Genomic DNA, 213232 nt, shown 5'->3' with positions numbered 1-213232 from the left:
GCCCGTCGGGACCGCGATCATGAAACTCAGGAAGCTGAAGAACGGCAGCAGCACCTGCCCGGTGGCGAACATGTGGTGCGCCCACACGCTCATCGACAGCGCCGCGATCAGCAGGGTCGCGCCGACCAGGCCCTTGTAGCCGAACACCGGCTTGCGGCTGAACACCGGGATGACCTCGGTGATGATGCCGAAGAACGGCAGCGCCACGACGTAGACCTCGGGGTGGCCGAAGAACCAGAACAGGTGCTGCCAGAGCAGCGGGCCACCGGTGTCCACGTCGAAGACGTGCGCGCCGAGCACCCGGTCGGCGGCCAGCGCGAACAGCGCGGCGGCCAGGAACGGGAAGATCAGGATCACGAGCAGGCTGGTGACCAGGATGTTCCACGTGAAGATGGGCATCCGGAACATCGTCATGCCGGGCGCGCGCAGCGTGATCACGGTGGTGATCATGTTGACGGCGCCGAGGATGGTGCCGACGCCGGACAGCGCCAGGCCGATCACCCACATGTTGCCGCCGATGCCCGGCGAGTGCAGGGAGGTGCTGAGCGGGGTGTACGCGAACCAGCCGAAGTCGGCCGCGCCCGACGGCGTCAGGAACGCCGCGACGGCGATGGTCCCGCCGAACAGGTAGAGCCAGTACGCGAACGCGTTGAGCCGCGGGAACGACACGTCGGGCGCGCCGATCTGCAGGGGTACCACGAAGTTGGCGAAGGCGAACACGATCGGCGTCGCGAAGAACAGCAGCATGATCGTGCCGTGCATGGTGAACAGCTGGTTGTACTGCTCCGGCGACAGGAACTGCATCCCCGGGCGGGCCAGCTCGGCCCGCATGAGCAGGGCCAGGAAGCCGCCGATCATGAAGAACACGAAGGACGTGATCATGTACATGATCCCGATCTGCTTCGCGTCCGTGGTGCGCAGGACCCGGGCCAGCGCCGAGCCGCGGACCGTGCGCCGGACCGGCCAGGGCCGGGTCACGACCGGACCAGGGGCGACCGGACTAGGGGCGACCGGGCGCGGGGTGACAGCAGTCATGCCTGAATCCTCCACCTGACAGGTGGGCCTCGCCTACCCCGCGCACGCGACTTTTAACCCCCCGATTTTCATCGACGGTTTGACATGCCGGCGACCGGGGTACGCGCGCTGCTCCGCACGGCCCGGGAGGGGTGAGAGAGATGCTCGACGAGCGGGATCGCCGCGCTCTCGCGGCGATCGAGCAGGAACTGTCCCGGCAGGACCCGGTGCTCGCCGCCCGGATGGGCGGGCCGGACCGTCCCGGGCCGACGGTCCTCGCCCTGTGCGCGTCGCTCTACGTCTCGCTGCCGATGGTGACGCTGTTGTTCGGCTGGGTGGCCGCGGTGATCGTCTTCGACGTCTTCGCGGTGCTCCTGGCGCTGGTGCTGGTCCGCCGCCGGCGGCGCCGGGCCCGCCCGTGACGGTTCAGCAGGCGTCGGGACCCAGCCGGGTGCGCAGCTTCAGCAGCGCCGCGGACAGCAGCCGGGACACGTGCATCTGCGACACCCCGATCTGCGCGGCGATCTGCGTCTGGGTCTGGTTGCCGAAGAAGCGCAGCGTCACGATGGTGCGCTCGCGCTCGGTGAGGCAGGCCATCGCCGGCCCGAGGCTCAGGTGCAGCTCGGTGCGCGCGTAGTCGTCGTCCTCGGCGCCGAGGGTGTCGCCCAGCTCCAGGGTGCCGCTCTCGGTGCCGACCGGCGTGGAGAGCGAGGTCGTGCTGTACGCGCGGGCTCCCTCCAGCCCCTCCAGCACCTCCTCCTCACCGACCTCGAGGTAGGCGGCGATGTCGGCGACCGTGGGCGCCCGGCCCAGCCGGTGGGCCAGCACCGTGCCGGCGTCGCTGATCGCCATCCGCATCTCCTGCAGCCGGCGCGGGACCCGGATGGCCCAGGCCCGGTCGCGGAAGTGCCGCTTGATCTCGCCCAGGACGGTGGGGATGGCGAACACCGTGAAGTCGACGCCGACCTCGGCGTCGAACCGGTCGATCGCCTTGATCAGGCCGACCGTCGCGGCCTGGATCAGATCGTCCAGGGGCTCGCCGCGGCCGGCGTAGCGCCGGGCGAGCCGGCGGGTCATCGGCAGCCAGGCCTCGATGGTCCGGTCGCGCAGCCGGGGGCGGGCCGGGTCGTCCTGGGGCATTGCGGCGAGCGCGGCGATGAGCGCGACCCCCGGCTCCGCCGTCGTCGCGGCACCGGAGTCGACGGGAACCGAGGGGCCGATCGGCCGGATGGCGGGTGCGTACATGATGGTTCCTCTTCTCGGACGCTACGTCTGGGTATCCGTTGCCGGACCACCCGCGCTGCTGCCGAGGCGGAGGAACGCGTCTGGGCGTCAAGAAGCGTGAGGTCCGCACCACGACAGGGACATCGCAGGGTGGTGATCTCGGCGCCTTCTTGACCGATGTCGTCGACCGTAGCCGAATAGTTGAGCTATGACTAGCCGAAAGTATGAGTCTCTTCCGGCGTGTCGTATGAGCGAGGTCTCTCCCCCGCCCGGCCCGGTCGCCCCGCGGGGCGACCGGGCCGGGACCGGGCCGGTCGGCCGGGTCAGCCGGTCGCGCGGGGCCGGGTGGTCACCGCGGACAGCGGCGCGGCCACGTCCTCGAGCGACTTGCCCTCGGCGTCGATGCCCAGGAAGATCTCGACGATCCCCCCGACGACCATCACGCCGGCCCCGATCAGGTAACCGATCAGGAGCTTGCCGGTGTCGCCCTCGCCGATCAGGTAGCCGTAGAACACCGGCCCGATCGCGCCGAAGCACTGCGCGATGGCGAAGAAGACCGCGATGGCCTGGGCCCGGATCTCCAGCGGGAAGATCTCGCTGGCGGTCAGGTAGGCCGAACTGGCCCCGGCCGAGGCGAAGAAGAAGATCACGCTCCAGGCGATGGTCTGGGTGATCGCGTTCAGCAGCCCCGCGTCGAACAGGAACGCGGTGATGGCCAGCAGCACCCCGGAGAGCAGGTACGTGCCGGCGATCATCTTGCGCCGCCCGATGACGTCGAAAAGGTGCCCGATGGCCAGCGGCCCGATGAGGTTGCCCAGCGCGAACGCGATGAGATACAGCGGCGCGTCCTCCTTGTCGACGCCGTAGACGTCGGTCAGCACCAGCGTGTACGTGAAGAAGATCGCGTTGTAGAGGAACGACTGCGTGATCATCAACGTGGCGCCCAGGATCGACCGTGACGGGTACTGCTTGAACAGCACCCGCAGCAGCGACAGGTAGCCGTGCGACGCGGCCGGCTGGATCTCGATGGTTTTCGACTCGTCGACCGGGGGGAGCCGCCGGCCGCTGCGCTCGACCTCGTGCTCGATGATCCGGATGTTCTCCTCGGCCTCCGCCTCCCGGCCGTGCATGATCAGCCAGCGCGGGCTCTCCGGCAGGTGCCGGCGCAGGTTCCAGATCAGCGCGCCGAGCACCGGCCCGATCAGGAAGCCGATCCGCCAGCCGATGTTCAGGTCCATGTGGTTGAGCAGCACGAAGGTGCCCAGCGTGCCCAGGATGGCGCCGCCCCAGTAGGTGCCGTTGACGCCGATGTCGACCCGGCCGCGGTACTTGGCCGGCATCATCTCGTCGATGGCGGAGTTGATCGCGGCGTACTCGCCGCCGATGCCGGCGCCCGCGATGAACCTCGTGACATACAGGAAGACCAGCGCCATGGTGCCGTTACCCCAGGTCAGCGCGGTCAGCGCGTTGCCGGCGAGGTAGACGCCGAGGGTGACGACGAACAGGTTCTTGCGGCCGAGCGCGTCGGACAGCCGGCCGAAGAGCAGCGCGCCGAAGACCTCGCCGAGCAGGTAGACGGTGGCGATCGCGCCGACCTGGGTGGTGCTCAGCCCGAGGGTCGCCTCGTCGGCCAGCACCGGGCCGATGGCGCCGGCGATGGTGATCTCGATGCCGTCGAGCACCCACGCGGTGCCGAGCGCCATGATCATGCGGGTGTGGAACGGTGACCAGGTGAGCCGGTCGATGCGAGCCGGGATCAGGCTGCGGATGGTGCCCGTGCCGGGCGCCGAACCGAGGGACTGGGCCATGGATGCCCCTCCATTTCTGCGGACGTGTCCCCCGACTACCCAGCGATCTCCCAGCTAGCCCTCAGCGGGTGCGGATTTTCCGATCCGCCTCGCGCGGTCACGGACGGCAAGAGGTCCGGCGCGGGAACTCGCGCCGGTGGCCACCCGCGGTGGACCCGGGTCAGGCGCCGATCGGCACCGCGCCGGCGGTCCTCGACGCGGCCAGGACCTCGGTCGTCTCGGCGGCGCCGACCGGCCGGCCGAAGTGGAAACCCTGGCCCTTGTCGCAGCCCAGACCGCGCAGCAGGTCGACCTGCGCCGGGGTCTCGACGCCCTCGGCGACCGCGGCCAGCCCCAGGTTGTGGGCCAGGTCGACGATCGTCCGGACGAACGACACCTGGCGGTCGGCCGGGCCGGCGCCGTCGGGCAGGAACGAGCGGTCGATCTTGAGGATGTCGATCGGCAGGTCCCGCAGGTAGGCCAGCGAGGAGTAGCCGGTGCCGAAGTCGTCGACCGCGACCCGGACGCCCTCGCGGCGCAGCGCGCTCAGGTGGGCGATGGTCCGGTCGTCCTGGTTGGCCGCGCCCACCAGCATGCCCTCGGTGATCTCCAGGATCAGCGCCGTCGGGGGCAGGCCGGCGTCGCGCAGCGCCCGGCGGACCGTCATCGCATAGTCCGGCTCCATGAGCTGGCGCGGGGAGACGTTGACGGTCACCGCCGTGCCGTGCTGGCGGTGCCAGCCGGCCGCGTCCCGGCAGGCCTGCCGCAGCACCCACTCGCCGAGGGCGACGATCAGGCCGCTGTCCTCGGCGGCCGGGATGAACCGGTCCGGGCCGATGACCTCGCCCGGCGCCGGGAACCAGCGCACCAGCGCCTCGACCGCGTCGAAGCCGCCGGCGCCGAGCGACACGATCGGCTGGTAGTAGACGCTGAACTGCCCGGCGGTCAGCGCGTCGCGCAGGCGCTCGATCAGCTCGGTGCGCTCCAGCTGCCGCTCGCGCAGCCCGGCGTCGTAGGTGACCGCCCGGTCCCGGCCCGCGGCCTTGGCCTCGTACAGGGCCAGGTCGGCGTCGCTGAGCGCGTCGGTGCCGGCGGCCGGCCCGGCCAGCCGGCGTACCCCGATGCTGATCGTGACGTGCAGCCGGTGGCCGTGGATGTCGGCGGGCAGGCGTACCCCGGCCAGGATGTCCGCGCAGCGCCGGGCCACCGTGGCGGCCTCCGCGTCCGGCAGGAGGACGGCGAACTCGTCGCCGCCGAGCCGGGCGAGCAGCGCGCCGGGCCCCACGGTCTCGCGCAGCCGCTGCGCGACGGCGACCAGCAGCGCGTCGCCGATCGGGTGGCCCAGGCTCTCGTTGATGTGCTTGAAGCCGTCGACGTCCAGCAGCAGCAGGCAGCCCGGGTCGCCGCGGCGCAGGTGCTCGCGCAGCTCCCGGTCCAGGTACAGGCGGTTGGGCAGCCCGGTCAGCGGGTCGTGCAGGGCGAGGTGGCTCATCTCGCCCTGCAGGACGGCCTGGTGATCGACCGCCTCCTGCAGTTCGGCCGCGCGCCGCTGGACGAGGGCGCTGGCCCGGATCAGGCGGGCGACGAGCAGCACCGCGGTCATCGTGGTGGCGCCCAGGGGCACCACCACGTCGAGGACGTCCAGCTCGCCCTCCAGGATGTCCTTGACCAGGTCGAAGCAGGTGGCCGCCGGGCCGATCAGCACGACGGCGAACAACCCGGCGACGGTCCACCGGCCGGCGCCCGCCGGCCGCCGGCCCGGGTCGGCGCCGGGCTCCCGAGCCATCGACGGGTGCAGGGCGGCGGCGCCGAGCAGCAGCAGGAAGGTCAGCCAGCCGAAGGCGCTGAAGGCCGATCCGGCCCACGGACCCCCGTTCATCACCGACACGATGTAGGCGATGTCCGCGGCCAGCACCGCGAGCAGGGCCAGCACGATGAGCTGTTGAGCGCGACTGAGGGCGCGCGTGACCACGCGCAGCCGCATCGCCGTGGTGATGATGAGCAGGTCCAGGACCGGGTAGACCAGCACCCCGGCGGTGGTCGACCAGTCGTCACCGTCGTTCACGAAGGGGTCCAGCATGAACACCCAGACGAGCACGACCGCGGTGCACGCGACGATGCCCGCCTCGGCCATACCGGCCAGGACCGCGCCGCGGCGGTCCGGCGCCGACAGGATCGCCACGGCCGCGGCGACCAGCAGGTACATCGAGAAGTAGACGGCATCGGTCCAGGAGATGCCCGAGTTCAGCACGGCCGTCGGTGGCGCCATAACCCATCGGAGGTGGGCGGCGGCGCCACACCCCATGCCGGCAGCCAGCACCCACCAGCCCAGCGGGTGAGCGGGCCGGTACGTCCGGACCCCGGCGATCACGGCGCCGATGACGCTCAGGCTCAGGGTGGCGTAGCCGACCTCCCGGCCGGTCGCCCCGGCCCGGCCGGCGAGCACGGTCACGATGCCGCCCGCCAGCAGGAACCACCCCCACGCCGGGAGCGTGCGGGTGCGGCTGGGCGCCGGCCGGCGATGGCCTCCGGAGGTACCCCGCGCAGCTGCCATGTCACCCCGTCTCACGTTGGCGGCCGGTCCCGAGAAGTCATCTTCCATCGGCCGGGGTGCAGCCGGGTTGCGATCGCCGGTATACCGCGGGTGCCGAATGCCAGGTCCGACCGTTCGGGAGCGGCCCGGACAGCCGCGGGACGGCCCCGCGGCGGTTGCGGCCGAGCCGCGGTACGACCCCGGACGGTGATCCGCGACAATGGGTGACGGATGAGCGGCGGGGCAAGCGGAAGGCGGAGTGAGATGGCATTCGAATGCACCGTGGAACGCCAGGGTGACACCGTGGTGGTCACCCCCGAGGGCGACGTCGACCTGGAGACGGCGACGTACCTCCGCGAGGTCCTGCGCCGGGTGGTGGCCGACAAGCAGGGCGGCCGGATCGACGTCGACATGCACGCCGTGACGTTCCTGGACTCCTCCGGCATCGGCATGCTGGTCGCCGCCCGCCGGGCCGCCGAGCTCAAGGACATCACGCTGCGCCTGCGCGAGCCCGGGCCGATGGTCCGGATGGTGCTCGAGGTGGCGAACCTGGACGGCCTGCTCATCGGCGCCTGACCGGGAGACGGCGGGCGTTCGGGCGTGTAGCCCGGCCGACGCCGGGTAACCCCGCGGTCCGTGCGCAAGGGTGAGGAGACGCAGTGGTGACCCGATCGCAGCCTCCGGCACAGGCTGGGCCGCCGGACCAGGACGGCCTGGCGGACGCGCTGATCCTGCTGGCCGGTACGGCCGACGACGACTCCACCATCGGCGCGCGGCTGGGGCGGATCACCCAGCTCTGCGCCGACCTGCTCGACCCGGTCGCCTTCGCCTCGGTGACCCGGCAGTTCGAGGGCCGTTACAGCACGGTGGCGGTCAGCAGCGCGCTGGCCCTGGCCGTGGACGAGGCACAGTACGCCGACAACGCCGGGCCCTGCCTGGACGCGCTGGACGGCGGCTCACCCACCGTCGTGCCGCACATCGACGCGACGATGAGCTGGCCCGGGTTCCGCGACGCCGCGTACCGGCTGGGGCTGCACTCGTCGCTGTCCATCCCGCTGTTCGCCGGCCGCGGCCTGCCGGTCGCCGCGCTCAACCTCTACGGTCACGACCCCGCGGCGATGGCCCCGCTGAGCGCCGCGGTCCTGGACGCCTACGAGGAGTCGCCCGAGCGCCTCCCGGCCGGCCCCCGCGGCGATCTCGGCGCCGGGGCGCAGGCGCTGGTCGACGGCATCGTCGGCGCCTTCGCCGTCCGGGCCACCATCCAGCGGGCGATCGGCATGATCATCGCCGAGCGGCGGACGAACCCGGACCTGGCGTACGCGCTGCTGCGGTCGCGGGCCGCCGAGACGACCGGTTCGCTGATCGGGGTGGCCACCAGCCTGGTCACCGAGGAGACGCCCTGAGCGCCCGCCCACCCGCCGCCCCCGACCTGGTGTTCGTGGGCGGGCCGGTGTTCACCGCCGAACCGGGGCAGGACCGGGCCACCGCCCTGGCGGTGCGCGACGGCCGGATCCTCGCGGTCGGCGGCGCGGAGGTGGCCGAGCTCGCGGGGCCGGGCACCGAGGTGGTCGACCTGCGCGGGCGGCTGCTGCTGCCCGGCTTCCAGGACGCCCACGTGCACGCCGTGATGGGCGGTGTGGAGCTGGGCCAGTGCGACCTGACCGGCACCACCGAGCCGGCCGAGTACCTGCGCCGGATCGACGCCTACGCGCGGGCCCACCCGGAGGCCGCCTGGATCGTGGGCGGCGGCTGGTCGATGGAGAGCTTCCCCGGCGGGGTGCCCGGCCGGGCCGCGCTGGACGCCGTGGTCGGCGACCGGCCGGTCTACCTGACCAACCGCGACCACCACGGCGCCTGGGTCAACAGCGCCGCCCTGGCTCTGGCCGGCATCACCGCCGCCACCCCGGACCCGCCGGACGGCCGGATCGACCGCGAGCCCGGCGGCGCGCCCGGCGGCGGTCTCCAGGAGGGTGCGATGGCGCTGGTCGAGGCGCTGCTGCCGGCGATCAGCCCGGGGGAACGGCTGGCCGGGCTGCTGCGCGCGCAGGACCTGCTGCACACGCTGGGCGTGACCGCCTGGCAGGACGCGATGATCTGCGCGAGCAACGGTTACCCGGACATCTCCGACGCCTACCTCACGGCGTCCGCCGACGGCTCGCTCGTCTCCTCGGTCGTCGGCGCGCTGTGGTGGGACCGCGAGCGCGACGCCGGGCAGATCCCCGAGCTGGTGGCCAACCGCGAGGCGCTCAGCGCGGGCCGGCTGCGCTGCGGCTCGGTGAAGTTCATGCTGGACGGGGTGGCCGAGAACTTCACCGCGGCGATGACCGCCCCGTACCGCGACGGCCACGGCTGCGCGACCGCCAACAGCGGCCTGTCGTTCATCGATCCGGCCGCCCTGCGCGACTACGTCACCGCGGTGGACGCCCTCGGCTTCCAGTCGCACTTCCACGCGCTCGGCGACCGGGCGGTCCGCGACGCGCTGGACGCCGTCGCCGCGGCCCGGGCGGCCAACGGCCCGCGCGACACCCGGCCGCACCTGGCCCACCTGCAGGTCGTGCACCTCGACGACGTGCCGCGTTTCGCCCGGCTGGGCGCGACGGCCACCATCCAGGCGCTGTGGGCCGCGCACGAGCCCCAGATGGACGAGCTGACCCTGCCGTTCCTCGACCCGGACCTGGCCGGGCGGCAGTACCCGTTCGGCGACCTGCGGCGCGCCGGGGCGACCCTCGCGGCCGGCAGCGACTGGCCGGTGAGCAGCCCGGATCCGCTGCAGGGCATCCACGTCGCGGTCAACCGGGCGCTGCCCGGCGGCGGGGCCGAGCCGTTCCTGCCGGCGCAGCGGCTCACGCTGGCCGCCGCGCTGACGGCGTACACCGCGGGGTCGGCCTTCGTGAACCACCGCGACGACACCGGCACTCTGCGGGCCGGGCAGCAGGCCGACCTGGTCGTGCTGGACCGGGATCCGTTCGCCGCCGAGCCGGCCGCGATCGCCGGGACGCGGGTGGCGCTGACCTACATCCGGGGCGAACGGGTCCACGCCGCCCCGGACGCGTGAGCGCTACCGCTCGCCGGGCGTCTGGCCGTCCTCGTCGTCCGCCTCGTCCCCGGCCGCCTCGCGCGGGCCCTCGACGCCGTCCTCCAGCGGCCGGCGCTGCGCCGGGACCACGGCCTCGGGCTCGGGGTCGGCGGAGCCGTGCCGGCCGGCCGACTCGTCCGGGGCGGGCAGCTCGCCGACGACCTGCGGCTGGTCCACCCAGAGGGCGCGCAGCTGGCCCTGCATGAAGCTCATCAGCCGGCCGCGGTACTCGCGGTCGAACTGCTCCAGCGCCTCGATCTGCTCCTGCAGGGCCTCCCGCTTGACGCCGAGGCTGCCCACCACGTCGTCGTAGCGCTGCTGGGCCTGCAGGCTGAGCTGCTCGGCGTTGGCCTTGGCCTCGGCGGCGACGGCGTCGGCCCGCGCCTGCGCGTCGAGCACGATCTTCTCGGCGTTGCGCCGCGCCTCCTCGGCGGCGGCCCGGGCCTCCTGGCCGATCTGCTCGGCGCCGGCGCGCGCGTCGTAGAGGACCTTGTCGGCCTCGCGGCGCACGTTGTGCGCGTGGATCTGGGCGTCGCGGGCGATGTTCTCCGCCGCGGCCAGGGCGTCCGTACGGATCTTGTCGGCCTGCTGGTGGGCGGTGGCGACGTGCTCCTCGGCCGTGCGCTGGGCCATGGTCAGCACCTGGAGGGCCTGGTTGGGCAGACCGGGCACCGGAGTCGGCGAGACGAGCGCGTGCTCGGAGGTGGCGCCGTCGGGCGAGGTTCCGAGCATCACCTTCACGCGATCCTTCATCCGGTTGTCAGTCACAGGAGACCTCCGTACGTGCGGCTTCGCCGCGGCGGCTGCCGGCCGGCGGAGCCCTCGCCGGCGAGCGGGGGCGAACCCGGCCGACGCGGCTGCCGGCCGGCGTACCGGCCGGGCGCCGGTCATGATCCGCGGCATGTTACCAAGCCGCGGCGGCCGCCCGCGAGGAGCCGAACAGCGTGACAGCTCGGCCCGTTCGGGCCGCCCCGGATGGAGAAACTCCTGGTAGAGGGCGTGGGGCGGCTCGGCCTCCATCGTGGAACGGCGGCTACTGCTCCGGGGCGACCACGTGCCCGTCGGCGGCGTCCCGCACGATGATCGCCTCGACCGGGCAGGACTCGGCGGCGTCGATCGCGGCCTGATCGGGCGCGATGGGGGTGCGCAGCGGCACCGAGATCCCGTCGTCGAGGGCGAACAGGGCGGGGGCGATGCCGGCGCACATGCCCGAGCCGATGCAGGTGTCCGGGTCCACCGCCAGGCGCCAGGCGGCCTCGGGCGCGCTCACCAGGTCACCGGCAGGCTGCGCAGACCCCGCACCAGCAGGCCCGACTTCCACGGCAGCTCCTTGTCGTCGACGGCCAGGGCCAGACCGGGCAGGCGCCGCAGCAGGGTGCCCAGGGCCACCTGCAGCTCCATCCGGGCCAGCTGCGCGCCCAAGCAGTGGTGCACGCCGTGGCCGAACCCGATGTGCGGGCCGGCGCCGCGGGTGAGGTCCAGCCGGTCCGGCTCCTCGAAGACCGCGGCGTCGCGGTTGGCCGACGACAACGCGGCGATCACCGGTTCGCCCGCGCGGATCCGTACGCCGCTGAGCTCGAGGTCCTCGGTCGCGTACCGGGCGAACGCGGAGGCCGCGCCCAGCGGCACGTAGCGCATCAGCTCCTCGACGGCGTCCGGCACCAGCTCGGGCCGCGCGCGCAGGACGGCCAGCTGCTCGGGGTGGGTGAGCAGCACGTACATGAAGTTGGAGATCTGGGTGACGGTCGTCTCGTGGCCGGCGGCGAGCAGGCCGGCCGCCAGCTCCACCATCTCCTGCTCGGTGAGCCGGTCGTTGTCCTCGTCGCGGGCCTGCACCATGGCGCCGATGAGGTCGTCGGTCGGCGTCTCGCGCCGCTGGGCGATCAGCCCCGCCATGTACGCGTGCAGGCTCCCGAGGTACCCGACGATGGTCTCCTGCGACAGCGACGTGGTGGAGATGATCGCCTCGGACCAGGTACGGAACAGGTGCTGGTCGGTCGGTGGCACGCCCAGCAGCATGCAGATCACCCGGACCGGCAGCGGCGTGGAGAACGCCTCCACGAGGTCGGCCGGCGGCCCCGCCGCCGCCATGGCGTCGACCAGCTCGTCGGCGATCGCCGTCGTGGCCGGGCGCAGCTGCTCGACCCGGCGCGCGGTGAACGCCTTGGCGACCAGCCGGCGCAGGCGGCTGTGGTCGGGCGGGTCCATCGACAGGATGCCGCCGCCGATCTGCTGGGGCGAGGTGCGGGGCTCGTCGCGCCCGACGCTCAGCGCGCGGCTGAACCGCGGGTCGCCCAGCACGACCTTGACGTCCTGGTAGCGGGTGGCCAGCCAGGCCTCCTCGCCGTACGGCAGCCGGACCCGGGTCACCGGTTCCTCCCGGCGCAGCTCGGCGTAGAGCGGATCGAGGTTGAGCCGGTCCGGTTCGCTGAACGGATATCGCCGGGCCGCACCGAGCTGCCGGGTGTCTGTCATCGCACGCTCCCGCCATCGTGGACGCATCGATTTGCACGTTGAGCAATTCGCCAGACACGGATGGTAGTGCGCGATTCCCCCGGGACAACACCCCGTTCATTCAAGTTCATCGAAGGATTTCCGACAGTTCGCGCCCGGCCGCGGGCCACGACCGAGCGATTAGCGGGCTAATGCGTCTTTAGGGCGTTAATTCCGTTTAGCATGCTGGGGATGATCGGAAAGCGTGAGAATGCTATGAGAAGTCGCCGCTGGTTGACCGTCGTGCTGGCGGTCGGAATTGTCCTGCTGGCCCCGGCGGCGGCCGCTGACGCCTCCGCCCGGCGGCCGGCCGCGCTCTGGGAGATGAACGAGCGGCCCGGCGCGCGGACCATGGTGGACAGCAGCGGGCGCGGCCTGCACGGCCGGATCGGCTCGGACGTGCACACCGGCACCCGCGTCCGGGGCGCCACCGGGTTCCGCTTCGACCGCGTCGAGCCCGACTCGCCGCCGCCGCGCCCGGGACAGCTGGCGACCGTGCGGGACGCGGGCGCCCTCGACCCCGGCACCCGCCCCTTCGCGGTGACCGTCCGGCTGCGCACCACCCACAAGTTCGGCAACATCATCCAGAAGGGTCAGGCAGCCGCCGCCGGCGGGAACTACAAGCTGCAGATCCCCGGCGGCATCGTGGAGTGCGTGTTCCGCGGCTCGGCCGACTCGCTGCTGGTCTCCTCGCCCCGGCGCCTCAACGACGGCCGCTGGCACACCGTGCGCTGCGCCCGCACCGGCTCCGGGCTGACGCTGACCGTGGACGGATCGACCGTGGCCCGCCGGTCCGGCTGGACCGGACGGATCGCCAACTCCTGGCCGGTCAGCATCGGCGGCAAGACCGACTGCGACCAGATCGACGTGGGTTGCGACTACTACGCCGGCGACCTGGACTACGTGCGGATCGACGCCGGCTGACCGCGCCGCCGCGCGGTTGGGGCGGCCCGCCGGGCGGACGGGAGCACCGGGAGACCTGATGCCTCCCGGTGATCCGGCCGTACGCGCGTACCGGGCTCAGGCGGCGAACCGCGTCCGGCGCCGGCGGGCCAGCAGCAGGCCGGCCGCCCCGGCCAGCAGCAGCGCCGCGCCGCCCGCGCCCAGCCGGGCCGTGTCGGCGCCGGTCACCGGCAGGCCGCCGCCCTCGCCGCCGCTGAGCGCGACGGTGATCTGCGCCGAGTCGTTGGCGCCGTTGCGGTCGATGGGGTCGCCGTCGCGGTACATCTCCTCGTTGATCCGGACCCGGCCGGCCGCGGCGGAGGCGTGCTCGCGCACCCGGAAGGTGAAGTCGAACAGCTGCCCGGCCTTCGCCTTCGTCCGGCCCTCGTCCAGCAGGCACACGTAGTCGGCGGCGCCGGCGAGGTCCTCGTCGAAGTCCTCGGGATCCTCGACCTCGAGCATGGCGGGGAAGCAGCGGTCGTCCACCGCCACGGCCTCCAGCCCGGCCGGGACGGTGACGTGCGTGCCGGGGTCGGTGTTGTCGAAGGTCCAGTGGTAGAGCGTGCCCGGCCCGTCGTTGCGGAAGCCGACCCGCGCCTGGACCTTCTCGCCGGCCCGGCCCGCGACGGTCGCGCCCACGGCGACCAGGTCCGGCCGCCGGCCGCCGACGACGATCTCGCTGACCAGCAGGTTGTTCCCGGGCTCGGTGTCGACCTGGCCGGCCGCCGCCCGGGCCACCGGCTTCCGCGGCGGCGCGACCGCCAGGCGCACGGCCGGCCCGGTGCCCTGGGGGCCGAGGATCTCGTCGCCGGCGCCGGGCGCCGCGTCGAGCAGCTCACGGAAGTCCGAGGTGGTGTACCAGCCGCCGACCGCGCCCGCCGTGCTGCCGGCAGCGGCGTCGGCCGGGATCTTCAGGCGCATCGGCGTGGACAGCTGGTAGCTCGCGCCGGGCGCCAGCTCGTCGGCGAAGGTGCAGACGATGAGCGCGCCGTACGTGCAGTTGCGGAACCCCGGGCCGGTCAGCAGGCTCGGGTGCCAGCCGATCATGACGAGCGAGACGCCCTTGACCGGGTTCTCCCCGGCGTTGGTCACGCGCAGGTCGGTGTCGACGCCGGCGCCGGGCGACACGGTGACCGGCTCGGCGACGGTCCCGGCCAGGTCGACCCCCTCGCCGACGGTGACCGTCGACTGCCCGGTGGCTGCCGGGCCGGCGCCGAGCCGCGCGGTGAACGCCAGCTTGCCGGTCGCGCCCGTCGCGGCCCCGGGCCTGGCCCGCGCCGAGAGGGCGAGCAGCGGCACCAGGTTGGGGCCGGGCTCGAGCTCCAGGTCACCGGAGATCCGGCAGGTCCGCACCGTGCCGGCGACGTCGCAGGACTGCTGGGCCGCGCCCTCGAAGTCGGCGAAGAGCTCCACGGTGGCGACGTCCGCGGTGCCGGCGGTGTCGACGGTCACCGTCAGCGGGCCGAACTGCGCCGGCTCGTCGCCCGGCACGTCGATCCAGGCCAGCAGCGCGTTGACCTTCTCGGCCCGGCCGGCCACCGACACGTCGGGGAAGTGCAGGCGGACCGCGGGGTCCGCGGCCAGCGCGGGCGTGCCCGGTACGGCGACCGCGGCGGCCGCCAGCAGGACGGCCCCCGTCGAGGTCAGCAGGCGGTGCAGGACGCGGCGCATGGTGGTGGTTCCTCCCCGTGAACGAGCTGAGCCGCGTGAGCATAAGCGCCGATGATCATCGGCGGACCCCGCCGTTCGGTCAGGTAGGGCTCCGCCGTCGCCCGGCACGGCGACGGGGCGCGGCGCTGGGTGGTCGCCACGCCCCGTCCTCAGGGCCGTTCCGCCGGGCCGGCGGCAGCGTCATGCCGCGCGGCCCGTCACGGACGGCCGGGTCCAGCGATCGACCGCCGTCGTTAGCCCATTCTTGGGTGGCCCTTCGGCCCCCGTCAACCACCGAATTCCGGAAGTTTGCCGTGATGTTTCGGTTGCCGTCACCCGCGCATTCGTTGGTGGCGACGGCATTCGATCAGGCCACGGACGCCGTCACGGTTGATCAGCGCCGCGCCGGAGCGCCCCTGCCGCCGGAAGTTGCGCTCACCTTCCGGGAGGCCTGCCCCTGGCCCGGCGGCCCGGCGCACGACACCATGGCCCGATGACCGTTCCCCGCCCGCCCGCGCCCTGGCTGCTGCGCCCGGTGAAGCTGCCGGCGACCACGCCGCCGCCCCTCACCGGCGCCTGGTCCCCGGCCGACACCCGGCTCGACGACGCCGAACTGCTCACCGTCCCCACCGGGCACGGCCCGGAGGACGTCGCGGTCGACGCGCACGGCCGGGTCCACTCCGGCACGCACGAGGGCCAGATCTGGCGCTGGCCGGCCGACGCCCGCGCCGGCGCCGTCCCCGACCTGCTCGCCGAGACCGGCGGCCGGCCCCTGGGCATCGAGGTCGACCCGCGCGACGACAGCCTCGTCGTGTGCGACGCGTACCGGGGGCTGCTGCGGGTGACCGGCGACGGCACCGTCACCGACCTCGCGCACCGGGCCGGCGGGCGGCGCATCCTGCTCTGCAACAACGCGGCCGTGGCCCGCGACGGGGTCGTCTACTTCACCGACAGCTCCAGCCGCTTCCCGGTCTCGCACTGGCGCCGGGACCTGCTGGAGCACCGGCCCAACGGGCGGCTGCTGGCCTACGACCCGGCCTCGGGGCGCACCGACGTGGTGGCCGAGGGCTTCCACTTCCCCAACGGCGTGGCGCTCACGCCGCAGGAGGACGCGCTGCTGCTGTGCGAGACGGTCGAGCACCGCCTGGTCCGGGTGTCCCTGCCGGACGGTGCGGTGCGGGTGCTCGCCGACCTGCCCGCGTACCCGGACAACATGGCCCCGGTGGGCGACGGCACGTACTGGATCGCCCTGGCCAGCCCGCGGGTCGCGCTGGCCGAGAGACTGCTGCCGCACCCGCAGCTGCGGCGGATCGCCGCGGTGCTGCCGACGCGCCTGCAACCGCAGCCGGCGCCGTACTCGATGGCCGCCCTGGTCGACGGGGAGGGCGCCGTGCTGCGCGTGCTGCACGGCCCGGCGGGCCGGTACGTGATGGCGACCGGCGTCCGCCAGCACGGCGACACGCTGTGGCTGGGCAGCCTGACGGAGCGGGCGGTGGCGCGGGTGTCGCTCTCCTAGGCTGTCGGCAACGACTCCATCAGTTGGTCAGGATGCCGCGGGCCGCGCGGCGGCGGGTCTTGTCCGCGTACAGTCGCTCGTCAGCGACCGCGACCAGCGCGGCCAGGTCGGCGCCGTCGTCCGGGGCGGTGGCCGCGCCGCAGGAGGCGCCGATCCGCGCGGCCAGCGCGCTCCGCAGGCGATCGCCGGCGGCGGCCGCGGCGGTCGGATGCCCCGGCAGGACGATGATGAACTCGTCCCCACCGGTCCGCGCGACCAGGGCATCTGGTGGCAAGGTGCGGATCGCGGTCTGCACCGCCCAGCGCAGCAACTGGTCGCCGGCCGCATGGCCCCGGGTGTCGTTGATCAGCTTGAAGTCGTCGAAGTCGAGGCACAGCACCGACACCGGGTCGTTGGTTGTCGCGCGGTCCAGCAGCGGCACCGCCTTCTGCTCCATGCCGCGCCGGTTGAGCGCCCCGGTCAGCGGATCCAGCTGGGCGAGTTCGTGCAGCTGGCGCCGCTGGGCGGCGACCGTGGCCGCCTGCAGGGAGCAGACCGCCACGATGACCAGCATGCCGCCCAGGTTGACGAAGACGTAGCCGGGCCGCGGCGGCGTGCCACCCCACGCCGACGCGGCATAGACGGCGATCAGCATCGCCTCCATCCCCGCCATCACCCGGGGCGGACAGGTCACCGCGAAGAGCAGGCTGGGGGCGAAGAACCCGAGCGCCGCCGGGGAGTCGGCCCCACCATCGAGCAGGGCGCCGACCCCGACGATGAGCGTGGACACCACGCCCACCGCCAGCATGATCAGCCTGCCGCCGCGGGCGGTGGTGAGATCCTGCGCGGCGGCGATGACCACGACGCCGATCAGCGCGCCGACTGCGTACAGCGTCGCCATGGCTCCGCGGTGCGGCCCGCCCCAGGTCATCGCGGCGTACGCCAGCGCGATGCCGTTCGCGGCGACACCCATCGCGCCGCTGAGCACGATGCGCCAGGCTCGTCCGCTGTTCCAGCGCTTCACCAGCAGATCCACACCCTGGTTGATCGGCAGCGCGGCGCGACGGGAGAGTTTTTCGCCGCAGGGAACCTGCCGCCGCCCGTCGAGCACCACGCCACCGCTCAACCTCACCGATGCGCGGCTTAAATGGTTATTTGCCGGTATCCTGGGTTCCCGCACAGGTCGACCCAGGGCGGCGAGATGACCCACGCACAACCCGACATCCCGGTGCCCGAGGAAATGCAATGGGCGCTGAGCGAGGCCGGCAAGGAGGCCGTCGCGGTCGCGCCCGGCTGGTTCCGGGCCTGGCCGTCGGGCGACGAGAAGTGGTCCGTGGTCAACCTCCGCGCCGCCACCCAGGTCATCGTCAACCACAGCCGGGAGGACGACCGCCACCCGAACAGCTGGACGGTGCGCGCGCTGTTCGGCGACAAGGCGGTCGAGCTGCGGGTGGGCCCGTACGACAACAAGGCGCAGGCGATCTGGGTCGCCCACGCGGCGCTGAGCCTCGCCTTTCGCGAAAACGGCGGCTGAACGGGCCGCCGGCGCCCCGCGGGGGTACGGTCGGCTGATCCGGCGGCCCCTGGAGGTGGCGACGTGAGCGAGAACGACGAGTCGCGCGCCTTTGCCCGCATCGTGTCCCAACTGCGCAGCGAGGATCCCCGCTTCGCCGCCGCCGAGCGGGCCCCGAGCCGCCGCCGGGCCCGGACGCTGCTGCTCATCGGCGTCGTGCTGTGCGCCGTGGCGGTGCTGCTGATCGCGTTCGGCGGCCCGAAGGGCGCGGTCATCGCGGTGGCGCCGTGGCTGGCCGGCCTGACCGCGGTGATCCGGAGCCGGGCCGGGAACTGACGCCCAATCTGATTTCTCTGAGTCATCAAGCGAGCACTCAAAGTCATATTGAGCACATTCCCTGAATTTCCGAGGCCTAGACTCCGAGTACTACGCACGTGCGCACTTGAATCGGCGTTCCCGCGGACAACAATCGACCCATGACGTACGGCAAGAAGGATCTCCCCTTCCCCTATTGTCAGGACTTTTCCGGCATCGTGACGCGAGTCAAGGGTGTTCGGGAGTCGACCCGCGCCGCCCTGGTGAACTCCCCCAAGGTCGCCTCCTACCTCAAGGCGGGAGCCAACCTGGTCGAGCAGAACCTCGGCGCGAAGGACTCGGTGGTCCCGGCCGGCGACGGGGGCCGCAAGCCGTACTGGTCGGGGCTGCGCTTCCTCACCGAGCGCGCCCTGTCCCGCGAGATGGAGAACCTCGAGCCGCCGTTCCTGCGCCAGAAGGGCGACGGCCCCTACCGGGCCACCTGGGCCAGCCACGACGACTACCTCAACGACCTGCTGACGTTCCTGTTCCACGCGATGAACTACGACCCGCAGTACGGCGCCGACCTGGAGACCCGCGGCGACTGGCTGATCAGCACCGAGCCCGACTTCGCCGACGCCCTCGACCGCGCCTCCTACCACGAGCTGCAGGCGATCTGCCGGATGCCGCTGTTCCGGCTCCAGCTGATCATGGTGGCCACCGCGGACCGCAACGACGGCATCCACGACGCGATCGCCAACAACTACGCCGGCGCGCTCGGGCCGTGGACCAAGATCTACGAGGCGACCATCGCCGCCCGCGGCTACCAGCTGCGCAAGGGCATCACCATCGAGCAGTTCGCCAACATCCTGGCCGCCATCACCGAGGGCTTCGCCGTGCACCACCTGGGCGACCCCCACGCGGGCATCATCGGCGACGACCACACCCGGGACAACCTGATCGGCATGGCGGTCCTGGCCGTCATGAACAGCTACCTGGAGCCGGCCGGCGAATCCAGCGGGCGCACCCTGCGGGAAGAGTTCGAGCGCCTCGCTCCCCGGCCGCGACCTGCCGAGCACGCCTCCGACGACAGCGGGGACTGACATGACGACGACCGCGACCGGCTCGGCCACGATCCATCCCGCCCGCGAGCCGTCCTTCTGGGACCGGCAGGGCGACCTGATCATGCGCCGGCCGTTCAACGAGTGGACGTTCACCCACATGAACTGGCTCATGCCGACCGAGTACGTCCCCCGGGGCGGGCGACACCTGCCGCTGCCGCTGAGCCCGTGCCCGCTGGACCTGACGTACCGCTTCGACGACCGCGACCTCACGCTGACCGACCTGCACCGGCGCACCTTCACCACCGCGTTCGTCGTGCTGCACCACGGCGAGATCGTGCACGAGACGTACCCCGGGGCCTTCGCCGGCCCGCGCAGCCGGATGCAGCTGTTCTCCATCTCCAAGTCGGTGACCTCGATGCTGATCGGCATCGCACTGGCCGACGGGGCCATCGGCAGCGTCAAGGACCGGGTCACCGACTACCGCGGCGACTTCCGCGGCACCGCCTACGAGGAGTGCACGCTGGCCGACCTGCTCGACATGACCAGCGGCGTCGGCGACGCCGAGGTGTGGGACGTGCCGGACAGCGGCATCAAGCGCTTCGAGCAGGCCGTCATGGGCGGCGGGGACGTCACCCAGGTGGTCCGGTCCGCGCCGCGCCGCTCCGCACCCGGCGAGAGCTTCAACTACTCCACCTTCGACGCCCAGATCCTCGGCTGGGTGCTGGAGGCCGCCACCGGCCGCAGCCTCGCCGGCTACGCCGCCGAGCGGCTGTGGAACCACATCGGCGCCGACCGCGACGCCTACTACTGGCTCACCCGGGCCCGTCCCCGCACCGCCATCGGCGGCGGCTCGTTCAACGCCACCGCCCGCGACGTCGCCCGGCTCGGCCTGCTCATGGCCAACGACGGCGTCGTCGACGGCGAGCAGGTGGTCCCGCGCGACTGGGTGCGCCGCAGCCGCGGCAGCGAGCTGCCCCAGCTCTCGGTGGGCGCGCTCGGCCCGAGCGGCTACGACCACTACGGGTACGCCAACCAGTGGTGGACGCTCGGCGAGAGCTCGTTCCACGCGTTCACCGGCCTGGGCGTGCACGGCCAGTACCTCTTCGTCGACCCCGCCGCCGACGTCGTGATCGTCAAGTGCAGCGCCTGGCCCACCCAGGACGACGAGCGCCGCGACCGCGAGACCATCACCGCGCTGCGCCGCATCGCCGACCACTTCGCCTGATCGTTTTCCCGTTCCATTCTCTGTTCCTTTCTTCCCCTTCCGCCATTGCGCCCGGGCTCCCGCGCGCCCGGATTCACCCGTCCTCGAAAGGCCTCCGTAGATGAACTCTGCCCGTTTCCATGCCCTTGTCGCCGCCTTTCAGGTGGCCCTGCTGAGCACCGCGATCCTGTTCTTCGCGGGCTCACCGGCCAAGGCGGCCGTGGCACCCGGCACGGTCCTGCTCAGCGTCACCGCCACCCTGCCGGCCGAGCTGGGCTCCCTGGGCACCGCGAAACGCATCGCGTACGTGTCCACCTCGGCCACCGGCAGCACCATCACCGCCACCGGGCTGATCATCACGCCGAGAACCAACAAGAAGAACCGGACCGTGGTGTGGGGCCACGGCACCACCGGGCTGGCCGACAAATGCGCGCCGTCGGCCAATCAGGCGGTCTTCTGGCCCGAGGCGCGCGCGGCCATCGCGGCGTTGCTGGCCAAGGGCTGGACCGTGGCCGCCCCCGACTATCCGGGCCTGGGCACCCCCTCGGCCCACCCGTACCTGATCGGCCTGTCCGAGGCCCGCTCCATGATCGACAGTGTCAAGGCAGCGCGGAACCTGGACAGCAAGCTCACCACGGCGTACGCGGTCGACGGCCACTCGCAGGGCGGCCAGGGCGCGCTGTTCGCCGGCCAGCTCGCGCCGAGCTACGACGGCGCCCTGGTGCTCAAGGGCGTGGCCGCCATCGCCCCGGTCTCCAACGCCGACATCTTCGCCCCGCTGATCCCGGGCACGCCGGGCCAGGGCTACCTGGTGATGGCCCTGTACGGCCTCAACGCGGTGGATCCCGCCTTCAACCCCGCCTCGGTGCTGGCCGCGCCGGCCCAGCAGCGGACCACCGTCCTGCAGTCCGGCTGCCTGTACGAGATCCTCGACGCCTACGCCGGGCTCACGGCCGAGGAGCTGCTCGTCGGCGGCGCGCTGCCCGACCCGGTGCTCGCCGAGCTCGCCTCCCACGACAACCCGGCGCAGACCGCGCCCAGCGCGCCCGTGCTGCTCGTGCAGGGCACGGACGACGAGGCGGTGCCCTACTTCCTCACCGCCGACGTGCTGCTCGGGCAGCTGCGGGCGTACCCGACCGCGACCGTGGACTTCGTCGCGGTCAGCGGGGCCAACCACGACGGCGCGGTCTTCGCGACGACCACCCAGGTCGCCGACTGGATCGCGGCCCGGTTCGCCTGACGGCGGGCCGGCCCGTGGCGGCGTCCCGCGCGTCCGCCCCTCGCGCGGGGCGCCGTCCACCCTCCTCAGACCATCCCCTCCTGTGAAGGCACGAGCCATGAACTTCTCCGTCAGACCGCCGGCCCGCTCGTTCGCGACCCGGGCCGGCGCGCTCAGGATGCGCCGCTACCTGCACGGCCGGACGATGAGCAGCCCGCCCGCCTCGCCGCGCTCGGCCGAACTGTGGGTGCACGGCATGACCGTCGCCCAGCTCAAGGCGCTGGCCTGGGGGTGCACGCCGTACCGGGCGCGGGCGGTGGTCGAGCTGGCGCTGCGGGCCCGTCGCGAGGACGCCGCCGTGACCGCCCTGGGCGAGCTCAGCCTGCTCCCGCCGCTGCAGGAGGGCCGGCTCTTCCACCTGGTGACGCTCTCCTGGGCGGCCATCACGGCCCTGCTCGCCGCCGAGACGGCCCGCTCCCGCCACCTCGCCTACGCGCGCTTCGCCGACCTCGGCCCGGACGACCAGCAGGCCCTGCTGCTGTACCTGAACGCCCCGACCATCGAGGAGGCGCACCCGCGGCTATGACCGCCTCAGCCGCCGGTGGTGACCGGCTCCGCGGCGCCGCGCCGCGCGCCGTGCAGCCGGCGCACCACGGCCGTCGCGAGATCCCCGGGGCGCGGGCGCCGGCCGAGCAGCCGGGTGAACGGGCTGTGCCGCAGCACGGTCCCCGGGAAGCTGCCGTGCACCCGGCCCCCGGCGCGGGGCTCGTCGAGATTGTCCGCACCGGTGTCCGGGCGGTCCGTGCGCTGGCTGCTCACGCCGAACCGGCGGAGCGCCAGCACCGCTTCCGTCAGCCCGGGCGCCAGCCGCTGGCCGAGCATCAGCGCCGCCGCGGCCCCGCCGACCGGGATCTCGCGCCGCGGATGCCGCGCCGCGAAGACGATCGAGTCGGCGACGACCTCCGGCGCGTACACCGGCGGCGGCGGCTTGACCATGACGCCCAGCTTGCTGCGGGCGTGCTCGAAGAAGGGCGTGTCCACCGACGCCGGCAGGATCGTCGTCACCGTGATCGGCTCGCCGTCCTGGGCCAGCTCCGCGCGCAGGCAGTCGTAGAGCGCCCGGACCGCGAACTTGCTGGCGGCGTACGGGGCCTGCAACGGCACGGCCCGCACCCCCTCCGCCGAGGAGACCCCGATGACGGTGCCGCCGCCCGCGCGCCGCAATGCCGGCAGCGCGGCGTGCACGCCGTGCACGTGGCCCAGGAAGTTGACCCGCATCACCCGGTCGAACTCGGCGGCGGTGATGTCCTCGACCCGGCCCCAGACACCGACGGCCGCCACGGTGACCCAGGTGTCGATGCGGCCGTACTGCCGCTCGGCCAGCGCGGCCAGCGCGCCGACCGCCGCACGATCGGCGACGTCGGTGGGCACGGCGACGGCGCTCCCGCCGGCCTGCCGGATCTCCCCGACCAGCGTCTCCAGCGCCGGCACGCCCCGGGCGGCGCAGACGACCCGGGCGCCCGCGGCCGCGAAGGCCAGGGCGCTCGCGCGGCCGATCCCGCTGGACGCGCCGACGATCACCACGACCTGTTCGGACAGCGGCTTTCCCATACGTACCTCCTCCGACGGTGTCCCCGCCCTACCCCGTGTGTCGCGCACTACGCCTGTGGCGCTGTGTCGGCCCTCACCAGGGGGCGGGGATTCGCCGGAGCCCGGGCACAGTTGAACCACAGGATGCACAGAGGAGGTGAAGAGGATGCAGGAGTCCGCTGACGACGTCACGCGCGCCGAAGCGCTGTTCGCCTCGGATCTGCAGGCGGCGGACGTCGAGGACACCGACGCGGTGGACCGCGCGGTCGCCGCGCTGCTGCGGCGGAACGGTCCGCGCGGCTGTTCGGCCCGGATGGCGTACGAGTTCGGCGAGCACCCGGACCTGGCCGCCGAGCGGATGCGCTGGGCGCGGCGGGTGGTCCGGCAGCGCGTCGGCACCGCATAGTCGTCGCGTCCCGGGGTCACGCCGCAGACGGGCGGCGACTCGGGCATCGGGCGGGCGGTCGCCATCGCGTTCGTGCGGCGGGGACCTGCGGCCCGGCTCGACGATCATCAACACCGCGTCGATCCAGGCGTACCAGCCGACGCCCGAGCTGCTCGACCACGCCACCACCAAGGCCGGCATCGTGGCGTTCACCAAGGCGCTCGGCGCCGGCCTGGCCGAGCAGGGCATCCGGGTCAACGCGGTCGCGCCCGGGCCGATCTGGACCCCGCTCATCCCGGCGACCATGCCGGACGAGAAGGTCGAGTCGTTCGGCGCGGACACCCCGCTGGGCCGCGCCGGGCAGCCGGCCGGGCTGGCCCCGGCGTACGTCTTCTTCGCCTCGCGGGAGTCGAGCTACGTGACCGGTGAGGTGCTCGGCGTGACCGGCGGCAAGCCACTGGCCTGACCGCCGGCTCAGGCCAGTGGCTCCTTGCGGCCGTGCTGGGCGTTGTAGACCTCGGCGGGCACCCGCAGCCGCTCGTCGGCCAGCAACCGCCGGACCCCGGCCAGGTCGGGGCCGGCGGTCGCGGCGGCCAGCTCGTCGAAGAGCGCCACGTCGACCGGGTCCCCCGGCTCCGGCATCGCGCCCCACAGGTCCCAGGGCAGCAGCTCCATGTTGTCCAGGGCGGCGGCGTCGCGCATCAGGTTGGCGGCGATCCACCAGGCGCCCGCCTCGTGGATCGAGGTGAGCCCGAACCGGTCCGGGTCGGCCCGCCCGGACCGGGTCAGCCGCCACCCGTCGCCGGCCACGACGAACTGCTCCCGGGGGACGTCGGTCAGGTCGAAACGCAGCCCGAGCTGCTCGCGCTGCAGGTCGTCGATCTGGGCGTCGAGCAGCTTCCAGCGGCCGCCGTCGCGGTACTCGGCGACCCAGTGGTCCTCGTACCAGCCCGGCGTGAAGTACGCCCCGAAGCCGCAGCGGGCCCGGGCCGGCACGCCGCGCGCCCGGAACAGGGCGACGGCCAGCACGGAGAAGCCCCGGCAGTTGGTGGCGACCCGCCGGTCCGGCTCCCGCGGCACGTCCAGCGGCCGGTCGTCGCGGCCGACGACCGCGTCCAGCACCTGCTCGGCGCGGCGCAGGTTGACCCGGTCGCGGTCCGGCTCGGCCAGCGTCACGCCGTACGCCCCGGCCCAGAACTCGTGGATCAGCAGACCCTGGACCACCCGGGCGATCCCGGCGGCGTCGGCCGGCAGGCCGCCCACCCGCTCCGCGTGCTTACCGACCGCCGTCATGACGCCCGGTTCCACCCACTCGGCACCCATCACCGTCTCCTCCCGTGTCGCGATGCCTTGATCCAAGTGCCTGCCCCAGGGGCCGGGTCAAGCCGCCGGGGCCGTGGGAGGATGGCCACCATGCCCGAGGCCATGTCGCTGGACCAGATCAGGACGGCCATCGACGCCGTCGACGCCGAGCTCGTGCGGCTGCTGGCCCGCCGGGAGGGCCTGGTCCGGCAGGCCGCGCCGCTCAAGCGGGACGCCGGCGCCGTGCGGGCCCCCGGCCGCGTCGAGCAGGTCGTGGCCCGGGCCCGCGCGCTCGCCGCGACGGCCGGCGCCGACCCGGACGTGGTGGAGCGCATCTACCGCGCGATGGTGCAGGCCTTCATCGACATGGAGCTCGCCGAGCACCGCCGCACCGGTCCCGGCATCGACCACGGCGCATGACCGGTAGGCTCGGTCCGGCCCGCGACAAGCTCGGTCCGGCCTTCGACTGGGGAGTGATCGTGTGAAGACCTCCGTGCCACCCGCCTCCTTCGGCGCGCGGGAGCGGTGGGTGCTGCTGGTGGCGAGCGCCTGGCTGGTCAGCGGCCTGCAGCTCGACGCGTACGCGCACGCGACCACGCCCGAGCTGGAGACGTTCTGGACGCCTTGGCACGGCGTCCTCTACTCCGGAATCGCGGCGTCCGGGCTGACCCTGGTGTGGCTGATGCGCCCCCGCCTGCCGGTCATCCCGACGTACAGCACCCTGCTGGCGCTGCCCAACGCGCTGCGCATCCCGCTCGCCGGCATGGCGTTGCTGCTGGTCGGGGGCGGCGTGGACACGTTGTGGCACAACGTCTTCGGCATCGAGCAGGGGCTGGAGATCTTCGTCAGCCCGAGCCACGAGCTGATCATCCTGGGCATGGTGCTGGTCGCCGCCGGCCCGGCGCTGATGCTGGCCACCCGGCCGGGCCGCGGCCTGTCCGTGGCGGACGGCACCCTGGCGACGATCTCGGCGCTGCTGGCGGTGCTGCCGCTGCACATCTATTCGCTGCACGCGTCCGCGTTCGGCATGACGTTCTTCGGCGATCCCGGCGCCGAACGGTTCCGGATCTTCTCGGCCGACGCCCAGGTCGTGCACGGCTACCTGTTCAGCACGGTGCTGCTGCTCCTGCCGATCCTGATCATGGGCCGGCGCTGGCGGCTGCCGTTCGGCGTACCGGCCGTGCTGGTCGCCGTGCCCGCGGCGCTGATGCACCTGATGTTCAACTCGCAGCAGAGCTGGTGGCTGCCGCTCACCGTGGCCGGCGCGGCGGCCGGCGCCGAGCTGGTGCTGCGGCTGGCCGGGCGGGCCGTGCGCTGGCCGGCCGACGGGCGCTGGTTCGCGGCCGGGCTGGTCGCCCCGCTGATCGTGTGGGGTGCGGTGCTGGCGGTGGCCACCCGCACGGTGGGGGTGAGCTGGAACGTGCACATGGTCAGCGGCCTGCTCACCCTGGCCGCCCTCACGGGCGGGCTGACCGCGCTGGTCACCCGCCGGGTGCAGCCGGCCCCGGCCCGCCCCGGCCCGGGGCCGGCCACCCCGGCGGCGGCCGACGACGAGTCCCGGACCGGTGTGCCGGCGTCGTGAGCGTGCTGCGCTGGTGCGGTGTCCTGCTGGTGGCCACGAGCGGCCTGCTGCTGGCCGGGGCGTCCCCCGCGGCGGCGCACGCCGGAGGTCTCACGGCCACGGACGCCCGCAGCCGCGTGGTGACGGTGACGCCGGCAGTCCCCGGCCTGGCCGTGACGGCCATCGAGGACGGCGCCCGGCTGCGGCTGCGCAACGGCACCCCGTCCGCGGTCACGGTGCCGCCCGGCGGCGGCGCGGCGACCCCGGCCGTGGTGCCGCCCGGCGGCGAGCTGACCTGGGCCGACACGAGGAGCACCCCGGACGGCCGCGCGGTGCCGCCGGGCGGGACGCAAAGGTGGTCACTGGTGCTGGACGCCGGGGGTACGCCGGTCACGGTCACCGGGGAGCTCGTCGGTGAGCGGCCGCCCGCCCCGGCGCCGTGGTGGGCGGCGGTGCTGGTGACGGCTGCGGCCGTACCGCTGGTCGCCCGCCGCCTGCGCCGCCCCGACCTGGCGCTGACCGCGGCCGGCCTGGCCGCGATGGCGGCCTCGGTGGCGCACGTGGCCGGCTCGACGCTGGCGGTCGAGTCGGCGCCGCTGCCGGGCACGTTCCTGAGCGCCTGCGGCATCAACCTGCTGAACTGGCCGCTGATCGTGGGCGGCGCGGTGGCGGTGCTGCGCGGCCGGCCCGCCGGGGTGCTGGCCATCTGCGCCGGCGCGGCGCTGACCGCCGTGTTCGTGCTGCCGGACGTCACGTCGCTGCACCGGGCGGTGCTGCCGTTCGCGGGACCGCCGGTCGTGGAGCGGCTGCTGGTCGTGGTGACGCTGGGCGCCGGGGCGGGGGTGGCGGTGGCGGGGGCCTCGGTGCTGCGCCGGCTGGCGCAGCGGTCCCCGGCCGAGGAGGCCGTGTGACCGGCTCGCCCGGCCGGCCCGGCCCGTTCGGCTCTCCCGGCCCGCTCCGCTCGGCCGGCTCTCCCGGCGCGGTCGGCTCGGTCGGCTCTCCCGGCTCGGTCGGCTCTCCCGGCTCGGTCGGCTCGGTCGGCTCGGTCGGTTCGGTCGGCTCGGTCGGCTCGGTCGGCTCGCGTGGCCCTCGGGCGCGGGTGGGTCGGTGGCTGGCCGTTCTGCTGGCGGTAGCTCTGCCGGCCGGATGCGGTGGCGCGCCCTCCTCGCCGGCCGCGACCACCGGTTGTGCCTCCCCGGCGCCGGACGATGTGACGGCGGCGGTCCGGGCCGGCCGGGCGGACCCGCCCCCGCACCGGGTCGCGGTAGCCCTGCACCGCCCGGTGACCGTGCGGGTCGAAGCCGACGCGGACGTGGAGGTGCACGTCCACGGCTACGACCTGGAGACGCGGGCCGCGCCGGGCCGTCCCGGCTGTGTGACGTTCATGGCCGACCGCAGCGGCGTGTTCGACGTCGAAGCGCACCCCGAGACGCTGCTGGTGCAGCTCGAAGTGCGGTGACGGTCCTCGCCCACGGGGTCGGCCAGTCGCAGGACCTGCCGCTCCCCCTCGACCTGGTGCTGCAGGCGGGCGCGGCCACCGTGGTGGTCTCGTTCCTGGTGGTGGCGGTCTGGTGGAAGCATCCCCGCCTCGGCGACCCCGGCACCCGCCCGGCCCGTTCCGGCCCGCTCCGCCATCTCGTGCTGGCGGCGGCCCTGTACGTCGTCGGCAACGCGTTCCTGGGGCCACGCGGTCCGGAGAACCCGGCCGCGCACGCGCTGTTCGTGTGGCTGTGGGTGGGACTGGTGCCGGTCAGCGTCGTGTTCGGACCGGTGTGGCGCGAGGTCAACCCGCTGCGGACGCTGTTCCGGCTGCTGCGGCTGCCGCCCGGCGGATGGTGGTCGGCGCCGTCGCCGGCGGGCCGAACGCCGGCCGCGACCCGGTGGCCCGCGGCGCTGTTCCTGCTGGCCTTCGTGTGGCTGGAGCTGGTGGTGCCGCACCACGGCGAACCGCTGGTCGTGGGCTGCTGGCTGCTCGGGTACGCGCTGCTGCAACTGGCCTGCGCCGCGGTCCGCGGCGAGGAGTGGTTCGCCCGGGCCGACTGCTTCGAGGTCTACTCCGACCTGGCCGGCCGGCTCAGCCCCCTGCGACACCGCAACCCGCTGGCCGGCGTGGCCCGCACTCCGCCGGGCCCCGGCCTCGCCGTGTTCCTGGCCGTGTGGTGGGGTTCGACCATCTTCGACAGCGCCTCGGGATCCCCGGCCTGGGCGGGCTTCCTGCAACGGGCCGGGCACCCGGTCGGGTACGGCACCGCGGGGCTGGTCCTGCTGTGCGCGGCGGTGCTGCTGAGCGTCCGCCTGCTGTCCGGGCGGCTGGACGTGACCGCCTCGCTGATCCCGATCGCGGTGGGCTACACGCTGGCCCACTACGTGTCGCTGCTGCTGGTGGAGGCGCCGCGCGGGGTGCTGCTGGCGGTGCAGCAGTGGGGCCTGGCCGAGGATGCGCGGTGGGACGTGGCGGTGGCGCCGGGCGTGCTCGCCGGTGCGCAGATCGCCCTGATCCTGACCGGGCACGTGGTGGGGGTGGTGGTGGCTCATGAGCTGGCGCTGACCGGGACGCCGGGAGCGGCGGCGGGGACGGGGGCGTCGAAAACGGCCGGAGCGGTGGCAGCGGCCGGGGCGGCAGCATCGGCGGGAGCCTCGGCAGCGCCGGGAATGCCAGGGCGGCCGGCGCTGGCGGCGCTGGCGGACGAGCTGCCGGTGGTGCTGCTGATGATCGGCTACACGTGGGCCGGGCTGTTCCTGCTCTTCGTCCGGTGACCTGCACTCAAGTATATCGATGAATGAGCGTATGAATCACCGGATCAAGCCGGTGGTTCGCATACAGTTTTAGTGCCGTTCCAGGCGCCGCTGCAGCCGAACCAGCGGAAGGACCGGACGCGTCGATGACCCGCCGAAGACCTCATCCTGCGGCTGTCGCGGCCAGATCGCCCCTGCGATTCTTCGCCGTCGCGCTGGGACTCGGTGCGGGGGCCGGCATCGTGCTCTGGTCCCCGTTGATCATGTATCGGGTGCTGGGTAAGTCACAGCCGTGGGTGATGCTGGCAGACGTCGGAGAGGCCTACGGGGGCGCCTCGGCCCTGCTCTCGGCTGCCGCGTTGTCCGGAATCGGCGCTTCTCTGTTCCTGCAGTCACGGCAGATGCGTCAGGAGCTCATGAGCCTGGACAAGCAGCGGCACTTCGAACTGGTCAAACTGGCCCTGGAGAATCCCGAGTTCGTCGAGGTGATCGACGGCAGCCCGCTGGACGCGCAGGACGGCCGGCAGAAGATATACGCCAACCTGACCCTCACCTATTGGCTTGCGATGTGGGAGCTCGGAGAAATCGGGGAAGCTGAGCTACGGACGCTGACCTCGCACATGTTCCGGAGCGGTATTTCGCGCGCGTGGTGGGGCCAGGTCAGCAGTCGCTGGATCACGATTCGCGGCCACCGGCGGCGACGGTTCGTACAGATCGTGCGCGAGGAATGGGCCACCGCCGAGGGGCACGCCTCCCTCGAGGCCATACCGGGCGGCGCCGAATCCCACCGATCGCGGAGAGATGTGACGGCGTACCCCCGCACCGCGACACGCTGGTGTGCAGCCGTGGCAGCCATGGCCGTGGTCGGCGTCGTCGCCGGCCGGACGCGAAGAAGACGGGCTAGCCGCCACTCCCGGGCCGGTCCAAACGGCCGCTCTTGATCTCCGTTACCAAGGCTGTGAAGCTCTCGAGGTCACAGGACAACACAGCGCCGCGCGGATCCTTGGAGTCACGGATGTACACCGTGCCACACGCGCCGTCGCGGGCCACCTCTACACAGTTGGCAGTGTTCAGCGATCGAGCGCTCTTCCGCCAGCGCAGCCCGGCAGGTACCTGATCAATTCCGACTCCGCACACGGGCCGCTCAACCGGATTGCCGGCCGCGGGTTACGGAGCTGCCGGGAAGCTCACAGCGCACCCTCCTCGACCGTGAACCGGGCGGGCCGCTCGTGTATGGGCCGGGTACGGCGTATCCACGCTGATGGGCGCACCGAGGACTCCGGGTGGAACTCAGAACACCAGGTTGTGGGCGTCGTCGGTGAGCCTCTCGAGCGTCGGCTCGTCGACCTCCGGCACGACGTAGCCGCACCGGCGGATCCGGGCGAGGAACTCCCCGGGCAGGGCCACGTTGTGCCGGCCGGCGTAGTACGCCAGGTCGTCACGCCACAACCACTCGCCGTCGGTGAGGACGGTCGGGCCGCCCAGCACCTGGCGCGAGCTGTCGAAGACGTCGTCCTGCACGTCCATGAAGTCGATGAGCACGTGACCGGCCCGCAGGTAGGCCACCACCCGGTCGATGTCCGGAAGCGGCTGCTCCAGCACGTGCTCGCGGATGCCCTCCTGCTCCGCCTGTCCCCGGACCCGGCCCAGCTCGGCGAACATGCCGGCGGTTCTCATCGTTGCCGACCCTGTGGATGCGTTCGGCAGTCGCCGGTCAGTGGGCGCCCCGTGGGCCGAAGAACACGAGGTGCTCGGCCTCGGCGGCGCACGCGTCCAGGGTCGGGTCGTCGACCTCGGGCACGACATACCCGCGCCGGCGGATCAGCGCGAGGAACTCCGGCGGGACCTCGACGTCGTGCCGGCCGACATAATGGGCGAAGTCCTGCCGCCACAGCCACTCCCCGTCGGTGAGGACGGTCGAACCGTTCAGGATCTGCTCGGCGGGCTCGAACACGTCGTCCTGAAGGTCCATGGCGGCGATCAGCTTGTGCCCGCCGCGCAGATAGCCGACAACATCGTCGACATCGGGTAGCGGTGCGGAGGCGACACTCGCCCGGATGCTCGGCTGGGGAGTCGGCGGCCGCAGCCGCCCCAGCTCGGCGAACATTCCCGCGAGCTTCATCATGCTCCGCCTCCCGGTGTGAAAACCTTCCAGACTCCGCCGTTGAACACCGTCAGCTCCCGCTCCGGCCCGCCGCGCAGGGGGACGCCGACCGGCTGGGTCGGGGCCATCACCGGCACCCCGAGGATGTCGGCGACCTGCTGGGCCGCGGGCAGCGTATCGAGGCCGTCCTCGACCCGGCCGGTGTGACACGACACGAGTCGCACGGGGCCGCCCGCATAGCCGGGATCGGCGCGGATGGCCTCGGCGATCTGGTTGGCGTGGGTGTAGTTGCCCGGGACGTCCGCCCCGTTCTCGCCGATGAGCCCCGGGCGGAACTGCCCGTTGGGCAGCCCGTGGACCACGGCGTCGTGATAGCCGGGTTCGGGCCGGGCGGTGTCGAAGTTGAGCATGGTCGCCGAGTCGTAGCCGACCGCCGTCCGGTTGTCGCCGTGGTACACCGGATCGCCGCCGGGCAGCACGTCGTCCGGCGTCCGGGCCGGGGGTTGTGGATGGGCGCCGGGGTTGCGGCTGCGCGCGCGCCGGTCGCGTCGCGTTCCCATCGGGCTGCCGCCCCGCCCCTCGCGGAGCCTGCCGACCGCCTCCCCCAGCCGCCGCATCGCCTCGCCCAGATGGCGCAGGCTCGCGATGAGCGACTTGAGCCAGTGCGTGATCCGCGCCGCCCACGACGCGCACAGCGTGCTGACCTGCTCGGCCACCAGCGGGGTGGCCAGGCCGGCCGTGGCCAGCAGTTCGCCCGCGTAGACGATCAGGCGCGAGACCACGGTCGCGATCGCGTCGCGGACCATCGTGCGGACGGTGCCGATCAGCAGGCCCGCGCCCTCCGTGATCAGGGCCATGCCGTCGGCGGCGCGGCCCAGCGCGAGCAGCGACTGCGCGCGCCGGTCGGCGTGGGCTCGGTACGCCTCCGCGGCGGCGCCGGTCCATTCGTCCAGGTCCCAGCGGACGAGCCGGGTGGCCTCCTCCGCGTCGTCGCGCAGGCTGCCGGCCACGTTGCGCCAGGTCTGCGCGTGGGCGGCGATCTGTGCCGGGTCGCCGGCGAGCCAGTCGAGCGCCTCGGACAGCGGTTTCACGTGCTCGATGAGCCAGGCGATGCCGTACTGGAGCAGGCCGCCGACCGGGTCGGACATGAACGCCAGGGCGTCGAGGCCCGCGCTCAGGCCGCCCAGGGCGCCGTCGATCCAGCTGCCGTGCTGCACGCCGGAGACGATCTGCTCGATGTCCTCGGCGATCCAGACGCCCGCCCACGGGGAGGGCGCGGCCGGCGCCGCGGTGGCGATCAGCGGGTTCGTCACGGTGCGCCGCTGCCCGTCGCCGCGCCGAAAAGCATGCGCCGGACCTTACCGGAGGCGCGCCGGGTCATCCGCGACGGAGGTCGGCCTGGGCGGCGCGCAGCGCGTCGACGGCGGCGTCCGTGCCCGGGGGCCGGGCCCGGTCGAGCTCGCGCCAGGTGTCCTCCAGGGCCTGCTGGAGCCCGACGTGCTGACGCCGGAACTCGGCGCGCAGCTTGTCGATGCGCCTGATCCAGCCGGCGGCGGCCGGGGCCGGCCGGTCGGGCTCGGGGGCGGCCCGCGCGGTGGCGGGCACGATGGCCGCCAGCGGGCGGCCGTCCTCGGTGACGACGGTGGTCTGCCGGGTCAGGCCGGCGAGCCGGGCGAGCTGCACGAAGCGCGTGCGCGCCTCCACCAGCGACAGCTCCAGGCGGGCAGGGGGCAACGGGGTGGCGGGTTCAGCCATGCCCCCGATGATGCCGTCACCCTCTGACATTTTTCGGCGGCGTGGGGCCCGGCGCGGCGCCGGGCCCCCTCGCCTCAGACCCGCGACAGCGCCCGGTCGCTCACCACGCACTGCATGCCGAACTGCCGGGCCCGGCGCATCGCGAAGTCCGTCAGCCCCGGCGTGTCCGCGTAGTCCAGCGCGTACAGGTCCAGCTCGAGCTGGAGCAGCTGCTCGGCGATCTGCGCGTGGAACTCCAGCACGTCGGCCGGCCACGGCCCGTAGCCCTCGTCCGTCCAGCGGGCCGAGAACGACTCGAAGACCACGCCGTCGACGAGTTCGGCCAGCCGCGGCAGCATGCCGAAGCCGCGGTTGGCCAGCAGGTAGCCCGGCTTGGCCTCGGTACGGATCGCCGCGACCAGGGTGAGCAGGTGCGGGACGTCCTCGGGGTAGGTCAGCTCGACGTTGAGGGTGTCCATGAACAGCCCGGCGAACCCGGCCGCCATCGCGTCCCTGGCCTGGCCGATCACGTGTTCCACCCAGAGCGGGTGGCCCACCTCGACGAACGCGCCGCCCCAGTCCGGGTTGCGTTCCTGGCGCTGCCACGGCGCCGGCGGGCCCTGGTCCTCCGACAGCGACAGGTAGCCCAGCGTCTGCACCCCCTGGTCGGCCAGCTGGGCCAGCTCCTGCGGGCTGTAGAACTCCGGCTGCAGCACCACCCGCGGGTACGTGGCGAGCTCGTCGAGGTGCTTGTCGCCGTAGTAGAAGCAGATCGGTGGTTGCTCGCTCATGCCGGCGCTCCGTTCTCGCGGTACCAGATGTACGTGCTCCGGACGCCCTCCTCCAGCGGCACCGCCGGCTCGTAGCCGGTCAGCTCGCGCAGCCGGGTCAGGTCGGGGCAGCGGCGCGGCACCGAGCCCGCCGGCGCGGCCAGCGGCTCGATCGCCGGGCTCACCCCGGCCAGCCGCAGCACCAGCTTGGCCAAGTCACCGATGTTCGTTTCGTCGCGGTCGTTGCCGATGTGGACGATCTGTCCGGCGGCCGCCGGGGCGGCCATCAGCCGCAACATCGCCTCGACCGCGTCGTCGACGTGGCAGAACGCCCGGAACTGGTCGGCGCCCGGCACCCGGAACGGGTCCTCGTGCGCCGCCCGCAGGGACATCTCCGGGATGACGTGGTCGGCGCCCATCCGCGGGCCGTACACGTTGTGGAACCGGCCGACCACCGCGTCGAAGCCCTTGGCCCGGGCGGTGTGCAGGAACGCCGCCTCGCCGAGCAGCTTGCTGACGGCGTACGCGAACCGGGGCGCGGTGATGTCGGAGATCATCACCGGGATGTCCTCCCCGGTGGGCACCGCCACGATGCCGGCGTCGACGCCGCCGGCGTACACCTCGCTGGTGGAGGCGAAGAACACCCGCTCGCCCGGCGCGACCCAGTCGAGCAGGTGCATCGCGGCCAGGGTGTTGACCCGGACGACCCGGGCCGGGTCGTTCTCCACGTTGCGGACCCCGACCACGGCCGCGAGCAGGTAGATCTGGTCCCAGCCGTGCGGCAGGCCGGCGTAGGTCACCGGATCGGTCAGATCGCCCGAGATCACGTGGACGGCGTCGGCCGCGCGCAGCTCGTTCAGGTCCCGGTCCTGCCGCCCCCGGGAGAAGTCGTCCACGATGGTGACCTGGTGGCCGTCGGCGACCAGCCGGCGCGCCAGGTGCAGCCCGATGAAGCCCGCCCCGCCGAGCAGCAGCGCCCTCACGCGGCCACCTCCGCGCCGGTCCGGGGCAGGTAGCCCAGGCCCGCGTACCGGATGCCGGCCGCGGTGACCGCGTCGGCGTCGAGGACCCGCCACGAGTCGTAGATGAACGCCGGCCGGGACTCGCCGAGCAGGTCCGGGAGCCGGATCGCCCGGTAGTCCGGGTGGTCGTTGATCACCAGCACCGCGTCGGCGTCGGCGAACGCCTTGTCCAGGCTGACCGGGTCGCCGCCGTACTGGCGGATGACGTCGTCGCTGACCATCGGGTCGTGGCCGGTCACGGTGATGCCCGCGGCCGAGAAGGCCGGCATCATGCTGGCGATCGGGGTGCCGCGCATGTCGTCGGTGGGCGGCCACCCCTTGTACGCCCAGCCGAGCACCGCCAGCCGCTTGCCGCGGGTCTCGCCGTGCGCCTCCTGCAGCATCCGCACCACGGTTTCGGCCACGTGCACCGGCATGAACTCGTTGAGCTCCCGGGCCCGGCCGACCAGGAACGGCTCCCGCCCCGCGGCACTGTCGATCATGATGTACGGGTCCTTGGACAGGCACCCGCCGCCGACGTACCCGGGCTTGGACAGGTCCGGCCGCGGGTAGTCCGCGTTGGCCGCCCGGATCACCTCCAGCGGGTCCAGCCCGTGCCCCTCGGCGATCAGCGCGATCTCGTTGCCGAACGAGTAGATCAGGTCGGTGTGGCAGTTGTTGGCCAGCTTGACCAGCTCGGCGGCCTCCAGGCCGGACACCGGCACGATGGTGCGGGCCAGGCCCGAGAAGAACGCGACGCCGGCCCGCAGGCTGGCCTCGTCCAGGCCGCCGATCACCTGGGGCAGCTCGACCAGCTCGCGCAGCGCCTGGCCCTGGATGGTCCGTTCCGGGGCCATCACCAGCTTGACGTCGTCGCCCCAGGCGGCGCGCAGCTCCGGCAGCACGACCCGGCGGCTGGTGCCGACCGGCACGGTGCTGCGGACCACGACCAGGGTGCCGGGGCGGCACCGGGCCGCGACGCTGCGGGCGGCGGCGGCCAGGTTGGCCAGGTTGGGCCGGCGGGTGCTCTCGTCGACCGGGGTGGACACGCTGATCACGGCGACCTCGACCGTGTCCGGCGGCAGCTCCGGGCCGACGTGGATGCCGGTGCCGATGTGCTCGGCGAACACCTCCTCGACGCCCGGCTCGAAGATGTGCGACCGGCCGTGCGACAACGTCTCCAGGACGCCCGGGGACACGTCGCAGCCGTGCACGACGAAGCCCTTGTCCGCCAGCGCGGCGGTGAGCGTCAGGCCGACGTAGCCGAGGCCGACGACGCCGATTGTTGTGGGCATGTGCCATTCCTTCCGGTTCATGGGCAGGGCTGGGTGAGACGGTCGAGGGCCAGCACGGTGACCGTGCCGGCGAATCGTTCGCGGCGGTACCGGCCGCAGGCGGAGCGGATGTCGGCCGGCCGGGTGGCGTAGTCGACGCCGAGCACGAACTTGCCGGCGTCGCGCAGCGCGCGGGTGTCGGCGAGGTTCTCCGCGCAGAAGTCCTCGCGGCACGGCTCGTCGGTGGCCCGGAAGAACAGCTCCTCCATGGCGATGCCGTCGATCGCGGCGGTGTAGCCGGGGAAGCGGCGCAGCTCCGGGGAGTTCTGCGGGACGATCAGGAAGCCCGGGCGGCGCTGCTTGGCGTACGCGCTGATCCGCGCGATGAGCGCGGCCATCTCCCGGCCCAGCGCTGCCCGGTCGCGGCCCTGGGCGTAGCCGGGGTCGAGCTCCTCGTAGGCCAACGGGGTGTCCAGGTAGGCCCCGTCGAAGCCGGCCCGCAGGGCCTGGTCGACCCGTCCCCGCAGGACCCGTTGCCACCAGCGCTCGTCCCAGTAGCGGACGAAGTACTCCCCCGGCCAGTCGGCCCACTCGTTGCCGATCACGTCGCCGGCGTCGCGGCGCAGGGCCGGATACTCGGGCCGGAAGTCCTCGATGCTGCCGATCTCGAAGTAGGCGAGCACCCGCTGGCCGGCGGCCTGGACCCGGCGGATCTCGTCGGGGCGGAAGTAGTCGGTGTGCGCGTCGCGGGCCAGGTCGACGACGGCGAGCTGGTAGGGCCCGGCGGCGATGTGGTCGAGCCGGCCACCCGGGTAGTCCTGCAGCTGGTAGGCCCAGCGGGTGATCCGCCCGGGCGCGGGCCGCGGCGGCAGCGGCCGCGGCGCCGCCGAGGCCGCGGGGGCCGAGGTCGCGGGGGCCGAGGCCGGCGCGGATGCCGACGGCGGGGAGGACGGGACCGCCGGCGAGGCGGCGGCCGTCGGGGCGCGGTCGGTCCCGGTACGGGTCACCAGGATGCCGCCCGCCGCCAGCGCCGCGACCACGGTCAGGCCGGCGAGCACGATCCCCCGCCGCCGGCGCCTCATCCGGCCTCACCCGCCGCCCAGATGTCCTTGATCGAGGCGCCCAGGTCGCGGCTCGGCCCCCAGCCCAGCTCCTCGCGGGCGCGGCGCACGTCGGCCTGGATCCAGTCCACCGCCGCGGACCGCCGCGGGCCGGCGCCCTGCTCGCGGATGTCGCCCCCGAAGCCGGCCGCCTCCGCGAGCAGGCGCACGGCCTCCCGCGCGCGGACGGCGTGCCCGCTGCCCACGTTGAACACCCGGTGCCGCAGCTGCGGCGGGCGCAGCACGGCCGGCACGATCGCCGCGAGGTCGCGGACGTCGACGAAGTCCCGGTACGCCGCCAGCGGCCCCAGGGTGATCTCGCCCGCCCCGGTGGCCAGCGCGGCGCGGATCCGCTCGGCGGCGCGGCCCAGCATGGTCTCCCCGGACATCCGCGGGCCGATCGGGTTGAACACGCGCAGCGACACCGCGTCGACCAGGCCGCTCTCGCCGGCCAGCTGGAACAGCCGGGTGCCGGCCAGGTGGCTGACGCCGTACGCGGCCACCGGGTGGGCCGGGTCGTCCTCGGTGACGGAACGCCCGGGCGCGACCACGCCGTACTCGCCGGCGGAGCCCAGCCGGACCAGCCGCACGCCCGGCCGCGCCGCGGCCACCGCCTCCAGCAGCTTGGTCGCGACCAGGGTGTTGCCCCGCACCAGCTCGGAGTCGGTGCCGCCGAGGCGGCCCACGCAGCTGACGATGGCGGTGGGCGCGTGGCCGAGGATGACCTCGACCAGCTCGCGATGGTCGCCCTCGATCAGGTCGTGCTCCTCGCGGCCGGGGCAGAACACGGCGCTGACCTGCGGGTCGGCCTCCAGCGCGGCGCGCACGTGGGCGCCGATGAACCCGGAGGCGCCGAACAGCACGACCCGCTGGCTCATACCGGCTCCCGGGCGGGCTGGGGCAGCAGGATCGGCAGCAGGCTGTCGCAGGTGCGGTTGGCCTCGTCGTAGTCCTCGGGCCGGCCGATGTCGAGCCAGAAGCCGTCGAACGGGTAGGTGGCCGGGTGGTCGCCGCGGTCCAGCAGGTCCAGCACCAGCTGGTCGAACCCGAACGGCAGACCCGGCGGGTACGGCGTGAGCGCCCGTCGCGACATGCCGTAGACGCCCATGCTGACCGGGTAGCTCAGCACCGGCTTCTCGCGGAAGCCGACGATGCGCCCCTCCTCCACGTCGAGCACCCCGAAGTCGATCCGGTGGGTCTGCGCGGCGGTGGCCACCGTCAGCGGGCTGGCGCCCAGCATGTGCGCGGTGAGCAGCTCGGCGTAGTTGAGGTCGGTCAGGATGTCGCCGTTCATCACCAGGAAGTCGTCGGGCAGGGTGTTCTTGATGCCGAACAGCGGCCCGATGGTCGACAGCGGCACGTTCTCCTCGATGTAGTCGATGCGCAGCCCCCAGCGCGCCCCGTCACCGACGAACGCCCGGATCAGCGGGCCCAGGTGGTTGATGGCCAGCGTCACGGAGGTGAAGCCGAACGACGCCAGCTGATCCAGCACGATCTGCAGGATGGAATGGTTGTCACCGATCGGCATCAGCGGCTTGGGCAACGCCGTGGTGTACGGCCGCAGCCGGACGCCTTTGCCGCCGGCGAGGATCACTGCGTGCATCGCTGACCTGCCTCCCCACGTGGTCGGAACTAGCGGTAGTGCCGGGCCTGGCCCAGGATCGGGACCAGGCCGAGGCCGAAGAGCGCCTGGAGCAGCAGCACGCTGCCCAGGTAGAGCGAGGTGTCGACGAGCGCGGAACCCGGGCGCCCCAGCAGCGGGGCGGCGCCGAGCAGCGCGCCGAGGCCGACGTGGACGGTGATCGCGGCCAGCATCGAGGCGCACAGCCAGCCGAAGCGCTCCCGCCCGGCCAGCAGGAAGGCCAGCAGGTACGCCCCGCCCAGCGCGACGTGCGCCGCCGTCATGACGATCCCGGCGCCCGAGAGCAGGCCCAGGTACGCCAGCGCGGCCAGCAGCGCGGCCGCCGGGACCGCCGGGGCGAGCAGGCAGATCGCCACCTCCTGGCCGAGCAGCAGCCAGACGCCGCGGACGAACTCCCGGGGCCGCTCGACCCGGCGGACGAGCGCGACCGCCCGCGGCCGGAACCGCTCGGCCCGCCACTCGACGACCCCCATCGTGAGGATCAGCGGCGCGGCGGCGATCGCGATGTCCAGCCGGCCCAGCAGGTACGGCGCCTCGGCGTGCAGCAGCAGCACCGCCGAGCACAGCCCGTACGCGCTGACCCCCAGCAGGGCCGGGACCTCGGGGCGCAGCGCCACCCGCAGCGCGGGCTCGGGACCGCTGGCGGCGCGGCCGCGGTGGACGGCGAGCAGCACCGCGACCAGGAACCCGGCCAGCACGCAGCCGGCCGCGACCGCCACCGACCAGGGCCGCAGCCCGCGCCCCAGGACCAGGTAGGCCGCGCCGGCCAGGAAGGCCGGGGTCATGGCCAGGGCCAGCCACTGCTCGCGGCGGTAGATGACCAGCACGGTGCTGGTGAGCTGGTAGGCCACCTGGCAGGTGATCATGGCGAGCAGGGCGGGCCCGCCGCCGGTGAGCCGGACCAGGACCGCGCCGGCCACGGCGCCGGCCAGCGGGGCGGTCACCGCGGCGGCGGTCAGGATCCGGGCGGCGGAGCGGGGCCGGCCCAGACCCAGCATCCGGTACGCCGCGTGCGCCGCGGCGCCGGCGTAGACCCAGCCCAGCGTGCTCGCCAGCACCAGGCCGAGGACCAGCGAACGCCGCCCGACGATGGCCAGCACGGCCGGGAACGCGGTGCTGGGCAGCACGTACAGCGGGCCGTGGGCGATCACGCGCAGGCTGTCCCGCCAGGCCCGGGGGTCCCGCGCCGACGCGCCGCGCGCCGGGGGCAGGATCGGGCCGAGGCGCCGGAACACCTCGGTGGCCAGGGCGAAGACGTCGTGGTAGCCGTACTCGACGCGGGCGCCCCGGTCGGTGAGCCCGTCGGCCTCGAGGGCGGCCGCCACGTGCAGCGAGTCGACCGCCCGGCCGAGCTGTGGGCGTACCCGTTCCACCAGGTCGTCCAGCGGATCCGTGGAGATCTTGGGAAGCAGCACGGTGTGCTCGCCCGGCCCGGTGGTCCGGGTGGCCGCAGCGGCCGCCATGATCGAGCCGAGCCGTCGGCGGTTCGGGTCGACGTCGCTGTCCAGGCTCACCGCGCCTCACCGTCCAGCTGCAGCTGCGCCCCGGAACCGCGCTGGGTGGGCACGGTGAACCGGCCCTGGGCCCGGCCGCGCAGGTGCCGCGGCGGCGGGGAGGCCTTGAGCGGGGTGGCCAGACCCTCGTAGACGTTGCGGTACATCTCCAGCGAGCGGCGCAGCGTGAAGTGCTCCAGCACCCGGGCCCGGGCCATGATGCCGAACCGGCGGCGCATCTCGTTGTCGCGCAACAGCTTCACGCACGCCTCGGCCACGGCGGCGTAGTCGCGGGGCGGCACGACGAAGCCGGTGTCGCCGACCGCCTCGGCCACCCCGCCGACGTTGGTGCACACGGTCGGGCGCCCGCAGGCCATGGCCTCCACGACCGTGTACGGAAAGCCCTCGGAGATGCTGGTCAGCGCGACGATGCTGCCGGCGTGGTACGCGTCGACGGCGTTGCCGACCCGGCCCTCCAGCACCGCGGCGCCGGTGAGCCCGAGCTCGGTGATGAGCCGCTCGCAGCTCTCGTGGTAGATCCGGTTGACCGCCGGGGTGCCGCCGAAGATGCGCAGCCGGGCCTCCGGGATCTCGGCCCGGACCAGCGCGAACGCCCGGATCAGGGTGTGCAGGTCCTTGAGCGGGTCGACCCGGCCCATGTACGAGATCGTGGGCAGCTCGGGCTCGGTGGTGGCGGCGGGGAACTCCTCCGGCTCGACCCCGTTGTACATGGTCCACATGCGGTCCGGGTCGGCGCCGTTGTGCAGCTGCCAGCGCCGGTTGTACATGGAGTGCGGCGCCAGCACGTCGGTGATCAGGTAGGCGGCGCCGGCCAGCTGCCGGAAGAAGCTCAGCACCAGCACGCGTACCGGGTGCGACGCGTCGTCGTGCAGATGGGCGATGTAGCGCTCGCGCAGGTAGATGCCGTGCTCGGACATGACCAGCGGGGTGCCGTGCTTCCACTTGGCGGTCATGCCGACCAGCGTGGCCAGCCCGTTCATCGAGGAGTGCACGATGTCGGCCGCGACCGGGGCGGCGCTCAGCGGGCGCAGCATGTGCTCGATGAGCCAGGCCGCCTCGACCGCGTCGGCCACCGTGGGCGCCGGCCCGACCTCGTCGACCCGCAGGTCACGCCACGCGTCCAGCATCATCGTCAGCGCCTGGTTGGACAGCAGGGCGCCGCTGAGGTCGCCGCCGTCGTCGGCGTACTCGAACATGCCCCGCAGGGCGAGCAGGAACATGCTGCGGCTGACCGCGCTCTGCTCGGAGCGGGTGGCCTCCAGCGGCGTGACCAGCGCCCGCAGGAAGACCTCGTAGGACTCGGTGAAGGACGCGCCGGGCCGGCCGGCCCGGCGCCGCCGGGGGCGGCGGCCGCCGGGCGGCCGCGCACCCCACAGCGGGATCGAGTGCACCGTGTCGAGGTTGGTGGGGGCCGGGAAGACCGACTGCTCGGCGCCGTCGACGGTGAGCGCGACGACGTCCCAGCGGTAGTCCGGCATGCCCTTGATGAGCTGCTCGCACCAGACGCTGACACCACCCATCGCGTACGGATAGGTGCCCTCCGACACCAGCGCGATCTTCACCGGCCCCCCTCTACCAGGTCCTGCTCGTCACAGGTGCGGGACCGCGGTGACCGTGACGGCCGTGTTCGCCGCGAGGGCGAGCGGGGTCGTCACGTCGGTGCCGTACGTGCTGGAGCCGGCGCCCTGGGCGCCGCTGATCTGCACGGTGCCCGCGGCGGGCGAGGTGACCGTGATGGTGCCGGTGGACCGGTCGTAGACGGGGTCCACGCCGGCGCCGAGCTGCGCGAAGTGCGCGGTCCGGGTCGTCGTGTACGCCGCCAGCGACGGCCAGTCCTCATTGAGCAGCGGCACCGAGTAGAACGCCTCGTACTTGCTCATCACCGCGTCGATCCAGTCGCTCAGCAGTGTCCGGCCCGAGCCGTAGTCCCGCACGTTGCCGATGTGGAACGTGTGCGTGTAGATCGCGCCGGACGACACGTGGCCGAGGGCCACGCCGGCCTCGTAGTCGATGATCTGCTCGTAGGTCAGGTTGGCCGGCCAGTACGGGAAGCGGCCGGCGGGTCCGTAGAAGGAGTTGTAGAACGCGGTCTCCTCCTGCGGCGTGGTGACGAAGTACGCGATGTTCGTCGGCCAGTCCGGCACCACCGAGATGCTCGGCTCCAGCGGGTGCACCGTGGCGGCGTTGAGGTGCGCCGGCACGTGGCTGGCGAACGACATGTTGCCGTGCAGGTACCTGACGTTGAGGTCCTTGGCCGCGCGCAGCAGCTCCGGGTTGGAGCCGGTGAGGCCGTGGTCGACCGGCGGGCTGGTGTCGTCGTTCGGGTTCGGGTTGTAGACGCCCAGGCCCGAGTACTCCGGAGTCTTGAGCACGCTGTCCGGGGCGTTGAGGCCGATCGCGTTGCCCGCGACCCGGTTGTCGTTGATCTCGCCGTACGAGGTGGCGTAGTTGGTGTGGTTCAGCTCCGGGTGGTTCAGGGTGTGGTTGATCCACCGGAAGTTGTCCTTCAGGCACTTGCTGGTGGCGGTGAGCTCGTTGACGCCGCCGTTCGGGCTGCACGCGCTGCCGGCGAACGGGTCGATGTCGGCGCCGTTGTACGCCAGGTTGAGCTTGAAGTCCGCGGCCTGCGGGTGCGCGGCGCGCAGGGCCACCTGCTGGTTGTCGAGGTTGACGGTGTCGTGCCCGCTGACCTGGAAGCCCGGCGTGTACTCGACGTGGCCGTCCGGGTAGTAGTGGTCCGAGGTGTTGAACCAGTCGTCGACGTCGACGTTGAGGTGGTGCCGCTGCTCACCGAGGAACATGCCCTTGCCGGCCCACCGCAGCATGCCGTAGACCAACAGGTCGGAGTGGGTCAGGTACTGGTTGGAGGTGAACGTCAGCGCGAGCCGCTCGCGGCCGTCGGTCGAGGTGGTGCGCACCCCGAGCACGTCCGAGCCGTTGGTGAGGGTGGCCTCGGCGCCGCAGCCGGGGGTGATCGCGGTGCGGTAGACGTACGACTGCACCAGCGGGATCTGGATGCCGCTCTTCAGGTAGTCGAAGACGCCGGCGCCGGTCGCGGTGAGCGAGAGGTTGATCGGCGTGCTGCCCACCGAGGTCTCGCCGTTGGAGGTGAGGCAGTAGTTCTCCGGCCAGGTGCCGTAGCTGGTGTAGAGGGCGGCCTGGCGGACGCCGAAGTTGCGCTCGTAGGCCCAGAGGACGTTCCACTCGCTGGGGTCGAGGCCGGTGAGGTAGCTGCCGTTGGACTCGTAGACCTGCATGCTGTTGGTGAGCAGGATCGCGTTGTAGCGGCCGACGCCGTCGGGGCGCACGAGCGTGCTCGTGGTCAGCGGCGTGGTGGCGTCGTAGAGCACGTCGTAGGCCGCGCCCACCCGGTCCAGCGTGGTCTTCCAGGTGGCGACGCCGAAGTCGTCGGCGTTGGTGCCGATCACCAGCGCGCGCAGCGCGACCTGGTCGTTGAGGCCGGCCGCCGCGGCGGCCTTGGCCGACTTCGCCGGCTTGACGACCTTGACGGTGCCGGAGCGCCGGGGCAGCGGGACCGGCCGCGCCGCGGCGGGCCGCGCGACCTGGGCCAGACCGGGCACGTTGGGCGGCTGGCCGGACGGCTGGGCCGGCGCGGCGGCCCGCTGGGCGGCGGCCGGGCCGGCGGCGCCGAGCAGCGCCGTCACGACGGCCGCCGCGACGAGGGTGAAGCGCGCCGAGCGACGGCGCGCGGGACGTGTGGGGACCATCCAAGACCTCCAGAGCAGGGAGGGATCACCACAGGTGCCGTTAAGAAAAATTGACACAGAGCGATCCCCGAGGTGGCCCGTGCTGAAGCCACGTTGGACGGTAGCAATGAACGCGGTCACATTCGATGGCCCGCTCGGGACGTGATTCAGCAGTTGACCGGTCCATGGTGGAGTGCTAGAGCCGTCGATATCTCGACACTGTTTTCACGACCGTCTACATTGCAGACTGAACTGTTAAGCAGCACCTGACATGGGGGTGTTCTTAAGTGATCTTAATGGATGCGCAATAAACCGGACACGTGATCGACGCATCACGGTCCGCAGTGGATCTTGCGCCAGCGAGCGCTCGGAGATCCACTTCACCCTCCCGGTGATCGACTCAGCGCGTTGATCCACGCAGAATTCACCGGATTCGAGGTCGATCGGGCCATGCCCGTATCCTCCGTTGGGACAGGCTTTTCCGGACACTCGCGGGCGTGGCGGCCATTGACGGACGCGGACGTCCCGAACGAGCAAAGAAATGCGCCGGCCCGCTCTTTGCCGGTATCCGGGAGGCCGCCGATTGGTTCACCGAAAATTCACGGCTGAGTGGAAGTTTCGCGGCCCACCCCGTCGCTCCGTAATGCCGGCGGTCCGGTGGCCGGGCCCACCCGCCACAATGACCGGATGACTCACTTCGACGGCCTCGACGACCTGCTCGCCCGCGACGAGCTGGGCACGACCGGCTGGCACCTGATCGACCAGCGGCGGGTCGACGCGTTCGCCGACGTCACCGGCGACCACCAGTGGATCCACGTCGACCCGCAGCGGGCCCGCGAGCAGGGACCGTTCGGCGGAACGATCGCCCACGGCGCGCTGACGCTGTCGCTGTGCACCGCCTTCGTCAGCGAGATCGTGCAGGTCCGCAACGTCACCCACGTGGTCAACGGCGGCTTCGACAAGGTCCGCTTCCGCGCCCCCGTGCCGGTCGGCGCCCGCCTGCGCGGCACGGCGAGGCTGGTGGCGGCCCGGCGGATGGCCGGGGGCGCGCGGACCACCATCCGGATCACGGCCGAGATCGAGGGCGGGAACCGGCCGGCCTGCGTGGCCGAGCAGATCCTGGCGTTCTACGGCTGACCCCGGCCGATCGACATGTACTGCACGGTGTCACCCTTGAGCTCGAACAGAACGGTCCAGCCGGCGTGGCCCGGCACCGGCAACTGGTACGCCGTCTTGGAGCTGCTCGTGAGCCCCTGGCCCGCGTACGCGGCCTTCAGCGCGGCCAGGCTGGACCCCCGCTTGACGCCGGCCGCGGTGACGGCGCCCGCCGGCGCGGCGATGGCGTCGAGCTTGCCGTCCCGGAACGAGGCACCCCCGGCGCCGAGAAACGCCTCCAGCCGCTCCACCATGCGCTGCGCCGAGTCGGCGTACGCCTTGGCCGCCTTGGCCGAACCGGCGGCGGAGGTGTCCGTACCGGCGTCGGCCTTGGCCACGGCCTGCTCGAGCTTCTCGTCGGCCGCCATCCGGGCCGGGTCGGGCTTGGGCCCGCCGACGAAGGAGTACACGGTCTTGCCGAGCACGGTGGAGACCGGCTCGGTCTGCAACTCGCCGGTGGCCAGGGCCTCCCGCTCGGTCATGGTGATGCTGAGCTTGCCGAAGGAGTCGGGGCCGAAGAAGCGGGCCGGACTCTGCTCCGGGACCGCGGCGGCCGGGCCGTCCGCGGCGGTGGTCCTCCCCGGGGCCGGGGTGGTCTGGCAGGCGGTGGCCAGGCCGGCCAGGAGGAGGGCGACCGCGCCGGCGAGCAGCCGGCGGCGGTGGGCGATGCGAACTGTGTCCCCGTTTTGCATGCCGGGGAGCCTAGACGCGGGCCACGGGCAAGATCCAACGACATTCGCCGATCGCTCCGGGAAGCTCGACGGGCCGAGTGACGGGATCCTCAGGTGCCGCCGGGGGCCGGGTTCGTGGTCCAGAGACGCCCGCTCTTCGCGTAGTCCGCATCGGCGCGATCCACGACGAGGATCGTCTCGCCCGTCCGCGTCGTCCGTGGCGTGGGATGGTCGACGCCGAGAACCCGGATGGGGTTGCCGGTGGCCTTGTCGTACAGACTCGGCACACCGACGAACTCTCCCGGGCGGACGGCGCCGACGACGACCAGGCCGCCGCGCGCGGCGATGTCGAACACCTCGTTGACCTGGAACTCGGTCGCGGTCATGGCTGGTTGTCCCGGAGGCGCTCCAATGCCGGCCCCTCGCTCGCGTATGCGGTGTCTTCCAGTTCCCGCAGCGGACGGCTCAGATGCTCGCCGTCACGCTGCTGCCGGACGTGCGTGTGCTCGTGGGCGATGGTAGCCGCCAGGGATTCCTCGTCGGCGAAGCTCGCGGGGCCGAGACGGATCTGCGCCCCGTGGAGTTCCGACGGCGTGTAGGCGCCGGCGTCCATGTGATCGAGATACCTGATCTCCTCCGGATCGGTGATGATCACGACGTCGACGTCCCGCAGGTCGATGCCCATCCGTCCGGCGATCGCCTGGACGTTCTCCAGCGTCATCGGGGTGCCCGGCCCGTGGTCGAGGACGTCCCGGTTGGTGCGCACCGGACTCTTGCTGAAGTAGGGCTCGGCCCCGGCTCCGGGTGCCCGGTCCGGCCGCGTCCGAGGTCGCCGACGCGGTCCCCCAGCCGCCGCATCGCCTCGCCCAGCCTGCGCAGGCTCGCGATCAACCCCCGCAACCACCGCGCGATCCGCGCCCCCCACGACGCGCACAACGTCGTGACCTGCTCCACCACCAGCGGCGTGGCCAGCCCCGCCGTCGCGATCAGCTCCCCGGCGTACCCGATCAGGCGGGAGACCACCGTCGCGACCGCGTCGCGGACCATGAGCCGTACGGTGCCGATCAGCGCCCCGGCCGCCTCCGTCATCACCGCCATGCCCTCGGCCGCCGTGCCCAGCGTCCGCAGCTTGCGCGCCCGCTGGTCGGCGTGTCCGCGGTACGAGGCGCCGGCCGCGCCGGTCCAGTCCGCGACGTCCCAGCGGGCCCGGCGGGTCAGGTCGGCGGCCTGGTCGTGCAGGGCGCCGGCGACGTTGCGCCAGGTCCGGGCGTGGGCGGCGATCCGCGCCGGGTCACCGGCGAGCCAGTCGAGCGCCTCGGACAGCGGTTTCACGTGCTCGATCAGCCAGGCGATGCCGTACTGCAGCAGCGCGGCCGCCGGGTCGGAGACCAGGGCCAGGCCGTCCAGGCCCGCGCCGACCACGCCGAGCGTGCCGTCGATCCAGGAGCCGGCGCGGACGCCGCCGATGATCAGCTCGATGTCCTCGGCGATCCACACGCCCGCCCACGCGTCCGTCATCGGCGGGCTTTCGTCAGCCGGCCGCCGGGGCCGACCGGCGCAGCAGCTCGGTCATCTCGGCGGGTGGCAGCGGCCGTGCGAACAGCCAGCCCTGCCCGGTGTCGCAGCCCAGCGCCCGCAGCCGTTCCGCCTGCAGCCGGGTCTCGACCGCCTCGGCGGTCACGCTGATGCCGATGGCGTGGGCCAGCCGGATGATCGTCTCCACGATCCGTTCGTCCACCGAGTCGCCGCCCGCCGGGTCGCGCAGGCCGTCGACGAACGGGCCCGCGAGTTTCAGCGTGTGCACCGGCAGCCGGCGCAGGTAGGCGAAGTTGGAGTAGCCGGTGCCGAAGTCGTCGATCGCGATCCGGATGCCGCGGTCGGCCAGGCTGGCCAGCGCCTGCAGGGGGCCGTTGGCGTCCATGATCGCGCTCTCGGTCAGCTCCAGGACCAGCAGCGACGGGTCCAGGCCGGTACGGGCCAGGATGCCCTCGACCTCGTCCGGCAGCGCCGGCTCGTGGGCCTGGGAGACGGTGATGTTGACGCTGACCGACAGCTGCAGCTCCGGGAACTGCCGCGCCCAGTCGGCGGCCTGCGCGCACGCCTCCTCCAGCACCCAGCGGCCCAGGGGCACGATGATGCCGGTCTCCTCGGCCAGGGTGATGAACGCGTCCGGGGCCAGCTCGCCCAGCACCGGGTGCTGCCAGCGCAGCAGCGCCTCGACGCCGGTCAGGCGCTGGTCGGCCAACGTCACCAGCGGCTGGTAGACCAGCGAGAACTCGCGGCGGTCGAGCGCGTCCGGCAGGGCGGCGGCCAGCGCGTACCGGGCCGCCTGGCGGGCGTTGCGGGCCGCGTCGTACATCACGAAGCGGCTGCGGCCCTCCGACTTCGCCACGTACAGGGTCAGGTCGGCGGCCTTCATCAGCTCGGCGGCGCTGGTCTCGTGGACGTTGCTCTCCACCACGCCGATGCTCGCCGAGACCCGCATCCGGTGCTGGCCGAGCTGGTACGGCTCGGCCAGGGCGGCCAGCGTCTTCTCGGCCAGCGCGGTGAGTTGCTCCGGGCCGCTGGAGCGCTCGATCAGCAGGACGAACTCGTCGCCGCTCATCCGGCCCGCGAGCTGCCGGAAGTCGGCGGCGCACTCGCGCAGGCGCTGGGCCACCGCCACCAGCAGCTCGTCGCCGATCTGATGGCCCAGGGTGTCGTTGACCCGCTTGAACCCGTCCAGGTCCAGGTAGCACAGTCCCACCCGGGCGTCCGGGTCGGTGGTGGCGAAGATCCGGTCGAGCTGGTCGCCGACCATCGTGCGGTTCGGCAGGCCGGTCAGCGGGTCGTGGGTGGCCTGGTGCTCCAGCCGGTGCTTGAGCCTCCGGCGGTCGGTGATGTCCTGCACCATGGCGATCGTGAACTCCGGCCGGCCGGCCTCGTCGCGGATCAGCGACACCGTCAGGTCGGTCCACACGACGGCGTGGTCCTTGCGGTAGTACGCCTTCTCCATCCGGACGTGGTCGTACTCGCCGCCGATCAGCGCCTCGTACAGCTTCCACATCTCCGGCGGGTCGTCGGGATGGCTGAGCTGCGGCACCAGCAGGTCGCACATCTCCTCGCGGGTGTAGCCGAGCAGGTCGGCGAAGGCCTGGTTGACCTGCACGATGCGCCCGTCCATGGTGCTGATCCCGATGCCGATGGCCGCGCCGTCGAACAGCGCCCGCAGCCGGGCCTCGCTGGACCGCAGCGCCCGTTCGGCCGAGGCGTGCGCGCTGAGCACGGCCTTGCCCAGCAACTCCTGTTCGGTCATGGTGGCGGCGCGGATCGCCGCCGCGTACCCGGCGGCGACCGCGGCCTGGATCTCCACGACGCGCCGGCCGGCCGCGGCGCCGGCCGCCGCCGGCAGGTCGGTGCCGATCAGCGTGATGGTGGCGGCCAGCACGGCCGGCTCGGTCAGGTGGGCCTCGACCAGCGCCGATCCCACCTCGCCGGCCGCCCGCGGGTCGAACGGCTCGGCGTGCGCCGCCGCGGCGAGCCGGTCGGTCAGCCGCCGGAGCAGGGCGTCGAGGTCGTCGGTGTCCATCGGCACGAAGCCCTCGTGGGCGACCAGCCGGCGCCAGTGTGCGGCGAAGCCGGACAGCCCGGCCGGTGCCCGGCCGTCGTGCAGGCCCATGCGGCGCTCAGTCTTTTCTGCCGACACCGGCGTAGGCGCCGACCTGCTCGGGATGCTCGTCGACCGGGTCCTGCGGGTCCGGGCGCCACTGCGGAATGAACACCAGGCCGGGCTCGACCAGGGAGAAGCCGGTGAAGTAGGCGGCGATCCGGTCGCGCGGGCGGAGCACGATCTCGGTGGCGGTACGGGCGGAGAGCCGTTGCGCCTCCACGACCTCGGCCGGCTGCCCGTCCGCAGTGGCGTGCGAGATCAACAGGTAGCTGCCGGGCGCCATGGCCTCGCGCAGCGCCGCCACCGTGCCGGCCGGGTCGTCGTCGTCCGGCACGAAGTGCAGCACGCCGGCCAGCAGCACGGCGACCGGCTGGGCGAAGTCGATCAGACCGAGCTTCTCCGCCTCGGCCAGCACCCTGTCCACGTCGCGCACGTCGGCGCAGATCACGCCGGCCCGGTCGACGCCGGCCAGGATCGCCCGGCTGTGCTCCACCGCGACCGGGTCGATGTCGACGTAGACGACGGTGGAGTCGGCCGCCGCCTCCAGCGCGATCTCGTGGACGTTGCCGGCGGTGGGGATGCCCGAGCCGATGTCGAGGAACTGCCGTACCCCCTGGGCGACCAGGTAGCGAACCGCCCGGCGCAGGAAGACGCGGTTGGAGCGCATGGTCTCGCCGATGTTCGGCGTCATCGCGGCGATCTGCTGGGCCAGCGCCCGGTCGACGGCGAAGTTGTGCGCCCCGCCGAGGAAGTAGTCGTAGACGCGCGCGGCGCTGGGCCGGTTCACATCGATCCCGGCTGGTACCCAGTCGGCCTGTCCGGTCACGGTGGAGCCTCCCTGTTCGCGGCGCCGCGGCGCGGTCGCCTCTACACAACGGCGCGCAAGACCACAACTGTCTATCGTTCCCACCCGCGCTTGGCAACAGGTTCGACCCCGTTCGGGGAAGGTCCATCGTGGTCGGCGGGAAGGTGTGGCCGTTCAGGCGGGCAGGCCGTCCAGCCGGGCGAGGACCTGCAGCATCACCTCGTCGGCGCCGGCGCCGATGGAGGTCAGCCGGGTGTCGCGGAGCAGCCGGGCCGTCCACGTCTCCTCCAGGTAGCCCATGCCGCCGTGGAACTGCAGGCACCAGTCGGCGACCTCGCGGATGAGCCGGCCGGCCTTGAGCTTGGCCACCGTGGCCATCCGGGTGATGTCCTCGCCGGCCATCAGCGCCTCGCAGGTCACCAGGTTGTGGCTGCGCAGCAGCTCCACCTCCGCCTGCAGCTCGGTGAGGCGGAACGCGACGTACTGCCGTTCGGCGAGCCGGCGGCCGAAGACCTGGCGGTCCAGGACGAACCGGCGGGTGCGGTCGAGGGCGTACTGGCACTGCCCGACGGTGGTGTACGCGGCGAACATGCGCTCGGTGACGAACTGGCGCATCTGCTGCTGGAAGCCGCGGCCCACCTCGCCGATGGTGTTGTCCACCGGCACCCGGACCTCGTCGAGCACCAGCTCGGCGGTGTCGGAGCAGCGGTTGCCCAGCTTGTCGAAGGTGCGCACCACGCCGAAGCCGGGCCGGTCGGTGGGCACGACGATCTGGGACATGCCCCGGTAGCCGCCCTCGTCGGAGGTGCGGGCGAGCAGGCAGACCCAGTCGGCCTGGGCCCCGTTGGTGATGTACGCCTTGCGGCCGGTGATGACCCAGTCGTCGCCGTCGCGGACCGCGCGGGTGCGCAGCTGGGCGACGTCGGAGCCGGTGTCCGGCTCGGTCACGGCGATCGAGGTGACCGCGGCGCCGGCGATGGCGGGCGCCAGGTAGCGCTGCTTGAGCTCGGGTGAGCCGTACTCGTGCAGCGACGGCGTCGCCATCATCGCCTGGACCCCGATGGCCATGCCGACGCCGGCCGCGTGCATGCGCCCGTACTGCTCGGCGGCGACCAGCTGGAAGCTGTGGTCGGCGCCCTCCCCGCCGTAGGCCGGGTCGTACTCCAGGCCGAGCAGGCCCAGGGCCGCGGCCTTGGGCAGCAGGTCGTGCAGCGGCACCCGGCCGGCCGCCTCCCAGGCGTCGACGTGCGGGTTGACCTCGGTGTCGACGAACCGGCGGACGCTGTCGGAGAAGGCGCGGTGGTCCTCGTTGAGCCGCATGGGCCGACGCTAGCGACGCCGCCGGGCAGAAACAAGCGCGCTTGCTTGTTTTTTGCACCTGTGCCACTGTCGGTTGCCATGAGCCCCGAGATGCTGCGCGTCGGGAACTGCTCCGGGTTCTACGGCGACCGCCTGACGGCGATGCGCGAGATGCTCGAGGGCGGCCGGCTGGACGTGCTCACCGGCGACTACCTGGCCGAGCTGACCATGCTGATCCTGGCCCGGGACCGCGCGAAGGACCCGGACGCGGGCTACGCCCGGACCTTCCTGGCCCAGCTGCGGGACTGCCTGCGGCTGGCGCTGGACCGCGGCGTGCGGATCGTCAGCAACGCCGGCGGGGTCAATCCGGGCGGCCTGGTCGCGGCCGTCCGCGCGCTGGGCCTCGACCCCCGGATCGCCCTGGTACGCGGGGACGACCTCACGCCGCGCGCCGGCGACCTCGGGCTGGGCGCACCGCTCGGCGCGCACGCGTACCTCGGCGCCTTCGGCATCGCCCGGGCCCTGCGGGCCGGGGCCGACGTGGTCATCACCGGCCGGGTGACCGACGCCTCGCTGGTCGTCGGGCCGGCGATCGCCCACTTCGGCTGGGACCGCGAGGACTTCGACAAGCTCGCCGGGGCCACCGTGGCCGGCCACGTCATCGAGTGCGGCGCCCAGGCCACCGGCGGCAACTACGCGTTCTTCACCGAGCTCGACGACCCGCTGCGGCCCGGCTTCCCGATCGCCGAGCTGCGCCCGGACGGCTCCAGCGTCATCACCAAGCACCCGGGCACCGGCGGCGCGGTCACCGTGGGCACGGTCACCGCCCAGCTGGTCTACGAGGTGGCCGGCGCCCGCTACCCGGGCCCGGACGTCACCACCCGGCTCGACACGGTGACGCTGCGGCCGGCCGGACCGGACCGGGTGGAGATCAGCGGGGTACGCGGTGAGCCGCCCCCGCCGGACGTCAAGGTCTCGTGCACCTCGGTCGGCGGCTACCGCAACGAGCTGACCGTGGTGCTGACCGGGCTGGACGTCGAGGCCAAGGCCGCGCTGTTCCGCCGCCAGTTCGATGCCGCGCGCGGCGCCGAACCGGCCGAGGTGCAGTGGGGCCTGGCCCGGCTCGACACCCCGGACGCGCCGACCCAGCAGCAGGCGTCCGCGCTGCTCACCGTGGTCGCGCGGGACCCGGACGAGAAGGTGGCGGGCCGCGCGTTCAGCAACGCGGCCGTGGAGCTGGCGCTGTCGTCGTACCCGGGCTTCTTCAGCACCACCCCGCCGGAGCGGGCCCGTCCCTACGGCGTCTTCACCGCCGGGTACGTGCCGCAGGCCGTCCCGGCGCACGAGGTGGTGCACGACGACGGCACCGCCGAGCGGATCGACCCGCCCCCGGTGACCCGGCCGCTGGCGGAGCCGCGCGCCGATCCGCCCCCGCCGGTCGCGCCCGGCCCGACCCGCCGGCTGCCGCTGGGCACGCTGGCCGGGGCCCGCTCGGGCGACAAGGGCGGGGACGCCAACGTGGGTCTGTGGGTACGCGACGACGCGGCGTACCCGTGGCTGGCCGCGCTGATCACCGAGGACACCGTCCGCACGCTGCTGCCGGAGGCGGCGGCGCTGCCGGTACGGATCACCCGGCTGCCCGCCGTCCGGGCCGTCAACGTCGTCATCGAGGGCCTGCTCGGCCGGGGCGTGGCCTATCACGCCCGCTTCGACCCGCAGGCCAAGGCGCTCGGCGAGTGGCTGCGGTCCCGGCACGTCGACATCCCCACCGCGCTGCTGGAGGCCCCGTGACCGTCCTGCGGTCGACCCTCGATCCCGCCGCGCCGGAGGCCCGCGCCGCCCGGCAGGCCATGCTGGAGGCGCTCGACGACATCGGCGCCGAGACCGCGAAGGCCGTGGCCGGCGGCGGCGAGAAGGCCGTCGCCCGGCACCACGCCCGCGGCAAGCTGACCGCCCGCGAGCGGATCGAGCTGCTGCTCGACGAGGACGCGCCGTTCCTGGAGCTGGCCGCCCTGGCCGGCTACGGCTCGTCCTTCGCCGTGGGCGGCAGCGTCGTCGCCGGCATCGGCGTCGTCAGCGGGGTGGAATGCCTGCTGATCGCCAACGACCCCACCGTCCGGGGCGGCGCCAGCAACCCGTGGTCGCTGCGCAAGACGCTGCGGATGCACGAGATCGCCCGGCACAACCGGCTGCCGGTGATCTCCCTGGTCGAGTCGGGCGGCGCCGACCTGCCGACCCAGAAGGAGGTGTTCGTCCCCGGCGGCGCGGTGTTCCGCAACCTCACCCAGCTGTCGGCGGCCGGCATCCCGACGATCGCGCTGGTCTTCGGCAACTCCACGGCCGGCGGGGCCTACCTGCCGGGGATGAGCGACCACGTGGTGCTGATCGAGCGCCGGTCCAAGGTCTTCCTGGCCGGGCCGCCGCTGGTCCGGGCGGCCACCGGCGAGGAGTCCGACGACGAGTCGCTGGGCGGCGCGGAGATGCACGCCCGGGTGTCCGGCCTGGCCGACCACTACGCCGTGGACGAGCCGGACGCCATCCGGATCGGCCGGCGGATCGTGGCCCGGCTGAACTGGCGCAAGGCGGCCGGCCCGGTCACCGCCGCGCCGCGGCCGCCGCGGTACGCCGCCGACGAGCTGCTGGCCATCGTGCCGCCCGGGCTCAAGGCGCCGTTCGATCCGCGCGAGGTCATCGCCCGGATCGTCGACGACAGCGACTTCGACGAGGTCAAGCCCCTGTACGGCAGCTCCCTGGTGACCGGCTGGGCGCAGCTGCACGGCTACCCGGTCGGCATCCTGGCCAACGCCCGGGGCGTGCTGTTCAGTGCCGAGGCGCAGAAGGCGGCCCAGTTCATCCAGCTCGCCAACCGCTCGCACACCCCGCTGTTGTTCCTGCACAACACCACCGGCTACATGGTCGGGGCCGAGTACGAGCAGGGCGGCATCATCAAGCACGGCGCCATGATGATCAACGCGGTGTCCAACTCGACGGTGCCGCACATCTCGCTGCTGATCGGCAACTCGTACGGCGCCGGCCACTACGGCATGTGCGGCCGCGCCTACGACCCCCGCTTCGTCTTCGCCTGGCCGAGCGCGCGGTCGGCGGTGATGGGCGCCCAGCAGCTCGCCGACGTCACCACCATGGTGTCGCGGGCCTCCGCGCTGGCCCAGGGCAAGCCGTTCGACGAGGACGCCGCGCAGGTCCTGCGGCAGGCGATCGAACAGCAGATCTCCGCGGAGGCGATGCCGATGGTGCTGTCCGGGCTGGTCTACGACGACGGGATCATCGACCCGCGGGACACCCGCGACGTCCTCGGTCTCGCCCTGTCCGCCATCCACACCGCGCCGGTGTCGGGCACCGACGCCTTCGGCGTCTTCCGGATGTGAGCCCCATGACCCTCAGCAGCGTGCTGGTCGCCAACCGCGGCGAGATCGCCCGGCGGATCTTCGCCACCTGCCGCCGCCGCGGCCTCGCCACCGTGGCCGTCTTCTCCGACCCGGACGCGGACAGCCCGCACGTGCGGGAGGCGGACAGCGCGGTGCGCCTGCCCGGCGCCGCGGCGAGCGAGACCTACCTGCGCGGCGACCTGATCATCGCGGCCGCCCGGCGGGCCGGCGCCGACGCGATCCACCCGGGCTACGGCTTCCTCGCCGAGAACGCCGGCTTCGCCCGCGCGGTCGGGCAGGCCGGCCTGACCTGGATCGGGCCCGGCCCGGAGGCGATCGAGGCGATGGGCTCCAAGATCGAGTCCAAGCGCCGGATGGCCGCCGCCGGCCTGCCCGTGCTCGACCTGCTGGACCCGGCCGCCGTCACCGAGGCCGAGCTGCCCGTGCTGATCAAGGCGTCGGCCGGCGGCGGCGGGCGCGGCATGCGGATCGTCCGGACGCTGGCCGAGCTGCCCGCGGCGGTGGAGTCCGCCGCGCGCGAGGCGGCCGCCGCGTTCGGCGATCCGACCGTCTTCTGCGAGCGGTACCTCGACTCCGGCCACCACGTCGAGGTGCAGGTCCTGGCCGACGCCCACGGCACGGTGTGGGCGCTGGGCGAACGCGAGTGCTCCCTGCAGCGCCGCCACCAGAAGGTGATCGAGGAGGCGCCCGCCCCGCTCGTCGACCGGATCGGCGGCGACCTGCGCGAACGCCTGCACGCGGCGGGCCGCGACGCCGCGGCCGCGGTCGGCTACCGGGGGGCCGGGACGGTGGAGTTCCTGGCCGCCGCGAACGGCGACTTCTGGTTCCTCGAGATGAACACCCGGCTGCAGGTCGAGCACCCGGTGACCGAGTGCGTGACCGGCACCGACCTGGTCGGCCTCCAGCTCGACGTCGCGGCGGGGCGCCCGCTGAGCGGTCCGGAGCCGGCGATGACCGGGTACGCCGTCGAGGCCCGCCTGTACGCCGAGAGCCCCGCCGAGGACTGGCGCCCGCAGACCGGCACCGTCGTCACCTTCGACGTGCCGGAGGTGAGCGCCCGGTTCACCCGTCCCGGGCCGGACGGGCTGCGCCTGGACTCCGGCGTCGAGGCCGGCAGCGTGGTCGGCGCCCACTACGACGGCATGCTCGCCAAGGTCATCGCGTACGCGCCGACCCGGGAGGCCGCGGCCCGGCAGCTCGCCGCCGCCCTGCGCCGCACCCGCGTGCACGGGGTGACCACCAACCGGGACCTGCTGGTCGCGAGCCTGCTGCACCCGCGGTTCCTGGACGGCACGGCCGACACCGGCTTCTACGCCGCCCACCCGCCGGCCGCGCTGACCGCCGGCGCCGGGCTGGAGCCGGCGGTCGGCGCCCTGGTCGCGGCGCTGTCCGACGCCGCGTTGGTCCCCGGCCCGGCCCGCGGCTTCCGCAACATCCCGGTCGGCTACCGCAGCCGCCGCTACGCCGCCGGCGACACCGAGATCGAGGTGCGGTACCGCCTCGGCCGCGACGGCCTGGAGGTGGCCGGCCTCGCCGACGTCGCCCTGGTGGCGGCCACCGCCGACGCCGTGGTGCTCGACCTCGACGGGGTCCGCCGCCGCTGGACGGTGGGCCGGTTCGCCGACCGCGTGGTGGTCGACGGCCCCGGTGGCTCCGTCGAGCTGCGCCGCGTCCCCCGCTTCACCGATCCGTCGGCCCGCCCGGTGGCCGGCGCGCTGGTGGCGCCCATCCCGGGCACCGTGGTGCGCACGGACGTCCGGGTCGGCGAGGCCGTCGTGGCCGGTCAGGCGTTGATCTGGCTGGAGGCGATGAAGATGGAGCACGTGGTGCGCGCGCCGGCCGCCGGCACGGTGACGGCGCTGCCGGTCCCGGTCGGCCGGCAGGTCAGCCAGGGCACGCCGCTGGCGGTGGTGGCGTCGGCGGATGACTGACGACTCGGCGCCCAAGCAGGACCGCTCGCGGGCGACGCGGCGGCGGCTGCTCGAGACGACCATCCGGTGTCTGGCCCGGCACGGATGGGAGGTCTCCACGGTGGCGTTCATCGCCGCCGAGGCCGGCATCAGCCGCGGGGCCGTGCAGCACCACTTCCGGACCCGCGAGGCGCTCATCCTGGCCGCGCTGGAGCACATGTTCGAGGAGCGGGCGGCGTTGCTCGACGCGCTGCCCGATCCCGGGGGCGCCGACCCCGACCGGGTCCACGCCGTGGTGACCGGCCTGGTCGACGCCATCGGCGGCGAGCTGTTCCGGGCCGCGCTGCAGGTGTGGACGGTGGCGGCCGCCGACCCCGAGCTGCGGTCCGCGGTGGTGCCGCTGGAACGGCACTTCGCCCGCGGCGTGCACCGCCGCGCGGTCCGGCTGCTGCGGGTGGACGACACCGACCCGGCCGTGCGCGGCCTCATCCAGGCCACCCTCGACCTGGCCCGCGGCCTGGCCCTGGCCGACGTCCTGACCGACGACTCCCGCCGCCGGGCCCGGGTCGTCCGGGCCTGGTCGGATCAGCTGGCGGCCGCCCTCGCCGCGAGCGTCCCGGACTGATCATCGTCGATGTCTTGACACCGGGTCCGGGGCTGGGCTGGGCTGGTCCGGACAGGAAGGTGCCGACGATGACAGCATCCACCACCAGGCTCCGGCGCCTGGTCACCGCCGTGGTCGCGACGTTCGGCGTCGCGAGCCTCACCCTCACCGGCTCGGCCGTCGCCGCGGGGCGGCCGGCCGCCTGGGCCGGCACGTGGAGCACCGGCGTGACCGGTCCGGCCACCGCGCCCAACCCCGAGACCGTGTTCGACAACCAGACCCTGCGCCAGATCGTGCACACCAGCATCGGGGGCCGCTCGCTGCGCGTGCGGCTGTCCAACGAGTATGGCGCCCAGCCGCTGGTGATCGGCGAGGCGCGCGTCGCCCGGCACGCCGGCGGCGCGCGGATCGTGGCGGGCACCGACCGCCGGCTCACCTTCGGCGGGCGCTCGTCGGTCAGCATCCCGCCCGGCGCGCCCGCGCTCAGCGATCCCGTGGCGCTGTCCGTGCCGGCGCTGTCCGAGCTCGTGGTGAGCATCCACCTGCCGCGGCGCACCGTGGCGGCCACCGTGCACGGCTCGGCGTTCCAGACGAACTACGTCGCGGCCGGCAACGTCACCCGCTCCCCCGACCTGACCGGCGCCGCCACGACGACATCCTGGTACTTCCTGTCCGGCGTCAGCGTGGCCGCCCCGCCCCGGGCCGCCGCGGTCGTGACGTTCGGCGACTCGATCACCGACGGCGCGATCACCACGGTCGACGCCAACCACCGCTGGCCCGACTTCCTGGCCCGCCGGCTGCAGCAGGCCGCGCCGGACACCCTCGGCGTGCTCAACAAGGGCATCGGCGGCAACCGCCTGCTGTACGACGGCAACACGCTGCCCGATCCTCCGTTCGGCGGCATCGGGCCGCTCTTCGGCGACAGCGCGCTGAGCCGCTTCGACCGCGACGTGCTGGCCCAGCCGGGCGCCCGGGCCGTGATCGTGCTGCTCGGCATCAACGACATCGGCCAGCCCGGCTCGATCGCGCCGGCGTCGGAGGCGGTCACCGTCGACGAGCTGATCGCCGGCTACCGGCAGCTGATCGCCCGGGCGCACGAGCGCGGCCTGCGGATCATCGGCGCCACCCTGACCCCGTTCCAGGACACCACCATCCCGGGCTACTACACCGCGGCCAACGAGGCCAAGCGCGCCGCGGTCAACCGGTGGATCCGCACGAGCGGCGAGTACGACGGCGTCATCGACTTCGACCGTGCCGTCCGGGACCCGGCGCAGCCGCTGCGCATCCGGCCGCAGTACGACAGCGGCGACCACCTGCACCCCAACGACGCCGGCATGCGGGCCATGGCCGACGCCGTCCCGTTGCGCCTGACGGCTCAGACCGCGTAGGCCAGCGGCACCGGCAGCGGCTCGTCGCCCCACGCGCCGGTCAGGACCGGCCCGGTGACCCGCTGGCTGGTGCCGAGCCGGCGCAGGACGGCCAGCTCCACGTCGTCCGTCACGATCACGGTCGGGTCCTCGTCGACGACCCGGCGCACCACGCCGGCGGCCGGCACCGGGGCGTCCCCGGTGCCGCTGCCGCAAACCGTCATGGCCGGCCGGCGGGTCTCCCGCCGGCCGTCGACCTCGAAGTACTCCTCCGCCTGGGTGCCGCCGGCGTGGATCACCCGGGACAGCTCCGCCGCGTAGACCGGGTCGCCGCAGGCGTCGTAGAGCCAGCGGCGGCCCAGCACCGAGTGCTCGGTGGTGGCGATCAGCCACTGCTCGGCGCCGTCCAGGGGCGCGGGCCGGTAGCTCAGCGGGACCTGCAGCACCGGGCCGTCGCCGGCGCGCACCAGCATGGTCTCCAGGCCGACCGCCCCGGCCGGGTCGTCGAAGCGGTACGCCGAGACCCGCACCAGCTCGGCCGAGGGCGTGCCCTGGAACCAGGGGCGGCCGGGCAGCCAGCCCGCCAGGAGCTCGAGTTTGGTCGGGGTCACGTCCGCGCGGTGCAGCAGGGCCATGGGCCGAATCTAGAGGATCGGCCCCCGGCCCGGCGGGCCGGCTACCCCGGGGTGGTCGAACCAGGCCACCCGTCATCGACCCGCGACCGCGCTGTCACCGCGTCAGAGGGTGCGGCGGGCCGGCCCCGCGTCGCCCCAGACGGCGAGCTCGCCGCGGGCCAGGCACACGATCAGGAAACCGTCCGGTCCGGCCACCGCCCAGGACTCGACGTCGGGATCCGCACCGACCCACAGCTCCGCCCCGCTGCCGAAGGTGATCCGCAGCTCGCCGTCCGCGCTCACGCAGGCCGAGCGCACGACGTCGCCGAGCAGCGTCGCCAGCACGTCGGAGCAGTTCTCGCCCGGCTCGACGTCGGCCGGCCCGTGCGGCCCGGTGAGCCGGACGGACGTCTCGACCAGCACCTGGCGACCGCCGGTGAAGTTCAGCACGACGGCGTGGCCGAGCCGCACGTACTCCAGCTTCCGGCCGACCAGCAGGTCGATCGAACGCGCTTGCCGGGGGCGCCGTCCGGCGTCCAGGTCGGCGACCATGACTGGCAACATGAGGACCTCGATCGGCTCGTCGAACACTGACGGCAGGACCGTAGCCCGCGTTTTCATAAGAGATCCTTAAAGGCGCCGGAAATATCCGCGCCGGCCGCTCGGTGACGCCGCGCTGTGCGCCGCTCACCCAGCGCATCGACGCCCATCGACCGTTCGGGGGACGCGCGCCGTTCACGGCCCCCGCTGTCGTCATGCGGACACGAACCGGGAGATCCATTGTTTCCGGCCCGCGGAAAGGCATTGCTAGCTTTTACCTCCCCGGCCGGCCGGAACTGCGCCGCATCCGCCGGCGACGTTTCTCCGGAGGTGATGGCCATCGGCACGGCACCGACATCGCGACACAGCCGGGCGGGCGGGGCCGGCCGTTTCGGCCGCTTCGCCGATCCGGGCCTGGCCGGCCTGGTCGGCCTGGCCGGCCTCGTGCTGGCCCTGATCGGCGTGGTCATCGCCTTCCTGTCCTGGCGCGGCGACGAACGGGAACGCGCGGTCGGGGCGGCCCCGCCGGCGCGCGGAGCAGCCCCGAGCGTTCCGTCGACAGCGCCCCGGGACGACGACGCATCGGCCGAACTGTCCGCCCTGATGCGTGACCCCCTCGTCGACTATGCCTTCGATCTCCCCATGCGGGGCGGATACGCCTACGAGATCGACACGGACAACCACCGGGTCCCCACCAATGACGGCTTCGCCGAGGCCGATCCGGGCGACCCCGACCGGGACCTTTATCGCAGCGGCTCGGAAAGCGAACTGCGGAAATGGCAGCTATACGTTCCGCAGCCGCCCAAAAGGGATATGAAACCGGGGGTCTTCCAGAGGATGAGGGCGGACGCCACGCCGGCGGATTGCCGGCGGCTGGGCGGCGACATCGGCCGGGGCTCGATCGACGCCACCCTCGATGCGGTGGACGCGAAGGCGTGTGTCAGGACCAGTGCGGGACGCTGGGCACTGATCGCCGTGACCGGCGTACCGGATCCGTCGGACGACCTGCTGCACGTTCGCGTGGCCCTGCTCCGGCGATGACGCCGGCCGGGGCGCGTCTCAGCGCGGCGCGGGGATCGCCGGGTGCGCCGGCGCCGTACGCCGCGCCCGGCGGGCGCCCCGCAGCACCTTCACCACCATCGCCGGCCGCAGCAGGGCGGACCCGGGCGCGAGCAGGTGCTGGACCCGGACCAGGGTCCGGACCACCTCGGGCGAGACCTGGGCGGCCCGGAAGATCTTCCGCTGGTACCAGTGGGTCAGCGCCAGGGCCCGCGGCCGCGGGCCGGCCGTGCCCGGATACGCGAAGTCGGTCGAGGCCGCCATCCGCCAGGCCACGGTGATCAGCCTGCCGGTACGGCGGTAGAAGTCGCGCGCCATCGCCACCCCGGCGCCGCGGTGCCGGTCGAGGCACCCCGCCAGCGCGACCGCCTCCTGGGCGGCGACCGTGATCCCGTGCCCGTACACCGGGTTGAAGCTGCACAGCGCGTCGCCCAGGGCGACGTAGCCGGCCGGGATCCGGCGCAGCCGTTCGAAGTGCCGGCGCCGGCTGGCCGGATAGGTGTAGGCGACCGGGTCGGACAGCGGCTCGGCGTCGCGCAGCAGCTCCGCGATCACCGGCTGCGGCAGGCTCTCGGCGAAGCGCTGGAAGCCGGCCGGGTCGGTGGGCGCCTGCGCGCCGTGGAAGCCGCCGAGCGTCACCAGCCACCGGCCGCCCTCGACCGAGAAGGCGGCGCCGTAGCGGCGGTGCTGCGGTGGGCTCTCGGCCACCACGACCAGGCCCGGCCCGCTCAGGCCGGCGGGGCGGCCGCGTACGAGCCGGGTCGTGTAGTGCACCCGTACGGTGATCACCGACTCGGGCGGCGGCGGGAAGCCGAGGTCCCGCAGCCAGCGGTCGGAGCGGCTGCCCCGCCCGCTGGCGTCGGCCACCAGGTCGGCGGCGAGCGTACGGCCGTCGGCCAGCGCCACCCCGGTCACCCGCTCGCCGGGCCGGCCGGTCAGCCCGGCCACCGCGGTCTCCTCCAGCACGGCCACCCGCGGCACGGCCCGCAGCCGCCGGCGCACGCAGCTCTCCAGCAGCGGCCGGCTCATCGCCAGCATGCGGACGCCGCTCTCGGCCCGGGTCCGGTAGCCGTCGAGCTGCCAGACGACCGCGTCGCGGGCCACGTCGACCCAGCGCGCGCCCCGCTCGACCAGCTCGCCGGTCAGGCCGGGGAAGAGCTGCTCCAGCGCCTCGCGCCCCACCGCGAGCAGGGCGTGCGGGTGGGCGCTCTGCGGCACGCCGCGGCGGCTGTCCGGGCCGGGGGGCAGGCGGTCGCGGTCGACCACCGTGACCCGCTCGAACCGGTCGGCCAGCACCCGGGCGGCGGCGAGCCCGGCCATGCCGGCGCCGATGACCACGGCGTGACCCGTCGCGCCCGGGACGGCGGCGGCTTGCTGCTGCACCCCTCGATCGTGGCACCGCCGGGGCCGGCCGCCTGTCCGAGATCCGTCAGCCGCCGGCGGGCCGGTGCGGGCCGGCGGAACCTGGCAGGATCGGTGCGGTGACGGGCTCCCTGTTAGCGGTCAGCGACCTGCACGTGTCGTACGCGGAGAACCGCCGCGTCGTCGACCGCCTGCGTCCCGATTCCGACGCGGACTGGCTCCTGGTGGCCGGCGACGTCGGCGAGATCTTCGCCGACGTGGAACGGACGCTCGCGCTGCTGCGCGGCCGCTTCTCGACGGTGGTCTGGGCGCCGGGCAACCACGAGCTGTGGACCTACCCCGCGGATCCGGTGCAGCTGCGCGGGCGGCAACGGTACGACGCCCTGGTGCGGATGTGCCGCGACAACGGCGTGCTCACCCCGCAGGACGAGTATCCGGTGTGGCGCGGCGCCGGCGGACCGGTCACCGTCGCCCCGCTGTTCGTGCTCTACGACTACTCGTTCCGCGCGCCCGGCACCAGCACCAAGCAGGAGTCGCTGGCCAAGGCGTACGACGCCGGGGTGGTCTGCACCGACGAGATGATGCTGCACCCGGACCCGTTCCCCGACCGGGAGTCGTGGTGCTGGGCCCGCATCGCCGAGACCGAGCGGCGGCTGGCGGCCACGGATCCCGCGCTGCCGACCGTCCTGGTCTCGCACTGGCCGCTGGTCCGCCAACCGACCGAGATCATGTGGCATCCGGAGTTCGCGCAGTGGTGCGGCACCGAGCGCACCGCCGACTGGCACCTGCGGTTCCGTGCCGCCGTCGCCGTCTACGGGCATCTGCACATCCCGCGGACGACCCACTACGACGGCGTCCGGTTCGAGGAGGTGTCGCTCGGCTACCCCCGCGAGTGGGGCCGGCGCGGCCCGGAGCCGCAGCCGATGCGCCGGGTGTTCGAGGAGGCCCGGTGATCGACCGGCTGCTGCCGCCGGCGGTGGTGCCGGTCGAGGCGTTCGCCGACCGGCCCGGCGAGCCGGTCTTCCCCGGCGAGCAGGACCTGATCGGCGACGCCGTCGAGGGCCGGCGGCGCGAGTTCGTCACCGGGCGGCGGTGCGCGCGCGAGGCGCTGGGCCGCCTGGGCCACCCGCCCGCGCCGATCCGGCGTGGTCCCCGGCGCGAGCCCTGCTGGCCGGCCGGCGTGATCGGCAGCATCACGCACTGCGCCGGCTACCGGGCCGCGGCCGTCGCCCGCGCCACCGATCTGGCCGGGCTCGGCATCGACGCGGAGCCGCACGAGCCGCTGCCCGACGGCGTCCGGGCGATGGTGACCGCGCCCGGGGATGCCGAGCTGCTCGACGAGCTGGCCCGCCGGGACGCGTCGACGCACTGGGACAGGCTGCTGTTCAGCGCGAAGGAGTCCGTCTACAAGGCCTGGTATCCGCTCACCGGGCGCTGGCTCGGCTTCGAGGACGCGCGGCTGAGCATCGACCCCGCCACCGCGACCTTCACCGCGTACGTGCTCGTGGACGGCCGCCGCGATGACGGCGGCCCGCCCCTGACCGAGGTGACCGGGCGGTTCCTGGTCGAGCGCGGCCTGATCCTGACCGCCGTCACCGTCCCCGGTTGACCGCGTGGCTGCGGCCACGTTCCCCCGGCGGTACGGTCGCCCGGTGACCACCGAGCCGCCGATGGCGTGGACCGAGGCGCGGGCCGTCGCGTACGCCGCGGGTCGGGCCGCCCGGCCGGAGCCGGTCGCGGCGCCGCTCGCCGAGGCCGACGGGCTCACGCTGGCCTCCCCGCTGACCGCCCGCACCGACATGCCGGCCTTTCCGGTGTCCACGGTGGACGGTTACGCCGTCCGTGGTCCCGGGCCGTGGCCGGTGGTGGGGCGGGTGCTGGCCGGCTCCGTCCCGGAGCCGCTGCGCCCCGGCACAGCCGTGCAGATCGCCACGGGCGCGATGGTTCCCGCCGCGACCGAGCACATCATCCGCGTGGAGGACGCCGACCAGCGTCCCGGCGGGCTGGTGAGCGGCGTCGCGCCCCCGGCCCGGCAGTGGCGCGAGCCCGGTGACGAGGCGGCCGGCGGGGACGAGCTGCTGCCCGCGGGCGTGCCCGTCACGCCGGCGGTGATCGGCCTGGCGGCGATCAGCGGGCACGACACGCTGCCGGTGACGCCGGCCGCGAGCGCCGCCGTGGTGGTGTTCGGCGACGAGCTGCTCACCGCGGGCCCGCCCGGCCGGGGCCGGATCCGCGACGGTCTCGGCCCCCAGCTGCCGGCCTGGTTGCGCCGGCTGGGCGCCGCCACCCCGGCCGGCCTGGCCGGGCCCGGCCCGGTCGAGGACACCCTGCCGGCGCAGACCGCGGCGGTCGAGGCGGCGCTGAAGCACGCGGAGGTGGTGTGCACGGTCGGCGGCACGATGCACGGTCCGGTCGACCATCTGCGGGCGGCGCTGGCCGCGCTGGGCGGGCGCCACCTCGTCGACCGGGTGGCCGTCCGGCCCGGCTGGTCCATGCTGCTGGCCGAGATCCCCGTCCCGGGCGGGCCGCCACGGTTCGTCGTCGGCATGCCCGGCAACCCGCAGTCGGCCATCGTGACGCTGGTCTCGCTGGTGGCGCCGCTGCTGGACGGCCTGGCCGGCCGCGCGGAGCGACCGCTGCCGACGGTACGGCTGACCGAGCCGGCGCGCGGCCGGGGCGGCGCCACCCACCTACTGCCGGTCCGGGTCGAGCACGGCGCCGCCACCCCGGTACGGCACGCCGGCTCGGCGATGCTGCGAGGGCTGGCCCGCGCCGACGGCTTCGCGGTCATCGCGCCCGGCACGGACGGCGCGGCCGGCGACGTCCTGCCCTGGGCGCCCCTGCCGCTGGTGCCGGGCGGGCGGCCGTGACGCCGGGGAGCGTCGGGTGGGGCGGACGTTTCCGGTCGGGTCATCAACGAACGACCGGCATTTCCACCTGGTGCTTCGTACCTTCGAGTGGCTGAGGGTGACAGACGGGGGTTGATGCCGGCATGATCAGGCGCTCCACCGCTTCGTCACGAACCGCCCTTGAGATTGGTCAGGTGAAGGTGCGGCGGCGTTGACGTCGGGCGGGTTGTCGGCGGGTCATGCCGGCGGTCGCGGCCCAGCGGATGAGGGCCTCGGCGACCTGCGGCTGGCGTTCGTAGTCGCGGGCCAACCGGCGGTTGGCGGTCAGCCACGCCAGGGTCCTGTCCACGACCCAGCGGCGCGGCTGCACAGCGAATCCTCGCTGGTCGGCGGGCTAACGCACGAGCTCGACGGTGGTTTCGAGCGACGCTGAGCGGGGCTGGCCTACCGCCGTCGCGGTCCTGCCACGAGGCGGCCAGGACGGCGACGGTGATCAGCAGCCCGGCGGTGTCGGTGACGATGAACCGCTTCCTGCCGTTGATCTTCTTACCCGCGTCGTAGCCCCGCGAGTCGTGTCCGACGGTGTCGGCACGTTTGACACTCTGGGATTCGAGCACTCCGGCCGACGGCTCGGGCTTGGTCCGCAGCCCGGCGAGCAGATTCTCGGTGACGCCAGCGTCTTCCCAGCGGGCGAGATACCAGTACACGGTCTGCCGTGGCGACAGATCCGCCGGCAGGTACCGCCCGGGACAGCCCGAGCGGTAGAGGATCGCGTTGACGATCTCGCGCCGCGGGTGCTTCTCAGGCCGGCCGTCCGCACTCGGCTCCGAAGCAGGTCCTTGACCAGGTCCCACTGGGCGTCGCTCAGGTCGGACGGGTAACCCACGGCGCGATGACACCGCGCCACCCTGCCCGACCCTTGCGATGGTCGACGAACTGCTCGTCGAGGGCCTGCGTCCCACCGTGTTGGTTGCCGACGCCGGCGAACTCCGCCAAGCGCGACGTTCTTGTTCCACCGGGTCCGCCCGGCCGGGCCGGCCATCCGCTCGGCCCATCCGGGCCCCGACCGGCTATCGGCCCTGCCTGCGACCACGGCGAAGCGCACCCCGATCCGGCCCCACCGGCCGAATCCACTTCCCGCAAAGCTTCCTACGTGCCCGCGCCGAAGTACCGCTGCGCCTCGCGGATCCCCCGGCCGAGCGCCTCGACCTCCTCGTGGGTGTTGTAGAGGTAGAACGACGCGCGCGTGCTGGACTGCGCCCCCAGCGCACGGTGCAGCGGCCAGGCGCAGTGATGTCCGGTGCGCACCGCGATGCCGAGGTCGTCGAGGTACTGGCCCACGTCGTGCGGGTGGACCCCTTCGACGACGAACGAGACCGAGCTGCCCCGGTCCTTGGCCGTGCCCGGCCCGAGGATCCGCACCCCCGGCAACGCGCCGACGGTGTCCAGGGCGTGTGCCGTCAGCTCCTCCTCGTGGGCCGCGATGCGGGCCATGCCGAGCTCGGCGAGGTAGTCGCACGCCGCCGCCAGGCCGGCCGCCTGCGCCGCCGGCGGGACGCCGGGCTCGAAGCGCTGCGGCGGCGGCAGGAACGACGACCGCTCCATGGTGACCACCTCGATCATCGAACCCCCGGTGAGGAACGGCGGCATCAGGGCCAGCAGCTCGGCGCGGCCGAAGAGCACCCCGATCCCGTACGGGGCGAGCATCTTGTGCCCGGAGAAGCAGAGGAAGTCGACACCCAGCTGCGTGACGTCCACCGGGAAGTGCGGCACCGACTGCGCCGCGTCGACGGCCACCAGCACCTCCGCGTCGTGCGCGACCTTGACGATCTCCGCCAGCGGCGAGACGGCGCCGGTCACATTGGACTGGTGGGTCAGGGCGAGGAACCTGGTGCGCGGGGAGATGAGGTGGGCCAGGCGGTCGGCGTCGAGCCGTCCCTCCGCTGTGACCGGCGCCCAGCGCAGCGTGGCGCCCGTACGCTCGCAGAGCTGCTGCCACGGGACCAGGTTCGCGTGATGCTCCAGCTCCGTGACCAGCACCTCGTCGCCCGGGCCGAGCCGCAGCCGGCCGGCGGCCGAGCCGGCGAGGGTGGCGTTGCTGATGGCGTAGGTCAGCAGGTTGATCGCCTCGGTCGCGTTCCGGGTGAAGACGATCTCGGCGGGGGTCGCGCCGAGGAAGGCCGCGACCCGCTCGCGGGCGCCCTCGTAGGCGTCGGTGGCTTCCTCGGCGAGCAGGTGCGTGCCCCGGTGGGCCGCGGCGTTGTGCTCCAGGTAGAACTCGCGCTCGGCGTCGAGCACCCGCAGGGGCTTCTGCGACGTCGCGGCCGAGTCGAGATAGATCAAGGGCCGGTCCCCGCGTACGCGGCGGCTCAGGATCGGGAAGTCCGCGCGGATCGCCGCCACGTCGAACCGCCGCGCTGCGGAGTCGTCCTGGGTCATGCCGTGCTCCCGTCTCAGCCCGTCACCCGGGCCGCCACCTGCTCGCGGAGTTCCGCCTTGTCGACCTTGCCGACCTTGGTGTGCGGGAAGCCGTCGGTCAGCTCCAGCCGGTCGGGCAGCTTGTAGTCGGCGAGGCCCTGCGAGCGCAGGAACGACCGCAGCGCCTCCAGCCCCGGCGCCTCGCCCCGCGGCACGACCCAGGCGCAGGTCCGCTCGCCCAGCAGCTTGTCCGGCATGGCCACGACCGCCACCTCGCGGACCGCGGGATGGGTGATCAGCAGGTCCTCCACCTCGCCGGCCGACACCTTCTCGCCGCCGCGGTTGATGACGTCCTTGATCCGTCCCTCGACGACCATGTTGCCCTCGGGTGTGAACCGGACCAGGTCGCCGGTGCGCAGGAAGCCGTCAGCGGTGAACGCCTTGGCGTTGTGCTCGGGCACCCGGTAGTAGCCCCGCAGCGTGTACGGCCCCCGGGTGAGCAGCTCGCCGATCGCGCCCGCCGGCACGTCGCGGTCCCGGTCGTCGACCACCCGCAGCTCGTCGTCCGGACACAGGGGACGGCCCTGGGTGTGGATGATCACGTCGAGCGGGTCGTCGAGGCGGGTGAAGGTGAGCAGCCCCTCGGCCATCCCGAACCAGTGCGTCAGCGTGGCGCCCAGCTCGGAGTAGATGCGCCGGGCGACCTCCGGGGCGAACCGGGCGCTGCCCACCTGGATGAGCAGCCGGGAGAAGTCGACGTCGTAGAAGCCGGCCGACTCCAGCCACATCAGCACCAGCGGCGGCATCAGCGTGACGAGGGTGACCGCCTCCTCCTCGATGAGGTCGAAGCAGTCGTCCGGGCTGGGGCTCGGCGGCAGCACCACCTTGCCGCCGACCAGCAGCGTGCCCAGCAGCCCCGGGCAGCCCAGCGCGGCGTTGTGCGCGATCGGCAGCGCGGCGAGGTAGGTGCTGTTCTCGTCGTGGCGCAGCCCCTCGGCCGTGGCCCGCAGCTGGTACGCGTAGTCGTCGTGGGTCCGCGGGATCAGCTTGGGCAGCCCGGTGGTGCCCCCGGAGAGCAGGAAGAACGCGACGTCCGCCGGGTCGGGCCCGGGGAGCGGGCACGGCTCGGCCTCGACGTCGCGCAGCGCGGTGGCCTCGCCCGGATCGCCGTCCACCAGCACGTGCTCCACGGTCTTGACCCGGCCCGCCACCTCGGCGGCCAGCGGGCGGTAGTCGAAACCCTGGTGGACGTCCGGGATCACGTACGCGACCGCCTCCGCGGCCTCGCACAGGTAGACGATCTCGTTGCGGCGATGGTTCGGCAGCGCGAACACCGGCGGCGCGCCCAGCCGGAACAGCGCGATGCTGACGGCGGCGAAGGCCGCCGAGTTGGGCAGCTGCACCACGACCGGGTCGCCGCGGTCGATGCCGAGCGCCCGGAACCCGGCCGCCAGCCGGTCGGCCCAGGCGTCCAGTTCGGCGTACGTCCAGCGGCGCTGCTCGTCGTCCACGATGGCCACGCGCGGCTCGGGCGCGGCGGCCCACCGTCGCAGCAGCTCGCCCAGGGTCTCCCCGCGCCAGTACCCGGCCTCGCGGTAACGGCGCGCGAACTCCTCCGGGAATCCGTCGAAATCCAACATCGCGTGGTCTCGCTTTCCATGCTCCGGCTGAGGTATTTGACCACCGATCGCCGGTGCACGCCACGAACCCGCCTTTCCGGGAGTACGACCGCGGGATACCGTCCGATCGTCCGGCCGGGCACGGGGTTCCGGCCGGGGACAAGGGGACCGCGATGTACAACCCGCGCGACGGTTTCCCGCGCGTCGTGCCCGAACTCGTCTACGCGGACGTGGCCGCCGCGCTCGACTGGCTGTCCCGGGTGTTCGGCTTCCGGGAGACCCTGCGGCACACCCTGGACGACGGCCGGGTGAGCCACGCCGACATGGACACCGGCGGTGGGGTGATCATGCTGACCGGCGCGGGCGGCGAGCTGCGGAGCGTGGCCGACGACGGGCACGTGTGCAAGAAGGTCATCGTGTTCGTCGACGACGTCGACGGCCACTTCGCGGCGGTGCAGCGGGCCGGCGTCGCGACGCTGCACCGGCCCACGGACAAGCCGTGGGGCCTGCGGCAGTACATGGTGCGCGACCGCGAGGGTCACATGTGGGAGTTCAGCCAGCACGTGCGCGACGTCCCGGCCCGGGACTGGGGCGCGAGCGAGCGGCAGACAGGGAAGCGAGGCGGCCCGACATGATCGTCCGGCCCAAGATCGAGCAGTACGCCGCGGAGCACACGAGCCCGCCGTCACCGCTGCTGGCCGAGGTGGCCGCCGCCACCGAGTCGGCGACCGAGCGGCCGGAGATGATGGTCGGCGCGCTCGAGGGCGCGCTGCTGGCGATGCTGGTCGCGATGCAGCGTCCCCGGCGCATCCTGGAGATCGGCACGTTCACCGGCTACTCCGCCCTCAGCATGGCCGAGGCGATGCCGGCCGGCTGCCGGATCGTGACGCTGGAGGCCGACGCGCACCACGCCGCGCTGGCCCGCCGGCACTTCGCCGCCTCGCCGTACGCCGACCGCATCGAGCTGTGCGAGGGGCCCGCCCTGGACACGCTCGCCGGCCTCACCGGCCCGTTCGACCTGATGTTCTTCGACGCGGACAAGCGGTCCTACATCCGCTACCTCGACGCGGTGCTGCCCCTGCTCAGCGAGCACGGTGTCGTCGCCGTGGACAACGCGCTGCAGTTCGCCATCACCACCAACGCCGAGGACGCCGCGTCGATCAAGGCGTTCAACAGCCACGTGGCCGGCCGCGCCGACCTGGTCCAGGTGCTGCTGACCGTCCGGGCCGGACTGACGCTGATCCGCCGCGCCCCGGCCCGCTGAGCCCCGAGGCCGCGGGCCCGGCGCCGGCCGGTGGGTGGAAGATTGCGGCGCTCGACTAGCCCGGCACGGCCTGACAGCCTCGGCAGGCATGAAGTCACCGCACCGGGCGGCGGAACTCCCGCCCTCCTGCCCCTTCGATCCGGACCAGGCAGCGACGGTGTCGGACCCGTACCCGGGGTACCGGTGGCTGCGCGAGCAGGCGCCGGTGAGCTACCTCGCCAACCATGACCTGTGGGTGGTGTCCCGGTACGCCGACGTGGTCGAGGTGCTCAGCGACCCGTACAGGTTCTCGTCGCAGCTGGGCATGGGCGCGGTGCAGAGCCTGCACGCGCCCCAGTCGGTGGACTACCGGATCGGCGCCCCCGGCGTCCGGGTGCTGATCGCGACCGACCCGCCGGAGCACAGCCGGCTGCGGCGCGCCGTGCTGGCCCCGTTCGGGCGCTCCGCGATCGCCCGGCTGACCCCGCGCATCGAGCGGGTCGCGGCGGACCTGGTGGCCGACCTGGTGGCCAACGCGGAACGCGGCGACGCGGAGATCTACCGCGACCTCGCCGCTCCCCTGCCCGTGCTGGTGCTGGCCGAGCTGCTCGGCGTGCCCACCGGGATGCGCGACGAGTTCCGCGAGTGGGCGTCGGTGATCACCGACGATCTCGACGCCAACGGCGCCACCGACACCCGGCTGGGCCGCGGCTACGACATGTTCCGCTACTTCTACACCGAGATCCGCCGGCGCAAGCACGAACCCAGCGACGACCTGCTCAGCGTCGTCGCCGCCACCGACGCCGCCGGGCTCTCCGACCGCGAGGTGATGGCGTTCTGCGCCTTCCTGCTGGTCGCCGGCGTGGAGACCACCACGAACCTGTTCACCAACCTCATCGACACCCTGGTCCGCCGGCCCGAGGTGCGCCGCCGGCTCTGGGCCGCGCCCGAGCTGGCCGAGCCGGTGGTCGAGGAGGCCCTGCGGTACGACACGTCGGTGCAGGGGCTGTGGCGGGCCACGGTGGCCGACGACCGGCTGGGCGGGGTCGACCTGCCCGCCGGCGCGCGGCTGCTGGTGCTGTTCGGCTCGGCCAACCGCGACGACGAGACCTTCGCCGACGCCGACGCGTTCGACCTGGAACGCTCCCCGAACCCGCACCTCGCGTTCGGCTACGGCCACCACCGCTGCCTGGGCGCGGGACTGGCCAAGGTGGAGCTGGTCGCGGCGCTCCGGGCGCTGGTCACGGCCACCGGCGGCCTGGCGCCGCGCGGTAAGTTCGTCCGCCGCGACAGCCTGGTGCTGCGCGGCTTCTCGGCCCAGCCGGTGACGGTATGGCCGAGGTGAGGCGCGTCCCCGCGTCGGTGGCCCAGCGGCTGCTCTGGGTGCTCGAACAGTGGCGGGGCCGGCACGGATCCACGAACTGCCCGGTGGTGCTGCGCCTGCGCGGGCCGCTGGACACCGAGCGCCTCGGCGCCGGCCTGGCGGCGCTGCACGCCCGCCACGAGAGCCTGCGCACCACGTTCACCGGGCGCGGCGCCCGGCTGACCCAGCTCGTGCAGGAGCCCCGGCCGGTGCTGATGGAACGCCGGGACATCAGCTCGCCGGACCCGGCCGGCGCCCTGCGCGAGGCGGTCACCACCGAGGTGTTCCGGCCGGTCGACGCCGAGCAGTGGCCCACCCGGGTCACGCTGTTCCGGCTCGGCCCGGACGACCACGGCCTGTGCGTCAACCTGCACCACGCGGTGACCGACGGCGCCTCCTGCGGACTGATCGTGCGGGACCTGCAGTCGCTCACCGGCGGCGGCCCGGCGCTGCCCGCAGTGCGCTGGCAGTACGCCCAGTTCTGCGAGTGGCAGGAGAAATGGCTGGCCGGCGCGGAGATGGCCGCCGACCGGGCGTACTGGACGGGCCACCTGACCGGCGCCCGGGTCCCCCGGCTGCCGCTGCGGCCCACGCCGCCCGGGGCGCCGTGGGTCAGCGCGAGCGTCACCGACACGATCGACGCCGCCACGGTCTCCGCCCTGGGCCGGATCGCCCGGCAGCACCGCACCACCGTCGCGTCGGCCATGCTCGCCGTCTACTACCTGGTGCTGCGCGAGCTCACCGGCGACGACGACCTGGCGGTGGCCTCGTTCATGGCCAACCGGACCCGGCCCGAGCTGCAGGACACCGTCGGTCTGCTGGCCAACATGGCGGTGCTGCGCACCCGGATCGACGACCCGGCGGACTTCGGCGAGGTGCTGCGCCGCACCCACGCGACGGCGATGGACGCGTTCGTGCACCAGCGGATGCCGTACCAGCTGCTGCGCGGCGACATCCTGGCCGAGCACGACCGGCGGCCCGACGACGTCATGTTCCAGCTCGTGCCGCAGCTGCCGGCGCGCCTGCGGGTGGCCGGCGCGGAGGCCGAGATCGTGGTGGTGGACCAGCTGGGCAGCCGGTTCCAGTGCGAGTTCCAGCTGTACCCGCAGAACGGCGGGCTGCGCGTGGTGCTCTGCTACAACCGGGCCCGGCTCGACGACGCGGTGGCGACGCGGCTCGTCGGCGACTACGTCCGCACCGCGAAGGCGGCCGCGCAGCAGGAGGCCCGGTCACCGCGAGGGTGACCGGGCCTTCGTCCTGCGGCGGCGTCATCGGGGTTCCATACGCCCGACACGGGGCGATGCCGGCCCCTCGCCCGCGCCCTCCTTGATTCAGAAGCCCGGAACCCACCGGGTTCGGGCCGGCCCTCGCTGCCCGGGCGCTGCCGGGTCCCTCGCCGTCGCGCCCCGCCAGGTTCAGCCGGTCCTCGCTGCCGGACACTGCCGGATCCCTCGCCGGCGCGCCGGGGTCACCCAGCCGTTGCTGCCCGGGCGCTGCCGGGTCCCTCGCCGCCGCGCCCGCCAGGTTCAGCCGGTCTTCGGCGCCCGGCGCTGCCGGGCCCCTCGCCGGCGCTCCTCTACCGGCTTCAGATGCCCTCGACGTCCGAGCCGCGCATGCCGGTGAGGGTGAGGAAAACCGCCTCCAGCGACGGCTTGATGACGTTCACCGCCTCGACCCGGCCACCGCCCGCCGTCACCTGCGCGATCGCCGCGGGGATGTCCTCGCCGTCGATGACCTGGACCTTGCCGTCCACGGTCACCTCGATCCGGGCGCCGCCGTACTCGGTGATCAGGTCCTCGACCCGGCCGGCCGCGATGACCTCGCCCTCGTGGATCAGCACCACCGAGTCGCACACGGCCTCGATGTCGCGCAGCTGGTGGCTGGAGAACAGCACGCCCACGCCGGCCGTCCGGCGTCGCTCGACCGCGGCCAGCACCGCCGCGCGGGCGGCGACGTCCAGGGCGGCTGTCGGCTCGTCGAGCAGGAGCAGCCGCGGTGTCGCCATGAGCGCCGCGGCCACGTGGACCTGGCGCTGCTGCCCGATCGACATCTCCTTGGGCAGCTTGGTCAGCAGCGGTTCGATCTCGAGCTCGGCCGCCACCTCCGTGAGCATCCGCTCCGGGTCGGGCACCCCGGAGATGCGCCCGAAGAAGGTCAGGTTGGTCGCCACGTTCAGCCCCGGGTAGAGCTCGATCTCCTGGGTGGCGATCGAGATGGGTGACGTGCCCGGGGTGGCGCTCGCGGCGATCTGCACCTCGCCCGCGTCCGGCCTCAGCAACCCGGCGATGCACCGGGTGGCGGTGGTCTTACCGGCGCCGTTGCGGCCGATCAGGCCCACCACGGAACCCGAGGCGATGTCGAGGTCGAGGTTCTGCAGCGCGACCACGTCGCCATAGGACTTCCGCAGCCCGCGCACGCGCGCGGCCGGCTGACTGGAGGTGACGGCGACGGATCCCAAGGCTTTCTCCACACTCATGCGCTCTCCCGGCGGCTCACGAAGGGCGGCCCAGCGGTCTCGCCCATCCTGCCATCGAAGCCCGTATCGGTCGCCCACCGCGAGTGGCCAAGCGCGGACGGCCGCCCGGACGGGGCGGCGCCGCTGCTGTCCAAGTGAGTAAAGCCCACAGTCGACACCCCCCGGCGCAGCCGCCGGCGCGGGCCGCCAGTGGCCGATTTCCGCCCGGTCGCCGGTGGATATCGCGCTGCTTTCGACGGGGGTCCCACCATGGTAGGAATCGCCTATGACCAGTCTAGAGCAGCAAACCGCAGTGGAGCGGACGGCGGACGGAAAGTACCGAGCGGAAGTCACCGAGGACTGGAAGATGTGGGTTCCGGTCGGCGGTTATCTGAGCGCGATCGCGCTGCGCGCCGCCCAGGCGTCGAGCTCAATGTTCCGACCGGTCAGCATTACGACCCACTATCTGAGCGAGGCGACTTTCGGCCCGGCCGAACTCGAGGTCACGCCATTGCTCAAGACCGAGCGCGCCGATTCGCATCTGGTGAAGATGACGCAGAACGGCAAGGACATCCTCGTCGCGATGGTGTCGGGCGCGGCCACCGGGCACTGGAGCCCGAACGTGACCTGGCGGGAGGCGCCCCAGTCGCCGCGGCCGGAGGAGCTGGAGGACACCATCCTCGACGGCGACGTGGTCGAGCTGATGGGCGAGGAGCCGTTCTGGAAGAACATCGAGTTCCGAATGATCCGGGGACTCAACGGCCCGCACGACTACCCGAACGTCGACCACCTCACCCCGGAGCAGCAGAAGTACACGCCCCGCCGGGACGCGCACATCCGCGGCTGGCAGCGCATGCGCGGCGGCGAAGGCCTGACCGACCCGTGGGTCGACGCCGGCCGCTACCTGATCATTACCGCGGCGATGCAGTTCCCGGTGGTCGCCGACCCTTTCACTCCCCCACTGACGTTCATCGCACCCACGCTGAACCTCACCGTGGACTTCCACACCTTCCACCCCGAGGCGGGCTGGCTGCTCGCCGACGCCAACGGCACCTACGTGGGCGACGGCGTCCTCGGCGCCGACACGCGGCTGTGGACCGAGGCCGGCGAACTGCTCGTCACCGCCAATTCCCAGATGACCTACCACGATTTCTCGGAGCCCAAGGTCAACGAGGGCAAGGAGAAGAACTGGTTCGAACTGCGGGATTCCTGACCGATCCCTTCGACGGGCGCCGCCGGCGGGCGGCAGTGCCCGCTGCCATTCCCGCCGCTCGGTGCGGCGTGGCCGCGGGCATTGCCGCCCGCTGCTATTTTGCGCAGTGTCCACACCGTCCGCATCGCGTTTCCGGCAGCGCTAGAATGGCGCGTCCGACAGCGTTGAGCGAACAGGGGCGACAATGGGCATCTCCGAGTCAGCGAACCGGCCGACCGTAACGCCGAGAATCATCACCGACGACCCAGCGGGCGTCGCCGATTTCCTCCGTCGGGTCCTCGGCGCGGAGGGCGAGGCGGTGGGCGACCGCCCGGTCGAGCTGCGCCTCGGTGACTCGCTCGTGCTGGTCAGCGACGGCGGCGGCGTGCACACCACGACGCCTGCCTTCCTGCTGGTTCAGGTGGAGGACACCGACGCGGCCTTCGCCCGGGCGGTCGAGGCCGGAGCGACGGCCGAGGAGAGCCCCACGGACATGCCGTGGGGCGACCGGCGCGCGACGGTACGGGACAAGTGGGGGAACACGTGGCAGCTCACGACGTCGCGGTCGTGATCGGTCCTCGGGCCTGAGGGACAGTCGCCCACCCGCGGGCCCCGCCTCGGCCGAAGCGGGGGTCTTGCCGCCGCTCGGGCGCCTATGCCGGAACGATGGTCCGGGGTGGGGCCGGATGGCACGGAGCGCTGAGCACGGCCCCGGGAAGCCGCCGACACGGCTGAGTGGAGTCACCGACCCGGCCGGACGGGCGGCGCTGCGCAGGCCGCGCCGGTACGTCCGGCACGGCACGGCACGGCCGGCACAGCACGGCACGTCCGGCACGGCACGGCACGGCACGGCACGGTACGGCCAGCACGGCACCGCCGGCACGGCCGGCACGGCCAGCACGGCACGGCCAGCACGGCGCGACACGGCCGGCACAGCCAGCACGGCACAGCCAGCACGGCACGACACGGCCGGCACAGCCAGCACGGCGCGGCACGGCCAGCACGGCACCGCCGGCACAGCACGACACGGCCAGAACGGCACCGCACGGCCAGAACGGCACGCCGGCACGGCGAGCCTTCGCGGTGGGGATGCGGGAAGGAATGCATCGGCATCCCGCCGGGTCGGCATTGACCGCACGGAGAGCGGGCGGGATCGATGAAGCAGTGCGAAGTTCCGCTCGACGCCGTAGCGCAGCCGGCCCAAGCCCTTGATACCGGGCGCGTGTGAGGCCGGCGATCGGTGGGCAGCCGTCGAGCAGGTCGAGTGCACGACTGATGTCGCGCCCGCTGGCGCCCAAGCTGAGCATGGAGACCGGTGTGCCGCTGCCGTCGCGGATCGGGTGATGCTCGTAACCGCACCCGCCGCGGTGAACCGGCGCCGCCCGGTCATGCCTGAGCCGAAGCCGAGTTCCTGCGGCAGCTCTTCCCCGGCGAACGAGACCGAACCACCTTCGTCGCGCCGTGCCGCTCCGGGCTCACCGCCGCTGGCTCCGGGCGCCGGCTCCAGGCGCCGGCTCCAGGCGCCGGCGCCTTCCACGTCGGTGGGCGCCGGAAGCATGGCAGCGGCCGCCACCAGCGCCGGGAAATGGGCGGCCCGGATCCCACCCCGCTGTACAAGAGGATGGGATCGGGCGCCGCTCCGTCCTCAGCCCTGGAACGACACCGGCAGCGAGGCGATGCTGCGTACCGTCGTCGTCGGGAGCCGGACCGGCGTGCCGGTCATGCGCAGCGCCGGCGCGTCGTGCAGGGCCCGGACCAGTTCCCCGAGGGCGAGCTGGCCGAACAGCGACCCGACGCACGAGTGCGGACCCCAGCCGAAGCCGAGGTGCTTGTTCGGCTTGCGGTCGAGCACCAGCTCGTGCGGCCGCGGGAACTGATCCGGGTCGCGGTTGGCGGCGGCCAGCACGATGAACACCGGGTCGCCCTGCTGGATCGTCACGCCGCGGATCTCCGTCGTGCGGGTCGCGACCCGGCTGGTGGCCTGCGTCGGTCCGTCGTACCGGATGAACTCGTCGATGCCGGTGCTGAGCAGGTCCGGGTTGCGGAGCTCGGCGAAGACGTCCGGTCGTTCGATGAGCAGCCGGACCAGGTTGCCGGACGAGGCGTAGATGGTGCCGTAGCTGCCGATGAAGAGCAGGCCGACGCTGTTCTTGATGACCGGCAGGGGTACGCCCAGCTCGGCCGCGCGTTCCTTGAGGGTCAGCATCGTGCCGTGGGTGTCCTCGGCGTTGAGCCACATGTCGACGAGGGCGCCGAAGCCCTCCCGGATGCGGCGGCCCGCTTCGGCGTCGTTCTCGCCGAGGTCCGCGTCGAACTTGCGGGCCATGCCCTCGCCGATCGCCTTGAAGATCCGCGGGTCGGGCTGGCGCACGCCGAGGAACTCGGCCGTGATCGTGCCGGCGAGCGGCGCCGCCACCTCGACCATCCAGTCGAACGACGGCTCCGCCGCGACGTTGTCGAAGATCCGGTCGATGCAGGACCGGACGCTGCCGCCGATCTCCTTGAGGTCCTGGGAGTGGATCGAGCCGATGATGAGCCGGCGCAGCTCGCTCTGGCGCTCCGCCTCCAGGGTCTGGATGCTCGCGTCGGTGTCGCCGGAGACCTCGCCGACCCGGCGCGGGTCGCGGACGAACAGCTCGGCGTTCATGAGGACGTCGCGGCAGTCCTCGTAGCGCGTGATGATCCAGGCGCCCACCTTCTCGTGCCAGAACACCGGGTCCTTCTCCTGGAGTTCGGCGTACACCGGGAAGGGGTTCTCCAGCATGGCGGGGCTGAGCGGGTCGAATTCCGTGGCGGAGCTCATGGACGGTTGCCTTTCGGGGGTCGGCGGCGGCGGGTCAGCGGACCGAGACCTGCACCTGCGTCGGGCCGCGCCGGTTCAGCAGGGTGTTCCAGGTCGGCTCCTCGACCAGCGCGAGGTTCGGGAAGCGGCGGACCACCCGGCCGAAGGTCAGCTGGCCGTGCATCCGCGCGAGCGCGGCGCCGAAGCAGGTGTGGATGCCGCGGGCGAAGCAGAGGTGCTCGTTGGCGCGCGGCCGGCGCAGGTTGAGCTCGTCCGCGGTGGGTCCCCACTTGTCCGGGTCGTGGTTCGCGGACGCCAGCGACATCACGACCGCCGTGCCGGCGTTGATGGTGCGGCCGTGCAGCTCGATGTCCTCGAGCGGGTAGCGCCCGGTGATCTGCAGCGGCGCCTCGTAGCGGAGCAGCTCCTCGACCGCGTTGCGGTCGAGGTCGGGGTCGTCGCGGAGGTCGGCGGCCTGTTCCGGGTGCCGGGTGAGCTCGAGGATGCCGTACGCGAGGTGGCTGGCCGTCGGCTCCGGGGCGGAGACGTTCAGCAGCATGACGTGGTTGACCAGCTCCTCCTCGGTGAACCCGCCGGTGGTGACCGTGAGCAGCCGGGAGATGACGTCGTTGCCGGGGTTGGCGCGCTTGTGGGCGCACACGTCCCGCAGGTACGCCCGCATCTCGTCGCGGGAACGGACGATCGCGCTGGTGACCTCCGGGCTGGCCACCGGCTCCGTCAGGTTGACGATGTCCGACACCCAGGCGTGCACCTGGGCCCAGTCCTGCACCGGGATGCCGAGCAGCTCGCAGATGGCCTGGAACGGGATCGGGGTCGCGACGTCGCCGAGGAAGTCCGCCTGCCCCTTCTCCTCCAGCACGTCGAGGTGCTCGTCGATGAGCTGGGTGAGCCGCGGCCGGTACGCCTCGATGTGCGCGGGCGTGAGCCCCTTGGCCAGCTGCTGGCGCCACTTGGTGTGCTGCGGCGGGTCGCGGAACAGGATGACGGAGATGTCCTCGTACTCCAGGTCCTGCTCGGGTCCCAGCTTGAGGTTGCGGTGGTCGACGCTGAACCGGGCCCGGTCGTGCAGGAAGCGCTCGATGTCGTCGTACCGGGTCAGCAGCACCACACCGTCGGCGCCGATGATCTGGTGGCACGGGTCCTCGGCGCGCAGCTCCTTGAAGACCGGGTACGGGTTGGCGATGAACGCGGGGTCGAACGGGTTGTAGACGACGCTCATCGCAGTCCCGCCTTCTCGGAGTCGCGCGGCAGACCGGCCGCCGCGAGGTCGTCGGCGTACCGGATGACCTCGCTGCGCGGGTGGACCTGTTCGAGGGTGGGGATCAAACCCTTCGCGATCTCGGCCGTGATGTCCGGGTTGATGCGCAGGATCTGCTGGGTCAGCTCGCGGGCGTACGCCTTGTCGCCCTCGCGCTGGTGGAAGGCGGTCAGTCCGATCCGGACGAGGATGTTGTCCTCGTTCTCCCGGCGTACCTTCTCGAGCAGGTCCATCGCCTCGGTTTTGCGCCCGGCGCCGAGGTTGATGTACGCCAGGGCCATCAGCAGCCCGTGCGGCGGGCGGGGGTCCAGGCGCAGCGCCCGCTTGATCGAGCGGCTGGCCTCCAGGCGCTGCTTGCCCTGGGCCAGGGCCACTCCGCGCAGGGCGTGCGGCCAGGTCACGCAGGGGTCGAGGGCGATGGCCCGGTCCTCGTGCCGGACCGCCTGGCGCCAGTTGCCCCGGGAGATCTCGACGACGCCGAGGATGCCGTGGCAGACGCCGGCGTCCGGGTCGATCTGGACGCCCTTGGTGGCGAGCTCCTTGGCGTGGTCCAGGTGGCCCGGGGCGAGGCTCCAGCCCTGCGAGTGCTCCTGGGTGTACGTGCCCGCCAGCAGCCCGTACGCGCTGGCCAGCTGGGGGTCGTCGTCGATGGCGCTCTGGAACAGGGCCCGCGCCGCCAGCAGGTCTTTGTGGTGCAGCTGGCGCATGTGGTAGTAACCGCGCCACAGCGCCTCGACCGAGCGCAGCTTGGTCGGCGGCTTGGCGAAGCGTTCCAGCTCGGCCGACTCCAGCTCGAAGCCCACCGCCCCGAGGATCTTCTCGACGATCTCGACCTGAACCGCGTGGGTGTCGGTGAGCTCGGTCTCGAACGACTCCGACCACAGGGTCTTGCCCGGGTGGGCCTCGATGACCTCCGCGTGGATCCCGAGCCGGTCGCCGCTGCGCGACACCGAGCCGCGCAGGATGTACCGCACGCCGAGCTCGGTGCCGACCTTGGTGGGGTCGGGGTTGGTGCCCTTGTAGGAGAAGGCGGAGTCGGCGGAGATGACGAACACGGCCCGGCTGCTGCGCGCGAGGTTGTTCGTCAGGTCCTGCGTGACACCGTCCGTGAGGTACTCGTCGTCGGCGCTCTCGCTCTCGAACGGCAGCACGACGATGGACGGGCCTTTGTCGGGGGGTGCCGGATTCTTCGGCGGCCTGCTGATTCCCAGGGCGTCGACGACGAGGCCGCGAAGATAGGGGCGGACGTCCCACCGTGCTTTGGTCATGGCCTCACCCTCAGGGGTCGTCCGGGGGAGCAACCTCGTCCCCCGATGGGTTGCTCATGGGTATCGCAGCCCCTTCGCCGAACGCAACAGCGGCGACGTCCACGCGGCCGTCGACAATGGACGGCGGCGTACACCCTTGACAATCAACGGCCGCGGCCCCGGCCAGGGGCGACTGCGCGTTCGCCACAGTTGGCCGGTCCCCCGGGCAAGCCAAAATGATCATGGTGTGGCCGCCCGGTCGCTTGCGACTATTCCGAATTCCCTGATATCGAATTCCCTGTATCGGCAGAGAAGGAGAACGGGATGCCCGACGATGTCCGCACGGCCAGCCGTCCCCGCATCGACATAGAATCGGTGCGGCGACTGACTGAACTGGCTGACTACGTTATTCCCTTCGCAATTCGAGCTGTCTGCGATCTGGGCGTCGCCGATCACCTCGTCGACGGACCGTTGCCCGTGGCAGACCTCGCCAAGCGCTGTGACGCCGAGGCGGGGGCCCTGCTGCGCGTGATGCGTGCGGTCGCCAGCAAGGGAATCTTCACCGAGTGCGAGCCCGGGGTCTTCGCCCTGACCCCGCTGGCCCAGCCCTTGCGCACCGACCATCCGGTGTCGGTCCGCGACGCCTATCCGTTCCTGGTCGGCGATCTGCATGCGTGGGCGCGCTTCGACTACACCCTGCGCACCGGGCGCTCGTCCTTCGAGTACGTCCACGAGATGGGCTACTGGGAGTACATGGCCCAGCATCCCGAGGAGAGCAAGCGGTTCGACGGCTCCCAGGCCGCCGGCACCCGCCTCGAGGTGCGCACCCTGCTGTCGTCCTACGACAACTGGGCCGACGTCCACGAGGTCGTCGATCTCGGCGGCGGCAACGGGATGTTCCTGGCCGGCCTGCTGGCCCGGTACCGCCACATGCACGGCACCCTGTTCGACCAGCCGCACGTGGTGGCGAACGCGCCCAAGGTGTTCGAGGAGGCCGGGCTGACCGGTCGCTGCGACTTCGTGGGCGGCAGCTTCTTCGACGGCGTACCGCCCGGCGCCGACGCCTATCTGCTCAAGCGAGTGCTCTGGTCCTGGGTCGACGACAAGGCCCACGAGCTGCTCACCCGGGTCCGCGAGGCGATGCGCGACGACAGCAGGCTGCTGATCCACGAGCCGGTCGCCTACCCCGGCGACACCGACGAGGTCGGCAAGACGTACGACCTGATCCTGCTGGCCATGGGCGGCGGCTGCGCCCGGCCCGAGGAGGATCTGCGCGCGCTGCTCGAAGGCGCCGGGCTGCGGCTGAACCGGGTGATCCGGACGCCGATGTTCCCGCTGATCGAGGCCGTGCCCGCGACCTGAGCGCGCGGACGGCTCACGATGGAGGCCGGCTCGACCGAGGTCGAGCCGGCCTCCTTCGGTGTGTGTCTCAGCCGCGCAACGTCGACGGCAGGCCCGGGCGGCCGGGCCGGACGGTCGCGTGCAGGAAGTCCTCCACGAGGCGCAGGTACCCCGCGCAGTCGCTCCGGTGGACCTCGTGGCCGCTGTCGGAGAACTCGTACGCGGCGCAGTGCCCCGGCAGGAGCCGCCGGGTCAGCTGCCAGTCGCCGTCGCTGAGCATGCTGCCGCGACGCGGGTTGCCCCGCAGGACCAGGGCCGGCAGCTCCAGGCGGGCCAGGTGCGGCAGGAGCGGCCCGGCGCCCGCGCCGTCCTTGATGACGCTGAGGTAGACGTCCACGTCGGTGCCCCAGGCGTCGGCCAGCAGGCTCTCCCGGTCGGCGGGGTGCCAGCTGCGGCAGATCAGGTCCACCCAGCTGCGGGCGTACTCCCGGGAACCGCGCATCATGCGCAGGAAGTCCCGGACCACCGGCTGGTCCTCGGTGGCCGCCATGTCGGACGGCAGCTCCTCGAGCACCAGCCCGCTCAGCGCGGGCGGCACCCGGCCGCCGGAGGCGCCGGTCGCCAGGGTGAGCGCCACCGCGGCGCCCCAGCAGTGGCCGATGAGCAGCGGAGCCGGCAACCGCAGGGCGTCGATGAAATCGTGCAGATCGGCGGCGACCTCCGGCAGGCCGTAGGAACCGACCGGCGGTCTGACACTGGCCCCGCTGCCCCGCAGGTCCGGGGCGAGGACGTGCAGTCCCGCCGCGTGCAGCGCCGGCGCGACCCGCGACCACGTGGCCGAGGAGCTGCCGTTGCCGTGCACCAGGATCACGCTGGGGGCTTCGGGCCCGGCCGCCCAGCGGCGGTAGTGGAACCGGCCCGCGGGCAGCTCCACGTAACCGGACTGCCCCGCGTCAGCCGTCACTGGGCGGTGTCCTGCCGCGCCGCCCGCGCGCGGCCGCCGTTGGCGTGGACCATCGCCGCGATGCTGCGGATGTCGCGGAAATTGCCGGCGTAGAGCTCGGCGGGCGGGATCGGCGAACCGAGCTCGTCCTCGATGAAGCTCAGCAGCCGGGCCGTCTTGAACGAGTCGAGCACGCCCCAGGCCAGCAGCGGCGTCTCGTCGGTCAGCTCGCCGGCGGGGTCGCCGTCGAGGAACTCGGTGCGGATGAACCCCATCAGCTCGTCAGCCACCTGGCTCTCGGGCACGGTCACGCCCTCGTCTCCTCTCCGCCGGCCGGCCGGTGATGGCCGTTACCGGCGAGTGCCTTGCGGTCCACCTTGCCGTTGCCGGTGCGCGGAAGCCCGGCGACGAGGTGGAACCGGTCGGCGATCATGTACGGCGGGAGCCGCTCGGCGCTGTGCCGCTTGAGCGTCAGCACCCCGGGCGTCCGCCCCGCCACGGGCACCACGTACGCCTCCAGCCGGGCGTCCGTGCCCACCCCGGTCGCGACGACCGCGACCTCCTCGACATCGGGGTGGGCCGCGAGCGCCGACTCGACGTCACCCGGCTCCACCCGGTATCCCCGTACCTTCACCATCAGGTCCTTCCGGCCGACGTAGTCCAGAGCGCCGTCCGGCAGCACCCGGACGATGTCGCCCGTGGGGTAGGGCCCCCGCTGCCTGGCACGGCCCCAGTAGCCGAGCATCACCGTCGGGCCCTCGACCCACAACTCCCCTTCCTCCCCCACCCCTGCGCGGCCGCCGTCGGCGGTGACCGCCCACACGGTGTCGCCGCTGGCCGCCGCGCCGATCGGCGCCGGCCGGTCGCGGGCCAGGTCGGCCGGCCCGACCTCGTGGAAGGTGCACACGTTGGTCTCGGTCGGGCCGTAGAGGTTGAGCAGCCGGGCGCCGCTCCAGGCGGCCAGCCGGCGCACGTGGACGATGGGGAAGGGCTCGCCGGCGAAGAGCACGGCGCGCAGGGCGGGCGGCGCCGGCCGGTCCAGCAGGCCGCCCTCTCGGATCATCAGGGTGAGCGCCGAGGGAACCGAGTACCAGATGCTGATCCGCTGGGCGGCCAGCAGCTCGACCAGGTTCCGGGGCGCGTACGCGAGCTCGTTCGGGATGAGGTGCACCATGGCGCCACCGGCGAACGCCGCGTAGATGTCCAGGACCGACAGGTCGAAGGTGAGCCCGGCGTGGTTGGCGAACCGGTCCTGCGGCACCACGGCCAGCTCCGCCGCCGCCCAGCGCACGAACGCCAGGGCGTTGCGATGGCTGATGCACACGCCCTTCGGCACCCCGGTGGAGCCGGAGGTGTAGAGGATGTAGGCCAGGTCATCGGGGCCGGCCGGCTCGTTGACCGGCTCCGCGTCGGCCGGCAGGGCCTCGGCGAGGTCCAGCCGGGGAACCTCCGGCTCCGCGCCGTCGCCGTCCGCCGGTGGCCGCGATCCGGTCACGCACACCAGCCGGGCGGCGCAGTCCCGCACCACGGCCGCGGCCCGGGCGTCCGGGGTGGCCGGGTCGACGGGGACGTAGGCGGCGCCCAGGCGCAGCACCGCCTGCATGGCGGCGACCACGTCCGGCGACTTCTCGGCCCGGATGACCACCCGGTCGCCGCGGATGACGCCGGCCGCGCGCATCCGGGCGGCGAGGGCGTTGGCTCGGCGGTCGAGCTCGGCGTAGCTCAGCACGCCGGCCGCGCCGGACACCGCCGGCCGGTCCGGATACCGCGCCGCCGCGTCGATGGCGAGCTGGTGCAGCGTCATAGCCCGGCTCGGTTGACGATGATCTCGCGCTGGATGTCGCTGGTGCCGGAGAAGATGACGCTGGGCACCGAGTCGCGCAGCTGGGCCTCGACGCCCGCGCCGGCCAGGTAGCCCGAGCCGCCGAAGACGTGCACGGCGTCCAGGCTGTTGGCCACCGTCGCGTCCGACACGGCGAGCTTGGCCATCGCCGTCGCCGCGGGGTCGGGCCGGCCCTGGTCGAGCAGCCAGCAGGCGCGGTAGAGCAGCAGCCGGGCGGCCTCCAGCCGCTGGATCATCGTGGCGATCCGGTGCGACACCGCCTGGAACGCGCCGATGGGGCGGCCGAACTGCCGCCGCTGCTTGGCGTGGGCCACGCAGCTGTCCACCTGCCGGCGCATCTGGCCCAGGTAGACGGCGGGCAGACAGCTGCGCTCCCAGGCCATGGAGTGCTGGAAGATCGCGCTGCCCTGCCCCTCGGCGCCGAGCCGGTACCGGGCCGGCACCCGGCACTCGCGGAACTCCACCCGGCCGGCCGGACAGGCGTGCAGGCCCATCTTGGCGAACGGCTCGCCGACGGTGACGCCCGGCAGATTCCGGGGCACCGCCAGCGCGGTCTGGCCCAGGAAACCGGAATCGGCGTCGGACGTGCCGTAAACGACCAGGACGTCGGCGACCGGGGCGTTGCTGGCGTACGACTTCGCGCCGTTCACGACGTAGTCGTCGCCGTCGCGAACGACCGTGGTGCGCAGCGTGCCGATGTCCGAGCCGGCTTCGTCCTCGGTCATGGCATTGGCCGCGATCAGTGCGCCGTTCGCCATTCCCGCGAGCAGTTCGCCGCGCACCGGGCCGGCGCCGAAATCGCGTACCGGCACCGCGCAGGCCAGCAGATGGGCGGCGACGGAGAAGGCCAGGCCGGTGTCGGCTCCGCCCTCGGTGAACGCCTCGAGGCACAGCGCCGTGTCCAGGGCGCCCAGCCCGCCCCCGCCGTCCTCGGCCGGCAGGCACAGGCCGGTCATCCCGAGGCGTGCGGCGGCGGCCCACTGCGCACAGGTGAACGGGGCGAACTGTCCCTCGCTGCGGACGTCCGGCGACTGCGCGCGAACACCGGCGAGCACTTCGTCGAAACGCTTGCGCTGCGCCTCGCTGAGATCGAACTCCATACGCACACCATCTCGTCCGGGCGGAAAAGGGCATGGTCGGCGACGCGGCCGTTGGCAATGTGACACAGCGGCAACCGGCTGTCGAGCGCGTCAATTCCTCACCCGGTGGGCGAAAGGCCCGCGGGCTCTGCCCCGATGGGGGGAAATGCCCCTGCTATCGGCGCACTGGTCCGTGTTCGGCCGGATTGCCACCCGTACACAACGGACTCTTCGGTAGATCAACCGACATGCCGTCGGTATCGCTGAATACATCGGATGCGGCCCATTACCTCGCCACCGTGCTGCCCGCCACACCGTTGCGTCGACCAGCCGACAGTTGCCGCGCCCTATCGCGCCGGCCGGGCCCGGACGGGCGGCCCACGACGGCCCCGCCGGCGAGGTCCTGACCGATTTCGCCAACCACCCGGTCGGGGCGCGGGCCGGGCCCGCGAGCGGCCGGCCAGGCCCGGCCGGCCCGCGGCCCCCGGCTCCACCGCTCGTCGCTCCAATGATCGACGATCATGATCGCGCAGATGCGCAATCCCGCACTCATTTAATCCTCAACTAAAGTAGTCGGCACGCTCACCGAAAAGATCACGGCAGCCGTTATCGAGATCTTGGTGTCCAACTTGGACATCCCTTTGAAACGATCACCGACAGAGATCGAACTGGCGGTTGACAAACCCTTCACCACGGAGAATGTTAAGGACACCCGCTAGGGCAGGGGTTATACACCATGGCAACGGGGGGAAACACACGATGGCTACCTGCGTGGATGAAGAACCACCATTTCGCGGCTCGGTGCTCGTGGCGACTTCGGCACCGGCGCGGCTGATCGGGGAGACCGCAAGCCTTCCCATCGAGCATTTGTTGCCCGCCGATTCCCCGCGACTGCAAGGCGAGGATCTGGAGCATATCCGCTCGCTCGCGGAATTCACCGACGAGTTGCCGCCCATTCTTGTGCACCGGCCGACCATGCGTGTCATCGACGGCATGCACCGCCTCAAGGCGGCGATCCTGCGCGGCGAACGCACCATCGAGGCGACGTTCTACGACGGCGACGACGCCGAGGCCTTCGTGATGGCGGTCAAGGCCAACGTCAAGCACGGCCTGCCGCTCTCGCTGTCGGACCGCAAGGCCGCCGCGGCGCGCATCGTGCAGTCCAGCCCGCACTGGTCCGACCGCGCCATCGCCGAGGTGTCGGGGCTCTCCGCGAAGACGGTCGGGGCCATCCGCTCCGACTCCCTGTCCGAAGTTCCCGAGGTCTACCACCGGATCGGCCGCGACGGCCGGGTCCGCCCGCTCAGCACGGTGGACGGCCGGCGCTTCGCCAGCGAGCTGATCACCCTCAACCCGGAGTCCTCCTCGCGGGAGATCGCCCGTAAGGCCGGCATCTCCCCCAGCACGGTCCGCGACGTTCGCGACCGGCTGCGCCGCGGTGAGGACCCGGTGCCGACCCGCCGGCGCGCGGGCAGCCACACCGAGCGGCACACGCGTGAGCGCAAGCTCCAGGAATACATCAAGGCGGAACAGTTCCCGTCGCTGCGGTGCCGTGACGAGATCCTGCAGAATCTGAGCCGGGATCCGGCCATCCGCATGACCGAACACGGCCGCGCCATGTTGCGCTGGTTGCATTCGGAGAGCAAGCAGGTCGAGAAGGACTGGGGTTCGCTGGCCACCCGCCTGCCCGATCACTGCATGTGCCTGGTCGCCGATCTGGCCTGCTCGATCGCCGAGGCCTGGCTCGAATTCGCCAGCGAAATGCGCAGCCGCGACGCTCTCGAACAGTGCTGACGGCCACCGGGAGCGGAATCCGGCGGCCCCGGCGATGACCGAGGCACACGAGCCCGGCCCGGACCGGCTGTGGGGCGAGTCCTGGTATTTCGACTTCGCGGCCATGGACGGTTCCGTGGGCGGCTTCGTGCGCGTCGGGGACTATCCGCGGCTCGGCCGGCGCTCGTTCTGGGCCTATCTCACGACCGGTCCGCGGGCGGTCGGCTGCACCGTCGAACGCCCGCTGTCCGGCGACCGTGGCGCGCCGTGGGGGACGGCCGATCCGTCCCTCCGGTTCCTGGTCGAGCCCTCCGCCGGCGGCTGGCACCTCGCCGCGGACGGCGCCGAATTCGCCCTGGACCTCACGTGGCGCGCGCAGACCGCCGGATACGCCTACGAGCGCGGCAAGCGGCTCGAGCAGCCGGGCTGGGCCGTCGGGACGGTCCGCGTCGACGGCGCCTGCCTGCCGGTCAACGGGCCGGGCCAGCGGGACCAGTCGTGGGGCATCCGCGACTGGGGACGGCTGGGCTGGAGCTGGTGCGCCGGCTGGCTCTCCGACGGCACCCGCTACCAGGCCACCCTGCTGGACGCGCGGGGCCGCATCCCGCCCGACGGCTACCTGCTGGCCCCCGGGGGGCCGCCCGAGCCCGTACAGGACGTCGCGGTCGAGGCGCACGCGATGCGGATCAACGACACCCTGCTGGAGTTCACCGACGTCGGGCACGTCACTGTGGACCTGCCGGCCTCCGCCGGCGGGCCGAGCCGGCTGGTCCGGGCCATGACGCTCGTCCGGGCCGGCGGGACCCTGCACGGCGTCGGCTGGCGGGAACGCAACGTGCCCGTGCGCGGATCCCGCTGAGCGCCCCGCGCCGGCCGGCCCCGCGCCGTGTCTGACTGACAACTTTCCCCAGTCGCGCGCCCATCTTCCGTGGTTGCGCGGGGACCGGCCCGGTGGCGAGGATTCGGGACGACGCCTGCTGCGCAGCCGCATTCCAAGGCACCGCGCAGCACACCGGACTGCCGTTGAGGGGATCATGACGAAGCCGCGAGTACTGGCGATTGCCGGCCACGAAGCACGCATCATGAGGACCGATCCGTGGGTCGTGGTGATCCTCATCATCATCCCGGGCCTGCTGCTGGCGTTCTTCTCCGACGGCCTGGTGGGCGGGCCGGCGCAGGCGGTCCCCGGCATGGCGGCGCTGTTCGGCTTCTTCGGGCTGTCGGCCATCGGCATCGCCTTCTACCGCGACCACAGCTGGATGACCTGGGACCGCCTGCGGGCCAGCGGCACCCGGCCGATCGACGTCGTGGTGGGCAAGCTCATCCCGCTGTCCGTGGTCTTCCTGGCCCAGTACGCCCTGCTCTTCCCGCTGAGCTGGATCATCTTCGACCTGGACTTCCACGGCAGCATCCTGGGCGTCGCCCTGGTGGCGATCGCGCTGGTCGCGGTCGAGGTCGGCTTCGGGCTGCTGCTGACGGTGGTGTGCTCGGGCATCAACCAGCTCAACGCCCTGATCAGCATCGCGGCGCTGCTGCTGGTCGGCGTCGGCGGCGCGCTGTCGCCGGTGGGATCGTTCCCGGGCTGGGTGCAGGCGATCGCGCCGGCCTCGCCGGTGTACTGGTCCTTCAAGGGCTTCCAGCGGGTCATCGTGGACAACGGCAGCGTGGGTGACGTGTTGCGGCCGGTGGGCATCCTGCTGGCCATGGCCGTGGGCTGCTTCGTCCTCTCCGCCGTCCTGTACGACCACGAGAAGCGCAAGAGCTTCTTCGCCTGACGCCGCCTCCCCCGTACGCCTGGACCTCACGACGAGCGGTTAATTTCCGGTCCGCCCCGCGATACGCTGACCGTCCGTCGGCCGTGCCGGGCGAGAAGGAGACGCGTGAGCGACAACGTCCCGACCCCGAAAGAGTTCGAAGACACCGTCCGCCGCGTCGCGCGTGCCCTCTGGCCGAGCGCCGCCCGGGGCGGCGCCGAGATGGTCAACAACCGCGAGGTCGACGGCGTCTTCCGCACCGACGAAGTCATCCACATGGTCGAGGCGACCATGAACGAGAAGGTCGACAAGGCCCGTCAGGACGGCCCCAAGCTGCGGGACCACCTGAAGAGGAACAGGTCGGGACGGGGCCTGTTCGCCAAGGCGTGGTTCGTCACCTACAAGGATCCCACCGCCCATCAGCGGGAGGTGCTCCACAAGGAGTTCGACCCCAACATCGAGGTCATCTCCTTCGAGCGGTTCCGCGCCAAGCTGGTCGACGCCCGGGAGTACCTGGAACTGCGCGACAAGGTCGACTGGGGAAGCGCGTCGAACCCGCAGAGCCAGAGCAAGACCAAGCTGCTGCCGTACGTCCCGCTGACGATCGAACCGGTGCTCGACGAGGCCAGCCGCGACGGGCGCCGCACGCGGGTGAACTCGCGCCCGGCCCTGCCCGGCACGCTGAACGTCGAGCAGGTGGTGGCCCTGGTCGAGAAGGGCGAGCGGGTCGCGCTGCTGGGCGACTACGGCGCCGGCAAGAGCATGACGATGCGCGAGCTGCACGCCCACCTGGGCCGGCGCTACCTGTCCGGCGCGTCGCTGCGGTTCCCGATCACGCTGAGCCTGCGCAAGCACTACGGCCAGGACGATCCCGACGAGGCCATCCACCGCCACGCCAAGTACATCGGCTACGACCACCCGAACAAGCTGGTCCGGGCCTGGCGGGCCGGGTACGTCCACGTGCTGCTGGACGGGTTCGACGAGCTGGCCGCCCCCGGCTGGAGCGGGAGCCTGGACCACCTGCGCGAGAACCGGCGCGAGGCGACCCGGCTGATCGCCGAGTTCGCCACCAACACCTCCGAGGAGGCCGGCGTCGTGGTGGCCGGTCGCCGGTTCTACTTCGACTCCCTCCAGGAGATGAGCGGCAGCCTGTTCGACCAGCGCGACCACGTCCGGCTGGCGCTCAACAGCTTCACCGATGCGCAGACCCGGCTGTTCCTCGAGTACTTCAAGAAGTGGGACTACGCGCTGCCGGTGTGGCTGCCGACCCGGCCGCTGCTGCTCGGTCACCTGGCCGCCGAGGAGCTGCTCGACGACATCGCCCGGCAGGCGCCCTCGTCGCGGGCCGAGGGCTGGGACTGGCTGCTGGACCGGGTCAGCGACCGCGAGGCGTTCATCAAGCAGGGCATCGACGGATCCGCCGTGCGCGCCGTCATCGAGAACCTGGCCAGCATCGCGCGCGGCACGCTCAACGGCGTCGGGCCGGTGACCCCGTTCGACATCGCGAACGCGTTCACCGAGGTGCGGCACAAGCAACCCAGCGACAAGGACCTCACCCTGCTGCAGCGCCTGCCGGGCCTCGGCGGCGAGGAGGAGGACCTCGAGAACGGCACGCGACGGTTCGTCGACGTCGATCTGGCCAGCGCAGCGCAGGCCGCCCACGTGTCCCAGTTCATCCGCAACCCCTTCGCCGACAACGCCCACCGGCGGGCCCACGAGTGGACCTCGTCGATGGAGCCGCTCGGCGTCGAGGTCGCCGCCCACCAGACGGCGGAGGTCGAGGACGGTCAGCTCAAGTCGGCGCTCAGCGCGGCGTTGCGGGCCGACTGCGACGAGCTGGCGGCCGACATCGTCCGGGTCGCCTCCATCAACGGGATCGACATCTCCCGCTCGCCGAGCGGTCCGTTGACCATCTCGGAAGCCATCATCCCCAGCTTCGACATCGGCGAGGACGGCCCCGACCTGTCCGGCGTCTCGTTCAGCCACTGCATCTTCCTGGAGCTCACCGTCTCCGGGGACCTGGCCACCGACCGCATCCCGTTCTTCAGCGAGTGCAGCTTCGAGTCGGTGCTGGGCCGGCTGGGCCCGTCCGATCTGCCGGGGTCGCGCTTCTCCGACTGCGAGTTCAACGACTTCCCCGACAGCGGCGACAGCAACGCCGCGATCCTCGACTCCTCGAGCCTGCGACCGGGCACGCGCGTGGTCATGATCCTGCTCCGCAAGCTCTACCTGCAACGCGGCAGCGGACGCCGGGACAGCGCCCTGCCCCGCGGCATGAAGACCGCCGACGCCCGCCTGGTGCAGCCGGCGCTGCGCCTGCTCGAACGCGAGAACCTCGTGTTCCGTTCCCGGGTCGGAAAATCACTCATCTGGCTGCCCGACCGCAGTTCGGGGCCCCGGGTCCGGGCCTTTCTCCTGTCGCCGCGGGCCGGGGACGACCCGCTCGTCGAGGCGAGCGCGGCCATCACCGGCTGACACCGGCTGCCATTTATCGCATGGCTCGAACAATGCCGGCACAAGCCGGCCGGGCCCGGAAGAACACGCGCACAAGAAGGCGCCTTCCGCAGTCCTGTGACCGACTGCGAAAGGCGCGAGAACGCAGATTGCGGAAAAGACGTCCGGCGGTCAGGTGGCCAGGCCGTGAATGCTTCCCAGGGTCTCGGTCAGGGGCTGCCCGGAACCGCCCCAGCGCGTCTTGATCAGCTCCGCGGCGATGGACACTGCGGTCTCCTCCGGGGTCCGCGCCCGCACATCGAGCCCGATCGGCGAGTGCAGGCGGGCCAGCTGCTCGTCCGTGACGCCGACCTCCCGCAGCTTGGCCGTGCGGTCGTCGTGCGTACGCCGGCTGCCCATCGCGCCGATGTAGCCGGCCGACGTGCCGAGCGCGACCTGCAGCAGCGGCACGTCGAACTTCGGGTCGTGGGTGAGCACGCAGATCGCGGTCCGCGGGTCGACGGTGGCCTCCGCGAGGAACTTGTGCGGCCACTGGACCACCACCTCGTCGGCGTCGGGGAAGCGCTTGGCCGTGGCGAAGACCCCCCGCGCGTCGCACACCGTCACGTGGTAGCCGAGGAACTTGCCGACGCGGGCGACGGCCGCGGCGAAGTCGATCGCGCCGAACACCAGCATCCGCGGCGGCGGCGCGAAGGCCTGCACGAAGACCGAGACCTCCTCCATCCGGCGCTGCCCGTCCGCGCCGTAGTGCCGCTGGCCGGTGAGACCCTGCGCGAGCATGCCCCGGGCGTCGTCGTCGATCGCGTGGTCCAGACCGGCCGAGCCGAGCGAGCCGGAGGTGCGGTCGTCCCAGATCACCCGGCGGGCGCCGGCGCCCCGGACCCCGGAGACGACGGTCGCCACGGCGACCGGTTCGTGCCGGTGCACCGAATCGGCGATGGCCCGCAATTCGGGAAAAGTGCTCTGATTCACCGGCTCCACGTACACGTGCAGGATTCCGCCGCAGGTCAGGCCGACCGCGAACGCGTCGTCGTCGCTGAAGCCGTACTTCTCGAAGAATGGCTCGCCGGTTTCGATCGCCTGCTTGGCGACCTCGAACACGGCGCCCTCCACGCATCCGCCGGAGACGCTTCCGACCACCTCGTCCTGCCCGGATACCGCCATCGCGGCGCCGGGCTGCCGGGGGGCGCTGCGGAATGTGTTGACGACCGTGGCCAACCCGAAGGTCCCGCCACTTTCGTACCAGTCGAGGATTGGCTCGAGCACGTCACGCATCGCTGTTTTCCTTTGTTCGGCACCAGCACTGCTCGGCAACGGAACGCGAATACGACAACAGTACGCTGGCGCCGGAACGCAGCAAGCGAAAGAATGCGCACCATGGCGGCGCAACCGGCGGGATCGACGATTCCGCGAACCGCGGACGTGGTGATCGTGGGGGCCGGCGCGGCCGGTGCGGTGCTGGCCGCCCGGCTGGCCGCGGCCGGCGCGGGCACCGTCCTGCTGGTCGAGGCCGGACCGGACTACCGCAGCGCGGACACCCCCGCGGCGGTGCGGGGCACGGACGTCAGCCGGGCGCTGGCGGTGCGTGCCCTGCGCTGGCCCGGCCTGCGGGCCCGGCTCACCGGGGACCAGCCGCTGCGCCCGTACGTGTGCGGGCGCGGCGCCGGCGGCAGCTCGGCGATCAACGGTCAGCTCGCGGTGCGCGGCCCGGCGGCGGACTTCCGGGCGTGGGTGGACGCGGGCCTGCCTGATTGGGGCTGGCCGGAGGTGCTGCCCGCCTTCGCCGGCCTCGAACGGGACCCGGACTTCGGCGACCGGCCCGGGCACGGCTCGTCCGGCCCGGTGACGATCTCCCGGGCCGCCGCGGACCGGCGCGGGCCGCTCAGCGCCGCCTTCGCCGCGGCCGCCAAGGCCGCCGGCCACCCCGAGCATCCCGACCTCAACGCGGCCGGCAGCACCGGGCTGTCCCCGACCGCCTGGCATCGGCGGGACGGCACGCGGGTCTCCAGCAACGACAGTCACCTCGAACCGGCCCGGCACGAGCCCCGGCTCCACGTCGCCGGGGATCACACCGTGTCGCGGGTGCTCTTCTCCGCCGGCCGGGTACGCGGCGTCGAGCTGATCACCGGTTCCGGCCGCGAGCTGGTCTCCGCGCCGGCGGTGGTGCTCTGCGCCGGCGCGGTGCACTCCCCCGCCATCCTGATGCGGTCGGGCGTGGGGCCACCGGAGCAGCTGGGCGCGCTGGGCATCGAGGTCGTCGCCGGGCTGCCCGGCGTGGGCGCCGTCCTGAGCGACCATCCGGCGATCCTGCTGGAGCTGCGGCTGACCGATGCCGCCGCCGCGCGGGCCCGGGAGACCGAGTCGGGCTGCTTCCTGGTGCGCCTGCGGTCCGGCCCGCAGGCCGGTCCCGCCGACGACATCCAGCTGCTGCCGCTGGACCGGACGGTGGGCCCCGCCGCGGCCGGCCTGCTGGTCTCGCTGATGCGGCCGGTCAGCGTGGGCAGCCTGCGGCTGGGCGGCGCGGACCCGGCCGCCGACCCCGTGCTCGATCTGGGCCTGCTCACCGAGCGCGCCGACCTCGACCGGCTGGCGGCCGCCGTCCGGCACGCCGCCGACCTGCTCGCCGGTCCCGCCCTGCGCGGGACGATCGCGAGCGCGCCGGCGCTGCCGGACGGCGACCTCGGCCGCTGGCTGCGGGAGAACTGCCGGCCCCAGTACCACCCGTCGGGCACCTGCCGGATGGGTCCGCCGGACGATCCGGCCACCGTGGTGGACCAGGAGGGCCGCGTGCTCGGGGTGGACGGCCTGTGGGTGGCGGACGCCTCCGTGCTGCCCCTGCCGTGCGGGGCGCCGCCCTACCTCACGACGGTGATGCTGGCCGAGCGGCTGGCTGCAGCCGTTCGGCGTCGGCTCGGGCAAGGGCGGTGAGGATCCGCTCCGGGTCCACCGGGGTCCGGTCGACGCGGGCGCCGACCAGCGCCAGGGCGTCCGCGACCGCGTTGAACACGCACGGCAGGGCGCCCACCGCGCCGCCCTGGCCCATACCCTTGTGCCCGCCGGGCGTCGGCGACGGCGTCTCGATGTGGGCGCACTCCACCGCCGGCGCCTCGACGGCCGTCGGCACGGTGTAGTCCGCCAGCCCCAGCGTCAGCGGGCGGCCCTGCTCGTCGTAGCGCACCTCCTCGAACAGCGCGCCGCCGATGCCCTGCAGCACCCCGCCGGCGACCTGGCCCTCGACCACTTTGGTGTTGATGATCCGGCCGCAGTCCTCGGCGACCACGTACCGCTCGATCCGGACCAGGCCGAGCTCGCGGTCGACCTCGACCAGGCAGCCGTGGCAGGCGTTGGACCACGTCACCGGCGGCGCCTTGAACCGGCCGACCGCCTCGAGGACGCCGGTGTCCCCCGCGGTGCGGGCGGCCTGGGCCAGCTCGGCCCAGGTGGCCGCGGCGGCCGGGTCCAGGCGGTCGGCCAGGGCGCCGTCGCGCGGCTCGATCCGCTCGGCGGGGACGCCGAGCAGGCCGGCGGCGAGCTGCCGGGCCGTCGTGAGCAGCTCGCCCGCCGCGGCGCGGCAGGCGCTGCCGGTGATCACCGCGGTGCCGCTGGCCCCGGTCCCCCGCCCGTACGGGGTGTCGCCGGTGTCGCCCTGCACCACCCGGACGGCGTCCACGGCCAGCCCGAGCTCGCCCGCCACGACCTGGGCCATCGTGGTCTCGACGCCCTGGCCGCCCGAGCCGGTGGCCAGGAACGCGGTGACCGTGCCGTCCGGCTCCACCCGCAGCCGCGCGGTGTCGGTGGAGATCGGGTCCATCGTGCCGATGCTGGACGGCTCCACGCAGAGCGCGAGCCCGAGCCCGAGGAGCCGGCCCTCCTGCTCGAACAGCCGGCGCTGACGCTCGCGCAGCCGGTCGTAGTCGAGCAGCCGGGCGACCTCCTCGAGGGTGTCCGCCGGCGTCACGTGGTCGAGCATCAGCCGGGTCGGCAGCGAGTACGGCAGCTCCGCGGCGGACAGCACGTTGCGGCGGCGCAGCTCCAGCGGGTCGAGCCCGACCGCCCGCGCGACCTCGTCCAGCATCTCCTCGCGCGCGACCGTCGCGAACGCCCACGGCCCGCGATACGCCCCGCGCGGGCAGGTGCTGGTCCGCACCGACCGGAAGCGGAAGGCGTGCTGCGGGATCCGGTACGGCCCGGTGAACATCATCCCGACGAACGGGCCCGCCTTGGCGATGACGCCGGTCGGGTACGCGCCGGTGTCCTCGAGGTGGTCCAGGTAGGACCCGAGGAAGCGCCCGTCCTCGTCCAGCGCGAACGTGCCGGTGCCGACGTCGCCGCGGGCGTGGGTGCTGGCCGTGAAGTTCTCCCGCCCGTCCTCGATCCACTTGATCGTGCGGCCGAGCACGTACGCGGCGAGCGTCACGGTCAGCTCGTCCCGGCCGGTCCAGAACTTCTGCCCGAAGCTGCCGCCCACGTCGCGCGCGGTGACCCGGATCCGCTCGGCCGCCAGCCCGGTGACCCGGGACATCGCCAGCTTCGCCTCGTGCGGGTTCTGCGTGGAGATGGTGGCCGACAGCTCGCCGGTGCCCGGGTCGTACGAGGCGACCACCCCGCGCGTCTCCATCGGCGCGTTGGCCTGTCGCTGCTGACGGCAGGTGGCCCGGACGACGTGCGGCGAATCGTCCAGCGCGCGCCGCAGCTTGGGCCGGACGGGCGACGCCATCTCGGTGCAGAGGTTGGTGCCGGTCTCCGGGTACACCAGGTTCGTGGTGTCCTCGGCCGCGGTCTCCGGCTCCAGCACGGGGCGGGCCGGCTCGATCTCGACCTCGATCAGCTCCAGCGCGTCCTCGGCGACGTAGCGGTCGCGCGCGACGACCAGCGCCAGCGGCTCCCCGGCGAAGTGCACCCGCTCGCCGGCCAGCGGCAGCAGGCGCGGGTCGTCGTCGGCCAGCCGGGGGGTGGGCTGCATCGGGCCGGCCCGGTCGTTCAGGTCGGCGGCGGTCAGCACGGCGACGACACCGTCGAGGGACCGTGCCGCGCTAGCGTCCAGGCGCAGGATCCGCCCGGACGCGACGATGCTGCGCAGGAAGGCGGCGTGCAGGGTTCCGGGCGGGGAGACGTCGTTGACGAACTCGCCGCGGCCGGCGAGCAGGCGCAGGTCCTCGCGCCGCAGGGCGGCCTGTTCGGCCGGTGACGGCGCTGTCCCGCCGGCCTCCGCGGCGCGGGCGACCGCCTTGATGACGTTGGTGTATCCCGTACAGCGGCACAGGTTGCCGCACAGCCCGGCCCGGATCTCCGCCTCGGCCGGCGCCGGCCGCTCCCGCAGCAGCTCGGTGCCCCGCATCAGGAAACCCGGGGTGCAGAATCCGCACTGGATGCCGTGCTCGGCCTGCAGGGCCGCGGCCAGCGGCGACAGGGCGCCGTCGGGGCCGCCGAGGCCCTCGGCGGTCCGGATCTCCGCGCCGTCGGCCTGCACCGCCAGCAGCAGGCACGACAGGACGGTGACGCCGTCCATCGAGACCGTGCACGCGCCGCAGACGCCCTGCTCGCAGCCGACGTGGGTGGCGGTCAGGCCGCAGCTCTCCCGCAGGAAGTCGGCCAGCGTGGTCCGGGCCGTGGTGGTGGCGCTGCGGGGCTGACCGTTGACGGTCATCTTCACGTCGATGTGCTCAGGCATGCGTCACCTTGTCTCGAGCCGTGGCGACCGCCCGGGCGACCGCGCCCCGCGCCAGCGCGCGGCGGGACACCCCCCGGATGGTCGGCGTGTCCGGTGGGTCCAGCCCTTCCACCGCGGCCTCCGCGACCTCGTCGGGCGCGGCGCCGCGGGCCAGCGCCGCCTCCGCCGCGGCGGGCCGGACCGGCGTCGGGGTGACCCCGAACAGCACGATCCGGCCGGTGGCCGGGCCGAGGACCACCACGGCGCCGGCCAGCGCGGGACCGGTGGCGCGCGGGGCGATCCGCTCGATCGCGTACGCCGCCGGCGCGGACGGGACCGGGAACTCGACGGCGGCGAGCAGTTCCGTCGCGCCCAGGGCCGTCCGGTGCGCGCCGAGGAAGAACTCCGCGGCGTCGACCTGCCGGATCTCGTCACCCCGGACCTCGATGCGGGCGTCCAGCGCGACCGCGACCGCCGGATACTCCGCGGCGGGATCGGCGTACGCCAGCGCCCCGCCCACCGTGGCCCGGTGCCGCACCTGGACCGGCCCGGCGAGCGCCGTCACCTCGGCCAGCAGCGGCAGCGCCGCCCGTACGGCCGGGTCGTTCTCGACGTGCCGCAGCCGGGTCAACGCGCCGATGCGCAGCCGCGAGCCGTCGCGGGTGACGAAGGCCAGCTCCGGCACCCGGTTCAGGTCGACGATCCGGGGCGGCCGGACCGTACGGCTGGCCAGCAGCGGCATCAGCGTCTGCCCGCCGGCCAGCAGCCGGGTCCCGGGTCCGTGTTCGGCCAGCAGGGCGACGGCCTCGGCGGCGGTGGCCGGGGCGTGGTAGGCGAATCGGGCGGGTTTCACGTCGTGCCGACCTCCGATGTCGTGCCGGATGGTGACCGCTCAGCCGGTCGTGTACGAGGCGAGGAACTCCTCCACCTCGGCGACCGTCTGCTCGTAGCCGTAGTTGCGGTAGGCGTAGCCCTTCGCGACGAACGGGGCCCCCGCGTAGAACATCTCGTACTGGTGGTGGCGGCCGGCGAACTCGGACCCGACGGCATCCCACACGAGCTTGAACAGCTTGACCCGCTCCTCGGCGCTGACGCCGGGCGACTGCACGTACCGGTCGATGTCCCGGCGGGTGGCCGGGGCGAGCATGTCCCCCACGCCCGCCGGCAGCTGCAGCACCCCGCCGCCGGCGAGCTCGCGCACGATGGCCAGCACCCGCGGGTACAGCTCGGCCTGCAGCCCCATGGCGCCGTAGAGGGCGCGCGCCCCGGGCCGCCACATCCCGTTGGCGTCCGGGGCCGCCTGGTACTCCGCCGCCAGCACCGCGGACTCCACGATCGAGGCGAGGCTGGCGAGCTCGCCCAGCTTCTCCTGCACGCCGGGGATCTTGTCGACCTGGTTGACCGCGGTCAGCTTGCGGGCCAGCCCCAGGATGAACTGCAGCTTCGCCACGAACCGGATCTGCGCCTGGCTGTTGCCCATGACGTGCGCGCCGGTGTCGAAGAACTGCCGGCGCAGGCCGGCCACGTCGCGGTCGACCAGGACGCGGTCCCAGGGGACCAGCACGTCGTCGAACACGACCAGCGCGTCGGTCTCGTCGTACCGGCTGGACAGCGGGTAGTCGAAGGCGCTGGTCGCGCCGGTCGCGTACGGCCGCCGGCAGTAGAGCTTCAGGCCCGGCGTGGCCAGCGGCAGCAGGAAGCTGACCGCGAAGTCGCGGTCCTCCGGGGTCAGCGGCTTGATGCAGGAGATCAGGATCTCGTCGGCGACGGCGGCGCCGGTCGCCAGCATCTGCGCGCCGCGGACCACGATGCCCTCCGGTCGCTCCGCGACCACACCCGTCTGGATGAAATCCGCGTCCCAGTCGTGCGCCGTCGCGGCCCGGGAGAACTGCGGCGGGATGATCGCGTACGTGAGGTACAGGCTCTCGTCGAGCAGCCGCCGGTAGTGCGCCGTGACGTTGGCCGCGAAGTCGTGCGGCTCCCGGGCGAACGCCTGGGGACAGGAGGCGAAACCGGCGAGGAACGCGCCCACGTGGTCGGGGCCCCGGCCCACCCAGCCGTGGCTGTGCCGCGCCCACGTCTCGACGGCCCGGCGCCGGGCCACCAGCTCCTCGTGCGAGCGCGGGATCGAGAAGACCCGGTTGGCCTCCCGGCCGGTCTCCGGGGCGAGGTAGCTCATGTCCCGCAACGGGTCGGCCGCGAGGTCGTAGAGCTCGGCGACGGTCCGCGCGACCGGGGCGAAGGCCGGATGGGTGGTCACGTCGTCGACGCGTACCCCGTCGAGGTAGATCTCCCGGTCATCCCGCAGGGATGCCAGATACTCGTCACCCTTGCGCATCGGATCCTCCTCAGCGGCGGTGGGTCGGGCCCGGACCGCACGATAACGTTGCACCGACGATTGCAGGAAGGGACCAAGATGGCGGAGCGATCGGCAGCGCCCGGCGACCCCTACGGCGGCCGGCCGCCGACCAGTCACGAGCGGCGCAGCGGGCAACCCTGGGACGCGTCCTATCAGGACGGTCCGGCGCCGTGGGACATCGGCGGGCCGCAGCCGGCGGTGGTGCGGCTGGCCGCCCGGGGCGGATTCGCCGGCTCGGTGCTCGACGCCGGCTGCGGCTCCGGCGAGAACGCCCTGCACCTGGCCGGGCTGGGCCTGCCGGTCCTGGGCGTCGACGTCGCGGAGACGGCGGTGACGCTGGCCCGGCGCAAGGCCGAGCAGCGCGGGCTCCGGGCCGACTTCGCGGTGGCGGACGCGCTGCGGCTGGAGCAGCTGGAGCGCCGGTTCGACACGGTGCTGGACTGCGGGCTGCTGCACAGCTTCGACGGCGAGGAACGGCTGACCTACCTGGCCGGCCTGGCCGCGGTGACCGAGCACGGCGGCACCCTGTACGTGTTGTGCTTCCGTCCCGGGCCCGACGCCGGCCCGCACCCGGTGACCGAGGAGGAGCTGCGCGCGGCCCTCACCGCGGTCCCCGGGTGGGAGGTCGCCGCCCTGGAGCCGGAGCGCAGCGAGACGCGGTTCCACGACAACGGCGCGCCGGCCTGGCTCGCGACGGTCAAGCGGAGCTGAGCCGCCCCGGGCGGGCGGGGCTGGCCGAACCGGGACGGTTGCTGCCCGCCGCGGCGCGCCGCCATCCTTTCTCGAAGGTTGCCGCGACCGTCGAGAGGGGACCGTTCCGTGCTCGGACTCGCCCAGCGTGCGATCGAGATGAAGTGGCCGATGCTGCCGCTGCGTCCGGTCGCGGGCCGCTACAACCCGTACGACCCGTCGTACATCCGCGACCCGTACCCGTGGCTGGACCGGCTGCGCGCCACGGCCCCGGTCCACTACAGCCGGGTGACCGGGTCCTACCTGGTCAGCAGCTACGCCCTGGCGACCGAGGTGCTCGCCGACCGCCGGTACACCGGCAACCGCAAGCTCGACTCCTCGCTGCGCAACCGCATGTTCCTGCGCTTCGGCAAGTTCAGCCCGGCCGAGGAGAAGGCGCAGGACAGCACCCTGACCAACGTCTCCGACGACATGCACCAGAGCATGCGCAACGCGATCAGCTACGACTTCGGCAAGCGCCGGGTCACCGCGCTGCTGCCCCGCATCGAGTTCTGGGTCGACCGACTCCTCGACGAGGCCGCCGCCCGCGGGACCATCGATCTGGTCAACGACTTCTCGGCCAAGCTGCCGGTGCTGGTCGTCGCCGAGCTGCTCGGCTTCCCGCCGCAGGACGCGCGCCGGCTCCAGGAGTGGTCGGACAGCTACCTCGTGCTGGTCGATCCCCTGATCAAGGGCGCCGGCGTGGCCCGGATGAGCGGGGCCTTCCACCAGTTCGACCCGTACATCGCCGACACGCTGAGCCGTAAACGCGCCGAACCGGGCGACGACCTGATCACCCGGCTGCTGGAGCGCCACCGCGAAGGCGAGTTCGACGCCGCCCAGCTGCGCACCCTGATCATGATGCTGATGGTCGCCGGGCACGAGGTGATCACCAATCTGCTGGGCAACGCGGTGGCCACACTGCTGCGCTTCCCCGAGGAACGCCGGCGGCTGCAGAAGGAGCCGGAGCTGATGCCGACGGCGATCGAGGAGTTCATCCGGTTCGAGTCGCCGATCCAGGCGGCCTGGCGGATCGCCAAGGAGGACCTGGAGATCGAGGGCGTCACGGTGCCGGCGCGGCGGGCGGTCACCGTCCTGATCGGCGCCGCGAACAACGACCCGGCCCAGTTCACCGACCCGCGCCGGCTCGACGTGGGCCGCGCCGACAACCGGCACCTGGGCTTCGCCCTCGGCTCGCACTACTGCGCCGGCCCCTGGCTGGCCCGCGTCGAGGGCGCGGCCGCGCTGTCGCGCTTCCTGGAACGGTTCCCCGACTTCCGCGGCGACGCGACCCGGCTCCGCTGGAAGCCGGCCGCGGGTCTGCGCGGGCTCTACGAACTGCCGCTGACGCTGTGAGGGCGCTGCAATCCGTCGCGGAGCTCACCCCGGCCTGGTGCACCGCGGCGCTGGCCCGGTGCACCGGCGGCGCCGCGGTCGCCGAGGTCGCCGCGACCCCCCTCGGCACGGGTCAGATGGCGGACACGTACCGGTTGCGGCTGAGCTACGAAACCCCCGACGCCGGGCCGCCGACGTGCGTCGTCAAGCTCACCGCGGCCGCGCCGGAGAGCCGTACGGCCGCCAAGGTGACCCGCGCGTACGAGGTGGAGGCGCGGTTCTACCAGCACCTCGCGCCGCGGATCCGCGCCCGCATCCCGCGGTGCTACGCCTCCTGCTACGACGAGCAGTCCCGCGCGTTCACGGTGCTGCTGGAGGACGTGGGCGCCGGCCGCGCCGTGGACCAGGTCGAGGGGTGCGACAGCGTCCAGGTGGACCGGGCCGTCGACGAGCTCGCGGCGCTGCACGGGCCGCTGTGGGCCGACCCGGCGCTGGCGTCGCTGGGCTGGCTGCCCCGGCACGACGGCCCCGACGCCGCCTGGATGGCGTCGCTGGTCCGCCGGGTCTACCCGCGCTTCCTGCGCCGGTTCGGCGACCGGCTGCGGCCGGAGGTGATCGACGAGCTGGACGCCTTCGTCCCGAACGTCGAGCAGTACCTGCGGGACCGCCCGGGCCCGCGCACCGTGGTCCACGGCGACTTCCGCGCCGACAACCTGGTCGCGGACCGGGGGCGGATCACCGTCCTGGACTGGCAGACCGCGGCCCACGAGCCCGCGGCCACCGACCTCTCCTACTTCCTGGGCGCCAGTGTCGATGTCGCGATGCGCCGCGAGATCGAACACTCCGCGGTACGGCGATACGTCGCCGCCCTGAGCCGTCACGGGGTCACGGTTTCCGTCGACGACTGCTGGCGCGACTATCGCCGATACGCATTCGGCGGCCTCTTCATGAGTATTGTCGGATCGACGTTGGTGACCCGGACCGAACGCGGCGACGACATGTTCGCCACGATGACGAACAGGCACGGAATGCACGCCGCCGATCTGGGCTCGCGCTCATTTCTGCGCTGACCGGCCGACTCAGTCGCGGCTTTCCGCGGCGTCCTTGGCGGCATTCTGCTCGATCAGTCCGAGCACCAGGTCCTCGATCTCCTCGACCGTGGTGATGTGCTGCACCTGCGCCTGGTCCAGCGGCGGCAGATCGAACTCGTCCTCCAGTGCGAAACCCAGCTCGAGCAGGGCGAGCGAGTGGTATTCGAGGTGCTCGACCAGCAGGGTCCGACCCTCCTGGACGCCGCCGGGGTTCGGCGCCACCTGCAGGATGATCGAGCGGACCCGCGCCCGGACGTCTGAATCGGCCGACTTGGCTTCGATACTCATTCAGTCTTCGCCACCGTTCTCATCATCAGTTGGCTGCACTGTGCCCGTCGCGACAGCTGCCTTAGTGCGCATGATGACTCAAGCGCCGCTGATCCGACATCCTGAACGGGTCGCACCGCGTTTGCTCACCCCGCGCGGATCGGCCGCGGATGTCACGAAAGGAAGTGTCCGAAGTGATCACCAATCCACTGACCTCCTGGATCGATGTGCCGGCAGCATACCGGGGCATCCGGTTCTGGCGGAACGATGACTGGGAGTGGTGGGCGTACAAGGACCTGGCCGCGTTCGCCCGCCGGATCGCCGGGGGAATCATCGCGGCCGGGGTCCGGCACGACGACCGGGTGCTGGTCATCGAGCGCACCGGGCCGGAATTCGTGGCCGCGCTGTACGGCGTGATGCTCGCCGGGGCGATCCCGTGCCCGGTCGCCCCGCCGCCCCTGTTCCAGAGCGAGATGCACTACGCCCGGCACCTCCAGGCGATCAGCGAGGTCGCCGCGCCGTCCCTGGTGATCACCTACGCCACCCTCGCCGAGCAGCTCACCTACGGCGGGTACGAGACGCAGGTCCGTACCGCCGCGCAGCTCGCCGCCGGCGACGAGGCCGCCGCCCGGCCTCCCGCCGGCGCCGCACTGCTGCAGTTCACTTCCGGTTCGAGCGGCCGGGTCAAAGGCGTCCGGGTGCCGGTCTCCGCCCTGGCCTCGAACGTCTCGGCCATCCGGGCCTGGCTGGAGATGGGCGAGGGGGACGCGACGGCGTCGTGGCTGCCGGTGCACCACGACATGGGCCTGATCGGCTGCCTGCTGACGCCCGTCGTGCAGCAGCGCGACCTGTGGCTGCAGGAGCCGGCCGACTTCGTCCGCGACCCGGCCCGGTACCTGGCCTGCTTCAGCGCACCCGGGGCGGCGATGACCGCGATGCCGCCGTTCGGCCTGGACTACATCGCCCGGCGGGTCTCCCCCGAGCTGCTGGCCGGCTCCGACTTCTCCGGCTGGCGGGCCCTGATCATCGGCGCGGAGCGCATCGACATCGAGGTGCTGGAACGGTTCATGGCCCTGATGGGCCCGTTCGGCTTCGACCGGCGGGCGCTGCTGCCGGCGTACGGGCTGGCGGAGGCGACGCTCGCCGTCACCGGCCTGGCCCTGCGGGAGAACCTGGCGACGGTCCCGGTCGCGCCCCACCTCGTGTCGCTCGGCGAGCCGGTGACCTCGACCGGCGCGGACGCGCGCGACGTCGTCGGCTGCGGCCGCGCGCTGGACGGCGTCACCGTCTCGGTGGTGGACGACGCCGGCGAGCCGCTGCCCGACCGGCACGTCGGGCAGATCGTGGTCGGCGGCGCCTCGGTGGCCGAGGGCTACGTCACCGAGAACGCGACGAGCCTGACCGAATGGCGCGACGGTCTGCTGTGGACCGGCGACGCGGGCTTCCTGGACGACGGCCAGCTGTACGTCATCGGCCGCCTCGGCGACGCGATGAAGGTACGCGGCCGGACGGTCTTCGCCGAGGACATCGAGAGCGCCCTGGTCGAGGCCGGCGTACCGCGCCTGCGGGTGGCGGTCCTGCTCGGCTCGACGGCGGCCGGCCCGACCGCGGTGGTCCTGCTGGAACGCCCGCAGGCCGAGTGGATCGAGGCGGCCCGGACGGTCTCCCAACGCATCACGGAGGGGGTGGCGATGGAGATCCTCGACGTCCCGCGGCGCTCGATCTACCGCACCACCAGCGGCAAGCCCAAGCGGCGGGACATGTGGTCGGCTTACGTGGCGCACAACATCGAGGGCACCGAGGTCGTCGGGGAGCCGGTTCCTAGCGTGGGCAACTGACGGTCCTGCGCACTCGCCCATCGTGGGGTGTGTTTCCGTTTGTTGTTCCGGGGGCCGGCGCCAGGAGTGGGCGCCGGCTCTTTCGCTCGCTCACCGCTGAGCTGGAGGCTGACGCTCGCTCGCCCCCCGCGCCGGCGGCGTTGCCGTCGCTGCATGCCCGCCTCTCCCGCTCGTCCGCCGCTTCCGCTCGCCCACGGCCGCGACGAGCGCTGCCTTGCCGTCGCTACCGCTCGGGCCGGGCTTGTCGGCTCATCGAGGCTTTTGTTGCGACCGGGGTTCTGCCTCACGCTCGCCCCGCCCGAGATCGGGCGCCTGCCCCCTCGTCGCCAACGGCCGAACTGGACGCCTGCCTCCTTCCCGCCCACCGGCGAACCGGCGCCGGCGGCCTTTCAGACCGCGCCAGCAAGCGACCAGGGTGGGCCCTCGTGCCGTCGCAGCCGGCCATTCCGCCTCACGAGGGCGGCTGGGTCGACGTCCTCTTCTCCACGGTGCTTCTGGAACAGATCCGCGAAGAGTGCACTGGACGGCGGGCGGTTGCCAGCGGGCTGCGGGCGGCAGGCGGCAGGCGGCAGGCGGCCGCCAGCGGGCGGCAGGCGGCGGGCGACGGGCGGCAGGCGGCGGGCGACGGGCGGCCGCCAGCGGGCGGCAGGCGACGGGCAGTGGGCGGCAGGCGACGGGCAGTGGGCGGCAGGCGACGGGCGACGGGCGACGGGCAGTGGGCGGCAGGCGACGGGCGGCGGGCGACGGGCAGTGGGCGGCAGGCGACGGGCGGCAGGCGACGGGCGACGGGCGGCAGGCGACGGGCGGCAGGCGACGGGCGGCAGGCGGCAGGCGGCAGGCGACGGGCGGCAGGCGACGGGCAGCCGGCGGCCGTCAGCGGGCAGCCGGCGGCGGGCGAACGGCGGCAGGTAGCCGTGCGAGGAGGAGCCAAACAGTGGCGGCCGGACGGCAAAAGGCGGGCAAGCGATGTGCGAGCGGCGAAAGGCCGGCAAGCACCGGACGGCGGCCGGACGGCGCCAGCGGAGGAGCGGCAGCCAAGCGGTGAAGGCAAGCAAGCGACGGGCAGCGACCGATCGGCGCGAGGGGACGAGCGACGAGGCAAGCGGCCAGCGAGCGATAGGCAAGCGGCAAAAGCAAGCAAGCGCCGGACAAAAGCGGGAGTGGGCGAGTGACGAAAACGTCCGGTCGGCAAGCGGCAGGCGAGCAACCGCAGGCAAGCGTTAGCCGGATGAGCAGCCGCGAGAAGGCACCCGACGGCAGGCGCGCCGACCCCAACACGCCGCGCCGGATCGGCCCGCGCTCCAAGCGGACCGAGCCGCGCTCTAAGAGCCGGCCGACAACCGGAAGCCTCAAGCACAGGCACGCGGAAGCAGCACCACCAACCCGGCAAAGACGCAGCGAAGGCCACCCCAACCGTGCCCGTCACCACCGTGGTGGAGCACCCCCGCCGACCACCCCACCCCCGATCAGATGCCCCCCAAGACCACTCAAGCCGGACGGATCCGGATCGGCACGCTCAGGCAGGATCGGAAGTTCGGGATGTGCCGTCGCACCACCGGCCCGTCCGGCTCGACCTGCGCGAAGTGCCGGGACACGAACGTCAACACCGACGCCGCCTCGGCCCGGGCGAGCGCCGCGCCCAGGCACAGATGGATCCCTCCGCCGCCGAAGCTCAGGTGCGGGTTCGGCCGGCGGGTCAGGTCCAGCTCGTGCGCGCGGGCGAAGCGTTGCTCGTCGTGGTTGGCCGAGCCCAGGTGCAGGATGAGCACCCGTCCCGGCCGGATCGTGCGCCCGCCGACCTCGATCGGCTCGTGCACCATCCGGCTTTTCACCTGGACGGGGGCGTCGAAACGGAGCAGCTCCTCGACTCCCCTGGTGGCCAGTTCCGGGTCCGCGCGCAGCAGCGCCACCTGGTCCGGGCGGGTGGACAGGGCCGCGAAGCCGTTCGCGAGCAGGTCCGTCGTCGTCGTGAAGCCGGCGAACAGCAGGAAAACGATGTTGTCGATCAGCGACTGCCGGCTGACCGTTTCCGGGTCGACGTCGCAGAGGCGGGAGATGACGTCGTCGCCGGGGACGCGTTCCTTCTCCGCGAACAGGGCGGTGATCTTCTCCTGCATCCACTGCAGGGCGGCCACGGTCTCCCCGCGTTCGGACTCCGGCAGGTACGTCGCGAAGGCCTGTGACAGCTCCCGCGCCCGGGGGCGTACCTCGTCGAGGTTCTCCAGGTCCAGGCCCACGAAGTCGGCCAGCACCCGGATCGGCAGTTTGTCCGCCAGGTCGCTCACCGCGTCGAACCGGCCCGCCTCGACGGCCGGGGCGAGCAACTCCTCGACCATCGAGTCGACCTTGCTGCGCCGCTCGCGGACCGCGCGGGTGGTGAACTCGGGGTTCAGCAGGCGGCGCAGCACCGTGTGGGCCGGCGGGTCGCGGTTCAGCAGGACGTGCCCGAAGAAGTCGGCCAGCGGGCCCTCGCCCAGGGCGATGCGGTGGTAGTCCTCGCTGAACTCCGCGCCGAGGCGGTCATCGTTGATCAGGGGGGCCACGTCGGCGTACCGGGTCACCACGAACTGCGCCGGGCCGCCCCGGCAGAGCGGGCCGGCCTCGCGGAGCTTCCGGTACGTGGGGTACGGGTCATCCAGCAGCGCCATCTCGGCCGCGTCGTACTTGGGGGGCAGGCTCACGGGTCCGTCTCCTTGCCTGGTCGTCCGCCGTCGGCGCCGAGGTGGGCCAGCGCGGCCCGGAGCACCGCGTCCCGCTGCCCGATGAGGTAGAAGTGGTCGCCCGGGAAGACGTGCAGCGTCATCGGCCCGGCGGTCATCTCCGTCCACGCCCGCATGTCGTCCGGCCCCACGTCCGGGTCGTCCGCGCCGACCAGCCCGACGATCGGGCTGTGCAGCCGCATCGGCGAGGGCCGGTAGCGGGCGACCGCGCGGTAGTCGCTGCGCAGCCCGGCCAGAACGGCGTCGCGCGCGTCGGGCCGGTTGATCAGGGCGGCCGGGGTGGCGCCCAGCCGCCGCAGCTCGCCGATGAGGGCCTGGTCGGTGAACTCGGTCAGGCCGTTGCGCAGCGGGCGGTTGGGCGCGGGGTGGCTGGACAGGAACGTGGCCACGGGCGGGGCGCCCAGCGCCTCCAGCCGCAGGGCGGTCTCGTACGCCACCACGGCGCCCATGCTGTGACCCAGCAGCGCGATGCGCCGCCCCGACGCCAGCCAGGACTGGCCGCGCAGCGCCGTGACGACGCCGTCGGCGAGCCGGTGCACGTCGTCCACGCAGGGCTCGCGCAGGCGGTCGAGCCGCCCGGGATACTGCACCGCGCTCAGTTCCACGGTGGCCGGCAGCGGTTCGCCCCACGAGCGGAAGAACGACGCGGAACCGCCGGCGTGCGGGAACGCGAGCAGCACGGTGTCGGCCTGCGGGCGGGGATGGGCGCACCGCAGCCAGGTCCCGCTCGCGTACCGCCGGCCGTTGCGCGCGTTCATAGCGCGCCCTCCTCCATGCCCTCCGCGTCGTCCTCCACCGCGTCGCGCGGGCCGGCCGGCACGCGGGAAGCGGTCCGGCCGTCGACCGTCCGCAGCTCGGTGACGGCGTCGGCCGTCTCCAGCCGGTCGCACGCCCACTCCGGGTCGAGCACGTCGGCGGCGAAGTGCCGCCCGGGTGGGACCGCGCCGTCGAGCACGGCCCGGGCCGTCAGCGCCGCGGTCGCCCCGGTGAGTTCGCTGGAGCCGCGGCCCGACAGGATCAGCGTGGGCAGCGCCGGGTCGTCGCGCAGCTGGAACACCAGCCGCTGGTAGCGGCTGCGGCCGAACAGGTCGAGCTCGCTGGCCCGGACCACGTCCGCCGGGCCCACCGCGCCCGTGCGGGCGGCGGCCAGCGTCTCGCGCAGCCGGGCGCCCGGGAAGACGGTGTAGAAGACCAGTTCGGCGAGCCCGAGGTGACGCGCCACCCGTTCCATCTCCGGGCTCAGGTACGGCACGCCGCTGGCCTGCTCGGAGAAGTACGGGACCGTGCCTTCGAGGGCGGGCGCGCCGGCCCGTTCCACTCGCGACCCGTCGCGCCACACGGCGAAGGTGCGCCCGGCCGATCCGTGCACCACGGCCAGGTAGTCGGCGGCCCCGCCGAGGGAGAACCGGTCCTGCCCGCCCGCGTAGCAGACCAGCCGGCCGCCGGGATCCTCCACCAGCCGGCGCGGCAGCAGTCCGGTCAGGCCGGGCAGCATGCCGGCCGACAGCACCACCGGCGCGGCCAGCTCGACGCCCGCGAGCAGGTCGTGGACCGGCTCGTCGCCGCCCGGGTCGACGTAGGGCACACCGGCGGCCGCGGCCGCCCGGGCCAGCTCCGCCCGGCTCTCCGGCGGCGCGGCGGTGCAGTTCACGACCAGCCGTACGGAGCCCAGGAAGCGTCGCACCGCGGCGGGCTCACCGAGGTCGACGGCGACCTCCGCCCGCGCCGGGTCCCGGCCGGCGACCACGACCGGTCCCAGGCCCCACGCCCGCAGCTGCGCCACGGTCGCGCGCCCGACGGACCCGTACCCGCCGATCACACCGATCGCGGTCATGGGCCTTCCCGCAGTTGCGCGGCCAGGGCCATCACGGACGGGCCTTCCAGCAGCACCCGCAGCAGCGCGTTGTACGACATCGGGCCGGCCTCGGGGACGTGCTCGATCAGCAGCCCGGCCAGTTGCGAGGCGATCAGCGAGTCGCCGCCCAGGTCGTAGAAGCCGGCCGAGCGGCCGACCGCCGGCAGGTCGAGGACCTGGCAGTAGAAGGCCGCGAGCCGGCGTTCCAGGTCGTCGACCGGCTCGTCGGCCGTCGGCTCGGCCGTGCCGCTCGACCGCGGGACCAGGCCGCGCAGCCGGTCCCGGTCGACCTTGCCGTTGGCGGTCAGCGGGAGGCGGTCGAGGATCTGCACCACGCCGGGCACCATCACGGCCGGCAGCCGCCGGGCGGCCGCGTCGATGACCTCCTGGGGGCGCAGCGGCACCCGGTCGGCCTTGACCTGGCAGGCGTAGACGTGCAGGCCGATCTCGGTGAAGACGTCCCGCTCCTCCGGCAGCGCGAACACCAGGTCGTCGCCGAGCAGCGCCAGCCAGTCCGAGTGGGCCACGAACGTCTGGTCGCGCCCGTGCCGCAGGTCGGTGAAGTCCTCGGCGCGGCCGTCGGTGAGCATCAGCTCCATCGAGGTCATGATCTGGTAGTGGTCCCGGGTCATCTCGGCGAACAGCAGCCAGCCGCCCGGGGCCAGCAGCTCGCGCAGCGCCTCGACGCTGTGGCCGACGTTCTTCGTCGCGTGGAAGACGTCGCCGAGGATGACGGCGTCGAACGAGTTGGGCGAGAAGCCCTGCGCGCGGAAGTCGGTGTCGATGTCCAGGGTGGCGTAGCGCACCCAGGGGTACTCCGCGAAGGACTCCTTGGCCTTGTTGAGGAAGAACTGGGACAGGTCGGTGAACACGTACTCGACGTCGGATCCGGCCAGCGCCGGGATGACGTCCAGGCTGGTGCCGCCGACGCCGGCGCCGACCTCCAGCACGCGGAACGGCTTGGCGCTCGACCGGGCGATGGTGGCGATCGCCTCGGCGAGGATCCTGTTCGCCCAGCGGTTGAACAGCGTCACGTTGTACAGCGACTCGCCGATGTCCACGCGCCCTTCCGGGAACAGCAGCTGCACCGCGTCGGCGCCCTCGCTGCGCAGCACCTCCGGCAGGCTCCCGGTGCACGCCTTGAAGTAGTCGTGCACCTTGGCCGAGGCCGGGTCCAGGCGGGCGACCAGGTCGTCCACCTCCCGCCAGGCCGCCTCGACGGTGGCCGGTTCGACCCGCAGCTCCGCCCGGTAGCGGTCGGCGTCCTGGAGGATCAGCAGGCCGTGCTCGGCCAGCGCGCGCACCCAGCGGCGGACCACCCGGTGGTGCCGCGGCGGCGCCCCGGTCCGGGTGATGATCTCGGCCGTGGAGTGGACCTCCCGCGGGCCGGAGAACAGCCCGGCGTGCTGGAAGGTCCGCAGCATGGACAGCAGCGCGATGTCGTCCAGGCGGCGCAGGTAGGCGACGTACTCGGCCCGGTCGACGCCGGCGGTGCTCCGCTCCCCCACCGCGGCGGCGGCCTCGGCGGCGACCGCGCCGACGTCGGCGCCGTCGCGGTCGGCCCGGGTGCCGGGCTCGACGAAGGCCACCAGCCGGCGGTCCGTCCGCGAGACGTCGTCGACGATCACGGCCGCGCCGGCCACCTGCCGGTCGGCGATCAGCGCCGCCTCCACCTCGGCCAGCTCGATCCGGTGACCCCGGATCTTGACCTGGTTGTCCTGGCGGCCCAGGAACTCGATGGCGCCGTCGGGCAGGTAGCGGCCGAGGTCCCCGGTGCGGTAGAGCCGCTCCCCGGTGTCCGGGTGCGCCACGAACCGCTCGGCCGTGCGGACCGGGTCGCCGAGGTAACCGAGGGCGACGCCGGCGCCCCCGATGAAGATCTCGCCGGGGACCCCGTCGGGGCACTCCCGCCAGCGCCGGTCGAGGACGTACATGTGCTGGTTGGCCAGCGGCTTGCCGTACGGGATGCTGCGCCATCCCGGGTCGACCGCGCCGATCGGGTAGCTGATCGACCAGATCGACCCCTCGGTGGCGCCGCCGAGGCTGATCAGTTCCAGCTCCGGCACGAACCGGCGGATCCGCTCGGGCAGGTTCACCGGGATCCAGTCGCCGGACAGCAGCGCCAGCCGCAGCGACGAGACGTCGGCGCTCGCGGTGGCCAGGAAGTCGGCCATCATCTGCAGGTGCGCCGGCACCGAGTTCCAGATGGTCACCCGGTGCGCGGCGATCAGCTCGGCCCAGTGCGCCGGCATGCCGCGCTGGTCGTGATCGGGCACGACCAGGCAGCCGCCGACGGCCAGCGGCCCGAACATGTCGTAGACCGACAGGTCGAAGCCGAGGTTGGTCAGTCCCAGGATCCGGTCGCCGGCGCCGGCGCCGACGCCGAAGCGCCGGTTCATGTCCTCGATGGTGGTCAGGGCGCCGCGGTGGCTGATCTGGACGCCCTTCGGCGAGCCGGTCGAGCCGGACGTGTAGATCACGTACGCGAGGTCGGCGGCGGGCCGGGCGAGCGCCGCGCGGCAGAACGCCGCGAGGTCCACCTCCGCCGCGCCGCCGCCGGTCTCGTCGACGACCACCACCCGCAGGCCCTCCGGCCAGGACGACCCGTCGCGCAGGTGTTCCTGGGTCACCACCGTGGTCACCCCGGCGTCGGCCAGCATGCGGTCGCGCCGCACGGCCGGCTGGTTGGTGTCGATCGGCAGGTACGGCGCCCCGCTGAGCAGCACGCCGAGCACGGCGGCGAGCTGGCCCGGCCCGCGATCGGTGATCACCGCGACCGGGGTGGTGGCGCCCGGCCCGGCCTCGCCGAGCTCGACGGCGACGCCCACCGCGCGGCGCAGCAGCTCCTCGTAGGTCATCGAGCCCCAGGAGCCGGCCAGCGCGGTCAGCTCCGGCGCCCGCAGGGCCTGCTCCACCAGCGGCTCGTGCAGCAGCCGGTGCGCCGGAAGGCCGGGGACGTCGGTGGCGTTCGCGGCCCGGCGGCGCTCGGCCTGCCCGGCCGGCAGCGGTACGGACGCCGGCCGCTCCCAGCAGCCGGGGTCGTCCGCCAGGCCGTGCAGCAGCCGCGCGAAGGCGTCGAACATGTCCTCGATCAGCCCGTCCGGGAACACTCCCTCCCGGACGTCCCAGTTGACGATCAGCGACCCGTTGGCGACCAGCGCCTGACAGTCGATCCACACCTGCGGGGTCTGGGTGAGCCCGTGCACCAGGGTGGCGTCGCGCCAGAACTCCGGCTCCCGGTTGTCGAGCGCGATGGCGCTGGTGAACACCACCGGCATCAGCGCCTCGGCCCGCCCCCGGCGGGAGCCGAGCTCGCGCAGCACCTCGATGCCGGAGCAGGCCCGGTGGTCCATGTCGGCCCACAGCTGCGCCTGCAGCGCCTTGGCCGCGCCGGCGAAGGTGTGCTCCGGCCGCGGCCGGACCTCCAGCAGGTCCACGGAGGTGAAGTCGCCGACGATCTGGTCGATCCGCGGGTGCACGGGCAGGCGGTTGAGCATGGTGACGCCGAGCGTGAAGCCGTCCTGCGCGGTCCAGCGGCTGATCGTCTCCGCGTAGGCGCCGAGGACCACGCCCGACGGGGTCAGCCCGTGGCCGGCGGTCAGCTCCTGGAGCCGCCGCCACTGGTCCGGCGCGAGCCGCGTCTCCCACCGGCGGAACTCGGCGTGCCCGCGCTTGGCCACGTCGGAGCGCAGCGGCAGCTTCGGCGCCGGCGGCAGCTCGTCGATCCGCTGCCACCAGTAGTCGTGCGCGCGCCGGTAGCCGCGGCGGTCGCGCAGGCGCTGCTGGGCGGCCAGGTAGTCGCGGAACGTGACGTCCAGCGCCGGCAGTGGCTCGCCGGGACGGTGGTAGACCCGGTGCAGCTCGTCGAGCAGCAGCTGCACGCTCATGAAGTCGGCGATCAGCAGGTCGAAGGAGACGTGCAGCACCGACCGCCCGGCCGTCTGCGACAGGCGCACGTCGAACATCGGCCACCGGCCGGGCTCGTACGAGCGCCGGGCCATCTCCCGCCGTACCGCCGCCACCTCGTCCGCCGCCGCCGCCCCGGACGCGGACCGCAGGTCGCGGACCGGGATCTCGTAGCGCGGGGTCTCGGGCAGCACCTGCTGGTGGCCGCGCTCGTCGACCACCGCCCGCAGCATCGGGTGCCGGTCGATCAGCTGCTGCCACGCCTGCGACAGCCGGCCCGGGTCCGCGTCGGCCAGGTCGGCCTCGAGGTAGACCTGGCAGCCCACGCCGCCGTAGTCCAGGCCCTCGTTGCGCCCCAGCAGATAGGCGCTCTGCACGTCGGTGAGCGGGAAGGGGTCGCCGGCACGGTCCGGCTCGGCGACGAGCAGCGTCTGGTCGACGTCCTCGCGCAGGTACTCGAGCAGGGCCGGCCGCAGCCGGCGCAGCTCGGCCCGGTCGTCCTCGCCGAGCGCGCCGCGCGGAGCGCGGAACCGCAGCTGGCCGTCCGCCGCCCACAGGTGCACGCCGGCCGCCTCGAGCCGGTCGACCAGCTCCGCGGGGTGTGCGCTCGCGCTGTGTTCTGTCACTGCCCGTCCTCCCCGGCGAGCTCGCTGCCGGGCAACGGCTCTCGAACGTCGTCCACGACCACCCCCGAGGCTCTCGCGCGTCCAGCTGTCACCGGGGCACCGAACCGGCTGACGCAGTACACTCGCCGACTCGCCACTGTGCGGGTGGATCGATGCAGGTGGATCGGCGCAGGTGGATCGGCCGGCCTCGGGGCCGCGGCAAGGTCGATGCCACGATGGCGTGAGCCGACCGGCGGTCGCAAGCGGTCGCGTTGGCCCGTCCCGCAGGCCGCCGGGCCGCTCGCTCCCGGCGCCGGCTTCACGTAGCGTCCCGGGCGGACGGCCCGGCCGCACCGGCGGGTGTCCGAGTGAGGAAGTCGCGCAGTTGGTCGCGCGCTGCCGCGACCGCGGATCCGACGACGGACGGGGACGAACGCCGTGGGCGATCTGGAGGACGACACCGCGGTCGAACGCGTCGGCGACGGCCGCTACCGCGCCCACGTCTCCGCCGACTGGGCCCTGGTCGGGCCGGTGGGCGGATACCTGGCCAGCATCGCGCTGCGGGCGGCCGGCGCGCACGCCTCCCTGCCGCGCCCGGCCAGCATCAGCTGCCAGTACCTGTCCCGGGCCCGCTTCGACGCCGTGGACATCGAGGTGGTGGACCGGCACACCTCCCGCAGCGCGCAGTCGCTGGCGGTGGAGGTCACCCAGCACGGGCGGCTCGTGCTCACCGCGCAGGTGTGGGCGGTCGCCGAGGGCATCGCCGGTCCCGAGCACCGGCTGTCCCACCCGCCGCCGGTGCCGCCGCCGGAGCAGATGGCCGAGATCGTGCTGGACCCGGCGGTGGCCAACAGGATCGCCACGACGGCCACCGCCACCGGGCGGTTCTGGCGCAACCTCGAGCTGCGCTGGGTCGCCGACCACAGCCGGCCCGAGGGCCTGCAGATCCACAGCTGGGTGAAATTCCGGCCGCGCGCGTACTTCAAGGACCCCTGGGTGGACGCCTGCCGGGAGGTGATCAGCATCGACACCGGCATCCTGCCCGCCGTCGCGTGGGCCCTGCCGGGCGGCGCCCGCTTCGTCGCCCCCAGCATCGACCTCTACGTCGCCTTCCACGAGCCGCCGCCGCCCGAGGACTACCTGCTGGTGACGGCCCGGGGCACCGCCGCCGGCGCCGGTCTGCTGAGCGGGACGGCGGAGACCCGATCGCTCGACGGTACCCTCAGGGCGAGCGGCGGATCGCAGCTCCTGTGCCGGATGCTGCAGGCGTGACGCCCGTCCGGCCCGACCGTGCGGCAAGGAGGCGCTGTGACTTCGGACGCGACCGGCTGGGGTGGACCGCTGTACGCGGCCGCCGACCTGGTGACCCCGATGGCCATCCGGGTGGCGGCGACGCTGCGGCTCGCCGACCACATCACCGCCGGGACGCGCACCACCGAGGCGCTGGCCAAGGCGGCGGAGGCCGATCCCGACGCCCTGGGCCGCCTGCTGCGCCACCTGGTGAGCGCCGGGGTGCTGACCCGGGCCGCGACCGGCGAGTACGGTCTGACGCCGCTGGGCGACCAGCTCCGCGACGACGACCCGGCCGGGCTGCGCCGCTGGCTCGACCTGGAGGGCGCCCTCGGCCGCGCCGACCTGTCCCTGGTCCAGCTGCTGCACACCGTCCGTACCGGTGAGCCCGGGTTCCCGCAGCAGTTCGGCCGCTCGTTCTGGGACGACCTGTCCGCCGACGCGGGCCGGTCGGCGTCGTTCGACGCCCTCATGGGCGCCCGGCTGGAGGGCGACGCGGCCGTCATGGCCGGCGCGTACCCCTGGGGCGAGCTCGGCCACGTCGTGGACGTGGGCGGCGGCAACGGCAGCCTGCTGATCGCTGTCCTGCGGGCCCACGAGGGGCTGCGCGGGACGGTCGTCGACCTGGCCGGCCCGGCCGAGCGGGCCCGGCAGGCGATCGCCGCGGCCGGCCTGGAGCACCGGGCCGAGGCCCACGCCGGCAGCTTCTTCGACCCGCTGCCCGCCGGCGCCGGCGGCTACGTGCTCTCCGGCGTCCTGCACGACTGGGACGACGAGGACGCCGTGCGCATCCTGCGGCGCTGCGCCGAGGCGGCCACCGGGGGCGGCCGGGTGCTGGTCGTGGAGGAGGTCCTGGGCGACGACCGCAACGACGCCCCGGACACCGCGGGCGACCTGCGGATGCTCTGCTTCGTCCGGGGCCGCGACCGCACCCTCGACGAGCTGGCCGCGCTGGGCACGGCGGCCGGCCTGGCGGTCGGTTCCGTGGTCCCGGGCACGCCCCGCTCGATCATCGAGATGCGCGCCGCGGGTTGAGCCTCAGCGGGCGCGGAACTCCACCGGCAGGCTGCTGTAGCCGAAGAGGAAGTTGGAGTAGATGCGCCGCGGCGGGCCGGTCACCTCGATGCCGCCGACCAGCTCCCGCAGGCAGCCCAGCAGGGCGGACAGCTCCGCCCGGCCCAGGAAGGCGCCCAGGCAGAAGTGCGGGCCGTGCCCCAGGGCCAGGTGCCGGTTCGGCCGGCGCCCGAGGCGGAACAGCTCCGGCTCCGGGAACTCGGTCTCGTCGAAGTTGGCCGACGTGTTCCACAGGGTCACGATGTCGCCGGCGCTGATGTCCACGCCGGCGACGGTGACGTCGGTGGCCGCCCGGCGGCCGAAGTGCATGGCCGGCGTGGTCCAGCGCAGCGCCTCCTCGGTCGCCGCCTCGACCGCCACGGAGCCGTCGAGCAGCGCCTGCCACTGGTCGCGGTGGCCGGCCAGGGCCAGCACCGTGCCGGTGGCGGCCACCCGGCTCGACTCGTCGCCGCCGATGATCAGGCTGTAGCAGTTGTAGACGACCTCGTCCTCGCGCAGCGGCGCGCCGTTGACGGTCGCGTGGGCGAGCGCGCTCACCACGTCGTCGCCCGGGTCGCGCCGCCGGGCCGCGACGAGGTCGGCGAAGTACAGCAGGATCTCGTTGCGGGCGGCGATCGACTCCAGCGGCGTGGTCGTGCCCGTGTCGGAGCTGAGCGCCAGCTTGTTGCACCGCAGCAGCATCGGCCGGTCGGCGGTCGGCAGGTCCATCAGGTCGGCGATGGTGTTGATCGGCAGTTCCTCGCCGACCCGGGCGGCGAAGTCGAAGGCGCCCGCGCCGGCCACCTCGGCGATCAGCTGCCGGGTCCGCTCCCGGACCCGCTCGGTGGTCCGGCTGATCACCCGGGGCGAGAACGAACGCTGCATGACCGCCTTGATCTCGCGGTGCCGCACCCCGTCGGTGACCTCGAGCATCTTGCCCGCCGCGGAGTCGCCGCCGGCGAGCAGCGTGGTCAGGACCGTCCCGCCCTCTGACGAGAAGTGCTCGGCGTCGCGGTAGACGGCCAGGGCGTCCGCGTAGCGCGGCAGGACCCAGAAACCCGGCACGTCACCCCGTGGGTGGTGCCAGTGGGCCGGGCCGCGGGCGCGGAACGCCCGCCACATCGCGTGCAGGTCGTCGCGCTGGAAGGTGTGCGGATCGGTCAGGTCGATCAGGTCGAGGTCAGCGCCGCTCACCGCACCATCGTGCGGGGCGCCCCGGTGCGCCACAACCGCCGCCGGCGGACGAACGACCGCGCGATTGACTTGGTCATCGCGTTCGGCGAGGGTCGGACCGGCGCGGGCTCGCGGTCCGGGCGGGTGCGGTCACCCACCAGGGTGGACCGGTCGCAGGTGGACCGGTCGCATCGCCGGCCGTGGCGTCGCCGGAGACGGGGGAGGCAAACGGGTGGGGCTGGTCGTCGCGGTCACCGGAGCCGGCTCGGGGCTCGGGCGCGCCCTGGCCGTACGGCTGGCGGCCGACGGCACCCGCCTGATCCTGGTCGGCCGGCGCGCCGGGCGGCTGCGGGAGACCCGGGACGCCTGCGTCGCCGGCGGCGGCAAGGCCGGCGACATCGTGGAGCTGCCCCTCGACCTGACCGGGCCGGACGCCGCCGCCGCGGTGGCCGAGGCCGCCACGACCGCCTTCGACGGGCTGGACGCGCTGGTCAACAACGCCGCCCAGGCCCGGTTCGGCGCCCTGGACCGCACCGGCATGGCCACCTTCGCCGGGCTCCTGCAGGTGAACCTGGTCGCGCCGGCCGCGCTCAGCCAGGCCGTCGCCCCGCTGCTGCGCCGCAGCCGCGGCACGATCGTCAACGTCGGCTCCATCGGCGGCCTGCTGGCGGTGCCGGGCCGCTCGTACTACGGCGCCGCCAAGGCCGGGCTGCACCACCTGACCCGGTCGCTGGCCCGGGAGCTGGCGCCCGACATCCGGGTCAACGCGGTGCTGCCGGGCGCGGTCGACACCGAGATGTACGACGACCTCGGCATCGATGACGACGACGTGGCGCGCCTGCGCACGGAGATGGTCCGGACGACGCCGCTGGGCCGGATGGGCCGCCCGGAGGACGTGGTGCCCTGGATCGTGATGCTGCTCGGCCCCGCCGCGGCGTGGATGACCGGCAGTCTGCTGGTCGTCGACGGTGGACGTTCCTGCTGAAGAACCGCTTCCCGCTCGAGGTGACGAGATGCTCCTGGACGACACGACGGAACGAAGCCGCCGGCTGCCGGTGTCCTGCCTGCACGAGATACACCGGCTGGTGACCGGCCATCCCCGCGAGGCGATCGCCCTGCACGTGGGCGAGCCGCACATCAGGATGCCGGCCGCGGCGGCCGAGGGCTACGTCGCGGCGATCCGCGACGGGCGGACGGCGTACGCCGACGCGCCGGGCCTGCCGGTGCTGCGGGCCGCGCTGGCCGAGCGGCTGGCCGACAACGGCGCGCCCAGCCCGGACCGGGTGTTCGTGACCCCCGGCTCCTGCCAGGCCATCAGCGCCATCTTCCAGTCCATCGCCCGCCCCGGCGGCGAGGTGATCCTGCCCCGCGTGCACTGGCCCATGCACCTGCAGCAGATCCTGCTGGCCGGGCTGGAGCCGCGGTTCGCCGGCTTGCCCGCCGCCGGCCGGCCGGTGACCGAGCTGCTCGACGAGGCGGCCGGCGAGCGCACGGTCGCGCTGCTGATCAACTCACCGGCCAACCCGTCCGGGCACGTGTGGAGCGCGGCGGACCTCGAGCAGATGTACGCCTGGGCGGCCCGGCGCGGCGTCTGGATCATCAGCGACGAGGCGTACGAGGACTTCGTGTACGAGGGCGAGCCGTGCCGCATCGCCCAGCTCGACCTGGCCGTGCCGCCGGCCGAGCGGATCGTGTTCTCGGTGCACACGTTCTCCAAGGGCTTCTCGATGACCGGCTGCCGCCTGGGGTACGCGACGGCGCCCCGCCCCGACCGCGCCGAGCTGCTGTCCCGGGTGCAGGAGGCCACCCTGGTCGCGCCGGCCACCCCGGTGCAGTACGCCGGCCTGGCCGCGCTGGGCGCCCCGGAGCACCTGAGCATGCATCACGCGTACGTGCGGGCGACCCGCGACGAGGCGGTGAAGCTGCTCACCCCGTTGGGCGTGGTGGGCACCGAGCCGCGCGGCGGCTGGTACCTGCTGCTGGACCTGTCCGCGTACACCTCGGACACGTACGCGTTCTGCCGCCGGCTGCTCGCGGAGACCGACGTGGGCATCGCGCCGGGCCGGGGCTTCCTGCCCGCCGGCGACCCGGTGGCCGAGACCCTGGTCCGGGTGACGCTGTGCGCCGAACGGGAGACCACGGTGGCCGGCGTCCGCCGCCTCGCCCGGTTCCTGCAGTCGTCATGACCGGGACGCTCAGCTACGACGAGTACCTGCGGCTGGACGACGTCCTCGGCGCGCAGCACCCGCTGACCCCGCGGGCCGACGCCGAGGTGCACGCCGCGGAACGCTTCTTCATCATCTGCCACCAGACCAGCGAGCTGTGGCTGTCGCAGGTGTACGCGGACCTGCGGCTGGCCGCGGAGCTCGTCGGCCGGCGGGAGCTGGACCGCGCCGTGCCGTCCGTGCGGCGGGCCGGCGCGATCCTCGATCTGATCATCGCGACGCTGCGGGGCATGGACCACCTGAGCCGGGACCACTTCGACGCCTTCCGCCCGGGCCTGGACGGCGCCAGCGGCGCGCAGTCGGCCGGGTTCGGGATGCTGCTCAAGGGCCTGGACAACCCGTACGTGTGGGAGCTGAGCCGGCGGCTGCAGGAGTGCGACCCGCGCGAGGTCGGTCCGGACCGGCTGGTCCGGGCCTGGGACGAGCTCGACGAGTTCCTGGCCCGCACCGAGGCGTGGCGCGGGCTGCACGTCGACGCCGCCCGGCGGCTCGTCGGCGGCCGGCGCGGCACGGGCGGCACCAGCGGCGTCTCCTATCTGGAGGATCGTCGGGGCGCCCTGGCCGCCGGTTGAGCGGTTGCCCGGCGCTGTTGCCAGCCGATGGCGATCGCTGTGTCATAGCGGGGATGCTGGCAACGATCCGTATCCACCTGCGAACCAGGGAGAGCCTGTGGACCAGGGCGAGACGGTGACCCGGGCGCAGGGTCCCACCGGGACCGCGCACGGGACGCACCGCAAGCCGTCGACGCCGCCGTTGACCGGAGCGTGGCTGCGCGACATCGTGGCGCAGCTGCTGTCCGTGCCGGCGGCGCAGATCGACGGTCGGGCCAACGTTTTCGAGCTGGGCCTGGAGTCCATCGCCATCATGCGGGTGGCCAACCTGTGCCGCCGCGCCGGCGCCAAGGTGAAGTTCAGCGCCCTGGCCCAGGCGCCGACGATCGACCAGTGGACCGAGCTGCTGGCCGGGCAGGCCGCCCGCCCGCCGGCGCCCCGGCCGCGGGTGCCGGCGTCGAGCGAGGCCCTGGACCCCGACGCGACCTTCCCGCTGGCCCCGATGCAGCAGGCGTACTGGATCGGCCGGCTGGACGGCCAGCCGCTCGGCGGGGTCAGCGCCCACTTCTACGCCGAGTTCGACGGCGCCGGGGTGGAGCCGCGGCGGCTGGAGGCGGCGTGCCGGGCGTTGTTCGCGCGGCACGACATGCTGCGCGCCCGGTTCCTGCCCAACGGCCGCCAGCAGGTGCTGCGGGAGACGCCGTGGCGCGGGCTCACCGTGCACGACCTGCGCGGCCACGTCGAACCGGCGCTCAGCGAGCTGCGGGACAGGCTGGCCCACCGCCGCTTCGCCATCGAGGCCGGGGAGGTGTTCGACGTCCAGCTGTCGCTGCTCGACGACGGGCGCACCCGCGTGCACGTGGGCATCGACATGCTGGTGGCCGACGCCCAGAGCTACCAGATCATCCTGGCCGAGCTGGCGCTGCTGTACAGCGACCCGCGGGCCGCGCTGGAGCCGCTGCGGTACTCGTTCGCCCGCTACCTCAGCGAGGACGACGACCCGGAGGCCTCGGCCGAGGCGCAGGCGTACTGGCGCGAGCGGCTCGACCGGCTGCCCGGGCCGCCGCCGCTGCCGGTCGTGCCGGAGGCGATCACCCGGGTGCACGCCGGGGTGGACCGCCGCTTCCGCGAGGTGCCGGCGGCCCAGCGGGACGCCCTGGCCCGCGCCGCCCGCGCGCACGGGCTCACCCTCGCCTCCGCGCTGTGCGCGCTGTTCGCCGAGGTGCTGGGCCGGTGGGCGGCGGAGCCGCGGTTCCTGCTCAACCTGCCGACCTTCGACCGTCGCGAGCACAACGACGACATCGCCCGGCTGGTCGGCGACTTCACCAACGTCACCCTGCTCGGCGTGGACACCGCGGGGCCGCTGTCGTTCGCCGAGCGGGCCGCCGGGGTGCAGGAGCAGCTGCGCTCGGACCTGGCGCACGCCCGGTACTCCGGCGTCTCGGTCCTGCGCGACCTGGGCCGCCGCGATCCCGGCACCTGGCTGCGCGCGCCGATCGTCTACACCAGCGTGATCGGCATGGGCGAGCTGTTCGGCGACGGCGTGCGGGCCTGCCTCGGCGAGCCGGTGTGGACGTCGTCGGAGACCCCGCAGGTGTGGCTGGACCACCAGGTCATCGAGGGCGCCGGGGGCGGCCTGCTGATCAACTGGGACGTGGCGCGCGGGGTGTTCCCCGAAGGGCTGGTCGACGACATGTTCGCCGCCCACGGCGCGGCCCTGCGGTGGCTGGCGGAGCACGACGACTGGGGCGCCCCGCTCCCGCTGCCGCTGCCGGCCGCCCAGCTGGCCGTACGGGAGAAGGTGAACGACACCGGCGGCGAGACGCCCGCCGGGCTGCTGCACGACGCGTTCTTCGCGCGGGCCCGGCGGGAGCCCGACCGCGTCGCGCTGGCCTGGGGCACCGACGGTTCGGCGACCTACGGCGAGCTGGCCGCGGCGGCGTTGCGGGTCGCGGGCCTGCTGCGGGCCCACGGCGTGGGGCCGGGGGATCCGGTCGCGGTCACCGTCGCCAAGGGGCCGGAGCAGATCACCGCCGTGCTCGGCGTGCTGGCGGCCGGCGGCGTGTACGTGCCGGTGGGCTGCGACCAGCCGGACCGGCGGCGGGACCGGATCTACGCCGACGCGGGCGTGCGCTGCGTGCTGGTCTCGGGCGCGGCGGCCGGACAGTCGCGGCCCGACGGGCTGCCCGTGCTCGACGTGGCCGCGCCGGCCGAGGCCCTGCCGGCGCCGGCGCCCGTAGCGGCCGGCGAGCTCGCCTACGTGATCTACACGTCCGGCTCGACCGGCGAGCCGAAGGGCGTGGAGATCACCCACCGGGCCGCGCTCAACACGATCGTGGCGGTCAACGAGCGGTTCGGCGTCGGCCGGGACGACCGGGTGCTGGCCGTGTCGGCGCTGGACTTCGACCTCTCGGTCTACGACATCTTCGGCCTGCTGTCCGCCGGCGGCGCGGTGGTCCTGGTCGAGGAGCGCGACCGCAAGGAGGCGCGGTCCTGGGCCCTGGCCGCCCGACGCTGGGGGGTGACGGTCTGGAACTCGGTGCCGACGCTGCTGGAGATGTTCCTGTACGCCGCCGAGGGCGTCGACGAGCCGGTCCTGCCGCGCCTGGTGCTGGTGTCCGGCGACTGGGTCGCCGTGGACCTGCCGGCCCGGCTGCGGGCGTTGCGCGCCGACGCGCGCTTCGTCGCGCTCGGCGGCGCCACCGAGGCCGCCATCTGGTCGAACCTGCTGGAAGTGGGCGAGGTCGAGCCCGGCTGGCGGGCCATCCCGTACGGTTTCCCGCTGCCCCGCCAGCAGTTCCGGGTGGTCGACGAGCGGGGCCGCGACTGCCCGGTGTGGGTGCCCGGGGAGTTGTGGATCGGCGGCGCGGGCGTCGCCCGGGGCTACCGCAACGATGCCGAGCGCACCTCCGCGGCGTTCGTCACGCACGAGGGCGGGCGCTGGTACCGCACCGGCGACCGGGGCCGGTACCTGCCGGACGGGATGCTGGAGTTCCTCGGCCGCACGGACGCCCAGGTCAAGATCAGGGGGAACCGGATCGAGCTGGGCGAGGTGGCGGCCGCCCTGCGCCGGCACCCGGGGGTGAGCGACGCGGTCGTGCTGGCCGCCGGGGACAAGCGCGACCAGCTGGCCGCGGCCGTCACCGGTCAGCCCGAGGGCGGACCGGAGGCGCTGCGCCGCACGGCGGCCGAGCTGCTGCCGCCGTACATGGTGCCGGACACCGTGGCGGTGGTGGAGAGCTTCCCGCTCACCGGCAACGGCAAGGTGGACCGCCGGCAGCTGGCCACCCTGCTGCGGCGCGACGAGCCCGGCCAGCCGGCCGAGGCGCCGCGGACGCCCACCGAGCTCAGCCTCGCCGAGCTGTGGGCGGCCCACCTGGGCCGGCCGGTCCACCGCCGCGACACCTTCTTCGACCTCGGCGGCGACAGCCTCACCGCGACCCGGGTGCTGGAGGCGGTGCGCAAGCAGTTCGGCGTCGTCGTCTCGCTCCAGCAGCTGTTCGCCGCGCCGACGGTGGAGGAGCTGGCGGCGGCGGTGGAGGCGCAACGGGCCGGCGCCGGGGACACCGAAGAGGGCGAGATATGACGACGGTGTCGTCGGGCTCGTACCTGCGGGTGTACAGCCGGCCGCCGGAGGCGGCCCTGCACCTGGTCTGCTTCCCGCACGCCGGTGGGTCGGCGGCGGCGTACCGGGACTGGGCGCCGCTGCTGCCGGCCTCGGTCCGGCTGACCGCGATCCAGTACAGCGGCCGGCAGGACCGGATCAACGACGTGGTGCCGGCGTCCATGCACGAGCTGGCCGACGAGATCTGGCGGGCGCTGTCCGGGCACGCCGGCCCGATGCTGCTGTTCGGGCACAGCTTCGGCGCGACGGTGGCGTTCGAGGTGGCCCGGCGCCTCCAGCAACGCGATCCGGGACAGGTGCTGCACCTGGTGGCCTCCGGCCGGCCCGGACCACGGGCACAGCCCCGGACGGCCAAGCACCTGCTCGGCGACGACGAGCTGTGGGCGGACATGCTGCGCCTCGGCGGCACGGACGGGGAGCTGGCCAGCCTGCCCGCGCTGCGCGAACTGGTGCTGCCCGGCCTGCGCCAGGACTACTACATCATCGAGACGTACGAGCCGGCGCCGGACGCGACGGTGTCCTGTCCCGTCACCGTGTTCCTCGGCGCCGACGACGCCGAGGTCGAGCTCGCGCAGGCGCAGGCGTGGGCGCTGTCCACCACCGGCGCGTTCCGGTTGCGGGTCTTCGACGGCGACCACTTCTACCTGTCCGCCCGGCCGGCGCGCGTCGTCTCGGAAGTGCTGTCGCTCGTGCCCGCCGTCCGGTGACAACCGCAGCACCCCCGCAGGAGGACCGATGGGATCCACGGCAACCCGGCCCGCAGCCCCGGCGCTGGACGACGTCTGCCGGGCCGCCGACCCGGACCGGCGCACCGTTCTGCTGCAGGTGGCGCTGGCGGTCGTGGCGGGGGCGCTGCGGCGTACCGACGCGGTCACCGTGGCCGCCCGGGCCGGCACCGGTCCGTGGCGGCAGCGGGAGCTGGACCTGACCGGCTGCGCGACCCTGGCCGACGCGCTGCGGTCGGCGGCGGGCACCCCGGAGACGGAGCCGGCCGAGCCCGCCGCCGACGTGGCCGCGGTCGGGTGGATCGCCGACGGCCGGCCCGGCTCGCTGACCGTCCGGCTGGACGAGGCCGCGGCGGGCCGGTCGCCCGGCGCGCCCGGCCTGGCCGCGGCCATGCTGAACCGGGTGGCCGAGCAGCTGCTGGCGTCCCCCGAGACGCCGCTGGCGCAGCTGCGGCTCGTCTCGGGGCCCGACCGCGAGCGGCTGACGGCCTGGTCCGGCCACGAGCAGCCGGTGCCGCCGGCGGGGGCCGCGGAGCTGTTCGAACGGCAGGCGCGGGCCCATCCGCAGGCGACCGCGCTGGTGTACCGCGACCGCGAGGTCAGCTACGCCGACCTCGACGCGCAGGCCGACGCGCTGGCCGGGCACCTGGTGGGGCTCGGCGTGCGTCCGGAGGTCATCGTCGCCGTGGCGGTCCCCCGCTCGGTGGAGCTGGTGGTGGCGCTGCTGGCGGTGCTCAAGGCGGGCGGGGCGTACCTGCCGCTGGACGTGGCGTACCCGGCCGAGCGGCTGGCGTTCATGCTCGACGACGCGCGGCCGCCGATCCTGCTGACCACGGCGGCGGACGCCGCGCATCCGGCCTGGCGGAGCCGGCCGATCACGATCGTCCGGCTGGACGACGAGCGGCCGGTCGCGGCCCTCGACGCGGGCGCGGATCATCCGGTACGCGCCGACGGCGCCACCCTGGACGACCCGATGTACGTGATCTACACGTCCGGCTCGACCGGCCGCCCCAAGGGTGTCGTGGTGACGCACCGGGGGGCGGCGAGCCTGGCGGCGACGCAGGCCGCGGCGGTCGGCACCGGACCGGGCGACCGGGTGCTGCAGTGGGCGTCGATCAGCTTCGACGCGGCGTTCTGGGACCTGTCGCTGGCCCTGTTCGCCGGGGCCACGCTGGTGCTGGCCGACGGCGATGACCTGTTGCCGGGCGAGCCGCTGGCCGAGACGCTGGGCAAGCACCGGATCACCCACGCCACGCTGCCGCCGGCCGCGGTCACCGCGCTGCCGGACGTGTCCCTGCTGGCCGGCGGCACGCTGGTCTCCACCGGCGACGTCTGCACCCCCGCGATCGTGCGGCGCTGGGCCCCGCACACCCGGGTCATCAACGGCTACGGCCCGACCGAGACGACGGTGGGCGCCACGATCACCGCCCCGCTGCGGCCGGACGGGGTGCTGTCGGTGGGCCGGCCGTTCGTCAACGCGACAGTCCGCCTCCTGGACCATCGGCTGCGCCTGGTGCCGCCGGGCGTGCCGGGCGAGATCTGCATCGGCGGGCCGGGCGTCGCCCGCGGCTACCTCGACCGGCCGGAGCTGACCGCCGAGCGGTTCGTGCCCGACCCGTACGGGCCGCCGGGCACGCGGCTGTACCGCTCCGGCGACGTCGGGGTGTGGGACGACGACGGCGAGCTGCACTTCCTCGGCCGCGTCGACAACCAGGTGAAGATCCGCGGCTTCCGGATCGAGCTGGGCGAGGTGGAGGCGGTGCTGCAGAGCCACCCGGCGGTGGACCACGCGGTCGCGGTGGTCCGCAACGAGGACCCCGCCGACCGCTACGTCGCCGCCTACGTCCGGCCGGTGCGCGGGTCGCGGCTCGACGACGAGGAGCTGCGCCGGCATCTGCGCACGGTGCTGCCCGAGCACATGGTGCCGGCCACCATCACGCTGCTCGACGAGTTCCCGGTCACCGCCAACGGCAAGATCGACCGGGAGGCGCTGCCGGATCCCCGGGTCAGCACGTCGGCCGGCGCGCCGGCGACCGGGCCGGAGCGGCAGTTGTGCGCCCTGTTCGGCGAGATCCTGGGTCTGGAGACGGTGGGCGTGCACGACAACTTCTTCAGCTGCGGCGGGCACTCCATCGCCGCGGTGCGGCTGGTGAGCCGGATCCGCGCGCAGTTCGGCGTCGACCTGCCCGTCCAGCAGGTCTTCGAACATCCGACGCCGGCCGGGGTCGCCGCCCTGCTGGCCGGCTGAGGCGGTCGGCGTGCACGGCCCCGACCACGCCCGGCCTGGCTACCCTGCGGGGATGGAACTGGTGGGTCTGGTCCTGGCCGCGGGCGGCGGGCGGCGGTACGGCATGGCCAAGGCGCTGGTGGCGTATCGCGGCCAGCCGCTCGTGCGCCACGCGGTGCGGGTCGCGGCGGAGGGTGGCTGCGCCCGTACGCTCGTGGTCGTGGGCGCCGAGGCGGACCGGGTCCGCGCCGCCGCGCCGGAGCTGGCGTTCGTCGACAACCCGGAGTGGGCCACCGGCATGGCGTCTTCGCTGCGGGCCGGCCTGGCGGCGCTGGCCGGCACCCCGGCCACCGCGGCGCTGGTGCTGCTCGTCGACATGCCCGGCGTGACGCCGGCGGCGATCGCCCGGGTGGCCGCGCACGCCTCCCCCGGCGCGCTCGTGATGGGCGGCTACGGCGCCCGGCGTGGCCATCCGGTGCTGCTCGGCCGCGACCGCTGGGCCGGGGTGGCCGCCTCGGCGACCGGCGACCACGGGGCCCGCGACTACCTGCGCACGCACGCCGGTGAGCTGACGGTGGTCGACGTGGCGGACGTGGCGGACGACACCGATGTGGACACCCCGGAGGCGCTGGCCCGCTTCGCGTAGGTTCCGCCTCGTAGATCTTGGCTACCCGGTACGGCGCGGAGCCGGTCGAGCATGTCGCCGAGGTCGAGGGTCGCCTGGAAGTGGGGTGCCCAGGCGCAGCGGGTTGGGCAGCTCTTGGCTGCGGGATCGCACGCCGGTGGGCGCCCTCCGTTACGGCCTTCGCGGAAGCGGTTGGCGATCTGATCGCGGGGCTGTGGGATCGTCGCGGTGATGTGTTTTGTCCCGCAGGAATTGGCCGTTGGCCCGTGACGAGTACGCCCGATCGCCGGGTCGGGCCGGGCGACGCGGGCCTGATCAAGCAAGGGGATTAGGGAGTGTTTGGTAAGTCAGCGGAGCCACTCGCCGATGGCGGCGACGCGGACGGTGGCTAGGTAGCGCACGGCCAACTTGTCATACCGGGTGGCCACGGCGCGGTGTCGTTTGAGCCGGTTGATGCCGCACTCCACCGCGTGACGCTGCTTGTAGATTTCCCGGTCGAACGCGGGTGGCCGGCCGCCGGTCGAGCCGCGGCGTAGCCGGTGTCCCACCTGATCGGCAGGTTCGGCGATGGTCGCCCTGATGCCACGTCGGCGCAGCTCGGCACGGTTGCTGCGGGAGCTGTACGCCTTGTCGGCCAAGACCCGGTCCGGGCGGTTTCTGGCCCGCCCCGGGCCTTGCCGCGGCACCCGGATGCCGTCCAGGACGGCGGTGAACTGTGCGCTGTCACCGGCCTGACCGGCCGTGACAAGCATCGACAACGGGCGCTGACCCTGCTCGCAGGCCAGGTGCAGTTTCGTGCTCAGCCCGCCGCGTGACCGGCCGAGACCGTGGTCGTTGGGTTCGGTGTCCACTCCACCCGGCGGATGTTTCTGAACGTCCCCCTTTTCCGGGCACCGGCTGCGTGCTGATACGCCCGGCAGACCGTCGAGTCGACCGACACGTCCCAGGTGATGATCTGCTCAGCGTCGGCCCGAGCCTGCAACCGGGTCAGGATGTCGGCCCAGACGCCGTCACGCTGCCACTGCCGGAACAAGCCATACGCCGTTTCCCATGGCCCATAGCGTTCCGGCATGTCGCGCCACGGCGACCCGGTCCGCACCCGCCACCGGATCGCGTTGATCACCGTCCTGCGGTCCCGCGGGGGACGACCCATCCACACCTCCGGCAGCACCGCTTCCAGCTTGGCCCATTGATCATTCGTCAGGTCACCACGCGCCACGCATGCTCAACGAACGATCAACATTCCAAACACTCCCTAGCTGTGGGGTGTCGGTGGCCTGCCCGGGCGTGATCCGCGTGACGAGGGACCTGCCGCGGCCGCCGGCCAAGATGGGGATCTTGATGATCCGCCCGTTGCGGCAGCTTTCGATGCCTTCCCGGGCCTACCCAGCCCAGGTCCCGTCCGCGGCCCGGCGGCGGCACCTCGGGTACGGGGTCTTCCCAGGTCCGTAACGCTCGGGCAGGGCCTGCCATGGTGATGCGGTGCGTTTCACCCACCAGATCACGTTGATCACCTGCCGGTGATCACGCTGCTGACGACCCACGAACTGACTGCGCCGGCAGCAATGGTGTCAGCGCAACCCACTCGTCATTGCTCGGATCGCCTCTCGCCACAAGGAGTCGCCTCTCGCCACGAGGAGTTCAACGATCGACGCTCATGATCGCCAGCCATGATCTGCGGGACAGAACCGCCCGCGCGCCCTCGGCGGCTACCGCACCGCCATCAGGACGCGGTCCGACATCGACTGCCAGATCGTCCCCACCTCGCGGAAGCCCGCCTCGCGCAGCGCCGCCACGTGCAGGTCGAAGCCCGGCGGGGTCTCCTGTCGCTGCTTGCCCGCGAGCATCTTCGCGCGGGCCTCGAGCAGCGGCGCGAACGCCGGCTCCGCGCCGAACGCCTCCCACCACTGCTCCGCCGTCTCGATGCCGCGGGCGGCGAAGGCGGCGTCCGTCCACTGCTGCTCGAGGACGTGCTCGCTGAGCCGCGCGAACGTGGGCAGCGCCGCGCTGAAGGCGAGGTGGTCGCCGTTGAGGAGCAGGCCGCCGGGCGGCAGCAGGACGCTCAGCTCGCGGTACAGGCGCAGCAACGGCTCGGGCCACATCCAGTGCAGCGCCGTCGAGCTGAGCACGGCGTCCACCCGGGTCTCCCCCAGCGCGGCCAGCCAGTCCGGGGTCGCCAGGTCGGCCTCCACCCAGCGCAGCCGGCCGTCGACCGTGCCCAGCGCGCCCCGGCCCACGGCCAGCATCACCGGGTCCATGTCCACCGCGACTGCGCGGGCTTCCGGGAACCGGGCGAGCAGCCGCCGGCTGAGCGAGCCGGGCCCGGAGGCGAGGTCGAGCGCCACGAACGACGGGGGCAGCAGCGCCTCCAGCGCGTCGAACATCGCCGTGAAGCGCGCCTCGCGTTCGGGGACGTAGCCCTCCTGCTGGGCGTCCCAGCGCCGCAGCCAGCCGGCCCAGTCGATCTGCTGCTGCACGTCCGTGTCCATGCGGCCTCCTGCCCGATCGGGAATATGGGTCCTCGCCGACCTACCCTCCCGCTCGCCCCGCATACGGTCAAGAATGCGACAAAGCAGTGTGCACCGCGAGATGTCGACCCGCGCGGCCCGCCGCCTCACACTTCACGGTGCTGCGTCGTCGTAGCTGGGAACCGACGGCACCGACCGAGGAGCGACCGGCCATGGAACCAGTCACCGCCGCCATCATCTACTACAGTGCCACCGGCACCGTGCACGCGCTGGCCCGTGCCGCCGCCGAGGGCGCGGAGAAGGCCGGCGCCGCCGTACGGCTGCGCCGGATCGCCGAGACCCTGCCGGACGAGGTGATCGACGCCAAGCCACCCGCCTGGACCGAGCACCGCGACGCGTCGGCCGGCATCGCCGTGGCCGAGCTGGACGACCTGGACTGGGCCGAGGTGGTGCTGCTGGGCACGCCCACCCGCTTCGGCCTGGTCTCCAGTCAGCTCAAGGCGTTCATCGACAGCACCAGCCCGCTGTGGTCGCAGGGCCGGCTCGCCGGCAAGGTGTACTCCGCCTTCACCGCCTCCAGCACCGCGCACGGCGGTCAGGAGTCCACGATCCTGGCCCTGGGCAACGTCTTCTACCACTGGGGCGGCATCATCGTGCCGCCCGGCTACACCGACCCGATCCAGTTCGAGTCGGGCAACCCGTACGGCACGTCGCACGTGGCCGGCGCCGGCGCGCCCGGCGAGGTCGCCCTGCAGGCGGCCCGGCACCAGGCCCGGCGCGCCGTGGACGTCGCCACCGCGCTGAAGGCCGGCCGTGCCGCCGTCCGGCCGACCGCTCGGTGATCCTGGCATGAGCACCTCGCCCGAGCCCGGATCCGACCCGCTCGACCCGGGCCTGGACGCGGTCATGAGCGAACGGCGGCAGCTGATCAACCTGGCCTACCGGCTGCTCGGCTCGCTGGCCGACGCCGAGGACGTGGTGCAGGAGACCTACGCGCGCTGGTACGCCCTGTCGCGCCGGGAGCAGGCGGCGATCGAGACCCCGGCCGCCTGGCTGACCAAGGTGGCCGGCCGCATCTGCCTGGACGTGCTGGGCTCGGCCCGGGCCCGCCGCGAACGCTACGTGGGCGAGTGGATCCCGGAGCCGCTGCCCGACAGCACGGAATGGGTGACCGGCCGCTCCCCCGGCGCGCCGGCCGACCCCGTCGACCGGGTCACCCTCGACGAGTCGATCAGCATGGCCTTCCTGGTGGTGCTGGAGTCGATGACCCCGGCCCAGCGGGTGGCGTTCGTGCTGCACGACGTCTTCCGGTACACCTTCGCCGAGGTGGCCGAGGTCGTCGGCCGGACCCCGGCGGCGTGCCGGCAGCTGGCCACCGCGGCCCGCCGCCGCCTGCGCGAGGCCGGGCCGCCCACGCCGCCGACGGCCGACCAGGCCGGCCTGGTCCGGGCGTTCAAGCTGGCCTGGCAGGCCACGGACGTCCCCGCCCTGATCGGCCTGCTGGCCCCGGACGCCACCGCCACCGGCGACGGCGGCGGGCTGGTCAGCGCGGCGCCGCGCCCGGTGCGGGGCGCGGAGCAGGTCGCCCGGTTCTTCACCGAACGGGCGGCCGTGACGCCCCGCCTGGTGCTGCTGGAGCGCACGGTGAACGGCCGGCCGGGGCTGGTGGCCCGGCTGGACGGGATGACGGTGTCGGTGATGGCGTTCGAGGTGGTGGGCGACCGGATCCAGCACATCTGGGCGATCCTCAACCCGGACAAGCTGCGGCCGTGGATGGACTGACCAGCTGTAGTGATCACGCGCGTCGTTGATGCGGCATGTCGGCTTGAGTATCGCGCGCCACCGGCTGCCGAAAATCGGTCCGACGAAAAGACCGACGCCTGCGCCGGCTTCCCCCGCCGAGCGGGTGATCACCGACCACGCCCCGTGCCACGGCCGTGGCCGGGCATGGCACCAGGCCCGTCCGACCTGCGTGTCCGGCCCCGTTCGACCGCCGATGCCGGCCCTGGACCAACGGCCGAGCAGAACGCTCCAACCGCGCCAGGCGCGACGAAGGGATCTACTCCAGGCCCTCCCGCTGGTTACCCACCGATCACAGACCTGGAGGACTCCGTCCCCGTTGGCGCCGGCCGGCCGGGGGACGCGTCGGGCCCGGCCCCGGCGCGCGCCGCCCCACCCGAGGAAAACTTGAATTATTCCAAACAAGTGCCCTAAGGTCGTCGGATGACGTCCGACTTCGAGGCCCAGCTGCGCTCGGCCTCGCTGCGCGTGACACGCCCCCGCCTGGCGGCGCTCGCCGCGCTGCGCGATCACCCGCACGTCGACACCGACACGGTGATCGCGCTGGTTCGGGCCGACAACCCGACGGTCTCGCACCAGACTGTGTACGACGCGCTGCGCGCGTTCACCGAGGCCGGCCTGGTGCGGCGCATCCAGCCGGCCGGCGCGACGGCGCGGTACGAGTCGCGGGTGGGAGACAACCACCACCATGTCGTGTGCCGTTCGTGCGGTGCGATCGCCGACGTCGCGTGCGCCGTCGGCCCCGCACCCTGTCTCACCGCCTCGGACGACCACGGTTTCGTGGTCGATGAGGCGGAGGTCGTCTACTGGGGCACCTGTCCCGGCTGCGCGACCGAACGCCGTGCCACCGACCCGAGAAGTTCGGAAGGAAACAGATGAGCGACACTCAGGACAACGCCCCGGCCAGCGCGCAGGGCGTGGACAAGATGGCGGCGGAGGGCTGCCCGGTCGCGCACGACTCCGTGACCGCGCACGGCAGCGAGAGCGAGAACCCGGCGATCGACTCGCCGACGCCGAAGACCGGCGGCCGCCCGCACACCAACCGGGACTGGTGGCCCAACCAGCTCGACCTGTCGGTGCTGCACACCCACTCGTCCAAGGTCAACCCGCTGGGCCCGGACTTCAGCTACGCGCGGGAGTTCGCCAAGCTCGACGTCGAGGCCCTCAAGCGGGACATCACCGAGGTGCTGACCACCTCGCAGGACTGGTGGCCGGCCGACTTCGGTCACTACGGCGGCCTGATGATCCGGATGAGCTGGCACGCCGCGGGCACGTACCGCATCCATGACGGCCGGGGCGGCGCCGGCGACGGCGGCCAGCGTTTCGCTCCGCTCAACAGCTGGCCCGACAACGCCAACCTCGACAAGGCGCGCCGGCTGATGTGGCCGGTCAAGCAGAAGTACGGCCAGCAGATCTCCTGGGCCGACCTGCTCGTGCTGGCCGGCAACGTGGCCCTGGAGTCGATGGGTTTCCGGACCTTCGGCTTCGGCTTCGGCCGTGAGGACGTGTGGGAGCCCGAGGAGATCTTCTGGGGCCCGGAGGACACCTGGCTGGGCGACGAGCGGTACGTCTCGGACGACACGATGGCCGAGAACGTCGGCGCGACCGAGATGGGCCTCATCTACGTCAACCCGGAGGGTCCCCGCGGCAGCGCCGACTTCCGGGCGGCGGCCCACTTCATCCGGGAGACCTTCGCCCGGATGGCGATGAACGACGAGGAGACCGTCGCGCTGATCGCCGGCGGCCACACCTTCGGCAAGACCCACGGCGCCGGCCCCGCCGACAACCACGTGGGCCCGGAGCCCGAGGGCGCCCCGCTGGAGACCCAAGGGCTGGGCTGGCTGAGCACGTACGGCAGCGGCAAGGGCCCCGACACCATCACCAGCGGTCTCGAGGTCACCTGGACCGACCGGCCGACGCAGTGGAGCAACCGGTTCTTCGAGATCCTCTTCGGCTACGAGTGGGAGCTCACCACCAGCCCCGGCGGCGCCAAGCAGTGGGTCGCCAAGGACGCCGAGGAGATCATCCCGGACGCCTTCGACCCGGCCCGCAAGCACAAGCCGACGATGCTCACCACCGACCTGTCGCTGCGCTTCGACCCGGCGTACGAGAAGATCTCGCGCCGTTTCCTGGAGCACCCCGAGGAGTTCGCGCTGGCCTTCGCCAAGGCCTGGTACAAGCTCCTGCACCGCGACATGGGCCCGGTCAGCCGCTTCCTGGGACCGTGGGTCGCCGAGCCGCAGCTGTGGCAGGACCCGGTGCCGGCCGTCGACCACGAGCTCGTGAGCGAGGCCGACGTCGCCGCCCTGAAGGCCAAGGTGCTGGAGTCGGGCCTGACGGTCGCCCAGCTGGTCTCCACCGCCTGGGCCTCCGCCGCGAGCTTCCGCTCCACGGACAAGCGCGGCGGCGCCAACGGCGCCCGGATCCGGCTCGAGCCGCAGCGCAACTGGGAGGTCAACCAGCCCGAGCAGCTCGCGACGGTGCTGGGCGCCCTCGAGGGCATCCAGCGGGAGTTCAACTCCTCCGGCGCCGCGAAGATCTCGCTGGCCGACCTGATCGTGCTGGCCGGCTCGGCCGCGGTCGAGAAGGCCGCGCTGGACGCCGGCGTCAAGGTCGCCGTGCCGTTCCGCCCGGGCCGCACCGACGCCACGCAGGAGCAGACCGACGTCGAGTCGTTCCGGGTCCTCGAGCCGCGCGCGGACGGGTTCCGCAACTACCTGCGCCCCGGCGAGAAGACCCAGCCGGAGGTGCTGCTGGTCGACCGGGCGTACATGCTGGACCTGACCGCGCCCCAGATGACCGTGCTGATCGGCGGCCTGCGGGCCCTCGGGGCCAACGCCGGCGACAGCCGGCACGGCGTCCTGACCGACCGGCCCGGCGTGCTCACCAACGACTTCTTCGCCAACCTGCTCTCCCCGGGCACGCGGTGGAAGACGTCGCAGTCCGACGAGCACGTGTACGAGATCCGCGACCTGGCCACCGACGAGGTGAAGTGGACCGCGACCGCGGTCGACCTGATCTTCGGGGCCAACTCCCAGCTGCGCGCCCTCGCGGAGGTCTACGCCAGCCAGGACGCCCGGGACAAGTTCGTGCACGACTTCGTCGCGGCCTGGACCAAGGTCATGGAGCTGGACCGGTTCGACCTCGCCTGATCCCCCGCTGACCGCCGGGCCCGGCCGATCCACTGCGATCGGCCGGGCCCGTTCGCGTCGGCCGGCGTCACGGGCGTGACCGGCGGCTCGTGGTGAGGCTCACGGAGCGCGTGCCGGGAAAGCCCTGCCGTCCCGCCGTCGCCGGGCGATGGTCCCGCTGCAGCCGCAGAAAGCGGCTCCGGGGCGCGACCCCGCCCCGCAAGCGCGGAGGAACGCGGCGATGAGCGACGGCGAGCACGGCGGCAGCCGGGAATCCGGCAGCACCGGCGACCGGCCGGCCCTGCGCGAGGTCGCCGATCTGCTCCTGCTCACCGCGGCCGCGTGCGAGACCCCGACCGCGGCCCTGCGGCTGGCCGCGAGCCGCTCCGGGCGCCAGGTCACCGATCGGCTCACCGATCTGCTCGGCACGCTGGTCCGGGCCCGCTTCTCCGGTACGCCGGCGAGCCGGCTGGGCGCCGCCGGCCTCACCGCCGTCATCCAGCACGAGGTCCGCACGCCGCTGACCGCGATCCAGGGGTACGCCGAGCTGCTCGCCGACACGGCCGGGCCCCTGCCCGAGCGGCAGCTCGACGCCATCCGCCGCAATGCCCGGCGGCTCACCCGTACGGTCGATCACCTGCTGTGCAGCATCGGCGGCCCGGCCGGCACCGTCGCGCGGCGGCGCGCCGTCGACCTGACGGCGCTGACGGCGGCCTGCGTCGGGCGGCGCCGGGAGCGCGACGCCATGATCGTTCAGTTCCCGCCGGCGCCGGTGCGCGTCCACGCCGTGCACCGGGAGCTGGCGTGTGCGGTCGACAACCTGATCGACAACGCTGTCACGCACACCGCGCCGCACACGCCGATCACCGTCACGCTCACCACCGACGTGACCCTGTCCGTGCGGGACGCCGGCCCCGGTATCCCGCTCGCCGAACGGCGCCACCTCGCGACGGCCTTCTACCGGGGGCCGGAGGCGCGCGCCCAGGAGCGACCCGGGCTCGGGCTCGGCCTGATGCTCGCCGACCGGATCGCCACCGCCCACGGCGGCCGGCTGCGGCTCGACACGGCTCCCGAACGGGGCACCGTCGCCACCCTTCACCTGCCGCCCGCCGGGAACTGACGCGCGCGGACCAGTCACCACCCTCGAGTTCAGCGGAGAAGGCCCATGCACCTCGGATTGCGAAATGTCAGGATCGGCGCCCGCCTGATCGGCGCCATGTCGATTCTGCTCCTGCTCCTGGTAATGATCATCGGCGTAGGGGTCTCCGCGATCAGCCGCCAGCGCGCGGCCGGCCGGACGCTGGCCGCGGCGGCGACCGCCACCCGGGTCGCCATGCAGGTCAAGTTCCGGGCGGCGGACTTCAACGGCTGGCAGACGGCGTACGCCTTCGACGTCGCCCGGGGAATCCCCGGCGCCGCGGCGGACAGCGCCGATGCCCGCCGGTCGTTCCTGCGGTCGGTCGCCGCCTTCCGGGCCGAACTCGCCGAGCTGGGCGCCGTCCCGCTGACCGACCAGGAACGGCGCACGGTCGCGCAGGCCACGAAGCGCCTCGACGAGTTCATGACCCTCGACCGGACGATCGTGGAGGGCTACCGCAGCGGCGCCCCCGGCCGGGTGACGGCCGCCCACCGGCTCGTCGCCGTCGAGGAGATCAAGATCTTCGATCAGATCGCGGCCGACGTCGACACCGTGACGAGCGCCATCGACGCCGAGGCCGACGCGGCGATCGCCGATGCCGAGAAGGCGTCGCAGCGGGCCATCGGGCTCATCCTGCTGGCCGGCGCGGCGGCCCTGCTGGTCGGCGCGGCGCTGGCGTTCCTGCTGGTGCGGTCGATCACCCGTCCGCTGGCCCAGCTGAACCACCGGCTCGCGGAGATCGCCGACGGCGACGGCGACCTGACCCAGCGGATCAGCGACGACTCCCGGGACGAGGTCGCTCAGGCCGCCGGGGGCTTCAACCGGTTCGCCGACCGCATGCAGGGCCTGGTGTCGGACGTGGCGGCCCGGGCCCAGGATGTGGCCCACGCCGCCGAGGAGCTCAGCGCCGTCAGCACCCAGCTCGCCGGCGGGGCCGAGGAGACCAGCGCCCAGGCCGCAGTGGTCAGCGCCAGCGCCGAGGAGGTCTCCGCGATCGTCAGCACCATGGCGACCGCCGCGGAGGAGATGACCGCTTCCATCACGGAGATCGCCGGCAGCGCGAGCCGGGCGACCGAGGTCGTCGGCGACGGCGTCCGGTCGGCCCAGGAGGCGGGCGCCACCGTGGCCCGGCTGGACGCCTCCTCGGTCGAGATCGAGTCGGTGGTCAAGCTGATCACGACCATCGCCCACCAGACCAACCTGCTGGCCCTCAACGCCACCATCGAGGCGGCCCGCGCCGGCGAGTCCGGCAAGGGCTTCGCCGTGGTGGCCGGCGAGGTCAAGCAGCTCGCGCAGCAGACCGCCACGGCCACCGAGGAGATCGCCGCCCGGGTGGCGGCCATCCGGTCCGGCAGCGAGGAGGCGGTGGCCGCCATCACCCGGATCGGCGACCTCGTCGAGGAGATCAACACCACCCAGCTGACCATCGCGTCGGCCATCGAGGAACAGACGGCCACCACCGGCGAGATGAGCCGCAACGTCAGCGAGACGGCGACCGGCGCGAACGAGATCGCGGCCAACATCCTGGGCGTCGCCCAGACCGCGCAGGACACCAGCACCGCCGCCCAGACGACCCGGACCACGGCCGAGTCGCTCACCGCGGCCTCGGCGCAGCTCCAGCGACTGGTCGGCTCGTTCCGCTACTGATCGCAGACAGCCGGTGCGTCCCTCCGTTCAGGACGGAGGGCTAGGCTCACACGGTCCCCGCCGACCACGCCTCACCCTGGAGCCCGACGATGACCGATTCGCCCGTCAGCGCCAAGATGGACACCAGCGTTCCGCACTCCGCCCGGGTCTGGAACTACTGGCTCGGCGGCAAGGACAACTTCCAGCCCGACCGCGCCGTCGGCGATCAGTTCGCGGAGCTGTACCCGGACATCAAGCTGGTGGCCCGCTCGTCGCGGGGCTTCCTGAAGCGGGCGGTCACCTTCCTGGCCACCGAGGCCGGCATCCGGCAGTTCCTCGACATCGGCACGGGCATGCCCACGGCCGAGAACACCCACCAGGTGGCCCAGGCCGCCGTCCCGGAGTCCCGGATCGTCTACGTCGACAACGATCCGCTGGTGCTGGCGCACGCCCGGGCCCTGCTGACCGGCACCCCCGAGGGCGCCACCGAGTACATCGACGCGGACCTGCACGATCCGGCGGCGATCCTGCGGGCCGCCGGCCGCACGACCCTCGACCTCTCCCAGCCGACCGCGCTGATCCTGATGAACATCCTCGGCCACGTGGCCGACCTGGACGAGGCCGTCGCCATCGTGCAGCAGCTGATGGCCGCCCTGCCGTCGGGCAGCTACCTGGTGACCGCCGACGGCACCGACGTCATCGACGGGCCGGCCTTCACCGAGGCGATCGGCGTGTGGAACGCCAACGCCCCGCTGGCGTACCACCTGCGCCACCCCGACCAGCTGGCCCGGTACCTGACCGGGCTGACCGTCGTGGAACCGGGCCTGGTGCCGTGCTCGCAGTGGCGTCCCGCGCCCGGCGCCTCGCCGGAGGACCTGCGGGCGGTCGACGAGTACGGCGCGGTCGCCGCCAAGCCGTAGGGGCGCATCATGGGGCTCATGACTCCTCGTGGCGCGACCGGCCCGGTCGTCTCCCCCGTGTCGTCCCCGACGGCCCTGCGGCTGGCGGGCGTCCGTCTGCCGGTGGTGGGCACGGCCCGGGTGTACACGTGCGGGATCACCCCGTACGACGTGACGCACCTGGGCCATGCGGCGACGTTCGTGTGGGCGGACCTGCTCACCTCGGTGTGGCGGCTGGCCGGGATCGAGACCGTCACCTGCCGCAACGTCACCGACGTCGACGACGTCCTGACCCGGGCGGCCGGCCTGCGGGGCCGGGACGTCGCCCAGTTCGCGCTGGAGCAGGAGTACGCGTTCGACAAGGACATGAGCGCGCTGCGGCTGCGCCGCCCCGGGTACGAGCCCCGCGCACGGCACTACGTGGGCGCGGTGCAGCAGCTGACCGCCGCGCTGCTGGCCGCCGATCGCGCCTACCTGCGCGAGGGGTACGTGTACTTCCGCGGCGCCGAGGTGGCGGACCGGTCCGGGTTGTCCCGCGAGGAGGCGCTGGCCCGCTGCGCCGAGTTCGGCGACGACCCGTACGACGGGCGCCGGGACGACCCGTTCGACGTGGCCGTCTGGCGGCCGTCGGCCGAGGCGGAGCCGGCCTGGCCGAGCCCGTGGGGACCGGGCCGGCCGGGCTGGCACGCCGAGTGCGCGGCGATGGCCCTGACGGTGCTCGGCGCCGGCGTGGACGTGCTGGCCGGCGGCGAGGACCTGGCCTTCCCGCACCACGCCTACCAGGCCGCGCTCGCGGAGGCGGTGACCGCCGTGGCGCCCTTCGCCCGGGCGCGCCTGCACGTCGGCGCGGTCCATCAGGGCGGCGCCAAGATGGCCAAGAGCACCGGCAACCTCACCCTGGTCGCCGAGCTGCTGCGCGAGCACTCGCCGGCCGCGGTGCGCCTGATGCTGCTCGGCCGGCCCTGGCCCACCGCCTGGGAGTACCACCCGGACGAGCTCGGCCGGGCCGCCGAGCGCCTCGACCTGCTCTACGCGGCGGCCGGGCGCTCCGGCGGTTCGGAGGCGGCCGGCTCGGCCGCCGTCACCGCGGCGCTCCTCGACGACCTCGACGTCCCCCGGGCGATCGAGGTCGCCCTGGACGCGGGCGGCGAAGCCGCGCGTCTGCTGCTGCGGGTGCTGGCGGTGGCGTGACCCCGTAGCGTCGCCCTCCCGCGTGTCGTCGCCGGGGCCGCCCGGCGGTGGTGGCCGCGCGCTGGACGTGCGCGCCGCCATCGCGTACGGGTGGGCGGTGCGGGACCGGCCTACGTCGGCTCGTCGGCGGGCAGCGCCCGGACGAGCAGGTACTGCTCGATGCCGAACCGGCGCCAGGTCCGCTGCAGCCGGGCCGGGATCAGCGGGAACGCCTCCTGCGCGCCGACGATCCGCGGGTCGGTGATCAGATAGTGCCGCCCGTGCACGTCGAGGCTCGCCCGCCCGGCCGCGCACACGTTGCGCAGCCAGTCGACACCCGTGCCGTACGGCAGCGGGATCACGAAGCCGTCGTCGGCGACCGGCTGGGCCACGACCGGCGTGGTGAAGGACCGGCCGGAACGGCGGCCGGTGTGCCGCAGGGCGGCGGCGTACCAGTGCCGGCGGCCGGCCAGCAGCAGCATCACCGGATTCAGCACGTGCTTGTTGAAGGTGCGCAGGGCGTCGCGCTTGCCGGATGCGGTTCTGGTCATGGCCCCTCCCTCGGTGGCGCGGGTGTCGATCCCCGGCCGTGGCCGGGACCTCCCGTCGGCGGAATTCCGTCCTGCGGCCGGCGCGTGAGGGCGTGCCACACGTCGGCGAGCACCGGTACGCCCCGGCGGTCGTCCATCTGCCGCAGCGCGACCAGCCCCACCACGACGCCCGACCCGCCCGCCACCAGGAACAACAGCCGGCTCGCGGCGACCGGCACGGTGACCGGTCCGAGCGTGACCAGGTACGCGGACCCGGCCCCGACCAGCAGCCCGGAGATCGAGACCGCGATGAGCAGCACCGCCCGGGCGCTGGTCTGCACGAAGGCGAACACCCGGCCCCGCAGCTCGTCCCCCACTTCCGCGCCGATCAGCGTGATGCCGGTCAGGAAGGCCGACCCGGCGCCGAAGCCGACCACCAGCACCTCGAGCAGGGCGCCGGACAGCCGGGGAGTGACCGCGAGCAGCACCACGGCCCCGCCGGCCAGCACCACCGACAGCGCGAAGAGGCGATGGCGGGACAGCGGCCCGGCGACCCGCGGGCCCGCGACGACGCCGAGGCCGAAGCCGGTGAACAGGGCGGCGAACAGCAACGCGAAGGTGGCGTCGCCGCCGCCGAGCGAACGCGCGTAGAACTTCGCCGCGCCGACGACGATCCCCGCCCCGGCGAACGCGCCGAGCAGGCCGACGAGCAGGCCGCGCAGCAGCGGCGTACCGCTGAGATGGCGCCAGCCCGTCAGCAGGGCCTGCCGCGGCCGTTCCGCGGCCGCGCCGTCGCGGCGCCCGGAGATCTCGCGGACCCCGAAGGAGACGACCGCCGCGGAGGCCAGGAAGGTCAGGGCGTCGAAGTACAGCGCGAACGCGGTGGCGTCGGTGCGGCCCACGCTGGGCAGCCGGGCCAGTCCGGCGAACGTCAGCGCCGCCAGCACCGGGGTGAGGCCGTACGTGGTGACGATGGTGAGCTGGTTCGCCGTCTCCAGCCGGCCCGGCGGGATCAGGTTGGGCACCGCCGCCTCCTTGGCCGGGGTCCACACCATCGCGGCGGCCTGGGCCAGGAACGACGCGGCGGCGGCCCAGGCGACGACGCCGGCCCGGGTGGGGAGCACCGTCGCGGCCAGCGGGATGGAGGCGTACAGCACGAAGCGCAGCACGTCGATCGTCACCATGGTGCGCCGCCGGTCGTACCGGTCGGCCAGCACGCCGGCCAGCGGGCCGAGGATCAGCGACGGCAGCAGCTGCACCGCGATGATGCCACCGAACGCGGCGCCCTGCGCCGCGGGCGACCGCAGCTGGGCCGCCGCGAACGTCGACGTGGCGAGCAGACCCAGCCAGTCACCGAGCGAGGAGAGGCCGAACACCAGCCAGAGCCGGCGGAACGGCCGTAGCTGGACCACCTCCGCCAGCGCCGAGCGGGAGACGCGGTCGGTGCTCGCCACGGTTTCACCATGACGCCCGGCCGGCGACCCGGACCAGAGGCGAAGGGCCCGGCCGGCCGCGGAGCCGGCAGCCGCGCCGGCCGACCGGCGCGGCACAGGTGCGCTATGTTGCTGCGCGTGCCGTCATCCGCCGTCGAAGAACGTCATGCGACCTGGTTGGAGCTCTTCTTCGACCTGGTCATCGTGGTCGCCGTGGCCCAGCTGGCCGCTCTCCTGCACGACGGTCCGGGCCGGCGCGAGGTGTTTCTCTTCGTCGTGTGCTACTACGCGATGTGGAGCGTGTGGACGTCGTTCACGCTCTATGCCAACGTCTCGGGCGACCTGACCCGGATCCGGTCCATGCTGCTGGCCATGTTCGGCATCGCGATCATGGCTGCGGCGGTGCCGCACGTGATCCGCGGCGACCCGGCCTGGTTCATCGCGGCGTACGTGTTCTGCCGCCTCATGGGCGCGGGTTCCTGGAAGCGCACCAGCCGCATCATGACCGAGTGGCCGGGGGTCCAGCAGGCCGCCGGCGTGATCCCGTGGATCGCGTCGCTGGGCTTCGAACCGCCGGTGCGCTACTACCTGTGGGCGGCCGGCATCGTGCTCGACGTCGTGGTGTCGCTGGTCCGTTCCCGGCACCCGGAGCAGTTGCTGGCCGAGGAGCAGCGGGAGCTGGAGGAGGCTCAGCGCCACCGGGACCGGCGCCTGGGAATCCTGCGCCGCCTGCGCCTGTCCCGGCCCGGAGTCCCCGCCGCGGCGGCTGCGCCGCGGCTGCAGGCGGCCCGTCCCGACCGGCCGCACCTGGGCGAGCGGCTCGGCCTGTTCGTGATCATCGTGCTCGGCGAGGCGGTGGCGCAGCTGATCGACGCCGCGTCCGACGTCGAGCGCTGGGAGCTGGGCCTGATGGCGACGCTGGCGGCGGGCTTCGGCCTGCTGGTCGCCCTGTGGTGGCTGACCCTGCGGTACGGCTCGGACGGGGCGCCGACGTACGGCACCCGGGTGTTCACGTTGCGCCTGACCATGCCGGCGCACTACCTGATGACCGGCTCCATCGTGCTGATCGCCGCGGGGCTCGGCGTGCTGGCCGACCACGCCGGCGAGCCGGTGCCGGAGGCCAGCCGGTGGGTGCTGTGCAGCGGCGCGGCGCTCTACTTCCTGACCGTCAGCCTGCTCGGCGCCCGCGGCGGCGCGCCGAGGAGGTGGCTCGCCGGCTGGGGACTGCCCGCGGTCGTGGCCTCGCTGCTGCTCGGCGTGTTCGGCGGCCCGCTGGCGGGCTGGGCGCTCGCCGCGAGCCTGTTCGCGGTGGCGGGATGGCATGTGCTCTACCGGCCTGGCTCGGCGGCCGCGGAGACGGAGCCGGCGGCGGCGGAGATGGACGTCTCCTCGTAGCACCGGCCGCGTCGGGAGCCGGCCTTCGATGCCGGGGTACGGAGCCGGCCCGCCCAGGTTCTGCCTCTTGGACCGACGTGGCGATCATGGGCGTCGATCGTGGATCAGGTGTGGCGCGGTGCTCTGGCGCATGGTGCTGAAGTGACAGCTCCCCGGCGGGTCAGCCCGGCGGCCGACCGGCAAGGCCGTGGCGCACCGACTTCCGCCGGTGCGCCACGGTGACCTGCTGGGCCCGTACGGTCGCTATCTGCTGTTCGCGATCTCCTGCAGGAGCGTGTCGCAGAAGGCCGGGAGGTCGTCGGGCTTGCGGCTGGTGACCAGGCCGTCGTCGACGAAGACCTCCTCGTCCACCCAGGTCGCGCCGGCGTTGGCCCAACCGCAAGGCCTTGCGGTTGGAACACATCGCCACCACGATCCCGCAGCCGCCCGACCAGATCGCCAACCGGCTGAACAAAGGGAACCTACGCCCGCTCCCCCGCCGCGGGAGCAGCCGGCAGGAGGCTACCGGCCCGCGCTCGGACAGCGTCGACGCTGTCCCAGTCGGCGCCGCTCAGCGTGGTCAGCGCGGCCGGGAAGACACCGTCCTGCTCCTTCAAGATGTGGTCGCGCAGGAGATCGAGGATCTCCGTCAGCTGCCGGGGCCAGCCGGGATCGTCAGGGGTCGCACTGCTCGCCGCGCCGAGCACCGTTTCGATGCGGCGGTGTTCGGCTTCCAGGACGGCCACGTGGTCCGGGAACTCGTCGGCCAGCAGCGGGAACAGACCGTGCTCCTCGACCTCGGTGTGCGGGACCAGGACGGCAGCGATCCGGCGGGCCAGCTCGGCCATCCGGGGGACGTCGCCCGCGGTGTGCGCGGCCCGCACGTCCCCGATCATGGCGACCACCATGTCGTGTTCCCGGGTGAGCTCGTCGATGGCCGTGACGGACTGACAGCCGCAGTATTCACACATGAGAAGCCTTTCCCGTTGAGGACCGGCGGGGCGTCCGGCGGCGCCGAGACGAGATCATTGTGGTTCAGGCCGAGACGGGTTGCCGGCGCAGGCGGATCTGCCACACGTCCGGGCCGGACTCCAGCCATTCCTCGGCCACCTGCCCCGCATAGCGGCTCTCGATCTCCGCGAGCAGCGGCAACGGGGCGTGCGGGGCCACCAGCACCAATGCGGAGTCGGCCGGCAGCGCGTCGAGAGCGGCCAGGACCCGGCCGTGCCGCTCGCCGTGAGGCAGCTCGCGGACGTCGAGCCGCGGGTCGATGGTCAGCGTCGCCACCCCGCCGTCGGCCGCGGGGGCATCGCCGCCGCAGCCGCAACCGCCGCAGCCGCACTCTCCGCCGGAGGGCTGACCGGCTTCCGCGCCGATGATGTCGTGCATACCGTCGAGCAGCCCGGCCAGCGACACCTGGTCGGCGGTGACCAGCAGAGGCACCACCAGCTCGTTCTCCTTGGCGAGGTGGCTGGCGAACACGGCCTGCAGGGCGTACGCGGTGGCCGCCGCCACGACCGGGGAAACCGCGGCTTCCAGGTCGGTGACCAGTGCGGCGATGACGCGATGTTCGCCGAGCATGCCGTCGACGAGCAGTTTCCCGCTGGTCAGGTCGGCGGCTGCCGGGTACAGGGATGCCTCTTCGGCGTACGCGTGCGGCAGCAATTCCTCGTGCAGCCACGTCGTCAGCTCGTCCCGGTGGGCCCAGGTCCGCTCCGGGAGACCGGCGTCGGCGGCGTCGACCAGGCGGGTGACGTGGCCGGTCAGCGTGGCGGCGAGCTCGCGGTGGTGGCGCACCACGGCCTGCGCGGCCTGCTGGTCGGCGACGAGAGCGGACGGTGACATGGACCCTCCCAGAGTTTTGATGCCGTTCGGCGTTATAACGTTACCCAACAGCAAAACCCCTGCGCCAGGGCCGGAGTGGGAGACAAACACCACGTCGTGGGACGGCGGGCTCAGCCCTCCAGGCTGGGCAGATGATCGGCACCGGTCAGGGAGACGAAGTTCCACAGCGCCTCGGTGGTCGGCCCGACCGTCCGGCCGGCCATCCGGACGAGCAGCCAGTGCCGGCGGATCGGCAGGCCCTCGACGTCCAGCACGGCCAGGCGCCCCTCGTGGACCTCGGCGGCGATGGTGTGCGCCGAGATCAGGGCGATGCCCAGGCCGGCCATGACCGCCTGTTTGATGGTCTCGTTGGAGTCCAGCACCATGCCGATGGTCGGCTCGTGGCCGGCGGTGTCGAACATCGCGTCGAAGTGCAGCCGGGTGCCGGCGCCCGGCTCGCGGACCAGGAACGTCTCCTCGGCCACCCGCGCGAACGGCAGCCGGCCGGGACCGGCCAGGCGGTGCCGGGGCGAGGCGATGATCACGTACGTGTGGTCGCCGAAGACCTGGTGCTCGACGGCGAGCCCGTGCGGCGGCCGCCCCATGATCGCCAGGTCGACCGTGTAGTCGTCCAGGCGGGCCACGATCTCCTCCCGGTTGCCGATCACCAGGCCGACCCGCACCCCCGGGTGCGCGAGACCGAACGCGGCGAGCAGGAACGGCGCGAAGTACTGGGCGGTGCTGACCACGCCCGCCGTGACCCGGCCCGCCTCGGCCGAACGCAGCGCCCGCAGGCCGTCGTCGCAGGCGGTCAGCTCGGCGCGCACCCGCCGGTGGGTCTCGATGAGCAGGCGTCCGGCGTCCGTGGGGCGCTGGCCGGCCGGGCCGCGTTCCAGCAGGGGCAGCCCGACCGCGCGTTCCAGCCGGCGCAGCTGTTGGGCGATCGCCGGCCCGGTCAGGTGCAGCCGGGCCGCCGCGCCGGCGAGCGACCCGGCCAGCGCGGTCTCGGCCAGGAAATCCAGCTGCCGGAGGGTGATGTCCTTCATGACCGAAGCATAGGTTTGCTATTCCTCTCGGCAAAAAAGCATGCCTTGGCTTTACCAGCGCGTCCGGCCCACACTCGGTCATGGCCGTCCCCCAGGCACCCCTCGCCCCGACGCTGACCGGAGATCTCGCCGCGTACGGCCGGTGCAGCCGGCCCGCCCGGGCGGCCGCCGACGTCGTCGCCCGGCTCGCCGCGGCCGGCGCCGAGCTGGCCGGCCGGATCGCGGCCCTGAACACCGAGCCGTGCGTCCTGGAGCCGTGGGCGCGCGCCCGCTACCGGGACGGGCTGGCCGGCGCCGACGTCGCCGTCGCCGGGATGGCGGGCGAGGCCGCGCCGGTGCCCCTCACCCGCGGCGGAAGCGTCGTCATGACCCTGGTCGCGGTGGACGAGCCGGCCAACCTGGCCATGAACGCGCCGGTCGGCACCATCTTCTCGGTGCTGCCGGTCACCGACGCGGTCGGCGGCGGGCTGCTCCAGCCGGGACGGCGGCAGCTGGCCGCCGGGATCATCCTGTTCGGCCCGGCCACCGTGCTGGCGCTCACCTTCGGACAGGGCACCGACGTGTACGTGCTGGGACCGGACGGCTTCGTGAGCACCCGCCGCGGCCTCGTGCTCCCGCCCGAGCCGGCCCTGTACGCGATCAACGCCGCCAACGCCCGGCACTGGCACCGCGGCATCCGGTCCTACGTCGCCGACCTGGTCAGCGGCAGCAGCGGCCCCCGCCAGCGGGACTTCAGCATGCGCTGGCTGGCCTCGCTGGCGGCCGAGACGTACGGCATCCTGACCCGCGGCGGCATCTACCTCTACCCGGCCGAGAGCCGCGTGCAGCACGGGTACGGCCGGATGCGCCTGGTGTACGAGGCGAACCCGGTCGCGCAGCTGTGCGAGCAGGCCGGCGGCGCCGCCAGCGACGGGCACACGCCGATCCTCGACCTGGTCCCGGCCGCGCTGCACCAGCGCACGCCGCTGGTGTTCGGCTCCCGCGCCAAGGTCGAACGGGTGCACCGCTATCTGGCCGGGGCGCCGGCCCGGCACGAGGACTCCCCGCTGTTCGCCCATCGCGGCCTGTTCCGCTCCTGACGCAGACGGGAGAACCCGTGTCCATCCGGCACCCGATCATCGTGGTCACCGGCTCCTCGGGGGCCGGCACGACCACCGTGAAGAACACCTTCGTGCAGATCTTCCGGCGCGAGGGGGTCCGCGCCGCCTACATCGAGGGCGACGCCTTCCACCGGCACGACCGGGAGGGCATGCAGGTGGCCATCGCCGAGGCGGAGGCCCGCGGCAACCCCCACTTCAGCCACTTCAGCCCGGAGGCCAACCTGCTGGACGAGCTGGGCGAGACGTTCGAGGAGTTCGCCGCCAAGGGCACCGGCCGCACCCGGCACTACGTGCACGACGAGATCGAGGCGCGCGCCTACGGCTGCCCGTCCGGGACGTTCACCCCGTGGCGTCCGTTCGATCCCGACGTCGACGTGCTGTTCTACGAGGGCCTGCACGGCGCCGTGGTCACGCCGACGGTGGATCTCGCCGCGTACGGCGATCTGAAGATCGGTGTCGTGCCGGTGATCAACCTGGAGTGGATCCAGAAGCTGCACCGTGATCGCCGGCACCGCGGGTACTCGCCGGAGGCCGTCACCGACGTGATCCTGCGCCGGATGCCCGACTACGTGCGCACCATCACCCCGCAGTTCGCCCAGACCGACATCAACTTCCAGCGCGTGCCCACGGTGGACACGTCGAACCCGTTCGTGGCCCGCACCATCCCGGCCGCATCCGAGTCGCTGGTGGTTATCCGGTTCCGGGACGCGAGCGACATCGACTTCCCGTACCTGCTGACGATGATCCACGACAGCTTCATGTCGCGGGCCAACTCCATCGTCATCCCCGGCGGCCGGCTCGACATCGCCATGCAACTGATTCTGACCCCGATGATCCAGCGGCTCGTGGAGAGCCGCCGGGCCGCCTGACCCGCGCGACGAGGAGAGACAGATGACAGTGACGGCACCGGGCAAGATGTACGAGGCCGGCGTGCAGGCGTACGCGGCGACGTACTGGGATCCGGGCTACCAGCCCGCCGAGACCGACCTGCTGGCCTGTTTCAAGGTGGTGGCGCAGGCCGGGGTGCCGCGCGCGGAGGCCGCGGCGGCGATCGCCGCCGAGAGCTCCACCGGCACCTGGACGACCGTGTGGACGGATCTGCTCACCGACCTGGAGCACTACAAGGGCCGGGCGTACCGGATCGAGGACGTGCCCGGCGACCCGGAGGCCTTCTACGCGTTCGTGGCCTACCCGCTCGACCTGTTCGAGGAGGGATCCGTGGTCAACGTGCTCACCTCGCTGGCCGGCAACGTCTTCGGCTTCAAGGCGATCCGGTCGCTGCGGCTGGAGGACGTCCGGTTCCCGCTGGCCTTCGTGCTGACCTGCGGCGGCCCGCCCAACGGCATCCGGGTCGAGCGCGACAAGCTCGACAAGTTCGGCCGGCCGCTGCTCGGCTGCACCATCAAGCCGAAGCTGGGCCTGTCGGCCCGCAACTACGGCCGCGCGGTGTACGAGTGCCTGCGCGGCGGCCTCGACTTCACCAAGGACGACGAGAACATCAACTCGCAGCCGTTCATGCGGTGGCGGGACCGCTTCGAGGCGGTGGCGGCGGCGGTGCGGCAGGCCGAGGAGGAGACCGGGGAACGCAAGGGCCACTACCTGAACGTCACCGCCGGGACCGTGGAGGACATGTTCACCCGGGCCGAGTTCGCCCGCGAACTGGGCATGCCGATCATCATGCACGACTTCCTGACCGCCGGCTTCACCGCGCACACCTCGCTGGCCAACTGGGCACGCCGGCACGGCATGCTGCTGCACGTCCACCGCGCCCTGCACGCCGTGCTGGACCGCAACCCGCGGCACGGCATCCACTTCCGCGTGCTCACCAAGGCGCTGCGCCTGGCCGGCGGCGACCATCTGCACTCGGGAACGGTCGTCGGCAAGCTGGAGGGCGACCGGCAGGCGACCCTGGGCTGGATCGACCTCATGCGCGAGTCGTCGGTGGCCGAGGACCGGTCCCGGGGCATCTTCTTCGACCAGGACTTCGGGCACCTGCCCGGCATGCTGCCGGTGGCCTCCGGCGGGATCCACGTCGGCCACATCCCGGCCCTGGTGTCCATCTTCGGCGACGACTCGGTGCTGCAGTTCGGCGGCGGCACCCTGGGCCACCCGTGGGGCAACGCGGCCGGCGCCACCGCCAACCGGGTCGCCGTGGAGGCCTGCGTGCTGGCCCGCAACGAGGGCCGCGACCTCGACCGCGACGGCGACGCGGTGCTCCGCGAGGCGGCCGGGCACAGCCCGGAGCTCCACGCCGCCCTGCAGACCTGGGGCGACGTCCGCTTCGACTTCGACATCGTCGACAAGCTCGCCCATGCCTGAGGAGGCCGTTGTGCATGCTCCGACCACCCGGCGGTACGGCACGTTCTCGTACCTGCCGCCGCTGAGCCGGGCCCAGGTCCGCCGCCAGCTCCAGCACATCGTGGCCGCCGGCTGGATCCCCGCCGTCGAACACGCCGCACCGACGGCGGCGCCGGCCGCGTACTGGTCGATGTGGAAGCTGCCGCTGTTCGGCGTCCAGGACGCCGACGCCGTGCTCGACGAGCTGGACGCCTGCCACGCGGCCCATCCCGGGCATCTGGTCCGGGTGCTCGGCTACGACCCGCGTCGCCAGACGCAGGGCCTGGTCTTCGTGACCCACCGCGAACCCGCCGCCTGACCGCCCGGGCCGGCGGGCCCGCCGCCGAGCCGAGAGCGGCACCCCCTAGCGACGGCCCCGCAAAATTCGGCGACACCGGCGGCCGGGCCCGCCAGGATGGCCGGCATGGAGGAGGTCGAGGTCGTCGTCGCCCACACCCAACGCGCGACCCTGCGCGTCGGCGACGTGTTCCTGAAGGTCGACGGCGACCCGGCGCACGCCGACATCGAGGTGCGGGCGATGGACCTGGCGCCGATACCGACCCCGCCGATCCTCTGGCGCCGTCCGCCCGTACTCGCGATCGCCGCCGTGCCCGGCCAGGCGCTCGGCATCCTCGGCGAACCGTCGGCCGCGTCGCCGGCGGCCTGGGCGGCGGCCGGTGCCGCCGTCCGGAAGCTGCACGAGGCGCCGTTGCCGCCGTGGCCGGGGCCCAGGCTCGACGACGTGGCGGCGGATCTCGACCGGGAGTGCGCGTGGCTGCTCACCCACGCCGTCCTGCCCGCCGAGGTGATCCGGCGCAACCGCGCGATCGCCGGGGCCGCGCTCCGGCCGTGGCAGCCGGCGTTCATCCACGGCGACCTGCAGATCACCCACGTGTTCGTCGACGGCGACGAGGTCACCGGGGTCATCGACTGGTCCGAGGCCGCCCCGGGCGACGCGATGTTCGACCTCGCCACCTTGACCCTGGGGCACGAGGAACGCCTGGACGACCTGCTGGCCGGCTACGGCGCCGACGCGGACCGGGACCTGATCCGCGCCTGGTGGTCACTGCGCAGCCTGGGGGCGGCGCGCTGGCTGATCGAGCACGGCTTCGACCCGGACGCGCCGGGGTGCGAATTCGATGTGCTCAGGTCCCGGATGCGGGAGCCCTAGGGTCGGTGTCCCCGATTGCCGGCTCCGCCGCTTGGGGACACTCGAGGCGGCGGCTGGTGTGGCGCGGCCCGGACGTCGACGAGCTAGCTGTCGATGTCGGGACGCTGCGGCATGGGAATGACATAGTCATGGATCCACTCGCAGAAACCGTCGAGACCGATGTTGCCGATGATGATCAGCATCCCTGCGGTCACGACTGTTCCGCTGGTCTGCAGCCAGGGCAACGCATCGGTGATCGCACCGGCTCCGGCGACAGAGGCGGCACCCACGAGGCTGCCGGGCGTCAACAGGTCTTTCGACAGGCCGCCGGATCGGGAAGACTCTGCTACCGCTGCCGCGAGCCTGAGGTCGCCGCACAGGTATTTGTACGATGACTTGGCCATGCAACGCCACAGCCCCTTCTCGGAGTGCATGAGGTGGAGCGCGTAACGGACGGTTTCGGGATCCGGGGTGCCCGGTGCCTGCATCCCGATTTCCGGGTGGAGATCCGGATCCACGATCAGGTCGCGGAGCAGCAGGTACTGCCAGGTGTTGGTCCCCGATGCATCGATTGAAGCGAGCGCCCACCCTCTCCGTGCTCCCATGCTGGGATCCACGGCAGGCTCCCTCGTCCGGTGATCTCAGTGACACGTCCGACCAGGCTCCATCGGTACGGTGACTCCGGTGATCACTTGCCACCGGAAGTTCTCCGAGGAGGATTCGTGCCGCAGCTGCTGAGGGTGCAGAGCTTCAACGTTTCGCGTGACGGGTTCGGCACCGGCGAGGGGCAGAGCCTGGAGCGGCCCTTCGGCCATGCCGACCCCACCCCCCTGTTCTCCTGGCGTGCCGCCACCGCCGGTTTCATGTACCGCACCGAACCCGGCGGCACCCGTGGCCTGGACGACTACCTGGCCCGCGACTACGACCACAACATCGGCGCGGAGATCATGGGACGCAACAAGTTCGGCCCTCAGCGTGGGCCCTGGGAGAACCACGACTGGCAGGGCTGGTGGGGGGACAACCCACCGTTCCACACGCCGGTCTTCGTGCTCACCCACCATGAACGCCCGTCGTTCACCCTCTCCGACACCACGTTCCATTTCCTCGACGCGAGCCCGGCCGAGGCGCTGGAGCAGGCCAAACGGGCCGCCGACGGCCGCGACGTACGCCTCGGTGGCGGAGTCGCCACCATCCGGGAGTTCATCGAGGCCGACCTGGTCGACACGATGCACATCGCCGTCGCGCCCGTCGACCTCGGCCGAGGCGAGCGGCTGTGGGACAGCCACACCGACCTTCTCGACCGCTTCCACCTCGAGTCGGTGCCGAGCCCCAGCGGCATCACTCACCTGCTGTTCTGGCGACGATGACCGCCGACCCCGAGCGACGGGATCGCCCCCTGCCGCACCGGGGGCGCCCGACCGCTCGTCAGCTGCGCAGTTCGGCGTCCACCTGATCGACGACAGTGGGGTCCGAGGAGCGGAACTTGCGGGCGAAGAGCTTGCGATACGGCGTCGGTTCACCGTCCGGTATCGGCAGGGTCCCGGCCGTCGTGCCCGGCAGCGGCAGGTGCGGCGCCCAGCGCGCGCTCTTGAGCTGGTCGAAGTCGTTGTCCGACAACCACCGCGGGTGTCCCGGGCGGTCGTTGTCCCAGTTCATGTACCAGGCGCCGGATGGGCACGGCGCCAGCGCGTCCCCTCCCAGCAGTTTCGGGCTGCCCAGCATCGATGCCGCGAAGGACTCGTCGGGCACCAACGTGGTGGACCAGAACCGTACGAGGTCGGGCCGCTGGTCGACGAGCCGGTGGAGCGCCCGGGCGTGGGCCCGGGAGTAGATCTTCCACTGGGAGGCGGCGCGGAGGCTCAGGTCCTCCGGCACGCTGCGCTTCCACGGGAACCGCAGTGGCACGTCGCGCCAGTAGAGAACCTGGTGTGCCCGGGTGAGGAAGCGATGTTGGAATCGCCACAGTCCGCCGTCCGGGTGACGCGCCGTGTCCCAGGACGCGACCGGCACCGGAGTGTTCTCGATCCACGTCAGTCCGTCCCACGCCCGCAGCTCCTGCACGATGTCCGCCATCGGCAGGAGGGGATAGTCGGCGCCGGACAGCACCGCGATGTGCCGGGCGTCGGTCCACGTCGTGGCGATCTTGAGGGCCTGCAGCTCCGCGGTGACCAATGACCAACTGGTGACGGTCGTTCGCTGCCTCGGCGCCACCCGTACGCGGCCGGGCAGGCCGTCGACCATGGCCGCGAAGCTCCGGTCGTCCGTTCGGGCATCGCAGTGCAGCACCACCGGGGTGTCGTCCAGGGCGGTGATGAGGCGCCTCAGATGGACGGGATCGGCATGGGCCAGGATGACGACGGCCAAGGGGGTCACGGGAGCCTCCGATTCGTTGCCATGGTCAGGTGCCGGCGCCTTCCGGCCGATACCGTGCGCCGCTCGAATATCGCGGCCCACGCTGCGGGAACCCCGCCTTGATGAGATATCCGGTATCGGTTCGACAATCGAGGGATGTCATCGTCGCTCGATCAACTCCCGGGTCCGAAGGTGATCAATCGGTTGCCCTCGAAGGGCCCGCGAACGTCGGCATTCACGAGGAGACGCACCATACTCGACCGCCCGACCGGCGATCCGCTCCGGGCCGCCCACCCCGGGGCCGCCGACAAGGTGGCGACGAGGGAATCGCCGCAGTTGTTCCAGGTCAAGCGGCTGCCGCCCGGTCCTTGGTAAAGGATCGGATACGGCGTCCGGCGCGGACACGCCCACCTTTGCGGTCGTTCGATGAGTTGTGTGGATCAACACACCTGCCCGGACAACCGGACCCGGAACGTCATTTAGGCGTTGAGCACCTTGACGTCCCTATTCGCTGCCCTACGCTATGGGTCGAGCAAAATTGCACGTCGCGACATTCGCGAAGGTCCTTCAATTCGAGCCATTATCGTCTTGGCTCAGCACTGCCCGGAGAGGGAAATGGCAGAATACATGAGTCGCGCACACAAGACCCCGGGCGAGGCGGAGAACACCTTCGGCTCCCGCCGGCCGCGCCCGAAAGTCAGCGTTGTGGTGCCGGCCCTCAACGAGGAGAAGAACCTGCCCCACGTGCTGTCCCGGATACCCCAGGTCGACGAGGTGATCCTGGTCGACGGCGGTTCGGTGGACGACACGGTGCAGGTCGCGCGCCGGCTGTGGCCGGGGATCCGCGTCGTGACCCAGAACCGCAAGGGCAAGGGCAACGCGTTGGCCTGCGGCTTCGCGGCCGCGGTGGGCGACATCATCGTCATGATCGACGCCGACGGCTCCACCGATCCCGGCGAGATCCCGCTGTTCGTCGACGCCCTGCGCGGTGGCGCGGACTTCGCCAAGGGCTCGCGGTTCGCGTCGGCCGGCGGCAGCGCCGACATCACCCGCATGCGGCGCGCCGGCAACAAGATGCTGAACGGCATGGTGAACGTCCTGTTCGGCACCCGCTACAGCGATCTCTGCTACGGCTACAACGCGTTCTGGGCGCACTGTCTGCCGATCTTCGACCTCGACAGCACGAGCCCGCGGCCGGCCGGGGACGGGCGGTTGTGGGGTGACGGGTTCGAGATCGAGACGCTGCTGAACCTGCGGGTGGCCCGGGCCGGGCTGAAAGTGCGGGAGGTGCCGAGCTTCGAGCATCGCCGCATCCACGGCACGAGCAACCTCAACGCCGTCACCGACGGCCTGCGCGTCCTGCGCACCATCGCCCGGGAATGGCCGCGCCGCCAGCCTCAGGTGTCCGTGGCACGCTGTGCCGCCGCACCCGGCGGCGTCGCCCCGAGCGAGGACGCGCCGGACACCGTCAGCTCCGGAGCCGGCCTGTGGTGAGCGCCGATCCGGCGGCCTCCTCCGCACCGGTGGCCGCAGTGGCCACCGCGCTGACGGCCCCGCAGACCTCGGCCAGCGTCGTCATCTGCTGTTACACCCAGCAACGATGGGCGGACCTGACGGACGCCTGCGCGGCCGTGCGCGATCAGGTTCGACCCGGCGACGAAGTGATCGTCGTCGTGGACCACAACGACGCGCTGCTGGCCCGGGCCCGGCAGGAGCTCGACGGCGTGCGTGTGCTGGCCAACCAGGGCGTCCGCGGGCTGTCCGAGGCGCGCAACACGGGTGTCCGCGCCAGCGCCGGCGACATCGTGGTCTTCCTCGACGACGACGCGGTACCGCGGGCCGGTTGGCTCGAACGGGTGCGCCACGCCTTCACCGAACGGCACGTCGTGGTCGTCGGCACGAGCGTGGCGCCCCGCTGGGAAGGCGGCGCCGCGCCGGGCTGGTTCCCCGCCGAGTTCGGATGGGTGGTCGGCTGCAGCTACCGCGGCTTGCCCACCCGGCGGTCGCCCATCCGCAACCCCATCGGCGCGTCGATGGCCGTCCGGCGTTCCGTCTTCGCCGCGGTGGGTGGTTTCTCGGACGCCGTCGGTCGGGTCGGAGCGCTGCCGGTCGGATGTGAGGAGACCGAGTTCTGCATCCGGGCGGCCAGCCGGCGCCCGGAGAGCCGGGTGGTGCTGGAGCCCGACGCCTACGTCGACCACTTCGTGCCGGTCGCCCGGCAGACACTCTCGTACTTCGTCAGGCGCTGCTACCACGAGGGACGCTCCAAGCGCGCAGTCGCCCGCTTGACCACCACGCAGGCGGCGCTGGCGGCGGAGCGCCGATACGTCAGGGCCGTGCTACCGGCCGGGGTCCTGCGCGGAATCGGCGGTTCGGTGCGGCATCCGCGGAAATTCCTGCAGGCGGGCGCGATCGTGGTCGGGCTGTCGGCGACCGTGACGGGCTACCTCTCTCCTCGCCGGCCGCCACCGCGACCGCAGCCCGGCGCCGGCCCGCTGGGCACCGACACACCGCGCGGTCTGTGACCTCGCAGGGCGGCGCACCGGCTACCCGCGAGGTCGTATCAGCACACGCGTCGACCCATGGGGTGCCGCCCCCGTGTATGACGACGAGCCGTGGTGAAGACCACGCAGAGAGATGGGCCGTGAACTCTACGACCTGCATGTTCAGCATCATCGTGCCGACGTTCGATCGACGCGACGTCGTGCTGGGAAGCATCCAGTCGATCGCCGCCGCGGAACGGCCGTGGCCGTGCGAGCTCATCGTGGTCGTCGACGGATCCACCGACGGCACCTACGAGGCACTGTGCGACCTCGAGCTGTCGATCCCGCTCGTTCGCCTCCGCCAGGGCAACACCGGTGCCGCCGCCGCCCGCAACTGCGGCGCGCGGGCAGCCCGCGGGCGCTACCTGCTGTTCCTCGATGACGACATGTGCATCGACCGTCGGTTGCTGATCGAGCACGAGCGGCTGCTGGCGGACGGGGCCGACGCCGTGGTCGGCGACATCCCCCTGCATCCGGACTCGCCGGTGACGCTGCTGACCAGAGGGGTCGCCCGGTGGACCGAGCAGCGCCGCCGCCGGCTGGCCCGGCACGGCGGACGGCTCGGCGTCGCGGACTTCCTGACCGGGCAACTGTCCGTGCGGGCCAGCTGCTTCGCCGCTGTCCACGGCTTCGACGAGAGTCTCACCGCGGGCGGGTCCTTCGGCGGGGAGGACACCGACTTCTTCTTCCGGCTGCTGCAGAGCAGGACCCGCGTCGCCTATGCGGCGGGCGCGATCTCCCATCAGCGGTACGTCGTCAGCCCCGCGCAGAACATCGCCCAGTGGTGGCAGGCGGGGTGCGCCGACGCCCGGTTGTCCCGCAAGCACCGGGCGATCGGATCGGGCCTGTGGGACCAGCACCGGGGCGACACGGTGACGGGCCGCCTCGTCCGCCTGGCCGCGACCGGGCCACCAGCCGTCCGCCGGCGGGTGCAGTCCGCAGTCGTGCGCCGGGTCGAGGACGGGCACATGGATCGGCCCACCGAGTGGCTCTTCGCGCGTACCCGGGACGTCGCCTACTGGGCGGGAGTGCGCGCGGGGGGCGGCATCACCCGGCATCGCGGGACGGACCTCCGCATCCTGGCCTACCACGCGGTCCTCGACATCGACGATCCGGTGGTCGGCCCCTACGCGGTGCACCCGCAGCGTTTCGAGGAGCAGATCATCCGTCTGCTGGCCGACGGGCACACCTTCATCGACGCCGGGCAGCTGCTGTCCTTCCTGGACGGGTGCGGTGCGTTGCCGGAGCGCAGCATCATGCTCACCTTCGACGACGGCTACGAGAGCCTGCTGCAGCACGCGGCTCCACTACTCGCCCGGCTCGCCATACCGGCCGTGGTCTGTGTGGTCACCGGTCAGCTCGGCGGTCACAACGCGTGGGACGAGAGCCGGGGGGCGACCCGGCAGTCCCTGCTGAACGGCGCGCAGCTACGGGCGCTGAGCCGGGACGGTTGGGAGATCGCAGCCCACTCCCACACCCACGCCCATCTCAGGTCGGCCGACGGACGGCAGCTCACCGGGGAACTCGCGCGGCCGCGCGCGGATCTCGCGGCGCTCGGTCTGCCACCACCGCGTCTCATCGCCTACCCGTACGGCGAGCACGATTTCCGGGTCCGCCACGGCGTCCGACAGGCCGGCTACAGCGCGGCGCTCGCGTTGACCGGACGGGTGCCGACGCCCTCGGCGGCGAACAGATTCGCGCTGCCGCGCATCGAAGTGGGCCAGGAGATGTCGGTGAGCCGGCTCCGGGAGCTCCTGGAGCGACCGGAATCGAGGTGGGAGTGCCGGCCGGGCCCGATGGTGCGGGCCGCGACCCGGTTCGGACCCGGCCGGCTGATCGCACCGTGGCGCCGGCCCGCCCGTAACCCGCCGGCGCCGGCCCTGACCAGCAGCACCGATCAGATTCGGAACGGATAGAAGTGCGGAAGCCCAAGATGGAGTGGCCAGTCGATCCCGCCGCGGCACGCGGTGGCATCTGGTGTTGCGAGTTCGAACTGTCCGGCGGAGGGGGCCTGACCTCCGTCGTGCCACCTGCGGGCGAGGACCGCGCCCGCGTCCTGGTACGGCTGCACCGAGAACCCATCGGTTACGTCACGGTGCCCATGCCCACCGATCCCCACGACGGCAGTGCGCTGGTGGCGGTGGCGTGGGAGCAGCTGCACGAGCCCATCCAGGCTCATCTGCGGGCGGAGGGGCAGGCCGCCACCCCCGTCGGCGGGCGGCCGCCGTCGGCCACCGACCGGTGCCCTGAACAGGTGGAGCCGGCGGAGCTCGTCTCCGTGGTGGTCTGCACCCGCAATCGCGCCGACATGCTGGCGGCCTGCCTGGAGCGGCTGGCCGCGGTGACCTACCCGGCCGTCGAGTTCCTCATCGTGGACAACGCCCCGGACGACGCGTCGACCCGCCGGCTCGTCGAGAGCATCCAGCGGGACGACCCGCGCTTCCGGTACGAGTGCGAACCACGGCCCGGTCTCTCCTGCGCCCGCAACAAGGGCCTCAGCGCGGCGCGGGGCACCTATCTGGCCTACACCGACGACGACGTCTCCGTGGATCCGTACTGGGTGCACGGGATCGTCAAGGGTTTCCGCCGGCGCCCCGACGTGCGGTGCGTGACCGGCCTGGTGTGCACCGCCTCGATCACCAACGATGCCGAGTCCTACTTCGACGCCCGTACGTCGTCGTGGTCGTCGCGGTGCGCGCCGCAGTTGTTCGACATGTCACCGGCCTCCCGGCGCGGCGTCCTCTATCCGTACTCCGCGGGAATCTTCGGCACCGGGGCCAGCTTCGGCTTCATCCGGGAGAGCCTGATCGAACTGGGCGGGTTCGACGAGGCGCTGGGCGCCGGCACCCGGACCCGCGGCGGTGAGGACCTCGACGTGTTCGTCCGGGTCCTGCGGTCCGGCGGGGCGATCGCCTACGAGCCCTCCGCGCTGGTGTGGCACCACCACCGGGCCGATCTCGCCTCGCTGGCCCGGCAGATGTACGGGTACGGCACCGGGCTCACGGCGTTCCTGACGAAGCTGTTGACGCAGCGGTCCACCCTGCCCGGGGTCCTGGGCCGCCTGCCGGCCGGAGCGGTCAAGCTGGGCCGGATCCGGCTGGACACCAACCGCCGGCTCTCCCCCGGCGCGGCGGCGCCGCCCGGGATGCTCCGTCGCGAGTTCGCCGGCTTCGTCGCCGGCCCGCTGCTCTATGCGCAGGCCCGACGCCGGGCCAGGGGTAACGGACCGAGATCGGCCAGCCCGCCGACGCCGCCCCGCGGGACCGGCCGGTGACGACCTACCGTGGTGTCGTCGCCCGGACCGGCCGGCTGAGCCGCCCCGCCGAGCCCGAGGACCGCACGGCGGTATCGGCCGATCACGTGGCCGGTGCGCCGCCCGGGACGGCCACCGGCCGGGAGCTGGGCCGGATCTACCGTTCCCGGCCGCGCCGGGACTGGAACTTCACCGAGAATCTGTCGTCCAGCAGCAACGCGTCGCCGTACACGCGCGACACCTCCGACCACCGCTTGATCATTTCAGCGTCGAGCCTGGTGATGCTCATGGTGGGCAGCATCGGGTTCGCGGCGCAGGCGCCCGTCGCGCGGACCGTCGGTCTGGTGTTCTACGTCCTGATCGGGCTGGGCGGAGCGCCGTGGGTGCTGGCCAGGAGCATGCGGCTGCCCACCCGGCTCGCCATGACCGCCCTGACGACGCTGTGCGTGCCCACGTTCGTGGGCACCGTGATGTTGCAGACCCGGGCCTGGCATCCGGCCACGGCCTTTGTCGCCCTGGCCGTCGTCACCGTCCCGCTGCACGTCCTGGGTTGCCGGATCGCCGTGCGGGACCGCCGATCGACGCGTGGCCGTGCGAACCCGCCCGGAGCGGACCGGCTCGTACGGCTACGCCGCTCGCTGGTCCGGCTCGCCCGTAAACACGTCAACTTGTCGCTGCTGCTCTCCCTCGGCGGCGGTGCGATCTGCCTCGTCGCCGCGTTGACCCATCGCCACACCGACCCCGGGCTGTGGGGCTTCCTCCCGGTCATCGGACCCCTCTGGTACGCCGGTCTGCTGCTCGTCCTGCTGTCGTTCGCCGTGTCCCGGGCCAGCAGTGACGCCTCGGTCGCGATCGCGGTGCTGATCCTCGTCCTCATCCTCACGGGCACGCCGGCGCTCGTCTACGACGGTCCGCGCTCACAGTCCGCCTCCAAGCACGTCGACTTCGTGCAGCAGATCCGCACCGTGCATCAGATGAACACCACGGTCGCCGTCTACAGCGCCTGGCCGGGCTACTTCGCCGCCATGGCCTGGGTGAGCGACATCGCGGGCATCCGCGATCCGATGCGGTTGGCCCAGGCGTGGCCCGTGCTGCTGGGCTTCTTCCGGCTCTGCGCGCTGCGGTTCCTGGCCGGCACCGTGCTCAAGTCGCGCACGACCGCCTGGGTCGCCGTGGCGCTGGCCGTGCTGGCGGACCCGATCGGCGCCGACTACTTCTCCCCCCAGTCGGTCGGTTTCGTCCTGGGTCTGCTGATCGTCGCCATCGCGTTGTCGCACTACGACTCCCGGATGAAGGTGGTCGCCCTCACCGGCGCGGGCTGCGCCCTGGCGACATCGCACCAGCTGAGCCCGTACATCGTCGGCGGGACGATGTGCATCCTGGCCGTCTTCCGGCAGATCCGGCCGTGGTGGCTGCCGGCCACCGTGCTGGCGCCGGCCGTCGCCTGGGCCGCATCACACTGGTCGGCGCTCAAGGAGTTCGTGTACTTCGGGGAAGTGGGCAACGCCAAGAACTTCCGGCCGCCCGCCACCGCCACCGCCCCGGGTCTGGAACGGCTCGTCGTGGTCGACCTGACGGTGTGGGCGCTGGTCGGCGGCATCCTGATCCTGGGCGCCACCGCGGCCGCGGTGGTCTACCGACGACGACGCGGCATCGAGGTGTGGGCGCTGGCCTGCGCGCCGATCTCGGGCCTGCTCGTCATCGCGGTCAACCCGTACGGCCAGGAGGGCATCTTCCGGGCCACCCTGTTCGGCCTGCCGTGGCTCGCCCTGCTCGCTGCCCAGTCGTTCCGCAGCATGTCGGCGAACCGGCCCAACGTGGCGTTGGTGGCCATCCTCGCGGTCCTGAGCACGACCTTCCTGGTGGCGTCGTTCGGGATGGATGCGGCCAACGTCATCCGGCCCACCGACCGGCAGGCGTTCCACCAGTTCCGCAGCACGCCCATGCCCCCGGGCAGCGTCGGCTACCTGCTCATGCTGGGCCCGGGTGATCTGCCGAGCAGCCCGCCGACCGAGGACCTGACGCATCTCTCGGTGGAACGCGAGACGGTGGAGCCGCCCGGGGCGGTCCCGCCGGTCGAAACCGCCACGGCCCGGTCCCGCCGGCTGACGAAAGCCATCGTGGCCTACTCCCGGCGGGACGGCCGTCCGGCCCGGATCTTCGCGCTCTGGTCGCCCACCTCGTCGGTCTACGGATGGGAGTACGGACTGGAGCGGCCCGAGACCTTCGCTCGGCTCCGCGAGGCCCTGCGGACCATGCCGGGCTGGTCGGTGAGGTACGAGGCCGGGGGTACGGTGCTGTTCGAGTACCACCAGCCGCGCCGACGGTCGGCGGCGCCGCGATGACCCGTACCGTGAAACCCCCGGTGGTGGACCACCAGCTCTCCCGCCTCTTCGGCCGCGATTCGCTGTACATGGTGCTGTGGGCGGTGCAGCTGCTGGGCGCGGCGATCCTGACGCCGGTCATCACGCGGGTCCTGGGCAGTGGCGAGTTCGGCGTCGTCGCATCCTGCAACGCCGTCATGCAGGTGCTGTTCGTGGTCGGCGGTTTCGGCCTGCAGACCGCGATCCAGCGGCAACACGAACTACCCCACGGCCGGCGCGACGCGGCCAAGGTGTTGGCGGTGTCGGTGGCACTGACCGCTTCGGTCACCGTGGCGGCGCTCGGCACCGTCGCGTTCTGGGCCCGGCCCCTCGACATGCTGGACCAGCTCGTCGCCCTGCGGATCTCCGTCGTCTGGGCCGGCCTGTCCGCGATCACGGGGGCGTCCCTCGCGCTGCTGCGCAGCCAGGAACGTCTGCCGGCCTTCGCGGCGGTCAGCCTGTTCCAGTCGGTGGTGGCCGAGGCGGCCAGCCTCGGCCTGATCGCCTGGCAGCACCCGAGCGCGGAGAACTTCCTGGCCGGCCAGACCGTGGCCCAGTTGGCGGCCATGGTGCTGGGCCTGATGCTCGCTCCGCCCCGCTCCATCGACCGCCGCGACCTGCCGATGGTGGCCGACGCCGTGCGCTTCGCCGTCCCGCTGGTGCCGGCGGTGCTGGGCACCTTCGTGCTCTCGACGGCCGACCGCCTGCTCATCCAGGGTGCGATGGGCGAGGACGCCGTCGCTCGGTACCAGGTGGCGTACAACGTGGCATCGATGCCGCTGCTGTTGCTGTCGGTGCTGCACTCCACCTGGATGCCGCGCTTCTTCGCCCTCGCCGACGGCGAGAACCGCATCCGGGTCCTGGCGGCCAGCCGGGACATCCTCTACCGCCTGCTGGTGCCGTTGTTGATCGGATTCGCCGCCGGCACGCCGCTGATCCTGCGGGTGTGGGCGCCGCCGTCGTACCGGCCGGAGAGCCTGTCGATGGTCGTTCTGCTCGTCGTGGTCACCGCGGTGCCGTTCGCCGCGCATCTGGCGGTCAGCCGCGCGTTGACCGCCCGGGACCGCACGGCCGACATCGCCGTCTGCACCCTCGTCGCGGCGGCCGCCAACGTCGCCCTCAACATCTGGTGGATCCCGCGCTTCGGACTGGAGGGTTCCGCGGCCGCCACCCTGGTCGCCTACTGCCTGCTGTCCGTCGTCCTGACGGTGCGGGCGAGACGGTGGGCGCCGGTTCCAGCCTCCGACTGGCGGCTCCGTCTGCAGCTGGCCGTCGCGGTCGCCGTGGCGATCGCGACTGTGGAACTGTCCGCCGACGGGGCGCTGATGTGGGTGCGTGCGGCGATCGTCGCCGCCACGATCACCTGGTTCGCGCGCATCGTGCTCCCCGTCGTCCGCCGGTAGACCGGTTCCCCGGGTCGGGCGGGCACCGGCCGGCGCGATCTCGCGTTGCACGGGGTGCGTTCGTTCGTTGTACCCACGCTTGGCAACGTCCGACCACCCGGCGGCGCGCCCTCACCTGGCGATGGAGGATTCGTGGCATCAGATCGGCCTTCCCGGAGGTTGTCCCGCTTCGTCTCCGGCGGTGGCCGGAGGATGACCGTGGCGGCGACCGCCACGGTCATCGGCATCATCATCGCCGTGCACCTGGCGACCCCGCAGCACCCAGGGCACCCGAAGCTGTCCTCGCCGACGCCGGCCGAGGTCGGTGTCTCGGCGCCGGCCGGGCAGTCGGCCCGGCCGCGGACCAGCACCGGAACCCCGTCCGGGAAGCCTCCGGCGGCCACGACGCCCACCCCCGCGCCGCCGGTCGCCCGGGCCGTCCCCGAATTCCGGCTGTTCCCGGAAGCCGTGTCCGCCAACGCCGTCGCCAACGGCTCCGCCGTGTCCAGTCCCGCCGGATGGTCGGCGCACTCCGACGACGGCACCGTCAAGGTGACCCGAGCCATCCGGCTCACCGGTCCCTTCACCCACTCGACCGGGGTGTCGTTGACGCGGGCCGGCGGGGCCGGCAGCTGGGCGTTCAGCCTGGCCTCCCTCCGGGGGGCCCGGCGGTTCTTCGTCGTCGGCCGGACGTACCGCATGCAGGTGTGGGTGCGTGACGGCCTCGCCTCGGGCCAACGTGTCGGCGTGTTGCTGGCCAACGGGAATTACCGGCACCGTCCGACCGACACCACCGCGTACAGCGCTTGGCGGGACCGCGCGTGGCACCTCGTGACCCGCACCTTCGTGTGCACCAGCAGAGCGTCGGCGGACACGGCTTTCTACCTCGCCCTGCCCGCCGCCGGCTCGTTCGCGTTTCAGCTCACCGACGCCCGGGTGCATGAGGTGAGCGCGCCGGAGCCGGCCAGAATCACCGGCCCGCCGGTCCGCCGGATCACTTTTGCGGGCCGGTCCGGGGCGTCACCCGACACATCGACGTGGAGCTACGAGACCGGCGGTGGCGGCTGGGGCAACGACGAGATCCAGACGTACACGGCCCGGCCGCAGAACGTTCAGACCGACGGAGCCGGACGGCTGCGCATCGTCGCGCGGCGGGAGCAGTACCAGGGCACCGACCGGATCACGCGCGGCTACACCAGCGCCCGCCTGAACACCAAGGGGAAGGTGTCCGTACAGCCCGGTTCGTACGTCGAGGCCGCCATCACCGCGCCGACCGGCGCCGGTCTCTGGCCGGCCTTCTGGATGCTCGGCACCGACATCGACTCGGCCGGGTGGCCGGCCTGCGGCGAGCTGGACGTGTTCGAGGGCCAGGGCGCCGCGCCGGCCACGGCCCACGCCGCGGTGCACATGTCCGGACTGTCGGCTCCTGACCGCGACCACGGGTACGGCTGGGACGAGGCCGACGGCACCACCCGGCTGGACTCCCGCAGCCACCGTTACGGCGTCTATTTCGACGACCGGACCGTACGGTTCTACGTCGACGGTAAGCCGACCCTTTCGGTCTGGGCGTCCGATGCCCGGGCCTCCGGGCGCGCCTGGCCGTTCGGCAAGCCGCTCTACCTGGTTCTCAACGTGGCGGTCGTCAAGAGCTCCGCCGCGTCGCAGACCTCGTTTCCCAAGACCATGACCGTCGGCCCGATCTCCGTCTGGGCCGGCGGCATCCCGTTCTGACCCGCCGCTGCCGCCACCCCCCACGACACACCAGCAAGTTCTGCCACTTCGCTGACGCCGCAGGTAGGCAACGCGGAGCACACCAGTTGCCACTTGGTGCACTGCTTAGTCACCCGTAATGCGATCCGATTTTGCCTTCGACGCCGGAACGACAATTCCGAAACGCGAAGGAAGAATCCATGATTGCCGCCAGGATCGTCGCAGGAACAGTGCTCGTCACCACCATGGTCAGCCTCTCGACACCCGCCCAGGGCCACCCCCAGCAGCGCCGGACGACCGCCACCACAGCCGCGGCGACGACCGGCGCCGATCTCGTGGTGAACGGGACGGGAGCCCTGGGCACCGTCGGTTGGAGCGGCGGCTCGGAGGCCGGAGCATTGTCGTTCCAGTCGATCTCGAGCGTGACCGGTTTCTCGGTCGCCACGCAGGGGATGCAGATCAGCCGTCCCGGCGGGACCGGCTCCTGGGCCATGGCCCTGGCGGCGCTCCGCTCGCCGGAGACGATGTTCACGGTCGGCAAGACCTACCGCATGCAGGCCTGGGTCCGGGACATGAAGGGCAGCGGCGCCGAGGTGGGGATGCTGCTCGCCAACGGCAACTACGGCCACCGGCCGACCGAGGTCAGCGTGAGCGCGGGGTACCGGGACAGCGACTGGCACCTGCTGAGCCGTACCTTTGTCTGCACGACGGCCGCCTCGTCCGACACGGCGCTGTACTTCGACCTGCCGCGCTCCGGCGCCTTCACCGTCCAGATCACGCGCGCCAGCGTGCAACAGGTGGACGCCCCGCTGCCGGCGACCGTCACCACCGCGCCGACGAGCGCCATCACGTTCGCCGGCAGTGCCGGCCGGACACCGAGTACCCAGGCCTGGAACTTCGAGACCGGCGGTAACGGCTGGGGCAACGGTGAACTGCAGACCTACACCGCGAGAAGCGCGAACGCCCAGCTCGACGGCAACGGGCGACTCAGGATCATTGCCCGCCGGGAGACCCTGACCGGCGCGGACGGCATCACCCGCGGCTTCACCAGCGCCCGCCTGAGCACCCGGAACAAGGTCGCCATCGCCCCCGGGTCGTACGTCGAGACATCGATCACGGCACCGACCGGTGACGGCGCGTGGCCCGCATTCTGGCTGCTCGGTACGAACATCGGCAGTGTCGGCTGGCCCGCTTCCGGCGAGCTGGACATCCTCGAGGGGTGGGGCACCCGACCCACCGTGGCGTTCAGCGCGGTCCACATGGGATCGCTGGCCGACCCCAACGCCCACGTCCAGTACGGCTGGGGCGAGGCCGGCGGCACGACCGACCTGGGCCAGCCGCTGGACGCGAAGGCTCACCTCTACGGGGCGTACTTCGACGCCAACGTGGTGCGGTTCTACATCGACCGCAAGCCGACCATGACCATCTGGGCCCAGGACGCGGCCAACGCCGGCCGGGCCTGGCCCTTCGGGTCCCCCCAGTACATCGTTCTCAACATCGCGGTTCCCGGCGAAACCGCGACGACGACGGCCACCTTCCCCAAGGTCATGACGGTGGGCACCATCTCCACCTGGAAGGGCGGCGTCCCCTTCGCCTGACCAGGAGACCCTGACGGCATTCCGGAATGCCTGACGCCGATCCACGCCGCTGACGGGGGTTCTTCCCCGTCAGCGGCTTCGCGTGCGCCCGGCCCCGCTGATCCCGGGTTCAGGCCCGCCGGTAGGTGACGTCGAAGTCGTGCATCCACTCGCCGTCTTCGACGAGATAGCAGGAGCTGTCGATCGTCCGGCCGTCCTCCGAGAGCGTGCCTTCGAAGCGCTGATCGAAATCGTCGGGGCCGGTCGCCTGGCGCCACCACTTCCAGACGCGGCCCCGAAAACTCATGTGGAGCACGCGCGAGACCGCGCGGGAGTCGAAGTAGTGCGCGGTGAAGTCGCCCTCGGCGTCCTCGTCCGCGGCCATGATCAGGACCACGCCCTCCGGGAACATCGGGTTGTCGACGATCGAGCGCTGGAGAATCACCGTCTCGTCACGGAGCCACTCCAACGTCATGTCGCCCTTGACCTTCGCCTCGACGTGCCGCGGCGCGTCGACGACCTGGCTCCAGCGGCCGATCAACGGTTCGAGGTCCTTGATGTCCGGCATGAGCCCGAGGCTACCGGCGCGCGCAGGACGCCGACAGCTCGTCACCGAGACGCACACCAGGGGTGCCGGTCCGGACTCAGCGGTCGCCCTGAGCCGGGGTGAGATCGGTGATGTCGCGCCCGCCGCCACCGGCGAAACGGTCGGCGTCCGGCCCGCCGGTCAGCGTGTCGTCGCCGGGCCCGCCGAGCAGCGTGTCCGCACCGGCTCCGGTGCTGATGGTGTCGCGGCCCCGGCCGCCGGAGGCCACGTCGTTGCCGGCGCCGGTGGTGATCCGGTCGTCGCCGCCGGCGTCGCAGACCAGGTCGTCGCCGCCGAGAGTGGCGGTGACGTCCCGGCCCTTGCCGGGGAAGACCAGGTCGGCGCCCTCGGTGCCGGTGATGGTGTCATCGCCGGAGCTGCCGGCCACCACGGTGAAGGTCCGCGGGCTCGCGCCGGGCGGGGTCACGGTGAGCGTGGACCGACCGGCGACCGGCCTGATCGTCACGGTCCCGGCGGTGACCGAGATCCGGCCAGGCGGGAGCACGGCGGGGTTGCTGCTCCGCACGGTCGCCCCGGCCGGAATGCTCACGCTGCCACCGGTGGCGGTGCACTCCATCTCCACGGGCGCCTGACTCAGCAGCACCGTCGCCTGAGTGGCGTCAACGGCCGTGACGATGTCGGCGCGGCCGTTGCCGTCGACATCGCCGACCCCGCGGCGCCACGGATGCAGGCCGTCGGGTCCGACCGGAACCGGCGTGATGGCCGGGAAGGCCCCGTGCCCGTCGCCCAGCCCGACCAGGAGCTCGGCGTCGCGACGGAACGCGACGTCGCGGTGGCCGTCGCCGTTGAAGTCACCGATCTGCGGTTCGTCCGCCGGGTAGCCGAGGATGCGCTGCGGAGGCTGGAAGGTGCCGTCCCCATTGCCGCGGACGAGTTCGACGATGTGACCTCCACCGTCCGCGTTCGAATCGACGACGATGTCGATGAAGCCGTCGTGATCCATGTCGTCGGCGTCGACCACATTGATGTACGGCATACTCGTTCCCGCGGCGCCCGAGCCCCGAGTGAACGTGCCGCCGGCCGAACCCAGGAAGATGGCGACCCCTCCCCGCCGGGCGGTACCAAGATCCGGGTGGCCGTCGCCGTTGAAGTCGGCGACGACGACCGCGTCGACTCGCCGCGGGCCGCCCGTGATCCGGACGGAGACGGTCGCGCCCCCGGCGAAGGTGCCCTGGCTGGTGCCGTAGGTGACGTGCAGCAGCTCGGCAGCGGAGTCGAGAACGATGGCGTCGTCGCGGCCGTCGCCGTTGACGTCACCGAGATACTGCGCGCCGGTCGGCGTGACAGTGGGAACCGGCTGGAAGCTCGCGCCGGGACCACCGACGAACACCGCCTTGTCGGTGACCAGGTCAGGGTCGCCGTCACCGGTCACGTCACCGAGCAGGAGGGTCCCCTGGATCGGCAGGCTGCCGGTCGCGACGAAGGTCACCGGCGGCGGTACGGACACCTCCGCGGAGGCCGGCGACGCCGCCCCGACGAGGATCAGACACGCCAGGGCACACACGGTCGAACGCATGGACAAGCACCTTCCGAGGGGGGGAATGTACTGGTCAACGATCACGGCGTGCCCGCGATGCGTGCTGCCGGGGCTTCCTAGCGTGCGGTGACGACCAGAGCGGTCATGGTGGCGGCGACCGGGGCCTCGCCGAAGCGGTCCGCCACCGCCTGGGTGACCGCCTCGGTGACCGCCGGCAGACCGGTGGCGTCCCGTGCGACGATCTCGTGACGGAGGGGCGTGCCCTGACAGAAGCCGACGGCCACCTCACGTGCGGACGGCGCGGTGCTGGGCAGCGTCACCGACTCCACGGTGATCTCGGTGAATCCGGCGGCGCCGAGATCCTCGCGGATCGCCGCCGGGTCATGGTATCCGTGCGGGACCCGGGACATGAACCGCGGCGGGTCGTCGGGGAAGCGCCGGGCGAGCGCATCGGCGACCGCGGCCACGATCGGGCTGGTCTCGATCCGGTCCCAGACGCTGAAGATCAGCGTGCCGCCGCCGGCCAGGACCCGGCGCATCCCCCGGTACGCCCGATCCTTGTCGGGCAGGAACATGACACCGAACTGGCAGAAGAGCGCGTCGAAGCTACCGTCGCCGAAGGGCAGCTCCTGCGCGTCAGCCGTCCGGAACCGCACCTGCCCCGCCCGGACGCGCCGCGCCGCCATGTCGAGCATCGCCTGCTGCAGGTCGGTGGCGACGATCCGGGCGCCGGGCGAGACCGCCCGCGCCACCTCGGCCGTCGCAATGCCGGTGCCGGCGGCCAGCTCCAGCAGCCGGTCAGCCGGCCGGACGGCCAGTCGCCCGGCGAGGTCTTCGGCGTACGGCCGGAACAGCAGCGGACCCAGGCACCGGTCGTAGATCTCCGGGATCGAACCGGCGAAGTCCCGATCGCTCATGCGGACCAATCTAGGTCCTCTCCGCCCGCCGTCCGCGAGGCGCGAGCTGGTCGATGACCGTGGCAGCCCCGTCGGGGTCCGGACCGCCGCAGGCGCAACAGCGTGGTCCGGCCCGTGGGGCGCCGAGGTCCGGGTGAGCCTGCAGCCATTGCGCGTACGTCGGGTCGCGGTGCACGGTGTCGAGGTAGGCGGCGGCGGCATGGGTCAGGACCTGCGGGGCGTGAGCAGCGGCCGAACCGTCCGGATGCCAGCCCAGCAGGTGCCGCCACTGCAGTGGAGCGCCGGACAGGGGACGGCGGACCATGTCCGGCGGTGGGCGGAACGTGCCCTGGCACAGGCCGACCGCATAGCCGGTGGCGACCAGGTCGAGCCCGGTGCGGACATCCGTTTCGAGCATGTCGACGGCGATGAAGCCGACCCGGGCGCAGGCCGCAACGAAGCAGTCGGTGAAGCAGCCGTCACCGGCGCTCGCCGCCCAGCGGCGATCATGCAGGTCGGCCAAGGCGATCTCGGGCCGACCGGCCAGGGCGTCGTGCTCGGACAGCAGGGCACAGACCGCGTCGACCGCGATCGTGCGCCAGGTCAGCCCGTAGGCCGGCGGCGGCAGCGTGTCGCCGCACACCCCTACGACGGCGTAGTCCAGTCGGCCGGCCGCCAGCATTCCGGCCAGTTCCTCGACGTGGTACGAGGAACAGGTGCTCACTTCGGGCTCGGGCCGCTCCTGCAGCAGACGGTGGACCAGTCCGCCGAGGACCGGCCCGCCGGTGGTACCGATGCGGTACCGGCTCAGGGGGGCATCACCGTGGTGCCCGGCCAGCCGAAGGGCCTCCTCCTGCAAGGCGCCGGCCGCGGGAAGCAGCAGCCGGGCCCGGTCGAGCACGAGCCGGCCCAAGGGTGTCGGATCGGTGCCCCGGCTGCCGCGTACGAAGAGCTTCCCGCCGACGGAGTGTTCGATGCGGTTGAGTTGAGCGGTGAGCGCCGGCTGGGCGATCCCCAGCGCGGACGCGGCCTTGCTGACGCTGCCGGCCGCCGCGACCGTGCACACGATCTTCAGATGTCGCAGCTCCAGTTGCATGCCGGCGACCCTATGACCGTGGTGAAGGCGAGCTTGTCGCCGCGCAGCGCATCGGCACAAACTGGCAAGTGCTGACTGCGGCCCGACGGCTGCCCGCTGCTCACTGTCCCGGGCGGTACGAATGCCGTCGCCGACCACCTGACCTCCGCGCCGTTCGGTGCTAGCGTCGCTGACCGTACCGAGGTCAACGGCGCTGAAGGACGAAGGCCGAGCCGAGGAGGTTCCATGCCGGCCGACCGGCAGCCCGCCCAGCGGGCCTGGATCGAGTACGGCCGGCGGCTACGCGCCTGGCGGCGGCGCGCCGGCCTGACGCAGCGGCAGGTCGGCGACCACCTCGGTTACCACCACACCGTCATCAGCAAAGTGGAACAGGGCCTCCGTGAGGTGCCCGCGGGAGCCGCGCCCCGGCTGGATCGCCTTCTGCGGGCCGGTGGGGAGCTGATCTCCGTACCGGATGCCCGTGCCGACCGCCCGGAACCGGCCGACCTGGCGCTCGCCGAGTCGGGGTTCCTGCCCTTGCCGCACGGCGGCGGCACGACCCTGGTACGCCCGACCGACTGCGGCTGGCCCACGTCGCTACCCGAGCACGGGCTGCTGTGTCCTCGCCACGGCGACACCGGTTGCGCGGTGCCCGGCCCCGCAGCGGCGCATCAGATGACCGTCGCTCTGGATGAGCGTCTGCGGCGTGGCCTGCCGATCGGCAGCGACCCCGACGTTGTGCACAGTCTTGCGGCGACGCTGATCGGCTGGAGCCGCCGGGGAGCCGAGGAGACCCCGGAATCGATCGACGGCCCGGCCGGGGCAGTCCTGCGGGTCACGATGCGCTGGGCGCGGGCCGAGCAGGCCGCCGGGCGGCCGCCGCTGACCTCGCTGCAGTTCGCCGCCCACTTCGCCCAGCTCCTCGGACGCCTGCAGATGCAGCGCGGCCGGCGGGCGACCGCCATGGCGTGGTTCACCCAGGGTCTGCGCTGGGCGGCGGTCAGTGACCAGCCCGCGGCGCGAGCCACCCTGCTCAGCGACATGTGCACCCTGACCCGCCTCGACGACGACGCCGGCGGGGCTCTGGCGTACGCCCAGGCGCTCGAAGACGTCGACCCCACCCGGACCTGGACCACGCTGCTCGCCCATCTGTACCAGGCACGCGCCTACGCGCTGCGAGGCGACGCCGCCGGTTGTCACCAGCACCTGGCGCGCACCCGACGGGACCGGCCCCGGCTCGGCGAGCGGGACCGTCTGGAAGCCCCGTGGCTGGACGGTGACAGCGGCGACCTGCGCCTCGAGACCGGTGCTGCGGGCGCCCTGCGCGACCTCGCCGTCCGGACCGGCGAGCGACGCGCCGCAACCCGCGCCGTCGCCGCCTCGGAACAGGCCCTGACCTGCGCCACGACCCACACGCGGTCCACCCGCGTCCTCCTGAGCCTGCGTCTGGCCGACAGCCTCGCCTGCGCCGGAGACCCCGAACAGGCAGTCGCCACCAGCTCCGCGGTCCTGGCCGAAGCGATCAGTAGCGGCAGGTCCACGATCACCGAGGAACTGCGCGGGCTGCGCAGCAGACTGTCGGCGCGCTGGGCCGACTCCGCACCGGTCCGCGCCTTCGAGACCCGGCTCTCGCAACTGAGCTGATGACCAACGAGCGTGGCAACGCTTGCCGCAATTTGCCGTTTCACCATGTGACCCGCCAGGTGTCCCGTCGTCGTGTCCCCCATCGACACGGGACGTGGCCTGAAGGCGCCTCATCCAAGGCATCAACCATCCCGGCTACGCCTCGGCGACCAGCCGCAGCTCCGGGGTGGAATCCCGGCCGGATTCGGCTCGTGAGCTACGGCCGGCCCCGTCCTGCAAATAGCGAAGGCGGTCTGGTCAGTCCGAAAGCCCCTGGCTAACGTGGACATCCGATTTGGTGAAACGGGGGAAATTGCATGATCGTCAAACGTTTACTGCGAATCCTGGCCGTGACAGTGCTGCTCGTGGCCGGTTGGCAAGCGCCGGCGACGGCCTCGCCCGTCTTCTCACCGAGCGACTGGAACGCCGCGCTGGAAAAGGTGATCCACGCCGACGTGACCCAGTCGGTCACCCTGCCCAACGGCGACGTGCTGTGGGTCTTCGGTGACACCACCCGCATCAACGGGGTGCCGACCACCGGCCCGTACGGCTATCCGCACGACGCGTTCGCCCGGCAGACGGCCGGGACGCTGACCTTCAAGGCACTGCCGGGACCGTACGGCTACGGCTGGCAGCAGGTGCCGAACTGGTCGGACAACACCTATTTCTGGATGTCCACCCCGATCGTGGACAGCGGCACCCTCTACGTGCTGGGCGAGCGGATCCAGGGCGTGAGCCCGTTCACCGTGGTCGGCTCGTACGTCGCCGTCTTCAACGCCTCGACGCTGGCCTTCCAGCGCATCGTGCCGGTGCCGACCGGCGCCACCGGCAAGACGAAGTGGGGCGGCGTCGCCCGTACAGCCACCGGCTGGTGGATTACCGGAACACACGGCGTGCCGTGCAGCTATGGCACCAACTGCTCGGTGGGTGACATGGCGTTCGTCCCGTTCGGCGGCCTGGCCACCACCACCCAGTGGGGTGTCCACAACAACGTGATCCCGGCGACCACGAACATCGGCACCACAATGGCACTGCGGCGGACCCCGGCCGGCTGGGACATCTTCACCAAACGGGGAGGCGCGTACGGCGGCACCGAGATCGAGCGGCTGACTGCCAACAGCGTGACCGGCGCCTGGACGGTCAACGGCACCTGGCCCGCCCCGAGCCCGGCGGACACGGTCACGTACGACGTGGCGGTGCATCCCGAACAGGTCGCGAACACCGGCCAGATCCTGACGTCCTACAACGTCAACGGCAACGACACCGAGTACCACCCGCGGTTCCTCTATCTGTCCCTGTAGGAGATCGGGACCGCGCCTGCGGAGCATCCGTGGGTCCGCCGGCCGGTGGTAAAGGCCCCCGCCGGGGCTGCGACCGGCCGGCAGGACCCAGCCCAGCCCGGCGACCGCGCTGCGGCCGTGCAGAATTGCTGGCGGGAAAGCACCGCGTTCAAGCCGCTGGTCATCCCGGCCGGTCCGCACCTTTGCGCAGCAGCACAGCGCTTGGGTGACCGGCCAGCAGACTCAGGGGTTCCACCAGGGGACAGCCACATAACTCTGGCACGCGTCCAGGGCCGCCAGGAGTGGCACCCTGTCAGGTCCGCTTCTAGGACCACCAAGCGTAGTGGGCCGGGCGCATCGGTCAGATCTGGGTCGTCCTCGGTGAGCCCGATCGCGGCGACGATCGCGGCTCGCTCGTCCGGTGTGCCGGGTGACGCAGTGTGGCGAGGCCGCAAGCGGATGGCGGGCAGCCGCAGCAGTCGGCAGGTGGAGTCGACGGCGGCGTCAGCGGCCTGCTGGGTAAGTACTCGGTGTCGTGTCATGACCCGGTCCCTTCGACGGTGCGGCGATAGCGGAGGACCTGGTCGTAGGCGCTGACCGTGAGCAACGGCCGCCAGTCGGGTGGAAGTTGCGCCAGCCGCCGCTCGGTCAGCGACACCTCGTTCCCGGCCGGATGCCGCATCGTCGGGCCATCGGCTGGCCGCTGTTCGCCGGACTCGGCGAACTTGCGAGCCTCCAACGCGACCGCGTCGGCGGTCAGTACGCCGGCGCGGACCGCGGTGGCCAGGCTGGCGACCACGTGCTCGTGGGGCATATGCCGGTGCAGCAGCAGTACTTCGACCAGGGCTCGGTGCCGGCGGCGTCGCCGTGAACGCGACGGACTGTTTCCCACCAGGGGTCATGCAGGCCCTCAGTCCTCCCAGACCGATGCCCCACCGACAAAGCCACTGCGCCGACCGCGAGCGTCGCTTCCTGCACACCACCAACGAGTTCCTCACCGAGCGCGGCGGCGCCGACCGCAGGTCACAGGCCACGTGCAGGCGAACCTCAACGTCGTCAACGACCACAAGATCATGCTTGCGGTCATCACCCAGCCGCTGCCCTGAGAAGTCTGTCGTGGAACTGGCAGGCTCGGCAAGGACCTGTACGTCTCCGCCATCGCTTCGGCGCGATGGGCATGGGCCAGAGCTACGGCCCCGGGGCCCGACCGCGACGCCAACATCGCGCTGCCGCGCTCCGCCGGCGCGCATGGCGTCACCTTCTTCGACACTGCCAAGTACTCGCTGTGGTGGAAGCGCCCCGAGACCGAGATCATCCCGATGGGCGGGGAACTCAGCATCGGCCTGGTCCCGTACAGCCCGCTCGGCAAGGGATTCCTCACCGGAACGCTCAGCACCGACACCGTCATCCGCCGCGGGAGGTGGCGGCTCGGCCGGTGAGTCTGGTGCTGTTCGGCGTGTCAGCCGACGCAGGCCTGGACCTCACCGGCCGGCCGCTGCGCCAACGCCGGTCCCGACTCGAGGACCTGCTCGCGGGCACTCCGCCGGCGTGGGCGGTGGGCCCGCAGACCCACGGACGTGGCGCCGACGGAGCTTGAGCTAAGGGAAACTCCAAATTGGCTGGTGTCGGTGTAGGGCTGCCGGTACAAGACCGGTACGCGCCACCAGTACGCGTCCAACTGAGCAGGTCCGCGCTTCCCTATGACAAGGTTAGTCCAAGCTGGCAGCCGTGGGCGACGGCAAGGACCGTTTCGCCTGGCATTACGCCTCATTGCATCCAGATGCGCCCGAGCTCGTCGTGCGGGTCCTTCGAGTCGCATTCGCAATCTCGGTGGGACAGTGGTTGAGTAGCTGCCCCTTCCTGGCAACGAAAGCACGGACTAGGTGATCTGCCGGTACGCATCAGCCAGGTCCAAGCGGTCACGACGCTCATGAACCACACCGGCCTACCGAACACGCCGTACCGACGCAGAGTCGGACATGCTGTCCGCCCCATCAACATCTCCTGAGGCAGGATTGGCATGGTGCAACTTGCACAACCGTTGCGGGATAGATATGAAAATCTCCGCTCACGGGTCTACCGGTGCGGTTTGACGTCGAGCAACATGTGATAGGCGGAGAGGTGGGGCGGCGTATCGTCGCGGCATCAGAAGTTCGCACCGTTTTACTTGCGATGGGTACTACCTGCATGCCGCACCTCGACGCAATCGCACGCCTTCGCGCAAGCGTAATAATGATTCCCTCACAGTTGGTGATCTTAAGTCTGTCCAATGTTTCCGATGAATTTCCGTCATCAGCACTGTCGCGCGTGACGCTTACACGAGGGAGACACCATGTCAGAGATCGCCGTCCAAGTGGTCGCCGACTCTTCCGGCAATCTGTCCAGACGGCCGACCACTCCGGAGCCTTTCGAAGCACGCATCGACGAGCTGTCGGCGGCGATCGCCCAGGTAGCTGAACGACTTCGCCAGGAACTCGACACCGTGGAAGCGAGTAAGGACCACGAGCAATGGCACCTGGGCGAGGTGCAGGTTCAGTTCGGAATGGCCCTCAAGGCGAAAACTGGCATTCTCGTTGTCACGGCCGGGGCGGAGGCAACCTTTTCCGCCTCCCTCAAGTGGGTGTCTCGCCCGTCCGCATAGGTACATGTGCGCGCATAGGCGCGCCTGAGTGTTGCCGGAATTCCGCACCGAGTTACGAGAACGGATTGCATATCCCATGACCCTTGCCGACGGCCACAGGATGTCGAAACTCCACCTGGAGGGCTGGTGACCCTCGGCGTCGCACGTCTGTTCGATACCCCGCTACAATCGGGTAATGCATCTTCGGGCACGGCATTCGCGGTCTCTCCAACGTTGGCGTTAACTGCACTGCATTGCGTGTCTGACTTCGATGGTTTCACGGAAAGCGCATCCGTCACTTGCCAGTCACTAACCTGGTTGAGATTTGGCAAAGGCGGAGCGGTCCGAGCTCAAGTCATCGGGTACGACACAAAGCTTGATGTGGCGCTATTGCAGATGTGTGACGCCTTGCCGCCAGAGATCGAGCCGATCGCGCTGACGTCAGGTTGCTTCGAGCAGGACCTCTGGTACTCACTTGGCTTTCCTGACAGCGTGGTCGCCAACGACGGGCTGGATGGCTTCGCAATCAGCGGGCGCGTTACCTATGCATATGCGACTATCCGTGACGGTCAGTCCCCAGCAATTCAATTGAGCTGCCGACAGTCTGCGGCGGGCGCACCCCTCGCTGGTGTCAGCGGCGCGCCCGTCTTGCTTAGCCAGCCGGTGCGTGCCGTCGGCATCATCCGTTGGGAGCACCCTTCCGCTAAAACCAACGGGCTGGCCGTCGGTGCGGAGATATATGCGTCTCCAGTCGGTGAAGCTGCCCAGGCGCTGCCGCGCATTGCCGAGTTGATTCGTCCGTCAGCCGGTCCTCAGCCTCAACGCAATGCCTCAGCCGAGCGTCAATTGATGCAAAGCCTCCCCTTGTCGAGCAAGGGAAGGCTAGGTCGACCACTGGTGCGCCTAGGGGCGGTCGCGCTGATCGCCGTCCTTCTCACAGGTGCCGGCTCAACCGCAGTGGCTAGAACCATCTGGGACCACAAACCTGACTTGCCAGCTCCCACCAATTCCTCCGGAGTTGGAGTGACGAAATCGTCGGCACCATCTAGGCCCAGAAATTCGAAGAAGCCGGCTTCGACCCACAAGCCGACACCAACGCGGACCAATCCGCCCGACGTACCGAACTTTCAACCACCTAGGGTCCAATCACGAAGCTGCGCCGATACAGAGATAAAGCTTAATCCGTCGTCAGGACCTGTGGGCACGACACTACGCATCGTAGGTTCGTGCTTCGAATCCGGCGAACGCATCGAGATAACATTTCACACTACGGTGATCAGCCAGCCGACGGCCGACGAGGACGGATCGTTCTCCACGACAGGGAAGGTACCCGAAAGCTACGCAAAGTTTGGAAGCAACCAGTATCGAGTAACCGCCTCCGGCAAGCAAAGTGTCCGTTTCGACTCGCAGCCATTCGACCTCACCGGCGATTAGCGTGTCGGTGCTCAGTGTAGATCGGACCAGGATCCTTCGCGGTTGCCCGGCTCAGAAGATGCGAGGATCGGTCACGCGAGTCCCGGTCATGGTCGCCGCACCAGCACCAAAAGAGTCACTAAGTCGATGATGATTTGTCGGGCGCCTGAACGGGACCCGTCGACCTGGCAACCGTCGATCGGCTTTGCGGACGGTGCTCAACGACTGTGCGTCCTGGGCCCGTAACAGCGAGGTATGGAACCGCTGAGCCGGGCCTGACGTGACCGGGGCCGCTACCGTGTTCGCATGCCGCTGCCCGTGGTCCTGGTCGTCGTGGACGGTGGCGTCGAGTTCCGGTCCCTGCCGAACCGGCTGAGCAGGATCAGCGCGATCCGCGTCGCCGAGACAGATTTGACCGCTCTGGCCGACTACTTCACCCAGGCCTTCGGATTGTCGCAGACGGGAACGTTCGAGCGGCTCCTGGCCGCATTGGCGGTATTGGCCGAGCGGGGTGAGATCAAGAATCAGTACATCAGCAATGATGGGCAGGTCGCGACTCATTGCCGACGGGCCCGTGTCGGCTACGAAAAACGATGGTTCGACACCGAGCGGTGGCGCACGCTGAGGCGGCGGGTGCCGCTGTTCGCGGCGACCGAGCCGAACGGTTTCCTGCGGACGTTGTCGGTCGAGCTGAAGGCGGCGGACGCCTACGAATCGGAATTCGATGTGTTCCTGCAGGAGGAATTCTCCGATCCGGGTGCCGGCTATCCGGATGTCATCTACTCCGGGTACAGCAACCACGTGCACATCAGCTACGAAACCCTGGCAGCTGTGGCCGGCCTGTTCGAGGACCGGTTCGCTCCGCCGGACACCGACCGGCTCGATGAGCGCGCCGCGGCGCTCCTGACAGAGCTGGTCGCGCGGGGTGAGCTTGGTAGTCACCTGCCGCCGGGTGGTAACCGGGACCGTCTCATCGCCTGGTGCGCGGACGCCTCCGTGGTCGCGCGTGGCGACGGCCAGCCCCGCAAACACGAGATCCTGCGGGTCGATGACATGGTCCTCGAGCTGGTGTTCTGGGCCGACTGGCGGCCCCCGGTCCTCTGGTTCACCGAGGCATACCGTGCGCGCGAGGACCGGTGGGGCGGTACCCAGTACCGCGTCACCGCGCCGATCGAGGACCTGCCCGTACTGGTGGACCGTTTCGAGCAGCGGCTCGGCCTTGCACCCGGCCCGGGACGCGTCGATGACCGGTTGATCGCCTGCTTCGACGCCATGGCCACCCACGGCCATCTTCATGGCAGGGCCGCCAGGCTGGGCAATCGGGATCGGGTCGCGGCGTGGATCACCGACGCCGGCATCACCGCCACGGTTGAGGGCTTCGCCCGCACCGAACAGATCCTCAAGCTGTACCGGCCCGGCAGCGACTGCCTGTTCGAGCTCGTCCTGACCATGGACGCCTCCGCTCCCGGCGACCGCGGCGTCGTGTTCAGCGAGAAGTACGAGTACCTGCCGCAGACCGGCGATGCCGGACGCGAATACAGCTACAGCGTCATGACGCCCTACACCTCCCTGCCGGCGCTGGTCGCCGACCTCGAGACCAGCCCCGGTGAGGGAGATCTCGAAGAACGCCTGACACGGTGCGTGAAGCACCTGGTCCAGACCGGTGAACTCGCCGGGGACCTCGACACGGAGGAAGCGCGGGACCGCGTCGCAGCCCGCTTCGTCCACGCCGGTGTCCCTGCCATCACCGACTCCTCGCACTGGATCAACAGCGACTGAGCCACCACTTTGTCGCTCCGCGCGCACCGGCACCGTCGGATCCAGGCGGACATAGCTCTGATCGGCGACCGATCACCACTGTGTTGTGCTGTAGTTCTCACCGCCGATGACGCCTCATAATCGTGCCGGCTGGGGAGCAGGCGGGGTGATTGCAGGTGATCCGGATGTCGCTGCCGCTGTCATTGGCTTCTCTACCGCCGCTGCCGGCCGGTACCGGGATGAGGGTTTTCGACGGCGCGCGATTGGCGGCGTACCGCCGGACCCGCGCATAGCGCCCGATTGGACGCCTGAGCGGCTGCAGCGAGCCGCCCCGACGGCGAGGTGTGTCGATCGCTGCTGCTAGTCCTGGTGCGTACGGTCTCGATGTCGAGCGGGTGCACCGCATCCGCGCCTTCCAGGGTGCGGATCCTCACAGACGGACCTGGCTCCTCGGCCGAGATCAGCGCCTCGCGTCCGCCCGCTACTCTCGCTCTGGCCGTTACCCAACCGATCGGAGCGTGCGCTGCGATGAGCGCCATCGAGGATCCCGACCCAAGCCGTGAGTCCGTCGGTCCGGACCGGCCAAGCGATGATCTGGAGCACTGGCTGTCGGATCTGCGCACCGAAGTGTCCGCTGACCCGTCCGGATGGATCGACAAGGATTCCGCCGGCGAGCAGCCGACCCCTGGCCAACGGGGTGCGAACGCCCCCCGGCCGAGCAGCAGTGGGCGGCACCGGGCTCCGGATTAGGCCACCCACCAGCGGATGCGCTGGTCCGGCCGGCATCTCCTGTGTTCAGGCCGGCGGCGCTCCGGCAAGGCGATAGGCATAGCTCGCATGGCGGGTCACCGTATGACGGACTGCTTCGGCGGCCGTCCGGCCGCGTGACCGGCGGTCGCATGCCACCGGAGAGTCGCACCACTCTGCGGTGGACGGCCGGAGACAGGGTGCAAGCGCCATCCTCTACCCGTCCAGCAGATCAGCCAGGGTCAGCGTTGCCGGGGCGAGTCCGCCGAGGTCGTGGGGGTCGAGCCGGCCTGGCTGCCGGCGCAGGGCCTCGGTGCCGTGCACGCTCCACGCGGACGGGACCCGGCCAGTCAGGTGTACGGCTATCAAAGCCGGTGAGAACCAGTGGCGAAGGCCAGCCGGGTCAGCCGTCCGGATGCGGAAGCCGCGGTCGAAGTCCGGGTTCCCGATCGCCGCCTCGTCCAGGCCGCGGCGGGAGCTCCGCAGTCGGGCGGCCGGACGGCGAGGTTCCACCTGCGTAGTCGGCAAGGGGCGGACGAGGTTGTGCCGATGAAGGATCGTCGCGTGCTCCGAGGGCACCTCGGCATGGCGCTTGGAGCCCGGAAAGCTGCGGAAGCGCACCCAGCCATCCGCGTCCTGGCGCAGGCGGGCCCCGATCGGCTCAAGAGGCGACCAGCGTGCCTGCCAGGAGTCCTGCAACCGGTGGCGGCCGCCGGGCGGCGGCAGTATCCGGAATTCGTCGGCAGGAACGGCCTGCCGCCCTACCTTTGCCTCGGACGACTCCCAGGCTTGATCGGCTGCATTGACATCGGCATGTTGGCGCGACGTCGAGCGCCCCCGGTTGGCGTCACAGGCCGTGACGATCCTCCGCCGGCCGCAACGCACGGCCGGCGGAAGATGAGTGTGTTGGCCTACGAGCTCTGGATGACGCCGATCGCGACGAGGACGAAGGCTGTGATGATGACTGCGACGCGGGCGTAGTGGTATCGGTCCCAACGGGCATGCTGTTCGCGCCAGTCATCCGGCGCTTGTTTGGGCGTCCAGTTTTTCGAGCGGTTGTTGATGGGCACCAGTACGGCGATGGACATGACGACGCTCAGCACGAACAGCGCTACACCGCCGATTAGAGCGCTCATGCCTGGTTCGCGATAGTGATTCACGGCCAGTGCGAGAGTGAGGATGAGCGACGCTATGTACCAGACCGGCATGACGCGGCCGAGAACGCGTCCGCCGTCTGCCCGTCCAGCCAGACCGCCGTTGCCCGGTAGCCGGTCGAGGATGGGGTTGACGAAGAAGGCGACGCAGAACTCAACGCCCACCATGACGCCCGCAACGGTGAGCGCGGCGACGGCCAGTGCCATAGTCATGCGCTCATGAGACCCCAACACTGCAAACTTCGCTAGTACTGACAATATTGTCAGCACTAGACTGCGGTGGAGACCCTCTCCCAGCTGCCGGAGTGATTAGCATGAGTCAAGGTTCCCGCGAAAGTGCACAGTGTCCTGTTGACGCTGCGGTGAGTGTCATCGCGGGTCGCTGGAAGGGCACGATTCTGTGGCGTCTGGTCGACGGGCAGATGCGCACCGGGGAGCTCCGGCGCAGTATCCCCGGCATCACGGAACGCATGCTCATCCGGCATGTGCAGGAGCTGGTGGCCGACGGCATCATCGACCGGCACGACGCGAAGGAGGTACCGCCGCGCGTCGCCTACTCGATCTCAGAGTACGGCTGGACTCTCGTGCCACTCGTCGCGCAACTATGCAGCTGGGGAGAAGTGCACCTGGCCCGGACCGCGCCGACGCGATCGACGTAGCCTCCGAGCCGAGACGAGCGTTGCGGCGAGCGCGGGCCTCGATCCGGCGCGCGAGCAATCTCAGTCACGATCATGCGCGCCCCGGTGCAGCGTTTCGTCGAGTGCTGGTTCAGTATTTCTGTATGAGGATCGGACCCCGGTACGGCAGCGACCCGCTGATCGTCCTCGACGGTGACCCGGCGGCCGTCGTGGCGCCTCTACTCGGCCAGCGTCGGCGGTTGGCGGACACCCTTGCCGGCTTCGATGAGGCGGCATGGTCGGCGCAGAGCCGCTGCACGGCTTGGAGCAACCAGGACGTCGTAGTGCACCTCAGCATCACGAACCGTTTCTGGGCACACTCGATCAACCAGGCCCGGCTGGGCCGACCCACCAGGATGCTGGCCGACTTCGACCCCGTGCAGGACCCGGATGCCCTCGTGCGGGCCGTTCCACGGGAGCCTGCGGCAAAGACTCTCGCCGGGTACCGGTCCACCACCGAGGCGCTGGCAGACTGCCTGACGAAGCTGAGCCCGCAGGAGTGGGCGCTACCAGCGGAAAGCCCATTGGGTCACGTACCGGTGACTGTCCTGGCCCATCACGCCCTCTGGGACGGCTGGGTCCATGAACGCGACATCGCCGCCGGGGTCGACGCACGTTGCGTCACGGTCGACGATGAGGTGCGCCCGGCGTTGCGGTTCGTCGCCGGGTTCACGGCCGCCCTGGGGATAGTCGGCGCCACAGGGGTGCCTCGGACGCCCCGCCGGGCCGCTGTCGTGACCGTTGACCCCGACGTCGCCTTCACCGTCGAGGTAGACGACCAGGTGCGTGTCACCGACGGTGTGGCACCCGGCGCCCCCGTCGCCCTGCAAGGTCGGACCATCGACGTCCTGGAAGGGCTCAGCGTGCGCGCGCCCTTGCCCGTCGACGCCGAGTACCGGTGGTTGACAGACGGCCTCCAGCGGACCTTCGAATCGGCCGCAGATCCCCGCCCTTGACCTGTGCGGCATCTGATGACCCACGCCCGGCGCTCCGGTGCGGGGCACGGTATAGACCGTGCGTTATCAGCGGCGAAGAAAGACGTTCTGGTACCCGACTCTTGCCACTGTGTGAAAACCACGCAGGTGTGCGCGGCAGTGACAATCGTGACCCGACGCCGCCAATCGTCAGGCATTGCGGACGACGGGCCGTCAACGGGCCTCCGTAGAGCCCACGACCTTCTTCAAACCGAGGGGTTTTCGGGGGCGACCTCGCACCAACGAAAACGGTGACCTGCGTTTGTGGACGGCGAGGCGCCGCGCCACCGGCGCACTCCGCCAGCTCGGCACCGCAGTCGCTCAGCAGGCCGATCCGGAGCCCCCGCCGCCGGAGTTCCGCCGGGACGCCGAGCGCGTGGTGCCGCGGCTTGCGGAGGCGGGCATGACCGCTCCGGCGATGCGCGAGCGCGACGGGGAGCTGGGCGGATGACGGGTTCGCTCCGCAGGAAAGCGCCACCGCCCTCAGCGTGCTCTCCGTCCGCCGTGAACCCTGACGGTGCGCTCGCCGAAGCTCCCGGCCAGCGCCTCCCAGAACCGTGGCCGGCAGACGCCGAGCAGCTCGCCGGTGCGGTGCGCGAGGGGCTCGCGATACTCCTCAGCGCCGGGGTCGGTCAGCGTGCCGACGTAGCCGAAGATCACCGCGCGCCTGACCCACACACGGACGCGCCGGAGACCCCCCGTGGTGCGAGGGCCTCCGGCGAGGCGGTTCCCTGCGGTGGATCAGGATCCGCGAAGGGTCAGGTTGCCGTTGTCCGCGGCGCCGCTCTGCGAGCCGCTCATTTCGCTGGCGCGTTCGCGGCGCCGCATTCCCCCCGGCTTTATCCGGCTGGCGTTTCGTTCACACCCAAACCACGCAGGACGTCATCGCGGTTCGCGTTTCCGCGCAGCGCGGTCAAGGAATTCAAGCGGCCCAGCAAAGTCGTGGAAGATGCGGGGCATTTCAAGTCCTGAATCGCCGACAAGGTCTTTTCGAAACGCTGGATGCGGCTTTCAAGGTCCGTTCCACTCGGAAGGTTCGCATTCTTGAGCGCTACCTGCGCGTTCGCTTGGGCTTGAGTGGGTGGGCAACGACCGGGAACCTTCACCCCGGTAGGGCCCACGCGGTCGGCCGTCGCGTTCGGATTGCCCGGGCTGAAACCCAGCGCCGGCACCAAAGCGCTGATGTTACCGGAGCCGGCTCCGGCGTTGCCCTGTTCGGCGGCCTGGCTCATCCCCGTGCCGACCGCGAGCGCCGAGCCGAGCAGCGCTACGACGGCACTTCCAATCACCAGCTTGCGCGTCCGGCTGCTGACTCCGCGTCGATACATGCACGGCTCCTCTTCGTCTCGGTACTGCTTGTGCCGAGATATACGGGCAATGATGTGGCAGCAGTTCATGACGTTGAGCAAGCGTTCCTTAAAGTTTCTTTAACGCAACTCCCGGGGCGTGCAGCCGCCAGCATCGTCGCGTCCACGTCCGCACGGCCCAGCTACGCCGCAGCGCCGAACCCCTACAACACGGCGGCGACCTGCACGCCCCATGGGACGGCCTGTTCATCACCACCAAGAACGGCCGGATCGGTAGTTGCAGTGCCGACGCTTCTTCTGCCAGGGGCTAAGGGTGGCCGCAGGCCATCGCGAAGCGACGCGGAGCGTCCTTGACGCCTGGTACCGGTGCTGACCATTTCCGGAGTCCGCAGGACTGCCGCCGGCCGAAGTCCAGCTCTATCTAGGAGCGAGGATGGAATGCCATGGTGCGGCCCGCCGCGCCGGCCGAGACCAGCCGGAGTCCGTCAGCAGGCCGGGCGCGAGCGGGCACGGTCGCGCCGCGTCAGCGGCGCCGGGTGTTCCTGGCGGCAGCTACCGGTGGACTCCCCGCCCTGGCGGAGCGTCTACGGCTGGTTCAAGCGATGGAAGGATCGCGGGGTCACCGAACGGATCCTCGACGAATTGCGCGAGCAGATCCGGTTGGCCGAGGGTCGTAACCGCAAACCCTCGGCCGGGGTATCGACTCGCAGTCGGTCAAGGCTGCCGACACCGTCAGCTGGGACATCCGCGGCTGCGACGCGGGCAAGAAGTCAACGGGCGTAAGCGTTTCGTCGTCACCGACACTCTCGGCCTGCTGATCAGCGTCACTGTTCTGGCCGCGTCCTGGCAGGACCGTGACGGCGCCAGAACGGCGCTGCTGAGCGTCTACCTGTTCACGCCGATCCGGTTCGTGTTCGCTGATCAGGGCTTCGCCGGCCGGTTGCTTGACTGCGCCGCCGCACCTTGGACATAGTGATCGACATTGTGCGCAAGCCACCCGAGCAGCGCGGGTTCGAGGTTCACCGGAAACGATGGGTCGTCGAACGGACCCTTGCGTGGCTCACCGCCCATCGCCGGCTGGCCCGCGACCACGAACGCGACCCAGAGGTCTCCGAGGAGCTGATCCGCTGGGCCGCGATCAACCATGCTGCGCCGTATCGCCCGCGGCAAACCCGCCGAACGCCAGCAACGCCGCGTGTGACAAGCCCGACCTACACCCCTCAGAAACACTCACTAAGAGTCCTAACACGATCTTTGATTACGGGATTTGATCAAGCGGCGCCAGTAGATGAGGGCGCAGGCGAGGCTGACCAAGCCGTCGTGGATGTCCAGGCGTCGTTCCCAGCGAATGGCGAGGCGGCGGAACTGGTGCAGCAGCGCGATGCTCTGCTCCACGACGTAGCGCAGCTTGCCCAGGCCCTTGATCCGGCCGCTTGCCACGAAGGGGTAGATCAGACGGAACAGCCACGCGCAGCTGTAGCGGATGTTGGGCTCGAGTTCCTGCTCGTGCGAAAGCAGCCAGCCCTCGCAGATGGTCTGCGCGGTGCAACTCGGCCGCGGCTTCGACTGCCGGGCATCACGCTGCCGGCAGCGCCGGTTATACACGGCCTTCGCCATGACGAACGACCAACACGGACCGCCGCACCTGCATCCGGACCCCCGTTGCTGTCGTTTCATCTCCAGCCAGAACCCCCGAACAACCCCTGTCACATGATCTTGATCGCGCCGGTATCAGACATGGCCCCGCACCTCGGCTCCCCCAGTGACGGCTCCAGGATGAGAGGAGCCTTCACTTCGCCACGATGACGCCCACGGAAAGGCAACCGGAAGGCCTCGTGCGTCACCCAACGGAGTGCGGCTCACACGATTCTGATGACCACGCGGTCGTAACGGGTGAGTGGGAATTCGCCGTCGTCGGTGCCTTGGAGGATGATCGAGATAGTCTCGCCAGGTTGCGCATCCGCCGGGACGGCGACGGTGGCGCGTCCGTCGCTGCGGGTCGTCAAGGTTGCTGCGCCGGGGTGGGTGCCTTCTTCGCGGTACTGCCACCAGCTTGTTGCCACGCGGTCTCCGTCGGGATCGTGCGTGCGTGCTGCGAGCTGCACTGATGTGCTCGGCCGGGCAGTCACCACGCCGCCGGGAACAATCCGCACGGTGGGCGCGTGGTTGGCGGCACGAAAATGGGGAGTGAGTGTCCACTGAATACGGGCCGCGAAGTCGTTCTGCGCGGCTGCCGCCCACCGTAGGGAAACCTGACGACCATGCCTCAAAACGAGGGGTTTCCGAGGGCGACCTTCACTCAACAAAAACGGTGACCTGCGTTTCCGCAGGTCACCGCCTTTTCTTGTCGGGCTGACAGGATTTGAACCTGCGACCCCTTGACCCCCAGTCGCGTTGCAATTCGGTTAAGCACTGTCAGCCTATGTCTAAATGTACACAAGAACGGACAGGATGGCACCACCGTGCCGCCCGATTTCACCCAATCCAGCGAAAGTTGATCATTGCTGTGACCAGGGGTGTGACCACGGCAAATCAAGTGCGCTGGCTCCCATTCTGCACGCGAGCCATTTGAGCCGTAATTTATCAGGCATCCACGACGCGCAAGCAGAGATTTCGCCGGACGCGATTAGGGCGCGCGTCACGGCTGTACCAAGGTGACCACTTGACAGCCCATGAGAGGCGCACCTCTCCCCCCGAGGCTGAAAGTACGCGGATCAGACTCGCGTCGCCCCGCTCACAGCTTACATCTATTCGAGCCTCTCGAGTCTGACGCTGGAGGGAGCACCGAACCCGGAGATCGAGAGTCAAGTCGATCGTTTTTCTGCCATCCCTGCCGCCTGATGTCAGCGGTCCAGCACCGCGGTTATCCCCGGCGCTCGGCGACCATTCGGCAGGCTTCGGACGAGCACCACCGCAGGTTGCCGGTGTGGTTGCCGTCGTGATCGCGTACTACCCGGGTGGCCAGCATGTCGAGGTCGCGTTCTGCTATGTGTTTGTCGTTGAGTAGCTGCTGCCAGGTCTCCGTATTCGAGTCGAGCTCGTTGTGTGTGATCACCTTTTCGCCTTCTGGGGATTTGATGTTGATGGGCGCTGGCGAGGAAACCTGCGGCCACGGCGAGGACAGCGGGTCTACTCAGGCTGCTTGTCCGAGGGCAGGTGAAGCAATTGGCGCCGGCCCGGTGGTCCAATGCTGCGATAGCAGTTCCAAGGGGCGTAGTGCGGACTGGGGTACGAAATACGCTGGTGGGCGTCCGCCGTAGCCGTGTAGCCAGTAGCGGCGTTTGGCTTGGCCGCCGGTGATGTAGCCGTGGATGCGAAAGTGCGGGGAACGACCGGTGACGAGTACGAAGGCGTCGCTGTCTCGGTCTCCTGGCCGAACGATGAGTTCGTTGTGGTGCCTCGACCTGGTGCGGATTTGTAGCTCTCCGACGTCGCCGCCGTGTTTGAAGGTGTTGACCGGCATGGCCCAGTAGCGGCCGAGAGCTTTCGCGGCAGCCATTTCGCCTGCGGCGCCCTCGATGTGAATGCTCCAGGCGTTGTCCGGATCGGCTTCGAACTGGTCTCCCAGTCGGAGCCGCATGGATTCGATTTGTCGGAACGCTCCGACCATGGCCGCGTGCTGCATTTCCATGGGGCTCAGTGATACTTCTACAACCAACAGCGTCCTCCGATCAGTGATGACGTTATGACGTGCGCAGCCGGACCCAGGCGATCAGCGATGCCGGGTCGGTGAAGGCGTTGGGAAGGTCGTCGTGGCCCAGTCGGGCGGGAAGTGCCGTGGTGGTCAGGGCGACGGCTATGCCGCTGGTCCGGATGATCTGTCGGAGAACATGTTCGGGGCACCGATCTAGCGACCAGCTGGTGTGGGCGGAACGTCGGCCGGTCGTGGTGACCGTCAGCCGGTCTCCAGTGAGCCGCGCGGAGGTATGACGGGCTTGCCCTGGGAATTGTCCGTTGGGTGCGGCGAATCGCAGGCGCCGGAAGCGAGTGAGCGTGACGTCCTGCCAGCCACCGCCTTTCTCCCTGCGTAAGACGAGGTGTTCGCACGAGGGGTTGATCACGACGACCGGCAGGTCTGTGTCTGAGGGCTCGCCCCGCTGGCCCTCACTCAAGTAGCCGGCCGCCAGCGAGCAAGTCGGGCCGGTCAGGGCGATGGGCGGTGTGCCGGACGGGCGGCAGGTCGCGTGGTGCAGCGAGACGATGATCTCGTCACGGCCTTTGGCTTCGTCAATGTTGATATCGGCCTTGGTGCCCAAGGCAAAGCCGCAGCTCTGGCAATTGACCGGCCAGAGCCGGGTCAGCCAGGGTTGGAGTTGGTCCCGGGCGATCGTGACCGCCAGGCTGTCGGCCACCGTGATGCTGTAGGAATTGATTCGCTGGAGTTTCTCGGTGGCGAGGGCATCGAAGTCGAGGCCGCGATGTTCGCCCGTCGCGCCGCTACTATCGCTGTCGATACGGGAGTATCCGGGCAGGCCAGGACCGGCCCAAGTCACCTGGCCGGCAGCGGCGAAGCCCTGCCGACGTGAGTTCTGCAGTTCGGCGTGCCGGTCGGTGTCGTCGTACTGCCGGCCTTCCGGTGAACGCACCCCGATCATCGGGCCGAAGATCACGATGACCTGCCCGTTCGTGCTGACCTGTTCCCGCCACCGTTTCGGTATCGACACCGCGCCTGTGGCGACGACCTGGCCGAATGGGTTCGTCAGTTCCACCCCGTGGCTGGTCGGGCGTACGAGCCAGTCACGGGCGACGGCCGGTACGGTGTCGGTCGTCGTCAGCCGGTGCATGCCGGACCCGATCACCATTTCGACGCGGGCTTCGCTCCTGACGCCGCTGTCGCCGCGGGCCATGCCGATCATCCTGCGTGGCTCCAGCAGCAGAACCGGGAACGACTGTCCGGGGTGATCCGGGATCGTCCATGGCAGTCGCAGCGCTGGATCATCGCCGAACGTAGCCTTGGCGCAAACGCTGAGGTCGCCGAGCTCGCGTTCCAGGTCCTCGGTGGACCGGACGACCTGCGCCCCCAGTGGCGCGCCTTGGTCGGCCATTTCACTCTCGTCAGGGTTCGGGAAGGTCGCCGAGGCTGGCTGCCCGCCGAGCTTGGCCCAGGCCCCGTACACCGTCCCTGACCGCATTGCCTCTGCAAGCAGCGCCATGTCGATGATCGGCGCGGCTGGGACGGAGCCGCAGAACAGAATCAGGCATCTGCCTGCGTAGCGCATCTGGTCGAGGAGCTCGGCCTGCACTTGGGCCAGCTGGTATTGCAGCATCGGGCCTTGCAGGACTACTGGGCCACGGCCGCGGGCGGTGGGTACCTGGGCCGCCCAGGTCATGACGTCGGCCTCAGGCATCGGATGATCGGGGGTGAGTTGGGTGAGCCCGACCAGTGCGGCGGATTCCTCCCACCACGCCTGCCAGCGGCCTTCGACGACGTCGCCGATCTGTACGTCGACTTCGGGGTTGAGAAGGATTGTGGGGACTCCGCGGACCTGCGGATTCGGCGAGTCTTGCTCGCCGGCGGGGACGACGGGCAGTGAGAAGACCGTGAAGTGGTACTCGGTGGGTGGTGCGACGGGCCGCCGGCCTGCGGGGTGAATGATCAGGGACGACGATTGGCACGACGCGTGAGCCGGCATCACCAGCAGTGGATCGGTGGCGGCGGTGTGCACGGTGATGCTGACCTGGGAGTCGGTAAGCGTCGTGTGGCAGATGGGGCAGTCACCACTGGGCTGGATCCGGCCCGCAAGATCATCGGTCGCGCGCTGGCCAAGGTGGCGCCGGACTTCGGGTGCGATAAGGAGTTGGGCCGCGTCCACTGTGGGGCCTTCCGCCGTCGTCAGGAGCGATTCATTCCCTAACGACGCATCGGCGTCGGCCAACCTCACTGCCTGGCGACAAGAAATCCCAAAAAAACCTGGGCCGCAACACCGGGCTCGGCAGCGGCGGACTCAAGTTCCTCCTGCCATTGCAGGTCAGCGAGGGGTTGAGGCGAGAACCAGGTACGTCAGAACGCTTCGACGAGCTCCTGCATCTGCATGCGATCATGCTCCGCAGCCTCGGGCCGTGTGGGCAGCGCGATGAACTCGGCGACATACTCCAGCGCGTCTCGATCGCCGCCGTCAGCGGCGCTACGCCAGCAGACCGCAGCTTCCTTGTCATAGCCGAGCAGTTCGAAGAGCTCAGCCGCGCGGCGGGCGCATGATGGGCTCGACAGCGCATGCCGCAGGTGGTGACGCACCTCGGCAACCGGACTCAACCGCAGGTCGGCAGAGAGCGTGCAGTCGTCGGAGCCCGCCCCTTCGAGACCATCGGGCGCCGCGGCCGCCGCGTTGGCTATCCGCCGGAGCAGGTCGTGGGTATCGACTTGCCCGACTGTGGCGGTGACGCGCGCGGCATCGCTGCGCAGGACTTCTTCAACGTTCATCGCGCCGCTCCTTCGTGGGAGGCGCCAGGTGGGCCAACTCTGTCCGCAACCGCTTCTTCGCCAAGGAATGATAGTTGTGCACGCTCCCCGGGCCTATACCCATCACCCGCGCGGTCTCGGTGAGCGACAGGTCTTCGTAATAGTAGTGGTAGATGACCTCGCGTTGCTGCGGCGCCAGCCCGCGTACGGCGGTGCGAACCTGATCTTCCAGGTCTATCTCCGCGTCACCAACGGGCGCGGGGGCAGCGCGATCCTCATGATCGGAGACCAGGTCCGTCGGAGGACGTGCACCACGCCGGCGCAGGTCGTCGCGAAAACAGTTCAGCAGCGTACGCGCCGCGTATCCGCGGCGATCCGCGATCGCCGTGCGACCGGTCGACCAGTTTCTGAACAGCCGGACGAAGGTTTCCTGGACGAGATCCTCGGCCCACTGCCGGTCACCGCACCTGACGTACGCGGCCCTCAGCAGCCAGGTGACGTTGGCTCGATAGAACTCTGTTTGATCCGCCTGGATCACTACGACGTCGTTGCTACTCATCCGCCCCCGTCCAATTAGCCACTCCGACGGGTCCCACCCGCACGGGCGCGACACCTGCCCTCGCGACCGAGGTGCAGACCACCGAGCAAATGAACGACCAAAGTCACACTACGCCATCGCGCAGTGACTCAGCGACATGTCTCGATGGCAGTCGTCGAAGATTGCATCTCGAGAGGGCCACGACGGCGCTCGTCCGACATGCGGCGGAGGTCAGCAGAACGACACGAGCCGGGCGGACACCGATATCCACTGATCGGTGCCGAGATATGGCGCGCACCGCCCGCAACGTGCTGTCGGCGCCGCCCAGTCAATGCCGGTGCGGCGCCTCCATCCTCTGGAGAGAGGCCCAGCTCGCGGCGCTCTTGACCGACACGATCTTCAACGACGGAAGTCGAGGCAGATTCGTATGAGCCGCGGCTGGGAGGGGGTCCCGCCTCAGCGCTGCGGCGCGCTTCAGATTGAGGTGGTGGCGACGAGGACGGCGGTGTTGTCGGTGGCAGGCACGAGTCGGATTTCGTCGCCGGGTTGCGCGTTCTGCGCGGTGGCGGGGTCGGCGAGTTTGGCACTGGCGTAGAACACCCGTCGTTGGGCGTTGAGCTCGACGACTCCCCCCATTGATGGTGACCGTCATTGGTTGGACGAGCAGCAGGGCGGCCTCGGGTGCGTCGGCAGGTGGGAGATTTTCGGGGGTGCCGAGGGTCATGGTCACTTCGGTCCAGGGCACCGTGATCTGCTCCCCACGTAGGAGCCGGGCTGCGCGGAGGATGGCGGACAGTTCATCGAGATCGGCGGTGTCGACGTCGGGGATGGTGATGCGGGCGATGGTGTGCCGCTGAATGTCGGTCAGGGCCTCGACGAGGTGGGCGACGTTGCGTGGGCCGGGTCCTTGGTCGATGTCCTCGAGGGTCCAGGCTCCGGTCAGGGCAGGCCCGCCGCGTACGGCGAGCAGTAGTTGGGTACCGGTGGTCATGGCGGCTTTGAACTGGACGGCGGGCAGTACGCCGGCGGGGCTTTTCCCGGCGATGGGCTGCGGTTCGACGCGGATCTCAGTCTGCCCGTCCGGGCCGTTCATCAGCATGGTGAAGGTGAGCGCGCCGCTGCGGTCCTGGCCGGAGAACCAGACGCCGGCGTTGAGGCCGCGGGCGAGTTCGACGTCGACGAGATCCAGGGTGTGAATCGTTCGGCCGTTGGTGTCGAGTAGCCGCAGTTCGAGGTCGGGCAGGTCGGCAGTATTGCTGGGCAGGGCCATCACGGTGAAGCGGCCGTCGCCGGGCGCCGGGTGGATGCCTGGCGGCCCGTTGACGGAGGCGACTGTGCCGGGGATCTCGGCGAAGGGCGCTCCGAAGTCGCGGAAGGCTTCAATCGCTTCCTGCTCGGGGGATCCCTTTTCCACGGTGAGACGGATCGTGGTGCCGATGGGCCGCAGCTGCAGCGCGGCGGGACTCCTTGGGATGATTCGCATGACCCGGAAGTAGTCCTCGGTGACCTGCCGGTATTCGATAAATGCCGCGTCCGTCTGGGCCTGCATGGCGGCCTCGAGCGGCTGGTCGCGCAGGTGGCCGGCGCGCAGGTCGATCTCGTAGCGGTAGAACGGGTCGACGTCGTTGAGGGCGGTCGACAGGGCGATCATGCGTGACGTGATCGCGTCGAGCAGGTCTTCGGCCGCGACGGCGTCGGGCAGGTGGTCGCCGCCTCGGAAGGCGCTGGTGATAGCGCGGTGCAGGCGCTCGCCGCCGTCGCCGAAGTAGAATTCGACCAGCGCGGGGTTCTCGGCGGCCATGGTCTCGAGCGTGGCGCGGCCCATCCAGTCGGTCGGGAACTGCGCATCGGCAGTCAGGCTCTCCAGCCACTCCAGGGCCTCATTGCTGGGATTCCACGGGCAGACCAGAGTCCATGACTTGACCGGTGCGTGGGGTGCGGTCTCCGAGCAGAACGTGGCCCAGGACTTTCGGATCTGCATCTTCTGAGCGCTGGTCAGCGGACCGGAGAAACGCTTGACCTGAAAGAAGCCGATCCCGTCCGGATGAACGAGCCGCACGTCGACGCCACGGTCGCCGCGCGACGGTGTGATCCGGTTGCCGGGCCCGGGGTGGCGTAGCAGCAGCAGCGCCGCCACGAACTCCTCGATCTTCTCGCCTGACTCGAGTTCCCAGTTGATGCGCACCATGACGTACAGGAGAGCAGATACCTCTGACAAACGGCTTCGGCGCGGTAGATGCCCTCGTCGAGTTCGATCAGCAGGGGCACGCGCGGCTTTCAGGGCTCGGTGCGGGGCACGAGCGGCGCGATGAAACCTGCAGCCGAAACGTCTCAAGTCCGGCTCGGCACGGTCGATCAAGCGGCCGAGAACCCGACGACGGGATCACACCCACCCCCCGGGCTGTGCACCGACGTCATCGAAGGAGTGACCCATGCGAGCGAGTACGTCAGGCAGAACCGCGGCCACCGGGCTGACAGTTCTGCTCGCACTCGGCGCTCCCATTGCCACAGCCGCCCCTGCCGCAGCCAGTGGAGTCGTTTCAGTCCCGGCGCAGGTCAGCGACGCGACGATCGTCCCGGTGGTCGTACGCGCCGACACGGTCACGGCGATCAGCGCGGCCAAGCAGGCAGTACTGCGCAGCGGCGGCACGGTGAAGAGCGACCTTGATCTCATTCAAGGGTTCTCGGCCGCCATGCCGAGCGCCGCGGTGGATGATCTGACCGCCATTGCCGGGGTGCGGGTCACCCGCGATGCCGCCGTGCGGATGAAGGGCATGGACAGCTGGGCCAATCAGGTGGGCATCACCATGCTGGCTCCGGTCATCAAAGCGGCCGGCGGTGACAAGGCGGACAAGGACAACCCGGACGACGGAGTCACCGCCACCGGCTCTGTCCTCACCGGCGCCGGCATCGGAGTCGCACTGATCGACTCAGGGGTCGCGCCGGTGAAGGGCCTCAACAACGTAGGCCAGATCATCTACGGGCCAGACCTGTCCTTCGAGTCGCAGAGCGCGAACATGCGCAACCTCGACACCTACGGCCACGGCACCCACATGGCCGGCATCATCGCCGGTAACGACCCGACCAGTGGTAGCGGTCTGCACGGCATGGCCCCCGAGGCGAAGATCATCAGCTTGAAGGTCGCCACCGCCGACGGCGCCACCGACGTGTCCCAGGTGATCGCCGCGATCGACTGGGTGGTGGCGCACCGCAACGATCCCGGGCTGAACATCCGGGTGCTCAACTTGTCCTTCGGTACCGACTCGGTGCAGTCGGCCGCACTGGATCCGTTGTCGTTCGCCGTCGAGCAGGCCTGGACCAAGGGCATCGTGGCAGTCGTCGCGGCCGGCAACGACGGTTTCACCGCCGCCAACTTGACCATGCCGGCCGCCAACCCGAAGGTCATCGCCGTCGGCGCCGCGGACTCCATGGGCACCGACGCCCGAAATGATGACACCGTCGCCACGTTCACCAACCGTGGTAACGCCGGACGGCACCCCGACGTGCTCGCGGCCGGACGATCGATCGTGTCGCTGCGCGCACCCGGCTCCTACATCGACCGCACCTACCCGAGCGCCCGGATCGCGACCACCCTGGATCCTGAGCAGCGACTGTTCCGCGGCAGCGGCACCTCCCAGGCCACCGCCGTCGTCTCCGGCGCCGTAGCGCTGCTGCTGCAACAGCGACCCAACCTGACCCCCGACCAGGTCAAGGCACTGCTCATGTCCACGGCTGTGCAGATCAAGAACGGTGACCCGTACGCCGCCGGAGCCGGCCAGATCGACATCGTCAAGGCCGCCAAAACGAAAACACCGACCACCCAGCAGACCGGCACCCCCGCCACCGGCCTGGGCACCCTGGAAGCCTCCCGCGGCTCAGCGCACGTCTACGACTCCGCCACCGGCGCTGCCCTGGCCGGAGAAACGGACATCTTCGGCAAGGCCTGGGTCCCGGCGACGTGGACCGCCCAGTCCAAGGCCCAGCGCAGCTGGACCGGTGGCTCCTGGAACGGATCGGCCTGGACCGGCACCGCCTGGGGCGCCGCCGTGGTCGGCCAGCAGTCCTGGGCGCCGGTGACCTGGAGCGGACGTTCCTGGTCCGGTAGCACCTGGACCGGCCGGAGCTGGTCCAGCGCGGTGTGGAACGGGCGCAGTTGGTCGTCCGAGACGTGGCTCGGCAGGTCCTGGAGCGGCCGCAGCTGGTCCTCCGCCGGCTGGACCGGAGAACCGTGGCAGTAGTGGAGACGGCCGGGCTGCGCGCCACCGGTGTGGCAGTCCGGTCCCACCGTTGTCCCACCGTCATTCGACCCAGCGGCAAGGACCGCACCTGCCGGTCTGCGACGTCTCGTCGCTTGATCCCTGACAAGTGCTTCACTCATCGCGGCGGCGGTGCTATTGGCCCGGTACTCGCTGTCGCGCTGGGGTGAGCATCCGGTTTCAGCGACGCGGCGCGCTCGTTCTCGCCCTGCGTGCTGACGACTGCCTGCGAGAAGTCGGGCACGGGCAGCATCTGATCGAGGCCAGCCGCGGTGAACGCGACCTCGACCATCAGTCCCGCGACGGCAGCGTTCCGCCTGGAGGAACGCGACGAGCCGCACGTGGTCGGGACCCCCGCACGACGACGTGGTCACCACGAGTATGGGCTTCGCCCGGGTCGACAATCTGATCGCGTCGCTGCCGGGTCGCGCTTGGTCACCCCGGCTCTGCACAGATGTCACCAAGACCGTCTACTACAGGCGCCGACCGGTACCACCCGGTGGTCTCCAACGCGTCAGTTCCGTGGTCGGGTGGGGTCCGTTCGCGTGGCCGGTCGACGGTTTTGCCGTGTCACTCGATCCGTAACGCTGATTGCCCGGGGCACCGCGTGTCCGACGCCCGCGTTCGCATTGATCCATTGCCCTCGGGCGTCGTCCATGGGTATCCGCCGATCGTCCAACAGCCGCCGTAGCGTGCGGCCGCAGTCAGCGCACCGGCCGTGCTGGGCGACCACGCCGCATGGGTGCTTCGACTCGGCGGTGACGATCACCGGGCCGCCGCACCGAGCACACTCGACATCTCCCGCCCCGTCCACACGCCCACGTTAGGCGTGGAGTACGTCGAGCGCGACTGCTGAGGGCGTGACGGTCAGCCGCTCATGAGGTCTCCGACACTCTGGGCCGTTAGCAGCACCGCAGAATTCACGCCTCCGCGCGAGACCTCGTCCTGAGAGCCGGAGAACCTCCGACTTAACGTGGGCGACCATGGGCTGCCCGGCGGAACGCTTCGGTCGCTGCCGGATCATGGCCACACGAACGACGACAGCGACCGTGGCCGGGTTCGCTCACCAGCGGAATCCCCATTCTGTCGGGGGCCGAGTGCGCTGTGACCGTGGTCGTGTCTGGGACGGCGCCGATCTGGGCACACCGCGCTGGGCAGTCGAAAGGAACTCCTCTCGGCTGTACTACGTCCGACGGCTCTGCACCCGCTACGACCGCCGAGCCGAACGTGGCCGCACCACGGCGGGGATCTCCTCAGCAGCGGCCCGACCCACTGCGATGACGTATCGGCGGCCGAATCCGTGAACAGCTCAGCCCATCCTGCACCTACCAGCAGCATGTTCGTACACAATTGTCACGGATGGCCCGCTGCCTCGTCTTCAGCGTTGTCTCAGCGATTGCTGGTCATCGTGATGGTCACCCCGGCCACTGCAGGTGGCTGGTCGAGCTGACAGGGAAACCATGGCGTACAACACCATTGCGGCACCGCGTACGCGTGACTGGCTGACCAAGGTCCCGGCGATCACGGCCACGTTCTGGGTCATCAAGGTGCTGTCCACGACCATCGGCGAGACCTTCGCCGACTACCTGGCCGTCAACGTGGGCCTGGGCCCGCTGGTCACCGATGCCCTGATGATCACGGTGCTCGCCGTCGCCCTCGTCCTGCAACTGCGGACACGTCAGTACACGCCGTGGATCTACTGGCTGTGTGTGGTGCTGGTCAGCATCGTCGGCACCCAGATCACCGACTTCTTCACCGACACCCTCGGCGTCAGCCTCTATCTGAGCACCGCCGTCTTCGCGGTGATCCTGGCCGCCGTCTTCATTCTCTGGTACCGCCAGGAGCACACACTGGCGATCACCTCGGTCGACACTCCGCGCCGGGAGGGCTTCTACTGGGGCGCGATCCTGACGACCTTCGCGCTCGGCACCGCCGCCGGTGACCTGGCCACCGAGGCCCTCGGCCTCGGCTTCCGCAACGGCGCACTGATCTTCGGCGGCCTGATCCTGCTCACCTGGATCGCGTTCAAGGCAGGCGCCGGGCAGGTACTGACCTTCTGGATCGCCTACATCCTCACCCGCCCGCTCGGCGCGTCGCTGGGTGACCTGCTGACCCAGGCCAAGGACTTCGGCGGCCTCGATTTGGGCCCGAGCACCACCAGCCTGCTGTTCTTCGCCGTGATCATCGTGTTGGTCGCCCGCGAGCAGATCCTCGCCCACCGGCACGGGGTGGCGGTCAAGGGCGACGGGCCGATCGGTGGGCGACGGGCCGACGTCGTGTGGGCTGCTGCCGGCGCCGTCCTGATCGCAGCTGTCGGCGTGGGCCTGAGCAGTCTGCACGCGAACCCGACCAGCACCGACGGCGTCAGCGCGGTCGCCGGCGGACCGGTCGCCACGCCTGGCGTCGGCAACGGCACGGCACCAGCGGTCGCGCGGCTGCCGAAACCCACTACCCGCCTCGGCAACCTGACCGCCTTCGCGACCATCACCACCGATCTGCAGACCATGGTCACCAACAACGATCTGGCCGGTGGCAAAAAGCGTGCCAAGGACCTCGAGGTGAGCTGGGACGACGCGGAAGCCGGCCTCAAGCCCCGCGACTCGGGCAAGTGGCACCGGCTCGACGACGAGATCGACGCCGTCCTGACCTCATTGCGGGCCGGCAGTCCGCGCCAGGCCGACTGCGCGGCCAACCTCGCCGCACTCAAGGCGACACTCGATCAATTCGACGGCGTCTGATTCCCCATCGACCCGGCCGACCATGGCGAAACAGCGTCGAGTGCCGGCCGGGTTGTCGACCTTGGCCGGTGCGACGGCCGGGTTCACCCGGAGTGCGGCACATCACCGACGGCAAGCTGGCCACCCCAGAGCTGGGGCCAGCGCGCTGGGGACGGTGAACGCAACGCCGGCCACGGCCGGGGCGGCGGGTCGCGGCGGACGCCGCATCTTCCTTCGGACTCCGAGAAACCGACCATGAGCGCCCTGATCCACGGCTTCTTCGCCTGCTGCCTCGCCACGGGTCCGTCCTGATCGTCGCGGCACGACCAGTAGCTCCGCCACCGCAACGGCAAGTGCTGTGCGCCCTCGCGGTCGCGGGACTGCTCGTGCTGCCGCTGTCCTCCAGCTTCCGAGACTGCATGGGGTCGGTCGTCAGCGGTGACCCCCACGTGAGCTCGATCCCCGTGTTGGCAGGCATCGTCGGGTTCAGCGCCCTCACCATGTTCAGTGTCGCGCGGGCCATCGGCCTGATGACCCGATGAAGCGGCTGATCGTCAGTCGCGGCGCAGCATGCCCGCCGCGACCAGTTCCACAGTCACCGCGACCGCGATCGCCTCCACCGCCAACAGAGCGACCAGCACGAGCAGCTGGGTGGCGCCCGCCTGCACTGGTGTGCCGCCGCCGAGCAGCACCCCGACGAATGCTCCCGGCAGGGTGACCAGGCCGACGGTACGGGTCTGGTCCAGCGCCGGGACGAGCGCCTGTCCGGCGGTGGGCCGGCATACCTCGAGCGCGGCGTCGCGGGGCAGGAAGCCCAGGGCGAGGGCCGCCTCGTACTCGCCGTGGCGGTCGCGCAGCTCATCGAGCGCTCGTCGGCCGGACAGCGAGGTGGCGGTCATCGCACCGCCGATCAGGATCCCGGCGATCGGCAGAACCGCGACGGTGGTCCACGGCATGGTGTGCGCCGCGACGATCCCAGCGCCGACCGGCAGCGCGCCGATCGTGATCGGCGCGGCCACCGGCCAGCCCCGGCGCAGCGTGGTGACCCGCCGTGCGGAGGTGGCGGTGGCAACCGCGAGCATCACCGCCACGAACGCCGCGGTGGCCCACCAGCTGCGCAGCACCGCGGCGATCAGCAGGGAGACGGCGCCGAGCTGCACGACCGCCCGGACCGCCGCGGTGACCACGGCCCGGCTCACACCCAGCCGGCCGACCAGGGCGACCGCTGCGGTCAACACGACCAGGACGGCCAGCACGACGGCGAAGCTCGGCCCGACAGTGATCGCGCTCCGGCTCACAGCGTCCCCCTTGACATCTCCCACAACCTGTAGGAGCTTAGGCCGAAGTTAGGTAAGGCTAAACACCAAGGGGTACCAGCGTGAGCACCGCCTTCTTCGCCAGCTATCTCATCGGGCTCCGCGACGGCCTCGAAGCCGCCCTGGTCGTCACGATCCTGCTCACCGTGGTCAGCCGGTCCCAACGCCGCGACGCGCTGGTTCCACTGTGGACCGGCGTCGGCTTGGCCGTGGTGGCCGCGGCAGGCCTCGGCGCGATCCTGACCTGGGTCGCCACCTCGCTGCTGTCCGGGGTGCGGCTGGAGTGGTTCGAGGCGGTCACCTCGTTGATCGCCGTCGGGCTGGTGACCTGGATGATCTTCTGGATGCGGCGCAGCGCCCGCACCATCAAGGCCGACCTGACCGGACGACTCGCCGACGCGCTCGGGATGGGCCCGGCCGCGATCGCCGCGCTGGCGTTCGTCGCGGTGATCCGCGAGGGCGTCGAGATGGTGCTGCTCGTCTTCGCCTCCGCCCAGGCCGTCGCCCAGACCGCCGCACCCCTGGCCGGCGTGATCTCCGGGGTGGCCTCCGCGGTCCTGCTCGGCTGGCTGATGTACGCGGCGGTGGCCAAGGTCAACCTGGGGCGGTTGTTCACCTGGACCGCAGTGCTGCTGATCCTGGTCGCCGCGGGCATCGCCAAATACGCGGTGCACGGCTTCCAGACCGCGGGAGCGCTGCCCGGCGGCACGGACGTCGCCTATGACCTGTCCACGACCGTCGAGCCGACATCCTGGTACGGCACGCTGCTGGCCGCAACCGTGAACCTCACTCCCAGTGCCACGGTGCTCGAAATCGCCGTCTGGACGGCGTACGCGGTCGGGGTGTTGATTCTGTTCTTCCTCCCCGCCCGGCGCTCGCCGGTCGTTGCCGCGCCAGTCACGAGCGACCGTCCGGAACCGGCCTGACCCAGGGCTGGGTCCGAGCTCACTTCGCCGGACCCGGGAGCGCACCACAGCCGGCAGCGATCACCGGGACGACGACCGCGACCAGCAGCCACGCGCCGAGTACGTCGGTGGGCCAGTGCACCGTCAGCGCCACCCGGCTGACCCCGACGGCGGCCGCCCAGGCACCGGCGATGCCGACCAGGATCAGGCGGTCCCGGCGCCGGTGCAGTAGCGGCCACCCGACCAGGACCGCGATCAGCGCCGCGGCGGCGGCAGCCGTGCTGTGACCGGACGGGAAGGACCAGCCCGAGGCCGAGGTGAGCCATTCGACCGGACGCGGGCGGGCCACTGCTTTCATGATCAGCACCCGGACCTCGACGGTCATCGGGATGGCCACCGCGACGAAGACGGCCTGCCGCCAGCGGCGCCATCGCAGCAGCGCCAGGCACGCCACCGCGGCCACCGGGCCGATGTACGTCGTGCTGCCCGTCCGGGTGATCGCGGACATCGCCGACTGCCAGAGCGGATGCGCCAGCGCGAATCGGTGCGCCGAGCCGCTGATCACCGCGTCGGCACGTTCCAGCGCACCCAGGTGGCCCAGCACCGTCACGGTCAGCAGAACAAAGATGAGGGCGGCCAGGCCGGCGATCGTGAGCGCGGCTCTGTCGGTCCGATGCAGTTCGAGCGGGCGGAGAATCACTCCCCGACGTTATCTCCTACAACCTGTAGGCCTGCTGAACGGATAGCATGGCCACGGAGGTCTCGAGATGGGAAATACACCGGCCGGCCGGCGGGCTCGCGGCTCCTTGGAGTCCGAGGTCATGGGCCTACTCTGGGGCCGCAGCGAGCCGTTGACGGCAGCCGACGTGCAGAGCGCGATCGGCGGTGATCTCGCCTACAACACCGTGCAGACCATCCTGATCCGCCTGCACGAGAAGAACCTCGTGAACCGGCGCAAGGCCGGCCGCGGGCACGTGTACTGGCCGGTCGAGGACGCTGCCACCACAGCTGCGAAACGCATGCGGGCCGCTCTGGCCGACCCGGTGGACCGGCACGCCGTCCTGCAGCAGTTCGCCGCCTCGCTGGACGAGGACGACGCCGCCACGCTCCGCAGGCTGCTACAGCCGTGAACGTCGCGATCTACCTACCGCTGTTGCTGGCGTTGCCGCTGACGTTGACCGCCGGCTGGCTCGCGGCCCGCGGCACGCCCGGACTGATCGCCCGCGGGCTCACCGGGTCCGCTTTCGTCGCGGCAGTGTCCTCGACCTGGTCACTGGTCCTGCTGGCGCTGACCTTGCTCGACGACCTGCCACCGCTGTCCGCCCTCGACGACCATCCGACGCTGGAGTTGCCCGAGCCGGTGCCGGGACCGGTCGCGCTGATCGCCGCCCTGCTTCTGGCCTGGGGCGCCGTCCGGCTGGTCCGCGACATCCACCTGCGCACCAGCACCCATCGCCGGCTACGGGCCGCCGGCACCCCGCAGGACGGCCTGGTGGTGGCCGACTGGTCGGCGCCACTCGCCGTCGCGGTGCCCGGCCGCCCGGGGCACCTGCTGGTGACCAGCGGCATCCTGCGGCTGCTCGACACCGACGAACGCCGGGTGCTGTTCGCCCACGAGCACGCCCACCTGGCTCATCGCCACCACCGCCTAGTCGCCCTGACCGGGGCCGCGGCCGCATTGAACCCGCTGCTCATCCCGGTCCGCACGACAGTCGCCTACCTGGTCGAGCGTTGGGCCGACGAGGACGCCGCCGCGGTCGTCGGCGACCGGGAGCTGACCGCGAAGGCAGTGGCCCGGGCCGCCCTCGCGACGGTCGGCCCCGGCCCGAAGGCCGCACTCGGCATGCACGGCGGCGCAGTCGTGAACCGGGTACGCGCGCTGATCGCCCCGTCGCCCGAACCGAGGCGGGGCCGCCTGCTCGGGCCGTCCCTGCTTGTCGCCGGATGCCTGGGCGCCACCGCCGTGGCGACGGCCGAGTTCGTCGCGCTGGCCCGCGCTTGGCTCTGACCGCAGGGTCAGCGACCCACCCGGACGCCGCGCAGCGGGGCCGCCCCGGCGGACAGTCCGGTCGGGCGCAGCCCGTACATGTCCTGCAGGGTGCGCAGCAAGCCGTAATGAGTGGCGCGGGCCGGATACCGGCTCGGTTTGATGCCGGCGCCGGCCACGACCGTCGGGATGTGGTTGCCGTCAGTCTGGTTGTCCTCGTCGAAGGTGAGGACGAACAGGCTGTTGTGAGTCTTCGCCCAGGCCACGTAACGGGCGAACTCTTTGCGCAGCCAGGCGTCGGCGTTGGCCTTGGGGCAGTCGTGCATGTCGTGGCAGAGGTTCGGGATGACGAACGCCACCGTCGGCAGCTTGCGGTAGTCGCGCGGAAATGCCGTGTACGGCTGGCTTGCGCTCGCCGGGACGTTGCTGAAGTTGACCCACGGGACGTGCCGGCGCACGTATCCCCCGTGCCCGCCGTGCGTGCAGCCACGCCAGCCGGGCCGGGGCAGGTCCTCGGAGTAGCCGGTGAAGCTGTAGCCGGCGTCGATCAGCTGGCGGCCCAGGTTCGGCCGGGCGCCGAGGTTGTGCGGGCACTTGTTGTCCCGTACGCCCTGGGTCGAGCCGGAGAACAACGCCAGGTAGTTGGGCTGGCTGGGATGGGTCTCGGCGTAGAAGTGGGTGAGGTTCGCACCGCCCGCGGCCAGTTCGTTGACCCATGGAGCCTTGCGGTGGCCGATGACCGCGTCGTACCGCTTGTTCTCCAGCACCACGATCAGCACATGATCCGGCCTGGTCGCGGCCCTGAGGACCGCCACCGGCCGGGCCTGCGTCTGCCGTTCGGCCAACGTCATGCTGCCGAGCAGCAGGACGGCGGCTACGGCCGCACCGGTCCGTCGGAATTGAGTCATGAAACTCCCTCGTCCTGTCCCCGTCTTCCCAACTCCTACATTTTGTAGGATTTGGTCCGATTCGAGGACAGACACGCTGGAGCGGTCAGTGTTGTTCGGCCTGCGCGCTGCGGGAACGGCGCCGCGCCCGCAGCAGTTCCACGGCCACCGGGACGACCGACACGACAACGATGCCGATCAGGATGAGTTCGATGTTGGAGCGCACAAAGGCCACCTGGCCCAGGAAGTACCCGAGGGTGGTGACGCCACAGGACCACAGCATGCCGCCGATCACGTTGTAGATCAGGAAGGTCCGGTAGTGCATGTGGCTGGCGCCGGCGACGATCGGGGTGAAGGTCCGCACGATCGGCACGAACCGGGCCAGGACGATCGAACGGGCGCCGTAGCGCTCGAAGAAGCCCCGAGCGCGGGTCAGGTTTTCCTGCTTGAACAATCTTGAGTCGGGCCGACGGAACAGGGCCGGGCCGAACCGGCGGCCGAACAGGTAGCCGAACTGGTCGCCGAGCACGGCCGCGATCGAGACCAGCAGGCAGATCAGCCACAACGGCTGGTGCAGGTAGGTACCGTCGGCGACCAGCAGCCCGGTGGTGAACAGCAGCGAGTCGCCGGGCAGGAAGAACCCGATCAGCAGCCCGGACTCGGCGAAGACGATCGCGAGGATGCCGATCAGCCCGAACGTGGAGATCAGATGCTGCGGGTCGAGGAATGACGGCATGGAGGCATGCCTCTCAGATCGAGGGAAACTCGAGGTTTGCCCGCCTCGGCGGCAACGAAACCTACAACTAGTAGGACTCGTGGTGCTGCCGTCACGGTAGTCCGGCGATCCTGAGAAATCGGTGAGAGCCGTCCGCTCTCGCGCCTCCGGCGATCCGTCAGGTCAGGCCCGCAGCCGCCGATTCTGACGTTCGACCAAGACGGGGAACGACGAGAACGGGGACGGGCCATGCGCATCAGATCGGCAACGGCGGTGACCGGCGCGCTGAGCGCGGTCCTGATGCTCGCCGGGGGGTGCGCCACCTCCTCGGCCACGGTCTCGGCCCGCGGCCCGGCAGCCCCGGCATCACCGGCGTCCGCGACCCCGGCCCGGGTCATCACCCTCGCGCCCCCGAAAGCGAAGACGGTGGCACCGGTCTTGAGAAACACCGGTACCGCGTGGCCGGCGATCCTCGCTTCCCTCTCGGCCTACGGCCAGTGGTCGCTGGCGAACCCCAACCCTGCCACCATCGCGGCAGTGGCCGTGCCCGGCTGCAGCACCGCGAACCAACTTGGTGAGCAGATGTCCGGTCTGCTCGGCAGCCAGGCCACGGTGACGCCGAGCCCGGTGGTCTTCGGCGCCTTCACCAGTCCCTCCCCGGTCGCTGCCGGCGTCAGCGAGATGGTCCTGTACGTCAGCGCGAGCCGGCCGGCCGAACCCGTCATGAGCCGTCACGGCCAGCAGATCAACACCTTTCCGGCGCTTCCTCCGACCGACCTCGAAATCACCCTGAACCGCGGCACCGATCAGAGATGGCGATTCTGTTCCATCGAGTCGATCGGTGACGGCGCCTCGGAAGACCCGACGGTAGCCCTGCTGTAGCCGGTGAGGTCGCGACTGCGGCGTTCCCGGATGTGCGCGAACACCATCAGGGCGAACAGCACGGTGAGCAGCACCACCGACGACCCGAGCGTGCCCAGATCGAGACCGCCCTTGGCCACCGGCTTGGTGAGAAAGTCGCCGGCCGTCGCACCCAACGGGCGGGTCAGCACGAACGCGAGCCAGAAGAGCACCACATTCGGTACCGCCGGCACGTACTTGAGACCGAGCAGCACCGCGAGCACCGCGGTGACCAGCAGCGCTCCCCCGGCGTAGCCGAGCCCCGAACTGTCGGACAGGAAATCACCCACCGACGTGCCGAGGGTGTTGGACACCAGGATTGCCGCCCAGAACAAGGCCTCGCCACGGAACGTGTCGATGTCGGTGATCGCGAAGGTCAAACCCGAGACCCGCCACACCACGAAGATCACGATCAGCAGGGAGACCAGGATGGCCGCTCCGACGGGATAGCCCAGACCCAATCCCTGCGGTCCCCAGCCGAGCGCGTCCGTGCCGGCCGCCAGGTAGCTGGTGTCGCGGTTCATGAAGTCCGACATCGTGGTCCCGGCCATGCTGGTCGACAGGATCACCGTCCAGTAGAAGAACGGGTTGTACCGCCGCGACCGCAACTGCACCACCAGGGTCACCACGAACACGGCGAACAACGCCAGGGTCGTCAGGAAGTAGCCCAGCTTCAGGGTCTGCGCGAACAGGTCGCCAGCGGTTTCGCCGAGCGTGGTCGCGGCGATCTTCATGACCCAGAAGGCCAGGGTCACCTCGGGCAGCTTCTTCAGCAAGACGCGGCCCGCGCCGGCCACGTCGGCTTCGGTGAAGACTTCCGGCTGATACCTCAAGACACACTCCGATCGACGACGGCAAACGCCACCAACGTACGGAATGTCCGATAAGAGACGGCTGAATGGCCCGTCGTGACCTCGGCGGCGCTCAGTCGTTGCCGCCGGGCAGCGGCAGACTGATCCGCATGGCAGCGCCCACATCAAGGTCGTCGACGGTGAGCGCGCCGCCGTGGGCGGTGACGATGTCGCGGGCGATCGGCAGGCCTAGACCGGTGCCACCGGCTGCCCGCGACCGGCTGTCGTCCAGCCGCACGAAACGGTCGAAGATCCGCTCCCGGTCGTCCTCCGGGATGGGCGGGCCGTCGTTGCTCACGCGCACTTCGGCCGCACCGTCGACCACGCGTACGGTCAGGGTGACCGTGCCGGCGGCGTGCCGGGCCGCGTTGTCGACCAGGTTGCGCAGGACCCGTTGCAAGGCATCCGCGTCGCCGGTCACCCGCACCGGCTCAATATCCGCGCGGACGGTCAGCCGTGGATGCTGCACAGCGATCCGTTCGCGTTCGGCGTAGGCCAGGTCGTCCAGGTCGACGTCCTCGCGGCGTACCCGCAGCCCGTCGTCGTCCACGCGGGCCAGCAGCAGCAGGTCCTCGACCAGGCGGGCCATCCGGGCGCTCTCGCGGCGGATCCGGGCCACCGACCGGGCCGGCGCCTCGTCGAGGCCGGCGCCGTCGAGGAGGTCGGCGTTGGCCTGCACGGTTGCTAGGGGGCTGCGCAGTTCGTGGCTGGCGTCGGCGACGAAGCGGCGCTGCGCCGCGGACGCGGCCTCGATCCGGTCCAACATCGTGTTCATCGTGGAGGCCAGCGCGGCGACCTCGTCGTCGGCGGCCGGGACGGGCAGCCGCGTGTGCAGGTTGCGGGACGTGATCGACGCCGCCTGGGCGCGCATGTCCTCGACCGGGTGCAGAGTGCGTCCGACGAAGAAGAACGTCGCCGCGCCGACGACGACCGCGAGCAGCGGCAACCCGACCAGCATCGCCGCGATGACCGCCTCGGTGCCGTCGTCGAAGGTGTCCAGCGACGATCCCACCAGCACCGTCTGCAATCCGGCGGCCGTGTTCACCCCGACCGCGACGACCTCGAACAGGTCGTTGTGTGCGAACGTCAACCGCTGTTGCTCGGTCAGCCGCCGGCCGGCGGCCGGCCGCAGCGCGGAGATCGGCGCCTGTCCGGCGAGCGCTTCCGAGGCGGCCGCGACCCCGCCGGCGGTGTCGACGACCTGGACCACTGTGCGTTCGGGGGCCGACGGTCGTAACAGCGCGGTGAGGTCGTCACCGCCGCGCAGGGCGGTGACGACCTGGGTGGCCCGGTCCGTGGCGGCGGCGGTGATGGTGTTCAGCAGGACTCTGCGTGCCGTGACGAGGAGCACGCCACCGCACAGCAGCGACGCCACGACCACTACGACCGCGGCGGCCAGGGCTGAGCGCAGCCGTACGCCCAGCCGGCGCTTGAGGCGCCGCACCACCGCCAGTTCCCGCATGCCGTCACCGTAACGACCGCGGCACTGAAAGATCGCTGAAAGATCGGCGTTCAGCCGCTCTTCAGGACCTGGCGTGCAGGTTCGCCGGCAGTCGAAGAGGAGGCCGATCGTCGTGAGCACCCGTCCCCTGACCATCGTCGAGGCGCCGCGCGTGTTGCGGCCTGCTGCCCCCGAGCCTCCTGGACGACGACAGCACCAAGCAGTCGTCGTGTGGAACCTCGACGGCACTCTCATCCGCCGCGACACCCTGCTGCCGTTTCTGCGCCAGGTCTGCGGGCCGATACAGGTGGGCCGGGCGGTCGCCGTTGCCACCGGCCGCCGCCTCGCCCGCTCCGGCCACGACGGCCCGAGGGCACGGCTGCTTCAACAGTTGCTCGGGGCGCGAGTGACCGCGGAGGTGGACGTGGTCGCTCGCCGGCATGCCGAGGACCTGTTCGCTCACCGCCTGCGGGCGGATTGTCTGCGTCGGTGGCAGTGGCACCGCCACCACGGTCACCGGCTGGTCATCGTCTCGTCGTCGCCGGAGGTCTACGTGGGCCACCTCGGCACACTGCTGGGTGCCGACACCGTGATCGCCACGCGGATGGCATCGGTGAACGGCCGGCTCACCGGGCGGATCAGCGGCGGCGACCGCCGCGGCGCCGAACGGGCTCGGCGAGTGCTGGCCCACACGATCGAGCGGCCAGCGGGCCTGCTCTGGGCGTACGGCAATCTGCCCGCCGACCGTGACCTGCTCGACCTCGCCGACATCGCCATCCAGGTGCGCCCGCTGCGGCACCTCAACGCGATGACCGACGCGTGAGCGGCGAGTCCAGCGCATCCTCAGCCGCGATGGTTCAGGCTGACAGGGAACAGGAGGTCGCCATGCGGGTGCTCGTCGTTGAGGACGAGGTGGAGTTGGCCGAAACCATCCGTGACGGGCTGGCGGCGGAAGGCTTCACCGTCGACCTGGCCCACAACGGCATCGACGGGCTGTGGAGTGCCACCGAACAACCGCATGGCGCCTACGACGTGCTGATGCTCGACATCATGCTGCCCGGCCGCAACGGCTACGAGATCTGCCGCGAACTGCGCGGGCGCGGCATCTGGACCCCGGTGCTGATGCTCACCGCCAAGGACGGGGAGTACGACCAGGCCGACGCGTTCGATCTCGGCGCCGACGACTACCTGATCAAGCCGTTCTCGTTCGTGGTGCTGATCGCCCGGCTGCGCGCGCTGGTGCGGCGGGGCGCGCCGGAGCGGCCGGCGGTGCTGCGGGCCGGTGACCTGTCGCTCGACCCGGCGGCGCGGCGGGTCGCCCGCCGGGACACGCCGATCGCGGTCACCCCGCGCGAGTTCGCGATGCTGGAGTTCCTGCTGCGCCACGCCGGGCAGGCGATGACCAAGACGGCGATCCTGGAGAACGTCTGGGACGCCCACTTCGCCGGCGACCCGAACATCGTCGAGGTCTACATCGGCTATCTGCGCAAGAAGATCGACCACCCGTTCGGCCGCGCGGCCATCGAGACCGTACGCGGCTCTGGCTACCGCCTCGCCCCGGAAGGCGGCTGACCGGGTCAGCGTTCTCTTACCAAGAGGGCTCCGACACCGACAACCACATCCCCACGGTGGTCCTGTCCCCCACCACCGGCCACGTCGTGGACACCCGGGCATACGACCACTGCTCGACCCTGCGCACCAGCGAAGACCTGCTGGGCCTGACCCCACTGGGCTGCGCGGCGACAGCCGTACCGATGACCGCCGGCCTTCACCTTTGACCTACAAGTTGTAGGAGTATTGGGATGGGCGTTACCGGGCTGTAACCGGCCGGCCATGGGTGGTACCGAAGGTCCTGGGCAACGTCCACCACGCGAGGAGACTCATGCGCCCGCACCCTGTCGTCAGCCTTGCCGCCGGGATCACCGTGACCCTCGGCGCCGTCGTAGCCCTCACCGCACCGACGGCGGCCAGCGCCGACCGCGACGACCGCCACCGGTCCTCCTACACCGTCGGCCTGTTCGGTGACATGCCCTACGGCGACTACGGCCGCGCCCACTACCCCGCCGTGATCGCCGACATGAACGCCGCACACCTGGCATTCTCACTCTTCGACGGCGACACCAAGAACGGCAGCGAACCCTGCTACGCCGACCCGCACCCCGAGGACCCGGCGAACCCGACCCCGGACAAAGCCGTCGCCGACGCCACCCACCCCGACGTCTACAAGTCCACGCTGAGCCTGTTCGCCCGACTCGACGCCCCAGTGATCTACACCCCCGGCGACAACGAATGGACCGACTGCGACCGGCCCAGCACCCTCGGCGGCCTGGTGTCGGACTCCAGCGACCGGCTCGCCTACCTGCGCAAACTGTCCTACCCCGACAACCGCAGCCTGGGCCGGCACAAGATGACCGTGATCCGGCAGAGCGCCGCCTACCCCGAGAACGTCCGCTTCGCCAAGGGCCCGGTCACCTACCTCGCCCTCAACATCCCCGGCAGCGACAACAACTTCGCCGACGGCGCCAAGAACGGCCCCGCCGCCGAGGGCCAAGCCGAGTACGCGGCCCGCAACGCCGCCAACCTCGCCTGGCTGCGGACCGGATTCGCCGCCGCCAAGGCCGCCCACTCCAAGGGCGTCCTGATCGTCACGCAGGCCGACATGTGGGACCCCAGCGCCGTGCTCACCCACTACGCCGACACCAAGGCCGAACTGTTCCGTCAGACCACGGCGTTCGCCGGGCGGGTCGCGCTGGTCAACGGTGATTCGCACAGCTTCGAGACGACCAAGCCGCTCACCGACTACGCGACGGTCAACGCCGCCGGGTTGGCCGGGCCCAACGTGGTGGAGAACTTCACCCGCGTCACCACCTTCGGCGAAGCCCAGAACCACTGGGTCAGCCTGACTGTGGACGCCCACGACCCGAACGTTTTCACCTTCGAGCAGCACCTGATCGCGGCGAACATCCCGGCTTACACCCCGCCGTCAGCACCCTGACGCCCCAGGGCGGGCGGCCGGGCTGCTGCCGTTCGCCCGGCCGCCGGTCAGCGCGTCGGTGCCGCTGCCCTTAGCCGTTCCTTGCGGTCCAGTACGCGCACGTGGTCCCTTCCGTCCTGCTTAGGTTGCCGCCGAACGGTGAGAGCCGGCGCGATTTCGCTCAGTGTTCCGTCAGAGAGCGGACCCCTCCTGGACGCTTAGGTGAGGCATGCCTTACCGTCACCTACAACTTGTAGAACTTCATTCGAGAACGGAAGATCATGCGCGCTACCTACCGGGTGCTCGCTCTCGTGACGGCCGGCTCGCTCGGCGTGTCCCTTGCGGGGTGCGGCTCCGACGACTCCGCCGGCACCGCTACGGCCGGCGATCCCATCACGGTCACGGCGACCGACACGCTCTGCGAGATCGCCACAAGCACCCTGGATGCCGGCACCAGCATCTTCTCGATCACCAACAGCGGCACGAAGGTCAACGAGTTCTACATCTACGGGCCTGGCGACCGGGTGCTGGGCGAGATCGAGAACATCGCCCCCGGGTTGTCGCGCGAGTTGCATGTCGATCTGCCCGCCGGGTCCTACGAGATCGCCTGCAAGCCCGGCATGATCGGCCAAGGTATCCGGAACCCGATCACCGTGTCCGGCTCCGCCGCTCCGCTCGCCGACGACGCCGCGCTCAAGGACGCCACCACCGTCTACACCCGGTACGTCAAGAGCCAGACCGCCGCCCTGCAGACGAAGACCAGCGAGTTCGTCGCCGCCGTCAAAGCCGGCGACATCGCCCGAGCCAAACAGTTGTACCCGATCGCGCGCACCTACTGGGAGCGCATCGAACCGGTGGCCTCCGTCTTCGGTGACCTCGACCCACGCATCGACGGACGCGAGGACGCCGCACCGGACGGCCAGACCTTCGGCGGCTTCCACCGCCTCGAGAAAGACCTGTGGGCCCCGAAGCCGGACCTGAGCAAGGACGGCCCGATCGCTGACCAACTACTCACCGACGTCAAGGAGATCGTGCGGAAGTCGAACGCCGAGCAGCTCACCGCGCTGCAACTGGCCAACGGCGCGAAGGGGCTACTGGACGAGGTCGCCAGCGGCAAGATCACCGGCGAGGAGGACCGCTACTCGCACACCGACCTGTGGGACTTCAACGCCAACATCGAAGGCTGCCAGGCCGCGATAGCCGCGCTTCGCCCGGTGCTGGAAAAACGCAACCCGGCCTTGGTCAAGACTCTGGACACCGAGTTCGCCAACGTCGACGCGGCGCTGACGAAGTACCGCTCCGGCAACGGCTGGAAACTGCACAGCGAGCTGAGCCAGACCGACCTGAAGGGTCTGTCGGACGCGGTCAACGCGCTCGCCGAGCCGGTCAGCAAGGTCGCCGCTGCCCTGGCCACGAGGTAGCCGGCGGAGACTGAGGGCCGCTGACCGCGGTGTTCGCCTCACCATGCCGTCGACAGGTATCGGCATCGGTCACCGGTGCCTTTCCCTCTATACGTTCATCGCTCGTTCGACCTTTCCCAAGGGCCCCCACGACCTGCCGGCACGATGAGACTTCGTGGGGTATCCGGCCAAGCGTTGCGGAGAACGGCGACGCGGTCGTTCAGCCGATCTTCAGGGCCCGGCGGCGAACATTCCCGGATGGCAACTGATGTACGTGCCGGGCATCTGCGTGCCACCGGGCTGGTGAAGGTGCCGCAGGTGACGGCGCTTTTTGGATCATCAAGGTGCTCACCACCGGGATGGGCGAGACCGCTTCGGACTTCCTGGCGCACACTCTCGCACCACCGGTGGCGGTCGGCATCGGCGCGGCCGGGCTCGCCGCCGCGTTGGCCGCACAGCTCTGGGCAGCCCGCCACCGGGCGGGCATCTACTGGTTCGCGGTGGTGATGGTCAGCATTTTCGGCACGATGGCCGCCGACGTGCTGCACGTCGCGCTCGGCATCCCGTACGCGGTCTCCACAGCTGCTTTCGCGGTCGCGCTCGCCGCGATTCTCTGGCTCTGGTACCGCACCGAGGGCACCCTGTCGATCCACACGGTGACCGCGGGTTCGCGCTCAGTCGCCTTGCCGAGTCAGTGACCCGCTATGAGGAGGTCGGCGATGTGGTTGGTGGCTTGCAGGCGACGTGTGGCGCTGACCCGGGTGTAGTAGCGCATCAGGGTGGCCGGGTCGTGACCCAGCCGTTCCGCAACCTCATGAATGCCGAACCCGGCGTCGAGCAGGTTCGACGCGATCAGATGCCGGATTTGGTGCGGGCCGAGTGGCCGGACGCCAGCCGCGACAGCGATCTGGTTGAACCGGCCGGTGACGTTGTCCGGCCGCAGATGCCGTCCCGTACGGCCGGTGAACAAGTACCGCGACGCCCGGCCCGACGTCGCTCCGCGGGTCAAGCCCTTAAGGGTGTCGTCGTCCAGGATCAGCGTGCGAAAACCGTTCGGCGACTTCGGCGGCTTCACCCGGACACGGCTACCCGGATCCTCGACAACGATCTGGCGGCGCACCTTCAATGCGCCCTGGTCCGGTTCTAAATCGCCGTACCTCAAGCCGCACAGCTCACCACGCCGTAGACCCGCGACCATCAGCAGCCGCCACATCGGGTACAACCGATCACCCCGAACATGATCGCTGAACCGCTGCGCTTCCGCGAGCGTCCAGACCGGCCGCTCATCATCGCTCTCCCGCGGCTTGTGAACGCCCAGATTTATGCCGACCTGCTCCCGGAACGCCTTGTCCAGAATCAGATGCAAGGTCCGCAACGTGCTGCGCGAGTAGCCGACAGTCTCCAACTCCCGGTAGGCGCGCTCGACCATCCGAGCGCTGAGCCGCGACGCCCGCACACCACCCACGTACGGGAAGATCAAACCGAATAACCACAGGTAGCCGTACACCGTGTTGGGCTCAAGCTCTTGCTGACGGGCAAGCACCCACCCCTGGCAGATCTCCCGGACCGGATCACTCAACCGCGGCTGCCGATGCAGCGCATCACGCTGCCGGCACAGCCGCTCGAACTCCGCCAGCGCCGCCTTCTCATGGACGAAGCCGGTCCGTCGCGCCTGTCGCCTGATCCCGCTGTCATCACGTCCCAGCTCCAGCCGAAACCCGAACAGCCCTGTCACCTGATCCTGCACGATCGCCTCGGGTACGAACATGACCCACACCTCGATCCCGCCACACGGCTCCCCCATGAGAGGAGCCTTCGCCTCCCATGAAGGAGGGTTCCGCACCCCAAGGCAACAGGTCCGGCAGCGCATGTCCCTCGATCGGGGCACGGACACCGACCAAACGAGCGAAGATCACCGTACGAGCGTTCGTGTCACACAGGTGTCACGGCCATCCACGATGGACGGCAACGCCGCACGCCGGGCGACATGATCCAGTCACGTCCGCAGTCAGCGCACCAAGATGCGTCTTACCTGGTCAGGGGCATACCAAACGATCAACGCTTTGCACGTAGCCCCGCCGCTGATCAACTCGCAGCCAGCGAACGCGGGGCCGAAAGAACAAGCCGTACGAGCGTACGGGCAAAATCGAGTGTCACGCTAGGCGCCGGAGAGTTAAGTCGGTAAATGAAAAAGGCCAGCTAAGCTGGCCTTTTACAAAGTCGGGCTGACAGGATTTGAACCTGCGACCCCTTGACCCCCAGGGGGGGGGGGGGGGGG

General features: G+C 72.0%; 189 protein-coding genes and 3 pseudogenes. 100 read left to right on the top strand and 92 right to left on the bottom strand.

The window, feature by feature from the left end; all coding sequences use genetic code 11:
- On the bottom strand, positions 1 to 1035 hold a 1035-nt coding region (locus Ani05nite_RS26560; RefSeq protein WP_203772650.1), incomplete at its 3' end, for a cbb3-type cytochrome c oxidase subunit I.
- 140 nt (positions 1036 to 1175) lie between these two features.
- Between Ani05nite_RS26560 and Ani05nite_RS26555 the strand changes: the two genes are divergently transcribed.
- Positions 1176 to 1436 carry a DUF3040 domain-containing protein gene (locus Ani05nite_RS26555; RefSeq protein WP_203772648.1) on the top strand — a complete coding sequence of 87 codons (261 nt, stop codon included), beginning with the start codon at positions 1176 to 1178 and terminating at the stop codon, positions 1434 to 1436.
- A gap of 4 nt (positions 1437 to 1440) precedes the next feature.
- On the opposite strand, the gene Ani05nite_RS26550 is transcribed toward Ani05nite_RS26555, so the two are convergent.
- From Ani05nite_RS26550 to Ani05nite_RS26540, 3 genes are all read right to left on the bottom strand, one after another.
- Positions 1441 to 2259, bottom strand: a complete 819-nt coding sequence (locus Ani05nite_RS26550; protein WP_203772646.1) for a SigB/SigF/SigG family RNA polymerase sigma factor — start codon at positions 2257 to 2259, stop codon at positions 1441 to 1443.
- A gap of 302 nt (positions 2260 to 2561) precedes the next feature.
- Positions 2562 to 4046: an MFS transporter gene (locus tag Ani05nite_RS26545; protein WP_203772644.1), complete on the bottom strand. Its 1485-nt coding sequence runs from the start codon at positions 4044 to 4046 to the stop codon at positions 2562 to 2564.
- Between the two features lie 160 nt (positions 4047 to 4206).
- Complete coding sequence (locus tag Ani05nite_RS26540; protein ID WP_203772642.1) at positions 4207 to 6579, bottom strand: putative bifunctional diguanylate cyclase/phosphodiesterase; 2373 nt, start codon at positions 6577 to 6579, stop codon at positions 4207 to 4209.
- A gap of 243 nt (positions 6580 to 6822) precedes the next feature.
- Here Ani05nite_RS26540 and Ani05nite_RS26535 point away from each other — a divergent pair, with 243 nt between their 5' ends.
- The 3 genes from Ani05nite_RS26535 (at position 6823) to Ani05nite_RS26525 (ending at position 9613) form a co-directional block, all read left to right on the top strand.
- Entirely contained in the window at positions 6823 to 7134 is a 312-nt protein-coding gene (locus Ani05nite_RS26535) for an STAS domain-containing protein (RefSeq protein ID WP_203772640.1), read from the top strand.
- 86 nt (positions 7135 to 7220) lie between these two features.
- The gene (locus Ani05nite_RS26530) at positions 7221 to 7961 is read left to right on the top strand and encodes a GAF and ANTAR domain-containing protein (protein ID WP_239130647.1); all 741 of its coding nucleotides are present in this window, start codon (positions 7221 to 7223) and stop codon (positions 7959 to 7961) included.
- Positions 7962 to 7996: 35 nt separating this feature from the next.
- The gene (locus tag Ani05nite_RS26525) at positions 7997 to 9613 is read left to right on the top strand and encodes an amidohydrolase (RefSeq protein WP_239130646.1); all 1617 of its coding nucleotides are present in this window, start codon (positions 7997 to 7999) and stop codon (positions 9611 to 9613) included.
- A 3-nt stretch (positions 9614 to 9616) separates the two neighbouring features.
- On the opposite strand, the gene Ani05nite_RS26520 is transcribed toward Ani05nite_RS26525, so the two are convergent.
- From Ani05nite_RS26520 to Ani05nite_RS26510, 3 genes are all read right to left on the bottom strand, one after another.
- On the bottom strand, positions 9617 to 10402 hold the full coding sequence (locus Ani05nite_RS26520) for a hypothetical protein (RefSeq protein WP_239130645.1): 786 nt from the start codon (positions 10400 to 10402) through the stop codon (positions 9617 to 9619).
- 265 nt (positions 10403 to 10667) lie between these two features.
- The gene (locus Ani05nite_RS26515; RefSeq protein WP_203772639.1) at positions 10668 to 10904 is read right to left on the bottom strand and encodes a ferredoxin; all 237 of its coding nucleotides are present in this window, start codon (positions 10902 to 10904) and stop codon (positions 10668 to 10670) included.
- The gene (locus Ani05nite_RS26510) at positions 10901 to 12109 is read right to left on the bottom strand and encodes a cytochrome P450 (protein ID WP_203772637.1); all 1209 of its coding nucleotides are present in this window, start codon (positions 12107 to 12109) and stop codon (positions 10901 to 10903) included. Before Ani05nite_RS26510 ends, Ani05nite_RS26515 begins: the two co-directional genes overlap by 4 nt.
- A gap of 234 nt (positions 12110 to 12343) precedes the next feature.
- On the opposite strand from Ani05nite_RS26510, the gene Ani05nite_RS26505 reads away from it, so the two are divergent.
- Positions 12344 to 13051 (top strand): laminin G domain-containing protein, encoded by a 708-nt coding sequence (locus Ani05nite_RS26505; protein ID WP_203772635.1) that lies wholly within the window; start codon positions 12344 to 12346, stop codon positions 13049 to 13051.
- A 96-nt stretch (positions 13052 to 13147) separates the two neighbouring features.
- On the opposite strand, the gene Ani05nite_RS26500 is transcribed toward Ani05nite_RS26505, so the two are convergent.
- The gene (locus tag Ani05nite_RS26500) at positions 13148 to 14740 is read right to left on the bottom strand and encodes a hypothetical protein (protein WP_203772633.1); all 1593 of its coding nucleotides are present in this window, start codon (positions 14738 to 14740) and stop codon (positions 13148 to 13150) included.
- 472 nt (positions 14741 to 15212) lie between these two features.
- On the opposite strand from Ani05nite_RS26500, the gene Ani05nite_RS26495 reads away from it, so the two are divergent.
- The gene (locus Ani05nite_RS26495) at positions 15213 to 16235 is read left to right on the top strand and encodes an SMP-30/gluconolactonase/LRE family protein (protein WP_203772631.1); all 1023 of its coding nucleotides are present in this window, start codon (positions 15213 to 15215) and stop codon (positions 16233 to 16235) included.
- Positions 16236 to 16254: 19 nt separating this feature from the next.
- Here Ani05nite_RS26495 and Ani05nite_RS26490 read toward each other — a convergent pair whose 3' ends face one another.
- On the bottom strand, positions 16255 to 17250 hold the full coding sequence (locus Ani05nite_RS26490; protein ID WP_203772629.1) for a GGDEF domain-containing protein: 996 nt from the start codon (positions 17248 to 17250) through the stop codon (positions 16255 to 16257).
- 165 nt (positions 17251 to 17415) lie between these two features.
- On the opposite strand from Ani05nite_RS26490, the gene Ani05nite_RS26485 reads away from it, so the two are divergent.
- The 6 genes from Ani05nite_RS26485 to Ani05nite_RS26460 all read left to right on the top strand — a co-directional run bounded on the left by Ani05nite_RS26485 (position 17416) and on the right by Ani05nite_RS26460 (position 22094).
- Positions 17416 to 17748: a hypothetical protein gene (locus Ani05nite_RS26485; protein ID WP_203772627.1), complete on the top strand. Its 333-nt coding sequence runs from the start codon at positions 17416 to 17418 to the stop codon at positions 17746 to 17748.
- Between the two features lie 63 nt (positions 17749 to 17811).
- The gene (locus tag Ani05nite_RS26480) at positions 17812 to 18063 is read left to right on the top strand and encodes a DUF3040 domain-containing protein (protein WP_203772625.1); all 252 of its coding nucleotides are present in this window, start codon (positions 17812 to 17814) and stop codon (positions 18061 to 18063) included.
- 140 nt (positions 18064 to 18203) lie between these two features.
- Positions 18204 to 19124 carry a hypothetical protein gene (locus Ani05nite_RS26475; protein ID WP_203772623.1) on the top strand — a complete coding sequence of 307 codons (921 nt, stop codon included), beginning with the start codon at positions 18204 to 18206 and terminating at the stop codon, positions 19122 to 19124.
- Between the two features lies 1 nt (position 19125).
- On the top strand, positions 19126 to 20310 hold the full coding sequence (locus Ani05nite_RS26470) for a serine hydrolase domain-containing protein (RefSeq protein ID WP_203772621.1): 1185 nt from the start codon (positions 19126 to 19128) through the stop codon (positions 20308 to 20310).
- Between the two features lie 100 nt (positions 20311 to 20410).
- On the top strand, positions 20411 to 21529 hold the full coding sequence (locus tag Ani05nite_RS26465) for an alpha/beta fold hydrolase (RefSeq protein ID WP_203772619.1): 1119 nt from the start codon (positions 20411 to 20413) through the stop codon (positions 21527 to 21529).
- Positions 21530 to 21626: 97 nt separating this feature from the next.
- Complete coding sequence (locus Ani05nite_RS26460; RefSeq protein WP_203772617.1) at positions 21627 to 22094, top strand: hypothetical protein; 468 nt, start codon at positions 21627 to 21629, stop codon at positions 22092 to 22094.
- A gap of 5 nt (positions 22095 to 22099) precedes the next feature.
- On the opposite strand, the gene Ani05nite_RS26455 is transcribed toward Ani05nite_RS26460, so the two are convergent.
- Positions 22100 to 23119, bottom strand: coding sequence for an SDR family oxidoreductase (locus Ani05nite_RS26455; RefSeq protein ID WP_203772615.1), 1020 nt, complete (start codon positions 23117 to 23119; stop codon positions 22100 to 22102).
- Between the two features lie 145 nt (positions 23120 to 23264).
- Here Ani05nite_RS26455 and Ani05nite_RS26450 point away from each other — a divergent pair, with 145 nt between their 5' ends.
- On the top strand, positions 23265 to 23504 hold the full coding sequence (locus Ani05nite_RS26450; protein ID WP_203772613.1) for a hypothetical protein: 240 nt from the start codon (positions 23265 to 23267) through the stop codon (positions 23502 to 23504).
- A gap of 85 nt (positions 23505 to 23589) precedes the next feature.
- Positions 23590 to 23949 (top strand): annotated as a pseudogene (locus Ani05nite_RS26445) (SDR family oxidoreductase); the annotation flags it as partial.
- Positions 23950 to 23957: 8 nt separating this feature from the next.
- On the opposite strand, the gene Ani05nite_RS26440 reads toward Ani05nite_RS26445, so the two are convergent.
- Positions 23958 to 24806 (bottom strand): transglutaminase-like domain-containing protein, encoded by an 849-nt coding sequence (locus Ani05nite_RS26440; RefSeq protein WP_203772611.1) that lies wholly within the window; start codon positions 24804 to 24806, stop codon positions 23958 to 23960.
- A 90-nt stretch (positions 24807 to 24896) separates the two neighbouring features.
- Between Ani05nite_RS26440 and Ani05nite_RS26435 the strand changes: the two genes are divergently transcribed.
- From Ani05nite_RS26435 to Ani05nite_RS26410, 6 genes are all read left to right on the top strand, one after another.
- A complete protein-coding gene (locus tag Ani05nite_RS26435; protein WP_203772609.1) occupies positions 24897 to 25205 on the top strand; it encodes a chorismate mutase in 309 nt (102 codons plus the stop codon).
- 61 nt (positions 25206 to 25266) lie between these two features.
- Positions 25267 to 26367 (top strand): hypothetical protein, encoded by a 1101-nt coding sequence (locus Ani05nite_RS26430; protein ID WP_203772607.1) that lies wholly within the window; start codon positions 25267 to 25269, stop codon positions 26365 to 26367.
- Positions 26364 to 27257 carry a hypothetical protein gene (locus tag Ani05nite_RS26425; protein WP_203772605.1) on the top strand — a complete coding sequence of 298 codons (894 nt, stop codon included), beginning with the start codon at positions 26364 to 26366 and terminating at the stop codon, positions 27255 to 27257. The genes Ani05nite_RS26430 and Ani05nite_RS26425 overlap by 4 nt, the downstream gene beginning before the upstream one ends.
- Positions 27254 to 27805, top strand: a complete 552-nt coding sequence (locus tag Ani05nite_RS26420; protein ID WP_203772603.1) for a hypothetical protein — start codon at positions 27254 to 27256, stop codon at positions 27803 to 27805. Before Ani05nite_RS26425 ends, Ani05nite_RS26420 begins: the two co-directional genes overlap by 4 nt.
- Entirely contained in the window at positions 27802 to 29103 is a 1302-nt protein-coding gene (locus Ani05nite_RS26415; RefSeq protein ID WP_203772602.1) for a hypothetical protein, read from the top strand. The genes Ani05nite_RS26420 and Ani05nite_RS26415 overlap by 4 nt, the downstream gene beginning before the upstream one ends.
- A gap of 251 nt (positions 29104 to 29354) precedes the next feature.
- Positions 29355 to 30023, top strand: coding sequence for a DUF6082 family protein (locus Ani05nite_RS26410; protein WP_239130648.1), 669 nt, complete (start codon positions 29355 to 29357; stop codon positions 30021 to 30023).
- Here Ani05nite_RS26410 and Ani05nite_RS26405 read toward each other — a convergent pair.
- The 14 genes from Ani05nite_RS26405 to Ani05nite_RS26340 form a co-directional block, all read right to left on the bottom strand.
- A complete protein-coding gene (locus tag Ani05nite_RS26405; RefSeq protein ID WP_377881103.1) occupies positions 29983 to 30132 on the bottom strand; it encodes a DUF397 domain-containing protein in 150 nt (49 codons plus the stop codon). The two genes, Ani05nite_RS26410 and Ani05nite_RS26405, sit on opposite strands and share 41 nt — an antisense overlap.
- 240 nt (positions 30133 to 30372) lie before the next feature.
- Complete coding sequence (locus Ani05nite_RS26400) at positions 30373 to 30759, bottom strand: hypothetical protein (RefSeq protein WP_203772598.1); 387 nt, start codon at positions 30757 to 30759, stop codon at positions 30373 to 30375.
- Positions 30760 to 30796: 37 nt separating this feature from the next.
- Positions 30797 to 31207 carry a hypothetical protein gene (locus tag Ani05nite_RS26395; RefSeq protein ID WP_203772596.1) on the bottom strand — a complete coding sequence of 137 codons (411 nt, stop codon included), beginning with the start codon at positions 31205 to 31207 and terminating at the stop codon, positions 30797 to 30799.
- The gene (locus Ani05nite_RS26390) at positions 31204 to 32499 is read right to left on the bottom strand and encodes a DUF8616 domain-containing protein (RefSeq protein WP_203772593.1); all 1296 of its coding nucleotides are present in this window, start codon (positions 32497 to 32499) and stop codon (positions 31204 to 31206) included. The genes Ani05nite_RS26395 and Ani05nite_RS26390 overlap by 4 nt, the downstream gene beginning before the upstream one ends.
- Positions 32500 to 32563: 64 nt before the next feature.
- A complete protein-coding gene (locus Ani05nite_RS26385; protein WP_203772591.1) occupies positions 32564 to 32941 on the bottom strand; it encodes a hypothetical protein in 378 nt (125 codons plus the stop codon).
- Positions 32942 to 33015: 74 nt separating this feature from the next.
- Positions 33016 to 33711 carry a putative glycoside hydrolase gene (locus Ani05nite_RS26380; RefSeq protein ID WP_203772589.1) on the bottom strand — a complete coding sequence of 232 codons (696 nt, stop codon included), beginning with the start codon at positions 33709 to 33711 and terminating at the stop codon, positions 33016 to 33018.
- On the bottom strand, positions 33708 to 34673 hold the full coding sequence (locus Ani05nite_RS26375) for an NAD-dependent epimerase/dehydratase family protein (protein WP_203772587.1): 966 nt from the start codon (positions 34671 to 34673) through the stop codon (positions 33708 to 33710). The genes Ani05nite_RS26380 and Ani05nite_RS26375 overlap by 4 nt, the downstream gene beginning before the upstream one ends.
- Positions 34670 to 35986, bottom strand: a complete 1317-nt coding sequence (locus Ani05nite_RS26370; RefSeq protein ID WP_239130642.1) for a nucleotide sugar dehydrogenase — start codon at positions 35984 to 35986, stop codon at positions 34670 to 34672. Before Ani05nite_RS26370 ends, Ani05nite_RS26375 begins: the two co-directional genes overlap by 4 nt.
- Positions 35987 to 36003: 17 nt before the next feature.
- On the bottom strand, positions 36004 to 37047 hold the full coding sequence (locus Ani05nite_RS26365) for a glycoside hydrolase family 191 protein (RefSeq protein WP_239130640.1): 1044 nt from the start codon (positions 37045 to 37047) through the stop codon (positions 36004 to 36006).
- Positions 37044 to 37943 carry an NAD-dependent epimerase/dehydratase family protein gene (locus tag Ani05nite_RS26360; RefSeq protein ID WP_203772583.1) on the bottom strand — a complete coding sequence of 300 codons (900 nt, stop codon included), beginning with the start codon at positions 37941 to 37943 and terminating at the stop codon, positions 37044 to 37046. The genes Ani05nite_RS26365 and Ani05nite_RS26360 overlap by 4 nt, the downstream gene beginning before the upstream one ends.
- Positions 37940 to 38668, bottom strand: coding sequence for a sugar phosphate nucleotidyltransferase (locus tag Ani05nite_RS26355; protein ID WP_203772581.1), 729 nt, complete (start codon positions 38666 to 38668; stop codon positions 37940 to 37942). Before Ani05nite_RS26355 ends, Ani05nite_RS26360 begins: the two co-directional genes overlap by 4 nt.
- Before the next feature lie 29 nt (positions 38669 to 38697).
- Positions 38698 to 40221, bottom strand: a complete 1524-nt coding sequence (locus tag Ani05nite_RS26350; protein WP_203772579.1) for a hypothetical protein — start codon at positions 40219 to 40221, stop codon at positions 38698 to 38700.
- On the bottom strand, positions 40218 to 41783 hold the full coding sequence (pelF, locus tag Ani05nite_RS26345; RefSeq protein ID WP_203772577.1) for a GT4 family glycosyltransferase PelF: 1566 nt from the start codon (positions 41781 to 41783) through the stop codon (positions 40218 to 40220). The genes Ani05nite_RS26350 and pelF overlap by 4 nt, the downstream gene beginning before the upstream one ends.
- 27 nt (positions 41784 to 41810) lie before the next feature.
- Positions 41811 to 43949 (bottom strand): Agd3-related carbohydrate-binding protein, encoded by a 2139-nt coding sequence (locus Ani05nite_RS26340; protein ID WP_203772575.1) that lies wholly within the window; start codon positions 43947 to 43949, stop codon positions 41811 to 41813.
- Between the two features lie 666 nt (positions 43950 to 44615).
- On the opposite strand from Ani05nite_RS26340, the gene Ani05nite_RS26335 reads away from it, so the two are divergent.
- Positions 44616 to 45065 carry a MaoC family dehydratase gene (locus tag Ani05nite_RS26335; RefSeq protein WP_203772573.1) on the top strand — a complete coding sequence of 150 codons (450 nt, stop codon included), beginning with the start codon at positions 44616 to 44618 and terminating at the stop codon, positions 45063 to 45065.
- Here Ani05nite_RS26335 and Ani05nite_RS26330 read toward each other — a convergent pair.
- From Ani05nite_RS26330 to Ani05nite_RS26300, 7 genes are all read right to left on the bottom strand, one after another.
- On the bottom strand, positions 45056 to 45775 hold the full coding sequence (locus tag Ani05nite_RS26330) for a hypothetical protein (RefSeq protein WP_203772571.1): 720 nt from the start codon (positions 45773 to 45775) through the stop codon (positions 45056 to 45058). The genes Ani05nite_RS26335 and Ani05nite_RS26330 overlap by 10 nt on opposite strands.
- Positions 45776 to 45864: 89 nt before the next feature.
- A complete protein-coding gene (locus tag Ani05nite_RS26325) occupies positions 45865 to 46140 on the bottom strand; it encodes a hypothetical protein (RefSeq protein WP_203772569.1) in 276 nt (91 codons plus the stop codon).
- Positions 46137 to 46520: an eCIS core domain-containing protein gene (locus Ani05nite_RS26320; protein WP_203772567.1), complete on the bottom strand. Its 384-nt coding sequence runs from the start codon at positions 46518 to 46520 to the stop codon at positions 46137 to 46139. The genes Ani05nite_RS26325 and Ani05nite_RS26320 overlap by 4 nt, the downstream gene beginning before the upstream one ends.
- The gene (locus tag Ani05nite_RS26315) at positions 46472 to 47272 is read right to left on the bottom strand and encodes a WXG100 family type VII secretion target (RefSeq protein WP_203772565.1); all 801 of its coding nucleotides are present in this window, start codon (positions 47270 to 47272) and stop codon (positions 46472 to 46474) included. The genes Ani05nite_RS26320 and Ani05nite_RS26315 overlap by 49 nt, the downstream gene beginning before the upstream one ends.
- Before the next feature lie 13 nt (positions 47273 to 47285).
- Positions 47286 to 49412 (bottom strand): putative bifunctional diguanylate cyclase/phosphodiesterase, encoded by a 2127-nt coding sequence (locus Ani05nite_RS26310; protein ID WP_203772563.1) that lies wholly within the window; start codon positions 49410 to 49412, stop codon positions 47286 to 47288.
- Between the two features lie 7 nt (positions 49413 to 49419).
- Positions 49420 to 50229, bottom strand: a complete 810-nt coding sequence (locus Ani05nite_RS26305) for an SAM-dependent methyltransferase (RefSeq protein ID WP_203772561.1) — start codon at positions 50227 to 50229, stop codon at positions 49420 to 49422.
- A 153-nt stretch (positions 50230 to 50382) separates the two neighbouring features.
- Positions 50383 to 51528, bottom strand: coding sequence for an acyl-CoA dehydrogenase family protein (locus tag Ani05nite_RS26300; protein ID WP_203772559.1), 1146 nt, complete (start codon positions 51526 to 51528; stop codon positions 50383 to 50385).
- Between the two features lie 78 nt (positions 51529 to 51606).
- On the opposite strand from Ani05nite_RS26300, the gene Ani05nite_RS26295 reads away from it, so the two are divergent.
- The 5 genes from Ani05nite_RS26295 to Ani05nite_RS26275 all read left to right on the top strand — a co-directional run bounded on the left by Ani05nite_RS26295 (position 51607) and on the right by Ani05nite_RS26275 (position 58816).
- A complete protein-coding gene (locus tag Ani05nite_RS26295) occupies positions 51607 to 53298 on the top strand; it encodes an acyclic terpene utilization AtuA family protein (RefSeq protein ID WP_239130638.1) in 1692 nt (563 codons plus the stop codon).
- Positions 53295 to 54893, top strand: coding sequence for an acyl-CoA carboxylase subunit beta (locus Ani05nite_RS26290; protein ID WP_203772557.1), 1599 nt, complete (start codon positions 53295 to 53297; stop codon positions 54891 to 54893). The genes Ani05nite_RS26295 and Ani05nite_RS26290 overlap by 4 nt, the downstream gene beginning before the upstream one ends.
- Before the next feature lie 5 nt (positions 54894 to 54898).
- Positions 54899 to 56845, top strand: a complete 1947-nt coding sequence (locus Ani05nite_RS26285) for an acetyl/propionyl/methylcrotonyl-CoA carboxylase subunit alpha (protein ID WP_203772555.1) — start codon at positions 54899 to 54901, stop codon at positions 56843 to 56845.
- Positions 56838 to 57449: a TetR/AcrR family transcriptional regulator gene (locus Ani05nite_RS26280; protein WP_203772553.1), complete on the top strand. Its 612-nt coding sequence runs from the start codon at positions 56838 to 56840 to the stop codon at positions 57447 to 57449. Before Ani05nite_RS26285 ends, Ani05nite_RS26280 begins: the two co-directional genes overlap by 8 nt.
- Before the next feature lie 68 nt (positions 57450 to 57517).
- Positions 57518 to 58816, top strand: coding sequence for an SGNH/GDSL hydrolase family protein (locus tag Ani05nite_RS26275; protein WP_203772551.1), 1299 nt, complete (start codon positions 57518 to 57520; stop codon positions 58814 to 58816).
- Here the strand turns inward: Ani05nite_RS26275 and Ani05nite_RS26270 are convergent.
- Together Ani05nite_RS26270 and Ani05nite_RS26265 are read right to left on the bottom strand one after the other, a co-directional pair.
- Entirely contained in the window at positions 58804 to 59430 is a 627-nt protein-coding gene (locus tag Ani05nite_RS26270; RefSeq protein ID WP_203772549.1) for a CG0192-related protein, read from the bottom strand. The two genes, Ani05nite_RS26275 and Ani05nite_RS26270, sit on opposite strands and share 13 nt — an antisense overlap.
- Positions 59431 to 59532: 102 nt before the next feature.
- Complete coding sequence (locus Ani05nite_RS26265; RefSeq protein ID WP_203772547.1) at positions 59533 to 60030, bottom strand: DUF6188 family protein; 498 nt, start codon at positions 60028 to 60030, stop codon at positions 59533 to 59535.
- A gap of 252 nt (positions 60031 to 60282) precedes the next feature.
- On the opposite strand from Ani05nite_RS26265, the gene Ani05nite_RS26260 reads away from it, so the two are divergent.
- The gene (locus Ani05nite_RS26260; protein WP_203772545.1) at positions 60283 to 60990 is read left to right on the top strand and encodes a hypothetical protein; all 708 of its coding nucleotides are present in this window, start codon (positions 60283 to 60285) and stop codon (positions 60988 to 60990) included.
- Positions 60991 to 61008: 18 nt separating this feature from the next.
- On the opposite strand, the gene Ani05nite_RS26255 is transcribed toward Ani05nite_RS26260, so the two are convergent.
- Entirely contained in the window at positions 61009 to 62391 is a 1383-nt protein-coding gene (locus Ani05nite_RS26255; RefSeq protein ID WP_239130636.1) for an FAD-dependent oxidoreductase, read from the bottom strand.
- A gap of 98 nt (positions 62392 to 62489) precedes the next feature.
- On the opposite strand from Ani05nite_RS26255, the gene Ani05nite_RS26250 reads away from it, so the two are divergent.
- The 3 genes from Ani05nite_RS26250 (at position 62490) to Ani05nite_RS26240 (ending at position 65240) form a co-directional block, all read left to right on the top strand.
- Complete coding sequence (locus Ani05nite_RS26250) at positions 62490 to 63323, top strand: metallophosphoesterase family protein (RefSeq protein ID WP_203772543.1); 834 nt, start codon at positions 62490 to 62492, stop codon at positions 63321 to 63323.
- Entirely contained in the window at positions 63320 to 63979 is a 660-nt protein-coding gene (locus tag Ani05nite_RS26245; RefSeq protein WP_203772541.1) for a 4'-phosphopantetheinyl transferase family protein, read from the top strand. Before Ani05nite_RS26250 ends, Ani05nite_RS26245 begins: the two co-directional genes overlap by 4 nt.
- A 61-nt stretch (positions 63980 to 64040) precedes the next feature.
- On the top strand, positions 64041 to 65240 hold the full coding sequence (locus Ani05nite_RS26240) for a molybdopterin molybdotransferase MoeA (RefSeq protein ID WP_203772670.1): 1200 nt from the start codon (positions 64041 to 64043) through the stop codon (positions 65238 to 65240).
- A 169-nt stretch (positions 65241 to 65409) separates the two neighbouring features.
- On the opposite strand, the pseudogene Ani05nite_RS42425 reads toward Ani05nite_RS26240, so the two are convergent.
- The 3 genes and pseudogenes from Ani05nite_RS42425 to Ani05nite_RS26220 form a co-directional block, all read right to left on the bottom strand.
- Positions 65410 to 66126, bottom strand: a pseudogene (locus Ani05nite_RS42425) (transposase).
- A gap of 242 nt (positions 66127 to 66368) precedes the next feature.
- Positions 66369 to 67658, bottom strand: coding sequence for an aminotransferase class V-fold PLP-dependent enzyme (locus Ani05nite_RS26225; protein ID WP_203772537.1), 1290 nt, complete (start codon positions 67656 to 67658; stop codon positions 66369 to 66371).
- A gap of 14 nt (positions 67659 to 67672) precedes the next feature.
- The gene (locus Ani05nite_RS26220) at positions 67673 to 69277 is read right to left on the bottom strand and encodes a (2,3-dihydroxybenzoyl)adenylate synthase (protein WP_203772535.1); all 1605 of its coding nucleotides are present in this window, start codon (positions 69275 to 69277) and stop codon (positions 67673 to 67675) included.
- A gap of 152 nt (positions 69278 to 69429) precedes the next feature.
- On the opposite strand from Ani05nite_RS26220, the gene Ani05nite_RS26215 reads away from it, so the two are divergent.
- From Ani05nite_RS26215 to Ani05nite_RS26200, 4 genes are all read left to right on the top strand, one after another.
- Positions 69430 to 69891 carry a VOC family protein gene (locus Ani05nite_RS26215; protein ID WP_203772533.1) on the top strand — a complete coding sequence of 154 codons (462 nt, stop codon included), beginning with the start codon at positions 69430 to 69432 and terminating at the stop codon, positions 69889 to 69891.
- Positions 69888 to 70520, top strand: a complete 633-nt coding sequence (locus tag Ani05nite_RS26210) for an O-methyltransferase (RefSeq protein WP_203772531.1) — start codon at positions 69888 to 69890, stop codon at positions 70518 to 70520. Before Ani05nite_RS26215 ends, Ani05nite_RS26210 begins: the two co-directional genes overlap by 4 nt.
- Before the next feature lie 88 nt (positions 70521 to 70608).
- Positions 70609 to 71844 carry a cytochrome P450 gene (locus tag Ani05nite_RS26205; protein WP_203772529.1) on the top strand — a complete coding sequence of 412 codons (1236 nt, stop codon included), beginning with the start codon at positions 70609 to 70611 and terminating at the stop codon, positions 71842 to 71844.
- Positions 71832 to 73106: a condensation domain-containing protein gene (locus Ani05nite_RS26200; protein WP_203772527.1), complete on the top strand. Its 1275-nt coding sequence runs from the start codon at positions 71832 to 71834 to the stop codon at positions 73104 to 73106. Before Ani05nite_RS26205 ends, Ani05nite_RS26200 begins: the two co-directional genes overlap by 13 nt.
- Positions 73107 to 73447: 341 nt before the next feature.
- Here Ani05nite_RS26200 and Ani05nite_RS26195 read toward each other — a convergent pair whose 3' ends face one another.
- Positions 73448 to 74338, bottom strand: a complete 891-nt coding sequence (locus tag Ani05nite_RS26195; protein ID WP_203772525.1) for an ABC transporter ATP-binding protein — start codon at positions 74336 to 74338, stop codon at positions 73448 to 73450.
- A gap of 292 nt (positions 74339 to 74630) precedes the next feature.
- Between Ani05nite_RS26195 and Ani05nite_RS26190 the strand changes: the two genes are divergently transcribed.
- Positions 74631 to 75530, top strand: a complete 900-nt coding sequence (locus Ani05nite_RS26190; protein ID WP_203772523.1) for a thioesterase family protein — start codon at positions 74631 to 74633, stop codon at positions 75528 to 75530.
- Between the two features lie 184 nt (positions 75531 to 75714).
- Positions 75715 to 76080, top strand: a complete 366-nt coding sequence (locus Ani05nite_RS26185; RefSeq protein ID WP_203772521.1) for a VOC family protein — start codon at positions 75715 to 75717, stop codon at positions 76078 to 76080.
- 1074 nt (positions 76081 to 77154) lie between these two features.
- On the opposite strand, the gene Ani05nite_RS26180 is transcribed toward Ani05nite_RS26185, so the two are convergent.
- From Ani05nite_RS26180 to Ani05nite_RS26170, 3 genes are read right to left on the bottom strand one after another with little or no spacing between them, the layout of a single operon-like run.
- Complete coding sequence (locus Ani05nite_RS26180) at positions 77155 to 78312, bottom strand: cytochrome P450 (protein WP_203772519.1); 1158 nt, start codon at positions 78310 to 78312, stop codon at positions 77155 to 77157.
- Positions 78313 to 78346: 34 nt separating this feature from the next.
- Positions 78347 to 79531: a cytochrome P450 gene (locus Ani05nite_RS26175; protein WP_203772517.1), complete on the bottom strand. Its 1185-nt coding sequence runs from the start codon at positions 79529 to 79531 to the stop codon at positions 78347 to 78349.
- Entirely contained in the window at positions 79528 to 80838 is a 1311-nt protein-coding gene (locus tag Ani05nite_RS26170) for a hypothetical protein (protein WP_203772515.1), read from the bottom strand. Before Ani05nite_RS26170 ends, Ani05nite_RS26175 begins: the two co-directional genes overlap by 4 nt.
- 303 nt (positions 80839 to 81141) lie before the next feature.
- On the opposite strand from Ani05nite_RS26170, the gene Ani05nite_RS26165 reads away from it, so the two are divergent.
- Positions 81142 to 82179: a methyltransferase gene (locus tag Ani05nite_RS26165; RefSeq protein WP_203772513.1), complete on the top strand. Its 1038-nt coding sequence runs from the start codon at positions 81142 to 81144 to the stop codon at positions 82177 to 82179.
- Between the two features lie 67 nt (positions 82180 to 82246).
- Here the strand turns inward: Ani05nite_RS26165 and Ani05nite_RS26160 are convergent, their stop codons facing one another.
- The 4 genes from Ani05nite_RS26160 to Ani05nite_RS26145 are packed head-to-tail and all read right to left on the bottom strand — an operon-like array spanning position 82247 to position 86044.
- On the bottom strand, positions 82247 to 83122 hold the full coding sequence (locus Ani05nite_RS26160; protein ID WP_203772511.1) for an alpha/beta fold hydrolase: 876 nt from the start codon (positions 83120 to 83122) through the stop codon (positions 82247 to 82249).
- A complete protein-coding gene (locus Ani05nite_RS26155) occupies positions 83119 to 83412 on the bottom strand; it encodes an acyl carrier protein (RefSeq protein ID WP_203772509.1) in 294 nt (97 codons plus the stop codon). The genes Ani05nite_RS26160 and Ani05nite_RS26155 overlap by 4 nt, the downstream gene beginning before the upstream one ends.
- Positions 83409 to 84905: an amino acid adenylation domain-containing protein gene (locus Ani05nite_RS26150; protein ID WP_203772507.1), complete on the bottom strand. Its 1497-nt coding sequence runs from the start codon at positions 84903 to 84905 to the stop codon at positions 83409 to 83411. The genes Ani05nite_RS26155 and Ani05nite_RS26150 overlap by 4 nt, the downstream gene beginning before the upstream one ends.
- Positions 84902 to 86044: an acyl-CoA dehydrogenase family protein gene (locus Ani05nite_RS26145; RefSeq protein WP_203772505.1), complete on the bottom strand. Its 1143-nt coding sequence runs from the start codon at positions 86042 to 86044 to the stop codon at positions 84902 to 84904. Before Ani05nite_RS26145 ends, Ani05nite_RS26150 begins: the two co-directional genes overlap by 4 nt.
- A 750-nt stretch (positions 86045 to 86794) precedes the next feature.
- On the opposite strand from Ani05nite_RS26145, the gene Ani05nite_RS26140 reads away from it, so the two are divergent.
- From Ani05nite_RS26140 to Ani05nite_RS26125, 4 genes are all read left to right on the top strand, one after another.
- Positions 86795 to 87817, top strand: a complete 1023-nt coding sequence (locus Ani05nite_RS26140) for a ParB/RepB/Spo0J family partition protein (RefSeq protein ID WP_203772503.1) — start codon at positions 86795 to 86797, stop codon at positions 87815 to 87817.
- Between the two features lie 34 nt (positions 87818 to 87851).
- Positions 87852 to 88655, top strand: coding sequence for a DUF7064 domain-containing protein (locus tag Ani05nite_RS26135; RefSeq protein WP_203772501.1), 804 nt, complete (start codon positions 87852 to 87854; stop codon positions 88653 to 88655).
- A gap of 223 nt (positions 88656 to 88878) precedes the next feature.
- Positions 88879 to 89571, top strand: a complete 693-nt coding sequence (locus Ani05nite_RS26130) for an ABC transporter permease (protein WP_203772499.1) — start codon at positions 88879 to 88881, stop codon at positions 89569 to 89571.
- 105 nt (positions 89572 to 89676) lie between these two features.
- Positions 89677 to 92025: an NACHT domain-containing protein gene (locus tag Ani05nite_RS26125; protein ID WP_203772497.1), complete on the top strand. Its 2349-nt coding sequence runs from the start codon at positions 89677 to 89679 to the stop codon at positions 92023 to 92025.
- 150 nt (positions 92026 to 92175) lie between these two features.
- On the opposite strand, the gene Ani05nite_RS26120 is transcribed toward Ani05nite_RS26125, so the two are convergent.
- Positions 92176 to 93279: an XdhC family protein gene (locus Ani05nite_RS26120; protein ID WP_203772495.1), complete on the bottom strand. Its 1104-nt coding sequence runs from the start codon at positions 93277 to 93279 to the stop codon at positions 92176 to 92178.
- A gap of 102 nt (positions 93280 to 93381) precedes the next feature.
- On the opposite strand from Ani05nite_RS26120, the gene Ani05nite_RS26115 reads away from it, so the two are divergent.
- A complete protein-coding gene (locus Ani05nite_RS26115; protein WP_203772493.1) occupies positions 93382 to 94932 on the top strand; it encodes a GMC family oxidoreductase in 1551 nt (516 codons plus the stop codon).
- Here Ani05nite_RS26115 and Ani05nite_RS26110 read toward each other — a convergent pair.
- Genes Ani05nite_RS26110 through Ani05nite_RS26100 form a run of 3 tightly spaced genes read right to left on the bottom strand, consistent with a single transcriptional unit; the run spans position 94865 to position 99992 of the window.
- Positions 94865 to 97675, bottom strand: a complete 2811-nt coding sequence (locus Ani05nite_RS26110; RefSeq protein WP_203772491.1) for a molybdopterin-dependent oxidoreductase — start codon at positions 97673 to 97675, stop codon at positions 94865 to 94867. The two genes, Ani05nite_RS26115 and Ani05nite_RS26110, sit on opposite strands and share 68 nt — an antisense overlap.
- Positions 97668 to 98507, bottom strand: a complete 840-nt coding sequence (locus Ani05nite_RS26105) for an FAD binding domain-containing protein (RefSeq protein WP_203772489.1) — start codon at positions 98505 to 98507, stop codon at positions 97668 to 97670. The genes Ani05nite_RS26110 and Ani05nite_RS26105 overlap by 8 nt, the downstream gene beginning before the upstream one ends.
- Positions 98508 to 98546: 39 nt before the next feature.
- Entirely contained in the window at positions 98547 to 99992 is a 1446-nt protein-coding gene (locus Ani05nite_RS26100) for a 4-hydroxyphenylacetate 3-hydroxylase family protein (RefSeq protein WP_203772487.1), read from the bottom strand.
- 78 nt (positions 99993 to 100070) lie between these two features.
- On the opposite strand from Ani05nite_RS26100, the gene Ani05nite_RS26095 reads away from it, so the two are divergent.
- The 3 genes from Ani05nite_RS26095 (at position 100071) to Ani05nite_RS26085 (ending at position 103147) form a co-directional block, all read left to right on the top strand.
- Positions 100071 to 100724, top strand: a complete 654-nt coding sequence (locus Ani05nite_RS26095; RefSeq protein WP_203772486.1) for a class I SAM-dependent methyltransferase — start codon at positions 100071 to 100073, stop codon at positions 100722 to 100724.
- Positions 100725 to 100832: 108 nt separating this feature from the next.
- A complete protein-coding gene (locus tag Ani05nite_RS26090; protein WP_203772484.1) occupies positions 100833 to 102098 on the top strand; it encodes a cytochrome P450 in 1266 nt (421 codons plus the stop codon).
- Positions 102095 to 103147, top strand: a complete 1053-nt coding sequence (locus tag Ani05nite_RS26085) for a phosphotransferase family protein (protein WP_203772482.1) — start codon at positions 102095 to 102097, stop codon at positions 103145 to 103147. The genes Ani05nite_RS26090 and Ani05nite_RS26085 overlap by 4 nt, the downstream gene beginning before the upstream one ends.
- Positions 103148 to 103156: 9 nt before the next feature.
- Here the strand turns inward: Ani05nite_RS26085 and Ani05nite_RS26080 are convergent, their stop codons facing one another.
- Complete coding sequence (locus tag Ani05nite_RS26080) at positions 103157 to 103456, bottom strand: acyl carrier protein (protein WP_203772480.1); 300 nt, start codon at positions 103454 to 103456, stop codon at positions 103157 to 103159.
- Positions 103457 to 103629: 173 nt separating this feature from the next.
- On the opposite strand from Ani05nite_RS26080, the gene Ani05nite_RS26075 reads away from it, so the two are divergent.
- Positions 103630 to 105273, top strand: a complete 1644-nt coding sequence (locus tag Ani05nite_RS26075) for an AMP-binding protein (protein WP_239130634.1) — start codon at positions 103630 to 103632, stop codon at positions 105271 to 105273.
- A gap of 1487 nt (positions 105274 to 106760) precedes the next feature.
- On the opposite strand, the gene Ani05nite_RS26070 is transcribed toward Ani05nite_RS26075, so the two are convergent.
- The 4 genes from Ani05nite_RS26070 to Ani05nite_RS26055 are packed head-to-tail and all read right to left on the bottom strand — an operon-like array spanning position 106761 to position 114380.
- Entirely contained in the window at positions 106761 to 107954 is a 1194-nt protein-coding gene (locus Ani05nite_RS26070) for a cytochrome P450 (RefSeq protein WP_239130633.1), read from the bottom strand.
- Complete coding sequence (locus Ani05nite_RS26065; RefSeq protein ID WP_203772476.1) at positions 107951 to 108751, bottom strand: thioesterase II family protein; 801 nt, start codon at positions 108749 to 108751, stop codon at positions 107951 to 107953. The genes Ani05nite_RS26070 and Ani05nite_RS26065 overlap by 4 nt, the downstream gene beginning before the upstream one ends.
- A complete protein-coding gene (locus Ani05nite_RS26060; protein WP_203772474.1) occupies positions 108748 to 109827 on the bottom strand; it encodes a saccharopine dehydrogenase NADP-binding domain-containing protein in 1080 nt (359 codons plus the stop codon). Before Ani05nite_RS26060 ends, Ani05nite_RS26065 begins: the two co-directional genes overlap by 4 nt.
- Positions 109824 to 114380 carry a non-ribosomal peptide synthetase gene (locus Ani05nite_RS26055; RefSeq protein ID WP_203772472.1) on the bottom strand — a complete coding sequence of 1519 codons (4557 nt, stop codon included), beginning with the start codon at positions 114378 to 114380 and terminating at the stop codon, positions 109824 to 109826. Before Ani05nite_RS26055 ends, Ani05nite_RS26060 begins: the two co-directional genes overlap by 4 nt.
- Positions 114381 to 114797: 417 nt before the next feature.
- Between Ani05nite_RS26055 and Ani05nite_RS26050 the strand changes: the two genes are divergently transcribed.
- Both Ani05nite_RS26050 and Ani05nite_RS26045 read left to right on the top strand, forming a co-directional pair.
- Positions 114798 to 115631: an acyl-CoA thioesterase gene (locus Ani05nite_RS26050; RefSeq protein ID WP_203772470.1), complete on the top strand. Its 834-nt coding sequence runs from the start codon at positions 114798 to 114800 to the stop codon at positions 115629 to 115631.
- 36 nt (positions 115632 to 115667) lie between these two features.
- Positions 115668 to 116684 (top strand): methyltransferase, encoded by a 1017-nt coding sequence (locus Ani05nite_RS26045; RefSeq protein ID WP_239130632.1) that lies wholly within the window; start codon positions 115668 to 115670, stop codon positions 116682 to 116684.
- Between the two features lie 3 nt (positions 116685 to 116687).
- Here Ani05nite_RS26045 and Ani05nite_RS26040 read toward each other — a convergent pair whose 3' ends face one another.
- A complete protein-coding gene (locus Ani05nite_RS26040) occupies positions 116688 to 117896 on the bottom strand; it encodes a cytochrome P450 (protein ID WP_203772468.1) in 1209 nt (402 codons plus the stop codon).
- A gap of 211 nt (positions 117897 to 118107) precedes the next feature.
- Here Ani05nite_RS26040 and Ani05nite_RS26035 point away from each other — a divergent pair, with 211 nt between their 5' ends.
- The 7 genes from Ani05nite_RS26035 (at position 118108) to Ani05nite_RS26005 (ending at position 127874) form a co-directional block, all read left to right on the top strand.
- On the top strand, positions 118108 to 118860 hold the full coding sequence (locus Ani05nite_RS26035) for an SDR family NAD(P)-dependent oxidoreductase (protein WP_203772466.1): 753 nt from the start codon (positions 118108 to 118110) through the stop codon (positions 118858 to 118860).
- A gap of 28 nt (positions 118861 to 118888) precedes the next feature.
- A complete protein-coding gene (locus tag Ani05nite_RS26030; protein WP_203772464.1) occupies positions 118889 to 120061 on the top strand; it encodes a pyridoxal phosphate-dependent aminotransferase in 1173 nt (390 codons plus the stop codon).
- Complete coding sequence (locus Ani05nite_RS26025; RefSeq protein ID WP_203772462.1) at positions 120058 to 120672, top strand: tryptophan 2,3-dioxygenase family protein; 615 nt, start codon at positions 120058 to 120060, stop codon at positions 120670 to 120672. Before Ani05nite_RS26030 ends, Ani05nite_RS26025 begins: the two co-directional genes overlap by 4 nt.
- A 97-nt stretch (positions 120673 to 120769) precedes the next feature.
- On the top strand, positions 120770 to 124237 hold the full coding sequence (locus Ani05nite_RS26020; RefSeq protein WP_203772460.1) for a non-ribosomal peptide synthetase: 3468 nt from the start codon (positions 120770 to 120772) through the stop codon (positions 124235 to 124237).
- A complete protein-coding gene (locus Ani05nite_RS26015) occupies positions 124234 to 124983 on the top strand; it encodes a thioesterase II family protein (protein WP_203772458.1) in 750 nt (249 codons plus the stop codon). The genes Ani05nite_RS26020 and Ani05nite_RS26015 overlap by 4 nt, the downstream gene beginning before the upstream one ends.
- A 28-nt stretch (positions 124984 to 125011) precedes the next feature.
- Positions 125012 to 127249, top strand: coding sequence for a non-ribosomal peptide synthetase (locus Ani05nite_RS26010; protein ID WP_203772456.1), 2238 nt, complete (start codon positions 125012 to 125014; stop codon positions 127247 to 127249).
- A 52-nt stretch (positions 127250 to 127301) separates the two neighbouring features.
- On the top strand, positions 127302 to 127874 hold the full coding sequence (locus Ani05nite_RS26005) for a nucleotidyltransferase family protein (RefSeq protein ID WP_203772454.1): 573 nt from the start codon (positions 127302 to 127304) through the stop codon (positions 127872 to 127874).
- A gap of 326 nt (positions 127875 to 128200) precedes the next feature.
- On the opposite strand, the gene Ani05nite_RS26000 is transcribed toward Ani05nite_RS26005, so the two are convergent.
- The 3 genes from Ani05nite_RS26000 to Ani05nite_RS25990 form a co-directional block, all read right to left on the bottom strand.
- Positions 128201 to 129072 (bottom strand): IS5 family transposase gene (locus tag Ani05nite_RS26000; RefSeq protein WP_203772452.1). Its coding sequence is split into 2 segments (ribosomal slippage): positions 128201 to 128731 and positions 128734 to 129072, totalling 870 coding nucleotides; the frame shifts between segments, so codons are not numbered across the junction.
- 163 nt (positions 129073 to 129235) lie between these two features.
- Positions 129236 to 129397 carry a transposase gene (locus Ani05nite_RS25995; protein ID WP_377881071.1) on the bottom strand — a complete coding sequence of 54 codons (162 nt, stop codon included), beginning with the start codon at positions 129395 to 129397 and terminating at the stop codon, positions 129236 to 129238.
- Between the two features lie 165 nt (positions 129398 to 129562).
- Positions 129563 to 130342: a class I SAM-dependent methyltransferase gene (locus Ani05nite_RS25990; protein WP_203772448.1), complete on the bottom strand. Its 780-nt coding sequence runs from the start codon at positions 130340 to 130342 to the stop codon at positions 129563 to 129565.
- Between the two features lie 191 nt (positions 130343 to 130533).
- Here Ani05nite_RS25990 and wrbA point away from each other — a divergent pair, with 191 nt between their 5' ends.
- The 8 genes from wrbA (at position 130534) to Ani05nite_RS25950 (ending at position 140106) form a co-directional block, all read left to right on the top strand.
- Positions 130534 to 131163: an NAD(P)H:quinone oxidoreductase gene (gene wrbA / locus Ani05nite_RS25985; RefSeq protein WP_203772446.1), complete on the top strand. Its 630-nt coding sequence runs from the start codon at positions 130534 to 130536 to the stop codon at positions 131161 to 131163.
- Positions 131164 to 131170: 7 nt separating this feature from the next.
- Positions 131171 to 132103 (top strand): RNA polymerase sigma factor SigJ, encoded by a 933-nt coding sequence (sigJ, locus tag Ani05nite_RS25980; protein ID WP_239130631.1) that lies wholly within the window; start codon positions 131171 to 131173, stop codon positions 132101 to 132103.
- 441 nt (positions 132104 to 132544) lie between these two features.
- Complete coding sequence (locus Ani05nite_RS25975; RefSeq protein WP_203772444.1) at positions 132545 to 133000, top strand: Fur family transcriptional regulator; 456 nt, start codon at positions 132545 to 132547, stop codon at positions 132998 to 133000.
- The gene (gene katG / locus Ani05nite_RS25970; protein WP_203772442.1) at positions 132997 to 135273 is read left to right on the top strand and encodes a catalase/peroxidase HPI; all 2277 of its coding nucleotides are present in this window, start codon (positions 132997 to 132999) and stop codon (positions 135271 to 135273) included. The genes Ani05nite_RS25975 and katG overlap by 4 nt, the downstream gene beginning before the upstream one ends.
- Before the next feature lie 220 nt (positions 135274 to 135493).
- A complete protein-coding gene (locus tag Ani05nite_RS25965) occupies positions 135494 to 136372 on the top strand; it encodes a sensor histidine kinase (RefSeq protein ID WP_203772440.1) in 879 nt (292 codons plus the stop codon).
- 96 nt (positions 136373 to 136468) lie between these two features.
- Positions 136469 to 138037, top strand: coding sequence for a methyl-accepting chemotaxis protein (locus Ani05nite_RS25960; protein ID WP_203772438.1), 1569 nt, complete (start codon positions 136469 to 136471; stop codon positions 138035 to 138037).
- A gap of 89 nt (positions 138038 to 138126) precedes the next feature.
- Positions 138127 to 138936, top strand: a complete 810-nt coding sequence (locus Ani05nite_RS25955; protein ID WP_203772436.1) for an SAM-dependent methyltransferase — start codon at positions 138127 to 138129, stop codon at positions 138934 to 138936.
- 18 nt (positions 138937 to 138954) lie between these two features.
- On the top strand, positions 138955 to 140106 hold the full coding sequence (locus Ani05nite_RS25950) for a cysteine--1-D-myo-inosityl 2-amino-2-deoxy-alpha-D-glucopyranoside ligase (RefSeq protein ID WP_203772434.1): 1152 nt from the start codon (positions 138955 to 138957) through the stop codon (positions 140104 to 140106).
- Positions 140107 to 140216: 110 nt separating this feature from the next.
- On the opposite strand, the gene Ani05nite_RS25945 is transcribed toward Ani05nite_RS25950, so the two are convergent.
- Together Ani05nite_RS25945 and Ani05nite_RS25940 are read right to left on the bottom strand one after the other, a co-directional pair.
- Positions 140217 to 140636, bottom strand: coding sequence for a PNPOx family protein (locus Ani05nite_RS25945; protein WP_203772432.1), 420 nt, complete (start codon positions 140634 to 140636; stop codon positions 140217 to 140219).
- Positions 140633 to 142069 carry an MFS transporter gene (locus Ani05nite_RS25940; RefSeq protein WP_203772430.1) on the bottom strand — a complete coding sequence of 479 codons (1437 nt, stop codon included), beginning with the start codon at positions 142067 to 142069 and terminating at the stop codon, positions 140633 to 140635. Before Ani05nite_RS25940 ends, Ani05nite_RS25945 begins: the two co-directional genes overlap by 4 nt.
- A gap of 117 nt (positions 142070 to 142186) precedes the next feature.
- On the opposite strand from Ani05nite_RS25940, the gene Ani05nite_RS25935 reads away from it, so the two are divergent.
- Positions 142187 to 143443, top strand: a complete 1257-nt coding sequence (locus Ani05nite_RS25935) for a low temperature requirement protein A (protein WP_203772429.1) — start codon at positions 142187 to 142189, stop codon at positions 143441 to 143443.
- A 243-nt stretch (positions 143444 to 143686) separates the two neighbouring features.
- On the opposite strand, the pseudogene Ani05nite_RS25930 reads toward Ani05nite_RS25935, so the two are convergent.
- The 4 genes and pseudogenes from Ani05nite_RS25930 to Ani05nite_RS25915 all read right to left on the bottom strand — a co-directional run.
- A pseudogene (locus tag Ani05nite_RS25930) lies at positions 143687 to 143890 on the bottom strand (DJ-1/PfpI family protein); the annotation flags it as partial.
- 14 nt (positions 143891 to 143904) lie between these two features.
- Positions 143905 to 144393, bottom strand: a complete 489-nt coding sequence (locus Ani05nite_RS25925) for a hemerythrin domain-containing protein (protein ID WP_203772427.1) — start codon at positions 144391 to 144393, stop codon at positions 143905 to 143907.
- A 64-nt stretch (positions 144394 to 144457) separates the two neighbouring features.
- Positions 144458 to 145267 carry a DUF2249 domain-containing protein gene (locus Ani05nite_RS25920; protein WP_203772425.1) on the bottom strand — a complete coding sequence of 270 codons (810 nt, stop codon included), beginning with the start codon at positions 145265 to 145267 and terminating at the stop codon, positions 144458 to 144460.
- A 110-nt stretch (positions 145268 to 145377) separates the two neighbouring features.
- On the bottom strand, positions 145378 to 146292 hold the full coding sequence (locus tag Ani05nite_RS25915; RefSeq protein ID WP_203772422.1) for a LysR family transcriptional regulator: 915 nt from the start codon (positions 146290 to 146292) through the stop codon (positions 145378 to 145380).
- A gap of 80 nt (positions 146293 to 146372) precedes the next feature.
- On the opposite strand from Ani05nite_RS25915, the gene Ani05nite_RS25910 reads away from it, so the two are divergent.
- From Ani05nite_RS25910 to Ani05nite_RS25890, 5 genes are all read left to right on the top strand, one after another.
- Entirely contained in the window at positions 146373 to 147371 is a 999-nt protein-coding gene (locus tag Ani05nite_RS25910; protein ID WP_203772420.1) for a class 1 fructose-bisphosphatase, read from the top strand.
- A gap of 17 nt (positions 147372 to 147388) precedes the next feature.
- A complete protein-coding gene (locus tag Ani05nite_RS25905; RefSeq protein WP_203772418.1) occupies positions 147389 to 148261 on the top strand; it encodes a phosphoribulokinase in 873 nt (290 codons plus the stop codon).
- Positions 148262 to 148283: 22 nt separating this feature from the next.
- Positions 148284 to 149711, top strand: a complete 1428-nt coding sequence (locus tag Ani05nite_RS25900; protein ID WP_203772416.1) for a form I ribulose bisphosphate carboxylase large subunit — start codon at positions 148284 to 148286, stop codon at positions 149709 to 149711.
- Between the two features lie 10 nt (positions 149712 to 149721).
- Positions 149722 to 150048 (top strand): ribulose bisphosphate carboxylase small subunit, encoded by a 327-nt coding sequence (locus Ani05nite_RS25895; protein ID WP_203772414.1) that lies wholly within the window; start codon positions 149722 to 149724, stop codon positions 150046 to 150048.
- Between the two features lie 105 nt (positions 150049 to 150153).
- Complete coding sequence (locus tag Ani05nite_RS25890; RefSeq protein ID WP_203772412.1) at positions 150154 to 150900, top strand: phosphotransferase family protein; 747 nt, start codon at positions 150154 to 150156, stop codon at positions 150898 to 150900.
- Between the two features lie 83 nt (positions 150901 to 150983).
- On the opposite strand, the gene Ani05nite_RS25885 is transcribed toward Ani05nite_RS25890, so the two are convergent.
- Entirely contained in the window at positions 150984 to 151496 is a 513-nt protein-coding gene (locus tag Ani05nite_RS25885) for a hypothetical protein (RefSeq protein ID WP_203772410.1), read from the bottom strand.
- A gap of 105 nt (positions 151497 to 151601) precedes the next feature.
- On the opposite strand from Ani05nite_RS25885, the gene Ani05nite_RS25880 reads away from it, so the two are divergent.
- The gene (locus tag Ani05nite_RS25880; RefSeq protein WP_203772408.1) at positions 151602 to 152246 is read left to right on the top strand and encodes a dihydrofolate reductase family protein; all 645 of its coding nucleotides are present in this window, start codon (positions 151602 to 151604) and stop codon (positions 152244 to 152246) included.
- Between the two features lie 58 nt (positions 152247 to 152304).
- Here the strand turns inward: Ani05nite_RS25880 and Ani05nite_RS25875 are convergent, their stop codons facing one another.
- Positions 152305 to 153252 carry a beta-1,6-N-acetylglucosaminyltransferase gene (locus Ani05nite_RS25875; protein WP_203772405.1) on the bottom strand — a complete coding sequence of 316 codons (948 nt, stop codon included), beginning with the start codon at positions 153250 to 153252 and terminating at the stop codon, positions 152305 to 152307.
- Between the two features lie 606 nt (positions 153253 to 153858).
- Between Ani05nite_RS25875 and Ani05nite_RS25870 the strand changes: the two genes are divergently transcribed.
- From Ani05nite_RS25870 to Ani05nite_RS25835, 8 genes are all read left to right on the top strand, one after another.
- Positions 153859 to 154725 (top strand): glycosyltransferase family 2 protein, encoded by an 867-nt coding sequence (locus Ani05nite_RS25870; RefSeq protein WP_239130630.1) that lies wholly within the window; start codon positions 153859 to 153861, stop codon positions 154723 to 154725.
- The gene (locus tag Ani05nite_RS25865; RefSeq protein WP_203772401.1) at positions 154722 to 155756 is read left to right on the top strand and encodes a glycosyltransferase family 2 protein; all 1035 of its coding nucleotides are present in this window, start codon (positions 154722 to 154724) and stop codon (positions 155754 to 155756) included. Before Ani05nite_RS25870 ends, Ani05nite_RS25865 begins: the two co-directional genes overlap by 4 nt.
- A 119-nt stretch (positions 155757 to 155875) precedes the next feature.
- A complete protein-coding gene (locus Ani05nite_RS25860; protein WP_203772399.1) occupies positions 155876 to 157690 on the top strand; it encodes a glycosyltransferase in 1815 nt (604 codons plus the stop codon).
- A gap of 185 nt (positions 157691 to 157875) precedes the next feature.
- The gene (locus Ani05nite_RS25855; RefSeq protein ID WP_239130628.1) at positions 157876 to 159048 is read left to right on the top strand and encodes a glycosyltransferase family 2 protein; all 1173 of its coding nucleotides are present in this window, start codon (positions 157876 to 157878) and stop codon (positions 159046 to 159048) included.
- Positions 159045 to 161372: a hypothetical protein gene (locus Ani05nite_RS25850; RefSeq protein WP_203772395.1), complete on the top strand. Its 2328-nt coding sequence runs from the start codon at positions 159045 to 159047 to the stop codon at positions 161370 to 161372. The genes Ani05nite_RS25855 and Ani05nite_RS25850 overlap by 4 nt, the downstream gene beginning before the upstream one ends.
- Positions 161369 to 162793 carry a lipopolysaccharide biosynthesis protein gene (locus tag Ani05nite_RS25845; protein WP_203772393.1) on the top strand — a complete coding sequence of 475 codons (1425 nt, stop codon included), beginning with the start codon at positions 161369 to 161371 and terminating at the stop codon, positions 162791 to 162793. Before Ani05nite_RS25850 ends, Ani05nite_RS25845 begins: the two co-directional genes overlap by 4 nt.
- 192 nt (positions 162794 to 162985) lie before the next feature.
- The gene (locus Ani05nite_RS25840) at positions 162986 to 164503 is read left to right on the top strand and encodes a glycoside hydrolase family 16 protein (RefSeq protein WP_203772391.1); all 1518 of its coding nucleotides are present in this window, start codon (positions 162986 to 162988) and stop codon (positions 164501 to 164503) included.
- A gap of 179 nt (positions 164504 to 164682) precedes the next feature.
- A complete protein-coding gene (locus Ani05nite_RS25835) occupies positions 164683 to 166080 on the top strand; it encodes a glycoside hydrolase family 16 protein (RefSeq protein ID WP_203772389.1) in 1398 nt (465 codons plus the stop codon).
- A 109-nt stretch (positions 166081 to 166189) separates the two neighbouring features.
- Here Ani05nite_RS25835 and Ani05nite_RS25830 read toward each other — a convergent pair whose 3' ends face one another.
- From Ani05nite_RS25830 to Ani05nite_RS25815, 4 genes are all read right to left on the bottom strand, one after another.
- Positions 166190 to 166627: a hypothetical protein gene (locus Ani05nite_RS25830; protein WP_203772387.1), complete on the bottom strand. Its 438-nt coding sequence runs from the start codon at positions 166625 to 166627 to the stop codon at positions 166190 to 166192.
- Positions 166628 to 166703: 76 nt separating this feature from the next.
- On the bottom strand, positions 166704 to 168182 hold the full coding sequence (locus Ani05nite_RS25825; protein WP_203772385.1) for an FG-GAP-like repeat-containing protein: 1479 nt from the start codon (positions 168180 to 168182) through the stop codon (positions 166704 to 166706).
- Positions 168183 to 168259: 77 nt separating this feature from the next.
- A complete protein-coding gene (locus Ani05nite_RS25820; RefSeq protein ID WP_203772383.1) occupies positions 168260 to 169060 on the bottom strand; it encodes a class I SAM-dependent methyltransferase in 801 nt (266 codons plus the stop codon).
- Positions 169061 to 169070: 10 nt separating this feature from the next.
- Positions 169071 to 170135, bottom strand: a complete 1065-nt coding sequence (locus Ani05nite_RS25815) for a LysR family transcriptional regulator (protein ID WP_203772381.1) — start codon at positions 170133 to 170135, stop codon at positions 169071 to 169073.
- Positions 170136 to 170360: 225 nt separating this feature from the next.
- On the opposite strand from Ani05nite_RS25815, the gene Ani05nite_RS25810 reads away from it, so the two are divergent.
- Both Ani05nite_RS25810 and Ani05nite_RS25805 read left to right on the top strand, forming a co-directional pair.
- Positions 170361 to 171758, top strand: coding sequence for an NsdA family TPR-like regulatory protein (locus Ani05nite_RS25810; RefSeq protein WP_203772379.1), 1398 nt, complete (start codon positions 170361 to 170363; stop codon positions 171756 to 171758).
- Positions 171759 to 172102: 344 nt separating this feature from the next.
- On the top strand, positions 172103 to 173038 hold the full coding sequence (locus tag Ani05nite_RS25805; protein WP_203772377.1) for a hypothetical protein: 936 nt from the start codon (positions 172103 to 172105) through the stop codon (positions 173036 to 173038).
- 517 nt (positions 173039 to 173555) lie between these two features.
- Here Ani05nite_RS25805 and Ani05nite_RS25800 read toward each other — a convergent pair.
- Positions 173556 to 173816, bottom strand: a complete 261-nt coding sequence (locus Ani05nite_RS25800; protein ID WP_239130626.1) for a transposase — start codon at positions 173814 to 173816, stop codon at positions 173556 to 173558.
- A gap of 343 nt (positions 173817 to 174159) precedes the next feature.
- Between Ani05nite_RS25800 and Ani05nite_RS42280 the strand changes: the two genes are divergently transcribed.
- The 4 genes from Ani05nite_RS42280 (at position 174160) to Ani05nite_RS25780 (ending at position 178829) form a co-directional block, all read left to right on the top strand.
- Positions 174160 to 174456, top strand: coding sequence for an aldo/keto reductase (locus tag Ani05nite_RS42280; RefSeq protein ID WP_203772660.1), 297 nt, complete (start codon positions 174160 to 174162; stop codon positions 174454 to 174456).
- An 893-nt stretch (positions 174457 to 175349) separates the two neighbouring features.
- Positions 175350 to 175658, top strand: coding sequence for a CU044_2847 family protein (locus Ani05nite_RS25790; RefSeq protein ID WP_203772375.1), 309 nt, complete (start codon positions 175350 to 175352; stop codon positions 175656 to 175658).
- Between the two features lie 126 nt (positions 175659 to 175784).
- Complete coding sequence (locus tag Ani05nite_RS25785; RefSeq protein ID WP_203772373.1) at positions 175785 to 177071, top strand: trypsin-like serine peptidase; 1287 nt, start codon at positions 175785 to 175787, stop codon at positions 177069 to 177071.
- A gap of 285 nt (positions 177072 to 177356) precedes the next feature.
- Positions 177357 to 178829, top strand: a complete 1473-nt coding sequence (locus Ani05nite_RS25780) for a hypothetical protein (protein ID WP_203772371.1) — start codon at positions 177357 to 177359, stop codon at positions 178827 to 178829.
- 942 nt (positions 178830 to 179771) lie between these two features.
- On the opposite strand, the gene Ani05nite_RS25775 is transcribed toward Ani05nite_RS25780, so the two are convergent.
- Both Ani05nite_RS25775 and Ani05nite_RS25770 read right to left on the bottom strand, forming a co-directional pair.
- On the bottom strand, positions 179772 to 180440 hold the full coding sequence (locus Ani05nite_RS25775; RefSeq protein ID WP_203772369.1) for a hypothetical protein: 669 nt from the start codon (positions 180438 to 180440) through the stop codon (positions 179772 to 179774).
- A 26-nt stretch (positions 180441 to 180466) separates the two neighbouring features.
- Entirely contained in the window at positions 180467 to 180922 is a 456-nt protein-coding gene (locus Ani05nite_RS25770; protein WP_203772367.1) for an anthrone oxygenase family protein, read from the bottom strand.
- A 149-nt stretch (positions 180923 to 181071) separates the two neighbouring features.
- On the opposite strand from Ani05nite_RS25770, the gene Ani05nite_RS25765 reads away from it, so the two are divergent.
- Both Ani05nite_RS25765 and Ani05nite_RS25760 read left to right on the top strand, forming a co-directional pair.
- The gene (locus Ani05nite_RS25765; protein WP_203772364.1) at positions 181072 to 181368 is read left to right on the top strand and encodes a winged helix-turn-helix transcriptional regulator; all 297 of its coding nucleotides are present in this window, start codon (positions 181072 to 181074) and stop codon (positions 181366 to 181368) included.
- A gap of 122 nt (positions 181369 to 181490) precedes the next feature.
- Entirely contained in the window at positions 181491 to 182342 is an 852-nt protein-coding gene (locus Ani05nite_RS25760) for a maleylpyruvate isomerase N-terminal domain-containing protein (RefSeq protein WP_203772362.1), read from the top strand.
- Between the two features lie 501 nt (positions 182343 to 182843).
- On the opposite strand, the gene Ani05nite_RS25755 is transcribed toward Ani05nite_RS25760, so the two are convergent.
- Both Ani05nite_RS25755 and Ani05nite_RS25750 read right to left on the bottom strand, forming a co-directional pair.
- A complete protein-coding gene (locus Ani05nite_RS25755) occupies positions 182844 to 183020 on the bottom strand; it encodes a hypothetical protein (RefSeq protein WP_203772360.1) in 177 nt (58 codons plus the stop codon).
- 179 nt (positions 183021 to 183199) lie between these two features.
- Complete coding sequence (locus Ani05nite_RS25750; protein WP_203772358.1) at positions 183200 to 183688, bottom strand: hypothetical protein; 489 nt, start codon at positions 183686 to 183688, stop codon at positions 183200 to 183202.
- Between the two features lie 417 nt (positions 183689 to 184105).
- Here Ani05nite_RS25750 and Ani05nite_RS42420 point away from each other — a divergent pair, with 417 nt between their 5' ends.
- Both Ani05nite_RS42420 and Ani05nite_RS42415 read left to right on the top strand, forming a co-directional pair.
- A complete protein-coding gene (locus Ani05nite_RS42420; RefSeq protein WP_377882565.1) occupies positions 184106 to 184450 on the top strand; it encodes a transposase in 345 nt (114 codons plus the stop codon).
- The gene (locus Ani05nite_RS42415) at positions 184404 to 184640 is read left to right on the top strand and encodes a transposase (protein WP_377897634.1); all 237 of its coding nucleotides are present in this window, start codon (positions 184404 to 184406) and stop codon (positions 184638 to 184640) included. The genes Ani05nite_RS42420 and Ani05nite_RS42415 overlap by 47 nt, the downstream gene beginning before the upstream one ends.
- Here Ani05nite_RS42415 and Ani05nite_RS42410 read toward each other — a convergent pair.
- The 9 genes from Ani05nite_RS42410 to Ani05nite_RS25705 form a co-directional block, all read right to left on the bottom strand.
- Complete coding sequence (locus Ani05nite_RS42410; protein ID WP_377882570.1) at positions 184589 to 184813, bottom strand: hypothetical protein; 225 nt, start codon at positions 184811 to 184813, stop codon at positions 184589 to 184591. The two genes, Ani05nite_RS42415 and Ani05nite_RS42410, sit on opposite strands and share 52 nt — an antisense overlap.
- A gap of 96 nt (positions 184814 to 184909) precedes the next feature.
- Positions 184910 to 185284 (bottom strand): hypothetical protein, encoded by a 375-nt coding sequence (locus Ani05nite_RS41405; protein WP_239130650.1) that lies wholly within the window; start codon positions 185282 to 185284, stop codon positions 184910 to 184912.
- 242 nt (positions 185285 to 185526) lie between these two features.
- Positions 185527 to 185772 carry a hypothetical protein gene (locus Ani05nite_RS25735; protein WP_369076855.1) on the bottom strand — a complete coding sequence of 82 codons (246 nt, stop codon included), beginning with the start codon at positions 185770 to 185772 and terminating at the stop codon, positions 185527 to 185529.
- A 758-nt stretch (positions 185773 to 186530) separates the two neighbouring features.
- On the bottom strand, positions 186531 to 186722 hold the full coding sequence (locus Ani05nite_RS25730) for a hypothetical protein (protein ID WP_203772350.1): 192 nt from the start codon (positions 186720 to 186722) through the stop codon (positions 186531 to 186533).
- Between the two features lie 78 nt (positions 186723 to 186800).
- Positions 186801 to 187298: a hypothetical protein gene (locus Ani05nite_RS25725; protein ID WP_203772348.1), complete on the bottom strand. Its 498-nt coding sequence runs from the start codon at positions 187296 to 187298 to the stop codon at positions 186801 to 186803.
- A 52-nt stretch (positions 187299 to 187350) separates the two neighbouring features.
- Positions 187351 to 189543, bottom strand: coding sequence for a hypothetical protein (locus Ani05nite_RS25720; protein ID WP_203772347.1), 2193 nt, complete (start codon positions 189541 to 189543; stop codon positions 187351 to 187353).
- Between the two features lie 125 nt (positions 189544 to 189668).
- The gene (locus tag Ani05nite_RS25715; RefSeq protein WP_203772345.1) at positions 189669 to 190088 is read right to left on the bottom strand and encodes a hypothetical protein; all 420 of its coding nucleotides are present in this window, start codon (positions 190086 to 190088) and stop codon (positions 189669 to 189671) included.
- On the bottom strand, positions 190078 to 190626 hold the full coding sequence (locus tag Ani05nite_RS25710) for an RNA polymerase sigma factor (RefSeq protein ID WP_203772343.1): 549 nt from the start codon (positions 190624 to 190626) through the stop codon (positions 190078 to 190080). The genes Ani05nite_RS25715 and Ani05nite_RS25710 overlap by 11 nt, the downstream gene beginning before the upstream one ends.
- Positions 190627 to 190933: 307 nt before the next feature.
- Complete coding sequence (locus Ani05nite_RS25705; protein WP_203772341.1) at positions 190934 to 192793, bottom strand: PDDEXK family nuclease; 1860 nt, start codon at positions 192791 to 192793, stop codon at positions 190934 to 190936.
- Between the two features lie 391 nt (positions 192794 to 193184).
- Between Ani05nite_RS25705 and Ani05nite_RS25700 the strand changes: the two genes are divergently transcribed.
- Together Ani05nite_RS25700 and Ani05nite_RS25695 are read left to right on the top strand one after the other, a co-directional pair.
- Positions 193185 to 194843 (top strand): S8 family serine peptidase, encoded by a 1659-nt coding sequence (locus Ani05nite_RS25700; protein WP_239130625.1) that lies wholly within the window; start codon positions 193185 to 193187, stop codon positions 194841 to 194843.
- A 1478-nt stretch (positions 194844 to 196321) separates the two neighbouring features.
- A complete protein-coding gene (locus Ani05nite_RS25695) occupies positions 196322 to 197599 on the top strand; it encodes a COG4705 family protein (RefSeq protein WP_239130624.1) in 1278 nt (425 codons plus the stop codon).
- Between the two features lie 533 nt (positions 197600 to 198132).
- Here the strand turns inward: Ani05nite_RS25695 and Ani05nite_RS25690 are convergent.
- Positions 198133 to 198876 (bottom strand): ABC transporter permease, encoded by a 744-nt coding sequence (locus Ani05nite_RS25690; RefSeq protein ID WP_239130623.1) that lies wholly within the window; start codon positions 198874 to 198876, stop codon positions 198133 to 198135.
- Between the two features lie 80 nt (positions 198877 to 198956).
- On the opposite strand from Ani05nite_RS25690, the gene efeU reads away from it, so the two are divergent.
- Entirely contained in the window at positions 198957 to 199820 is an 864-nt protein-coding gene (gene efeU, locus Ani05nite_RS25685) for an iron uptake transporter permease EfeU (RefSeq protein WP_203772337.1), read from the top strand.
- Between the two features lie 19 nt (positions 199821 to 199839).
- Here efeU and Ani05nite_RS25680 read toward each other — a convergent pair whose 3' ends face one another.
- Complete coding sequence (locus Ani05nite_RS25680; RefSeq protein WP_203772335.1) at positions 199840 to 200499, bottom strand: phosphatase PAP2 family protein; 660 nt, start codon at positions 200497 to 200499, stop codon at positions 199840 to 199842.
- A gap of 67 nt (positions 200500 to 200566) precedes the next feature.
- Between Ani05nite_RS25680 and Ani05nite_RS25675 the strand changes: the two genes are divergently transcribed.
- Both Ani05nite_RS25675 and Ani05nite_RS25670 read left to right on the top strand, forming a co-directional pair.
- Complete coding sequence (locus Ani05nite_RS25675; protein ID WP_203772334.1) at positions 200567 to 200929, top strand: BlaI/MecI/CopY family transcriptional regulator; 363 nt, start codon at positions 200567 to 200569, stop codon at positions 200927 to 200929.
- Positions 200926 to 201807, top strand: a complete 882-nt coding sequence (locus Ani05nite_RS25670; RefSeq protein WP_203772332.1) for a M48 family metalloprotease — start codon at positions 200926 to 200928, stop codon at positions 201805 to 201807. Before Ani05nite_RS25675 ends, Ani05nite_RS25670 begins: the two co-directional genes overlap by 4 nt.
- Positions 201808 to 201815: 8 nt before the next feature.
- On the opposite strand, the gene Ani05nite_RS25665 is transcribed toward Ani05nite_RS25670, so the two are convergent.
- Together Ani05nite_RS25665 and Ani05nite_RS25660 are read right to left on the bottom strand one after the other, a co-directional pair.
- The gene (locus Ani05nite_RS25665; RefSeq protein WP_203772330.1) at positions 201816 to 202694 is read right to left on the bottom strand and encodes an alkaline phosphatase family protein; all 879 of its coding nucleotides are present in this window, start codon (positions 202692 to 202694) and stop codon (positions 201816 to 201818) included.
- A gap of 85 nt (positions 202695 to 202779) precedes the next feature.
- Positions 202780 to 203409 (bottom strand): DedA family protein, encoded by a 630-nt coding sequence (locus Ani05nite_RS25660; RefSeq protein ID WP_203772328.1) that lies wholly within the window; start codon positions 203407 to 203409, stop codon positions 202780 to 202782.
- 228 nt (positions 203410 to 203637) lie between these two features.
- Between Ani05nite_RS25660 and Ani05nite_RS25655 the strand changes: the two genes are divergently transcribed.
- Positions 203638 to 204270: a hypothetical protein gene (locus Ani05nite_RS25655; RefSeq protein WP_203772326.1), complete on the top strand. Its 633-nt coding sequence runs from the start codon at positions 203638 to 203640 to the stop codon at positions 204268 to 204270.
- On the opposite strand, the gene Ani05nite_RS25650 is transcribed toward Ani05nite_RS25655, so the two are convergent.
- Together Ani05nite_RS25650 and Ani05nite_RS25645 are read right to left on the bottom strand one after the other, a co-directional pair.
- Positions 204195 to 205085, bottom strand: coding sequence for a COG4705 family protein (locus Ani05nite_RS25650; protein WP_239130621.1), 891 nt, complete (start codon positions 205083 to 205085; stop codon positions 204195 to 204197). The two genes, Ani05nite_RS25655 and Ani05nite_RS25650, sit on opposite strands and share 76 nt — an antisense overlap.
- Positions 205086 to 205212: 127 nt before the next feature.
- The gene (locus tag Ani05nite_RS25645) at positions 205213 to 206601 is read right to left on the bottom strand and encodes a sensor histidine kinase (RefSeq protein WP_203772324.1); all 1389 of its coding nucleotides are present in this window, start codon (positions 206599 to 206601) and stop codon (positions 205213 to 205215) included.
- A 112-nt stretch (positions 206602 to 206713) separates the two neighbouring features.
- On the opposite strand from Ani05nite_RS25645, the gene Ani05nite_RS25640 reads away from it, so the two are divergent.
- From Ani05nite_RS25640 to Ani05nite_RS25615, 6 genes are all read left to right on the top strand, one after another.
- A complete protein-coding gene (locus Ani05nite_RS25640) occupies positions 206714 to 207403 on the top strand; it encodes an HAD-IB family phosphatase (RefSeq protein WP_203772322.1) in 690 nt (229 codons plus the stop codon).
- A 62-nt stretch (positions 207404 to 207465) separates the two neighbouring features.
- On the top strand, positions 207466 to 208152 hold the full coding sequence (locus Ani05nite_RS25635; RefSeq protein ID WP_203772652.1) for a response regulator transcription factor: 687 nt from the start codon (positions 207466 to 207468) through the stop codon (positions 208150 to 208152).
- A 56-nt stretch (positions 208153 to 208208) separates the two neighbouring features.
- Positions 208209 to 208358 (top strand): hypothetical protein, encoded by a 150-nt coding sequence (locus Ani05nite_RS25630; protein WP_203772320.1) that lies wholly within the window; start codon positions 208209 to 208211, stop codon positions 208356 to 208358.
- 104 nt (positions 208359 to 208462) lie between these two features.
- Complete coding sequence (locus Ani05nite_RS25625; RefSeq protein ID WP_203772318.1) at positions 208463 to 209575, top strand: hypothetical protein; 1113 nt, start codon at positions 208463 to 208465, stop codon at positions 209573 to 209575.
- Between the two features lie 260 nt (positions 209576 to 209835).
- On the top strand, positions 209836 to 210975 hold the full coding sequence (efeO, locus tag Ani05nite_RS25620; RefSeq protein WP_203772317.1) for an iron uptake system protein EfeO: 1140 nt from the start codon (positions 209836 to 209838) through the stop codon (positions 210973 to 210975).
- Positions 210976 to 211298: 323 nt separating this feature from the next.
- Positions 211299 to 211652, top strand: a complete 354-nt coding sequence (locus Ani05nite_RS25615; protein ID WP_203772315.1) for a COG4705 family protein — start codon at positions 211299 to 211301, stop codon at positions 211650 to 211652.
- Here the strand turns inward: Ani05nite_RS25615 and Ani05nite_RS25610 are convergent.
- Positions 211646 to 212722 carry a tyrosine-type recombinase/integrase gene (locus tag Ani05nite_RS25610; RefSeq protein WP_203772313.1) on the bottom strand — a complete coding sequence of 359 codons (1077 nt, stop codon included), beginning with the start codon at positions 212720 to 212722 and terminating at the stop codon, positions 211646 to 211648. The two genes, Ani05nite_RS25615 and Ani05nite_RS25610, sit on opposite strands and share 7 nt — an antisense overlap.
- Between the last annotated feature and the right edge of the window lie 510 nt (positions 212723 to 213232).

The organism is Actinoplanes nipponensis, assembly GCF_016862275.1.
Classification (GTDB): Bacteria; Actinomycetota; Actinomycetes; order Mycobacteriales; family Micromonosporaceae; genus Actinoplanes; species Actinoplanes nipponensis.
The sequence above is the reverse complement of the archived record's forward strand: the minus strand, read 5'-3'. Positions and strand labels throughout refer to the sequence as shown.

Coding starts and splice junctions, on each gene's coding strand:
- Ani05nite_RS25610 (WP_203772313.1), bottom strand. CDS start 212,722: ATGTTCGTACCCGAGGCGATCGTGCAGGATCAGGTGACAGGGCTGTTC.
- Ani05nite_RS25645 (WP_203772324.1), bottom strand. CDS start 206,601: ATGCGGGAACTGGCGGTGGTGCGGCGCCTCAAGCGCCGGCTGGGCGTA.
- Ani05nite_RS25705 (WP_203772341.1), bottom strand. CDS start 192,793: ATGGTGCGCATCAACTGGGAACTCGAGTCAGGCGAGAAGATCGAGGAG.
- Ani05nite_RS25625 (WP_203772318.1), top strand. CDS start 208,463: ATGCGCCCGCACCCTGTCGTCAGCCTTGCCGCCGGGATCACCGTGACC.
- Ani05nite_RS25750 (WP_203772358.1), bottom strand. CDS start 183,688: ATGTATCGACGCGGAGTCAGCAGCCGGACGCGCAAGCTGGTGATTGGA.
- efeO (WP_203772317.1), top strand. CDS start 209,836: ATGCGCGCTACCTACCGGGTGCTCGCTCTCGTGACGGCCGGCTCGCTC.
- Ani05nite_RS25790 (WP_203772375.1), top strand. CDS start 175,350: ATGTCAGAGATCGCCGTCCAAGTGGTCGCCGACTCTTCCGGCAATCTG.
- Ani05nite_RS26440 (WP_203772611.1), bottom strand. CDS start 24,806: ATGGGTGCCGAGTGGGTGGAACCGGGCGTCATGACGGCGGTCGGTAAG.
- Ani05nite_RS26130 (WP_203772499.1), top strand. CDS start 88,879: ATGAGGACCGATCCGTGGGTCGTGGTGATCCTCATCATCATCCCGGGC.
- Ani05nite_RS26450 (WP_203772613.1), top strand. CDS start 23,265: ATGCAGGAGTCCGCTGACGACGTCACGCGCGCCGAAGCGCTGTTCGCC.
- Ani05nite_RS26260 (WP_203772545.1), top strand. CDS start 60,283: ATGGCCATCGGCACGGCACCGACATCGCGACACAGCCGGGCGGGCGGG.
- Ani05nite_RS26380 (WP_203772589.1), bottom strand. CDS start 33,711: ATGAGCGAGCAACCACCGATCTGCTTCTACTACGGCGACAAGCACCTC.
- Ani05nite_RS26150 (WP_203772507.1), bottom strand. CDS start 84,905: ATGACGCTGCACCAGCTCGCCATCGACGCGGCGGCGCGGTATCCGGAC.
- Ani05nite_RS26500 (WP_203772633.1), bottom strand. CDS start 14,740: ATGCGCCGCGTCCTGCACCGCCTGCTGACCTCGACGGGGGCCGTCCTG.
- Ani05nite_RS26340 (WP_203772575.1), bottom strand. CDS start 43,949: ATGGTCCCCACACGTCCCGCGCGCCGTCGCTCGGCGCGCTTCACCCTC.
- Ani05nite_RS26460 (WP_203772617.1), top strand. CDS start 21,627: ATGAACTTCTCCGTCAGACCGCCGGCCCGCTCGTTCGCGACCCGGGCC.
- Ani05nite_RS26310 (WP_203772563.1), bottom strand. CDS start 49,412: ATGGGCCTGCACGACGGCCGGGCACCGGCCGGGCTGTCCGGCTTCGCC.
- Ani05nite_RS26395 (WP_203772596.1), bottom strand. CDS start 31,207: ATGATGAAGCTCGCGGGAATGTTCGCCGAGCTGGGGCGGCTGCGGCCG.
- Ani05nite_RS41405 (WP_239130650.1), bottom strand. CDS start 185,284: ATGGCGAAGGCCGTGTATAACCGGCGCTGCCGGCAGCGTGATGCCCGG.
- Ani05nite_RS26485 (WP_203772627.1), top strand. CDS start 17,416: ATGACCCACGCACAACCCGACATCCCGGTGCCCGAGGAAATGCAATGG.
- Ani05nite_RS25910 (WP_203772420.1), top strand. CDS start 146,373: ATGGCCGTCCCCCAGGCACCCCTCGCCCCGACGCTGACCGGAGATCTC.
- Ani05nite_RS26080 (WP_203772480.1), bottom strand. CDS start 103,456: ATGAGTATCGAAGCCAAGTCGGCCGATTCAGACGTCCGGGCGCGGGTC.
- Ani05nite_RS25835 (WP_203772389.1), top strand. CDS start 164,683: ATGATTGCCGCCAGGATCGTCGCAGGAACAGTGCTCGTCACCACCATG.
- Ani05nite_RS25710 (WP_203772343.1), bottom strand. CDS start 190,626: ATGAGTAGCAACGACGTCGTAGTGATCCAGGCGGATCAAACAGAGTTC.
- Ani05nite_RS25870 (WP_239130630.1), top strand. CDS start 153,859: ATGAGTCGCGCACACAAGACCCCGGGCGAGGCGGAGAACACCTTCGGC.
- Ani05nite_RS26400 (WP_203772598.1), bottom strand. CDS start 30,759: ATGAGAACCGCCGGCATGTTCGCCGAGCTGGGCCGGGTCCGGGGACAG.
- Ani05nite_RS26470 (WP_203772621.1), top strand. CDS start 19,126: ATGACGACGACCGCGACCGGCTCGGCCACGATCCATCCCGCCCGCGAG.
- Ani05nite_RS26300 (WP_203772559.1), bottom strand. CDS start 51,528: ATGCGGCTCAACGAGGACCACCGCGCCTTCTCCGACAGCGTCCGCCGG.
- Ani05nite_RS25975 (WP_203772444.1), top strand. CDS start 132,545: ATGACGTCCGACTTCGAGGCCCAGCTGCGCTCGGCCTCGCTGCGCGTG.
- Ani05nite_RS25990 (WP_203772448.1), bottom strand. CDS start 130,342: ATGGACACGGACGTGCAGCAGCAGATCGACTGGGCCGGCTGGCTGCGG.
- Ani05nite_RS25635 (WP_203772652.1), top strand. CDS start 207,466: ATGCGGGTGCTCGTCGTTGAGGACGAGGTGGAGTTGGCCGAAACCATC.
- Ani05nite_RS26180 (WP_203772519.1), bottom strand. CDS start 78,312: ATGAGCTCCGCCACGGAATTCGACCCGCTCAGCCCCGCCATGCTGGAG.
- Ani05nite_RS25825 (WP_203772385.1), bottom strand. CDS start 168,182: ATGCGTTCGACCGTGTGTGCCCTGGCGTGTCTGATCCTCGTCGGGGCG.
- Ani05nite_RS26330 (WP_203772571.1), bottom strand. CDS start 45,775: ATGCAAAACGGGGACACAGTTCGCATCGCCCACCGCCGCCGGCTGCTC.
- Ani05nite_RS26025 (WP_203772462.1), top strand. CDS start 120,058: ATGACCGGGACGCTCAGCTACGACGAGTACCTGCGGCTGGACGACGTC.
- Ani05nite_RS26165 (WP_203772513.1), top strand. CDS start 81,142: ATGCCCGACGATGTCCGCACGGCCAGCCGTCCCCGCATCGACATAGAA.
- Ani05nite_RS26475 (WP_203772623.1), top strand. CDS start 18,204: ATGACGTACGGCAAGAAGGATCTCCCCTTCCCCTATTGTCAGGACTTT.
- Ani05nite_RS26550 (WP_203772646.1), bottom strand. CDS start 2,259: ATGTACGCACCCGCCATCCGGCCGATCGGCCCCTCGGTTCCCGTCGAC.
- Ani05nite_RS25855 (WP_239130628.1), top strand. CDS start 157,876: ATGCCCACCGATCCCCACGACGGCAGTGCGCTGGTGGCGGTGGCGTGG.
- Ani05nite_RS25830 (WP_203772387.1), bottom strand. CDS start 166,627: ATGCCGGACATCAAGGACCTCGAACCGTTGATCGGCCGCTGGAGCCAG.
- Ani05nite_RS26275 (WP_203772551.1), top strand. CDS start 57,518: ATGACAGCATCCACCACCAGGCTCCGGCGCCTGGTCACCGCCGTGGTC.
- Ani05nite_RS26170 (WP_203772515.1), bottom strand. CDS start 80,838: ATGACCAAAGCACGGTGGGACGTCCGCCCCTATCTTCGCGGCCTCGTC.
- Ani05nite_RS26535 (WP_203772640.1), top strand. CDS start 6,823: ATGGCATTCGAATGCACCGTGGAACGCCAGGGTGACACCGTGGTGGTC.
- Ani05nite_RS26325 (WP_203772569.1), bottom strand. CDS start 46,140: ATGACCGCGACCGAGTTCCAGGTCAACGAGGTGTTCGACATCGCCGCG.
- Ani05nite_RS25770 (WP_203772367.1), bottom strand. CDS start 180,922: ATGACTATGGCACTGGCCGTCGCCGCGCTCACCGTTGCGGGCGTCATG.
- Ani05nite_RS26315 (WP_203772565.1), bottom strand. CDS start 47,272: ATGACGGACGCGTGGGCGGGCGTGTGGATCGCCGAGGACATCGAGCTG.
- Ani05nite_RS26135 (WP_203772501.1), top strand. CDS start 87,852: ATGACCGAGGCACACGAGCCCGGCCCGGACCGGCTGTGGGGCGAGTCC.
- Ani05nite_RS26510 (WP_203772637.1), bottom strand. CDS start 12,109: ATGACAGACACCCGGCAGCTCGGTGCGGCCCGGCGATATCCGTTCAGC.
- Ani05nite_RS25915 (WP_203772422.1), bottom strand. CDS start 146,292: ATGAAGGACATCACCCTCCGGCAGCTGGATTTCCTGGCCGAGACCGCG.
- katG (WP_203772442.1), top strand. CDS start 132,997: ATGAGCGACACTCAGGACAACGCCCCGGCCAGCGCGCAGGGCGTGGAC.
- Ani05nite_RS25660 (WP_203772328.1), bottom strand. CDS start 203,409: ATGCCGTCATTCCTCGACCCGCAGCATCTGATCTCCACGTTCGGGCTG.
- Ani05nite_RS26335 (WP_203772573.1), top strand. CDS start 44,616: ATGACTCACTTCGACGGCCTCGACGACCTGCTCGCCCGCGACGAGCTG.
- Ani05nite_RS42410 (WP_377882570.1), bottom strand. CDS start 184,813: ATGGTTGATCGCGGCCCAGCGGATCAGCTCCTCGGAGACCTCTGGGTC.
- Ani05nite_RS26100 (WP_203772487.1), bottom strand. CDS start 99,992: ATGCGCAAGGGTGACGAGTATCTGGCATCCCTGCGGGATGACCGGGAG.
- Ani05nite_RS42420 (WP_377882565.1), top strand. CDS start 184,106: ATGCCATGGTGCGGCCCGCCGCGCCGGCCGAGACCAGCCGGAGTCCGT.
- Ani05nite_RS26270 (WP_203772549.1), bottom strand. CDS start 59,430: ATGGCCCTGCTGCACCGCGCGGACGTGACCCCGACCAAACTCGAGCTC.
- Ani05nite_RS26015 (WP_203772458.1), top strand. CDS start 124,234: ATGACGACGGTGTCGTCGGGCTCGTACCTGCGGGTGTACAGCCGGCCG.
- Ani05nite_RS26285 (WP_203772555.1), top strand. CDS start 54,899: ATGACCCTCAGCAGCGTGCTGGTCGCCAACCGCGGCGAGATCGCCCGG.
- wrbA (WP_203772446.1), top strand. CDS start 130,534: ATGGAACCAGTCACCGCCGCCATCATCTACTACAGTGCCACCGGCACC.
- Ani05nite_RS25665 (WP_203772330.1), bottom strand. CDS start 202,694: ATGACTCAATTCCGACGGACCGGTGCGGCCGTAGCCGCCGTCCTGCTG.
- Ani05nite_RS25900 (WP_203772416.1), top strand. CDS start 148,284: ATGACAGTGACGGCACCGGGCAAGATGTACGAGGCCGGCGTGCAGGCG.
- Ani05nite_RS25955 (WP_203772436.1), top strand. CDS start 138,127: ATGACCGATTCGCCCGTCAGCGCCAAGATGGACACCAGCGTTCCGCAC.
- Ani05nite_RS26455 (WP_203772615.1), bottom strand. CDS start 23,119: ATGGGAAAGCCGCTGTCCGAACAGGTCGTGGTGATCGTCGGCGCGTCC.
- Ani05nite_RS25920 (WP_203772425.1), bottom strand. CDS start 145,267: ATGTCACCGTCCGCTCTCGTCGCCGACCAGCAGGCCGCGCAGGCCGTG.
- Ani05nite_RS26240 (WP_203772670.1), top strand. CDS start 64,041: ATGGCGTGGACCGAGGCGCGGGCCGTCGCGTACGCCGCGGGTCGGGCC.
- Ani05nite_RS25675 (WP_203772334.1), top strand. CDS start 200,567: ATGGGAAATACACCGGCCGGCCGGCGGGCTCGCGGCTCCTTGGAGTCC.
- Ani05nite_RS26175 (WP_203772517.1), bottom strand. CDS start 79,531: ATGAGCGTCGTCTACAACCCGTTCGACCCCGCGTTCATCGCCAACCCG.
- Ani05nite_RS25890 (WP_203772412.1), top strand. CDS start 150,154: ATGGAGGAGGTCGAGGTCGTCGTCGCCCACACCCAACGCGCGACCCTG.
- Ani05nite_RS26200 (WP_203772527.1), top strand. CDS start 71,832: ATGGCCGAGGTGAGGCGCGTCCCCGCGTCGGTGGCCCAGCGGCTGCTC.
- Ani05nite_RS26355 (WP_203772581.1), bottom strand. CDS start 38,668: ATGCACGCAGTGATCCTCGCCGGCGGCAAAGGCGTCCGGCTGCGGCCG.
- Ani05nite_RS26370 (WP_239130642.1), bottom strand. CDS start 35,986: ATGCCCACAACAATCGGCGTCGTCGGCCTCGGCTACGTCGGCCTGACG.
- Ani05nite_RS25965 (WP_203772440.1), top strand. CDS start 135,494: ATGAGCGACGGCGAGCACGGCGGCAGCCGGGAATCCGGCAGCACCGGC.
- Ani05nite_RS26495 (WP_203772631.1), top strand. CDS start 15,213: ATGACCGTTCCCCGCCCGCCCGCGCCCTGGCTGCTGCGCCCGGTGAAG.
- Ani05nite_RS25945 (WP_203772432.1), bottom strand. CDS start 140,636: ATGACCAGAACCGCATCCGGCAAGCGCGACGCCCTGCGCACCTTCAAC.
- Ani05nite_RS26145 (WP_203772505.1), bottom strand. CDS start 86,044: ATGGAGTTCGATCTCAGCGAGGCGCAGCGCAAGCGTTTCGACGAAGTG.
- Ani05nite_RS26265 (WP_203772547.1), bottom strand. CDS start 60,030: ATGAAAACGCGGGCTACGGTCCTGCCGTCAGTGTTCGACGAGCCGATC.
- Ani05nite_RS25950 (WP_203772434.1), top strand. CDS start 138,955: ATGACTCCTCGTGGCGCGACCGGCCCGGTCGTCTCCCCCGTGTCGTCC.
- Ani05nite_RS25810 (WP_203772379.1), top strand. CDS start 170,361: ATGCCGGCCGACCGGCAGCCCGCCCAGCGGGCCTGGATCGAGTACGGC.
- Ani05nite_RS26010 (WP_203772456.1), top strand. CDS start 125,012: ATGGGATCCACGGCAACCCGGCCCGCAGCCCCGGCGCTGGACGACGTC.
- Ani05nite_RS26545 (WP_203772644.1), bottom strand. CDS start 4,046: ATGGCCCAGTCCCTCGGTTCGGCGCCCGGCACGGGCACCATCCGCAGC.
- Ani05nite_RS25655 (WP_203772326.1), top strand. CDS start 203,638: ATGCGCATCAGATCGGCAACGGCGGTGACCGGCGCGCTGAGCGCGGTC.
- Ani05nite_RS26385 (WP_203772591.1), bottom strand. CDS start 32,941: ATGGCTGAACCCGCCACCCCGTTGCCCCCTGCCCGCCTGGAGCTGTCG.
- Ani05nite_RS26095 (WP_203772486.1), top strand. CDS start 100,071: ATGGCGGAGCGATCGGCAGCGCCCGGCGACCCCTACGGCGGCCGGCCG.
- sigJ (WP_239130631.1), top strand. CDS start 131,171: ATGAGCACCTCGCCCGAGCCCGGATCCGACCCGCTCGACCCGGGCCTG.
- Ani05nite_RS26225 (WP_203772537.1), bottom strand. CDS start 67,658: ATGACCCAGGACGACTCCGCAGCGCGGCGGTTCGACGTGGCGGCGATC.
- Ani05nite_RS25695 (WP_239130624.1), top strand. CDS start 196,322: ATGGCGTACAACACCATTGCGGCACCGCGTACGCGTGACTGGCTGACC.
- Ani05nite_RS26115 (WP_203772493.1), top strand. CDS start 93,382: ATGGCGGCGCAACCGGCGGGATCGACGATTCCGCGAACCGCGGACGTG.
- Ani05nite_RS25715 (WP_203772345.1), bottom strand. CDS start 190,088: ATGAACGTTGAAGAAGTCCTGCGCAGCGATGCCGCGCGCGTCACCGCC.
- Ani05nite_RS25925 (WP_203772427.1), bottom strand. CDS start 144,393: ATGTGTGAATACTGCGGCTGTCAGTCCGTCACGGCCATCGACGAGCTC.
- Ani05nite_RS25725 (WP_203772348.1), bottom strand. CDS start 187,298: ATGGAAATGCAGCACGCGGCCATGGTCGGAGCGTTCCGACAAATCGAA.
- Ani05nite_RS26215 (WP_203772533.1), top strand. CDS start 69,430: ATGTACAACCCGCGCGACGGTTTCCCGCGCGTCGTGCCCGAACTCGTC.
- Ani05nite_RS26195 (WP_203772525.1), bottom strand. CDS start 74,338: ATGAGTGTGGAGAAAGCCTTGGGATCCGTCGCCGTCACCTCCAGTCAG.
- Ani05nite_RS25815 (WP_203772381.1), bottom strand. CDS start 170,135: ATGCAACTGGAGCTGCGACATCTGAAGATCGTGTGCACGGTCGCGGCG.
- Ani05nite_RS26295 (WP_239130638.1), top strand. CDS start 51,607: ATGAGCCCCGAGATGCTGCGCGTCGGGAACTGCTCCGGGTTCTACGGC.
- Ani05nite_RS26205 (WP_203772529.1), top strand. CDS start 70,609: ATGAAGTCACCGCACCGGGCGGCGGAACTCCCGCCCTCCTGCCCCTTC.
- Ani05nite_RS26365 (WP_239130640.1), bottom strand. CDS start 37,047: ATGAGGCGCCGGCGGCGGGGGATCGTGCTCGCCGGCCTGACCGTGGTC.
- Ani05nite_RS26280 (WP_203772553.1), top strand. CDS start 56,838: ATGACTGACGACTCGGCGCCCAAGCAGGACCGCTCGCGGGCGACGCGG.
- Ani05nite_RS25760 (WP_203772362.1), top strand. CDS start 181,491: ATGAGGATCGGACCCCGGTACGGCAGCGACCCGCTGATCGTCCTCGAC.
- Ani05nite_RS26360 (WP_203772583.1), bottom strand. CDS start 37,943: ATGAGCCAGCGGGTCGTGCTGTTCGGCGCCTCCGGGTTCATCGGCGCC.
- Ani05nite_RS26065 (WP_203772476.1), bottom strand. CDS start 108,751: ATGAACGCGCGCAACGGCCGGCGGTACGCGAGCGGGACCTGGCTGCGG.
- Ani05nite_RS26110 (WP_203772491.1), bottom strand. CDS start 97,675: ATGCCTGAGCACATCGACGTGAAGATGACCGTCAACGGTCAGCCCCGC.
- Ani05nite_RS26005 (WP_203772454.1), top strand. CDS start 127,302: ATGGAACTGGTGGGTCTGGTCCTGGCCGCGGGCGGCGGGCGGCGGTAC.
- Ani05nite_RS26540 (WP_203772642.1), bottom strand. CDS start 6,579: ATGGCAGCTGCGCGGGGTACCTCCGGAGGCCATCGCCGGCCGGCGCCC.
- Ani05nite_RS25845 (WP_203772393.1), top strand. CDS start 161,369: ATGACCCGTACCGTGAAACCCCCGGTGGTGGACCACCAGCTCTCCCGC.
- Ani05nite_RS26210 (WP_203772531.1), top strand. CDS start 69,888: ATGATCGTCCGGCCCAAGATCGAGCAGTACGCCGCGGAGCACACGAGC.
- Ani05nite_RS26120 (WP_203772495.1), bottom strand. CDS start 93,279: ATGCGTGACGTGCTCGAGCCAATCCTCGACTGGTACGAAAGTGGCGGG.
- Ani05nite_RS26185 (WP_203772521.1), top strand. CDS start 75,715: ATGGGCATCTCCGAGTCAGCGAACCGGCCGACCGTAACGCCGAGAATC.
- Ani05nite_RS25780 (WP_203772371.1), top strand. CDS start 177,357: ATGCCGCTGCCCGTGGTCCTGGTCGTCGTGGACGGTGGCGTCGAGTTC.
- Ani05nite_RS26465 (WP_203772619.1), top strand. CDS start 20,411: ATGAACTCTGCCCGTTTCCATGCCCTTGTCGCCGCCTTTCAGGTGGCC.
- Ani05nite_RS25960 (WP_203772438.1), top strand. CDS start 136,469: ATGTCGATTCTGCTCCTGCTCCTGGTAATGATCATCGGCGTAGGGGTC.
- Ani05nite_RS26030 (WP_203772464.1), top strand. CDS start 118,889: ATGCTCCTGGACGACACGACGGAACGAAGCCGCCGGCTGCCGGTGTCC.
- Ani05nite_RS26505 (WP_203772635.1), top strand. CDS start 12,344: ATGAGAAGTCGCCGCTGGTTGACCGTCGTGCTGGCGGTCGGAATTGTC.
- Ani05nite_RS25820 (WP_203772383.1), bottom strand. CDS start 169,060: ATGAGCGATCGGGACTTCGCCGGTTCGATCCCGGAGATCTACGACCGG.
- Ani05nite_RS26555 (WP_203772648.1), top strand. CDS start 1,176: ATGCTCGACGAGCGGGATCGCCGCGCTCTCGCGGCGATCGAGCAGGAA.
- Ani05nite_RS26435 (WP_203772609.1), top strand. CDS start 24,897: ATGCCCGAGGCCATGTCGCTGGACCAGATCAGGACGGCCATCGACGCC.
- Ani05nite_RS25840 (WP_203772391.1), top strand. CDS start 162,986: ATGACCGTGGCGGCGACCGCCACGGTCATCGGCATCATCATCGCCGTG.
- Ani05nite_RS26220 (WP_203772535.1), bottom strand. CDS start 69,277: ATGTTGGATTTCGACGGATTCCCGGAGGAGTTCGCGCGCCGTTACCGC.
- Ani05nite_RS26060 (WP_203772474.1), bottom strand. CDS start 109,827: ATGACCGCGATCGGTGTGATCGGCGGGTACGGGTCCGTCGGGCGCGCG.